General features: G+C 42.8%; 211 protein-coding genes, 1 tRNA gene and 2 pseudogenes (1 of these 214 cut by a window edge). 111 read left to right on the top strand and 103 right to left on the bottom strand.

What is annotated here, in order from left to right:
* Positions 1-1,863: the 3' end of a retention module-containing protein gene (locus tag GVO60_RS01055; RefSeq protein WP_159650696.1), read on the top strand. 13,818 nt of this gene lie to the left of the window's left edge; only the last 1,863 of its 15,681 coding nucleotides appear in the window; its start codon lies off the left edge, out of view; its stop codon occupies positions 1,861-1,863.
* A gap of 190 nt (positions 1,864-2,053) precedes the next feature.
* On the top strand, positions 2,054-2,275 hold the full coding sequence (locus GVO60_RS01050) for a Flp family type IVb pilin (protein ID WP_159650694.1): 222 nt from the start codon (positions 2,054-2,056) through the stop codon (positions 2,273-2,275).
* 35 nt (positions 2,276-2,310) lie between these two features.
* Here the strand turns inward: GVO60_RS01050 and GVO60_RS01045 are convergent, their stop codons facing one another.
* Positions 2,311-2,925 carry a TetR/AcrR family transcriptional regulator gene (locus GVO60_RS01045; protein ID WP_159650692.1) on the bottom strand — a complete coding sequence of 205 codons (615 nt, stop codon included), beginning with the start codon at positions 2,923-2,925 and terminating at the stop codon, positions 2,311-2,313.
* A gap of 420 nt (positions 2,926-3,345) precedes the next feature.
* On the opposite strand from GVO60_RS01045, the gene GVO60_RS01040 reads away from it, so the two are divergent.
* Positions 3,346-4,590, top strand: a complete 1,245-nt coding sequence (locus GVO60_RS01040; protein ID WP_159650690.1) for an MDR family MFS transporter — start codon at positions 3,346-3,348, stop codon at positions 4,588-4,590.
* A 47-nt stretch (positions 4,591-4,637) separates the two neighbouring features.
* On the opposite strand, the gene GVO60_RS01035 is transcribed toward GVO60_RS01040, so the two are convergent.
* The gene (locus GVO60_RS01035) at positions 4,638-5,258 is read right to left on the bottom strand and encodes a S1 family peptidase (protein WP_159650689.1); all 621 of its coding nucleotides are present in this window, start codon (positions 5,256-5,258) and stop codon (positions 4,638-4,640) included.
* Between the two features lie 158 nt (positions 5,259-5,416).
* Positions 5,417-6,514: a mechanosensitive ion channel family protein gene (locus GVO60_RS01030; protein WP_159650687.1), complete on the bottom strand. Its 1,098-nt coding sequence runs from the start codon at positions 6,512-6,514 to the stop codon at positions 5,417-5,419.
* A gap of 198 nt (positions 6,515-6,712) precedes the next feature.
* Between GVO60_RS01030 and GVO60_RS01025 the strand changes: the two genes are divergently transcribed.
* Complete coding sequence (locus GVO60_RS01025) at positions 6,713-7,375, top strand: potassium channel family protein (RefSeq protein ID WP_159650685.1); 663 nt, start codon at positions 6,713-6,715, stop codon at positions 7,373-7,375.
* Positions 7,372-8,739, top strand: a complete 1,368-nt coding sequence (locus GVO60_RS01020; protein WP_159650683.1) for a TrkH family potassium uptake protein — start codon at positions 7,372-7,374, stop codon at positions 8,737-8,739. The genes GVO60_RS01025 and GVO60_RS01020 overlap by 4 nt, the downstream gene beginning before the upstream one ends.
* A gap of 19 nt (positions 8,740-8,758) precedes the next feature.
* Here the strand turns inward: GVO60_RS01020 and GVO60_RS01015 are convergent, their stop codons facing one another.
* Positions 8,759-9,199 carry a DUF2850 domain-containing protein gene (locus GVO60_RS01015; RefSeq protein ID WP_159650681.1) on the bottom strand — a complete coding sequence of 147 codons (441 nt, stop codon included), beginning with the start codon at positions 9,197-9,199 and terminating at the stop codon, positions 8,759-8,761.
* 375 nt (positions 9,200-9,574) lie between these two features.
* On the opposite strand from GVO60_RS01015, the gene ppnP reads away from it, so the two are divergent.
* Both ppnP and GVO60_RS01005 read left to right on the top strand, forming a co-directional pair.
* Positions 9,575-9,856, top strand: coding sequence for a pyrimidine/purine nucleoside phosphorylase (ppnP, locus tag GVO60_RS01010; RefSeq protein WP_159650679.1), 282 nt, complete (start codon positions 9,575-9,577; stop codon positions 9,854-9,856).
* Between the two features lie 295 nt (positions 9,857-10,151).
* Complete coding sequence (locus GVO60_RS01005) at positions 10,152-10,433, top strand: hypothetical protein (RefSeq protein WP_159650677.1); 282 nt, start codon at positions 10,152-10,154, stop codon at positions 10,431-10,433.
* Here the strand turns inward: GVO60_RS01005 and GVO60_RS01000 are convergent.
* Together GVO60_RS01000 and GVO60_RS00995 are read right to left on the bottom strand one after the other, a co-directional pair.
* Complete coding sequence (locus tag GVO60_RS01000) at positions 10,430-11,590, bottom strand: GGDEF domain-containing protein (RefSeq protein ID WP_159650675.1); 1,161 nt, start codon at positions 11,588-11,590, stop codon at positions 10,430-10,432. The genes GVO60_RS01005 and GVO60_RS01000 overlap by 4 nt on opposite strands.
* Positions 11,591-11,943: 353 nt before the next feature.
* Entirely contained in the window at positions 11,944-13,005 is a 1,062-nt protein-coding gene (locus GVO60_RS00995; RefSeq protein WP_159650673.1) for a DUF3541 domain-containing protein, read from the bottom strand.
* Between the two features lie 400 nt (positions 13,006-13,405).
* On the opposite strand from GVO60_RS00995, the gene GVO60_RS00990 reads away from it, so the two are divergent.
* The 8 genes from GVO60_RS00990 to gntR all read left to right on the top strand — a co-directional run bounded on the left by GVO60_RS00990 (position 13,406) and on the right by gntR (position 21,680).
* Positions 13,406-14,782, top strand: a complete 1,377-nt coding sequence (locus tag GVO60_RS00990) for a diguanylate cyclase (RefSeq protein WP_159651404.1) — start codon at positions 13,406-13,408, stop codon at positions 14,780-14,782.
* Between the two features lie 68 nt (positions 14,783-14,850).
* Positions 14,851-15,285, top strand: a complete 435-nt coding sequence (locus tag GVO60_RS00985; protein ID WP_159650671.1) for an Mpo1 family 2-hydroxy fatty acid dioxygenase — start codon at positions 14,851-14,853, stop codon at positions 15,283-15,285.
* 237 nt (positions 15,286-15,522) lie between these two features.
* The gene (locus GVO60_RS00980; RefSeq protein WP_159650669.1) at positions 15,523-16,539 is read left to right on the top strand and encodes a TRAP transporter substrate-binding protein; all 1,017 of its coding nucleotides are present in this window, start codon (positions 15,523-15,525) and stop codon (positions 16,537-16,539) included.
* 65 nt (positions 16,540-16,604) lie between these two features.
* A complete protein-coding gene (locus GVO60_RS00975; protein ID WP_159650667.1) occupies positions 16,605-17,162 on the top strand; it encodes a TRAP transporter small permease subunit in 558 nt (185 codons plus the stop codon).
* Positions 17,155-18,471, top strand: coding sequence for a TRAP transporter large permease (locus GVO60_RS00970; RefSeq protein ID WP_159650665.1), 1,317 nt, complete (start codon positions 17,155-17,157; stop codon positions 18,469-18,471). The genes GVO60_RS00975 and GVO60_RS00970 overlap by 8 nt, the downstream gene beginning before the upstream one ends.
* A gap of 82 nt (positions 18,472-18,553) precedes the next feature.
* The gene (locus GVO60_RS00965) at positions 18,554-19,057 is read left to right on the top strand and encodes a gluconokinase (RefSeq protein ID WP_159650663.1); all 504 of its coding nucleotides are present in this window, start codon (positions 18,554-18,556) and stop codon (positions 19,055-19,057) included.
* Positions 19,050-20,543 (top strand): NADP-dependent phosphogluconate dehydrogenase, encoded by a 1,494-nt coding sequence (gnd, locus tag GVO60_RS00960; RefSeq protein ID WP_159650661.1) that lies wholly within the window; start codon positions 19,050-19,052, stop codon positions 20,541-20,543. The genes GVO60_RS00965 and gnd (GVO60_RS00960) overlap by 8 nt, the downstream gene beginning before the upstream one ends.
* A 135-nt stretch (positions 20,544-20,678) precedes the next feature.
* On the top strand, positions 20,679-21,680 hold the full coding sequence (gene gntR, locus GVO60_RS00955) for a gluconate operon transcriptional repressor GntR (RefSeq protein WP_159650659.1): 1,002 nt from the start codon (positions 20,679-20,681) through the stop codon (positions 21,678-21,680).
* Between the two features lie 281 nt (positions 21,681-21,961).
* On the opposite strand, the gene GVO60_RS00950 is transcribed toward gntR, so the two are convergent.
* Positions 21,962-23,482, bottom strand: a complete 1,521-nt coding sequence (locus GVO60_RS00950) for a DUF3612 domain-containing protein (protein ID WP_159651403.1) — start codon at positions 23,480-23,482, stop codon at positions 21,962-21,964.
* A gap of 162 nt (positions 23,483-23,644) precedes the next feature.
* On the opposite strand from GVO60_RS00950, the gene GVO60_RS00945 reads away from it, so the two are divergent.
* Positions 23,645-24,220: an aldolase/citrate lyase/malate synthase family protein gene (locus tag GVO60_RS00945; protein ID WP_159650658.1), complete on the top strand. Its 576-nt coding sequence runs from the start codon at positions 23,645-23,647 to the stop codon at positions 24,218-24,220.
* A 65-nt stretch (positions 24,221-24,285) separates the two neighbouring features.
* Here the strand turns inward: GVO60_RS00945 and GVO60_RS00940 are convergent, their stop codons facing one another.
* Positions 24,286-24,987: a MaoC family dehydratase gene (locus tag GVO60_RS00940; protein WP_159650656.1), complete on the bottom strand. Its 702-nt coding sequence runs from the start codon at positions 24,985-24,987 to the stop codon at positions 24,286-24,288.
* A gap of 316 nt (positions 24,988-25,303) precedes the next feature.
* On the opposite strand from GVO60_RS00940, the gene GVO60_RS00935 reads away from it, so the two are divergent.
* Positions 25,304-25,394: transfer RNA gene (locus GVO60_RS00935), tRNA-Ser, on the top strand.
* A 506-nt stretch (positions 25,395-25,900) separates the two neighbouring features.
* Positions 25,901-26,290 carry a DoxX family protein gene (locus GVO60_RS00930; RefSeq protein ID WP_159650654.1) on the top strand — a complete coding sequence of 130 codons (390 nt, stop codon included), beginning with the start codon at positions 25,901-25,903 and terminating at the stop codon, positions 26,288-26,290.
* A 60-nt stretch (positions 26,291-26,350) separates the two neighbouring features.
* On the opposite strand, the gene GVO60_RS00925 is transcribed toward GVO60_RS00930, so the two are convergent.
* Positions 26,351-27,166 (bottom strand): TauD/TfdA dioxygenase family protein, encoded by an 816-nt coding sequence (locus GVO60_RS00925; RefSeq protein WP_159650652.1) that lies wholly within the window; start codon positions 27,164-27,166, stop codon positions 26,351-26,353.
* Positions 27,167-27,427: 261 nt separating this feature from the next.
* Here GVO60_RS00925 and GVO60_RS00920 point away from each other — a divergent pair, with 261 nt between their 5' ends.
* The 3 genes from GVO60_RS00920 (at position 27,428) to GVO60_RS00910 (ending at position 31,253) form a co-directional block, all read left to right on the top strand.
* Positions 27,428-28,237, top strand: coding sequence for a helix-turn-helix transcriptional regulator (locus GVO60_RS00920; protein ID WP_159650650.1), 810 nt, complete (start codon positions 27,428-27,430; stop codon positions 28,235-28,237).
* An 87-nt stretch (positions 28,238-28,324) separates the two neighbouring features.
* Positions 28,325-29,770 carry a TrkH family potassium uptake protein gene (locus GVO60_RS00915; RefSeq protein WP_159651402.1) on the top strand — a complete coding sequence of 482 codons (1,446 nt, stop codon included), beginning with the start codon at positions 28,325-28,327 and terminating at the stop codon, positions 29,768-29,770.
* 217 nt (positions 29,771-29,987) lie between these two features.
* Entirely contained in the window at positions 29,988-31,253 is a 1,266-nt protein-coding gene (locus GVO60_RS00910; protein ID WP_159650649.1) for a RidA family protein, read from the top strand.
* A 97-nt stretch (positions 31,254-31,350) separates the two neighbouring features.
* On the opposite strand, the gene GVO60_RS00905 is transcribed toward GVO60_RS00910, so the two are convergent.
* From GVO60_RS00905 to GVO60_RS00880, 6 genes are all read right to left on the bottom strand, one after another.
* Complete coding sequence (locus tag GVO60_RS00905; RefSeq protein ID WP_159650648.1) at positions 31,351-32,184, bottom strand: helix-turn-helix transcriptional regulator; 834 nt, start codon at positions 32,182-32,184, stop codon at positions 31,351-31,353.
* A 235-nt stretch (positions 32,185-32,419) separates the two neighbouring features.
* Positions 32,420-33,061: an ATP-binding cassette domain-containing protein gene (locus GVO60_RS00900; RefSeq protein ID WP_225874880.1), complete on the bottom strand. Its 642-nt coding sequence runs from the start codon at positions 33,059-33,061 to the stop codon at positions 32,420-32,422.
* Positions 33,062-33,075: 14 nt separating this feature from the next.
* Positions 33,076-33,774, bottom strand: coding sequence for an ATP-binding cassette domain-containing protein (locus GVO60_RS00895; protein ID WP_159650647.1), 699 nt, complete (start codon positions 33,772-33,774; stop codon positions 33,076-33,078).
* Positions 33,775-33,822: 48 nt separating this feature from the next.
* The gene (locus GVO60_RS00890) at positions 33,823-34,590 is read right to left on the bottom strand and encodes an ABC transporter permease (RefSeq protein WP_159650646.1); all 768 of its coding nucleotides are present in this window, start codon (positions 34,588-34,590) and stop codon (positions 33,823-33,825) included.
* Between the two features lie 18 nt (positions 34,591-34,608).
* Positions 34,609-35,583: an ABC transporter permease gene (locus tag GVO60_RS00885; RefSeq protein ID WP_159650645.1), complete on the bottom strand. Its 975-nt coding sequence runs from the start codon at positions 35,581-35,583 to the stop codon at positions 34,609-34,611.
* Positions 35,568-37,097: an ABC transporter substrate-binding protein gene (locus GVO60_RS00880; RefSeq protein ID WP_159650644.1), complete on the bottom strand. Its 1,530-nt coding sequence runs from the start codon at positions 37,095-37,097 to the stop codon at positions 35,568-35,570. Before GVO60_RS00880 ends, GVO60_RS00885 begins: the two co-directional genes overlap by 16 nt.
* 459 nt (positions 37,098-37,556) lie before the next feature.
* Here GVO60_RS00880 and GVO60_RS00875 point away from each other — a divergent pair, with 459 nt between their 5' ends.
* The 7 genes from GVO60_RS00875 to ureG are packed head-to-tail and all read left to right on the top strand — an operon-like array spanning position 37,557 to position 42,592.
* Complete coding sequence (locus GVO60_RS00875) at positions 37,557-38,399, top strand: urease accessory protein UreD (protein WP_159650643.1); 843 nt, start codon at positions 37,557-37,559, stop codon at positions 38,397-38,399.
* 13 nt (positions 38,400-38,412) lie between these two features.
* Entirely contained in the window at positions 38,413-38,715 is a 303-nt protein-coding gene (gene ureA / locus GVO60_RS00870; protein WP_159650642.1) for an urease subunit gamma, read from the top strand.
* A gap of 11 nt (positions 38,716-38,726) precedes the next feature.
* Positions 38,727-39,050, top strand: a complete 324-nt coding sequence (locus GVO60_RS00865; protein WP_159650641.1) for an urease subunit beta — start codon at positions 38,727-38,729, stop codon at positions 39,048-39,050.
* Positions 39,047-40,750 carry an urease subunit alpha gene (gene ureC, locus GVO60_RS00860; protein ID WP_159650640.1) on the top strand — a complete coding sequence of 568 codons (1,704 nt, stop codon included), beginning with the start codon at positions 39,047-39,049 and terminating at the stop codon, positions 40,748-40,750. Before GVO60_RS00865 ends, ureC begins: the two co-directional genes overlap by 4 nt.
* A 59-nt stretch (positions 40,751-40,809) precedes the next feature.
* A complete protein-coding gene (ureE, locus tag GVO60_RS00855; RefSeq protein ID WP_159650639.1) occupies positions 40,810-41,280 on the top strand; it encodes an urease accessory protein UreE in 471 nt (156 codons plus the stop codon).
* A 16-nt stretch (positions 41,281-41,296) separates the two neighbouring features.
* On the top strand, positions 41,297-41,962 hold the full coding sequence (locus tag GVO60_RS00850) for an urease accessory protein UreF (RefSeq protein ID WP_159650638.1): 666 nt from the start codon (positions 41,297-41,299) through the stop codon (positions 41,960-41,962).
* A 9-nt stretch (positions 41,963-41,971) separates the two neighbouring features.
* Entirely contained in the window at positions 41,972-42,592 is a 621-nt protein-coding gene (gene ureG / locus GVO60_RS00845) for an urease accessory protein UreG (RefSeq protein ID WP_159650637.1), read from the top strand.
* Between the two features lie 77 nt (positions 42,593-42,669).
* Here ureG and GVO60_RS00840 read toward each other — a convergent pair whose 3' ends face one another.
* Positions 42,670-43,647 (bottom strand): AraC family transcriptional regulator, encoded by a 978-nt coding sequence (locus GVO60_RS00840; protein WP_159650636.1) that lies wholly within the window; start codon positions 43,645-43,647, stop codon positions 42,670-42,672.
* A gap of 99 nt (positions 43,648-43,746) precedes the next feature.
* Between GVO60_RS00840 and GVO60_RS00835 the strand changes: the two genes are divergently transcribed.
* On the top strand, positions 43,747-44,211 hold the full coding sequence (locus GVO60_RS00835) for an anthrone oxygenase family protein (protein WP_159650635.1): 465 nt from the start codon (positions 43,747-43,749) through the stop codon (positions 44,209-44,211).
* A 42-nt stretch (positions 44,212-44,253) separates the two neighbouring features.
* On the opposite strand, the gene GVO60_RS00830 is transcribed toward GVO60_RS00835, so the two are convergent.
* From GVO60_RS00830 to GVO60_RS00815, 4 genes are all read right to left on the bottom strand, one after another.
* Positions 44,254-45,084 (bottom strand): hypothetical protein, encoded by an 831-nt coding sequence (locus tag GVO60_RS00830; protein ID WP_159650634.1) that lies wholly within the window; start codon positions 45,082-45,084, stop codon positions 44,254-44,256.
* The gene (locus GVO60_RS00825; RefSeq protein WP_159650633.1) at positions 45,084-45,941 is read right to left on the bottom strand and encodes an ABC transporter ATP-binding protein; all 858 of its coding nucleotides are present in this window, start codon (positions 45,939-45,941) and stop codon (positions 45,084-45,086) included. Before GVO60_RS00825 ends, GVO60_RS00830 begins: the two co-directional genes overlap by 1 nt.
* Positions 45,938-46,309: a GntR family transcriptional regulator gene (locus tag GVO60_RS00820; protein WP_159650632.1), complete on the bottom strand. Its 372-nt coding sequence runs from the start codon at positions 46,307-46,309 to the stop codon at positions 45,938-45,940. Before GVO60_RS00820 ends, GVO60_RS00825 begins: the two co-directional genes overlap by 4 nt.
* 149 nt (positions 46,310-46,458) lie before the next feature.
* Positions 46,459-46,977 carry an RNA methyltransferase gene (locus tag GVO60_RS00815; protein ID WP_159650630.1) on the bottom strand — a complete coding sequence of 173 codons (519 nt, stop codon included), beginning with the start codon at positions 46,975-46,977 and terminating at the stop codon, positions 46,459-46,461.
* Between the two features lie 170 nt (positions 46,978-47,147).
* Here GVO60_RS00815 and GVO60_RS00810 point away from each other — a divergent pair, with 170 nt between their 5' ends.
* The 4 genes from GVO60_RS00810 (at position 47,148) to GVO60_RS00795 (ending at position 49,646) form a co-directional block, all read left to right on the top strand.
* A complete protein-coding gene (locus tag GVO60_RS00810) occupies positions 47,148-47,717 on the top strand; it encodes a flavodoxin family protein (RefSeq protein WP_159650628.1) in 570 nt (189 codons plus the stop codon).
* Between the two features lie 193 nt (positions 47,718-47,910).
* On the top strand, positions 47,911-48,417 hold the full coding sequence (locus tag GVO60_RS00805) for a DUF3087 domain-containing protein (RefSeq protein WP_159650626.1): 507 nt from the start codon (positions 47,911-47,913) through the stop codon (positions 48,415-48,417).
* A 194-nt stretch (positions 48,418-48,611) separates the two neighbouring features.
* A complete protein-coding gene (locus GVO60_RS00800) occupies positions 48,612-49,028 on the top strand; it encodes a GFA family protein (protein WP_159650624.1) in 417 nt (138 codons plus the stop codon).
* 198 nt (positions 49,029-49,226) lie between these two features.
* Positions 49,227-49,646: a VOC family protein gene (locus GVO60_RS00795; protein WP_159650622.1), complete on the top strand. Its 420-nt coding sequence runs from the start codon at positions 49,227-49,229 to the stop codon at positions 49,644-49,646.
* A 1-nt stretch (position 49,647) separates the two neighbouring features.
* On the opposite strand, the gene GVO60_RS00790 is transcribed toward GVO60_RS00795, so the two are convergent.
* The 6 genes from GVO60_RS00790 to GVO60_RS00765 form a co-directional block, all read right to left on the bottom strand.
* Positions 49,648-50,610, bottom strand: a complete 963-nt coding sequence (locus GVO60_RS00790; RefSeq protein ID WP_159650620.1) for an endonuclease/exonuclease/phosphatase family protein — start codon at positions 50,608-50,610, stop codon at positions 49,648-49,650.
* 149 nt (positions 50,611-50,759) lie between these two features.
* Entirely contained in the window at positions 50,760-51,098 is a 339-nt protein-coding gene (locus GVO60_RS00785; RefSeq protein ID WP_159651400.1) for a thiamine-phosphate diphosphorylase, read from the bottom strand.
* Positions 51,099-51,476: 378 nt separating this feature from the next.
* On the bottom strand, positions 51,477-52,877 hold the full coding sequence (locus GVO60_RS00780; RefSeq protein WP_159650618.1) for a class II fumarate hydratase: 1,401 nt from the start codon (positions 52,875-52,877) through the stop codon (positions 51,477-51,479).
* Positions 52,878-52,893: 16 nt separating this feature from the next.
* On the bottom strand, positions 52,894-53,274 hold the full coding sequence (locus GVO60_RS00775; protein WP_159650616.1) for a hypothetical protein: 381 nt from the start codon (positions 53,272-53,274) through the stop codon (positions 52,894-52,896).
* 112 nt (positions 53,275-53,386) lie between these two features.
* Entirely contained in the window at positions 53,387-55,228 is a 1,842-nt protein-coding gene (locus GVO60_RS00770) for a putative bifunctional diguanylate cyclase/phosphodiesterase (RefSeq protein WP_159650614.1), read from the bottom strand.
* A gap of 114 nt (positions 55,229-55,342) precedes the next feature.
* Positions 55,343-56,230 (bottom strand): LysR family transcriptional regulator, encoded by an 888-nt coding sequence (locus GVO60_RS00765; protein ID WP_159650612.1) that lies wholly within the window; start codon positions 56,228-56,230, stop codon positions 55,343-55,345.
* A 115-nt stretch (positions 56,231-56,345) separates the two neighbouring features.
* On the opposite strand from GVO60_RS00765, the gene GVO60_RS00760 reads away from it, so the two are divergent.
* The 4 genes from GVO60_RS00760 to GVO60_RS00750 all read left to right on the top strand — a co-directional run bounded on the left by GVO60_RS00760 (position 56,346) and on the right by GVO60_RS00750 (position 61,855).
* Positions 56,346-57,521 (top strand): multidrug effflux MFS transporter, encoded by a 1,176-nt coding sequence (locus GVO60_RS00760; protein WP_159650610.1) that lies wholly within the window; start codon positions 56,346-56,348, stop codon positions 57,519-57,521.
* Positions 57,522-57,583: 62 nt separating this feature from the next.
* Positions 57,584-57,937 (top strand): hypothetical protein, encoded by a 354-nt coding sequence (locus GVO60_RS00755; RefSeq protein ID WP_159650608.1) that lies wholly within the window; start codon positions 57,584-57,586, stop codon positions 57,935-57,937.
* A gap of 69 nt (positions 57,938-58,006) precedes the next feature.
* Entirely contained in the window at positions 58,007-58,141 is a 135-nt protein-coding gene (locus GVO60_RS22620) for a hypothetical protein (RefSeq protein ID WP_263971432.1), read from the top strand.
* 498 nt (positions 58,142-58,639) lie between these two features.
* Positions 58,640-61,855, top strand: a complete 3,216-nt coding sequence (locus GVO60_RS00750; protein ID WP_162596530.1) for a glycosyl hydrolase family 18 protein — start codon at positions 58,640-58,642, stop codon at positions 61,853-61,855.
* 71 nt (positions 61,856-61,926) lie between these two features.
* Here the strand turns inward: GVO60_RS00750 and GVO60_RS00745 are convergent, their stop codons facing one another.
* The 9 genes from GVO60_RS00745 to norR form a co-directional block, all read right to left on the bottom strand.
* The gene (locus tag GVO60_RS00745) at positions 61,927-62,550 is read right to left on the bottom strand and encodes a glutaredoxin domain-containing protein (protein WP_159650605.1); all 624 of its coding nucleotides are present in this window, start codon (positions 62,548-62,550) and stop codon (positions 61,927-61,929) included.
* Between the two features lie 109 nt (positions 62,551-62,659).
* Entirely contained in the window at positions 62,660-63,550 is an 891-nt protein-coding gene (locus GVO60_RS00740; RefSeq protein WP_159650603.1) for a DMT family transporter, read from the bottom strand.
* A 112-nt stretch (positions 63,551-63,662) separates the two neighbouring features.
* Positions 63,663-64,583, bottom strand: a complete 921-nt coding sequence (locus tag GVO60_RS00735) for a DMT family transporter (protein WP_159650601.1) — start codon at positions 64,581-64,583, stop codon at positions 63,663-63,665.
* Between the two features lie 172 nt (positions 64,584-64,755).
* Positions 64,756-66,108, bottom strand: a complete 1,353-nt coding sequence (locus GVO60_RS00730) for an MATE family efflux transporter (RefSeq protein ID WP_159650599.1) — start codon at positions 66,106-66,108, stop codon at positions 64,756-64,758.
* A 62-nt stretch (positions 66,109-66,170) separates the two neighbouring features.
* Entirely contained in the window at positions 66,171-68,093 is a 1,923-nt protein-coding gene (locus GVO60_RS00725; protein ID WP_159650597.1) for a monovalent cation:proton antiporter-2 (CPA2) family protein, read from the bottom strand.
* Positions 68,090-68,710: an NAD(P)H-dependent oxidoreductase gene (locus GVO60_RS00720; RefSeq protein ID WP_159650596.1), complete on the bottom strand. Its 621-nt coding sequence runs from the start codon at positions 68,708-68,710 to the stop codon at positions 68,090-68,092. The genes GVO60_RS00725 and GVO60_RS00720 overlap by 4 nt, the downstream gene beginning before the upstream one ends.
* 137 nt (positions 68,711-68,847) lie before the next feature.
* Positions 68,848-69,444: an HAD family hydrolase gene (locus GVO60_RS00715; protein ID WP_159650595.1), complete on the bottom strand. Its 597-nt coding sequence runs from the start codon at positions 69,442-69,444 to the stop codon at positions 68,848-68,850.
* A gap of 28 nt (positions 69,445-69,472) precedes the next feature.
* Positions 69,473-69,832: a glutaredoxin family protein gene (locus tag GVO60_RS00710; protein WP_159650594.1), complete on the bottom strand. Its 360-nt coding sequence runs from the start codon at positions 69,830-69,832 to the stop codon at positions 69,473-69,475.
* A gap of 114 nt (positions 69,833-69,946) precedes the next feature.
* A complete protein-coding gene (norR, locus tag GVO60_RS00705; RefSeq protein WP_159650593.1) occupies positions 69,947-71,536 on the bottom strand; it encodes a nitric oxide reductase transcriptional regulator NorR in 1,590 nt (529 codons plus the stop codon).
* A 240-nt stretch (positions 71,537-71,776) separates the two neighbouring features.
* Here norR and hmpA point away from each other — a divergent pair, with 240 nt between their 5' ends.
* Positions 71,777-72,949, top strand: a complete 1,173-nt coding sequence (gene hmpA / locus GVO60_RS00700) for an NO-inducible flavohemoprotein (protein ID WP_159650592.1) — start codon at positions 71,777-71,779, stop codon at positions 72,947-72,949.
* 94 nt (positions 72,950-73,043) lie between these two features.
* Here hmpA and GVO60_RS00695 read toward each other — a convergent pair whose 3' ends face one another.
* From GVO60_RS00695 to GVO60_RS00685, 3 genes are read right to left on the bottom strand one after another with little or no spacing between them, the layout of a single operon-like run.
* Positions 73,044-73,592, bottom strand: a complete 549-nt coding sequence (locus tag GVO60_RS00695) for a hypothetical protein (RefSeq protein WP_159650591.1) — start codon at positions 73,590-73,592, stop codon at positions 73,044-73,046.
* The gene (locus GVO60_RS00690) at positions 73,585-74,124 is read right to left on the bottom strand and encodes a YaeQ family protein (RefSeq protein ID WP_159650590.1); all 540 of its coding nucleotides are present in this window, start codon (positions 74,122-74,124) and stop codon (positions 73,585-73,587) included. Before GVO60_RS00690 ends, GVO60_RS00695 begins: the two co-directional genes overlap by 8 nt.
* A gap of 56 nt (positions 74,125-74,180) precedes the next feature.
* Positions 74,181-74,390 carry a cold-shock protein gene (locus GVO60_RS00685; protein ID WP_159650589.1) on the bottom strand — a complete coding sequence of 70 codons (210 nt, stop codon included), beginning with the start codon at positions 74,388-74,390 and terminating at the stop codon, positions 74,181-74,183.
* Positions 74,391-74,765: 375 nt separating this feature from the next.
* On the opposite strand from GVO60_RS00685, the gene arfA reads away from it, so the two are divergent.
* Positions 74,766-74,978: a ribosome alternative rescue factor ArfA gene (gene arfA, locus GVO60_RS00680; protein WP_159650588.1), complete on the top strand. Its 213-nt coding sequence runs from the start codon at positions 74,766-74,768 to the stop codon at positions 74,976-74,978.
* A gap of 50 nt (positions 74,979-75,028) precedes the next feature.
* Here the strand turns inward: arfA and GVO60_RS00675 are convergent, their stop codons facing one another.
* Positions 75,029-76,192, bottom strand: coding sequence for a threonine/serine exporter family protein (locus GVO60_RS00675; protein ID WP_159650587.1), 1,164 nt, complete (start codon positions 76,190-76,192; stop codon positions 75,029-75,031).
* Positions 76,193-76,661: 469 nt separating this feature from the next.
* Here GVO60_RS00675 and GVO60_RS00670 point away from each other — a divergent pair, with 469 nt between their 5' ends.
* Positions 76,662-77,024, top strand: a complete 363-nt coding sequence (locus tag GVO60_RS00670) for an NADH:ubiquinone oxidoreductase (protein WP_159650586.1) — start codon at positions 76,662-76,664, stop codon at positions 77,022-77,024.
* 197 nt (positions 77,025-77,221) lie between these two features.
* Positions 77,222-78,379 (top strand): D-alanyl-D-alanine carboxypeptidase family protein, encoded by a 1,158-nt coding sequence (locus tag GVO60_RS00665; protein WP_159650585.1) that lies wholly within the window; start codon positions 77,222-77,224, stop codon positions 78,377-78,379.
* A 52-nt stretch (positions 78,380-78,431) separates the two neighbouring features.
* Here the strand turns inward: GVO60_RS00665 and GVO60_RS00660 are convergent, their stop codons facing one another.
* Positions 78,432-79,037 (bottom strand): porin family protein, encoded by a 606-nt coding sequence (locus GVO60_RS00660; protein WP_159650584.1) that lies wholly within the window; start codon positions 79,035-79,037, stop codon positions 78,432-78,434.
* A 340-nt stretch (positions 79,038-79,377) separates the two neighbouring features.
* Here GVO60_RS00660 and GVO60_RS00655 point away from each other — a divergent pair, with 340 nt between their 5' ends.
* The 6 genes from GVO60_RS00655 (at position 79,378) to GVO60_RS00630 (ending at position 82,486) form a co-directional block, all read left to right on the top strand.
* The gene (locus GVO60_RS00655) at positions 79,378-80,214 is read left to right on the top strand and encodes a winged helix-turn-helix domain-containing protein (RefSeq protein WP_159650583.1); all 837 of its coding nucleotides are present in this window, start codon (positions 79,378-79,380) and stop codon (positions 80,212-80,214) included.
* Positions 80,205-80,684: a hypothetical protein gene (locus GVO60_RS00650; protein ID WP_159650582.1), complete on the top strand. Its 480-nt coding sequence runs from the start codon at positions 80,205-80,207 to the stop codon at positions 80,682-80,684. The genes GVO60_RS00655 and GVO60_RS00650 overlap by 10 nt, the downstream gene beginning before the upstream one ends.
* Positions 80,685-80,847: 163 nt before the next feature.
* Positions 80,848-81,201, top strand: a complete 354-nt coding sequence (locus tag GVO60_RS00645; protein WP_159650581.1) for an XRE family transcriptional regulator — start codon at positions 80,848-80,850, stop codon at positions 81,199-81,201.
* A gap of 97 nt (positions 81,202-81,298) precedes the next feature.
* Positions 81,299-81,970, top strand: a complete 672-nt coding sequence (locus GVO60_RS00640) for a DUF3313 domain-containing protein (protein ID WP_159650580.1) — start codon at positions 81,299-81,301, stop codon at positions 81,968-81,970.
* Between the two features lie 17 nt (positions 81,971-81,987).
* The gene (locus tag GVO60_RS00635) at positions 81,988-82,203 is read left to right on the top strand and encodes a DUF3820 family protein (RefSeq protein WP_159650579.1); all 216 of its coding nucleotides are present in this window, start codon (positions 81,988-81,990) and stop codon (positions 82,201-82,203) included.
* Between the two features lie 40 nt (positions 82,204-82,243).
* Entirely contained in the window at positions 82,244-82,486 is a 243-nt protein-coding gene (locus tag GVO60_RS00630) for a hypothetical protein (protein WP_159650578.1), read from the top strand.
* Positions 82,487-82,730: 244 nt separating this feature from the next.
* Here the strand turns inward: GVO60_RS00630 and GVO60_RS00625 are convergent, their stop codons facing one another.
* Both GVO60_RS00625 and GVO60_RS00620 read right to left on the bottom strand, forming a co-directional pair.
* A complete protein-coding gene (locus GVO60_RS00625) occupies positions 82,731-83,960 on the bottom strand; it encodes an RNA polymerase sigma factor (protein WP_159650577.1) in 1,230 nt (409 codons plus the stop codon).
* 3 nt (positions 83,961-83,963) lie between these two features.
* Positions 83,964-84,323 (bottom strand): YciI family protein, encoded by a 360-nt coding sequence (locus GVO60_RS00620; protein ID WP_159650576.1) that lies wholly within the window; start codon positions 84,321-84,323, stop codon positions 83,964-83,966.
* Between the two features lie 665 nt (positions 84,324-84,988).
* On the opposite strand from GVO60_RS00620, the gene GVO60_RS00615 reads away from it, so the two are divergent.
* The 3 genes from GVO60_RS00615 to GVO60_RS00605 all read left to right on the top strand — a co-directional run bounded on the left by GVO60_RS00615 (position 84,989) and on the right by GVO60_RS00605 (position 88,043).
* On the top strand, positions 84,989-86,254 hold the full coding sequence (locus tag GVO60_RS00615) for a RidA family protein (protein WP_159650575.1): 1,266 nt from the start codon (positions 84,989-84,991) through the stop codon (positions 86,252-86,254).
* A 155-nt stretch (positions 86,255-86,409) separates the two neighbouring features.
* Positions 86,410-87,015 (top strand): class I SAM-dependent methyltransferase, encoded by a 606-nt coding sequence (locus tag GVO60_RS00610; protein ID WP_159650574.1) that lies wholly within the window; start codon positions 86,410-86,412, stop codon positions 87,013-87,015.
* 26 nt (positions 87,016-87,041) lie between these two features.
* Positions 87,042-88,043 (top strand): S66 family peptidase, encoded by a 1,002-nt coding sequence (locus tag GVO60_RS00605; protein WP_162596519.1) that lies wholly within the window; start codon positions 87,042-87,044, stop codon positions 88,041-88,043.
* 57 nt (positions 88,044-88,100) lie between these two features.
* Here the strand turns inward: GVO60_RS00605 and GVO60_RS00600 are convergent, their stop codons facing one another.
* Positions 88,101-88,349 carry a hypothetical protein gene (locus GVO60_RS00600; RefSeq protein ID WP_159651398.1) on the bottom strand — a complete coding sequence of 83 codons (249 nt, stop codon included), beginning with the start codon at positions 88,347-88,349 and terminating at the stop codon, positions 88,101-88,103.
* A 231-nt stretch (positions 88,350-88,580) separates the two neighbouring features.
* Here GVO60_RS00600 and GVO60_RS00595 point away from each other — a divergent pair, with 231 nt between their 5' ends.
* Genes GVO60_RS00595 through GVO60_RS00565 form a run of 7 tightly spaced genes read left to right on the top strand, consistent with a single transcriptional unit; the run spans position 88,581 to position 95,048 of the window.
* Positions 88,581-89,219, top strand: coding sequence for a hypothetical protein (locus GVO60_RS00595; protein ID WP_162596518.1), 639 nt, complete (start codon positions 88,581-88,583; stop codon positions 89,217-89,219).
* A gap of 9 nt (positions 89,220-89,228) precedes the next feature.
* Positions 89,229-89,912, top strand: coding sequence for an ABC transporter ATP-binding protein (locus tag GVO60_RS00590; protein WP_159650573.1), 684 nt, complete (start codon positions 89,229-89,231; stop codon positions 89,910-89,912).
* Complete coding sequence (locus GVO60_RS00585) at positions 89,900-91,159, top strand: ABC transporter permease (protein WP_159650572.1); 1,260 nt, start codon at positions 89,900-89,902, stop codon at positions 91,157-91,159. Before GVO60_RS00590 ends, GVO60_RS00585 begins: the two co-directional genes overlap by 13 nt.
* Positions 91,152-91,925, top strand: coding sequence for an outer membrane lipoprotein-sorting protein (locus GVO60_RS00580; protein WP_159650571.1), 774 nt, complete (start codon positions 91,152-91,154; stop codon positions 91,923-91,925). Before GVO60_RS00585 ends, GVO60_RS00580 begins: the two co-directional genes overlap by 8 nt.
* A gap of 1 nt (position 91,926) precedes the next feature.
* On the top strand, positions 91,927-93,192 hold the full coding sequence (locus tag GVO60_RS00575) for a hypothetical protein (protein ID WP_159650570.1): 1,266 nt from the start codon (positions 91,927-91,929) through the stop codon (positions 93,190-93,192).
* Complete coding sequence (locus GVO60_RS00570) at positions 93,192-94,229, top strand: sensor histidine kinase (protein ID WP_225874879.1); 1,038 nt, start codon at positions 93,192-93,194, stop codon at positions 94,227-94,229. The genes GVO60_RS00575 and GVO60_RS00570 overlap by 1 nt, the downstream gene beginning before the upstream one ends.
* Before the next feature lie 27 nt (positions 94,230-94,256).
* Entirely contained in the window at positions 94,257-95,048 is a 792-nt protein-coding gene (locus tag GVO60_RS00565) for a LytR/AlgR family response regulator transcription factor (protein ID WP_159650569.1), read from the top strand.
* A gap of 56 nt (positions 95,049-95,104) precedes the next feature.
* Here GVO60_RS00565 and GVO60_RS00560 read toward each other — a convergent pair whose 3' ends face one another.
* Both GVO60_RS00560 and GVO60_RS00555 read right to left on the bottom strand, forming a co-directional pair.
* Positions 95,105-97,294, bottom strand: a complete 2,190-nt coding sequence (locus GVO60_RS00560; protein ID WP_225874878.1) for a sensor domain-containing phosphodiesterase — start codon at positions 97,292-97,294, stop codon at positions 95,105-95,107.
* 191 nt (positions 97,295-97,485) lie between these two features.
* The gene (locus GVO60_RS00555) at positions 97,486-99,117 is read right to left on the bottom strand and encodes a glycoside hydrolase family 13 protein (protein ID WP_159650568.1); all 1,632 of its coding nucleotides are present in this window, start codon (positions 99,115-99,117) and stop codon (positions 97,486-97,488) included.
* Between the two features lie 146 nt (positions 99,118-99,263).
* Between GVO60_RS00555 and GVO60_RS00550 the strand changes: the two genes are divergently transcribed.
* Positions 99,264-100,160 carry a LysR family transcriptional regulator gene (locus tag GVO60_RS00550; protein ID WP_159650567.1) on the top strand — a complete coding sequence of 299 codons (897 nt, stop codon included), beginning with the start codon at positions 99,264-99,266 and terminating at the stop codon, positions 100,158-100,160.
* Between the two features lie 71 nt (positions 100,161-100,231).
* On the opposite strand, the gene malE is transcribed toward GVO60_RS00550, so the two are convergent.
* The 3 genes from malE to GVO60_RS00535 all read right to left on the bottom strand — a co-directional run bounded on the left by malE (position 100,232) and on the right by GVO60_RS00535 (position 105,244).
* Positions 100,232-101,410, bottom strand: coding sequence for a maltose/maltodextrin ABC transporter substrate-binding protein MalE (gene malE / locus GVO60_RS00545; RefSeq protein ID WP_159650566.1), 1,179 nt, complete (start codon positions 101,408-101,410; stop codon positions 100,232-100,234).
* A gap of 184 nt (positions 101,411-101,594) precedes the next feature.
* Complete coding sequence (malZ, locus tag GVO60_RS00540) at positions 101,595-103,451, bottom strand: maltodextrin glucosidase (protein ID WP_159650565.1); 1,857 nt, start codon at positions 103,449-103,451, stop codon at positions 101,595-101,597.
* Entirely contained in the window at positions 103,448-105,244 is a 1,797-nt protein-coding gene (locus tag GVO60_RS00535) for an alpha-amylase family protein (RefSeq protein WP_159650564.1), read from the bottom strand. The genes malZ and GVO60_RS00535 overlap by 4 nt, the downstream gene beginning before the upstream one ends.
* A 398-nt stretch (positions 105,245-105,642) precedes the next feature.
* Here GVO60_RS00535 and GVO60_RS00530 point away from each other — a divergent pair, with 398 nt between their 5' ends.
* Positions 105,643-105,837, top strand: coding sequence for a hypothetical protein (locus tag GVO60_RS00530; protein ID WP_159650563.1), 195 nt, complete (start codon positions 105,643-105,645; stop codon positions 105,835-105,837).
* 39 nt (positions 105,838-105,876) lie between these two features.
* Here the strand turns inward: GVO60_RS00530 and GVO60_RS00525 are convergent, their stop codons facing one another.
* The 4 genes from GVO60_RS00525 to GVO60_RS00510 form a co-directional block, all read right to left on the bottom strand.
* Complete coding sequence (locus tag GVO60_RS00525) at positions 105,877-107,649, bottom strand: GGDEF domain-containing protein (protein ID WP_159650562.1); 1,773 nt, start codon at positions 107,647-107,649, stop codon at positions 105,877-105,879.
* 274 nt (positions 107,650-107,923) lie between these two features.
* Positions 107,924-108,232, bottom strand: a complete 309-nt coding sequence (locus GVO60_RS00520; RefSeq protein WP_159650561.1) for a helix-turn-helix domain-containing protein — start codon at positions 108,230-108,232, stop codon at positions 107,924-107,926.
* A 379-nt stretch (positions 108,233-108,611) separates the two neighbouring features.
* Positions 108,612-110,867, bottom strand: a complete 2,256-nt coding sequence (locus GVO60_RS00515; RefSeq protein ID WP_159650560.1) for a phosphotransferase — start codon at positions 110,865-110,867, stop codon at positions 108,612-108,614.
* A gap of 513 nt (positions 110,868-111,380) precedes the next feature.
* Positions 111,381-112,538 carry a DUF5666 domain-containing protein gene (locus GVO60_RS00510; protein ID WP_159650559.1) on the bottom strand — a complete coding sequence of 386 codons (1,158 nt, stop codon included), beginning with the start codon at positions 112,536-112,538 and terminating at the stop codon, positions 111,381-111,383.
* 88 nt (positions 112,539-112,626) lie between these two features.
* Here GVO60_RS00510 and GVO60_RS00505 point away from each other — a divergent pair, with 88 nt between their 5' ends.
* Together GVO60_RS00505 and GVO60_RS00500 are read left to right on the top strand one after the other, a co-directional pair.
* Positions 112,627-113,295: a response regulator transcription factor gene (locus GVO60_RS00505; RefSeq protein ID WP_159650558.1), complete on the top strand. Its 669-nt coding sequence runs from the start codon at positions 112,627-112,629 to the stop codon at positions 113,293-113,295.
* A complete protein-coding gene (locus GVO60_RS00500) occupies positions 113,267-114,505 on the top strand; it encodes a sensor histidine kinase (RefSeq protein ID WP_159650557.1) in 1,239 nt (412 codons plus the stop codon). The genes GVO60_RS00505 and GVO60_RS00500 overlap by 29 nt, the downstream gene beginning before the upstream one ends.
* 49 nt (positions 114,506-114,554) lie before the next feature.
* On the opposite strand, the gene GVO60_RS00495 is transcribed toward GVO60_RS00500, so the two are convergent.
* Positions 114,555-116,147, bottom strand: a complete 1,593-nt coding sequence (locus GVO60_RS00495) for a bacteriohemerythrin (RefSeq protein ID WP_159650556.1) — start codon at positions 116,145-116,147, stop codon at positions 114,555-114,557.
* Positions 116,148-116,186: 39 nt separating this feature from the next.
* Positions 116,187-117,461, bottom strand: a complete 1,275-nt coding sequence (locus tag GVO60_RS00490) for an HD-GYP domain-containing protein (RefSeq protein ID WP_159650555.1) — start codon at positions 117,459-117,461, stop codon at positions 116,187-116,189.
* A gap of 198 nt (positions 117,462-117,659) precedes the next feature.
* On the opposite strand from GVO60_RS00490, the gene soxR reads away from it, so the two are divergent.
* Entirely contained in the window at positions 117,660-118,106 is a 447-nt protein-coding gene (soxR, locus tag GVO60_RS00485; protein ID WP_159650554.1) for a redox-sensitive transcriptional activator SoxR, read from the top strand.
* On the opposite strand, the gene GVO60_RS00480 is transcribed toward soxR, so the two are convergent.
* Positions 118,098-118,973: an AEC family transporter gene (locus GVO60_RS00480; RefSeq protein WP_159650553.1), complete on the bottom strand. Its 876-nt coding sequence runs from the start codon at positions 118,971-118,973 to the stop codon at positions 118,098-118,100. The two genes, soxR and GVO60_RS00480, sit on opposite strands and share 9 nt — an antisense overlap.
* Before the next feature lie 106 nt (positions 118,974-119,079).
* Complete coding sequence (locus GVO60_RS00475; RefSeq protein ID WP_159650552.1) at positions 119,080-119,556, bottom strand: peptide-methionine (S)-S-oxide reductase; 477 nt, start codon at positions 119,554-119,556, stop codon at positions 119,080-119,082.
* 323 nt (positions 119,557-119,879) lie between these two features.
* Between GVO60_RS00475 and GVO60_RS00470 the strand changes: the two genes are divergently transcribed.
* The 5 genes from GVO60_RS00470 to GVO60_RS22380 all read left to right on the top strand — a co-directional run bounded on the left by GVO60_RS00470 (position 119,880) and on the right by GVO60_RS22380 (position 124,242).
* Positions 119,880-120,530, top strand: coding sequence for a Qnr family pentapeptide repeat protein (locus tag GVO60_RS00470; protein ID WP_159650551.1), 651 nt, complete (start codon positions 119,880-119,882; stop codon positions 120,528-120,530).
* Between the two features lie 226 nt (positions 120,531-120,756).
* On the top strand, positions 120,757-121,743 hold the full coding sequence (locus GVO60_RS00465) for an ABC transporter substrate-binding protein (RefSeq protein ID WP_225874877.1): 987 nt from the start codon (positions 120,757-120,759) through the stop codon (positions 121,741-121,743).
* A 5-nt stretch (positions 121,744-121,748) separates the two neighbouring features.
* Positions 121,749-123,107, top strand: coding sequence for a diguanylate cyclase domain-containing protein (locus tag GVO60_RS00460; RefSeq protein WP_159650550.1), 1,359 nt, complete (start codon positions 121,749-121,751; stop codon positions 123,105-123,107).
* A gap of 168 nt (positions 123,108-123,275) precedes the next feature.
* Complete coding sequence (locus tag GVO60_RS00455) at positions 123,276-123,884, top strand: YitT family protein (RefSeq protein WP_159650549.1); 609 nt, start codon at positions 123,276-123,278, stop codon at positions 123,882-123,884.
* Positions 123,885-124,089: 205 nt separating this feature from the next.
* Complete coding sequence (locus GVO60_RS22380) at positions 124,090-124,242, top strand: hypothetical protein (RefSeq protein ID WP_167522320.1); 153 nt, start codon at positions 124,090-124,092, stop codon at positions 124,240-124,242.
* 85 nt (positions 124,243-124,327) lie between these two features.
* On the opposite strand, the gene GVO60_RS00450 is transcribed toward GVO60_RS22380, so the two are convergent.
* The 4 genes from GVO60_RS00450 to GVO60_RS00435 form a co-directional block, all read right to left on the bottom strand.
* Positions 124,328-125,725 carry a sensor histidine kinase gene (locus tag GVO60_RS00450; protein WP_159651393.1) on the bottom strand — a complete coding sequence of 466 codons (1,398 nt, stop codon included), beginning with the start codon at positions 125,723-125,725 and terminating at the stop codon, positions 124,328-124,330.
* A gap of 27 nt (positions 125,726-125,752) precedes the next feature.
* Positions 125,753-126,529 carry a response regulator transcription factor gene (locus tag GVO60_RS00445; RefSeq protein WP_159650547.1) on the bottom strand — a complete coding sequence of 259 codons (777 nt, stop codon included), beginning with the start codon at positions 126,527-126,529 and terminating at the stop codon, positions 125,753-125,755.
* Positions 126,530-126,618: 89 nt separating this feature from the next.
* On the bottom strand, positions 126,619-127,314 hold the full coding sequence (locus GVO60_RS00440; protein WP_159650545.1) for a spondin domain-containing protein: 696 nt from the start codon (positions 127,312-127,314) through the stop codon (positions 126,619-126,621).
* 10 nt (positions 127,315-127,324) lie between these two features.
* A complete protein-coding gene (locus GVO60_RS00435) occupies positions 127,325-127,978 on the bottom strand; it encodes a spondin domain-containing protein (protein WP_371862427.1) in 654 nt (217 codons plus the stop codon).
* Positions 127,979-128,483: 505 nt separating this feature from the next.
* Between GVO60_RS00435 and GVO60_RS00430 the strand changes: the two genes are divergently transcribed.
* Both GVO60_RS00430 and GVO60_RS00425 read left to right on the top strand, forming a co-directional pair.
* The gene (locus GVO60_RS00430) at positions 128,484-129,629 is read left to right on the top strand and encodes an efflux RND transporter periplasmic adaptor subunit (RefSeq protein WP_159650541.1); all 1,146 of its coding nucleotides are present in this window, start codon (positions 128,484-128,486) and stop codon (positions 129,627-129,629) included.
* Positions 129,630-129,638: 9 nt separating this feature from the next.
* Positions 129,639-132,758 carry an efflux RND transporter permease subunit gene (locus GVO60_RS00425; protein ID WP_159650539.1) on the top strand — a complete coding sequence of 1,040 codons (3,120 nt, stop codon included), beginning with the start codon at positions 129,639-129,641 and terminating at the stop codon, positions 132,756-132,758.
* Between the two features lie 56 nt (positions 132,759-132,814).
* Here the strand turns inward: GVO60_RS00425 and GVO60_RS00420 are convergent, their stop codons facing one another.
* Positions 132,815-133,033: a DUF6500 family protein gene (locus GVO60_RS00420; protein WP_159650537.1), complete on the bottom strand. Its 219-nt coding sequence runs from the start codon at positions 133,031-133,033 to the stop codon at positions 132,815-132,817.
* A gap of 195 nt (positions 133,034-133,228) precedes the next feature.
* On the opposite strand from GVO60_RS00420, the gene GVO60_RS00415 reads away from it, so the two are divergent.
* The gene (locus tag GVO60_RS00415; RefSeq protein ID WP_159650535.1) at positions 133,229-134,236 is read left to right on the top strand and encodes a YadA C-terminal domain-containing protein; all 1,008 of its coding nucleotides are present in this window, start codon (positions 133,229-133,231) and stop codon (positions 134,234-134,236) included.
* A 60-nt stretch (positions 134,237-134,296) separates the two neighbouring features.
* Here GVO60_RS00415 and GVO60_RS00410 read toward each other — a convergent pair whose 3' ends face one another.
* Genes GVO60_RS00410 through GVO60_RS00400 form a run of 3 tightly spaced genes read right to left on the bottom strand, consistent with a single transcriptional unit; the run spans position 134,297 to position 139,351 of the window.
* A complete protein-coding gene (locus GVO60_RS00410; protein WP_159650533.1) occupies positions 134,297-137,398 on the bottom strand; it encodes an efflux RND transporter permease subunit in 3,102 nt (1,033 codons plus the stop codon).
* Positions 137,395-138,705, bottom strand: a complete 1,311-nt coding sequence (locus tag GVO60_RS00405; protein ID WP_159650531.1) for an efflux RND transporter periplasmic adaptor subunit — start codon at positions 138,703-138,705, stop codon at positions 137,395-137,397. Before GVO60_RS00405 ends, GVO60_RS00410 begins: the two co-directional genes overlap by 4 nt.
* The gene (locus GVO60_RS00400) at positions 138,695-139,351 is read right to left on the bottom strand and encodes a TetR/AcrR family transcriptional regulator (RefSeq protein WP_159650529.1); all 657 of its coding nucleotides are present in this window, start codon (positions 139,349-139,351) and stop codon (positions 138,695-138,697) included. The genes GVO60_RS00405 and GVO60_RS00400 overlap by 11 nt, the downstream gene beginning before the upstream one ends.
* Before the next feature lie 458 nt (positions 139,352-139,809).
* Here GVO60_RS00400 and GVO60_RS00395 point away from each other — a divergent pair, with 458 nt between their 5' ends.
* Positions 139,810-140,199, top strand: coding sequence for a DUF6559 family protein (locus tag GVO60_RS00395; protein WP_159650527.1), 390 nt, complete (start codon positions 139,810-139,812; stop codon positions 140,197-140,199).
* A 47-nt stretch (positions 140,200-140,246) separates the two neighbouring features.
* On the opposite strand, the gene GVO60_RS00390 is transcribed toward GVO60_RS00395, so the two are convergent.
* Both GVO60_RS00390 and GVO60_RS00385 read right to left on the bottom strand, forming a co-directional pair.
* Positions 140,247-141,842, bottom strand: a complete 1,596-nt coding sequence (locus GVO60_RS00390; protein WP_159650525.1) for a BCCT family transporter — start codon at positions 141,840-141,842, stop codon at positions 140,247-140,249.
* A 164-nt stretch (positions 141,843-142,006) separates the two neighbouring features.
* Entirely contained in the window at positions 142,007-144,481 is a 2,475-nt protein-coding gene (locus tag GVO60_RS00385; protein WP_159650523.1) for a bifunctional diguanylate cyclase/phosphodiesterase, read from the bottom strand.
* Between the two features lie 185 nt (positions 144,482-144,666).
* Between GVO60_RS00385 and GVO60_RS00380 the strand changes: the two genes are divergently transcribed.
* Entirely contained in the window at positions 144,667-145,599 is a 933-nt protein-coding gene (locus GVO60_RS00380; protein WP_159650521.1) for an endonuclease/exonuclease/phosphatase family protein, read from the top strand.
* Positions 145,600-145,656: 57 nt separating this feature from the next.
* On the opposite strand, the gene GVO60_RS00375 is transcribed toward GVO60_RS00380, so the two are convergent.
* Both GVO60_RS00375 and GVO60_RS00370 read right to left on the bottom strand, forming a co-directional pair.
* Positions 145,657-146,028 carry a cystatin domain-containing protein gene (locus GVO60_RS00375; RefSeq protein ID WP_159650519.1) on the bottom strand — a complete coding sequence of 124 codons (372 nt, stop codon included), beginning with the start codon at positions 146,026-146,028 and terminating at the stop codon, positions 145,657-145,659.
* Positions 146,029-146,209: 181 nt separating this feature from the next.
* Positions 146,210-146,542 carry a DUF3316 domain-containing protein gene (locus GVO60_RS00370; protein ID WP_159650517.1) on the bottom strand — a complete coding sequence of 111 codons (333 nt, stop codon included), beginning with the start codon at positions 146,540-146,542 and terminating at the stop codon, positions 146,210-146,212.
* 391 nt (positions 146,543-146,933) lie between these two features.
* Here GVO60_RS00370 and GVO60_RS00365 point away from each other — a divergent pair, with 391 nt between their 5' ends.
* The 3 genes from GVO60_RS00365 (at position 146,934) to GVO60_RS00355 (ending at position 148,964) form a co-directional block, all read left to right on the top strand.
* Positions 146,934-147,764, top strand: a complete 831-nt coding sequence (locus GVO60_RS00365; RefSeq protein WP_159650515.1) for a DUF6279 family lipoprotein — start codon at positions 146,934-146,936, stop codon at positions 147,762-147,764.
* A 91-nt stretch (positions 147,765-147,855) separates the two neighbouring features.
* Positions 147,856-148,617 (top strand): sulfite exporter TauE/SafE family protein, encoded by a 762-nt coding sequence (locus GVO60_RS00360; RefSeq protein ID WP_159650513.1) that lies wholly within the window; start codon positions 147,856-147,858, stop codon positions 148,615-148,617.
* A 155-nt stretch (positions 148,618-148,772) separates the two neighbouring features.
* Entirely contained in the window at positions 148,773-148,964 is a 192-nt protein-coding gene (locus tag GVO60_RS00355) for a hypothetical protein (RefSeq protein ID WP_159650512.1), read from the top strand.
* 64 nt (positions 148,965-149,028) lie between these two features.
* Here the strand turns inward: GVO60_RS00355 and exaC are convergent, their stop codons facing one another.
* Positions 149,029-150,549: an acetaldehyde dehydrogenase ExaC gene (gene exaC / locus GVO60_RS00350; RefSeq protein ID WP_159650510.1), complete on the bottom strand. Its 1,521-nt coding sequence runs from the start codon at positions 150,547-150,549 to the stop codon at positions 149,029-149,031.
* Positions 150,550-150,794: 245 nt separating this feature from the next.
* Between exaC and GVO60_RS00345 the strand changes: the two genes are divergently transcribed.
* A complete protein-coding gene (locus GVO60_RS00345) occupies positions 150,795-152,558 on the top strand; it encodes a sigma-54-dependent Fis family transcriptional regulator (RefSeq protein WP_159650508.1) in 1,764 nt (587 codons plus the stop codon).
* 51 nt (positions 152,559-152,609) lie between these two features.
* Here GVO60_RS00345 and GVO60_RS22375 read toward each other — a convergent pair whose 3' ends face one another.
* The 5 genes from GVO60_RS22375 to GVO60_RS00325 form a co-directional block, all read right to left on the bottom strand.
* Positions 152,610-152,753, bottom strand: coding sequence for a hypothetical protein (locus tag GVO60_RS22375; RefSeq protein WP_167522319.1), 144 nt, complete (start codon positions 152,751-152,753; stop codon positions 152,610-152,612).
* A 198-nt stretch (positions 152,754-152,951) separates the two neighbouring features.
* Entirely contained in the window at positions 152,952-154,400 is a 1,449-nt protein-coding gene (gene gnd / locus GVO60_RS00340) for a decarboxylating NADP(+)-dependent phosphogluconate dehydrogenase (protein ID WP_159650506.1), read from the bottom strand.
* A 34-nt stretch (positions 154,401-154,434) separates the two neighbouring features.
* Positions 154,435-155,151 carry a 6-phosphogluconolactonase gene (gene pgl, locus GVO60_RS00335; RefSeq protein ID WP_159650504.1) on the bottom strand — a complete coding sequence of 239 codons (717 nt, stop codon included), beginning with the start codon at positions 155,149-155,151 and terminating at the stop codon, positions 154,435-154,437.
* A complete protein-coding gene (gene zwf, locus GVO60_RS00330) occupies positions 155,148-156,650 on the bottom strand; it encodes a glucose-6-phosphate dehydrogenase (protein WP_162596529.1) in 1,503 nt (500 codons plus the stop codon). Before zwf ends, pgl begins: the two co-directional genes overlap by 4 nt.
* 362 nt (positions 156,651-157,012) lie before the next feature.
* The gene (locus tag GVO60_RS00325) at positions 157,013-159,892 is read right to left on the bottom strand and encodes an HD domain-containing phosphohydrolase (RefSeq protein WP_159650500.1); all 2,880 of its coding nucleotides are present in this window, start codon (positions 159,890-159,892) and stop codon (positions 157,013-157,015) included.
* Between the two features lie 163 nt (positions 159,893-160,055).
* Here GVO60_RS00325 and GVO60_RS00320 point away from each other — a divergent pair, with 163 nt between their 5' ends.
* The 4 genes from GVO60_RS00320 (at position 160,056) to GVO60_RS00305 (ending at position 163,346) form a co-directional block, all read left to right on the top strand.
* A complete protein-coding gene (locus GVO60_RS00320) occupies positions 160,056-160,799 on the top strand; it encodes a phosphatase (RefSeq protein WP_159650499.1) in 744 nt (247 codons plus the stop codon).
* 80 nt (positions 160,800-160,879) lie between these two features.
* Positions 160,880-161,263: a cytochrome b562 gene (locus GVO60_RS00315; RefSeq protein ID WP_159650497.1), complete on the top strand. Its 384-nt coding sequence runs from the start codon at positions 160,880-160,882 to the stop codon at positions 161,261-161,263.
* Positions 161,264-161,394: 131 nt separating this feature from the next.
* The gene (locus tag GVO60_RS00310; RefSeq protein WP_159650495.1) at positions 161,395-161,751 is read left to right on the top strand and encodes a hypothetical protein; all 357 of its coding nucleotides are present in this window, start codon (positions 161,395-161,397) and stop codon (positions 161,749-161,751) included.
* A 164-nt stretch (positions 161,752-161,915) separates the two neighbouring features.
* Positions 161,916-163,346 (top strand): PepSY-associated TM helix domain-containing protein, encoded by a 1,431-nt coding sequence (locus tag GVO60_RS00305; RefSeq protein ID WP_371862426.1) that lies wholly within the window; start codon positions 161,916-161,918, stop codon positions 163,344-163,346.
* Positions 163,347-163,377: 31 nt separating this feature from the next.
* Here the strand turns inward: GVO60_RS00305 and GVO60_RS00300 are convergent, their stop codons facing one another.
* Entirely contained in the window at positions 163,378-164,301 is a 924-nt protein-coding gene (locus GVO60_RS00300) for a LysR family transcriptional regulator (RefSeq protein WP_159650492.1), read from the bottom strand.
* 387 nt (positions 164,302-164,688) lie between these two features.
* Between GVO60_RS00300 and GVO60_RS00295 the strand changes: the two genes are divergently transcribed.
* Both GVO60_RS00295 and tdh read left to right on the top strand, forming a co-directional pair.
* Complete coding sequence (locus tag GVO60_RS00295; RefSeq protein WP_159650490.1) at positions 164,689-165,885, top strand: glycine C-acetyltransferase; 1,197 nt, start codon at positions 164,689-164,691, stop codon at positions 165,883-165,885.
* Positions 165,885-166,916 carry an L-threonine 3-dehydrogenase gene (tdh, locus tag GVO60_RS00290; RefSeq protein WP_159650488.1) on the top strand — a complete coding sequence of 344 codons (1,032 nt, stop codon included), beginning with the start codon at positions 165,885-165,887 and terminating at the stop codon, positions 166,914-166,916. The genes GVO60_RS00295 and tdh overlap by 1 nt, the downstream gene beginning before the upstream one ends.
* 94 nt (positions 166,917-167,010) lie before the next feature.
* On the opposite strand, the gene GVO60_RS00285 is transcribed toward tdh, so the two are convergent.
* A complete protein-coding gene (locus GVO60_RS00285; protein WP_159650486.1) occupies positions 167,011-167,460 on the bottom strand; it encodes an RES family NAD+ phosphorylase in 450 nt (149 codons plus the stop codon).
* Positions 167,460-167,885, bottom strand: coding sequence for an Xre family toxin-antitoxin system antitoxin (locus tag GVO60_RS00280; protein ID WP_159650484.1), 426 nt, complete (start codon positions 167,883-167,885; stop codon positions 167,460-167,462). Before GVO60_RS00280 ends, GVO60_RS00285 begins: the two co-directional genes overlap by 1 nt.
* A 265-nt stretch (positions 167,886-168,150) precedes the next feature.
* Between GVO60_RS00280 and GVO60_RS00275 the strand changes: the two genes are divergently transcribed.
* The 4 genes from GVO60_RS00275 (at position 168,151) to GVO60_RS00260 (ending at position 170,768) form a co-directional block, all read left to right on the top strand.
* Positions 168,151-168,870: a carbonic anhydrase gene (locus tag GVO60_RS00275; protein WP_159650483.1), complete on the top strand. Its 720-nt coding sequence runs from the start codon at positions 168,151-168,153 to the stop codon at positions 168,868-168,870.
* 265 nt (positions 168,871-169,135) lie between these two features.
* On the top strand, positions 169,136-169,876 hold the full coding sequence (locus tag GVO60_RS00270) for a class I SAM-dependent methyltransferase (RefSeq protein ID WP_159650481.1): 741 nt from the start codon (positions 169,136-169,138) through the stop codon (positions 169,874-169,876).
* A gap of 3 nt (positions 169,877-169,879) precedes the next feature.
* Positions 169,880-170,305, top strand: a complete 426-nt coding sequence (locus GVO60_RS00265; RefSeq protein ID WP_159650480.1) for a hypothetical protein — start codon at positions 169,880-169,882, stop codon at positions 170,303-170,305.
* 7 nt (positions 170,306-170,312) lie between these two features.
* Positions 170,313-170,768, top strand: coding sequence for a GNAT family N-acetyltransferase (locus GVO60_RS00260; protein ID WP_159650479.1), 456 nt, complete (start codon positions 170,313-170,315; stop codon positions 170,766-170,768).
* Positions 170,769-170,816: 48 nt separating this feature from the next.
* Here the strand turns inward: GVO60_RS00260 and yghU are convergent, their stop codons facing one another.
* Together yghU and GVO60_RS00250 are read right to left on the bottom strand one after the other, a co-directional pair.
* Positions 170,817-171,677: a glutathione-dependent disulfide-bond oxidoreductase gene (yghU, locus tag GVO60_RS00255; protein ID WP_159650478.1), complete on the bottom strand. Its 861-nt coding sequence runs from the start codon at positions 171,675-171,677 to the stop codon at positions 170,817-170,819.
* A 162-nt stretch (positions 171,678-171,839) separates the two neighbouring features.
* On the bottom strand, positions 171,840-172,487 hold the full coding sequence (locus GVO60_RS00250; RefSeq protein ID WP_159650477.1) for an HAD family hydrolase: 648 nt from the start codon (positions 172,485-172,487) through the stop codon (positions 171,840-171,842).
* 330 nt (positions 172,488-172,817) lie between these two features.
* On the opposite strand from GVO60_RS00250, the gene GVO60_RS00245 reads away from it, so the two are divergent.
* Together GVO60_RS00245 and GVO60_RS00240 are read left to right on the top strand one after the other, a co-directional pair.
* Positions 172,818-173,438, top strand: coding sequence for a heme-binding beta-barrel domain-containing protein (locus tag GVO60_RS00245; protein WP_159650476.1), 621 nt, complete (start codon positions 172,818-172,820; stop codon positions 173,436-173,438).
* Positions 173,439-173,623: 185 nt separating this feature from the next.
* The gene (locus tag GVO60_RS00240) at positions 173,624-174,499 is read left to right on the top strand and encodes an NAD(P)-dependent oxidoreductase (protein WP_159650475.1); all 876 of its coding nucleotides are present in this window, start codon (positions 173,624-173,626) and stop codon (positions 174,497-174,499) included.
* Positions 174,500-174,741: 242 nt separating this feature from the next.
* On the opposite strand, the gene katG is transcribed toward GVO60_RS00240, so the two are convergent.
* From katG to GVO60_RS00185, 11 genes are all read right to left on the bottom strand, one after another.
* Positions 174,742-176,916 carry a catalase/peroxidase HPI gene (gene katG, locus GVO60_RS00235; RefSeq protein WP_159650474.1) on the bottom strand — a complete coding sequence of 725 codons (2,175 nt, stop codon included), beginning with the start codon at positions 176,914-176,916 and terminating at the stop codon, positions 174,742-174,744.
* 295 nt (positions 176,917-177,211) lie between these two features.
* A complete protein-coding gene (gene curA / locus GVO60_RS00230; RefSeq protein WP_159650473.1) occupies positions 177,212-178,243 on the bottom strand; it encodes an NADPH-dependent curcumin/dihydrocurcumin reductase in 1,032 nt (343 codons plus the stop codon).
* Positions 178,244-178,331: 88 nt separating this feature from the next.
* Positions 178,332-178,916, bottom strand: coding sequence for a TetR/AcrR family transcriptional regulator (locus GVO60_RS00225; RefSeq protein WP_159650471.1), 585 nt, complete (start codon positions 178,914-178,916; stop codon positions 178,332-178,334).
* A 67-nt stretch (positions 178,917-178,983) separates the two neighbouring features.
* Positions 178,984-180,693 (bottom strand): sensor domain-containing diguanylate cyclase, encoded by a 1,710-nt coding sequence (locus tag GVO60_RS00220; RefSeq protein ID WP_159650469.1) that lies wholly within the window; start codon positions 180,691-180,693, stop codon positions 178,984-178,986.
* 154 nt (positions 180,694-180,847) lie between these two features.
* Positions 180,848-181,162: a N(4)-acetylcytidine aminohydrolase gene (yqfB, locus tag GVO60_RS00215; protein WP_159650467.1), complete on the bottom strand. Its 315-nt coding sequence runs from the start codon at positions 181,160-181,162 to the stop codon at positions 180,848-180,850.
* Entirely contained in the window at positions 181,162-182,379 is a 1,218-nt protein-coding gene (locus GVO60_RS00210) for a DEAD/DEAH box helicase (RefSeq protein WP_159650466.1), read from the bottom strand. The genes yqfB and GVO60_RS00210 overlap by 1 nt, the downstream gene beginning before the upstream one ends.
* Before the next feature lie 80 nt (positions 182,380-182,459).
* A complete protein-coding gene (locus tag GVO60_RS00205) occupies positions 182,460-182,897 on the bottom strand; it encodes a hypothetical protein (RefSeq protein WP_159650464.1) in 438 nt (145 codons plus the stop codon).
* Between the two features lie 8 nt (positions 182,898-182,905).
* Positions 182,906-183,373, bottom strand: a complete 468-nt coding sequence (locus GVO60_RS00200) for an OsmC family protein (RefSeq protein ID WP_159651392.1) — start codon at positions 183,371-183,373, stop codon at positions 182,906-182,908.
* 144 nt (positions 183,374-183,517) lie between these two features.
* Entirely contained in the window at positions 183,518-185,662 is a 2,145-nt protein-coding gene (locus tag GVO60_RS00195; protein WP_159650462.1) for a sensor domain-containing diguanylate cyclase, read from the bottom strand.
* Between the two features lie 148 nt (positions 185,663-185,810).
* On the bottom strand, positions 185,811-187,490 hold the full coding sequence (locus tag GVO60_RS00190; protein ID WP_159650460.1) for an RluA family pseudouridine synthase: 1,680 nt from the start codon (positions 187,488-187,490) through the stop codon (positions 185,811-185,813).
* A 60-nt stretch (positions 187,491-187,550) separates the two neighbouring features.
* Positions 187,551-187,952, bottom strand: coding sequence for a hypothetical protein (locus GVO60_RS00185; protein WP_159650459.1), 402 nt, complete (start codon positions 187,950-187,952; stop codon positions 187,551-187,553).
* 149 nt (positions 187,953-188,101) lie between these two features.
* Here GVO60_RS00185 and GVO60_RS00180 point away from each other — a divergent pair, with 149 nt between their 5' ends.
* The gene (locus tag GVO60_RS00180; RefSeq protein ID WP_159650457.1) at positions 188,102-188,971 is read left to right on the top strand and encodes a LysR family transcriptional regulator; all 870 of its coding nucleotides are present in this window, start codon (positions 188,102-188,104) and stop codon (positions 188,969-188,971) included.
* Here the strand turns inward: GVO60_RS00180 and GVO60_RS00175 are convergent.
* Together GVO60_RS00175 and GVO60_RS00170 are read right to left on the bottom strand one after the other, a co-directional pair.
* Positions 188,968-189,738 carry a siderophore-interacting protein gene (locus tag GVO60_RS00175; protein ID WP_159650455.1) on the bottom strand — a complete coding sequence of 257 codons (771 nt, stop codon included), beginning with the start codon at positions 189,736-189,738 and terminating at the stop codon, positions 188,968-188,970. The genes GVO60_RS00180 and GVO60_RS00175 overlap by 4 nt on opposite strands.
* Before the next feature lie 83 nt (positions 189,739-189,821).
* On the bottom strand, positions 189,822-190,406 hold the full coding sequence (locus tag GVO60_RS00170) for a LysE family translocator (RefSeq protein WP_159650453.1): 585 nt from the start codon (positions 190,404-190,406) through the stop codon (positions 189,822-189,824).
* Between the two features lie 132 nt (positions 190,407-190,538).
* Here GVO60_RS00170 and GVO60_RS00165 point away from each other — a divergent pair, with 132 nt between their 5' ends.
* The 3 genes from GVO60_RS00165 to GVO60_RS00155 all read left to right on the top strand — a co-directional run bounded on the left by GVO60_RS00165 (position 190,539) and on the right by GVO60_RS00155 (position 194,424).
* On the top strand, positions 190,539-190,979 hold the full coding sequence (locus GVO60_RS00165) for an Lrp/AsnC family transcriptional regulator (protein ID WP_159650451.1): 441 nt from the start codon (positions 190,539-190,541) through the stop codon (positions 190,977-190,979).
* A 261-nt stretch (positions 190,980-191,240) separates the two neighbouring features.
* Positions 191,241-192,869, top strand: a complete 1,629-nt coding sequence (locus tag GVO60_RS00160) for a methyl-accepting chemotaxis protein (RefSeq protein WP_159650449.1) — start codon at positions 191,241-191,243, stop codon at positions 192,867-192,869.
* A 511-nt stretch (positions 192,870-193,380) separates the two neighbouring features.
* Positions 193,381-194,424, top strand: a complete 1,044-nt coding sequence (locus GVO60_RS00155; RefSeq protein WP_159650447.1) for a GMP reductase — start codon at positions 193,381-193,383, stop codon at positions 194,422-194,424.
* Positions 194,425-194,548: 124 nt separating this feature from the next.
* On the opposite strand, the gene GVO60_RS00150 is transcribed toward GVO60_RS00155, so the two are convergent.
* The 6 genes from GVO60_RS00150 to GVO60_RS00125 all read right to left on the bottom strand — a co-directional run bounded on the left by GVO60_RS00150 (position 194,549) and on the right by GVO60_RS00125 (position 202,396).
* Positions 194,549-195,580, bottom strand: coding sequence for a phage integrase (locus GVO60_RS00150; protein WP_159650445.1), 1,032 nt, complete (start codon positions 195,578-195,580; stop codon positions 194,549-194,551).
* Between the two features lie 216 nt (positions 195,581-195,796).
* Complete coding sequence (locus tag GVO60_RS00145) at positions 195,797-197,533, bottom strand: hypothetical protein (RefSeq protein WP_159650443.1); 1,737 nt, start codon at positions 197,531-197,533, stop codon at positions 195,797-195,799.
* Entirely contained in the window at positions 197,533-200,025 is a 2,493-nt protein-coding gene (locus GVO60_RS00140) for an ATP-binding protein (RefSeq protein WP_159650441.1), read from the bottom strand. The genes GVO60_RS00145 and GVO60_RS00140 overlap by 1 nt, the downstream gene beginning before the upstream one ends.
* A gap of 1 nt (position 200,026) precedes the next feature.
* The gene (locus GVO60_RS00135; protein WP_159650439.1) at positions 200,027-201,352 is read right to left on the bottom strand and encodes a TRM11 family methyltransferase; all 1,326 of its coding nucleotides are present in this window, start codon (positions 201,350-201,352) and stop codon (positions 200,027-200,029) included.
* Positions 201,353-201,500: 148 nt separating this feature from the next.
* Complete coding sequence (locus tag GVO60_RS00130) at positions 201,501-201,770, bottom strand: hypothetical protein (RefSeq protein ID WP_159650437.1); 270 nt, start codon at positions 201,768-201,770, stop codon at positions 201,501-201,503.
* On the bottom strand, positions 201,770-202,396 hold the full coding sequence (locus GVO60_RS00125; RefSeq protein WP_159650435.1) for a phage repressor protein CI: 627 nt from the start codon (positions 202,394-202,396) through the stop codon (positions 201,770-201,772). Before GVO60_RS00125 ends, GVO60_RS00130 begins: the two co-directional genes overlap by 1 nt.
* Positions 202,397-202,486: 90 nt before the next feature.
* Here GVO60_RS00125 and GVO60_RS00120 point away from each other — a divergent pair, with 90 nt between their 5' ends.
* The 5 genes from GVO60_RS00120 to GVO60_RS00100 all read left to right on the top strand — a co-directional run bounded on the left by GVO60_RS00120 (position 202,487) and on the right by GVO60_RS00100 (position 205,973).
* The gene (locus tag GVO60_RS00120; protein ID WP_031428165.1) at positions 202,487-202,699 is read left to right on the top strand and encodes a hypothetical protein; all 213 of its coding nucleotides are present in this window, start codon (positions 202,487-202,489) and stop codon (positions 202,697-202,699) included.
* 114 nt (positions 202,700-202,813) lie between these two features.
* Complete coding sequence (locus tag GVO60_RS00115; RefSeq protein WP_159650433.1) at positions 202,814-203,329, top strand: phage regulatory CII family protein; 516 nt, start codon at positions 202,814-202,816, stop codon at positions 203,327-203,329.
* Between the two features lie 329 nt (positions 203,330-203,658).
* Positions 203,659-204,837 carry a replication initiation protein gene (locus tag GVO60_RS00110; protein WP_225874876.1) on the top strand — a complete coding sequence of 393 codons (1,179 nt, stop codon included), beginning with the start codon at positions 203,659-203,661 and terminating at the stop codon, positions 204,835-204,837.
* 346 nt (positions 204,838-205,183) lie between these two features.
* The gene (locus GVO60_RS00105; RefSeq protein WP_159650431.1) at positions 205,184-205,387 is read left to right on the top strand and encodes a hypothetical protein; all 204 of its coding nucleotides are present in this window, start codon (positions 205,184-205,186) and stop codon (positions 205,385-205,387) included.
* A gap of 262 nt (positions 205,388-205,649) precedes the next feature.
* Complete coding sequence (locus GVO60_RS00100) at positions 205,650-205,973, top strand: hypothetical protein (RefSeq protein WP_159650430.1); 324 nt, start codon at positions 205,650-205,652, stop codon at positions 205,971-205,973.
* 30 nt (positions 205,974-206,003) lie between these two features.
* On the opposite strand, the gene GVO60_RS00095 is transcribed toward GVO60_RS00100, so the two are convergent.
* Entirely contained in the window at positions 206,004-207,020 is a 1,017-nt protein-coding gene (locus GVO60_RS00095; protein WP_159650428.1) for a helix-turn-helix domain-containing protein, read from the bottom strand.
* Between the two features lie 659 nt (positions 207,021-207,679).
* Between GVO60_RS00095 and GVO60_RS00090 the strand changes: the two genes are divergently transcribed.
* From GVO60_RS00090 to GVO60_RS00050, 9 genes and pseudogenes are all read left to right on the top strand, one after another.
* The gene (locus tag GVO60_RS00090) at positions 207,680-209,542 is read left to right on the top strand and encodes a methyl-accepting chemotaxis protein (RefSeq protein ID WP_159650426.1); all 1,863 of its coding nucleotides are present in this window, start codon (positions 207,680-207,682) and stop codon (positions 209,540-209,542) included.
* A gap of 413 nt (positions 209,543-209,955) precedes the next feature.
* Complete coding sequence (locus tag GVO60_RS00085; RefSeq protein WP_159650424.1) at positions 209,956-210,225, top strand: ribbon-helix-helix domain-containing protein; 270 nt, start codon at positions 209,956-209,958, stop codon at positions 210,223-210,225.
* An 81-nt stretch (positions 210,226-210,306) separates the two neighbouring features.
* Entirely contained in the window at positions 210,307-212,187 is a 1,881-nt protein-coding gene (locus GVO60_RS00080) for a methyl-accepting chemotaxis protein (protein ID WP_159650422.1), read from the top strand.
* A gap of 426 nt (positions 212,188-212,613) precedes the next feature.
* Positions 212,614-213,162, top strand: coding sequence for a fimbrial protein (locus GVO60_RS00075; RefSeq protein WP_159650420.1), 549 nt, complete (start codon positions 212,614-212,616; stop codon positions 213,160-213,162).
* 88 nt (positions 213,163-213,250) lie between these two features.
* Complete coding sequence (locus GVO60_RS00070; RefSeq protein ID WP_159650418.1) at positions 213,251-215,734, top strand: fimbria/pilus outer membrane usher protein; 2,484 nt, start codon at positions 213,251-213,253, stop codon at positions 215,732-215,734.
* Positions 215,713-216,378, top strand: coding sequence for a fimbrial biogenesis chaperone (locus GVO60_RS00065; protein WP_159650417.1), 666 nt, complete (start codon positions 215,713-215,715; stop codon positions 216,376-216,378). Before GVO60_RS00070 ends, GVO60_RS00065 begins: the two co-directional genes overlap by 22 nt.
* Before the next feature lie 10 nt (positions 216,379-216,388).
* Positions 216,389-217,447 carry a hypothetical protein gene (locus tag GVO60_RS00060; protein ID WP_159650415.1) on the top strand — a complete coding sequence of 353 codons (1,059 nt, stop codon included), beginning with the start codon at positions 216,389-216,391 and terminating at the stop codon, positions 217,445-217,447.
* A 10-nt stretch (positions 217,448-217,457) separates the two neighbouring features.
* Positions 217,458-218,147, top strand: a complete 690-nt coding sequence (locus GVO60_RS00055) for an EAL domain-containing protein (protein ID WP_159650413.1) — start codon at positions 217,458-217,460, stop codon at positions 218,145-218,147.
* 260 nt (positions 218,148-218,407) lie between these two features.
* A pseudogene (locus GVO60_RS00050) lies at positions 218,408-219,171 on the top strand (transposase).
* Between the two features lie 77 nt (positions 219,172-219,248).
* On the opposite strand, the gene GVO60_RS00045 reads toward GVO60_RS00050, so the two are convergent.
* Positions 219,249-221,519 (bottom strand): leukocidin family pore-forming toxin, encoded by a 2,271-nt coding sequence (locus tag GVO60_RS00045; protein WP_159650411.1) that lies wholly within the window; start codon positions 221,517-221,519, stop codon positions 219,249-219,251.
* A gap of 350 nt (positions 221,520-221,869) precedes the next feature.
* On the opposite strand from GVO60_RS00045, the pseudogene GVO60_RS22360 reads away from it, so the two are divergent.
* From GVO60_RS22360 to GVO60_RS00030, 4 genes and pseudogenes are all read left to right on the top strand, one after another.
* A pseudogene (locus GVO60_RS22360) lies at positions 221,870-222,039 on the top strand (transposase); the annotation flags it as partial.
* A gap of 409 nt (positions 222,040-222,448) precedes the next feature.
* Positions 222,449-223,639 (top strand): FIST signal transduction protein, encoded by a 1,191-nt coding sequence (locus tag GVO60_RS00040; RefSeq protein ID WP_159404363.1) that lies wholly within the window; start codon positions 222,449-222,451, stop codon positions 223,637-223,639.
* 17 nt (positions 223,640-223,656) lie between these two features.
* Positions 223,657-225,057 (top strand): aldehyde dehydrogenase family protein, encoded by a 1,401-nt coding sequence (locus tag GVO60_RS00035; RefSeq protein ID WP_159650409.1) that lies wholly within the window; start codon positions 223,657-223,659, stop codon positions 225,055-225,057.
* Between the two features lie 58 nt (positions 225,058-225,115).
* Positions 225,116-226,192 carry a glycerol dehydrogenase gene (locus tag GVO60_RS00030; RefSeq protein ID WP_031428128.1) on the top strand — a complete coding sequence of 359 codons (1,077 nt, stop codon included), beginning with the start codon at positions 225,116-225,118 and terminating at the stop codon, positions 226,190-226,192.
* A 206-nt stretch (positions 226,193-226,398) separates the two neighbouring features.
* On the opposite strand, the gene GVO60_RS00025 is transcribed toward GVO60_RS00030, so the two are convergent.
* From GVO60_RS00025 to GVO60_RS00015, 3 genes are read right to left on the bottom strand one after another with little or no spacing between them, the layout of a single operon-like run.
* Positions 226,399-226,728, bottom strand: coding sequence for a hypothetical protein (locus GVO60_RS00025; RefSeq protein WP_031428126.1), 330 nt, complete (start codon positions 226,726-226,728; stop codon positions 226,399-226,401).
* A gap of 4 nt (positions 226,729-226,732) precedes the next feature.
* Positions 226,733-227,668: a hypothetical protein gene (locus GVO60_RS00020; RefSeq protein ID WP_159650407.1), complete on the bottom strand. Its 936-nt coding sequence runs from the start codon at positions 227,666-227,668 to the stop codon at positions 226,733-226,735.
* Positions 227,669-227,695: 27 nt separating this feature from the next.
* A complete protein-coding gene (locus GVO60_RS00015; protein ID WP_159650405.1) occupies positions 227,696-228,769 on the bottom strand; it encodes a DUF6765 family protein in 1,074 nt (357 codons plus the stop codon).
* Positions 228,770-229,487: 718 nt separating this feature from the next.
* Here GVO60_RS00015 and GVO60_RS00010 point away from each other — a divergent pair.
* A complete protein-coding gene (locus GVO60_RS00010) occupies positions 229,488-230,021 on the top strand; it encodes a YbjQ family protein (RefSeq protein WP_025555217.1) in 534 nt (177 codons plus the stop codon).
* The last annotated feature ends 665 nt before the right edge of the window (positions 230,022-230,686 follow it).

Genomic DNA, 230,686 nt, shown 5'->3' with positions numbered 1-230,686 from the left:
GAGAACGATACGATTCGTGTTGTTGATGTTCAGGTCGCAGAAGGAGAGGGGCAACTTGTTCCTAGTGCCGATGGTTTATCTTGGACCTTTATAGCGGCGGATGACTTTAATGGTTCGGTGAAACTCAGTTATACCGTTGAAGATGATGGTACGAGCAATGGCGTAGACGACTTTAAACAAGCCAGTGCAGAGATATCCTTTGAGGTCCAAGGTGTTAACGACGCACCTGTGGCCGCAAACATCGATCTTAACGCTATTGATGAAGAAGGTCAGATCGTAATCACTGCTCAGCAACTTATTGGTGCGACATCAGATGTTGAAGGTGATTCTATTCGCGTTGTGGATGTTTCATTAGCGGAAGGACAAGGAACGCTGACCCCAAGTGCTGATGGTCTTTCTTGGACGTTTATTGCGGCAGACAACTTTAATGGTCAGGTTAAGCTCAATTATACCGTTGAAGATGATGGCCAAACGAATGGTGTGGATGACTTTAAACAAGCTTCCGCGCAAGTGAGTTTTGAAGTCGAAGGCGTCAACGATAAGCCAGAGCTCGATACCGATGATATTACTGCACTGATTGATGAAACATCGGGTCAGTTGATCAGTGGAATCAACGTTAGTGATGTAGATTATGTTGATGCTTATGCCAACGATTCAATGTCTGTTGAATTGAGTGTGAGCTATGGCGAACTGAGCGCAGTTCTACCGGCCGGCTCTTCGATTACTGTATCGCCAGCAACAGGTAGCAGTATTACATTGACGGGCACAATTCTCGAATTGAACGCCCTACTTGATACGCCAGTACCAGGTTCAGGTGTGATGCTTGATGCGAGCTTTGCCCCATCAAACACTATTGATTTAACGGTAACAGCGACTGACTCAGGCAATCCATCAGGCATGGTGATGCAAGAGACAACTCAGCATTCAATTACCGTCACGCCGGTTGCTAACGCACCTACATTAGCTATTGACCCTGCATTTAACTATGTGAAAAACATCAGTGCGACTCAGACAGCAAGTTTCAACGGCGTTGCTTTGGTTGGGATCATGGCTGCTCTGACAGATAGCAGTGAAACGCTTATGGTTGAAGTTAGTGGTGTACCTTCTGAAGCGACACTCACCAGTGATGTCGGCAGCATTAACTTTGCTGCTGGTGTTTGGAGCGTATCCCCAGACGCGGTTGCAACGCTTAAAATCGAAGGTGCAGATATAGGTAATCATACACTAACAGTCACGGCTGTCTCTGAAGAGTCGAATGGTGACAAAGCGCAGTCGACGCCAGTAGAAATCCAACTGGATGTTGTGGCGAATGCCTCTGTTATTAACCATTCATCTGAAACTCAAGATCAACAGTTATTGGGTGATGGTGGTCATTCGGAACTCCTTGCAGGTAGTGGAAACGATTTACTTGAAGGCGGTTCTGGTAATGACGTACTTAAAGGTGGTGCCGGCGACGATACCCTAATTGGTGGCGATGGTGATGATATTCTTGATGGCGGATTAGGCTCCGATATCTTAACGGGTGGAGCTGGGATGGATACCTTCGTGTGGCTAGAAATTGATGATGGTACAACAGATACCATTACCGATTTTAGTGTCGCTGAAGGCGATAGAATAGATTTGAGAGAAGTACTTCCTGAGTTGAAGCAATCATCGTTAGATATGGATATGCTTCTGGAACATATTGATGCCAAAGTGGTTGATGGTTCAGATATTGAGTTGACTCTTCATCCTGGAAGCGGTCAGGGAGAACAAACCATTTTAGTTCAAGACCTTGCTCCGCAAGTCACTTTAGATGGTTTAAGTTCTTTAGAGATTGTTTCATCGCTGCTTGACCACGATGTGATTATTCATCACCAATAACGACTGATTGGGACCATGTATTCATAAGTATATGGTCCCAAATTGGCGTTTTATTCATGAAATAGTGGTTCTATGCATACTGGCGTCAAGAGTTTTGACTTCCTACCTTGCGTATTGCAGCTAGGGTGCACTAGACTTGCGCAGCATATCCCACTTTTCAGTTTATGAAGTTAGATTTACGAGAATACTGATGTTTTCAAAGTTATACGCAACAATCTTTTCCACATTGGATGATTTTAAACACGATCAGCGTGGAGTGACGGCTATTGAATACGCCATTATTGGCGTGGTTATCTCAGCCATGGTGCTTGCGGTGTTTGTAACTGACAACCAACTGGCAACAGCTTTATCAAACGCGATGCAAACAATTGGTAGTAATATTGCGGCTGCGGAAAATGCAGCATCTAGCTAATCAATCATCGTGAAGTTAGCTAGATACTAGAGAAGCTATTTGGATTTTAGGCTGTAAGTCGCGATGAACATACGGACAGCTTGAGCAACCACGTTTTTAAGCTGCTCGCAACTTGGTGGGGGCTGGTGAGTTAACAGTTGAGGCCAAAAAACTACGGCCTTAATACTACCAATATATTGCTCGACGGCTAGCGGAATATCGTTCACTTCAATCATGCCAGCATCAATGGCTTGTGTTACCCATTTATGCAATCCGCACGAGTCGCCAATTGCTTCAAAACGGTTCATTAATAGCTTCGATGTATTTGGACAACGTATGCTTTCGGCCATCACTAATCTAGCCGTAGCCTGAAAATCTTCCGTATTGATATAGCACATCTGTTTCAAGGTGAGTTCGGTCAACTGCTTCTCTAATGAAATCGCAGGTTGAAATTGCAACTCGTATTGATCATCAAAGCGGCACATGAGTCTGTCGACAATGACTTCAAACAAAGCCTCTTTGTTAGGGTAGTATTTGTATAGAGTACGTTTTGAAACCCCAGCTTGCTTCGAAATTCCTTCCATACTGGCTTGTTCTAGGCCTTTTTCGGAAAAAACCTTAATAGCAGATCTAACAATATCTTCTTGTTTTATATCACTTCTTTTCAGCATGAGTGGAACCTATTGGAAAGCTAGCAATAATGCTAAAGCTTAAACTCATCATAGCCAAAGTATACATCATCGTTTACTTTATTGGATAGCGATAATCAGTCCTTAGCGGGATTAGTTCAAAAGCTTTTCACTGTACTAGTATGGTGGGTCTACAACGATTTAAACACTGTTGAACGACTAGAGCCCAAAAACAAGATTAACATGAGTTTTAATTAATGAATCCAAGAGATTATGCTGAAAAAATCAATGAATGGTTGTCTAGAGTAGAACGCGTAACTTATTTAATTTATTAGCCTTTTCTTATTAATATTGGGATTACGCAGACTTTTTCCATTTCATTAAATTTACGCTTTAGTTTTTATAAATTCTCCTTATACTCAATTACATCTATGCAACAAGGTAGTGGAAAAGGAGGTGCTTATGGAGAAGGAACAAAGTCTATTTCAGTGGGAGAGGGTAAAGCGATTTAATTTTTCTGTTTGGACGGTCTTGATCGGCGTTCTTATCGCGCGGACTAGCTTCTTTATGGCTTGGCCATTTTTAATAGTCTTTCTTTATCAAGATTATGCAGCCTCCGCGATTGAAGTGGGTAGCATGCTCGCACTCTCCGCATTAACAGGCTCTGCGACAGGGCTCTACTCGGGTTACCTTTCCGATAAGTTTGGTCGAAAGTGGATTATGGTCGCCGGCTGCTTGATTGCTTTTGTGGCTTACGTGGGCATTGCGAATGCCAACCAGGTGTGGCACTTCTATGTACTTATTCTTATGGCGGGTTTTATGCGTCCTCTCATTGATGGACCAGCTAAAGCCGTAATAGGAGATTCACTATCCGATTTAAAAGATCGGGAACTGGCGTTGAATATACGTTACTTTCTACTCAATATCGGTGCCGCAGTTGGTCCACTCTTAGGCGTTACACTTGCCCTCGCCAATCCGCAAATGTTATTCCTGATTACTGGTATTACTCACCTCGTTTACGGCGGCTGGATTCTGTTTGGTATTGAGCGCAAAGGACGCTATACAAAGCCAGATCGTTCAATGTTGCCTAACTTCCGTCAAACCGTGAAAGAGATCAGCGGTGATCGAATTTTTGTGCTGTTGCTGTTTGCCAACTTGTTGCTGATGTTTGTTTACGCGCAACTTGAATCATCGGTTCCTCAAGTCATTGTGCGAAGCGGTATCGAAGATGCGGCGAAGCTAATAGCTCTATTGATGATGGTCAACGCAGTCACCATCGTATTGTTTCAATTCCCGATGCTAAAGTTGATGGAGAAAGTTCCTCTGTTTGCTCGAACGCGGATAGGTATGATTTTGATAGCGGCAGGCCAGTTGGCATTCATTGTTACACCGAGCCAGTCTGCGATAGGTTGGGGAGTTGCTTGCTTTATTGTGAGTTTAGGTGAGGTTATTACCTTCCCAACACTCAACGTTCAAATTGATCGACTTGCGCCAGCGCATTTAAGAGGATCATATTTTGGTGCAACAGCACTCTATTCTCTTGGTTTTGCGATAGGTCCAGCACTTGGAGGTGTCGTGGTTGAATGGTTTGGAGCCGAGTGGCTGTTTGGTCTTTGTTTCATTGTCAGCATGGCGATGATTTGGCTCTATTGGATTGCACAGCATACAGAAGATGTTGTCGAGCGAGAGACCGTCAATCAAACGTAGTTGGTAATAAAACTAGGGCTAACGATTCAAGTTAGCCCTTTTTTATATTAACCAAAATAGTGATTGCCGGTGACAGATGATAGCCAATCTCTTACTGCAAAAAGTGACACAAAGACCGCAGGGCTATGGATTGATTTGTCTGGCCATTTTACATCACCGCTCACGAATCCGTGATTCACGCCAATGAGTTGCCCCTCTTTGTTGTACACACCACCTCCCGACATTCCCTGCATGATGACACCGGTTGTACCGGACATTTGGCATTTCTCCCAGCCATACACATTTACGTCTCCAACGTATTTTCCTTCACTTGATGAAAGAGGTAAGCCAAGTGGATAACCGACATGTGTGACAGATTGACCTGGGTAGACCAAGCCTACTGAGCGTTCTGAATGTCCATGTTTTTTGACTAATGCGATATCACAGGTAGGGTGGTAGAACACCTCTTTACCCGTCAATGCGAGAATAGGTTTGTTGTGAGCTGCTGTGACTAACCACTCGTCATCTAAGCGAGCGACTGAGCCTTCTAAACCCATAAAAAAGGGAATGCCAACAAATATTTTTTCGTTGTTTTCTTCGATGTCGTCCTGAATATTTCCGTTTACATCTGGTAGTCCATTCGCACATCCTGTGAGTAGCAGAGCTACTAGCACTATAATGCGATACATTGAAATTAACCAAGTTATTGTGCTCATTTGAGCCGAGTGAAAAGACCTGGTTATTATTGTTTTTTTGACGGTGTCAGTATGTAGGCGCTTTCTGAACGGTGTTTTTTAAGAAATGTCTGACGAGTGAAGTAAGCCCTCAATTAAGAGGGCGAGATGAACTACTGAATGATGTTCTGAGCTTCGGCGTGAACGCTTTGAGGCTCAATTTTTAGTGTTTGAGTTGGGTAGGCTATGTCCGCATCATTTTGGTGAATGATATCCATGATCTGTAATAGAACATCCTGTTTTACTTCGTGGAAGCGGATCCAGTTGACTGTCTTGGTAAAGGTATACACCAGTAAATCTAGGGTTGAAGGGCCAAATCCATTGAAATTGACGATGAGGGTTTGCTTAGCATCAATATCGGGATGATTTTCAAGCATGGATTTGATTTGATCGACAATGGTCGCGACTTTTTCAGCATCGTCATAACGAATTCCAATTGTTTCATTGATGCGGCGGTTGAGCATTCGTGACGGGTTTTCTACCACAATACTGCTAAATACAGCATTCGGCACGTAGATCGGTCGCTTGTCGAAGGTTCGGATGATGGTCATGCGCCAGCCAATGCGTTCGACTGTGCCTTCAATTTGACGATCGGGAGAACGAACCCAATCGCCGACTTTAAATGGGCGATCAAAATAAATCATCATGCCGCCAAAAAAGTTTGAGAGTAAGTCTTTTGCCGCCAAACCGACAATCAAGCCACCCACACCACCAAAGGTCAGAAGACCAGACAAGCTTAATCCAAATGCTTGCATGACCGTCATGCCGCCGATGACGATAAAGAACAGCCTTGAAACTTTCGCCACTGCTTGTACGGTCGTTTCATCCCGATTCTGTTGGCTCAGCACATACTCTTCAATATTGTTGATAAGGCGCATGGTGATCCAGACGAAAATCGCTATGACCAACAGCAGTTTTACTGTACTTAACCAATTGAGCTTATCACCCATATGGTCTTGCAGGATAAAGCCGAGAGAGACGGTTGCAGGCCAGCACCAAATCAGCGTACTTACAGGAGTCTTAAGCGCGGCGAGGGTAAGGTCATCCCAATGAAAGCGTGTTTTTTCGACAAGCACTTCTAGTCGGCCGTAAACTAGGCGCCAAATAAGCCATGCGATGAAACTCGCGACTGTGATGAGCAGTACGTTGGTATCCCAATGCTGCAAAAATTTAGCCGCAGTAGGGGGAAGGTAAGTGAGTAATTGATCCATGTTCAGATTCTTATTCAAATCGTTTCGACAATTATATGTGTTTGCGAATAGCTACACTAGTCGCATTTCCTATACTGGAGGTCGTAAGAAATTTCGTCTCTTCAGTTAATTAACTGTAAAAAGGTTGAGTTTGGTTTGATATGTCGTTAATCGAGGCGCACACTTTGTTTTTTCTCATATTAATGTGTAGGTACAGCGATGAAACCAACTGACAAACAGTTTGCCGTCATAGGCTTAGGTCGATTTGGTCTTTCGGTTTGTAAAGAACTTCAAGAGTCAGGTGCAGAGGTTCTAGCGATTGATATCAATGAAGAACGAGTGAGAGAGGCGGCAAGCTTTGTGAGCCAAGCCTTAGTCGCTAACTGTACCAGCGAAGAGACAGTAGCAGAGCTCCGTTTGAGTGATTATGACATGGTAATGGTTGCGATCGGATCGGATGTTAACGCAAGCATTTTAACTACGTTGGTCGTAAAAGAAGCGGGTGCAAAAACCGTTTGGGTAAAAGCAAACGACAAATTCCATTCAAAAATATTAAGTAAAATCGGGGCAGATCATATTATCCTCCCTGAACGCGATATGGGTATACGAGTCGCTCGAAAGATGATGGATAAACGGGTTCTAGAATTCCAAGAGCTGGGTTCTGGTATCGCCATGACAGAAATTGTCGTTGGTGCTCGCTTACTTGGTAAAACCCTTGGCGACCTCGCCTTATGTAAAGAGCAAGATGTGCAAGTGTTAGGCTTTAAGCGTGGTCCTGAAGTAACAAAAGCACCTTCACTCGATAAGAGTTTAGAGATTGGTGACTTGATTATTATTGTTGGCCCTAGAGATACTTTAACGAGAAAGCTGAGCTCGCTATGAATCCTTTCGCGCAAAAAGGGCTTTTCTATGCCCTAAGTCGTGAGAAAACTCAAAAGAAAGGCTCCGAGCCAAGAATCATTCTTTTGAGTTTTCTCGGAGTGCTGTTGCCCTCTGCGGTATTACTGACATTACCTGTTTTTTCAGTTACAGGCTTAAGCATTACGGATGCATTGTTTACGGCGACGTCAGCCATCAGTGTGACCGGGTTAGGTGTCGTCGATACCGGCCAGCACTTCACTTTAGCAGGCAAGATTTTACTGATGCTCCTGATGCAAATTGGTGGGTTAGGGCAGATGACGCTTTCTGCTGTCCTACTCTATATGTTTGGCGTGCGTTTAAGCTTGAAGCAGCAGGCGTTAGCAAAGGATGCATTAGGGCAAGATAGACGAGTCAACTTACGCAAACTAGTGAAGAAAATCATCATTTTTGCATGTGTCGCTGAACTGATTGGCTTCGTGTTTCTCGCATTTCGCTGGGTACCAGAGCTTGGTTGGATCCAAGGGTTGTTCTACGCAATGTTTCACGCAATATCGGCGTTCAACAATGCAGGATTTGCTCTTTTCTCCGACAGCATGATGAGTTTTGTTGATGATCCAGTCGTGATACTGACCTTATCTGCACTCTTTATTTTTGGTGGTTTGGGCTTTACCGTTATTGGTGATTTGAGCGCTAATTGGAACCGAGGATTTCGCAATTTGCAGCTCCATACCAAAATCATGTTGGTAGCAACACCGGCTTTGCTGTTGATAGGAACAGTGATGTTCTGGCTATTGGAACGTGGTAATGCGAATACAATGGAGCCTTTGTCTACATCGGGGCAATGGCTGGCAGCGTTTTTTCAATCTGCAAGCGCTCGTACGGCAGGTTTTAACAGTGTCGATTTAGCTCAATTCACTCAACCAGCGCTGCTAATTATGATCATATTGATGTTGATTGGCGCGGGCTCGACTTCGACGGGAGGTGGCATTAAGGTTTCTACTTTTGCCGTGGCGTTTGTCGCAACATGGACATTCTTAAGACAGAAAAAGCACGTCGTAATGTTTAAGCGCACTATAGATTGGACTGTTGTAACAAAATCTCTGGCGATCATTGTTGTGAGTGGGGCGATTTTGACTACGGCGATGTTCCTTTTGATGCTGACGGAAAAGGCAAGTTTTGACAAAGTCATGTTTGAGACAATATCGGCTTTCGCAACAGTTGGCTTAACCGCAGGATTAACCGCTCAGCTATCAGAGCCGGGTAAATACATCATGGTAGTAGTGATGATAATTGGCCGTATCGGTCCGCTTACCTTGGCTTATATGCTTGCAAGACCAGAGTCTTCACTTGTGAAATATCCGCAGGGAAATGTGCTAACAGGCTAATACAAGTTTGGTTGACGGTTCACTTATTCCCAAAGTGTTCCGTCAATGCTGCTCGACGCTGTTTAGCGCCACCACCGCCTTCCATATCAACCGTACTTTCGTATCCTTCCTTAATGAAACGTTGTATCGGGCTATTAGGCTCCAAGCGCCTCAGTTGAGGAGAGTTAAACGTTCCTGCAATTTGATAGATGGTTGTGCCTTGACCTGTCGTAACGAAAATTTTCTTACCGTCAAACTCGAAACTTGTCGCAATGAGTCGATGGTTTCTGAACACACCTTGTGCATTGAGAGTGAGGACTTCAGTACTGTAGGGAGGTGCTCCGACTTCAACCCAAGTTCCGTAGACATGTTTTGGGTGCACGTAATCCTGATAACTAAATAGGAGCAGTGACGAAAAGCCTGCTGCTAATGACAGAAATATCGCGACAAACAGAAGTTTAATGGCTTTTGCTTTATTCATGATTGCCGATTATTCCTTTTGGGGATTTGTCCTATATCTTACGAGATACTTAATAGACTGTAAGATAATGAGCGAGGACGCAATTAATGAGGTTGGAAGTTTGATCCTCAGCCCAACAAAAGACCATCTAGCGAACTCATGATACTAGCTAATTTGTAATAACGAAGTTTTAAGCGTTTCCACCCTAAGACTAGCACTTATTGTCTAGCTATAGAGACAAGATTAGAAGATTATTCGCAGGTTACTCTTTTATCACAGCGAACTCTTCTTATGAGGTGGGAGAGGTCGATAACGAATGTGTTGCTCAAAATTACTAAATCATATAAAACATGGATTCAATATATTAAAAACGCTTATAAGGTTCATGAAGGAATTATGATTAAGGTAAACAGCTATTTTGACGAGCAGGTTAAATCACTGGGCTTTGCGCAAGGTGATGAAGAATCGAGTGTAGGTGTCATGCAAGCGGGTGAGTACACTTTTGGTACTGCTGCGCCGGAGCGTATGACTGTTGTAAAAGGGGAAATGACCATTAAGCGATTAGGCGATCAAGACTGGACAACGTTTAAATCTGGTGACTCTTTTGAAGTCGCAGGTGATTCGTCATTTGACCTGAAATTGCCAGTAACGACCGCTTACTTGTGTGAATACCTATAATTCTGCCTGTTTAGTTAGGGCACAGCATTTGAGTCCTAACTAACCTTCCTGAGTTTCATTTTGATACTCAAATCGCCAATCCAAAACTCTCTGCTAAGAAGTTATCCACTATAACAACACCTTGGAGCCTTTAGCTTACTGGGCGTTCACAATGTAATTCATATCTGGCATTGCGGTTGCATAGACCTAATGTATGAATTCGAGAAATCCGATGTTATTTTAAGCTATTATCAAAGTTATCAAAATAACCATTGGCTATACTTGAAGTACAGGTAACTTACATTAGGAGGTGGATATGGCTGTTGTACCTAAACATTCAGACCAACATTCTCGATATGATCCGAGTAAGGAATTGACTCAAGACCAGTTGCACCGTTTTGGTCAAGTCGCTTCGACAGCTCAAAAGCGCCGAGAAAAAATAATGGCGAGAGAGCAGTCTGTATTGAGCCAAGCAAAAGATGCTGCTTTTAGACCTGTGGTTAGACCAAAAAAAGATAAGCCAAATACAACACGTTATGCCGCTTGGATGATCGTCGTGATGGCGCTTTGTTTGTGGCTAATGTATATGACGGGCTAAGGAGTTCTGTGTTTTAGAGGGGTAACATTATCTACGTTTGTTAGTGTTGTTTTTTTTTCGATAGTACTTTCTTTACGGTGATAGTAGTGGAACTGGTTTTTACCGTTGTGTTTTGCAGAATACATAGCTTTGTCCGCGCAGCGGGTCAGTTCAGCGAGGTTAGTTGCATCTTCTGGGTAAAGTGCGACTCCCAAGCTAACCGCAAGTTTTCCGATTTTCTCTGGTCCTTGGTAACAATCCTCAAATAGATGCAGTATTCGATTTAAGATGTTTTCTAAATCTTGTTTATTATTTACGCCGTAAAGCAGCAAAACAAACTCGTCGCCGGCAAAACGAGCGATAGAATAGTCATGCTTTTCTGTTTTTCTATCTTTGTTTCTGACGTTGTTTTTTAACCGGCTTGATAGATACTGCAGTACTTTGTCACCGACTTCATGTCCGTATGTATCATTAATGGATTTAAAATTATCGATGTCTAAAAAGATCATCGCCGTGATGGTTTTGCTATCACGTTCTTCTTCTAGCTTCTCGCTTGCCCAACTTTCAAAACTCCACCGATTCGCGAGGCCTGTTAATTGGTCCATGTAAGCCAGATCTTCAATCCCCTCTCTATACAGTGATTGAATGTAGTTAACGGCTTGATCGTAGTAGTACGATGAGGTGTTACATAACAAACAGAGGGCGAGTAGGCTAACTAGAAACCGGCTTACTGTAAGATCACCAACAACCGAAGGGTCAATAAATAGAACGGTCACAGTGGCAATAACACAAAACAGGATACTTAATACTAACCCTGTTCGAAATTCACTGGCAAAAATGACCGCAGCGATTATTGGATAAATCCATATGAGAGAGCCGGCACCATGTCCGCCGTAGAAGAGAAGCATCCCCCCTTGAAGCAGCAGAATACCGCAGAGCACTAATGTCGCATGATTGCTGTGCTGTTTTTTGTTTAGCAGAAAGAGGTTTAGGGAGAGAATGATACCACTTGAGATATCGATTAAAGCAAATAATAGGTTATTTTGAATCAGATGCAGGCCACCATAAAGAAATAGCATTGTGAGAGCTACGATAGAGCATATCTGTACCATTTTGTGCTTGCGGGAAGCACGTAAGGCTGCCATTTCTTGCAGACGTCGACCGACTAAATTACTCATCCCTTATAACCTGCCAGATTAAATCCTTGCTTAAAGTCTAGGAGTTATCTGTGACTTCGCTTCAAGAATTCAGTTGGACAAATTGAGTAATTGCGTATCTAAATAATGCAACTGGGTTCTTATTTGCGTGACTTTATGGTGACAGCAGAATTTTGACGCATAGTTAAGTAGTTGTATATGAAGCTAATTTATAAACAGTGTTAGATTGTTGACGTTTGTAAGTGGCTGAATTTTAACAATAATGTGCTTAATAGTGCTTGTCTATATAATAAAATGATATAAATGTTTATAGTAATTTGTGATTAAAGCATTGCTATAAAGACCTCAGAATGAGAATTCTGAGGTCTTTAGTATCATTTGGCGACTAATCCATAAGGTAGATTGGAAAACACTCTAGGCTGAGATGAAATGGTTGGGGCGCGATTTACCTTCTGCCAATCCAACAGCATTATGGCCAGTACGTTTCGATGTTCACCGTAGGAAAGATCAAAATCGCCACTGACCGAAGGGATCATTCCTTTGTCGTTATCGATTGATTGTTGAATTGCCTTACGTGTTTTCTCAACGACAGGATCATCTTCTAGCCCTGCAAGTAAGAAGCTAATCCCGACTTCAGCAATAATGTCTTCTTTTGCTCTTAGCAAGATCGTATCAATGTTGGTTCTGAAGTAATCAAAAATCCATTGATATTGCTCTTCTTTAACTAAGCGTTGGTAGTAATGTGAGTCGGCGAAAATGATATGAGTCATACCATACAACTTGTTGCCATACTGCTGTTTAGATAGCTTTTTATCTTCGTAGTCTGGGTAGGTTGTTTGAAATGCTTTAATAAAAGGTTCAACCACGTCTTGTTCGCCTAACTGACGCAACCAAAAAACCTGATTAGCAAGCTGTGCAGCCCATGCGCGGATCATTTCAGGATCAGCAGCATACTTTTCAAAGTCGTAACGGCGAATAACTTTTCGTAGCGTTTCATCTTGCTTGTGTTTCAATCCATACTCATTGGCGCGAGCCATCGAGCCAAGTAGATCAATACCTAAGTATAGATACTCTGGCATATGTTTGGTGACCGTATATCGACGTACACTGCGCTCATCTGTTTCATCGCTGTAACCCGCAATGCGTTTCTCTGAATAGAGCAAGATCTGTTCAGGAGTATGGACTTCTGCTGCAAATCGATTCAAGCGACTTGCTACGCGCGCCATATCACTCCAAACGGCAGCAGAGTACTTCTTGTCTAACGTTTGACGATACATTCTTAGGCCGTAATGCCCTTCTTTAAATGCAGGTAAAGTATAGAGCTGAGTTTCATAGGTCTTTTTGATCGTTTCAGCGGAGTCTTGATAGCTGGTGGCTGCAAAGGCTACCGGAAAGATAGTAAGACTAAGGCATAGGGCTAGAACAGTTTGACGCATAAGTGCACCGATAAGGTTGAACGGTCATCGACCTGACAATCCGTTGCAGATAATTAATATCTTAGTAAGTTAGCAAATATTAGTTTGTTCGATGTAAGCGCGCTGTCAGATAGGTGCAAAATATCAAGCATTTACAAAGCGTTCACATCTTATTTTGGCTCGTTTTACTGAAGTTAGAGCATATCTATCAGTCGAAAAGCAGAAGGGAATGCTGTGTTTGATGCCAGACTCTTTGCATTATTCCGTAAGAAAAGCGCATTTTTCGGTGAAAAAAAGCTCAAATTATTGTAGGTTTTATAGTATTGATAGAATTATTAAAAATCTAGGCGGGATACTTCTCGAAGAAGGAGACTCTGTGCTTAGTTACGGTATGGCTTAATCCGTAAGTGTTGGGGAAATGATGCAAGATCTAGTCGACAGGCATTGGTCTGTGAAGATAGCGATTTGTCTATTAATTTTTTTTGCTGTTGGATGTATTGAGTCTTTAGATCGCAGCCAAAAAACGTTTGTGCGTGACAGCCTGTTAGGAAGAGCCAAAGAAGAGCTATCAATTGTTCGCTCTGAACTTGAAGCCGCTATTGTTTCTGATATTTATGTTGCCAACAGTTTAGCGACATTGGTTGCGGCAAACCCTGAGTTTGAGTTTTCCGGCTGGGATCTTATCGCTTCGAGTGTTCTACGTAAAAGTAACCATATCCGTGTGATTGGTCTTGCCCCTGACGATGTTATTGCACATATCTATCCGCTAGAAGGTAATGAGAAAGCATTGGGGTTGGATTATCGAACCATCCCTAGCCAATGGCGCACTATTCGTAAAGCTCAGGAGGTTCAAGAAATCTTCATCGCTGGTCCCGTTAACCTTGTTCAAGGTGGTAGGGGATTGATTGCGCGCGTGCCCATTTACGAAGATCCTCCATACAACCGCCGTTACTGGGGTGTGTGTAGTGTGGTTATTGACTTGGACTCGCTATTTCATAATGCCGGAATAGAGAAGTTTGAGCATAAGTACAACCTAGCAATGCGTGGCATTGACAGTAAAGGCAGTGATGGTGAGCACTTTTACGGAGACCCTAAGGTTTACGAAAATGCTTTTGCGACCGAGCAAGTTTACTTTCCTTACGGCAGTTGGATGATTGCCGCCAGTGAGAAGCAAGATTTACTATCGCATAGCCCTTGGTATCAAGTGCACGCTGTTAGGTTAATTGCATACCCAATGCTGTTTATTCTCGTCCTTTCGTTTAGTTTGGTTTTTCGCTTATATTCCACTGCGAATCGCCGATCACTCCAAGATTCGTTAACCCAACTGCCAAATCGTCGCTACTTTATGTATACCATTGAGCGTCAATTTGAAGCGGCGGAAAAAAGTGGAGCCAAAGAGAACTTCGCCATCTTGAGTATTGATCTCGATAAGTTTAAGCAGATAAATGACACTTATGGTCACGCTGCTGGGGATAAGGTACTCATTGCGACTGCAGAACGAATTAAAAGAACGTTGAGAGGATCGGATGTGGTCGCTCGCATGGGTGGAGATGAGTTTTTAGTACTATTGCCAAGAGTGACATCTTCGAACGATATTGACGTTATAAATATTGCGCTGCAGAAAGCAATTTGCCAAAGCCCGGTGATATATGAGCAATACTTGATTAATATCCACGTTAGCGTGGGCTACGCTTTATACAGTGATGATTTTGTTGACTTAGAAGCAATGATTAAGTTGGCAGATTCTCGGATGTATCAAGAAAAGCGTCGTCAATCACAAAGGGTGAATGCTTACTAAATTTTGAATACGCAGAGCCTGAAAATTCATGCTATAGAACTAGTATGGTAATGAGTTTTGAGGTGATTATGCGCGATTTAACTCAGTGGTTGTCAGACTATGGGGACAGCCATCAAAACCCTATAAACCAAAAAATTCATAAGGTCGCAGTTCCTGGCATCTTTATCTCAGTTGTTGGGCTGATTTGGTCAATTCCTTCGGTTTCCTTCTATGGTTATACGTTGAACTGGGTTTGGGTTGCAGCTATTCCGGTTTGGGCCTTCTACTTTAAGCTATCGCTCAGCGTATTCTTAATGATGCTGGGCTTTACTCTTGCAAGTATCTCCTTAGTTTGGTCTCTCGACATAATGCAGTTGCCCGTTCTGCTCATCTCCTTATCTATGTTTGCTTCACTTTGGTTACTCCAGTTTATTGGGCATAAAATTGAGGGAAAGAAACCTTCCTTTTTTGATGATCTTGCCTTTCTGTTGATCGGACCTATATGGGTTTTCAGGCAACGTTAGATAACACTTGTCACAACATCGCATATTTGTTGCATAGCTGAGCGTCACACTTCTTTCTTAATTTTCTCTAGTTTTATTAACAAATCTAAAACTTGTGATTTTCGTCATGGAAAACGTTTTGTTGTTACCGGTAACATAACTCTAACGTTACCGGTAACATATAACAATAATCCGGTATTTTACAGCTAGCCAATGAGGGCTGCGCTGAAACTGAAACAATCAAAGGATACCCCTACTATGAACGCGATGACGAAAACTTTGCTTGCTGCCACCATCACGGGCGCATTTGCGACATCGGCAATAGCCGCGGATTTTAAGCTTAAAATTCAGTCTTCTGACCCTTCTGGTGATTTGAACTATAAGGTTCAACAGAATTGGGCTGAACGTGTTGAAAGCATGTCAAATGGTCGTATCGATATCGATTTATTACCTGTTGGTGCCGTGGTTAAACACACAGAAACTTTGGGTTCGATAAAAATGGGTATTCTAGATGGCCAGATCACGGCAACGGGTTACTTTTCAGGGAAAGATCCTGCGTTTGGTTTAATTGGAAACATGGTAGGTGCGTGGTCAGATACAACTCAGCTGCTGCAATACATGAACTATGGCGGTGGTAATGAGTTGATGACGGAATTGTACGCGCCTTATGGCGTGAAGTTTGTCGGAGCTTCTACAACCGGTGTTGAATCTTTCATCTCTAAGAAACCGATTGATGGCGTTGATGATCTTAAAGGTTTGAAACTGCGTGCGCCGGAAGGGTTGGTACAGCAAGTCTTTGCTGCGGCAGGTGCAACCCCAGTGAATCTTCCTGGTTCAGAAGTGTTTACTGGTTTGAGCAAAGGTGTCATTGATGCTGCTGATTACACGGTATTCTCTACGAACCAGAAAGCTGGTATGAACGATATCGCAACGCATCCAGTTCAGCCGGGCTTCCACTCTCTGCCATTGATTGATATTTCGATTTCTCAGAAAAAGTGGGACAAAATGCCAGCTGACCTACAAGAGATCTTGAAAACATCGGTTCGTGATTTTTCTTATGATATGACAACGCAGCTAAAAATTGCAGACCAAGCGGCGGTTAAGGAAGCACAGGCAAACCCAGAAATTACCATCCATAACTGGTCAGAAGAGGAGCGTAAGAAATTCCGTGAGATCGCTAAGACTCAATGGAAAGTATTCGCGGAGCGTTCGCCAAATGCACAAAAAGTGTATGACTCAGTCACTTCCTTCTTAGAAACCAACGGCCTTCTTTAAGCTGCGAGTCTATGCAGTTTCTCTTAGGAGGGTGAAAGCCCTCCTTATTTTTGGAATAGATCGTTATGACAGAGAAAAATCCACACGCTCCTCAAGATCAGGAAGAACAATCAAGAAACTTCTTAGATCGAGCCATCATAAAAATCAGTAATTGGCTCAGTTGGTTTTTTATTTTCACCGTTTTGATTTCATTTTACGAAGTGCTAATGCGTTATGTGTTCGATGCTCCGACAACTTGGGTACACGAAACGGCTTCCTTTATTGGTGGCTCGCTATTTATCGTAGGTGGGATTTACGCATTTGCAGCAAATAAGCACGTACGTGTCGTGTTGATTTACGATTCAGTATCCGCTCAGACACGCAAGTACCTTAATTTGGTTCACCATGTGGTGGGTTTGGCATTTGCTGGCATGTTGGCCTACGCCTCTTATTACATGGCGGAAGAAGCCTGGTTCACACCTTGGGGCGACTTTCGTCTTGAAACGTCAGGTTCAGTATTGAATGCACCTTACCCCGCTCTTTTAAAAGGCCTGATATTTGTCGCTCTGTGCGTACTTGTTATTCAATTCGTTTTGCACCTTATCCAAGAAGTGATAGGTCTAAGGAATAAAGACGATGTTTGATTTATCTTCGATTGGCATTGCATGGGGTAGTGTCCTCATGTTGGTGATGATGATTGGATTACTTCTCACCGGTATGCAGCTTGCCTTCGTGACTGGATTTGTTGCTATTTTCTTTACCCTGTGTTGGTTTGGTCCAGATGCGCTACCACTTATTGCAAGCCGGACTTACAGCTTTGCATCAGGTTACGTATTTCTAGCGGTTCCTATGTTTGTTCTGATGGCTGCTTTATTGGATCGCTCTGGTATCGCACGTGACTTGTTTGATGCGATGAAGTCAGTCGGCCGCAAAGTGCGAGGAGGCGTTGCCGTTCAAACACTATTGGTTGCAGTATTGCTGGCTTCAATGTCGGGTGTTATTGGTGGTGAAACGGTCTTGCTCGGTATATTAGCGTTGCCACAAATGCTGCGTTTGGGGTATGACCGCAAGCTTGCAATTGGTACTACTTGTGCTGGTGGTGCATTAGGGACCATGTTGCCTCCGAGTATTGTGCTCATTATTTATGGTATGACGGCAAGCGTTTCAATTGGCGACCTGTTCAAAGCTTCATTCCTACCTGCGTTTATCTTGGCTGCGTGCTACATCGGTTATGTATTGATTCGTTGTAAATTGAACCCTTCGTTAGCGCCAATTCCAAGTGATATCGACGAAGATGATGAGCCCAACGTCAATTACTTCAAAGCACTGTTCTTTCCTCTTCTCTCGGTTGCAACGGTACTAGGCAGTATTTACACAGGTGTCGCTTCCGTGACGGAAGCGTCGGCGCTTGGGGTTGTCGGTATTATGATTTCGGCAGTAATCCGTGGAGAGATGAACTTCACCATGCTGAAAGAAAGTGCGATTGCGACCATGCGTACTTGCGGGATGATCATGTGGATTGGTATTGGTGCCAGTGCACTGGTCGGTATCTATAACTTGATGGGCGGAATCGACTTTGTTGAAGAGGTGATTCTTGGCCTAAGTGGTGGTAGTGCGTTAGGTACCTTGCTCATTATGATGGTGATTTTATTGGTACTGGGTATGTTCCTAGATTGGGTTGGCGTCGCGTTACTAACCATGCCGATCTTTGTGCCAATCATAACAAGCTTAGGTTATGACCCAGTATGGTTTGGTGTGGTTTTCTGTCTCAATATGCAGGTTTCTTTCTTGTCACCACCATTTGGCCCAGCCGCTTTCTATCTTAAATCGGTTGCGCCAAAAGAGATCACTCTCGGTGAAATCTTTGAGTCGCTTCTGCCATTTATCGGCCTGCAAGTCTTGGTTTTGAGCTTAGTGATTATGTTCCCAGAGCTAGCGATGTGGTGGCAATAGCCCCACCGGATTATGAATGAGTTTCCTAAATTGGTGTTCACAGTCTTCAGTGTATGTTGAAGGCTAAGGATAGTATTACCCAATGAAAACAAAAAAAATTTTAGTTATGGGCGTATCGGGTTGCGGTAAAAGCCTTATTGGAAGTGAAATCGCCAAAGCGTTGAATATTCCTTTTTTTGATGGTGATGATTACCACCCAGAAGCCAACGTTAAAAAGATGGCTCAGGGTATTCCACTCGGTGATAAGGACCGCTGCGGTTGGCTCACAACCTTAAATGAACTTTATCATGAGAATGATTCCGCGGTAATTGCATGTTCAGCGTTAAAGCCGGCTTATCGAGATGTCTTGCGCCACAATAACTCTGACTTGCTGATCGTTTATCTTCAAGGTGATTTTGAGACTATCTGGTCTCGTCACAAGCAACGAGCCAATCACTACTTTAATGGTGAAGCCATGCTTAAAAGCCAGTTTGACGCCTTGGTTGAACCTCATGCGGACGAGGCGCTGTTTATAGATATTTCTCAGGATGTAGATTCTGTCATTAGTGACTCTTTGAGTGCTATTAAGGAGGCTTGGGATGAGTAACTCTGATATAGCCATGATAGGGTTAGGCGTTATGGGGAAAAGCTTGGCGCTGAACTTGATTGATCAAGGGTTTAACGTGGTTGGCTTTGATATTAATGAGGCTCATAGAGTTAGGGCTGAAAACGAAGCCAAAAACATCACTAAATCTGAAAGTAAAGGTGCGTTTAGTTCAGTTGATAGTCTCGCTAATCTATTGGTATCACTTAAGTCTCCTAGAGTGATTGCCTTGTCACTACCAGCTGGACACATTATTGAATCTGTTGTTGATGATCTGCTTAACGCTGGATTAAACAGCGATGATATTGTCATCGATACAGGCAACAGTTTGTGGACGGATAGTGAAAGCCGCGAGGCCAAATATCGCGATAAGTTACGCTTTTTCAGTACTGCGGTGTCAGGAGGGGAAGTCGGTGCTCGTATCGGACCTGCTTTGATGGCAAGCGGCTGTAAGCAAGCGTGGCAGTATGTTCAGCCGATGTGGGAAGCTATCGCCGCAAAAGTAGATGATAAAGGCTTGCCAGTAGGGCAGTTCGAGCAGGGCGAGCCTTGCGCCGCATACTTAGGGCCGGCAGGAGCGGGCCATTATGTAAAAATGGTCCACAATGGAATTGAATATGCTGACATGCAGCTTATCTGCGAAGCGTACCATTTTATGACCCTTACTTTAGATCTACCTGCTGATGCGGTTGGTAAGGTGTTTGAAAGCTGGAATCAAGGCGTACTGAATAGTTACTTAATGGGAATTAGCGCCGATATTCTCCAAACATCAGATCCTGTAACTGGCCAGCCATTTGTTGATATTGTGCTTGATAAAGCAGGTCAGAAGGGCACAGGTCTATGGACTGCGATAAACAGTTTGCAGCAAGGTGCACCGGCTCCAACCATTGCCCAATCAGTTTTTGCTCGCGCACAAAGCGCTCAGAAAGCGACGCGTATCCAAGCTTCAGAGAGCTTAAAAGCACAAACGAAATTCAACAAAAAAGAAGAAGTATCGCAAATATTAGCGAATCTGCATGATGCGCTGTACTGCTCGAAATTGGTGGTGTACGCGCAAGGGTTTGATTTGATGGCAGCGACTTCAATCCAAGAGGAGTGGCAGCTAGATTTTTCAAAAATTGCGAAGATATGGCGTTCGGGGTGCATTATTCGAGCGGACTTTTTACAAGACATCAGTTTTGCGTATCAAACCGAGCCGGATTTGCCGAACCTACTTCTTAATCGACATTTCTCTCACCAGTTGGAAGCGAGTACATTGGGTTGGAGAAAAACAGTCTCTTCCTCCGCAATGTCAGGTGTACCTATGCCGGGTATCAGTTCCGCGTTGAGTTATTTTGATTCGCTGCGCTGCGCTGTTTTGCCTGCAAATCTGCTTCAAGCTCAGCGCGACTACTTTGGTTCACATACCTATTCTCGAGTTGATAAACCTGAAGAACAAAAGTTTCACCTTAGTTGGAGTGAAAACATAAGGACAGAGCATAAAGTGTAGGTCGTTTGCCTAATGTGAGTAGCAAAAAGAGTGCTTGAGCTAATTGAGCGCTCTTTTTTGTTATCTAAAGCCAAGCAATTGGTCGAGTTATAGGTACAATGTTACCAGTAACACAACAGATACAATAAGAACAATATGGTAAACAAAAAGAAGCGCCCAACTTTACAAGATATTGCTGACCGAGTGGGTGTGACTAAAATGACGGTCAGCCGTTGTCTGCGTGACGCTTCGCAAGTATCAGAAGCGATTCGCGAAAAAGTCGAACAAGCGGTTGAAGATCTGGGTTATATCCCAAATCGAGCGCCAGATATTCTTTCAAACGCGAAATCAAATGTCATTGGTGTACTGGTTCCTTCATTAACCAATCAAGTATTTGCGGAGGTTATGCGCGGTATTGAATCGGTCACAACGCCAGGTGGCTATCAGACCATGATTGCTCACTATGGTTACAGTGCTGAGCTGGAAGAAAAGTCCATTGCCTCGCTGCTTTCCTATAACGTCGATGCCATCATCCTCTCAGAAAACGTTCATACTGACAAAGCGCGCAAAATGCTTGAAACGGCGTCTATTCCCGTTGTCGAGATTATGGATACCTTTTCGCCTCGAATTGAACAGGCGGTTGGCTTTGACAATAGACAAGCCGCGAAAGAAATGACAAACATCATGCTTAGTAAAGGGTGCAATAGTATCGCCTACTTTGCGGCACGTATGGATGAACGAACGCGTTTGAAAATGGCTGGCTATCGTCAGGCAATGGAAGATGCGGGCAAAGAAGTGATTAGCTTGCAAACTGAAGAGGCTTCTTCGTTTACATTAGGTTCAAAGCTACTTTCTGAGCTTATTGAAAAGTACCCTGATGTCGATGGTATTTTCTGTACTAACGATGATTTGGCGATAGGGGCGGTATTCGAGTGTCAGAGAAGAGGTATTTCCATTCCAGATCAAATGGCGATCGCGGGTTTTCACGGCCATGACATCAGTCAGGCGATGATCCCGGCATTAGCAACGGTAATCACGCCACGTGAGAAAATAGGTCAGGTTGCTGCAGAGCAGTTGATTGCACGGCTTAAAGGTGAACAAAATTGGCAAGCAAGTATCGATTTAGGCTACCAAATTGAAGTTGGAAATAGCTTGTAGTTGCATTTTGCAATCATAATGATTTTTGCATAATGCAAATATTCCTGTTTTGAGTTTTGCTTATGCGTGTGGTTTTTCAGAAACAGTTTATAAAGTGAACAAAAACAACGATTTTTATTGATAGAAAAAGTTGGCACGCTTAATGCTTTAGTTAAAGTGACCCTTATTAAGCCGAGGGTCACCTAGCCAACTGACGTTGTTAGTGAACCTAATTTGTTCACAGATATATATAGCCAATCACGATTATTGTGATTGGCTTTTTTTCGCCTAAAATTCATCGATTACTCTTCTTGACAACCGTTGTAGCAACTTGGTTTACGTGGACAAACTGCGCCACGAGAACAGATCACCCGAGCATCAGATTCAATCCCTCGCTCAATCCAATTGATGTTGAGGATTTTAGCGATTGTGGTGAATTCCTTTCGAATGTGCCTTGGAATAGACGCCGAGCCACCATTACCCACACATAGTGCTTTAAGCTCCTCAGCAATCATTCTGGAATCGCCTCCTTGCGCATCTATCGCAGGGTTTAGGTCGATACCAGCACATAACACTCGATTGTTCCCGGCTGGGTCAGTCATGTTGACGGATTCACAGCAGTAGATGCGCGGCTCATCGCCCACATTCAAGATAGAGATTTGCGCCGAGCTACCGTTTCTTGGCTCTGATAGGCGTCTGAATACCGCCCAGTGCTGACAAGGGTCGTTGACTTGGCGCATGTTGCCCCAAGGTAAAGGGATCCCGTTTCCACGATAAACAGCTTTGAGTTTATTCTGTCCATAAGCATCGAAATAGTGCCAATGGGGATAAGGTGAAACCACTGTCATTCTTCGCATCGCGACAGATGGTGAAACTCCGGCTTTCGCGTGCACATCGATTTCGTAGCCATTTCTGTCCAGTAGCTGACGAAAAGGGACTTTAGGGCAGAGTAGAGCTCCTGCAAAGAAACTCGATTCGAAGTCTCGCCAAGCTTGAAGAATATCTTGAGAGTTAAGATCGGATGTTGGGTTACTTTGAGAATTGTCTTCCCAACTGTTCGCGTGGCCTACAGAAAGTACGCTCTTTAAACCTTCTTTGTTGTGTAACACGCAGTGACCAAGATAAACCGCCAAATCGTATTTGAGGCGGGTAGGGTACTCTTTAAGTATCTCATTGAGGTAGATGAAGCCAGGTGGCTCAAAAAACGACGTGACGACTTGCTTCGCGCTTACACCAAGTTCATCCACAATGTCTTGCGGGGGGCGAGAGATCCAGCGAATGGTCAATCCCATACTGCGGGCAATGTCCATGAGATCTTCAGCAGATAGATTTAACCGCTTCATACCTATCTCTTCCGCTGCACGTTCTAAATCAGGAAAGTGGTTTTGATTACTTTCTTGATGAGCTCGAATCAGTAGATGAGCGAACTGCCGCCCGGTAATGCCTGTCTGAGAGAGCATCTCCGGAATCGCGATTTGTAGGATATCGTTTGAAAAAAGGAAGCTTGGTTCAAGAGCCATACCACTGATACCACCTCGATTCCCCTTATCGGGAGTGATATCTGTTTGCTCTGGTTCATCATCTAAAAACCAAGCGGGATCTTTTTGAAAAACCTCGGCGATCACCTCAAGCATATCAATGCTGGGTACTCGTTTTCCTCGTTCAATCATAGAAAGATAAGAAACTGATGGCGCATACTCGGGATTCACTCGGATACAGCGTGCAGAGAGATCTTCCATCGTTAAGTGGTTGCGTTTTCTCAGGTTTCTGATTTTTGTGCCCAAAAAATGGGACTGACGTATAAGACTTTTTGACAGCATAATTTTGTAAAATTCACATTGTAAAATTTTTGTTGTGAAATTGTAGTCAAAAAATCACTAGTATAGAAAGTAAGCAAAGTCACAAAACGCAAAACAACTAAACGCAAGTTTGAAATCTTTGCTCTAGGACATAAAAAGTTGTGAAATATCCGCGAGGGAAACATTATGAATATGCTTACAATCGATAAAACTGAAATCCAAAATCAAGACAAGCCATTTATCGCTGAAGCAGTCTTCGCGGTTGAAAAAACGAACTCGAAGCAATCTTCAGAAAAACAGAGCAAAGCGAAACAGCTACTTGACCGTATGTTCCCGCTAGAAAACGGCTCACATCAAGACGTAACAGCTTACATGATTGATTATCGTCATCTTGTAGCTTATTTCAAAGATGGCACGCACAGCGGCTTAAAGAGCAATAAACACTTTGTTGCTTACAGCGGTGAAAAAGAAAATCCAACCTCTATTTTGTTCCGTGATGGAAATGGTAGTCACGTAGAGCTCACATTTGGTCGAAACAAAGGAACAGGTTGTGTAGAGCTGATTTGCATTGATGACATTCAATTAGAAACTTGCACTATGTTCCCTCAAGAAAGCTCTGAAATCTCGGCAATGCGCCATTGGATTAGCTTGGTAAGAGGTGACGAGAAAGGCAAACCTAAAGCATGTACTGAAACAAAAGCATACACAGCGAAGAGTGGTGAAGATTATGACCTTGAGTGCTGCTACACAATGAATAAATAAACCAAGCCTAAGAAAGCAAAAAGGATACGCAATGCGTATCCTTTTTTAATTCGTTGAATTTGAGATTAGAAGTGTAGTTGGATTACCGAAGTAACAACCGCACCAGGTCGACGAACACCATCAATTTCTACTTTGATCTCACGTTCAATTTCCAAGCCTTTACGAATAGGTGTTACTTTTGAAAGCGTACTTACCGCGCGAATGCGATTGTCTGATTTGACAGGGTAAGGGAATCGAACTTGGTTAAGACCAATGTTGACGACCATTTTCGCTGTTGGAAATTGGTTTTTGTCCGGATCAACGCTATCAGTTAACTTAGGCAGTAGCGCTAGAGTTAGGAAACCGTGCGCAATTGTTGTCTTGAATGGCGATTCTGCTTCCGCACGCTCTGGATCAGTGTGGATCCATTGCATATCTTCAGTAACTTGACCGAATTGGTTAATACGCTCTTGTGATACGTCTAACCATTCACCAATGTGAATCACTTGGCCAATTTTACGTTGCAGCTCTTCATACAGTGTTTGCGCTTCTGGCTTTAACACAATTGGCTTAGGTTCTACTGCTTTTGGTGTTTCAGGTGCTTGAACTTCATCGTTCACTGCTGGTTGCTGAAGATCACGTAGACGCGTAAACAGGTGGCGATTGTTTGCCTTCGTCAAAAACTCACCCCAATACTCACGCACAGTTGGAGACATCCACTGCATGAACTCTGAATGATTTTTTGAGTGTGCTTCACCACGATGTTTAAACAAGTCAGCGACTTTCATAAAAACCTCTGAAATTGACTAATAGGAACAGTTAACTTAGTAAGTTTGAATTACTTCACAATATTGTGCAATGACTTTCGAGCGTACATGTGTAACTTGAAAGTCATTATTTAATTGTAGTTCAATAACTTAAAAATAAAACACTATTTTATTGCAAAGCTGTTAGTAGAGCTTTTAATCAACATAAATTGATACAACTCGCAAGAATCTACTCTAACAAACGTAAGCCAGTGTTTGTTTTATCGCCACTTGAACAAATCAATGCAAATTAATGCTTTACAAGAGTCATGCCAAAACCTAATATACGTCCCGCAACGGAGAGATGGCTGAGTGGTTGAAAGCACCGGTCTTGAAAACCGGCATACGTTAATAGCGTATCTAGGGTTCAAATCCCTATCTCTCCGCCACATTCAAAACCCCAGTCGAAAGACTGGGGTTTTCTCGTTTTATAGCGTTTAAAAATTGTGGAGTTCGAACCCCCATTAGTGAATGCTTGTCTCTTATCATCCCGAAAACTAAGTAAAAGGTAGGCATTGTGAATGTTTGAGCCGGTTTTGGACCCTGAATGCACAGAGCTAGAAATAGATAATATTATTCTTCAATGTACAGAACATGTTTCTACTAACTGTTTGGGATGCGCAGCTTGCTATAAATGCTCTAGGCACCTTGAAATATTCAATGACGATTCAGCCTTGGTCTAGTCGATTCTGGCTCATTTTTGCCCTTTATTAGTTTCAGTCTAAAAGAGGACTGTGTTTGATTGGAGAGTTATTCTTCAGTCACATCCCTTTGCCTAGTTGAGCCATACAATTCACTTGTGCTTACTGCCACGATCGATTTATACTGCTTAATATTAATTGTGCACAATATAGTGGTGCACCATTTTATTTAAATCTGAATAAGGATTGGTTAAGTGAACACTCTACTTTTAACCGCTGGTCGCGTACTGCTGGCATTGTACTTTTTGCTTCCTGGTATTATGAAATTTGTCTCTTGGGATATGCATGTTCAACTTATGGAAAAGCATGACATGCCGTTTGTTCCAGTACTGTTGGGGCTTGCTGGTGCGTTTCAAATCGGCGCGGCAATTTTGTTAATTGCTAACCGTTTTACTTGGTTGGTTGCGCTTTTGTTGGCGGGTTTAGTGCTAGTGATTAACGTGTCACTGCATGATTTTTGGAACTACTCCGGTGTTGAAGGGGCGCACGAGATGCAAAACTTCATTAAAAACCTAGGTATTTTTGCCGGATTACTTGTCTTGTCTGGTCACTCAATCCTAGAAGATCTGAAGGCAAAGTCATAACCTTTACCTTGAAAAAATGAATGTGAAAAGCCGCAAAATCTCTGCGGCTTTTTGTTTTTATTACGTTACGGTTACTCTGTGCATCTTTCTAGGTGTATCTCCGTAGTCGATCACCGCATAATGTTGGGTGACTCGGTTATCCCATATCGCTAATGAGTTCTCCTTCCATCTAAACCGTACTTGAAATTCAGGTCGACGCGCGATTTCAAACAGTTTATCCAGTAACTCATCACTCTCTTTACGTTCGAGTTCGTTAATGTAGCGCGTAAACTGCTCATTAATGAAAAGGGTCTCTTTTCCTGTTTCAGGGTGGACCTGCACAACAGGGTGAACAACGGGTGGATTCGCTTCTGCCGTTTTGAGCAGCTGCTTGTGCCAATCTAACTCTACTTGCTCAGTCGGAATATCCTCAAAGGCAACGAGTGAGTGGGTGGCGGATAGCCTTCTTAATTTGGCTTTCATCTCTTCATCTAAAGAGTCAAATACCGCTGTCATTGAACACCAAATCGTATCACCACCAACACTCGGGATATGCTGAGCGTGTAATAAAGAACTTTTAGAGGGTTTGCTGCGCCAAGTTAAGTCTGTATGCCAGTAACTTTCCATTGGTGCGTTGCCCGGTGTTGTCTCGATAACACTGACTTGCGGAGCACTAGCCACATTTGGAAAGAAAGGGTGAACGGGTTCTAACTGGCCAAAGCGCTGCGCTAGTTTTAAATGTTGCTCTGGTGAGAGGCTTTGATTGTCTAAAAATATGACTTGATGAGTGAGAAACGCTTGGTAGATCTCGTCCAGTTCTTGTGGGTTACACTGACTTAAATCTACTCCGTGAATATGAGCACCAATGTGAGGGGTAATGGGTTCAACTTTCAACATACGTTCGCTTATTGGTTTTTATTGATAGGCAGAAGAGTAAACCGGATGACAGCGGCTTTTCTTTCCGTGGTATGAAATTTAGTCTTGTTAACCATAACACAAATGGATCCAGCAGTGCTGGATGTTTCATATTCAGGTTTTGATAGCCTGTTAGATATATAACCATTTTGTTTCTGTAAAGGTGCTATTTATCAAATGTGCGATTTGGGGAGGATTATTTCTGTTAGTATTTTCTGACACATTACTCGCATGTTTATCTCCATGTATTTCCACAAAATCAAATCTAACAAACTATTTCTTAAGCCATTTACAATCAAAAGAAATCTAATTGTAAGAATCTCAAACATCACAGGTTACATTAAGGTTGGAAATGAAGTTATTTGTACTTTAAAAGACAAAGTACTAATTCTTCCAGAAGGTTCTGTCATTGAATGCAACCTAGATAGGGTTTGTGACAACAGTATTTTAGAGTTTGTTTCTATTAATAAGAATGATTGTGAGGAAATAAAAGAAAAACTATATCTGCTTAACAGTACAATGCTTAGTAGAAAAAGTAATTCGATGTATTTGATTTCTGATCATACTGAAATAATCAAAGCCTTCTCTTTGAATCGCGTTTTGGGTAATAGCGATCAAATAATAAAATACCGAAAACAATTAATTAGCCAAAATATTTTCAATATCATACTACAGTTTCATTTCTTGTCGTTAGATATTGGAATTTTGTTTCGTCACAATCACCATATGTCCGTATCGGAACGATTGTCAAAGATCATCATGAATGCCCCTCGAGATCACTGGACACTTGATAGTGCAGCGCGAGCCTTATGTGTTAGCACTTCAACACTACGTCGTAATCTGTCGAATGAAAACTCGTCATTTTCCCGAGTTTTGATTGGTATTAGATTGGGCTTGGCAATTAATTATCTAACATTTACTAATCTTAGTATAAATAAAATCAGTGAGTTGAGTGGTTTTAATAGTGCGACCTACTTTTGCATAGCCTTTAAAAAAGAATATAAAATGAGTCCTAAAAGGTTTCGTATTGAATCGGTCGAAATGAATGTTTAAATCTATACCATTATGACTGCTTAAATCAGTTAATTTACTGACGCGTCACTAATAAAGTGATTTCTATATAAAAGAGAGTTATTGGTAGTGATAAACTTTAGACCCGTATTTTTTGTATTAGGGTTACTCTTATCTAAACTCGCTCTATTTATGTATATACCCGCAATTGTGGCTGTTTATACAAAAACGCATGGTGCTTTTGATTTTGGTGTGTCTGCCTTGATAACCAACGTGGCAGGGTTTACGTGCTTAGCTATTGGCCGTAGAAAATCTCGGGTTATCAAGATAAAAGACGCCTTTTTGATCACAACTTTGGTTTGGGTGTTTGGTAGTGCCTTTGCGTCCCTTCCTTTCATATTTATTAATGAAATTAGTTTCACCAATGCCTACTTTGAAACGATGTCGGGGATTACCACCACTGGCTCAACGGTGCTCGTTGGTCTAGATAGCATGGCAGCTAGTATTCTGCTTTGGCGTTCACTCTTGCAATGGTTTGGCGGGATTGGTTTTATTGTTATGGCAGTGGCGGTTTTTCCTTTGATCAATGTAGGAGGGATGCGGCTTTTCCAAACAGAATCTTCTGATTGGTCGGATAAAAGTGCACCCAGAATGAAGAGTGTCGCGAAGAGTATTCTTATTGTTTATTTCTCGCTAACCTTAGCATGCCTTGTTTGTTATTGGCTTTCTGGGATGGGATGGTTTGACGCGGTCAACCATGCTTTAACGACAGTATCAACGGGAGGCTACTCAACAACAGATTCGTCAATGAATGGTTTTTCTAACCTTGCTCAATGGGTAGCAATTATATTCATGCTCTTAGGTGGAATGCCATTCTTAGTATTTGTAAGTGCTATGAAAGCTAAAAGCCCATTGATTCTATTTAAAGATGTACAAATTCAAGCGTATTTTAAGTTGGTACTTTTTCTTAGTCTCAGTGTTGCATTGTGGTTGTACTTGAAACTTGACTATTCGCTGTCTGATTCAATAAGAATAGGGATGTTCAATATAATTACCGTAATGACTACAACGGGGTTTGCACTTGATGATTTTTCCCAGTGGGGAGCGTTTACCACTATTATATTTTCATTTGTACTAGTGATGGGGGCATGCTCCGGGTCTACATCAGGTGGTTTGAAAATATTTAGAATTCAGATCGCGGCATCACTAATTAATAAGCAGATCCAACAACTACTTCACCCGTCTGGTGTTTTCGTTCAACGCTATAATGGCTCAAGAATTACAGATGATATTGTTCGTTCGGTAATGGCGTTTGCTTTTATATACGTTGTAACCATACTCGTTATTGCATCGATGCTAAGCCTAGTAGGATTAGACCCGATCACAAGTCTTACTGGTTCAGCAACGGCAGTGGCGAACGTAGGGCCAGGGCTTGGACCTATTATCGGGCCAACTGGAAATTTCAGAGGACTGCCCGATGCAGCAAAATGGGTATTGAGTTTTGGCATGTTAATGGGGCGGTTAGAAATACTAACAGTCGTTGCTGTGTGTTCTCGTCACTTTTGGCGTATATAGATTGTTCAAGAGAAAATTTGAATTAATTGAGCACATTTTAATTTAAATTGAACATATATTCTGATGATTTAAGTTTTACACTAATTTAGTATCTGTTCTGAAATGAACCCTCCATATTTAGTGTGGATATTGATGTAATAAGTAAAGACTATTGCATCTGTTGTTCTCTCATATTTAATCGTAAATGTGAGTATAAACATTAACAAGGTAATATTACATGAGTAATAAAATCATTAAACTCTCTCGAAATACTGAAAGTGCTCCTATTTGTGATAACTCAACACAAAGTGTTGCATTCTCGCATTATAATAATATCTCTGCTCAGCTCCCTATTAACCCTGACACGAATGAGATTGTTTCTAAAAATATTAGAGAGCAGGCGAAACAATGTCTTCTCAACATCCAGACGATTGTAGAAAGTATCGATCATGATATGAGCGATGTCGTGAAAGTGAATGTATTTCTATCGGATATTGCACACTCGAAAGCGGTGAACGAAGTTTATTCTACCTTTTTCAACGATCACTTACCGGCGCGCACCGCTGTTTCGGTTGCTCAATTGCCAATCGAAGGTGCGTTAGTGCAAATGGATGCGCTGATTTCAAATGGTGTAGGCACAACGCCTCAAAAACCATGTGATTTGGTGAAGCTATCTCGCAACACACCTAAAGCACCAAAGAGTGCGATATCTAATCAGACGGTGGCTTTCTCTCACTACAACAATATTTCGGCTCAGTTACCCATCGAACCTTCAACAGGTAAGATGATCATTGGTGATGTGAAAAAGCAGACGACTCAATGTTTGACCAACATTAAAATGATTCTTGAGAGTATTAATGTCCCACTCGATGATATCGTTAAAGTGACAGTGTACCTGAAAGATCTATCAGACATGGAAGCCGTCAATGAGGTGTACAGCACCTTCTTCCCTGATTCGGCAATTGCAAGAACGTTAGGCTATGTTCCGGCGAGAACTTTTGTCTCTGCTTCTGAGTTACCTTTGAATGCTTTGGTACAAATTGATGCTGTGATTTCGCATGGTGATGGTACGCCACCTCAAGCGGTCGAAGACCGTCATGGTATTGTTATTAAGCCTAACAACACGCCAGATGCTCCAATGGACTCATTATCGACACAAACCGTAGCGTTTTCACATTACAACCATATTTCCGCTCAGTTGCCATTAGATGTGAAGACAAACGAGATTATCGATGGTGATGTGAAAGAACAAGCTAAACAGTGTTTGACGCATATTAAGACTATTGTCGAAAGCATCGGTCATGTCATGGATGATCTTGTTAAGGTGAATATTCAAGTAACCGATGTGGCAGATATGAATGCGATTAATGAAGTCTATAAAACCTTCTTTAGCCGTGAACTGCCAGCAAGAACGGTCGTAGGCGTCTCTGAGATTGCCAAAGGAGCACAAGTACAAATCGATGCGGTTGTTTCGAACGCAGAAGGTACTCCACCACAACGTTAATTTGTTACTTGGTAAAACAAAGCCACCACTTAAATATTGAAGTGGTGGCTTTTTTATTTGTGGGAAAGCTTTGTCGTCATATTGGATGACGTGTCGATCAGCTTGCAATGTTGATCAGCGATGAGTCATTCGTTGTTTTAGACTGCTGCCTAAACTGTGATGGTGTTAAGTGATACTTTCGCTTAAAAGCGTCGCAGAAGTATGCAGAGCTTCCAAAACCACATCGGTGGCTGATGTGCGCAACGTTATACGATGTGAACGTGAGCATATTTAGCGCCAGTCCCATCCTAACGTCGATAAGAAGCTGGCTAAACGAGATGTTTTCTTTGTGAAGGTGTCTACGCAATGTCGATGGAGATATGAAAAGAAGCTTAGCAACCTCATCAATCTGCCACTTTCTTTGCGGATCTTTCGTTATCATTCGGGCGATCATTTCACGTTTTGTCTCTTCATAATTGAAATGAAATAGGTTCATAACGTCAATGCCTGATTCACACAGTGACAATAAAATAAAATACAAACTTTGCTCTAAAAACAGCATTTTAAGTGCATCTTGGCTTAATGAAGAATACACCTCTTGCAACAATCTAAAGTTCTGCTCAACTTCGATCGGTGTTGACGTGTGATGAGCGACAAGGTTCTTTTGGTAGCTACGGTTTTGTGGCAGCTTTAGAAGTGAACCCTCCAACATTTCATCCATGATCACCAATAGTTGGAGTTTAAGTGGAGATTTAGAGCCGCTTTGAGTTAATGAGCATGATACACAGCTATATTGAGGAACAAGAAGAATCGTTGGGCCGTCAATTATGATTTGTTGATCATTGATGAACACCGTCCCTTTGGCAAAGGACACGCTCGCGATGTAATGGTGTTCAACATAAAACTCTTCAAGCGCTATAGGTTTGGATGATTCGATGTATTTGTATTCCACTCTTACTTATCTCATAGTTAGGCTTACTACAAAGTAAGCGGTTTATTTGGCTAGTAGAAAGCGTCCATGCAATAGCGAGTATTAATTATAACGCTACTTTGCTAAGAGTTTCGTAAAAGTGTCATTTTGAGGTTCAATCTAAGTATATTGACCGTATTTCTAAACTTTGGTTGAGTGTCGCGTCGTTTTAGTGATCTTTCTCGGTGTGTGTCACACAGGCTAATATGTAGACTTATTATGAGCTGACGGTCCCATGATCAACTAAATAATATGCATTGTTGGGGTTTTGCATGTTCACTGTTCGATGGCAAATAGCTTGAAGCAATTCTGTTTGATGAGTGATCACCAATAGCCCCAGAGAACGTTGCTCGACCTCCGAGAGCAGAGCATTCCAAATCACTTTTTGAGTAATCGAATCGAGTTGATCGGTGGCCTCGTCACAAATCAAAAACTCGGTTGTCGGTGCTAACGCTCTTACTAGGTTAAAACGTTGTAATTGGCCTCCGGATAACTCTTTTGGCAATCTAAACTGCCAATGAAATTCGAGCTCATACGATTCTAAAAGTGACCGATAATCGTATCCTCTATAGGCCTCTTTTAGTGTCTTCTCTATTGTCCATCGAGGATCAAATGCAAACTCACAACGTTGCCCGACCCACTGAACTGGATTGATGCGATTTCGTGTGAGCGCTGGAAGCCTTAATTTGTGTTTATCGTAATTAAGTTGGCGTGTGAGGATCTTGCCAATGGTAGATTTTCCGCTGCCACTTACGCCATTCAAGCCAACAATATCCCCTCGCTTTATGAAAATATCAGGGATTGGGATCGAATGATCGCGGTAACGATATTCACCTTGCTGAATTTTAATCATATTCATTAAACGAGTCATAGTTACAAATACCAGTGTCTAGGTTGAGATTGCCACAGAGCTTGAGTATAGGAGTGGCATTGCCCGGAAATAATCTGAGCCGGCGTTGTTTCTTCAATAATGGTGCCTTCGTTCATGATTAGAATTCGGTCAACAAACTGGCACATCAAAGAAAGATCATGGCTGATGATGAGAAAGCTCGAAGTCAATTTGCTCCATGATTTGTAGAGCGTCATCAATCGGATGGCGTTAGAGCTATCGAGTCCACAACTTGGTTCATCAGCAAGCAAAAGAGGGGTGCCTTGTACGAGAGCAAGACAGCTCAATACTCGTTTTGCGATCCCACCAGATAGTTGATGGGGATAGGCTGATAAGGCTTGGTTTGACAAACCTAATGTATTGAGCAAGCAGGGAATATTGATGTTTCGTTGTGCAAACATCCTCAATTGCACGCCTATGGTTATGTTCGGGTTTAAAGCCGAGGTATGCTGAGTAATTAGTGCTGCTGGTTTGACTAACGGGTTAACCCAATGGAGCTCCCCAGTAGAATGAAAGCAACAAGGCAGAGCTTGCATAATGATCTGAGTGAGCACTGTTTTACCACTGCCACTCCCGCCCACAATGGCCACCATTTCGTGTGGATTTACGTGAAATGTAATGGAATCGAGGATCGTTGAATCCGTTTTTGCATCGTAAACTGAGACCTGATTGAGACTAAGCATATTGAAAGGAATCCTATAAGGTAGCGTCGAGATTCGTCTGCGATATGGCTAAAATGAAAGCGCGCGAATAGTGTGGGAAACGAGAAGAGTTACGGAGACTAAGAGCAAACCAGGGCAGAGCACCAGCCACCAATCTCCGGTAAGTAGATAGGCGTTGGCTTCGTGCAAGATACGCCCCATCGAAGGGTGATTTGAATGGAGCCCAAAGCCTAGGAAAGATAGCCCGGCAATATGCAGCAGGATATGTGGAAGATGCAATAGGGCCCCCGTTATCCACTGTGGCAGAATATGAGGGACAATATGCCGAACAATGACATACCAACGGCTATAGCCAAAACTCGTTGCGTATCGTATATAGTCTTGATTCATCAGGGCATGAATCTCTGCTTTGCATAATCTGGTTAACTTTGGCCAGTGGCTTAGGGCTACGGCGAAAAGGACACCTTTAGCACCTCCCCCTAGAGTGATGGTCAAGATAATCAGTAGCAATAAGTTTGGAAGCGACAGAATGCAGTCGATTAAGAAATCGATACCAGAGCATAAGGTTTTATTCACGTTACCGAGCACTGCAAAAATCAAGGCGATGGTTGAACACAATAATGCCGCGCAACCAGACAGAGCTAAGCTATAGACCATTGCTTTCAAAGTCCGTGCAAACATATCGCGGCCTAACCAATCGGTACCAAACCAATAAGTCCAAGAAGGCGCTTGTAGGCGATTCATTAAGTCGACACTTTGCCCATCAGAGGGCCAAAAGGTGGCGATAGCCAAAAATAGAAATAGGCACATCGCTGACCATGAGCGAGCTGTTTTCATATGTATCACTCATTGAAGTTATGATTGAAAAGTACTTGGTTGGGTAAATCGCTGAATTGAGTTGGCGAGCATGTTGGCGATGGCAATAGAGAGCGCCGAAAAAATCGTCAGGCATATCAGTAGTGCTCCATCTTGATGGCGAGCGGAATTCACTAGTGCGTTGCCTAGGCCTGGGTAGTTAAACACGGTTTCTACTAAAGCTGAGCAGCTCATTATTTCGGCAATAGCAGCAAAATGGATCATGACTGCGGGCATAACTGTCCCGACAACAATGTATTTCCTGACCAGTGTAGATAATGGCAATTGGTGAATTCGAGCGTAGAGCACATGCTCACTGGACATCAGTTCAATCACTTTTTCTCGAGTGTGTAAAATAAGAGGACCAATTCCACTTAGCACTAATGTTGTGACAGGTAATACAAGGTGGCTGATAGAGCTATACCACGTGAATGAAGTCTCATGCAGTGACGTTGCGCCGCTGATAGGCAGCCATCTGAGCTGCAGTGAAAACAGCGCCATCAATAAAATACCGAGCCAAAATCCTGGTAAACATGAGAGTAACCAGGCTAAGTTTTGCAAGCTTTTATCCCATAGAGTGTTTTGTTTTACTCCTGCCAGCAAGCCTAAGCTATACCCGATCAATAAAGTTAATAGCCAACTAGAGAGCAACAGCTTGGCAGAGTCGCCAGCTCTCTCTTTAATCACATCAATTACAGGTTGCTGGTAGTAATTTGACTGACCCAAGTTGCCTTTGAAGAACTGTTGAGTGATTTGCATCCACTGTTCTATAGGCGTTTGAGAGATGCCAAGATGCTGCGCAATGAGCGCTTTTTGTTCTGCTGAGACAGAGAGGAGATTCCCTCCAAGAAACTCATTAACTGGATTGATGGGAGAGACACTTATCAGCAGGATCGCTACGCAACTGGTAATAGCAACCAACATCAAGTTACGCCCAATGGTGATGAAAGCAGCACGAATTAGTGGCATGTCCATCGCCATTCATTGATGTTGCTGAGGATAGGCCAGCCATGCGCATGGGGCTCAGTAAATGGCTTTCCTAAGTCAAGACATGAATCGGTTGCATACAAGTGATCAAGATTGACCAGCCAGCTCCAAGGTTCATCAAGAGAGGCTAACTCTTGGGCTTTTTGCCAAAGCGGTATCGATTGTTGCCATGAGCTCGCACTTTTTGCTTCGTTAAGCAGTGTATCAACCTTGTGCTGGCTGTATAAACCAGAGTTGTAGAAATCTACACCGGCAAAGTTAGAGTGATATAAAAATGCCACTTCACTCGCTGAGTGACTGCCAAACCCCATTAATACAGGATCTGCATGCATGTGTTTTGCGATAGTATCCCAATCGGCACCAATAGGAGTGATATGAATACCTATCGCTTTAACCATTTGGCTTATGGTAATGGATAGCTCTTCTCGAACACTATCTCCTGACTTGTAGTAGAGATTGAATGCCGCTTTTTTCCCGTTCTTTTCTCGAATACCATCACCGTTAGCATCAATCCAACCTGCCTCATCTAGAAGCTTTTTGGCTTGCTCAATGTTGAAAGTTGGTTGAGCAAGGTGTTTAGGTTCCCATGGGAGGCCGTCCGAAACAGATGCTGCAGGGTAGGCATAGCCTTGGAGTAGTTTGCTGACGATCAGTTCTCGATTTATCGCTAGGCTCACCGCTTTACGAATCACTAAATCTGAAGTGATATCATTGCCAACAAACGGGCTGGTACGAGCGACTACAGGCCAGACTATGCCTCGATTATCGACACTTTTTACATTCCAAAGCGTTGCTGATGACGGCAATGCGTGTATGTATTTTTGCGGTAAAGTGGTTAACTGGATCTGCCCTGTTTTGAAGAGTGCTAAATTGACATGCTCTTCGCCAAAGACGATTACCAATGAATCAAATTGAGGCGTTGAACCGTAATAGTAGGGGTTACGCTTTAGTGTCAGGGATTCACCTTTATTCCAGCGAACAAATTGATAAGGCCCAGAACCAATAGGCTGCTGAGCATAATGAACGTCATAGCGGTGCTTTGGAACAATCCCCACAGCGACTAAATTGTCGATAAAGGTAATGTCAGGTGCGTTTAGATAGAACGTAACACTTGTTGGTGACGATACACTCACACGATCTAAGTTAGAAAGATCATGCGTACTTAATGTTTTCTTTGCTTGTATAAACGTAAAGGCGACATCATCCGCTGTCAGTAATGTCCCATCGGAGAACTTCACGTCATCCCTTAAGGTTATGTTCCACGATAGCTTGTCTTTGGATAGCGCCCATGCAACGGCTATATCTCCTTCTAATTCGAAGTCGTTATTACGTTTCAGAAGCGTAGATTGAATAAGGGCGTGACCGTATTTTCCCCAACCTTGAGTGGAGTCAAAGCCTTTGCTTGGTTCATCTCCTAAAGCAATATAAAGAGTTTCAGGGGCTGCAGTGACGTTACCAATACACGCTATGGTGATAAGGAACACGACCAGTCGTTGCTTCATTTTATCTGATACCTTAGGGGTTATTAAAGATCGATAAAATATTAGGCAATCTTAATTGTAGCAATAGCAATGAATATAGATATTCTCTCTTATTGTTTAGGTTATCAGGTGTGCATAATTAATCTAAATATAATGAGCTGATTCTGAAATGTAATGACATTAAATGTTGGTGTATAGTTTCTTCGAGAGAGGCTAGGGCATATGAATATGTCGAATTATGCAACTTCTTGATAATTTTAATACACCCATAATTATTAAGAGGCTGTATTTAGTATGTCTTTAAACTTTGCCAATGAGTTTAACCTAGCCGCTCTCCCTTTCTTCTAGAGATACCGAACTTCAATTAATTACTCTAGATGCCTTCTTTTATATTCCTAAACATGAGCAGCGGATTTGCCCACGCCTGTGATCCTGTTTCGGTTTGTTTCGATTTACATTGTTCATTATTTTGGGGGGCGAATGTCAGTTTTATCCAATCTGAATGAGGGGTGGGCTGCGGAAATTCATCTGCACTATCAAGTGAAGCGAGGAGTAACTCGTCTTACGCATCGGCAGCAAACGGGTCCTTTGATGGTGCAGCGGCCCTTTTATCCAGAAAAGGGCATCCCACATACTTACCTGCTGCATCCCCCTGGAGGTGTTGTCGGTGGTGATAGCCTTGATATTCATATCAATGTTGCTGATTCTGCTCACGCTCTTGTTACTACTCCGGGGGCAACAAAGTTTTATCGAAGTTCTGGTCATCTAGCACAGCAGAGGCAGAATTTAGAAGCAAGTCAGGGTGCTGTACTAGAGTGGTTACCACTCGAAAATATATTCTTTCCCGCAGCCAACGTTGCTTTGAACACAGAGATTAAGTTGCATTCGTCATCGCGCTTTATTGGTTGGGAGATGCAGTGTTTTGGTCGTCCAATGCTTAATGAATTATTTAGTCACGGGGCTATCAAAGGGCGAACACGAATATATATTGATGGGCTCCTGACTTTAGCTGAATCAATGAACGTACAGGGCGGTCAAAATCAGGCTGCGGGGATGCGCGAATTTCCCATGCTAGGCAGTCTATATATATACCCGGCGACAGACGAACTCAAATCAAAATGTCTGGAAGAATTAAACATTTCACCAATTGTGAAAGGTGAAGATATTGAGTTTGGTATTACAGATGTCGATGGGATATTGGTTATTCGGGCACTTGGGTTTCAAACGGAGCCTATAGCAACAGTATTTATTCAATTGTGGAAAATATGCCGAGAATATTGGTTTGGATATATTCCTGAAATACCGAGAATTTGGGCGACTTAAATAGAGAGTTAATATGGAATTAACACCAAGAGAAAAAGATAAATTACTCCTGTTTACAGCAGGTTTGGTTGCAGAGCGTCGCCGAGCAAGAGGCATTAAGCTGAACTACCCAGAAGCCATTGCATTAATTTGTTGTGAAATTATGGAAGGGGCTAGAGAAGGTCGCACCGTTGCTGATTTGATGAATTATGGCCGCACGGTACTCACTGCTGAAGATGTTATGGAAGGAGTGCCTGAAATGATCAAAGACGTACAGGTTGAGTGCACTTTCCCTGACGGAACCAAGCTCGTATCAATCCATGAGCCGATTGTTTAGGGAGCGACGCAATGATTCCAGGTGAAATCAAAGTTAATCACGAGTTAGGTGACATTACTTTAAATGAGGGGCGTCAAACAAAGACTTTGAGGGTCTCCAATTTGGGCGATCGTCCCATTCAAGTTGGATCTCATTATCACTTTTATGAAGTAAACACATCTTTAGAGTTCGAACGTGAAGAAACACTCGGGTATCGATTGAATATCCCTGCGGGTATGGCAGTTCGCTTCGAGCCAGGTCAACGAAGAACAATTGAATTAGTCGAGTTTAGCGGCAAGCGTGAAATTTATGGTTTCCAAGGTGCCGTGATGGGAAAACTACAGGAAAAACAATGAGTAAAATTTCGCGTCAGGCGTATTCAGATATGTTTGGGCCGACGACTGGCGACAGTGTACGCCTTGCTGATACCGAGCTATTTCTCCAAGTAGAACAAGACTTCACAACCTATGGTGAGGAAGTGAAGTTTGGCGGCGGTAAAGTCATTCGGGATGGAATGGGTCAAAGTCAGGTGACGAATGAACACTGCGTTGATGTTTTGATCACCAATGCGCTGATTCTTGATCATTGGGGCATTGTTAAAGCGGATATCGGTATTAAAGATGGCCGCATTATGGGCATCGGTAAAGCCGGTAATCCGGATGTTCAGCCCAATGTGGATATCGTTATTGGGCCTGGGACAGAAGTGGTCGCGGGTGAAGGAAAAATTATCACAGCAGGTGGTATTGATACTCACATTCACTTTATTTGTCCGCAACAAGCGGAAGAAGGGTTGTCTGCCGGTTTAACAACATTCATTGGTGGCGGCACTGGCCCTGTCGCTGGCTCAAACGCCACGACAGTGACACCTGGTGTATGGAATATGCACCGAATGCTAGAAGCGGTGGATGAGTTGCCGATTAACGTTGGTTTATTTGGTAAAGGCTGTGTGAGTAAGCCAGAAGCAATCCGTGAGCAAATCGCAGCGGGCGCGATGGGGCTTAAACTTCATGAAGATTGGGGCGCTACACCTGCAGCAATTGAGAACTGCTTGTCTGTCGCTGATGAGATGGACGTTCAAGTCGCGATTCACTCTGACACCTTGAATGAAGGTGGCTTTTACGAAGAGACAATGCGCGCTATTGGCGATCGAGTGATTCATGTTTTCCATACTGAAGGCGCAGGCGGTGGACACGCGCCTGATGTTATTAAGTCTGTCGGTGAAGCGAATATCATCCCAGCATCAACCAATCCAACGATGCCTTACACGATAAATACAGTCGACGAACATCTGGATATGTTGATGGTTTGCCATCATTTGGATCCTTCTATCCCTGAAGATGTCGCGTTTGCTGAGTCTAGAATTCGTCAAGAGACGATCGCTGCTGAAGATATTCTCCATGATCTAGGGGCGATCTCTGTGATGTCCTCAGATTCCCAAGCTATGGGACGCGTTGGTGAAGTGATCACCCGTACTTGGCAATGTGCAAATAAAATGAAGTTGCAACGAGGCACCATGGAAGGTGATAGCGCCCACAACGATAATCATCGTTTAAAGCGGTATGTGGCTAAGTACACGATTAATCCTGCCATTGCTCATGGTATCGCGCACGAGGTGGGTTCGATAGAGGTTGGAAAGTTGGCTGATATCGTCGTGTGGGATCCCGCTTTCTTTGGTGTAAAACCATCTTTGGTTCTGAAGAGTGGTTTGGTGGCCTATGCGCCAATGGGGGACATCAACGCAGCTATTCCAACGCCTCAACCAGTGCATTATCGACCAATGTACGCTTGTTTTGGTAAAGCGAAATACAAGTCATCAATGATCTTCATGTCCCAAGCGAGTATCGATGCCGGAGTACCTGAGGCACTGTCATTGAAGAGCCAAGTGGGTCGTGTTCAAGGCTGTAGAAATATCACCAAACAAGACATGGTACACAACAACTATGCGCCAAATATCGAGCTGGATTCTCAAACCTATGAAGTGAAAGCGGATGGCGTGCCATTGGTGTGTGAACCCGCGACGGAATTACCAATGGCTCAGCGGTATTTCTTGTTCTAAACGTAATAATTCCAAAGACTCCTTTGGCGAATAAGGCCAAAGGAGAGAGGTAACATGACATGATTCAATTTACTCAAATAGTGAATGTCGATGAGGGTGCTCAAACATCTAACGAACAGCCTGAGCTCTCTTTGTGTTTAACCATGAATGAAAGAACCAAAAGCCGTTTGAAAGTAACGTTAAGTGACGGGCAAACAGCTGGGCTTTTTCTGCCGAGAGGTTCGGTATTAAAAGAGGGTGATTGGGTAAAAGCTGATAGCGGTGAAGTTGCTGTGATCAAAGCGGCAGAAGAGATGGTCTCTACAGTATTTTCTGATGATCTCTTGTTGTTGGCAAAAGCGTGTTACCACCTTGGCAATCGACACGTCCCTTTGCAAGTTGAGCAGGGCTGGTGTCGATACCTACACGATCATGTATTAGACGATATGGTCAAAGGACTTGGTTTAGGTGTTCGTGTCGAACGAGCGACTTATCAGCCAGAACCCGGCGCTTATGGTGGATCGAGTGCAGGTCACGGGCATCATCACTAAGCCGATAGGGGAGAATATGTTAACCGATCTTCGTCTGTATCAACTGGTGAGCCCGTCGCTGCCTGTTGGATCGTTTACCTACTCACAAGGATTGGAGTGGGCGATAGAAAAAGGCTGGGTTCATAATGTTGAAACGCTTTCTGACTGGTTGACGACGCAACTGATGGAGAGTTTAGCGACTTTAGAGTTACCTGTGCTAATGGAGCTTCGATGGCTTTTGGCTCAAGGAAACCGAAGTAAAGCGCTTGGGTGGTGCAACTTTATCATTGCGAGCCGAGAAACCAAGGAATTGCGCTTAGAAGAAAAGCAACGCGGTGCGGCGTTTGCAAAACTTCTTCCTCAACTTGGCGTAAATCTGGATGAAGAAACGAGGGAAATGGTTAAGCAGACACAAGTAGCGGCTTTCGCAATCGCCGCTATTAAATGGGATATTCCTCCAGTGAAACTGTGCCTCGCCTACGCTTGGGGCTGGTTAGAGAATGCTGTGATGGCAGGAGTTAAGCTGATTCCATTGGGGCAAACTGATGGTCAAAAGCTTTTGCTCAGACTTGCCGATCTGATTCCGGAAGCAGTCAACAAGTCCAGACACTGGCCCTGCGAAGATATTGGTAGCTTTACAGCGGCCCAAGTGATCGCCAGTTGTCGCCATGAAACTCAATATACACGTCTATTTCGTTCATAAGGATGCTTTATGCAAGACTATAAACAGCCACTACGCATTGGTGTCGGTGGCCCTGTTGGCTCAGGTAAAACAGCCTTACTTGAAATTCTTTGTAAGACCATTCGCGATCAGTTTCAAATAGCGGTGGTGACTAATGATATCTATACGCAAGAAGACGCCAAAATATTAACCCGCGCGAAAGCGTTAGAAGCGGATCGTATTATCGGTGTTGAAACGGGAGGCTGCCCACATACCGCCATTCGTGAAGATGCGTCGATGAATCTTGCGGCGGTAGAAGAACTAGCAATGCGCCATAATAATCTTGATGTGGTATTTGTTGAGAGTGGTGGTGATAACTTAAGCGCGACATTTAGCCCAGAATTGGCAGACCTTACCATCTATGTGATTGATGTCGCTGAAGGTGAGAAGATCCCGCGTAAGGGAGGGCCTGGTATTACTCGCTCTGACTTGCTTGTGATTAATAAAATTGACCTTGCGCCTTATGTTGGGGCTTCGTTAGAAGTTATGGAAGCAGATACAGCGCGTATGCGACCAGAAAAACCTTATGTGTTTACCAATCTAAAAGAGGGCGTAGGCCTTCAAAAAATTATCGATTTCATCATTGATAAAGGCATGCTCACACAAGCATAGTGACACGTCATCTTCCTTCCTTTAGTAAAACGGTCTCTGGTATGAGGCCGTTTTATTTAAACCCAGCCAGCCTTCGTTTAGTGCTCTTCCTGTGTAAAGCGTCTCTTTGTTTTAGACGGTGGCTCTCCAAATCTTGATTTATACGCTCGGCTAAGTGCCGCTTCTGATTTATATCCGACATCGAGCGCTACGTTGATTATGGGCTCATTGCCGCTTTGTAAACGTTCACGCGCGAGATTCAAACGCCACTCAATCACATACTGTTTCGGCGTTTGACCTAATACCTGCTTGAAGTACTCGATAAAACGGGTCCTCGACATGGCCGATAAACGAGCAAGCGTATCAATATCTATATCGTCAGAAGGGGAGGTATGGATTTTATCTAATGCGCTAGCCAAGCGTTTATCACTGTATGCAAGCAACCAGTTGGTGGTGGATGTTTGCATTCGAGCTATCCACGCTCTGATGCATTGTAAGATCAGAATATCCGCCAACTTTGGGACGATAAACTCTGTTGCGAATTGTTCGTCTAAGGTCTCTTGTTGAATGGCTTCTATCATATTGACGAGCAAAGGATAGTTGGAAGATTGCGTGGAGATAACAATGTACTCCGGCATGGATTTTATGATGGAAGCTGTCACCTCATTTTCGAATAGAACAGTTCCGCATATTGTGGTGGTTAATGCTCCTTGGCCATTTGAGGTCAGCTTTTCGTAATGATCAGTTATTTGCTCAAGGTTGTGCTCAAACAAATCAGTGGCAGTAGAGTGCTGAGTATCGACGATTTCATGCCCTGTACCATGAGGGATTAAGACAAAGTCGCCGGGCATAAGCTGAACGTGTTGACCAGAGACAGACACAAAGGCCTCCCCATCCAGAACTAGATGAAACATGGTGCTCGATGGAATCGCGGGCATTTTAAGCCCCCAAGGTTCTCGAAGTAACGCGTGGGTATAAAAGACACGCTGCATTTTGAGCTGTCCAAGCGGCGCACTGCTCGATTGACGCTGTTGGCTGAACTTGCCACTGTTTATCGCTTGTTCTAGGTCTGCCATTTGGTACGTTCTGCAAATAAAAAGAGACTTAATGACAACTATATATCAGCCTCTTTTGATTAAATAGTCGCCAGCGAGTGATTATCTAAGGAGAGCCGAATGTTAGAACCACTAGTCATGACCTTAAGCCTAGTTTCAGCAGTAACAACAGCGATGCTGGCGGGGCTGTATTTCATTTTTCACAATACGGTTATGCCAGTATTTAAAGATAAAGAGGGGGCACTGATGATGCAGCGAATTAACGATGTGATCATCAATAAGCAGTTTCTGCTGATCTTTGTCCTATCACCGTTAACCAGTCTTGGCGCAATGTTGCTAGGTTTGATTGATGGTCAACTGTCTACAACAGATGTGGCTTTGTATGGCTACATATTGGCGATATTGGCTTTTATGATTACCGCAACGCGCAACGTCCCTCTTAACAACGAACTGAAATATGCATCAGGAGATGTGAGCCAAATATGGAAAAAGTATGTGCAGCAATGGGGAAGTTGGAATGCTAAGCGCTGCTACCTGTCGTTGATGTCTAGTCTCTTAGTGGTCGGGCAGTTTGTTTATCATTAAAGAATCAGACAAGTGAGATGAGCTCACTTGTCTGATTTTAGGTTAGTTGACTGTGCGACTGAACTTCAGGCTAGCTGTCCAAGCAAGTACACCGATAAATGCATAGATAGCCACATTTATCCAGCCTGCCGCAGGTATCGCGCTAAATGGATTTGGCGCTAGAATTGCGTGTAGTGGCAGGTAGAAAATCTCTGAAAAGAACTGATCGATATGGTAATCACCGAACAAAGCGATTGGCATCCAGCGCAGTGCGTAAATGGCAACTAACAGAACTAGTAGCGGAGAGTTAACTTTCTGAGAAATCGCCATTGCGGTTAACGCCAAAGGCAGAAGCAACAGGCCCGCGACGATCATTCGCAATAAGAACTCACCCCAATGCAAAACCACGTAAGCTAACGAGGCTTGGCGAAACAGAAGCGCCAATTGTTGCTCGGTCGATACGTTCAGTAGCCAAAGCATGAAGTCGGCAAAAAATACCAAACTCGAGCAGACTAACGGAATCACGAGCAAACCAAAGGCGAGTTTGACTAAGTGAGTCTTTACATCACTGACTGGCATGCTACGCCAAAACATAATGCTGCCTTCGGAGCGTTCTTTTCGTAGTGTTCTCGGGAAGTATTGAGTTCCAAGCAGGATCGAAAGTAAGCCAATCCCACCAGTGATGAGCATGTTGATATCGTCACCCATTTCGAGGTGGATATCACTGACGCTGCCATTTACGCTCATTTGGAAAAACATGTTGTGTTGCAAGTTGGAACTGCTGAGTAAGCTAATGAATAGCAATACACCACACGCGAAGATAAATAACGGAATGCGAGTGACAAGTGGGTTTTCAATCCACTCTTTATGCAACATAGCGATGATAGAACCCATTACGCTGCCTCCTTCTGTAAAGCTAAAAATAGATCCGCGAGTTTGACACCGTAAATGTCGCCAAAACCTTCTACTTGCGCAGCATATTGGGATGAAAGTAACCACTTAGTGGTCCCTAGACCTTTTTGAGAGGAGAGTGGATTCATCGTTTCAATTTGAGCTCGATATTCGTCATTGGCATCAAGAATGAAGTAATCATCGCTGATACTTTCCATCGATGTCTGGAGAACGGTTTGGCCCTGTTTGAGGATCAATACGTCCGTCAATAAGTGCTCTATCTCTGACACTTCATGGCTAGTAATGATTAATGCTCGTTCACCGTCATGGAACCACTCCAACAAGTGACGATAAAAAGTGTCGCGATAGACCAAATCCAAGCCAAGTGTCGGTTCATCCAAGATTAGGATTTGAGTATTGGTCGCAATGACGATGGCAAGGTGCAATTGTACCTTCATGCCTTTAGATAACGTCTTGATACGCGCTTTGGGTTTAATGTCGGTTTGCTGCAAAAGCGCTTCGGCTTTACTGCGATCAAAGTTTGGATGGACACCTTGGGTATAGCTGAGTAATTGGCTCACTTTCATCCAATCGGGCAGCACGTTTACATCGGATATGTAGGAAAGGCTTTGCATGATCTTGTCACGTTGCATCATTGGTTCAAAACCGTTGACGCGAATCGTGCCTTGATACTCGTGCGCGCCAAGTAGAGCATTAATTAAGGTCGATTTGCCTGCACCGTTGTGGCCGAGTAAGCCGAGAACTTGACCAGCCTGAAGTTCAAAGCTGATATCTTGTAGAGCTTCTCCCTTTTGACGATACTGCTTGGAGACGTGTTTTACACTGACTAATGCGCTCATTGGTCACCTTCAAAGTGTGGTTTTAGTTGCTGGATGAACTCGTCAAGAGACATATCGAGACGTTGTAACGTTATGGCGATTTGAGGAATTTGTTGTTCTAGGAAGCGGGCTTTTTCATCAGCGAGCAATTGTTGCTTGGCCCCCTCAGAAACAAACATACCTTGGCCTCGTCGCTTTTCTACGAGCCCTTCATCGACCAATAACTGATAGCCTTTCATCACAGTTAAATGATTGATTTTCATATCCGCTGAAACACTGCGTACTGAGGGCAGCGCTTCGCCTTCTTGCCAGACTCCCTGCAGAATTTGCTGCGTGATCTGGTCAGCTAACTGACGGAAAATCGGTTGGCGATCGTGCCAATGCGTCATAGCGGGTTTCCTTAGCTGAGTTGGTGTTATATCTATGTATAACACTATAGTTCTAAAATAGGAAGAGGGTTAATGGCAAGAAGAGGAATGTAAGAGCTTATAGAGTGATATAAGCTCTTGAAAAAAGTGATAATTCGACGGGGGAGAGATTAAGCGATGCTTTTAACCGTTAAGCGGTTTTTGTTGTCGCGGTTTGCTGTAATTTGCTTGTGGTCGTCGATAGTACCTAATGATTTTGCAAGGCGATCGTACAGTACTACGTTCACGGTCGCAGCAAGATTCATACAGCCATTGGTTGGGATGTAAACCACGTGATGGGCTTTATCGACCACCTCTTGTGGCAGTGAGCCATCTTCTGGCCCAAATACATAAACTGCTTTTTCTGGGTGCTCGAAGTGAGGCAACGCAGTAGCTCCGACGGCCAGTTCCACACAAACGATTTCAACATCGTTTGCTACCTCTGCGGTGAGGTCATCCATCTCAATTAAATTGATACGCTCACGGCTATTCTTAGTATCAGTCTGGAACTTAACCGCACGATTGTAGCGGGTACCATTGTAGCGAACTTGTGTCGCATCATAGCAGCCGGCAGCGCGCATCACGGCACCGACATTGGTTGGATTCTTCGGATTATACAGGCCAATAATGACCGTTGACTCTGTTGTCATTTCTATTGTTCTACTTAATGGTATTGCTAGCTAAGAGTAAAGACTCGTTGAATGGCGAGCATGATACTGAGTTTTAGAAAACTTTGCCTAACTTATTGTTGACCTCGACCTACCTTGAGGTTTTAGCCTACAGCAACTCTCTTAACATAACTTAATGAAAGGACGTTATTGTGGCTAAAATTGCGATTATCTATTTTACAAAAACAGATATTACAGGGCAGATTGCTAAGGCGATTGCATCAGGTATCGAACAGCATAAAGGGATTGATATTCTCTCTCATCGAATTGAAGGAAAGGAAATTGTCGAGGGCCGTTTTGTGAATGATCCGTTGATGGATTCACTGGCAGATTGCGATGCGATCATTTTTGGTTCACCAACTTATATGGGTGGAGTCGCAGCCCAGTTTAAGGCATTTGCAGATGCGAGCAGCGAATCTTGGGTTCATCAGAAGTGGGCGAATAAAGTCGCCGCAGGGTTTACCAGTGGTGGAGCGTTAAATGGCGATCAATCAAGCACTTTACAATACATCCAAACTTTAGCTGGGCAGCATGGCATGGTTTGGGTGGGCTTAGATAAAATTACCGATTCTGGTGAGCAAAAAATCAATCGCTTAGGCTCCCAAGCGGGTGTGGTATCTCAAGGGATTGATGGTGAAGTACACGCTTCAGATTTAGCGACTGCGCAATATCTAGGCCAAAGAGTCGCCGGTTTGGTCAGCAAGCTAAGTCGTACGATTTGATTCAGGCGTTTAACTTAATCTTTCTATAGGGCTGCCCAGCGTTGTAAATACGTTGGGCGCTTTACTTTAGAGGAGGTAGCTCTAAACGCTTTGCAACAAAATAACCGATTTTAACTGGTAAGAATCTGTATAATTAGCGGCCTGAAGATGAGGGTTCGTAAGATAGAACCTGTCGCTAACTAATGGATTTATAATGCAATTACAAAATATTGATAAGCAGCTATATCGTTCCCGTCTTAATGTCGTCATTGTCGCTTGTATTGCCGTGTTAGCGATACTGAGTTTAGCAATATCGCAAACTTTGATCTTAATCTTTCCTGCTGAGTCCGGCTCCCACTTTCATTGGAATTTATTCGGTGTCATTGTGAGTGCGATACTGGTTGTCACGACGCTTCTAAAACTGAAGTCTCACCCAAAAATGAAAGAAGTCGCTTACGTTTGGGACCTCAAACAAGCGTTGAACTTGATCTACAGAAAGAACAGAAAGCTTCTTGCCGCTGCAGAAAAGGGTAACGTCGATGCAATGCTCGCGCTGCAATTTAGTTATCAAGGCTCTCGTCAATTGTGGCAGCTGGATGACAACACCATCACGATTAACAGCCTTAACACTGCGCAAGCTCAACTGGATAAGTGGGTAGAAGAGTTTGGTATTACCTTAGACATAAGTCGTTATGATTCTGAGGTGCTTAAGGCGTTTTAAGTCACTGCAATCCACAATAATTAGTTTTACCGTCCCAATACTGACGAGATATCACAAAGCTTGACTGTGTTTATATACAGTATTTTGATGCTGAGTTACTATTTGTTGGTCAGTAAGTAGGTTAGCGACTGCCCGTTAGCCTGCTAATAACCAAACAAACAATAAGTGGTTGGCTAACCATTAAGGTGACTCTCATGGCCCATTCTGAAACAAGCTGTCTTTGCGGTGCGGTAAAAATTACAGCCGAAGAAATCAATCCAAAATTTACTGTCTGTCACTGTCAATCTTGCCGAACTTGGGGCGGTGCGCCTTATTTTGCTGTGCAATGCGGCACTAAGGTGATAATTGATGGTGAAGAAAAAGTAAAGTTATTCCAATCCTCCTCTTGGGCATCACGCGGTTTTTGTACTGAATGTGGTACTCATCTCTTTTATAAGCTTAAAGCGACAGGCGAGTACAACATGCCTGTGGGTCTGTTTCCTCAGTTGGAAGGTTTGGAAATGGATATGCAATACTTTAGTGATGCACGTCCAAGCTATTATTGTTTCGCCAATGAAACCAAAGAAATGACAACCGCTGAGATCATGGCTTACTTCGCTGACAAGATTTAGCCGGCTTTATCATTGCTAGCTCCTAATCTTGGGGCTAGTCGGTTTCCAATCTCTCCCTGTAAACCCTGCTGCAATTCATCTCTTTGTCGTTCGTCTCAATATTTTTTAAATAAATTGAATTTTGCTCTTTACCTCAACTTAGCTTGAGGTATTAGCATGTTCTACGTTGTCTAGGAAAAGTCTTTTAAGGAGAAAGCAATGATTCAACTGGAGCATGTAAACCTTGTAGTTAAAAATATCCCTGAAATGTTGAAGTTCTACCAAGCCGCGTTCCCCCATTGGTATGTTCGTGATGAAGGAAAAGGCGAGTGGAGTGGTAAGCCTCGTAACTGGCTTCATTTTGGCGATGAGTATCAATACATTGCGTTGAGCGATCATGGTGAAGGAGAGAACCGAGATCTCGATGGACACCAAGTCGGATTTGCGCATTTTGCTTATGTAACCGATAACATCGATGCAGTGATTAGCCGGTTGGTTGAAGCCGGATTCCCAATCGCTAAACCAGGTGCCGATGAGCCGTATCGTAAGAACATTTACTTTTTAGATCCGGCAGGCTTTGAAGTGGAATTTGTCGAATATATGAGTGATGATCCTAAACTGCGTAACCTTTCAAGCTAAGTTAGTCGAGCTCACTTAAGACGAAGTGGACCGTCATTGAAACAAAGGCATGGTCACTTGCGTATCTGTCTTTTTCAAAGCTTGGGTTGATTAAGTGAGCATTGAGTGTTTGATAATCGACAATATCAGCCAGAGAGTAAGGTGAATCTGGCTGAAATTCTTGTGAAACCAGTAAGTAGTCCAGCACATTCCCTTTCGCAAAGTGGTAGTGGGTGGGCTGGCGGCATGCGTCTTTGTTATTGCGATTCAAAATGGACCAGCTGTCTTGTAGCGTGAGCTTTTCTGAACTTTGATTGATCTCTCTAGTAAGTAGCCCAGTAATGCTGCTGTCTAATGGCTCGTTCATATCTCCCATCAATACGCATGGAATAGGATGGCGCTGGTATTGGTGTTCCATAAATAATCGTAGCATGATGGCTTCCCATCCACGCTGCTGCGCCGATACCCACTGCCCAACGAGGGCATGTTCCTGTTCAGGGTTGCTGCTTTCGCTGGCACGTTGTGACTTTAGGTGGCAAACATAGCAAGCGATCTCGCCGATTTCTGGCACATTAACCACTGCATAAATTGGTTTACGACTGAATTGCGGGGTTGGGATTTGGTAGCTATCAGATATCCATTCTAATGGTCTTACCGCTTCGACATGTTTAATCGGGTATTTTGATGCCAATGCGACGACAGGGTGCGAGTAGATATACTCGTCTGCTACCTGCGGTTGGTCTACCACAGCAAAGTACTTATAACCCATTTGCTTAAACAAGATCTGAGTGGCTTCAATGCTAAATACTTCTTGCAGCCCAATAATGTCAGCGTCTAAGGCTTCTACGTGCTTTTTCGTCCACGCACATTTCCCTTGCCATGCCTCTTGCTCATAGATGTTTTCAAAATCATAAAAAGCGTTGGGCGGTTCGACAAAATTAAATAGATTGGCGGTCGCAAAGGTAAGGGTGTTGTTGTTTTGCAATGAGTAACCTCGATCAAAGCACAATGTACTTATTGTTCAGTGTAAACAAAACGGCGCGAAGTTTCTGCAATAGAATGTAGGTGAGATATTAACAGGGAATAGAAGTAAGGCGGTGATATTGGTCACCGCCTTTTTAAAATCAATAATAATCAAATGCAGATAGCAACGGTGCCAGCAACCATTAGTGCGATGGCGACATACCAGAAGTATTGAGTGGTTGAGTCTGCCACATTGCCTCTGATGTAGTTCACTTCTTCAGTTGCTGTTGTCACGAACTCATTGTAATCAATAGAGAGTTCGCTACGTGCTTCTTTTAACTCCGCTTGTAACTTGTTGAATGCGTTATCGATAAAGTCTTTTACTTCATCCATTGCGTCGTTAGCAAATGATAGGTTGTTCCATACTGCCATACGTGAAGCATACTCGCTTTCACCGACTAAGTTTAATACGCGTAAATCGTATTCACGTTTAGTGCGTTCTTTACCCATTTTTTGTGGGTTAATGCTTTTTAATTTGTTCACAACAAATTCTCCAAAAAATTCGATTAGATAGATTAGAGCGTCTAATGGCTCAAAAAGGTGAAGAACCGAAGTTCAAAGGGGGCATCTAAAAGAGAGTTGGATTGCGATAACCTTTTGATATTGAGTTGGTAACCGCGACACATTTAAAGAGCGAGTTGAGTCATTTCTGAATCAGCGCGGGCATAGTAGAGAGTTAGCAAATCTCTCGCAACTAACTGATTTTACCTAAACGATAAATATTATTTATGGGCAAAATCGGTGCGCAATATAGTAAATGGAAAGAGCAAATATGAAGATAAAAGCGATACCAAAGACCTTGATATCGCTTGTCATTGCGCGGGTCAGTTAGTCGGCAATACCACCTTTAGTGAGCTGTGTTGGTTCTAGCAATCGAGTGAGCGTTGCGCGGTCGAGATCGGTCTCTTCTTCAGCAACATCTATGATCGCTCGGCCTTGACTGTATGCTTTCTTTGCTATGTCTGCGGCTTTTAAATAACCAATGACCGGGTTTAATGCCGTGACCAAAATAGGGTTGCGTGCCAATGCGATTTGCAGGTTATCTTCGCGAACTGTAAATGATGCAATTGCCTTATCGGCCAGAGCTAATGCAGACTGGGTTAATAACTCAATGCTTTCAATAATATTGTGCGCGATTACTGGTAGCATCACATTGAGTTGGAAGTTACCAGACTGACCTGCGATGGTGATCGTTGTGTCATTGCCGATCACTTGCGCTGATGCCATTGCGGCGGCTTCAGGGATCACGGGGTTAACCTTACCTGGCATGATTGAAGAACCAGGTTGCAATCCTTTGAGTTCAATCTCTCCTAGGCCAGCGAGTGGACCTGAGTTCATCCAACGCAGATCATTGGCGATCTTCATTGTTGCTACCGCAGCTGTTTTTAGTTGTCCTGAAAGTGCCACAATTGCATCTTGAGAGCTCAAGTTGTAGAAGAAGTTGTCGCTCGCAGTGAACTGAACATGGCTTGCTTGAGATAAATTATCTGCAAACGCTTTGGCAAATCTTGGATCAGCGTTAATTCCTGTACCGACTGCGGTTCCTCCTTGAGCAAGCGCTTTAAGGGCGTTGAGGCTATTTACGATACCTTGTCGAGCTTGTTCAATTTGAAACTGCCATCCACCCAATTCTTGGTCAAAGGTAACAGGCATCGCATCCATTAAGTGAGTACGGCCTGTTTTTACGATATGACCAATTTCTTTGCGTTTAGCTTCTATAGTGTGGATCAGGTGGTCGAGCGCGGGCAGCAGTTGTTTTTCGATGGTGATAGCGGAGCTTAGTTGAATGGCTGTTGGTACAACATCATTACTACTTTGCCCCATATTAACGTGATCATTTGGGCTGACGTTGGCCCCAGATATCTCACTGGCGATTGTCGCGATCACCTCGTTGGCGTTCATATTTGAACTGGTTCCAGAGCCAGTCTGAAATACATCGATAGGAAATTGGTTAGTGTGCTCACCATCAATAATCGATTGGGCGGCATTGGCGATGGCATTGGCGATGTCGCCTTCTAGCAAACCTAACTGTGCGTTGGTAAGTGCTGCGGTCTGCTTAATATAAGCGAGCGCTTGAACAAATGCTTTGGGCATCTGATGATTGCTGAATTTGAAATTGTCGACAGCGCGCTGCGTTTGAGCTTGGTAAAGTGCATCGCTAGGGACTTGGACTTCCCCCATGCTGTCTCGTTCAGTACGAAAATGTTGAGGGCTGCTAGGTTGAGTCATTTTTAATCCTTCTGTTTTAGTCGAGTGGCGCTTGGATACGCTGTAATTGTTGTTGTAGTAAAAAGAACTTGATATCGCCATCTTCCCAATGGAAGTAAAACCGTTTCAAGCAAAGTAGTGGCGCGTGAATCGAGTCTAGACAGTAGCGGCGAAATGTAGGGCTTCGACGAGAGTCTTGAATCGCATCCAAAAGATTGAAATAAAGCTGTCTAAGATAAAGCTCACACAGCAGGTTGTTTTCATGAGGTGAACCATGCTCGTAGTATGAACTTAAATTCATCGTCCATTGAATATACTCTTGTATGACATCAGGTTCGAACCCACTGGCAGTAGAGGAATCTAAGAAGCGGTCTTGTGATTTAAAATAGCCATTATAGAGAAGATTAAGACATAGCATGATAGAGTCTCAAATTAACATTTAATGATAATTATTATCATTTAAAGGGCGTAAATCAACTCTGATTTAGTTGTGGAAAGAAAAAGAAGCGGCTAGCAACAGGGGAAGAAAGCTAGCCGTTGGAAGCGATAGGCGGGATTTGGCTGAAAGGCTCTTGCATTAGAATGATGTCCTCAGGTAGTTCTGGTCGGGAAAAGTAATAGCCTTGAATTTGCTCGCATCCCATGGCGTAGAGCTTTTCAAGAGCCTCTTGATCTTCGACACCTTCAGCAACCAAACTAACTTGAAGCTGTTTGGCGAGTTGAATAATTAACCAGACGACACTTTCAGCCGTTTCGTTGCTAAGCATGTTGCGAATAAAGGTGGCATCAATCTTAATACAATCAATAGGGTAGCTATGGATGTAGTTAAGACTAGAGTAGCCTGTACCAAAGTCATCAAGCGCGACGGTAAAGCCCAACAGTCTTAGTTTATCTAGAATGATTTTCACCTCTTTTGTTCTAGATAGTAGAACGGTTTCTGTCAGCTCAATGGTGAATTCATCTGGGCTGAACCCATATTGGCTAATAGTTGCTAACAGGTGTTGAAGATAACGGTTGGCGTTGTTGAGCTCATGAGCTGAGCAATTAAGCCCCAGTTTTACCTTGTGATTTAAGCCTTGTTCTAAAGTTTTTTTAGCTTCACAAGCAAGCTCAACGATTCGCTCACCCAGTTCGATGATCAGGCCAGATTGCTCAGCGGCTTCGATGAATTCGATAGGGGAGATAGCCCCAAGTGCTTCACTATTCCAACGAGCGAGAATTTCAAAATAAGTCCATTTATCAGAATTTCGACTAACGATAGGCTGCGCCACGACATAGATTTCATTGTGTTGCGTTGATTTGTCTAATTCACTACGAAGTGCATCGATCACCATTGCTCGTCGGTAGTATTGGGCACTTAGGTGAGTGTCGTAGCATTGAATGTTGAGCTGTCGAGATTGTTTACATTCTTTTAATGCCAAGCTTGCGTTCAACATGATTTGATCTGCACTCAAGCTATGAGAGTTATGTCTTGCAAGTCCAATGCTGACTTTGACTTTTATATTGTGGGCTGGGTCTCGATAGCCCTTTTCTAACTTACGGATGATTTGGTTACATAGTTCAAAGGGGTCGCCAGACATAGAAATAAAGGCAAACTCATCCCCGGCGATTCGAAATGAAAGCTGTTTGTCTTTGGTTGTTTCTTCGATGGTATTGGCAACGAATTTGATGATTTGGTCACCAATGTAATTCCCATAGAGGTCGTTAATGGATTTGAAGTTGTCGATATCAACATAAGCAAGCGTGAATGGGTTATTGCCTACTTCTGTGAGTCTTTCTAGTTTGTCTGCAAGGAAACTACGATTGAGCAGCCCCGTCAGATTGTCGTGCGAGACTTCATAACTAAGCTGATTGACCAAACTATCAGAGCGAGCTGATAACCATTTTGCTCTAAGATTATGGACGACAAGTCGGGCGAATAACTTGTGATAATAGATCATTTCTTGAGGGTCGATGAGAGCCCGGTTGAAAGTTGATAGTAGTACGCCAAGAACTTCGCCTTGTTCCGAACGCAGTGGGATACCAAGGTAAGCTTGTAACCCTTGCTCCTGTAAATAGTGATCGTCAGGGAACTGCTCGCATACATTGTTTTCATATAGCACAAAGTCGAGCTCAGATTTACTTACAACGGCACAAGGTGTCCCTGTCAGTGAATACTGGATGGAGGATTGTAGTTGATCTCCACACGCAAAAGATAATGTTGTCGCTCGAGTATTAAGTCGATCGATTTCTATTAGACATGTGCAGTTGCTTTTGTAGTGTTTATGTAGCAATAGAGTCGCTTCATCTAGCAACTCTGAACCATCTAAACTCAATGTACGGTTGATAACATCTAAGCTTATCGATGGGATAAGTGTCGTATTCCTAGCCATATCAAGAACCCATATAGAGTGATTTAAATCACATGTTGTTAGTATTGGTTCAAATTAAATATGGTACAGGTGGCATAGGATGGCAAATGGAAATGAATAATATTCAGCGTGAAATTAGTCGCTATTCTCTTTTGCTAATCGCTGTTTTAAATAGTCGAGGAATAATTTGGTGCGAGTATGTTGATAATCCAGTTTAGGATAGTAGGCATATACAGTGGCTTCATCGGCGGTAATGTCCGGAAGAATCCGTTTAAGCGTACCGTTTTTTAAGTCTTCTTTGATCATGACATCATTGGTGACAAGCACGCCCATATTGTTTTTGGCAGCATGGAATAGTGCTTCTGGGTTAGTTGTCGCGAAGTTTCCTGACAAAGCCAGACGTTGCCCGTTCGTTAATTTGATTTCTCTATGGGTCTTCTCTCCCCACACCAGCGCATTGTGCTGCGCCAATTCTTCAGCATTGGCAGGCTCCCCATACGTTTCTAGGTAAGCTGGAGACGCATAAAAACCTGCTTTGTGTTCAAACAGAGGTGTTGCTTTGAAGCTTAATGAATTTAATTGCTCCAATTCGCGACTGATGAATAAATCTAGGCTGAGCTCCGGCAGCTGACCTGGCGTGGTTGTGATCAACTGGATACGTATATCGGGATACATTTGCAAAAAGTCGTTGAGGTACTGAACCAAGAACTTGGAACCTACCGCAAGGGTTGCGCCAATCTTTAATAGTCCGGCAGGACTTTGGCTGACGGAGCGAGTTTCATCAACAATTGACTGCCAGCCTTCTAACTGTACTTTGGCTCGTTGGTGAAAGAGTGCGCCCGCTTCTGTCTGGGTAACGGTTCTTGTTGTGCGCTTAAGTAATTGCACACCGATTCTTTCTTCGAGCCAGTGAATGCGCTTTGAAATGGCTGAGCTGGTGGTGTTCATTTTACGAGCTGCACCATTGAAGCTGCCTTCATCAACGACTCGAATATAACTTTGAACGCTCTGTAGCCAATCCATAACCCACCTTTATTGATTCTTACTGGGAACTAATCAGTTTCCAATCCAACATATTATCTTTTGCTAGTGCCTAATTTACACTGGTTAACATCAAGTTTAAATAAGGGGGAGATAAATGAAGAAAACACCAATTCTGCTTGCGATGATGATCATTGCAACAGGTCAAGTCGGTGTCAGTATTTACTTGCCATCGTTGCCTCTTATTAGTGAAGCTTTAAATGCAAGTCATGCTGAGATCCAACTTCTTGTGACCCTATTTTTAGTCGGTTTTGGCGCTTCTCAACTCTTTTACGGCCCTCTGTCTGATTCAATTGGTCGTCGCCCCGTGTTTTTATTAGGCCAAGGGATCTATTTAGTCGGTACTATCCTTTGTGTGGTGTTTGCGGATCAGTTATCAACACTCATCTTGGGTCGTTTGCTCCAAGGTTTAGGAGCTGGTAGTGCATCGGTATTGGGTCGCAGTGTTTTGCGTGACAGTTATGATGGCCCACAACTCACTAAAGCGCTTTCCTATATATCCGTTACTGCTTCGATCATGCCTATCATCGCCCCTGTTTTTGGTGGTTGGATGGCATTTTATCTGGGGTGGGAAGCGGTGTTTGTTTTTGTCCTCTTATACTTAGCGGCGATCTTCACCCTTGGCTATTTTGTACTACCAGAAACAAACAGTGGTATTCGTTCATTCAATATCATTGAAGTGGTGAAAAACTACGGGCAGTTGCTTACCAACAAGCAGGTGGTAAGCAGTGCGAGTTACAACTGGATCAGCTATTTAGCGAGTTTAGTTTCGCTCTCTGTGATGCCGTTTATTTTGCAAAATCAACTTGGCCTAACGACGGCGGAGTACGGTTCGATTATGATCATCCCGTCGGCGGGTTTAATGATTGGGAGTGTGTCGTTAAACATATTGAATCGATATTTTTCGACAGTCCAATTGTTAGGTTTGTCGATTATGCTGATGATGTCTGCTGGCTTATGGTTACTGCTTACCGACACGACGCTATTCAACTTAATTTGGGCGTTTACATGGCTTACTATCGCTCAAGGTCTTTCGTTTCCACTTTCCATCAGTATGCTGCTTGAACCGCACAAGCGACAAGCGGGGGCAGTATCGGCTTTATCAGGTTCTATCCAAATGTGTTTAGCTGGATTATTTGGAGGGTTCTTGGTCGAACACTGGGTACAGAGTCAATGGGCAATGGGTGTCTTTTATCTACTGTGCGCAAGTTTGATGGGGTTTGTACTGTTCGCCTCCGCACGTCGAACAGCGATGCCGCAAGAGTTTGCTTGAAAGGCAACCGATGATTGATACAATGCGCGCAGAATTTGTATATACCCATTGAGGTTTCCGGTATGGAACAGAAAGAATTTGAGCAGCTAGTTAAAGAACTTTGTCAGAAAGAGAATCTGCCTCAGGCACTTGAGATGCTTAAAGCAGTTGAAGATCAAGAGATTGCTGAAGCGGCACAATCGCTAGCAGGTCAGTTCGCATTGGCGGAAGTGGAAGGCGAAAAGCGCATCTATCACGTTACAATTCAAGAGAACGAGCAAGGTGAAGAGCAAGAGTTCATTGAGCATGTTATGAATGAAGGTGACGATGTGATTGGATTTGTCGCTTGGTTCTTTGATGCAATGTTTGAAGTAAAACGCAAAGAGACGTATCAAGCTGCAGGCAAAACTTATCAACAACCTAAACGCGCAAAATAATGTGATTTAGATCTTGTTTTTGTTCTAATTGTGATTAAAATCACGCTCCTTACTATCGAGGAGATAAAGATGAATCACGAATTAGGCAATGCATATCTAGGTCAAATGATCGCAAAACAAGCAATGCATGAAGCATTGTATGGTAAGCCTAAAGCGAAGAAAGCATCATTCATTAAGCGTATGATGAAGAAGATGGCAAAGTAATCGCAGCCAGTGAAACGGAATTTTGAAGAGCCGGAGATCAGCAATGATCTCCGGCTTTTTTGTGCCTGTTATTCTCGTTGAGTTAGTTTTCACCCAGTCGTTTGGTTTCTCATTCCAACAAGCATTGCTGATGACTTGAGCTAGTTGTAACAGCATGTTTCTAAGGTGTTGAATCATCGTGCTTTCCAGTTGATTTTCGCTGCTTTGTCAACTCAAGCTTCTAATGGCAAAGAGAGAAATAATTTGTCCAACATGGCGCACACTTTTGCGATCCTGAATGAGTTTCACACTTTCATGTCAGGTGAATGTCTGCTTGCGGTTTGTCATCTATTTGGCACTAAAAGACGCTTTATTTTTGGCACTTTTCATACCTTGAATCTAGAAATATTTTGTTACATCCAATGGCTGCATGGTAAAAAAAGTTCGCCCATATAATGCGGCACTTTTTATTGTTGCATGTATAAGTCATTAATTATGAAAAAGAATACTATGGCTCTTTTGCCAAGCGTGCTTGCACTAGCCATCGGGATGGCACTGCCTGCTGCTCACGCCGCGGTTACCGCAGAGGTTTCTATCAATGGTTCTGAAAGCCAGTGGTGGAATACTTACCAAGTCACTCTGACGAATGATGGTTCCAAGCCTATTGAGTTAAAAAATTCAAAGGTTGTGTTTGATTCAAATCTTTCCATGTCTGCGCCTTCTTGGTCTGCACAAGGTATCAGTTACCCGGGAATGAAATTCTCAAGCAATGCTCAAGGTGACGTGTTTAGCAATACTTTAGCGCTGACTTTTGATGATGGTAGTTGGATTAAATCTCAGTTGCACGCTGGTGATAGCATTGCGTTAACACTTGGTGTGAGTGGCGTGCTTGATCTGGCTTTGCTACAAGAGTCGATTCGATTGATCGCTGATGATGAAGGTGAAGTGGGTGACCCTGAATTGACTCTTCAGTTAGCTTCGCCTGTTAGTGGCGCAGAGTTTGAAGAAGGTCAATCAGTAGCGATGCTTGCCAATGTAAAAGCAATCAATACCAGTATTAAGTCAGTGACTTTCTATGTTGATGGTGAGCAAGTCTCAAGCCTGAATCAGACACCTTTCCAAGCGAATTGGGTCGCGGTGGGTGAGGGTTCTCATGTCATCAAAGTGGTTGCGGAAGATGAATCTGGTTTAACTCAAGAGCAGGCTGTAACTATTTTAGTTAAGGCTGAAGAAGTGGAGCCGCCAGTAGAACCTGAGATCCCTGTTGCACCTGTGGTTGAGTTGACCAACCCTCGCAATGGTCAAACAGTGTTCGTTGGTAAAGTGACGACTATTTCGGCGAATGCTTCAGATGAAAACAACGACCTTGAAGCGGTGGAGTTCTTTGTTAACGGCGCATCGATAGGGCGCATTACACAGGCTCCTTATCATGTGACATGGTCACCATCTGAACTTGGTCACTATATGATTGAAGCTGTCGCTTATGACGCTGCCGGTCATCAAACCCGCACTCGAGAAATCACTGTTTCTGCTGAAGAGTTAGGCACTGGTGGCTTAAGCTGCGATATCAAACAAATCTATCGTGAAGACGGTACCGAGTGTATGGGTGATGATCATCAACGCCGCATTATTGGTTACTACACGTCATGGCGTACAGGTAAGAACGGGCTTCCGGCTTATTTAGCAGATGACTTACCTTGGGAAAAGCTGACACACATCAACTACGCGTTTGCGAGCATCAACAAAGATGACTACAGCATGCAAGTTGATGACTCTGCGACCAAGATGACATGGGAAGGTGTTCCTGGGGCTGAAATGGATCCGTCTCTACCATATCAAGGTCACTTTAACTTATTGAGCAAGTTCAAAAAGCAATATCCTGATGTAAAAACACTTATCTCTGTTGGCGGTTGGGCTGAAACGGGCGGTTTCTATCCAATGACTACGGATCTTGCGTCTTGTTCAGTGAACATGGAAGGCATAAAAGCATTCAATAAGTCCGCGGTAGAGTTCATTCGTAAATACGACTTTGATGGTGTGGACATTGATTATGAATACCCATCATCAATGAAAGACTCAGGCAACCCAATTGACTTCGAAGTATCGAACAAGTGTCGTGGCCAGTTGTGGGATAACTACATGGTGCAAATGACGGATCTTCGTAAACAGCTTGATGAAGCCGGTGAGCGAGATGGTCGTCGTTATATGTTAACCATTGCTGCGCCGTCATCGGGTTACTTGCTGCGCGGTATGCAAGATTTCGCCATGCAAGATGTGTTGGATTTCGTCAATATCATGTCTTACGACCTGCACGGAACGTGGAATGAGTTCGTTGGCCCTCAAGCGGCGTTGTTTGACGATGGTAAAGATGCGGAACTGGCAAAGTGGGGTGTTTACTCGACTGAGCAATATCAAGGTATCGGCTATTTGAACCAAGCTTGGACTCACCATTTCTTCCGTGGTGCGTTTAAACCAAGTCAGATCAACATGGGGATCCCTTATTATACTCGTGGTTGGCAAGGGGTATCTGGTGGTGACAAAGGTCTTTGGGGGCGTGCAGTAGAGCCGAACCAGTCGACTTGTCCTGAGGGTACAACCGTATGTGGTTGGGGCGCTGAAGGTACCGATAATATTTGGCATGACGTTGATGCGAATGGCAATGAAATCAAAGCAGGTGTTGCGCCAATGTGGCACGCGATGAACTTAATGCATGCACAAGAGCTCGGTATTGATGGTATGCCAAGTTACGGCCCAGATTGGGGAATGGACCCGAATGAACCTAAAGATCTGATTGAAGGTGAATATGAGCGTGTTTGGAGTGAAGAGCTACAAACCGCGTGGCTTTGGAATGAAACTAAGAAAGTGTTCTTGAGTATCGAAGATAAAGATTCATTAAAGCCGAAGCTCGATTACATTGTCGACAATGGACTTGGCGGCATGCTCATTTGGGAAATGGCGGGTGACTATTCTTACGATGCAGTTAAGCGCGAATACGTCATGGGTACGGATATGACATCTTACGCTCATGAGGTGTTTGCCGCAGCAGATCCAATGGATATTCGTCATAATGACTTACCAGAGCCAGACTCAGTGATTGATGTAGCAGTATCAACAACAGACTGGCCGGAGGGGGATAGCAACTACCCAATCAACCCAACACTTGTGTTTAAGAACAACTCAGAAGTTTCGATTCCTGGTGGATCAACGATTGAGTTCTTAATGCCAACGTCGACCGGTGATTTGGTGAAAGACTGGAGTGGTGCAGGGCTCAAAGTGGTTGAAAGCGGACATACGGGTACAAACTTTGCTGTAAACGGTGAAAAGAAACTGTTCCATAAAGTAGCATTAACGCTGCGTGCAACAGAATCGATTCCTGCTGGTGGTGAATACTCGATTGCTATGGTCTATTACACGCCAGTGTCGGGTGTCGCTAACGGTGTGCGTTTTATCGTCGGAAAAGAAACCGTTGGTTTGAAGAAAGACTTCCCACTACTGCCTGATTTTGAAGGGGCTACAGATGGTGGCAACGGTGGCGAAGGTGGTATTGGTCAATCTTGTACTGATGCTGGCATCAACCCTGAAGGCATGAAGGTGTACCCTGATTTCCCTCGTGGAGACCACGCTGCAGGCGGTGATCAATTAATTCACAGTGGTTCAGTGTGGCAAGCGAACTGGTGGACGAATACCGTGCCATCGTCTTCTGACAGTTCGTGGAAAGCAGTGTGTAAGATCTAATTAGAGATCGCAGATAAAATAAAGCCCAACCAATAAGGTTGGGCTTTGCTGTATTTGAAGTATAGATTTCGTTAACCGACAGAGGTTTGGTTGTCGTCTAAGCTGACGACGTTATCCGGAACCTTGTTTAGCCCTTTTTCTTCAAGCCATGCAGCTAAGTTATCTGCACCACCAATGTATTGACCTTCAAGCCAGATCTGAGGAACGGTCACAGGTGTTTTCTCACCAATAATCGCTTTCACTTCCGGAATCATTCGATACAAGGCTGCGCTCTCTTTGACGACATCGTGGTATTGGTATTCAATGCCAGCGTCGTTAAGCATTTTCTTCGCTTTCACACAGTATGGGCAAGTCGCTTTACCATAAACAATGTTGCCTTTGAGCGTGTCACGTTTAGTCCACTCTTTAATCACAGATTGAACCAGCACACCTCGGTTAAGTGCTTCACCTTGACTGACTACTTTGCCTTCAATCATCAAGATTGGTGCATGCCAAGCGCCAACTTTTAGTGGTTCCCACCAGTGAGAGAGCCAATCTTTCACTTCTAACTCAATGGGTACATCTGCAAGCTCATTCTCAAATGTGTCTTTGAGAATATCTTTGGTTAGCGTACATTCGCCACAAGGGATTTTGACACTGAATGGTCCCCAGCTTCCGCCCCAACGATAGAGTGTAATTTTGATTGGATCTGTCATAGAGGTTTCTCCCTTGATGGCTCTCACTAGTCACTTTCTTATAGTATTGGTTGTCGCAAATCGATTTTCGAGCTGCTTCTTACCCTAATAGAAAGGTGCTAGAGCAATTTTATTTCAGCTTACGTGATTTTTTTGTTTCCCATTGAGTGATGAACGCAACAGAGACAATAATGATCGCCGCACCTAACCAAAGTCGACCAGGTGGCACCCAACCAAACACCATCCATCCAGCTAGGACGTTTAACGGTAGTTTTGCGTGGTCAAAAGGTTGAACGAAAGAGGCATCGGCAGCTGAGTACGCTTTAACAATAGCCCACTGTGCTAAGGCTGTCATTGCACCTGCAGCCAATAGAACGAGCCATATATCGCCCCCAGTTGGAACCTGCCAATCAGGTAGAGCCAACAGAATATTGAACGGGGTAATCAGTACCAGTAAGTAAACCACCATGGTGGACGGAGAGTCATCAGAAGAAAGCTTTTTCACCATCAGCGAGTAACATGCCCAGAAGAAAGCAGCGCCTACAGGGAGCAATGATGCCCAATTAAAATCATCAGCCCAAGGCTCTAAGATGATCATGGCACCGATAAATCCCGTTAAGGTTGCAATCCAGCGCGCTGGCCCGACTTTTTCTTTTAAGAAGAGACCTGAACCAATGGTGGCAAATAGAGGCGAGGTCATAAGCAGTGCGATACCTTGCCAAATTGGTACAGGGTAGGCGAGTGCCCAAAGCCACAATTGAATACCAATTACTGATAGGAATACGCGGAAAATGTGCATGCCTAAGTGATCGGTTTTTAATGAGCGGCGAATCCCAAGTGTTTTTAAATAAGGAAGAATGACAACCAAAGCGATGGCATATTGAATCAATGCCACCGTCGTGGATGCTAAACCAAAGTTAATGCTCGCGACTTGCGCCAAACTGTTAACAATAGCGAAAGCCAGACCTGCTGTTAGCATCCAGCTTGCGCCTTGAATTGGGTGATGGGCTCTAGTACTCATATTTTTTATTAGATAGAAATCGTAGGCTGAATCATACGTGTTTATCAATCAGCCGTCATCCATCTATCTCGTTGTTGATGTTCTAAAAATTTGAGTGCAAACCTTGTGTCTATCAGGGTTTATTTCGATTCATGGTGTAAACCGAAAATACCACTAGCGTCATACCAAGGGCATGCCATAGCGTGAAGACTTCGTCTAAGATGATAACCGCTGATATTGCCGTGATCGCTGGGCCTATATTACTTGTCAGGCTTAGCTGAGTCGGAGAGAGTCTCGCCATTGCCGCTGCGATCAAATACGACGGGACAACGGTACAGAAAATCCCCAGCACAACCCCGATGCCAATGAGCTCATTGCTCCAGCTAGTGAGCTCTGTTTTACTCATCACTAAATGGATAACGATCGCGACCCCAGCGCTTCCCATACCGATGCTAGTAAACAGTGAGCTACCTAAGTGAGAAATTAAAGGTTTACTCCACACTAAGTAGAAAGCGAAAACCAGCGCTGAACCAATAGCAAGCGCACTACCAGTGACAACGGACTCACCTAGCGTTTGAAAGTCGTGAGCGAAGATGAGCGCAATACCTGCGTAACCAATCAGCGCAGAGACAATGATTTGCTTACTCGGAACTTGTCGGTAAAAAGCCCAGCTGATGAGCACAACGAAGGTTGGAAAAAGGAAAATCAACAAGCGTTCCAACTGTGCGGAAATAAACGCCAGTGAAGCAATATCTAGGTAGCTAGCGCAGTAATAGCCCAAAATGCCGATGGCAACGGCTTTGAGTCCGTGTTGCTTTACTTTGCTTCGGTTGTGCTGTTGCAGACATAAGTAGCAGAAAGTCAGAACGTATAGAGGTAAAGAGCTGAACGCTCTCAGTGCCATGATGGAAGTCGCATCGCCACCATATTGGTAGGCAATCTTAATTAATACCGGTTTGATGGAAAAGAGCAAACAACCCGCTAAGGCCAACATTATCCCGACTTGTGTCGCGCGAGAGATGGGAGAGGGGATGGATTGTGTCTCGTCTGTCATAGTTCTCGTATCCTTGATTTTTTTAGAGGCTACGAGAGGGGAGTTGCACTGGCTACGTTTCTCTCGTAGCCAGGCACAAATTTATCTACCGGCTACAGGCATGTAAGAGAAGAAGCCAAAGGTTGATAAATCTAGTACGCATGAGTTCATATCCAGTTGATGAATTTTTAGCCTATCGACTCTTAACCTGAGTTGCAACCAATTTATTTTCTATTTGATTCAAAGCTTTTTGATACATCAGCCAAGCAGATATTCCTGCTAAGATATTACCGACAAATGCCCCCCAGAATAGACCTTGAATACCGCCCATCTGAGCACCAATCCATAAGCAAGGTAGAAAGAAAGCAAACAGCCTAAGTGCTGAGATAGTCAGTGCTGTATAAGACTTTCCAAGTGCATTGGCGATAGAGACCATCAACATACAAATGCCAAGTGGCCCAAGGCTTAAAGGTACAATTAGTAAGTGCCAATTGAGGATTTGGGTGACTTGCACATCACTTGTCATTAAGTGGGCGAGTTGGTTGGCTAATCCCCAAGTGATGAGAGCAATGAGAAGTTGGAAGCCTAAAACGTATTGAGCGGCTATTTTTACTAGCTTCCGAATATCATCCAACTTATTGGCACCCAGTAGTCGACCAACCATAGGTGGCATTGACATCGTTAGGGCTAACACAGAAACAATGGCAAAGAATTCGTAACGAGAACCCAGTGCCCAAGCGGCAACCGCGGCTGTACCAAACCCTGCGAGAAGCTTGGTTGCTAACATTGAGGAAAGCGGTGGCAACAGTTGGCTGATCATGGCTGGTCCCATGATATTGGCGATGGAGCGAACACTTTTAGCAACATCTAAATCATCCCAGTTAAAGCACATCCATTGCTTGCGAGCGACTTTAGGCGCAATCACAAAGATACCAATACCAAATGAAATTATGGTAGCGATAGCAGCGCCGTTAATACTAAGATCAAAGGTAAAGATGAAAAGGGGATCGAGCGCAAGGTTGATCAAGCTGGTCGCCATCATCAAGGTTCCCGGCAGCATGGTGTTGCCATTGGCGCGGCAGACACTATAAAAGAAGTAGAGCACCGCACCTGTCCAAGCACTGATTAGCCAGTAAATCCAGTAGCTGTCGATGATGGGGAAAACCGTTTCGGGTGCACTTAGTAGCGATAAAAGAGGCACACGTCCAAGATAAAGGAAAAGAGAAATCAGGGCGACGCCGATACTGCCCATAGAGACAATCAATCCTCCTAACTGTTGGGCATAACGGGTTTGATTGGCGCCAAGTGCTTTGGAAATCACCGCTGTTGTCGCGATACCTAGACCAACTTGAATACCGATAATTACCATTTGAATTGGCAACGTGAAGCCTTGCGCCGCCAGTGGAAGCACGCCTAGTTGGCCGATGAAAGCACTGTCGACTAGCTGAAAGCTCATGAGAGACAATACGCCAAATAACATTGGCCATGTCATATTGAATAATTGCTTGCCTAATGAAGGCGATGTTGTCGATGTTTTTGTCGTCATAATTTAGTTTTATATTGAGAATAAAACCGAGGCGGCTGCCTCGGTTTATTGAATGAAGATACTCAGCTTTGTTCGTCGAGGTTATCCGCATAGCCTTTTGGTGGCGGTGTCCAACCACGCTCGCCGCCAGCATGCCTATCGGAACGATCGGTTTTCATCTCAACCTTAATTTGTTCTTCTAAGTGCATGAAGAGCTTACGATAATTATTATCAAAACGTTCACCTTCAGAATCATCTTCCCAAGCTTTGTAGAGCTTATCCGATTTGCGGTCTTCGACGCGTTGATAAGCGGCTTTTTGCTGTTCAACAAAAAACGGGTGGTGACCTAAAGAACGCATCGCCTGTGCGCCAAGTTCAAGAGCGGAATGATAAGTTTCCGATTCAACGATATCCGCGCCCGCTTGCGTTAGAAGGTATCCGTGGCCACGGTCGAAAGCGCGAGCAAGGATGGTGACATGCGGGTAGGTATGTTTGACATACTTGGTTAACTCGACGCTGCTTTCTCGATTATCAATGGCAATAACGATCATCTTAGCCTCTTCGATGCCTGCGGTATGAAGTAGCTCTGGACGCGTTGCATCACCAAAGTAGGCTTTAGTGTTGATCTGACGAACCATGTCTACTTGATCTGCTTGGTGATCTAAGACAACGGTTTTAATGCCATTCGAGACCAATAGACGATTAATAATCTGACCAAATCGGCCGATACCAGCAATGATAACGCTGCCTTGTTCTTCAATTTCATCTGCCACTCTATCGTTTGATTGATTTTCATAGCGCGGCAAAATTACCTTATCGAAAAAGATGAAGAGTCCAGGTGTCAAGAACATTGAGAGCGCGACAACCAATGAGAGTGTTTGCGCTGTTTCTACGGGAATAACGTGGTTTTGGACTGTAAAGCTCAGCAAGACAAAACCAAATTCACCCGCTTGAGCCAAACTCAAGGTAAACAACCAGCGATTACTGTTTTTAATTCGGAAAATGAGCGCTAATAAGAATAACACCGCGGCTTTGAGTAACATGACTCCAAGTGTTAGGCCGACAATAATGAAAAACTGGTTAAACAGAATGGCGAAGTTAATGCCCGCGCCAACCGTGATGAAAAACAGCCCTAGCAATAACCCTTTGAATGGGTCGATATTCGATTCAAGTTCGTGACGAAATTCACTGTTAGCAAGAACAACACCGGCTAAGAATGCCCCTAGAGCCGGAGACAAGCCAATGAGACTCATCAACGCTGCGATACCAACAACGAGCATTAGTGCCGTTGCGGTAAAGATTTCGCGCAGGCCGGAGCTTGCCACGAAGCGAAACAGCGGGCGGCTTAAGTAATGGCCACCAACTACCAATCCGGCAATGGAAATCACAATTACCATCGCATAGCCCCAGCCAGGTAAGTCAGCGACTAGGCTTAGTTCTTCATGATGTTCTGCGGCAGTCGTGACGGCACTTTGGGCCTTTTCAACCAATTCAGGCAAAGCCAGCAAAGGAATGAATGCCAACATTGGAATAACGGCAATGTCTTGGAATAGCAGAACAGAAAAGGCGTTCTGCCCGCCTTCCGTTTTACTGAGTCCTTTTTCGTTGAAGGTCTGCAGCACGATGGCTGTCGATGATAGAGCAAAGATAAGGCCAATCGCCAGCGCGATTGTCCAAGGCTGATTGAAGTAGAGTGCGATTGTCATGATGATTGCTGCGGTACCGGCAACCTGTAAACCACCGAGGCCCAACAGTCGATTGCGCATAGACCAGAGCATTTTTGGTTCAAGTTCTAAGCCGACGAGGAACAGCATCATCACAACACCAAATTCGGCAAAGTGTTGGATGGTTGTGGTTTCTTCACCGACTAAGCCAATAATCGGCCCAATTACCACGCCCGCAATCAGGTAGCCTAAAACTGACCCTAAACCGAGCCTTTTCGCAATCGGAACCGCAATCACAGCAGCAACTAAGTAGATGAATGCCTGAAGAAAATATCCTGTCATGATTGCTCTCCCGTTACGATGTCACCGAGAGACTGCTCTAGTTTCTCAACTTGTTGGGCTTTTTTATAATCAATTCTGTCTTCGACGAGCGCGGTAAGAAGTTGCTTCCAAGCTTTGACATGCACATCTTTTCGCCCTTCCTCTTTGGCTGTTCGAGCTCCAAATAAGGTGAAAGGGGCCAAATATTCCATACCTGTCAGTGACGCCATTTGTTCTAGTGGATGAAGCAGTTCACGCACCGTGTAATGGTTATAACCTTCACTTTGATAAGCGTCTTCTTTCCCCCCTGCAGTTAGGGCGCAAAGGAACTTTTTACCGTGTAACTCGGTACCTTCTGAGCCATATGCAAAGCCGTATTCCAACACTAAGTCTTGCCACTCTTTTAAAATAGATGGGGTGGAATACCAATAGAGTGGAAATTGGAATATGACGACGTCATGTTCTCTGAGACGTTGTTGTTCTCTGTCGATATTAATATTGTAAGTCGGGTAGTCATGATAGAGATCGACGGCCGTTACCCCTTCGATATTTCTACACGCATTGAACAGTGGTTGATTCACTTCTGAGCGTCGTGGAGATGGGTGAGCGTAAAGAATGAGAACTTTCTTTTTGGCCATGGTTGACTCGCCTTTTATTTGTTTTATTTATAGAGGGTATTTTTGCATAAGGGTATTTCATTCGCCATTGGTTACTTTTCAGCAAGTTAAGAAACAGTTTCAAAAATATTTTGATAATAATGGCTGAATTAATGTGCTTAAAACACTTCTATGATGTCGTCCAAATAATCGACGACCAAAGAAGCATGCTGGCTATACTGAGGTTTCGTGCCATGTGTCACCAAGCATGAGGGCATCTTGGCATTATAGGCAGCTTGAAGATCATAAAGGTAATCTCCCACATAAAGGATTTGTTCTGCTTTTAAAGACCACTCTGTTGCGAGAGCGAGTAGTGAATCTGGTGCAGGCTTTGGCGGGAAATGCTCTCGACTAATAATTCGAGAAATATCGAGTTGATTCTGCGCGACTTTCTGTTTTGCTGCTTGCTCACAGTTACGAGTGATAATCGCTGTGTGCATCGATTGTTTTTGAATAAAGCTGAGGAGTGCTTGGCAACCCGGCATTGGGTGAGAATGCTGCGCATCATCAAGCTCATGCTGCAAAATCATCTGATGAGCTTTTGCCGTATGGATTGGACAATCGAGTTCTTCGATATAAGAAAGCAAATCCAAATCCAGTGGACAACCGATTTGCTCTCTCAGTCGCTTAAAGTCCATATTGGAACTGACCAAGGTGTTGTCTAGGTCGAATACAATTGCTTTGATTGAAGACGAATCAAGTTGAACTGCGGACATAATACCTACCTTGGTGAGTTAAACAGTGTTAAGCGAATTCCTTCTCCAAGTAAGTGACGATGTCTGAAGACTCGTACATCCACTCTACTTGACCATCTTTTTCTATGCGTAAGCATGGTACTTTAATACGACCGCCACCGGCTTCTAGTTCTGCACGATGTTGTTGGTCGTTTTTTGCGTCACGTAACTCGATATTAACCGATTGACGTTTCATTGCACGACGAACTTTGACACAAAATGGGCACGCTTCAAATTGATATAGCGCCATGCTTTGTGCTTTTTCATCTGCGCTTGTTTGAGCTTCTTGAGAGCGCTTTACTCCTTTTGGAGAAAACACAAAATTGAGCAATAGAATGACGCGGCCTAAGAACCAACGGATAAACTTCATAACATTCCTTTCATAATAGCTGAGTGACTTTATAGTATTGAGCGGGTAAAAGGTTCCCCTTGTCCCGCTCTTATGCCGCTATTGTAACTAACTTGTAACCTACTGTGTACTTACTTAGTTAACTTGTATTTTATGTTGCTTGGTGACAGTAATGCCTAATCGTTTGGCAAGGCGTGTTAGGTTCGCTCGATCTGTTTTTAGCTCTCGTGCCGCTTTAGCCCAGTTAAAGTCTGAATCAGAGAGCACGCTTGTTATGATGAGGCGTTGGTATTCGTCGGTTGACTCTCTCAGCCCTTTTGACCAATCCAAGGACTGGTTACGATTTGAGTGTTTTAGTGGGTTATGAGTCGTTAATTCTTGGTTAGAGCTCAACGCGCCAATGTCATCAATAGAGACTTTAATTAGTGAACCATTATTACCACGAGCCCTTGCTTTTAATGCCGCGCGATTGATGACATGTTCAAGCTCGCGCACATTGCCAGGCCAATTGTATTTGCTGAGTGCTAAGCGGGCTTCTTTGCCCAGTTTGATTTGCACAATACCGAGCTTTCTGCGCGCTTGTTCTAGGAAGTAGCCCGCAAGTAGGATGATGTCACCATTGCGTTCTCTAAGCGCGGGTACTTGAATTGGGTAAACGCTTAGTCGGTGATACAGGTCTGAGCGGAATCGACCTTCTGATACCTCTTGTTGCAAATCTCGGTTGGTAGCTGCAAGCACTCGTACGTCAATGGTCTCGACTTTGTCTTGGCCTACCGGTTGAATCTCATTGTTTTGAAGGGCTCGCAAAATTTTACTTTGTGCGGCTAAAGGCAGCTCTCCTATTTCATCTAAGAAGAGCGTTCCGCCATCGGCCAAAGCAAATTTACCTAAGCGTGACTTTTCTGCTCCCGTAAATGCGCCTTTTACGTGGCCGAACAGTTCACTCTCAACTAAGTTTTCAGGAATTGCCGCGCAGTTTACGTAGACCAGTGGTTGTTTTCTGCGAGGTGAAAGATGGTGCAAGCTTCGAGCAACCAATTCTTTACCCACGCCTGTCTCACCATGAATCAAGATATTGAAGTTAGAAGGAGCAACAACTTCAATATCACTTTTCAATAATTGCATCGAGTCACTGGAACCGATGATTTCACCGCCGTCTCGTTCCCAAGCCTCTTCATTAAGCTCTTCAAAGCGTTGTTGCGTTTGTTTTGCTTGTTGTTCAAGTTGGCTTACCGTTAGGGCCACTTTAAGGGTAGAGGCAACAATCGCAGAAAGGGCTTCTAAGCTTCGACTTGGGATTTCATCAAATAAGTTTGGGGTAAGGCTATCGAGAGTCAATATACCTAAAAGCTTGTCTGCATAAATGAGCGGTAGCCCCATGCAAGCGTGCATAGGAAGATCGCCTTCGTAATCAAGTAGTAGGTTGTCAAATGGATCGGGTAGGTCACTGTCATTATCAAAGCGAACCGCTGTTTTTGAGTTGCAGATCATTTGAAAGCGAGGGTGTTCATCGACTTTAAATCGTCGACCTAAGGTATCTCTGGTTAACCCTTGCATCGCGAGAGGAACCAGTAGATCGCCTTGAAGTGAAAGCAGAGCAACACAGTCACATTGGATTGCTTTGCGGATCGCATCCAGCAGCTTGTTAAATCTTTCGCTATCATTATCACCAGCAGCAAGGCCAATGGTCATATCAATTAGTGTGGAAACGGAAATGTCTTTCATATTGGGCCAAGTATTTGTTTTTCATGTGTTTATTATCTAAACACATGAAGTGAGTTCTCTTGCTATTGTAGTGTCATTTTGACTGCTTTAAAAGGTGTCAAAATGACATTTTAATGAGAGTTTTTGCCCAGAAAACCAAGCAATTATAGGAAACCAGCATGTTGGCATTGTTTGTGCTGTTACTTGTCTTATAAAAATTACGAAACAACACAATAATAATCAGTCTACTGAGGAGAACTCATGCTTAACAATCAACATATCGAAGTGGTAAAAAGTACTATTCCGCTACTAGAAAGCGCAGGTCCTGCATTAACGCAGCACTTTTACCAACGTATGTTTTCGCACAATCCAGAATTGAAAGACATTTTCAATATGACGCACCAGAAAACCGGTCGTCAGGGTGTTGCGCTTTTTGAAGCCATTGCAGCTTATGCAAAAAACATAGAGAACCTTGCAGCGCTAACTTCTGCGGTTGAGCGTATTGCACACAAACATACAAGCTTTAACATTCAAGCCGAGCACTACCAAATTGTAGGCCACCATTTGATTGAGACGCTTCGTGAACTGGCACCGGATGCGTTTACATCAGAAGTGGAAGAAGCTTGGACAGCGGCTTACCTATTCTTGGCGCAGATCTTTATTGATCGAGAAGCGGCATTATACGAAGAGCGTGGTCAAGCAAACGGTGGTTGGAAAGGCGCTCGCGAATTTAAAGTCGTTGAGAAGAAGGCAGAATCAGAGTTTGTGACAAGCTTTGTTCTCGCTCCAGTTGATGGTGACGCTGTCATTGACTACCAACCGGGGCAGTACATTGGTATTGAAGTCCAACCAAAAGGTAGCGAAAACATTGAGATTCGCCAGTATTCTCTTTCTCACAAACCAAACGGTGAAAGCTACAGAATCTCGGTTAAGCGTGAAGTGGGCGAGCACCTAGGTTTAGTTTCAAATCATATGCATGATGAAGTTGAATGTGGCGATGTGGTTCGCCTTTATCCGCCTGCGGGAGATTTCTTTTATCAAGAGAAACAAAAACCGGTCGTACTGATTTCAGCAGGCGTTGGTGCGACGCCAATGCAGTCGATGCTGCATACATTGGCTAGTACTAACAAGCCGGAAGTGAGTTATTTGTACGCATGCAACGATGCGAATCAGCATACATTTAAGCAAGAAACAGCGGCACTGGTGAGCAATCAAGAGTGGAAACAATACGCTTGGTATCTGGATGAAGTGGCTGACTTTAGTGGCCAGATGGATCTCTCTTTGGTTTCAGAAGAGTTGCCAATGTCAGAAGCTGATTTCTATATGTGTGGCCCAGTGGCGTTCATGGAAGGCATGGTTAAACAGCTTGAGCAACAAGGTGTGCAGCGAGAGCGTATTCACTACGAAGTATTTGGTCCTCATACGTATCTCTAATCAATGAGTCGAATCCGGTAATAATAAAGGCTTCCTAATTGTGGAAGCCTTTTGTTTTCTTGTTAGTAAGTCACAGGGCACAAAAACTAATGAATTAAGAGCTTTGAAAAAGTGATTTAATCCAAGCCAAAACAGGGTTAGTTGTTCGGACTATAATGGAGTGCTCATCGCCTTTGTAAAAACTCTCGACCAAGGAGACTCTCAATACTTGGATATCTTGCCCTGTTAGCGTTGAAATCACTTTTGCTGTTTGTTCAGCGTGATCATTGGCTAAGCTAAAATCCATTTTCATGTAGCCTTGCAAATAAAGCCATAGGTGAGTGATAAACAGTAATTTAGACAGCGTGTTATTCTCGAAGCGCTGCGCATTTTGCTGACCTAAATTGTCACTTAGCGCTTTTTGCATGGCTTCAAGTGATTCTTTTTGTTGCTCAAGAGCCGTTTGAGCATTGATATGAGCTTTGGTCAGTAGGCCTAACAAATGGTAGGTTGCCGCTGTCTCTGGTTTGTTCTGAGAAACTCGTTCAAAGAGTGCATTGTGTTCTTCACAAAATGCACCCCATTGCGCTTGACCATCAAAAACAAACGCGGATAACAGCGAATCCGCTTTTATCTCTTTTAACGCGGAATCTAAGTTATTCATTCGAATAAAGAGATTCTAATTGGATTTCAAATGAGCCTTGTGAACAGTCAACAAACAAGCTGTCACCTGTAATCATCACGGAAAGGTCCATACCTCGCTCAACTACTTCGGACAAAGCTTCAAGTTCAGACCAATTGAAACGGTAGATATTGGCATTGTATTGATATGCTTTGTTTTTGGTTTGCTCCCACCACACATCTGCTTTGCTGTTGAAGCAAAAGACGTCAACCAAGGGAGATAGGCGAGTCGCTTTTTTGATACGATCTAAAGAAGGTTCTCCGACTTCCACCCAATACTGGATTTGATCATCGAGAGATTTGATCCAAAGATCGGGCTCTTCAATGGTTGATAGGCCTTTGGTGAAGGTCAATTCGGGTTGATATTTTACGCAATAGGCAAGAATCCGAGCCATCATACGAGGGATCGTTTCTGAAGGGTGCTGCGCAATTGTTAGTTGTGCAGAGTCGTAAATATCACGGTTTGTATCAGAAAGAGAGATTCTGAATTTGTAGATAGTAGGTTTTAGTGCCATAAAAATAAAAATAGCCAGCAAGTTTGCTGGCTATTGTAATCCTTAAAGGGTTGTTATTAAACCGCTTTGATGTGTTCAGCTTGTGGGCCTTTTTGACCTTGAGTAATTACGAACTCAACTTGCTGACCTTCAGCAAGAGTACGGAAACCGTCACCTTCGATTGCTGAGAAGTGTGCGAAAACGTCTGGACCGTTTTCTTGTTTGATAAAGCCAAAACCTTTAGTTTCGTTGAACCATTTAACTGTACCAGTAACAGTGTTAGACATGTTGTATATCCTTGATAAATCTTGCAAAAGCCATGACGGCACCGATAGCGTGGAAAAGGAGATTGCTATTGCGCACGACGTTACGGCGGACATACATAAATCCAACGAAACGGTGGAGTAAACAAGAACCGTTTTCTAGCTGAATTTTAGTGTAAAGCGTAGTGCAACTAAGTCAATACAAAACCAGAGGAATAGTCCCTAAGCACACGGTTTTTCATTGAAAGTTTGCGCTGTGTAAAAGTTATTCAACGATACGCTTTTGATTATTATTAGTGTAATATTCGTTCGATCTGCTTGTTGAGTGAACTGTCGATACATAAGAAGTTGTTCAGTCAGCATGAAGTAGAATCTTGGAAAATTTAAAAGAGGTAGATTATGGCTAAGAAACACCCTAATCAGGGAAGCCAAATAGGGTCACTCCAATCAAATTTGGATGTAGGTAGAGGTGAGGTCAAAGAGAATGCTTTGAAAGCCATCGTCACCAGTGAGTTGTTTAAGTTAAGAGTTGAAAAAGCGAAAAAAGGTAAAGGGAGCTTCTCTCGTAAAATGAAGCACAAGGGTAAAGAGCCCTATTCAAACGCTGCTTAAATAGCGATGTTTGAATAGGGCTCTTTGCTTATTAAAACTAATAGACTTGATTAACGTTCGATCTTTGGTGAATAAATCGAATACGCGGTCACTTGTCCCGCCACAATAGCAGAGAACATGAACAGTGCAGATAAGCCAATGCTTGGGATTGGTAATATGGATTGTTCAAATACAGACTGGCTTGCACTAACTAATACCCGGCTACCTGGTACCAAGATAATAATGCCTTGGACAATATAGATAGAGCCCGTTAAATCCATTTTCTTTGCCACCCATGTACCGTACAGAGTAATCAACACGGTCGTTACCCAAGTGCCGACAACCCAACCACTTTCAAAGCCTAAATAGAATGGACCCCACATTCCTAGAATCGCGACAGGTAGACCAAGCAAAATATCGGTCGGCCTCGCGTTAAAAATCACCCCAAGAGATGTAGAAATTAGGAACAAGCCGCATATGTGTAACCAAGTAGGGATTTCATTGGTATAGCTTAGCGGCTCTGCTTGCCCCCATATGGACTCACCGATGTTGAGCCCCATTACAATGCCGACAAAGAGCTTTATCAAAGAGAGCGCACTCTGACCAAGTAAGCTTGTGCCTGAAACGAGATCGTTAAACGCCAAACATTCTAGTGAGTTGGCGATAGAAAGTCCTGGAACAAATAGAACGATTGATGCGATACAAAGCGCCCACACTGGGATTTCAGCGCCGGTGCTAGCAAAAAAAGCGACGAAGATACCGGTGAGTAGGGCGGCAATAAACTCAGCGGCGATTGAGCGTCGTGCGCGGCAGACTTGTTGGGTCATCCAAACGATAAACCCCAAGAAGATTGAGATATAAACCGCATCTAAAGTTGAGCCGACCAGCATCAAATAAGCGGGCGGGATGCCCATGTTAGCCATTGCAATGACCCATTTAGGGTACCCAGTAGGTTCCGGAACAGGATCTTCACTCGGTTGATTGATGCGAATAATGGTATTGGCTAGCAGACTGAGGTTAATAGATGCTGGCTGGTGGCGTTTCATAACTACAGCGTTGTTATCGTCTGGAAACTGATAATTGACCGTTGTAGGTGTCGCTTGAATCATGACGTCAACGCCATGTTTTCGCGCATAGAACTGAGTGTATTTCTCTAACTTGTAAGGGGCACAGCCACATCGGTGCAGGGTATCACCGATCTCTACAATTTTTTTGATTCTGTACTCGGAAGGCATGGTATGTAGTACGTAATAATTTGTGACGCAAAGGTAACAGAGGGTAAGTTGTGGTTCGAGTTAATAAGCAGTGAACAGTGGGTAAGCTCACACATTATTTTTGCCTATGTGGGTTACCTTGTTCGATATTTGGAAACTTAGTTTACATATTGCTCAATAGGGTCGATGTATGGTTACGACCTTAGTCACTGCTCGCAAAAATAGAACATTTCTAATTATTTCAAATGTTATCTAGCTGTAACATCAATAAGGTTTACTTTTGTGAAAAACGTGCGGTTCACTGATAGATGGGGATCCTTTGAAATTAAACCCTTAACAACTTCCTTACATATCATAACTCCCTTCATTTTGTATAAAAAAGATACAATTTTAGGGCTTGATCTTTTGGTTAGAATGACGAAAATATGTGCAAAATGAGTTTGCAAAAATGAAAGGAAGCTTTTTACACTTTTGAAAAGCGAGGCGTATTATGAAGTTGTTTATACTGTTCATCATTTCTATCACCGCGGGTGTGGCATCTGCAGAGCACCTTCATTCATTTTTACTAGGCCTTTACATTGCATCAGCTGCTGTTGGAGCATGTTACTGGTTTGCATTTAGAAGTACGCGTTTTCCTCAACTGGCTTTAGTTTTGTTACTTTGTGGTTTTTTCGCCAAAATTGCAGTGACAGTAGTCGGTGTGAGTTGGGGCATTAGTAATGAATTGATTACTTCGCCACTGATTTTCTCACTTTCTTATTTGTTCTTCTTGTTTGTGGCTACTTATGTTTGGTTTGTGATTAAAGATCGATTAATCAGTAAGCAGACTAAACAGAAACAGCAATTGGCTTAAACTAAGCCAAGCTCATAGAATGACGAAGCCAACGCAACATGCGTTGGCTTTTTTAATGTCTAAATTGGTTCAATTTCTCAATATTTGCGATAAATCTCGTTTAAAAGTAACGATTGATTACAAAGCCGCTGAAAGGTGTGCTCGGTTGTTTATACTCAGATACGTTCCCAATTCAATTAAGGCTATTGAGCGTTCTTATGAGAAAACTGTTTTTCGCTTCCACTTTATTGTCAGCCCTTTCTTTTAGCGTTGTTGCTGCCCCGACTATTGTTCCTGACCCACCAGTGATTGGAGCCAATGGTTATATTCTTCTGGACTTTCACACAGGGGCCGTTCTGGTAGAGAAAAACGCGGACCAAACGCTTAACCCTGCAAGTTTAACTAAGTTAATGACTGCTTATGTAGCAGGACAAGAAGTGTCGAGTGGTAATATCTCTCTTGATGATCAAGTGACGATTAGCGAACGCGCCTGGGCGAAAAACTTCCCTGATTCATCAAAAATGTTTATCGAAGTGGGGACGCAAGTGTCATTGCAGGATCTCTACCGAGGTTTGGTGATTCAATCTGGAAATGACGCGAGCGTGGCGATTGCTGAGCATGTCGCAGGTAGTGAAGCGGCATTTGTTAGCTTAATGAATAGCTGGGCTTCAAAGCTAGAGCTAAAAAATACGTCATTTTCTAACCCACATGGTTTAGATAGCGATGAGCTTTACTCTACGCCTCGTGATATCGCGAAGCTAAGCCAAGCGATTATTCGTGATTTACCGCAAATCTACCCACTTTATAGTGAGCGCGCGTTTACCTATAACGGCATCACACAATACAATCGTAACGGGCTTCTTCGTGACCGAAGTTTAGATGTGGACGGAATGAAAACCGGCTACACCAGTGGTGCTGGGTATAGCTTAGCTACATCGGCGACTAATGGTGATATGCGTTTGATCAGTGTTGTCATGGGCTCCAGTAGTGCAAAAAGCCGAGAGTCAGAAAGCAAGCAGCTGCTGAGCTACGGTTTTCGCTTCTTTGATACCATTTCACCGACTCAAGCAGGTGAAACACTCAGTGAAGTTAAGGTGTGGATGGGACAGAAAGATGCTTTAAATGTTGGCGTTAACGTTGATAGCTTTTTGACTCTTAGCAAAGGCGATAGCGCTAAATTGGTTGCTGAGATTGAAACCAATGGTGAACTGACTGCGCCGATATCAAAAGGCGAGAAAGTGGGTAACGTTATTTATACTGTTGAAGGTAAAGAAGTAGCCCGTGCCGATTTAGTCGCTCTCGAAAGTGTCGAACAAGGAAGCATGTTCAAGCGATTCATGGATTGGATCAAACGAACTATCTCAAGTTGGTTTTAGCTAAATTGATTGTTGAAAAAGCGAGTAGGGAATGCTACTCGCTTTTTTGTTTTTAGAACTTGTAAGTTGAGCCGATGTAGAAAGAACCTACAAATTGGCTGTAATCTTCAAAGCCGCTGTCCATTACATAGAAGTCTGCTTCATACCCTGCGCGGATAGCAAAACCATTGAATGCCGCCGGAGCGTACTCTACGCCCAGACCAGAGCGTACTGTGCCGCCATTGTCATCGAATTTCCAACCTTGAGCCGCGCCTGACCCCGTTTCTTTGTAGTTGATTGAACCAAGGCCGACAGTCGCGAATGGACGCAAGCCGTTATCAAATGTGTAACCTAGATTCGCGGCAACGGTAAAACTGCTATGTTCTAGCTTTCCTAGTGTTGTGCCAGACACCTTAACGTCAGTATCACCGTAATTAGTGTACTGTGCTTCGATACCAACGATACGGTTGATCTGGTAACCAGCGATAAGTTTTACTGAAGTCCCTTTCGAATCGGTTGATAGGTGACCCTGGCCACCAAGGTCGTAGTTTGCATCGCTAACTAGGCCTCCATCTTCAAAATTGGTGCTACCCAGACCTGCACCAAGGTAGAAGCCGTCAAAGTCTTGAGCTGATGCAAAGCTAGAAAAAAGTGCAGTTAAAAGAAGTAGCTTTTTCATTGGTAATAATCTCATTTGTTTAGTGAGCGATAGATTTTAGATGGCGGATTCTATGGGGTTCTGGTGTCAGCGGATAAATCAAAATCAAACAAAATACACATTTATATCTGTCTTAATAGTGAGAACTCATTTTATGTTTTTTTAAACTCTCAATTAAAGTTATTGTTTTAAAAGAATATATTTTTCTAAATCCTTAGTTTATTCGACATTGATTTATAAAAACTTGTAGGTAGACTGTCCCTCTTTATAATTTTGCTCAATTGGCTTGATTTCCAGCGCCTGCAAGTGCTGGTCAAACCTTAGCCAAAGATGTTGCCCTCTAAACAAATTGATTGATGAAATGAAAGCGGTTCAATTTTCGAATTTAATTTTAGAATGTGCGACAAGGACGTTACGCAATCAAAACGGAAACAAAGTTGTCTTAAGGCCTTTGCCTTATGAGGTACTTTTGGTGCTTCTGCAAAGTGAGGAGCCAGTGACTCGAGATGAGCTGTTTCAACGATGTTGGGAAGGGACGGTTGTTACTGACCAAGCGTTAACCAACGTGATTTCTAGTTTGCGCAGAAACTTGTTGTCTCTCAAGGCGAAATGCGTCGAAATCAAAACGATCAGTAAAGTGGGTTACTTTATTGAAGTCGATGGTATTGAAATAGAGCGTTTACCAGATGTAAAAGCCCCTGAAGATGTACCTCGAATGTTTGTTGATAGTGAGCTTTCTGCGTTACCTCCGACTCATTTCGATGTGCCTAGTTCTCGTCCGGTGAATCTTGCGAAATTGATACCTGCACTACTGTCTACGATACTCATTATTACTTTGTTGCTAATCAGCTACTTTAAGCCGTTTTCAGAAAAGCCTGCGTTTATAAAGAAAGGTCGGTATGAACAATTTGCTCTCGGCGACACTCATTATTTTTTTAAAGATATGACGTCAGGTTTCGTTAGTTCTGATGAGATGCAGGAGCAACTTTCACGCACGATCCCTCCTACCTGCGGGGTCGATATTTATATTCGTCTTTTTCCTTCAAGTTATGAGCCGGATAAAGTCGCTTTATCTGTTTGGTTGCAGCAAGAAGGTGGCAAGAGAAACCACAATTTTCGTCAATTTGCTGTCGAGAAAGAACAGATTGCAACCTATATTTCAGAGGCTTTGATTAATAGGGAGGTCACATGCGATTAGTGCTCTCTTTTACCACATTATTGTTGGTTGCGGTCATCATTTATCAATGGAAATACGAAGAATATGACTTCAGTGGTACCCGCTGGCATTGCTCTGAAACTCAAATGGGGTTCACGTCCAAGGCGTATGGCAATTACGATAAAATCGAAGAGCTAACTACGATCTATTTTCCTACAAATGGAAGTGCTCTTTACTATCAATCGGGTACTTTGACACATAAAAATGGTGATATTGAACCGTTTGAGCTAGTCGTCACCTCTAAAAACAAGATCGTAGCGAATCGTATCGAGCAAACATTTACTTCTGTCGATTGGAGTGAGAAACCCCTCAACTCTCCTTTATTCATTAGAGATAAAAACAGCGCTGTTGGTTATGAATCTGAGCTCAACTATTATATCGACGGTAAAAAACTCTACTTTTTCAGTAAATCGGGTAGTGAAGAAGATAACTACGCGTGCCATAAGGTATAGGTTGCCGCTTGCTAAATGATGACGATTTAGTCTTTAGAGTGGCTTGATGCTTTTATTGGCAATGATCTGAACCAAACCTTAAATTTGCGCTAACTCTTACCTGACATGTGGATGTATGAAAACACTGACAATCCATTGTATAAACCAATACAAAGGAACTCCCATGGAATTTACAGAACAAGACAGAGAAGCGCTTTACCAAACTTGGATGTCTAAGAAGTCAAAGATGCGCTTAACTCAAATGGAATTCGCCAAAAAACTGGGGATGAACCAACTGACTTTCTCGCAAACGTTACGTGGCGAAATTCCAATGACAATGTCGTTCGTTAGTCATTTTTGCCGACATCTGCGCCTTGAGCCTAAGCATACATTCCCGTCATTAAAAGAAGTGAACCATACTGGTCCAAAAGTCGTTTACTTAAAGAGCCGAATGAGCGTTGATGGTGAGATTCAAAACGCTTACATTGAAGGTAATCAGGTCATTGTTGAGTACGCTCATACTATTCACGAAGCATAAATTTAGACATTACTCTGGTTTAGTTGAAAGTTCATTCGACATCCATCTAGTTTATGGTATGGCATTCACTTGAATGTGATGAAGTTGAGTGCGTTCTATGAAATACCTAAAGTTGTTGATGATACTAGCCGTGAGTTTAAGTTTAGTTGGTTGTGCAAATGGCCCAATACAAAGGGCAACAAAATTTACGTCTTATCAAGACTTTAAGCCAGGTCCTAAAGATGGTGTAGACTTGGTTTGGGCTCGGATAGGTCTTCAAGACCCAGATCGATTAAAAGCAAAGTTAGATAAGTATGATTCCGTGGTGATTGACCAAGTGTTTGTTATCGCAGATGAAGGGACACTGGACAAAGAAGACATTCAAGAACTTACAGATTACACGGTTGAAGCCTTGAAACAGAAGGTTTCTCTCTATAAAAAGGTTGTAGAGAAGCCAACGGGTAATACATTAAGAATCAGCATAGCATTGAGTAATGTGGAAACCCCCAATCCTATTTTAGCGGTTACAAGCAGTGTACTGCCGGTTGGTCTAGCAATATCTACGATTTCTAAAGTGGCGACCGGTGAGCATACGAATGTTGGAAGCGCGAGCATCGAAATTTTGGTTAGCGATGCCCAAGAAGGGACACCACTTTTTGCCGCCATTGATAGAGAAGCAGGCAACAAAGATTTCTCCACTATGGTAGATTCTCTAGATGACGCAAAAGATGCGATTAACTATTGGGTTGGCCGATTAGGTGCTACTCTAGAGGGCTGGAAGCAGCCATAGAAAATAAAGCGAAGAGAATGCTCGAAAAAGAAAATTTATTGAAGCTAGCAAGAATTCAAATGCCTTTTGGTAAATATGCAGGAAGAGTACTGATTGACTTACCTGAAGAGTACTTGTTGTGGTTCGATAAGAAAGGATTCCCAGAAGGGGAGCTAGGTGAACTGCTAAAACTTTGTCTCGCACTGAAGATTGAAGGTTTAGATACGGTTGTTAAGCCCTTAAAGCGAATGTAACTGCCACAGAAACTCCTCTATTTTAATTAAAAGACGTACTATGAATTTTGATATCAATGCACTGAAACATCACCAACTGGTTGAAGATGGTCAACTCGAGGGATGTTACATTCATCAGCCTGCTCAAGGCAGCCAACAAGACGATAAAGCCGTTTTAGCAGAGCGCCAAGTGCTAGAAAAGATGGGATACAAGGTTATCCAGGTTAAAGCTAAAGGCGGGACAACAACCTTTGCCGAAGCAATGCAAAAGCTTGCGAAGCAGACGGGGCACCAGCTTCAGTAATCAGCGGCGTGCTCAATCAAAATCCCGCTAAAACTTTTCCCAATATCACCAGCGTTAATAAAAGAGTTAAACGTTCAGTTTGACTCTTTTTTCTATAAATTCAATGATTTGATAATCATTCACACTTCATGCATTTTTTAAGTTCATCATTTACAAACAAAGCTATCGACTCTTAGGTAAAGGTGATTTGTCTGCGTGTGGCACTGTTTATTGTGGAAGGGAGACGAAACCGGCAAAGAGTAAATCAACTTGTCACGTCATGTAATTTCAACTCCAAAAACTTACGTGTCGCCACACTTGGTGCTTTCTCAATAGCTAGGCTGTAAAAATGGTTAGCTTCTGCCTTTTGTCCTAATTTACTAAGAATGTACGCCCGAGCGGCATACCAAGGTTGGTAATCTTTAAGGTCTTCTTTTAACTCGTTCAATTTATTGAGTGCCAATTTGGGGTGCTTAGTTTCTGCAATCACGACAGCCCAGTTCAAAGCGACAACCGGAGTCGGTTCGAATTGCCATAGAGATTGATATAGAAGAGCCATCTGATGCCAATCTGGGTTAGGCTTTTCCATATGACAATCGGCAATAGCCGCCTTGATCTGAAACGGTCCAACTTGTCTTTTTTCAAGTGCATTGGAAAGGAGGAGTTGCGCTTCATCAATACTACTTTTCTTCCATAGTGCGCTGTTTTGCTCTTCAACAGGCACCATGATGCCATCTTCACTTATTCGAGCAGTGCTTCTGGCATCCGTAAGCAACATTAATGCAAGTGCACCTTCTATCTCTGGATCATTGGGCCGCAGTTTTGTAAGAAGCCTAGCCAAAAAAATGCCTTCTTGGCATAGCGAACGAGAGCACTCAGTCTCCATGACGTAACCAGTAGTGAATATCAAATAGATGGTTGTTAACACCGTATCTAATCTGTCATGCCATCTATCTGGCTCCGGGATAGAGAAGAGAATACCTTTAGCTTTAATCTTTGCCTTTGCACGATATAAACGCTGTCCCATGGTTTGTTCATTATCAAGAAAAGCGGCGGCAATTTCCTTTGTGGTTAAATTGCAGACTGTACGCAGTGTCAAAGCGACACGAGACTTTTCTTCTAAGGCTGGGTGGCAGCAGGTAAAGATAAGGCGAAGACGTTCATCAGGAATCGTTTCAGGAACGTCATACACCTTATTATCGTCGGAAATGTCAGCAAGATCTTCAGCTTTACGTTGATCTCGCTGCATCTCTCGAAAATGGTCTATCCCCTTATTCAAGCCCACTCTCAGTAGCCAAGCCGTTGGGTTATGAGGCGGACCAGAGCGAGTCCAGTGCTTTAACGCCGCAATTGAGGCTTCCTGTAGGGCATCCTCGGCCACTTGAAAGTCACCAAGGCGTGAAATCAGCCCAGCCAAAAGCCGCCCTCTGTCTTTACTCAGGACATCATGAATAATATGACTGACAGCGATCGCTTTTGAAGGGGCATTATTCATACGTTAGTCAGCTTCGTTGTAATCTAACACTGGTCTTATTTCGATAGTGCCAAACTTAGCGACGGGAATGATTTCTGCACATCGTAGTGCGGCATCCAAGTCGGGGACATCAACGATATAGTAGCCCCCCAAGTGCTCGCGCGTTTCTGCAAAGGGACCGTCCATAGTTTCTACCTTGCCGGACTTAATCCGCAGTGAAGTTGCCGTTTCTGTCTCCTGTAACCCTTCGCCTGCGACAAGTACTCCCTCTTTTTCGAAAGTCTCTGAGGTAGTGGCAAAGTCTTCCATCATCTTGTCAAATTCAGGTGTGCCAAATGTAGGTTCTTGATCAGGTGCAGCGTAAAGCAAAAGCATGTATTTCATCTTAAGTTTCCTTTTGGTTTGTTGTTTCCTTCTCAAGGACGTTTGCGCATGGCTATTTTCGACACGCAGTCAAAAATTTTTTTGCCTTTTGAATGTACAATAGAACAGAGACCAAATAATGATCAATTAGGAGATTTGTGTTCAGTGTCGTTTAAGTATCAGCGTATAAAAGGGCACTATTGCCGCAGTAGGTTGTTAAGTCTCTTGCGTGAATGTAAAAGATTGTAGTGGAAATGGATGCGTTGTATCGGTTTTTTTATTAGCCAAATTAAAACCTAGAGAATTTATTCACTAATACCGACACAAAAGGCGGTTTGTTGGTGGAGTTTTGGCTTAAGGAAACGACTTATTGTGAACCAGTTATCAGAAACCAACGAAAAGTCCCCCTTATTAAAAATTGTCGCGTGAGATTGTATTCATAAATTTCGAATCAATAGAATAAAACAGGCGGCCGATAGTCAAGTTTTCAGGATTTTTGGGATAAATAGTCGCGTAGTGACTAAATATCCTGTCTGTTACTTTATTCTAGTGCAATCGTATTTTGATTATTGTCACACTTAGATTAAGTGAATTGACTTAACATCTCGTCATTCCAATTATTAATTATAAATAACCCTACCGAAGATAAATATATATCTAAGACAAAATAAAGGATAAACATTAATATGAGTGGCGGTATCATTAAAGTTTCAAGAAATACAGATAATGCACCTAAAAGCGAACTATCTACACAATCAGTTGCTTTTTCTCATTACAATAATATCTCTGCTCAATTGCCAGTGGATCCTAAGACTGGTGAAATTATCGTTGGCGGAGTAAAAGAACAAGCGACGCAATGTTTAACTAACATTAAAGCGATTGTAGAAAGCATCGATCATGTGATGGATGATGTGGTTAAAATTAACGTGTTTGTTAAAAATATCGCGGACCTTGACGCTGTGAACGAAGCGTATGCAGCATTTTTCCAAGAGTACTTCCCGACACGTACTTGTGTTGCTGTATCAGCATTACCAATGAGTGATGCGTTAGTACAAATGGACGCTCTTATCTCAAACGGAGAAGGTACTTACCCACAAGACCCATGTGAGCTAATTAAACTTGCTCGCAATACAGAAAGAGCGCCAAAAGGTGAGCTATCTACTCACACCGTTGCGTTTTCTCACTACAACAACCTTTCTGCTCAGTTACCGATTGACCCTCAAACTGGCGCATTGGTTACAGGTGGCGTAAAAGAGCAAGCTGCACAATGTTTGACGAACATTAAAGCAGTGCTAGAAAGTATTGACGTGCCATTCGATGATATTGTTAAAACAACGATTTACGTGAAAGATCTAGCAAGCATTGACGAGGTAAACGAAGTTTATACAACCTTCTTCCCTGATTCTGCTATCGCTAGAACTGTGGCTTACGTACCTGCGCGTAGTACAGTTGTCGCTGCAGATCTGCCAATGGATGCACTTGTGCAAATCGATGTAGTGGTTTCTCATGGTGATGGTACTCCTCCACAAGAAGTGGAAGACAGACACGGTATTGTGATTCGCGCGAACAATACGGATAGTGCACCTTTGAATGCACTTTACACACAAACAGTGGCTTTCTCACACTACAACCATATTGCAGCTCAACTTCCGATTGACCTAGCGTCTCAAGGACTTGTGGCGGGTGGAGCGAAAGAGCAAGCTGAGCAATGTCTGACTCACATTCGTTCTATTGTTGAAAGCATTGGTCATGTGATGGATGACGTAGTGAAAATAAACGTTCAATTGCGTGATATGGCAGATTTCGATGCATTGAATGAAGTATATCCGTCATTCTTTGAGAAAGAGCTTCCTGCAAGAACGGTCATCGGTGTTGCGGATATTCCAATGGGTGCCGCAGTTCAAATTGATGCTGTTATTTCAAATGGTGAAGGCACACCACCACAAGTTTAATTAACATCACTAATATATAACGGGATGTATTGTTTGTTAGCGCAAATAATACATCCCGTTTTTTATAAATATTGCATGAAAAATTTGTCTGCTTTGTTTAAATGAAAAACATATGTTAAGTTTACGTGGTTATTTATATTATTTATGGACGTAATATGAAACCTACGGATATTGGCAAAGCATACGATCAAATTACACACCTTTGGTTGAGTGAGCAGTTCAATCTTAATAATGGTATGGATGCTCATAACAGGGCGCTATCGTTTGTTGATAGCCGTGGTCTAGCGCTTGATGTTGGCTGCGGTTGCACAGGACGTTTTATTGATTTTTTGAGTGCAGAAGGCTTTGCGATCGAAGGGATGGATATCTCGGAAAGCATGATTGCTTTGGCAAAAGAAAAGCACCCCAATAATGTTTTTTACCATGCCGATATCTGTGAATATGTCTTTGATAAAAAATACGATTTTATCACCGCTTGGGACAGTATTTGGCACATTCCTCTTGCTGAGCAGCGATCTGTCATTACTAAAATCATCGATGGCCTGAATGAGGGCGGGGTGTTTATTTTCTCTTTTGGTGGGACGCCAGAGCCGGGTGATCATGAAGATGATTTCATGGGGCCTAAGGTTTATTACTCCTCTCTTGGTACCGATGGTTTCCTGCGTTTGTTTATGGAGTTAGGTTGCGTGATTCGGCATTTAGAATTCGAACAGTACCCCGAGCTTCACACCTATCTTATCGTACAAAAACCGCTCAAATAATCTCTAGCTTCAAAAAAGGAATTGATATGTTATTGGCTCGCCCTCTAAAGCAAGGGGATACAATTGGCTTTTTCTCACCGTCTTCTCCTGCAACTGTCTTCGCTCCCAAACGATTTGAACGAGCGAAAGCCTTCTTGGCCAGCAAAGGGTTTAAAGTAAAAGCAGGTAGTCTGACCGGAGAAAGTGACGGTTATCGCTCTGGTTCTGTTCAACAGCGAGCGGAAGAGCTTAATGAATTGATCAGAGATCCGGATGTTCGTTGCATTATGTCTACGATAGGTGGCTACAATAGTAATGCGTTGTTGCCATACATCGATTATGAAGCATTGAAACGAGACCCTAAAATTATTATCGGTTACTCGGATGTCACCGCTTTGCTGATGGGTATCTATGCTCAAACGGGGTTAATTACGTTTTACGGCCCCGCACTTGTTGCGTCGTTTGGCGAACTCGCTCCGTTAGTTGAGGAGACGTTTGATGCTTTCTCCGATTTACTTGTTGAACCGTATTCGGTCCCTTATTGCTATACAATGCCGAAAGGGTGGACAGACGTGATGATCGACTGGGAAACACAACAAGAGACTAAACCCGTTCAAGAAAACCAGTGGCAGTTTTTGGGTTCAGGAACGGTTGGTGGGCGTATCATAGGTGGAAACCTCAATACCATGAGTGGAATCTGGGGCAGCCCTTATATGCCTGAAGTTCAAGAAGGCGATATTCTGCTTATTGAAGATTCACTTAAGTCAATTGCGGACGTTGAACGTTCCTTCAATCACCTGAAGCTGTGTGGCGTGTTTGATAAGGTATCCGCTATCGTCCTAGGAAAGCATGAACTGTTTGATGATAAAGGAACAGGTCGACAACCACTCGATGTATTGCAAGAGGTACTGAATGGGCAGGAAGTGGCGATTTTGTCAGGGTTTGACAGTTGCCATACACATCCAATGCTTGTCACTCCTCTGGGTGTGAAAGCCAGTATCGATTTTGATAGGTCGTCGTTCACATTGGAAAGCGCTTGGCTTAATTAGATTCCAATAAAAATGGCTCTCTAAGTTATGATACTTAAAGAGCCATCTTTGCTGGGCTTAATGTGCTTTTTTAGGGCCTAATCGAACCAAGTCTTGTCCGGTTTTAAACACTTCCTCTGTTACCCAACGACCTAAAATAAGCTGGTGCTTGTCGTCTAGAACGGCAACAAAATGGCGGCCAGATGCGTTGTGCGTTGCTAATGCTACACCTTCTACGTTTTGTAAACCTAATAAGCCGTTTTCCACGCCAAGAAGAAACGATTCAAGCTCAGCTAAGTTATCAATTACATTGTTGTCATCAATCATCACAGTTTGCTCTTTAAATAGGGCTAAAAGTTGCACTTCAATTATGGCTGCTACTTTAACCATCCTACACTGTTAATTCTACTCTCTTGATGAGCATCCGCTCAGACATTCACCGTTTACTCCACATATTTGCAGTTTAATCTGTGAATCGACAGTTTGTCGCAAAGTGAGGAACGTGAGTTTTATTGGATTTAATCTAACATGGTCAAACAACGTAATAGGGATAAGTTGATGAAAAAGTTCAGAATGATGATGTTGGTGGGTGCACTGTTTAGTGCGAGTGTAATGGCAGCGCCAAGTGATAGTTTGATTGCACAATATAACCAAGCTGCGGAAGGTGATGAAGAAGCTGTGGAGTTGGTTTACCAGCAACTAGATAAATTGATTGCAGCTCAAGGTGCTGATGCGTTGAGCCTTGTTTACCTTGGTAGTACGGAAGCATTGATGGGGCGTGACGCGTTTATGCCATGGAACAAAATGAAATATACCGAACAAGGATTAGCAACCATTGCCAAAGGTCTTGATCTTCTTCAGGTCTCAGAAACTCCACTCGCTCAGCAACAGATTCGTCAAGGTTTGCCAGAAGCCTATTTAGCGAGAGCGATTGCAGCAGCAACTTACACTTCACTCCCAGATATGTTTAACCATTTTGAACGTGGCTATGATCTGTTCCTTGACCTGTTAGCCGATGAGCAATTTCAGCAACAACATTATGATGCGACATCGTGGATCTATATCTACGCCATTGAAGCGGCGTTACGTGCAGAAGATAGCGATCAAGCGAGTAAATGGTTGTCTTTCATGCAGCAAAAGAACGCAAATCATCCATTAACGATTCAAGCTCAGGCCATACTGGACAAAGCTGCTTAAGGAGGCGTTATGCTCACTTTCAAGAACGTGACCAAACATTACCGATTGGGGCAACAAACGGTAGAGGCGCTAAAAGGTGTCTCTGGGCAGATCAATAAAGGTGAAATGGTGGCGCTTTGCGGCCCGTCTGGTTCCGGTAAAAGTACATTACTGAATACGTTAGGTTTACTAGAGATGGATTACCAAGGGCAGATTGAACTCGCAGGCAAAGCATACCCTAAAGATCCAAAGCAAGCAGCGATGTATCGCCGTACAAAACTAGGGTTTGTATTTCAAAGATTTAATTTGATCCCGGTAATGAGTGCGTGGGAAAACGTCGCTTACCCTCTGATGTTGAACGGTTTTAGCTTAGCTGACCAAGAAAAAAAAGCTCGTGAGATCCTCGACAAAGTCGGTTTGGCTGAGTATGCCAACCACAGACCAGACAATCTTTCTGGTGGCCAGCAGCAGCGTGTGGCGATTGCAAGAGCCTTAGTACATCAGCCAGAGATGGTTATTGCAGATGAACCCACCGCAAGCCTCGATAGTCATACCGCTTCAGTCGTGATTGACCTTATGAAAACGCTGGGGCATGAGATGGGAACAACTTTCATTGTCGCAACTCATGATCCTCGAATGGCAGTGCAATGCGATAGGACGATTGATTTAGTCGATGGACAGATTACTGCGGAGGCAATGAAATGGGCCAGTTAATTCCTTTGTCACTGCGGGTCGCTTTTCTAAACTTACAGCGCAATCGACGTCGTAGCCTTCTCTCTGTGCTAATTATTGCGATTGCCGTGTTCGCACTGACTTCGGCTGGGGGCTTTGGTTTATATACTTATGAATCATTAAAAGAATCGACAGCAAGAGACACCGGACACATCACGATCAGTCAACCTGGCTACTTTGAGCAAGATGAAGAGATGCCTCTTGAAAATGGATTGGCTGACGCTGACGTGATTTCAAAAGCTCTGCTTTCCAATAAGAATATTCGTGGCATTCAGCCTCGTATCGAATTTAACGGACTGGTTTCAAATGGCAGTAAATCGACCATTTTTATTGGCTCAGGTGTCAATGATCGTGAATTTGATATGAAAGGGCCTTTTCTAGATGTTCGCGAAGGCAAGACCTTGTCCAGTGTGAGTTCTTCTCGCTATGACCCATCAGAGCCAGAAGTGATGTTGGGAGTCGATTTAGCGAAGAACTTAAAAGTTGCTGTAGGTGACTGGGTGACTCTGTTAGCAACCACGAGTGATGGTGCGCTAAATGCCTTTGATTTTAAAGTTCGTGGTATCTATTCGACGGGTGTTCCTGAGTTAGATAAACGCCAGCTTTACCTGCACATTCAATCTGCGCAAGAACTGTTGTCGAGCGAAAAAGTGAGTACCTTATCGGTGTTTCTATTTGAGACAAAGCTGACTAAAAATGTTCAGTCCTGGGTTGATCAAACACTATCAGGGTTAGATTTGCAGCAAGCGGTTGAACTGACGCCTTGGCAAGAACGCGCGTTCTTTTACGCGAAAGTGAAAGACCTTTATGACCGCATTTTCGGCATCATGGGAGCGGTAATGGCATTGGTGGTGTTCGTTGCTCTGTTTAATACCATGACAATGTCTGTGACTGAACGAACTCGTGAAATTGGCACCTTGTCAGCGCTTGGAACGTATCCTGCGGAAATTGTGACTGGCTTCGTTAAAGAGTCAGGGTTGCTTGCCTTTATTGGCGCTATGGTTGGTGGGCTGCTAAGTGCGCTTTTAACGGTACTATTGATGGTTGTCGATGTCCAAATGCCGCCACCTCCAGGAAGAACGGATGGCTATCCACTGAGTATTTATTTTTCTTTTGAACTCTTAATGTACTGTTCGGCTGGCGTGGTAGTCATTTGCATTCTAGCGGCATGGCTATCAGCTCGAAAAGGTGTAAAAAAACCAATTACAGAGGCTCTCACTTATGTTTAATACGATGAAAGGAACGTTGTTGATTACCCTGAGCTTATTCGGCTTTTCGGGCAGTGTCTTTGGCTCAGAAGAGAGCCGTGATGTCGCTACTATGGTTGTTAATGCAGACAATTATCGCCAAGGGTATGACGCTGCAAAAGTGGTGTCGAAAGTACAGTTGTTTGAACATGCTAAGCTGGATAAAACGCGCGAATATCATGTTTATACGCGCTCGAATCGTGAATCTTTAGTGGTGTTTAAATCTCAAGTGGAAGAAGGGCAAAAGATGCTCATGCTTGGTGATAATTATTGGTTATTAATGCCAAAGAGCCGACGCCCTATTCGAATTACCCCTATGCAAAAACTCCTAGGAGAAGCCTCTGTTGGCGATATTTCCACGCTAACTTGGAGCGAAGACTATCACGCTTCTTTGGTTGATACAGAAGAGCTCGAGGTTGAGAGTAACGCTGTACTCGCCCATAAACTGCGTTTGCGTTCCACGACAAAGGGGGCGAGCTATGATCGTATCGATCTTTGGTTAGACACCGAAACCGACTTTCCGTTGAAAGCTGATTTATACCTTCGTTCGGGTAAATTAGCGAAGCGAGCACTGTTTCAAGCTGGTGAACTTAATGGAGAGAAGCGCGTTGTCTCAATGGTGTTGCTAGATAAAATTCAGCCAGCAAAGAAAACAGTGATTTCGTATCAAGAAATTACGCCATTTGAACTTGAAGATAAATACTACAATCCTGCGTACTTGACTCGAAACGTTGCGGCGGAGCTCTGATATGAAAAACATATTAGGGCTAGCAGGAGTAGCGCTAGCTTTGCCTCTATATGCGCAGCCACTTAGCTTCGAGTGGGATTGGACACTCAGTGCCAATTCAACCACGCATCAAGACTCTTCGCTGTTAGGTAAAGCAATTGAGAATAACAGCCAAGCGCTGGATGCCTTACTGGATGTTGAGGTTAGTGCATTCAATTGGACAGGGCTAATTGCAGCGAAAGGAAGTCAGGTTTGGGCAAGTAGCGAGCAAGCTGAGTACCGAGGCGAACTGATCGCACAGGAGCTGTTTTGGCAAGGTAGCGCATCGTTCTTTGATCTGCCGATTGATTTTACACTAGGTAAGATGAGGCTTGATTGGGGGGTAGGGTATGGCTACAGACCTTTAGATGTGTTTAAGCCATATCGACGCAATCCAGTCGGTATTCAGGTTGAAGAAGGGACGTTGATCGCAATGAGCTCCTATTTTGATGACCAAGGGGAGTGGAGTTTGGTTTATAGCGATTCTTCTTATACCCAACAAGATGGCAGCCAGTTGGAAGAAGAATCTGAGCATCAAGGGATCGGACTGCGCCGCTATGCTCTAGTTGGGGATAGTGAATGGCAAGCCTTAGCTTACTATGACAATGTTCGTCATGGGTTAATTGGTGGCTCAATTGTGACTCTTTTGGACTCTGCTTGGGCTGTTCATTTGTCCGCGCTTTATCAACGCCGTTACCTTTCATATCAACAAGCGGGTATTGATGCGCCCGTATCTTTAACAAAGGAAGATGATGGTTATCAGGTATTAGCCGGTCTGAATTGGGCAAATGCTGTGGGAAACAACATCATTCTTGAATACTGGTATGACAGTAGAAGTTGGAGTCAATCGCAGTGGGACAGTGCTCAGAAACGCGCTGAAACCTTGTCGAAACAGCCTGCCTTTCAAGGATTGGCGAGCTCTTATGCTCAAGGCCTAAATCACGCTAACTTAGTCCAGCACAATGTGATGTTTCACTGGCAATTGGACTCGAGCGCTTGGAGTCATTGGGGGTGGTCTCAGCAGCAACTTTGGATGAATAAATTAACGCCAACGTTGGATGTGCTTTTTGCTCCGCAAGATGGCGGGGTTATTGCGACCCAGTGGTTAGATTATCAAGCGTATGATTCTGGAGATACGTCGATAAATTTGGAAATGGCATTGCGTTTTATGACCGGGAGCAAAGATGCGCTGTATGCAAATTTGTCGGATAAGCGTATGATTTTCTTAAATCTTAAAGGACGATTTTAATGCAGACAATGAACGAGCGAAAGGGAACCAAGGTAATTCGTAGTTTTGTCGTGACTACTCTATTTTGCGTTGTTATTGCATTTGTGACTCAATCGATTTGGCCCAGCGAATTTGCGGAACATTTGTTGATTAGTGTCGGTTACGGATACAGTGCGGTGATCACTTCTCATTTGATTGCATGGCTAGCTCCGCAAGTTTCATCGTACTTGTTGACTGGCGCATCACTGGCCGGTGCTATGCTATTCGGCACGATGAACGCACATTTTTTACTGAATAAGTATGATGACTTTGCCTCATTGGAGCAGCTAAAGCCGGTTATTATTCTTGGCTTTATATTTAGTTGTACCTGTTTTGTCTTCTTTTATGCTCACGAACAAAAGCTCATCGCTCAAAAAGAAGCAGAAATCGCAAAGCGCAAACAATCAGAGCATGAGAAAGCGATGATTCAAAGCCAACTACGTCAGTTGCAAAGTCAGATTGAACCTCATTTTTTATTTAACACATTGGCCAATGTAAGCGTGCTAATTGAACAGGATCCGGCTCAAGCAAGATTAATGCTAGAGAAGTTAACCGATTTGCTGCGTGGTACATTGAAAAGTAGTCGTCAGGAGCAATCGACGTTGCAATCTGAACTCGATTTGGTGGATGCATACCTAGCAATACAGAAAGTGCGCCTCGGTCAGCGTTTGGATTACAAGATCGACAACTCACTCCTGAGTGATATCAACTTGCCACCTCTCGTGCTGCAACCTTTGGTTGAAAATGCTATTCAACACGGAATCGAGCCCAAAGCGGAAGGGGGATGCGTTGAAATCGTCACTCAAGAAGCTGGGGATTCGTTAGTTATTGAGGTGACAGATTCTGGGGTTGGAATACATGGTAGTTCTAATCACGCAGGGCACGGTGTCGGTTTAGAAAATACCCAACAACGCCTTAAAGCTTTGTTTGGTGATGAGGCAAGTTTAGCATTGCTTGAAGTCGCTACAGGGGGCGTTAAAGCGAAAGTTTCAATTCCGCTTGTGCAGCTACGCGGGTAGTTAAGTGATCATTATAAGGGAGAAAGAATGACTAGAAAGGCAGTGACAGCCATTATCGCTGATGATGAACCATTATTGCGTTTTCACCTTAATAAGACGTTGGGTGAAGTATGGCCGGAGCTTGATATAAAAGGAATCGCTGAAAATGGAGAGCAAGCGCTGGCATTAGTGGAACAGCATCAGCCAGACATTGCTTTCTTGGATATTCGCATGCCTAAATGCGATGGCATGCAAGCGGCTAAGCAATTGATGAAAAAAGGCCACTCAACGTTGGTGGTGTTTGTCACCGCTTATGACGAGTATGCCATTCAAGCGTTTGAAGCGAATGCGGTCGATTACCTTTTAAAACCGTTAACGGAGGAGAGGCTTGACCAATGCGTTGCAAAACTCAAGCAACGACTCGACAGGCAATCTGAAACTATCGCGCCGGACATGGCTGCGCTTTTACAACAGATGCAGCAATTCTCAACGAAACCTGAGCCGAGTTATTTGAGTTGGATTCGAGCCAATAAAGGTGATGATATTCATTTGATCTCTGTGTCTGATGTTCTTTACTTCAAGGCTGAAGATAAATACGTCTGTTTGTATAAACGCGAGCAAGGCAAAAAGATGGAGTATTTGCTGAGAACGTCTCTTAAAGAGCTCATCACTCAATTGGACCCAGAGCTATTTTGGCAAATCCACCGATCTACGATTGTGAATGTCTCAGTGATTGAGAAAGTGAAAAAAGAGTTCACAGGGAAAATGGTGGCGGTGGTTGATGGAGAAAAGTTACCAATCAGCCGTGCGATGCAAGCACGTTTCAACAGTGCTTGGTAACTGTTCAATCGGATGAGAGCAAGTAAGGCCTAAGTGTTGTTAGGCCTTAAGTCTCGTTAATATACGAGTGCCTCTTTCTCGTTTATTTCATGCAAATAGTGAATGAGAGGACGAGGTTTAGCGACGCCATAACCTTGTGCGTAGGTGATGCCGAGGGAGTTTAAAATTTCAATATGCTCATGGCTTTCAACAAATTCAGCGACTGTTTCTAAGCCAATCTCTTTGGCAACTTTACTAATAGAGCTGACTATCAAGCGGTCTGATTCGTTGGTCGGCAGTTCTTTTACAAATTCGCCATCGACCTTCAATATATCGAGTGGTAGTCGACGCAAGTAAGCAAAACTCGCATAACCTGTGCCGAAATCATCTAACGCAATTTTGCAGCCAGCATTACGTAGAATCGTAATAGTTTCAATCGCTTGCTGTTCGTTTTGCAACGCTGAAGATTCTGTAATTTCAAAACAGATACGTTTTAGGGGAATCTCAAACATTTTCGCACTGGCAAGAATATCGTGTGCGAGATGCGAAACCCCTAAAGATTTAGCCGTTAGATTGATGGCACATTTTTCAATTTTATCCCATTCGTGAACTTGTTCGTGCAGCATTTTAAAGGTGTTGTGCACGACCCATTTGTCTAACTGTGTTTCAAGACCAAATTGGTTAACAAGTGGGAAAAATTCCGCGGGTGTAAGTCGAACACCATTTTCAGGGTTAATTCTAAGTAGCACTTCAAAGCTGTGTAATCGCTCTAGATCCCCAGCAGTAAGCTTTAAGTATGGTTGGCAATTGAGTTCAAACCAGTTGTTTTTAAATGCCTTTTGAATGTAGCTGAGCTTATCTACTTTGCCCTCTAGCGCGGGTTCGTCAACCCAGTTTAGTTTCGTGTCACTGATCGGTGGCTGATCGCACAAGTGAGATACCAAATCTTGAATATTGGAGCGTTTACCCGCTTGAATGCAGTGAAGTGTCGGATCCACTAACGAAATTGAAGTTCCTTTCCAGTAAAACTGAAACTCGTCGAGCATTTGCGTGAGGTTTTTAAGTTCATTTTTAATGCCTTTGGTCTTATGCGTATAACCTAAGATACCCAAGGTGAAAGGAGGTCTGTAGCAGCGACCGACTTGTGAATCACTATCCAATAATTCTTGTTGAATTTGGGCAATAAGCTGAGATTTACCTTCATGGCCGATATCACCTAACTTAGAGAGTGTCGGTGCCAAGTCTAGATAGATAAGAATGATCTTATTGTGGTGAATGATATCTTCTTTGAGTTGACCAATGTTGAATAGACCCGTGTAAGGGTCAATGCGCTCTGCATGTATTTGCGATTTCAGCATATCGTGATGTTTTAGCACATAGCCGGCAATCAAGTAACTTAGCGAAGTAATGACGATGAGTACCATCATGAGTCCGTAGAAGTTATCGTCCAACGTGGCGATTTGATTGACGCGCTGTACGCCAGCATAAACCATAGTCAGCATGACCAATGCCCCGACGGATAGTGGTCGAACAACGCCAAACTTACCTAAACCTATAGTAACGAGTAAAAATACCGCCAAACATGTTGAGAACAATGTTGTTGTGTTTTGAAAGCTAAAGGCGATGGTCATCAATAGACTGCAAGAGAGCAGCCACAGCGGAAACCACCACTTATTCTGATTAGAGTTTCTGAGTTCTGAGTCTAAGAGCATGTAACGATGCCCATTTTTTCTTGTGAAGAGACTCGTCAGAAACAGTAATAAAGGGGTGACGATTAAGTGAGTCAGAGCCGTCCCCAGCATTGCATAAAATAGAAATTGTGCTGAAAGATGCTGCTTTTCTGTTGCTGCACTAATAGCGAACATCTGCAATGTATTTCCGATGGGGATTAACACGCCAAAGAATAGGAAAAACAAACCAAGTTGCTCTGAACCGGATTCAATCAGTTTTGATCTACTCGCTCTTAAAAAGAATGTAGAGACTAGCAAAGGCAGAATAGGCATAGTTACGGCAAATGCGGCCGCCATTAGCGGATCTCTCCCTGATTGGAAATAGTAGGTAAACAGTGCGGCCGCGATGACGGGGAATGCTCGCCACTGAAGTGTTAAAAAGCTAACCGCCATCACAGCGCCAACAAATGAGATGATCTGGTATTTGATCTGGTCGACAATGAAATGAGACGAGATTTCGAACCCCAGTAAAATCATAAAGAAAATGACAAGGTAGGAAAGCCATTTAGAACTACGTTCAGTAAGGGGGGTATTCATTTTTTGTGTGCTCTTAACCAACTGCATTCACTGCATTTAACTACGCATAGATTACCACGATTAAATTATTTGGATAAATGAAACTGATTTAAATGGATGTATTGGTTTAAAGACGAGAAAGTGGAACGAAGAGTTGCTTAAAACTAAAGCAAAAAGCGCCCGTTTAATGAGCGCTTTTACGATGGTTAGGTTTAGATGGCTACCGCGAAGGACTGGTAGGGAGCGAGTTTCATATTGCTTTCTAAATAATCAATCGTTTGATAGTTAGTAATCAGTGATTTGCATTTATGGCCGCAAAGGTGCTCAGGTAGAACGATTTCAACGGCGTGATCCGTGAAGTTATTGATAACAACAATATGCTCGTTCTCATCTTTACGCTCGTAAGCAAAGACTTGAGAGTGGTCCTCTAATAGTGGGATGAAATCACCGTAAACAATCACTGGGTGCGCTTTGCGTAAAGCAATCAACTGTTGGTAGTGATAGAAGATCGAGTTTTTGTCTTCTAGCGCGTCAGACACGTTGATTGTTGGGTAGTTTGGGTTGAGCTCAATCCAAGGTTGACCAGATGTAAAACCAGCATTTGATGAGTTGTTCCAATGCATTGGTGTACGAGCGTTGTCTCGACCGTTTTCATGAATCGCTTTAAGCATATGATCATGACTTACACCGGACTCGGTTTTTACTTTGTAGAAGTTCAACGTTTCGATATCTTTGTACTGGTCGATCGTGTCAAAAGCAACATTGGTCATTCCTATCTCTTCCCCTTGAAAGATATAAGGTGTGCCTTTCATGAAGTGCAGTGTAGTGGCGAGCATTTTCGCTGACTCAACGCGAAACTCTTTGTCACAACCGTATTTAGAGACAACGCGAGGTAAGTCATGGTTGTTCCAAAATAGTGAGTTCCAACCATCATTCTTTAACTCCACTTGCCACTTAGTTAGGACTTGTTTGAACTCGACCAAATCAAGCGGCTTAGGTTGCCATTTATCACCATCTTGCCAAGTGAGTGTGATGTGCTCAAATTGGAACACCATCGACAACTCATCTCGATCTGGGTTGCTGTAGAGCTTAGCGATATCCGGTGTCGCGCCCCAAGTTTCGCCTACCGTCAGAAGGTCTTTGTCCCCAAATGTTGCTTGGTTCATTTTTTGTAGCAATGGATGCAATCGCTCGCCATTGCCTGTGATGCCTTTGTCGATCTCTTTACCGATCAGATCAATAACGTCTAAGCGGAAACCGCCAATCCCTTGATCGATCCACCAATTCATCATGTCGAACACTTTTTGATGTAGGGTAGGGTTCTCCCAGTTTAGGTCAGGCTGTCTTTTAGAAAATAGGTGGAAGAAGTATTGTTGGTTCTCTTCGTCCCACTGCCAAGCACTGCCACCGAAGATGGAGTCAATATCGTTGGGTTTCGAACCGTCTTCTTTCGCATCTCGCCAGATATAGAAATCGCGGTATTCACTGTCTGGGTTAGATTTTGCTTCGACAAACCAAGGGTGCTCGTCAGAGGTATGGTTGACGACTAAATCCATTACGATTCGGATGTCACGCTGCTTGGCTTTATCAAGCAGTTCGCGCATATCTTCCATGGTCCCAAACTCTGGAGCAATGGCTTGATAGTCAGAGATGTCGTAGCCATTGTCATCCATTGGGGATTGGTAAACAGGCGAAAGCCAAATGACGTCAGCGCCCAGTGATTGGATGTAGTCGAGTTTGCTAATGATACCTTGGATGTCACCGATACCATCGCCATTAGAGTCACAAAAACTGCGTGGGTAAATTTGGTATACCACACTATCATGCCACCAACGTTTTTCCATTTTTATACCTGTAATTGAATCGGAATCTGAGATTGACTATAGCGAACAACGTAAATGAAAAATAATTGATTCTTTGAATTAGGCTATAGAAAAAATCAATATCAAAAGCTACTCTTCTCCCATTATTTTAATCGGTGATATAGATAATGGATAAGCAGTATCGTTATTTCTATGAAGTGGCGCGTCAAGGCAGCATCAAAGCGGCGGCGGACAAGCTCTTCATTAGCCAACCGTCACTCACAACGGCGATAAAAAAGCTTGAAGATCAATTGGGAGCGAGTCTATTTATTCGTCGCTCGAAAGGTGTTGAGCTTACTGAGTATGGCTGGGTTTACTTTCGTTATGTGCAAGAGATTCAAGAAAAGCACAATGTCATGATTCATCAGCTGTCGGAAATGAAGCTACGCAGTGGTGGTAAAGTAAAGCTGGGTGTCGGTGAGGCTTGGTGGGAATGCTTTGCGGCGAAGGCAATTAATGGATTTAGCCAATTGTATCCAGCGAGTTCGATGCACATTGAATTCGGCAACGGGTTATCTATGTTGCACCACTTGGTTAACGACGAAATCGATCTTTTTGTGGGCCATGAGATCAGCGGTATCAATAATCGATATCGAGTGCGTTTTATTCCGTTATTTCAAGAGCAAGAAGCTTGGTACGTTAGGCCCGATCATCCACTTTTAAATCAAGATGATATCGAGAAAAAGGCTTCTGATTATCCTTTGCTAAAAGTAACACCAGATCACGCAAGACATGGTGATGTGTTAACGGAGGAGGGCGCTGAGTTGTTTACGGTTGCCGCACAAGAGACGCGAGTAATCTATGAGCTGGATTCGCTTTCCGCAAGCATCGATATGGTGAAAATGAGTGATGCCATCATGCCCTACACCTGCAAAATGGAATCGGTGCTAAAGGAGAAAGGGTTGATCAGGTTATGGCTGAACAAATCTCAGCGCGGTCAAGTCGGCATTTACACCAAAGTAGGGACATTGACTGAACCGACTGCGGCTTTGGTTGACCTTATTTGTAAAAAAGCCGGAGAGTGATCTCCGGCAAAAGGATAGGAACTTAAAATTTTCCCACTTAAGCTGGTGGAGGCTTAAGTGGGAGGACAAAATTAATTAGTAATTTGTTTTGCTGCTGTATCTAGCGCATCTTTCACTGATTGTTTACCTTGCATTGCGTTATCGATCGCTGCACCCTCTGCAAACCAATATGCAGTCATTTGAGGGATGTTTGGCATGATCTCGCCGTTTTCTGCGTTGGTCATGGTTGCTTTGATACGATCATCTTGCTCTAAGATGTTTTGGAACGATTTTAGTGTTACGGCACCTAAAGGCTTGTCGTCGTTCATCACTTTAAGAGCATCATCGACAAACAAGTAGTTTTCTAAGAACTCGACAGCCAAATCGCCGTTTGGACTCGCCGCATTGATCCCCGCGCTCAGTACGCCTACAAATGGGTTACCTTTACCGCCGTTCAGTGTCGGTAGTACTGCAACACCGTAGTTTACTCCCATTTTGTCTAGGTTGCCCCAAGACCATGGGCCATTGATGGTCATGGCTGTTTCACCTTTGGTAAACGCCGCTTCTGATACTGAGTAATCCATGTCTGGATTCACAACGCCTTGGTTGACCATATCGACCAAGAACTGCAAACCTTTGATGCCCGCTTCGTTGTTTACGCCGGTTTTAGCGCCGTTATAACCGCCAGCCACTTTTTCAAATGCGTAAGCACCACCAGATGAGATCATTGGCCAAGTAAAGTAGGCATTTTTCACATCCCACATGATGGCTGTTTTGTTTTCTGCCTGCATTTTTTTATGGATGTTAGCGAGCTCTTCCCACGTTTTTGGTGGCTCAGGAAGTAGGTCTTTATTGTAAATCAGAGAAGGCGCTTCAATTGCCATTGGGTAACCCATTAGCTTGCCGTTGACCGTTACGGCATCCCAACTAAAGTCGACCAGTTTATCTTTGAATTCTTGGCTCGGGTTCACTTCTTTCAATAGACCTGCTTCTGCGTAGCCACCAAATCGGTCATGAGCCCAGAAGATGATGTCCGGTCCCATTCCTTTTGCTGCGACTTTTTCAAAGCGAGCTTCTAGCGATTCTGGGTGCTGAACAATCACTTTTACGCCTGTGTCTTCTTCAAACTGCTGGCCGATTTTCGCTAAGCCTTCATAGCTTTTATCGCCATTGATCCAGATGGTGATTTCACCTTCGGTCATCGCCGCCACTGGGCTAGCCGCAAGTACAGCAAGGGTAAAGATTGAAAGAGGTTTCACGAGCTTTTTCATTGTTATAAATCCTTGTCTTTAGGTTGACTGAGAATTTAACGCCAATGCATATAAAACAAAAATAGTTTATAGAGAGTGAGTTATAGAAAAAATCTATACCAAGCTAGAAAAATGTGCTCGTGCTCAAATAAAAAAGGCGCAATCGTGTGATTGCGCCATTTAGGTAGATAAGAATTGTGTGATGTTATGCCTTTAAGTGACAGGCTTGATACAAATCTCCAGATTGTCCAGATAAGGTAATGGTTACGTAACCCTCATTAAATGCTGCCCTGTCAGAGCTTAGCAATCCGGTAAATTGACCATGTTGAATGCCTAATTTCCAGACGGGTAATGGGAGCGTTTTAGCGTTTTCCGATAAGTTGAATCCACATAAAACAACGTCACCTTGATACTGACGAGCGAAGACAAATGAGTCATCATCTTGATAGAGCGGTATGTAATCCCCTTTTTGTAGGGCTAGAGAGTGAGTCCTTAGGGTTATCAGCTTTTGAAACATCGGCAAATATAGGCTGCTTTCTACACGCTCCCAAGGCATACAGCGACGGTTATCAGGATCATGGCTGCCTTGCATTCCTAATTCAGTACCATAGTAGATACACGGTGTGCCAACGTAGCTGAATAGCAAAGTTGCCGCTAAGTTGAAGAGTTTAGGTTCTGCTTTGACTAGCTCCATAAAACGAGCGGTATCGTGACTATCAAGTTGGTTGAGCTGTGAGAGTTGGTTGGCCCAAGGAATTTTTGCTCGGGCTTCGGATTGCCAATCTAAGAACTCCGCGACAGAGAGTTGAATCGGATCAAAGCTAATATCAAGTTTTGCTAGCAATGCGCGAACCGGGTGCGCAAACCCATAGTAGTTCATTGCGCCATCTTCTTGGTCGCCTTGCAGCCACTGAGTTGCTTCAAAGAAGTGTTCACCTAGCACATAGCAATCTGGGTTAACTTGTTTGGCAGATTGTCGAAATGCATTGACATAATGTGCGTTGTTTCTAGCCCCTTCTCCTTCTCCGAGCATATGAATGACATCAAAGCGCCAGCCATCAATCGAGTAAGGTGGACGAAGCCACTGTTTAATGATGGCATCATCGCCGTCATAGATGGTTTCGCGAACCTGCGGGTTTTCAAAATTTAATACAGGCAATGATTTAATGCCTTTCCAGCCGATGTAATCCTGACTATCTCCCTGAAAGAAATAGTAGTCGCGATAAGGCGAGTCAGGGGATTGGAACGCACCCACTTCGTTGTGTTTACCTTGCAGGTTGAACCACGGGTGTTCAGTGGATGTATGGTTAAATACCGCGTCTAACATGATCTTCATGTCACGTTGATGAAGAGTTTGACACAACTTGGCAAAGTGCTCGTTTGTTCCTAGGTGAGGATCAATTTGGGAGTAATCCGCGGTATCGTATTTATGGTTGCTTGGCGCGTCGAAAATCGGATTGAGGTAGAGCGCGGTAACGCCTAACTGTTGTAGGTAATCTAGCTTCTGCTCTACACCGTACAAATCGCCACCGTAGAACTCACAGCCTCCGGTGCCATTGCTGGTATCAACGGGTTCACCCCACTGCTTTGCAATGACAGGTTTCGTGCCGCCTGACACTGCGTATTCATTACTTTGAACGCTGATCTCTGGCTTGCCGTTACAAAAGCGGTCAGGAAATATTTGATAAAAGACTTGCTCGCTAACCCATTCTGGTGGTTGGTGCTGAGTATTATATTTAAAGTGTGTCTCCTTCCCAGGGACGCGATGGCTGAGCCCCTTACCATCGAGCCAATATTGCCCAGTCCCACAAAGCAGTTTAAACACGTAATGGGTAATGTCTCGGTCGCTGTTGAGAGCGATCGTTGCCTGCCAATATTGTAGTTGAGATGTCTCTCCACAAGGCGTCATCTCTGCTAATACTTCTTCATTGTCGGGCTCATGACGAACCATGACTTTCTCAAACGTATAACACTTCTCTGTTGCGAGAATAAGTGTTAATGAGCCTTCATTTTTAGTCACCCAATCGCGACTTTGACCGTGATAAATGAAAGGTGATGTCATCGTGATTGCTCCTTGTTGATTAGTTCACCGAGCGACAAGTAAAAGCTGGCGAGTGGCGTAAAATGAATTGGGAGTATGCCAGCTCCATTGTTTATCGTTAGGGTAAATACGGTCTGAGAAAGCTGATCGACGACCTCGTATTCTCCATCAACTAGGTTCCATTCAGTAGTCAGAGATGCAGGTATAACGAGGTTGACCGATTTACTATCATCGTCACTAAAGTTACTGGCGATGATGAGCTTTTCGCTGACTGAAGAGCGAGCGAATGCGTAGAGCTGGTCTTTAAGTTCGCCAAAGTTTTGATAGTTTGTAGCGTATAAATCATGGTAATCACCGCAAAGTGCAGAACTATTTAACGCTAGGTTAAGCAGCTTCTGATAGAAGTCTCGCAGTTCTTTTTCATCTTCGGATAACTGACCACCATCAAATGCGCCTTGGTTCATCCAACGTTGGTGGTGGGGTACGCCAATGTAATCGAAGATAGAGGTGCGAGAAGGTTGGCCAAATCCGGCCATTTCTGCGCCAGGTTCACCGACCTCCTGACCAAAGTAGATCATGGTTGGCGATGAAGATAAGCAAGCGGAAATAAGCATGGCGGGTTTGCCTTTCTCTGCATTTCCTGCAAACTCAGGAGAAGCAACGCGCTGCTCGTCATGATTGTCTAAAAAATGCAGCATGTGATGCTCAATATCGTTGAGTTCATGCTGAATCCGACCAATCTCGCTTGTGGACCCTTTACCTTGTATGACCGCTTTGAGCGAATCGTAAAGGTCGACTTTATCGTAGAGGTAATCCATTTTGCCAAGCTGAATATAGTCTCGGTAGAGCTCTGGTTGGTAGACTTCTGCCATAAGAAAGGCATTAGGGTTATGGTGCTTGATCCAAGCATTCATGTAACTCCAAAACTCCACGGGCACCATTTCGGCCATATCGTACCGAAAGCCATCTACGCCTTGTTTGGTCCAGAATAGGGCGATATCGCGGAATTTTGTCCATGAGTTTGGCACGTCGCGATTTAACCAAAATTCAAAATGTGCCTGATGGTCTTTGTGTCGATATTCATCAGGTAAGCGGTCGAAATCGTAGCTGCCATCGGGTTTGACACCATAGTTGACCTTAACGGTTTCATACCAATCATCGAAATTAGGTTTGGCTAGCCGCGATCCATTGCCTGTCCATTTCGCTGGGTATTCGTTGTAAGCCTCTTGAAGCAATGGATGAGATTCACCTCCAAGTGGCGGGTTCTCGGCTAACACATCGGGCAATTGAAAGGCTTGATTGGGAATGTAATAGAAGTTGTTGTCTCTATGGTACTCCAGTGATGCATTGTCACTACAGCCGAAATCGGTCACTCCCTCTGGGTTATTCAACCCCTTATACACACGCGCAATGTGGTTGGGCACGATGTCAATAATCACTTTCATGCCTGCATCGTGAGTGCGATTAATCAGCGCATAAAATTCTTGGTTGCGCCGGCTTGGGTCGTCAGCCAGATCTGGGTTTACAGAGTAGTAATCTTTAACCGCATAGGGAGAGCCCGCCCGACCTTTAACAATGCTTGGATGATCATTGTCGATACCGAACTTGCTGTAGTCATTGACGACGGCATGGTGGGGAATTCCGGTGTACCAAATATGACTAATGCCTAAAGCTCGGATTTCATTTAAGGCTTTGTGGGTGAAATCACTGAATTTCCCCACTCCGTTTTGCTCAGCCGTTCCCCAAGGCGCATTGCAATTCTGCGTGTTACCAAATAATCGGGTAAAGACTTGATAGATATTTTGTTTTTTCATCGGGAGGTAGTGCTCCTGTTTCATCGTTATTGGCAGGCTAAAACAAGGGCTTGTTATCCCAATCATCCTTTTGCGTCTATTTGGGGGGCGTAGAATTAAAAATTGTGATTTAGCTTAGAAAAAGAATTCGGTCTTTCATTAAGGTCATCAACAGTCCACATGCTTCACTCCATATTTCGGCTGCAACTTTACATCTAAGTATGGGGTGTTCTGGATTAAGGTTCACAAATTAACTTTTTATAAGTGAGGTGTAAAAGGGGAGCTGTTTGTTTTTTCTTTGATTAATCAGTAAGTAATGTTTACTAATTGGCTGGAATGGTTCTTTGGTTTACTTTGACAATAATCGGTTATTTTCTAACCTTTAAAGTGAACAACGTCAGATGAAAAGGAGAACATAAATGGCGACATTTAAGCAAGACATCCCTCAACGTGTAACTGTATATCATGACGATATTGAACAAGAAAAAGCACTAAAGAATGCGATGCTGCCGGAAAAACCTCGATACTTTAACGGTTCGCCTACGTATCAAGCAGAGAGTATTGATGATTTTAAGTCGAAGTTAAGCCAAATCGGTCTTTCGCTAGACGTATAGATTTAATAAAGGCTCGAAACACTAACGAGCCTTTTTTCATTATAGCTCTACACGATTGCGACCATTTTGCTTGGCTTTGTACAAGAGCTTGTCGGCTTTCGCGAGGGCTTGATTGATATCATTGTCTTGCCATTCAATCACACCAATACTGACCGTCGCTTGAAGATAGTGGCTTGAACACAAGCTCTCACTTAATTTTTGTTCGACCTTTTCTCGAATTTTTTCAGCGATGGCGTAGGCTTCATCCAATTGGGTACCAGGAAGTACCAAGCCAAACTCTTCACCACCTAATCGACCGAAAATATCTGACTCGCGAGTGTGCTCTGAAACGATATTGCAAAACGCGATAAGAACATTGTCGCCTATAGCATGACCGCATTCATCATTGATTTGTTTAAAATGGTCTAAATCCATCATACAGACAGAGGAAAGCGCGCTTTTGTTTTGGGCGGCTATTGCACTATTGACCAGCGCTCTACGGTTAAGAATGCCCGTGAGAGGATCTTCAAGGGCTAGGCGAGTCAATTGAGTCTCTTTGCGTTTGATGTTGGAGGCCATATCTGAAAATGCATCAAAAAGTTCGCCAATTTCGTCTTTCCTTTCGGTGAAATTGGTATCCACTTTACCGGCGCGTGCCAGCGATGATATTTTCAAGCGAAGTTCGAGTATTGGGGCGGCAATATGGCGAGCCAAGTAACCCGTTAAGCTTACGAACAATATAAGCCCGACCCCCAAATAGAGCAGTACTTCACGCAGCAATTCTGCATTGCTGTACTCCAACTCTTTATCAGAAATGAATACGACTAAGGTGACACCTCGTTTGTCTGATTGCAGATCAAGGTCATCGAAAAAAACCAGGTGCTTGTAGATTTCCATACCAATCGGTTGATTGATCATGATCCCGCCCAAATCACTCCGAAATAGAGGGTTATTCGTTGGGTTGAAGCCGTTCAATTGGAGCTGCTCTAAATTGATGTAGTTTGACTCTGATAACGGGGTCAAATCATCATTGCGTACGACAAAAACATCCACGTATTTGTGACCGTTTTTTATTAGAGATTGCTTAATGCTAGTAAGTTGCTGCTCTATCAACGTGCGATCTAGCACCGCTGTGTAATAACCGAGTAGCCGTTGGTTACAATCAATGAGGGGGCGAGAGTAAAAATAAGTCTCTTTGTCGAAGCTTAAACCAAGTTGATTTGAGACTTCCTTAGGGGCGAGATAAATAATTTGCTGAGGGAGTGCTTCGGTATTTCCACGTTTTAGGGGCGTATCCGAACCGTTCCTTCGAGAGCTTTTCCATACAGTGCTAGATTGCTTTGTTACGGTATTATTTGTGGTGTTAGTTAGCTGAGCTTGCTTGTACAACCAATCGTTAAAGGACTCGTTCAAACGCTGAATCTTGTCATGAGCTAAGACTTGAATGTGACGACTCTTTTCTTCATCAAATGATAGTGGGTGCTTTCTATTCTTAGCGAGCTGGAAGTCGATTAGCTTTCCATTGGTATCTGAGATGATTAAGGCTGAAAAACCGCTCGTAAAACTGAGCGCATCAGAGGCAAGTTCAGAGATAGACTGTCGATGGTTGTAACAATAAGATATCGCACCGCTGAGCTGATTAAATTCTGTTGCTCGGCCTTCAATATAGTGGCTTATCTCGTTTGCCCCTAACAGTGCTGAGAGTTGACTAGAGCGAAAGATGTGGTCGATAGTGAGTTTTTCTTTTGCTTTGTAGTAGGCATACCCGAACCCTATCAAACAAGCTGCAAGAGGAAGTAGGATAAATATGATTTTTGTACTTAGTTTATTCATATGCCATTTACTTTTTAGATCGTTGAGCGTGATCTTCTTAACTTTACCGATTGATGGGCATAGAACGGAAAATGGCTTGGTTTTTTCTTAATGCAAACATGTATAAGTCCTTAATAAAAGCAAATGGGTCTGTAATAAATTTGAGGCACAACCACCCCTTCGCAAGGTATTTAAACCAAGCAATAGAGAAGAGTGTGAAAGGAACGGATGTTAGATTTGTTTGTATTGGTAGGTTGGTAATACAAACAAATCTACATGGTGCAACAACAAGCGACTATGGCGACATGTAAGCTTCAATCAAGTCGAGAATGTTCTGTTTAGTAACTGAGTTATAACCTGATATTTCGATTACAATTTCAGCGAGAATGTCGTCTTCACAATAAAAGTAAGCGACCGGTGTATCTAATACCTCTGAGATACGCTTGACCGTCGCGTAATCTGGTGCGTGTTTACCGGTTTCATATTGACTAATTCTTGCACTTGCGCCTGCTGGCTCCATCCCTAGCTTATACCCCAGCTCTTCCTGGGTAATCCCTTGTTTTTTTCTTATGTATCTTAGCCTTCTAGGTAATGGGCTAGTCATTCAGTCGGTACCTCCACATATAAAGCATGGATATATTAACCTTATAGCATTAGATAAATTACTAAGGAATTTTTAGATTAATATTCTTTGGTTGATAATTTTGTTAATGCTTAGATATTTTTATTAAATTCTAGTTAAATTGCATTTTACGATATTTTTTATTGTTTATTTTTGCTGTGAGAAAAGTTCGCAAATTAAAATGTTGTTTGAAATTAATGCTTTAGTACTAGTTTTTTGTCGGATATTTCTGAAATTACTAGACACCAATTGATGAAAGGTTATTACAACAATGTAAAAACAATCAATGTAAATCGACTTTAGTTATAAATTTTGGCGATTTAGATGCTTTCTTATTTATGTCAAAAGCTGGGGGATGTGATTAAAGAAGTGTTTTTCGCAATTCTTGTTCTACCAAAGAAATAATATCTAAGGTGTATTTCTTTCTGCTTGGGATGCGTTGGCTAATGGCAATATGACGAGCCAAACTAAGTACGCGATATACATCGATGTCGTGAGCCTTGTTCGAATTTCCAGATAGCAATAAATATCGAGAGGTGAAACATTTAATTGTACGCTCAGCATAGTCGGCATCGTTGTAAATTCTTAAACATTGCTCTTGTATATGTGCAATGAAATTCCCTAAATCTAAATAAGGGTTTCCCATACAACATAAGTCGAAATCAAGTATGTACAAAGTATGTTTGTGTACGAGTACCTGGTCATGATAGAAATCCCTATGGATTGGCTTTTGGATAGAGTCAGACAGCGTTTTGCTTACGGTTCTGCACCACGCCAGAATTCGTTTGATTCTTGCTTGCCATTGAGCGTTACGTTCTGCAACCTGCAGTAAGTTGCTTTCTAATATCGAAAGCTCTTTCTCGAGAGTATGCGTTTTTTCTAGATTGAGTGTCGAATTGTGCAACTTGTACAGGGCGAACGCTAATTGATGGCTCAGTGCTTTATTGGCGCTGTTACAAAATGGTTCGAATATAGTGGTTCCAGGGACTTTTTCCTGAATCCACATACTCTGTTCTGGCAGTTTGAAAAGAGGCTTTGGAACTTGAACGTTATCGGACGCTTTTGGATTGAACTCGGATGAATAGAGTGCGTTTTGAGTTTTCCAACTTTTTCTGTCAAACCCTTTCGCTCTAACCTTGCCAATCATATCTGGTTGGTTCTCGGCGTTTACTTGATACTCTATCAAGGCGCGCTTTCCTAGCTTTGAACGAATGAGTATGGCTTGCTCTATCTGCAAATTGGCAAGTGTAGATCCTTGTGTTGGGCATTGATGTTCGATGAGCTTTTGCACAAAGCTAGGATCAATTAATTTCGTCAGTTGGGGTAAGGATTGGTCGATGGTTATCTGAGCTTCAGATGTTTGAACTTGGTCGAGATGATAGCAACAGCGGCTGAGTAGGGCACAAATCCCCTTTTTCCAGTCGATGACGCCAAAGCGCAATGGGTGATAGATAAGCTGGAAGATACCCAGTGCAGTAAACAAGTGTATTTTATTGTCATCAATACTGGCTGACTCTCGATATCCAGCAAGGAACTGCGCTTCCAACTGTTCGTATTCATTTCGAGTAATCAAACCTAAAGTCATTCTATAGCTAAGATGGGAGAGAAAATTACCCACATCAAAACCGCTGAACCAAGTACATAGATTGTCGAAATCTAAAAACTCTATGCTCTCACCATTAACGAGTACTTGGTCGGCGTAAAAGTCGCCATGAATAAAACTTCGCTCCTTGGGTAAGGTTTTGATTAACGCCGAAAGTGTATCTGCAATGTGAGTCGTTAGCGCCGTCTGCTCTGGTAGTATTTGAGCAATGGATTGAGAGTGTAAGTGGAGCAAATGGAGAAACTGCTTTGTACGGATAGGTTTTACTTTTTTGGATGGGGGTTGTTGATGAAATCTTGCCAATTCTTCTCCACATCGCTGATAGCAAAGCAAGTCGTCTTGGAGAATCGGTGTTTGCATTGCAAGAGGCTTTCCTTCTATCCATTGGTAGATGAGTAAACAATGTTTATCGCTTTTACCAAGCAAGCGTCCAAATGGGCTCTGTTCTTTTTTCAGATATAGGTAGCTTAGCGTGTTATAGCGTTCCTGAGTGTAGGTTTTTACTACGGCAATTGAACCGTCGCTAAAACTGAGTTTGGCGACAAAGCGCCGCTCCGGTTTATATTGAAGTACGGTTAACTGACTCTCTAAGTCATGGTTTTTGTCAAACATCGCTCGGTTAATGACAGAAGCACGCTGCTTGGGATTAGATAACTTCTCCAGAGAGGGAAGCTTATCATCATAAGGGTAGCGGTTTAAAATCAGCTGATGCTCAGAGACTACATGGCTATGCGTGGCGGCAAGCGACAATCTACTCTGTTTATTACTTGTTTTAATTGTTTTGGCGAGATCTGAAAAAGCTTTTACGTATACCAAGTGAGTTTGGTCTTGGGTTTGAACTCTATATAACAACAAACAACTGCTTTCGGGTTTATACCGTAGATATTCTCGATAGATTGAAATGATGCCTTCAATGGGTAAATGAGTATCAAATAGATTCGTTAATTGCTCTTCTGAGAAAAGTAGCTCTAGGGCAGGAATCTGATCATCGCTTGGCTGCGTTTGTCGTTCCATCTATCCTCCTTCACTACGAAAGAGGGACGATGGAAAGGCAACCGTCGTTGCCTCCGCCTGCTTCCACTACCATTTGTTTCTTGCAGAGTGAGGAGTGAGTCTCTAGGGTTCGCTTAATGTATCTACAGAAAGAGGTTCTAAATGCATGAAACATAGGGGAACCCGTAATTAACAGGATATATAAATCATGGTGTCGGCTGACCAAGTAGGTCGTGATTGCCACCATACGACGAATATTTCCAAGGCCGTAACTATCGTGAGAGTAAAACAAAAGCTTTTTCATTCCCGAGCCCACATGCTATCTAGTCAAAAAAATCCAATAACTAGTACTTTTGTATGAATGCATAAAGTATAGACAGGGATAATTATGTTAGTGAGTGCTAATGGAATCCATGACAGGTAAGTTGTTGTAGAAAAAGAATTTATTGGGTATAAATAATTTACATTACTATCATTAGTTGCTAAATAAAAGCAAACCACAGCGTTGTGGTTTGCTTTTATTGGGGGAGAGGTTTAGTCGTCTTGCGTATCTAATTCAATTTCGGTCGCGATGTATTCGTTATTGACCATGATTGCTTCCACTTCTACTCGTACGCTAGCAAGGGAGCCGAGTGTTAAACCGTCTTCGAATTGAGTACTGCTGTTTACAAATACGGTAAATTGCCCATTCTTTGTATTGATGACAAAGTTGTTTGATGCTTCATCAATCGTGCTTACGGTACCTTCGAAGTCGATATCATTGTCATTCCAGTCGCCGTCATGATCATTTTCAAACTCTACTTCGAGTGCGATTTGCTGGTCGCCTTGTTTTTGACTTGTCACTTCAACACGTTCACCGGCTTTTAAGTTGATTTTTGTACCATCTTCAAAGCGAGTTTTAGCTGTTACAGCAAATTGACCACGGTAGTTCAATTGAAACGAAGATGAATCGCTTTCAACCCAAGTGATGATGCCTTCTACTTCCGTGCCATCATTAAGGTCTTGGTAATCTTCAACTTCTAGCTCGTCAGCGATAAGTTTACTGCCGTCAAAGGAGCCTTCTACTTCAACCCATAAACCATTCTGTGGTTCTACGTTGTCTTCGAGAGTAGCAACGGAATATTCAACAGCGATCGATGAGCCTAAAGTAAAGCTTTTGTTATTGATATCTAGTTGGCTTACGACACCTTCAAATTCTACTTTATTAGGTTCTTCTTCAGCATCAAACTTAACCACGGATAAGACTTTATACCCTGCGTTTGCTGTTGGCAGGCTTGAAACCATCACCCAGTCGCCAGCTTGAATGTCTGCATGAAGGCCGCTGAAGTTCAATTCTACGCCATTGACTTTAAACGTTGTGCCGTCGATATCGCTGATCTGGCCTACCATCGTTGGTTCAACATTCACGATTACGCCGCCTGATGTAGAGCGAGCCACACTGTTTGCAGGAGATATTTCAACCGTCATATTCGGCTGAAGTTTAGTTTCAATCAGTGTTTCATTATTGTAAGTAACGCTTGTCACTTGGTATGAGTAACCATTAACAACAATGGAATCACCGCTAACTGAATCGATTGTACCTTGAAGAGACGTAGGCTTAACGCTAACACCAGAATCACTGTCGCTACCGCTACCGCCGCCACAACCAACAAGCACTAGACCCATTAAGGAAACCAACGCTAACTTTTTCATCTAAGACCCTTTTTTTGACAATTGTATGGATGTTTTGGGTGTATCCTAGCGGCACAAACGTGAAGCACTCGTGAAGAAACGTGAAAATATGAAAATTTTAATTGTTGATGATAATCACAATGTCTCTGAGACGATTGCGGATTATCTAGAGCTTGAAGGTATGACGATTGATTGCGCTTACCATGGTGAAGCAGCGATTAAGTTAGTCAGCGACAATCATTATGATGTGATCATTATGGATATCATGATGCCGAAACTTGACGGTATTAACGCAGTAAAAAAACTTCGAGAAGAATTGTTCTGCAGTACGCCGATTCTCTTCCTAACTGCTAAAGATGGTCTTGATGATAAAATCGCCGCGTTCCAAGCCGGTGGTGATGACTATTTAATGAAACCTTTTGCAATGCAGGAGCTAAGTCTTCGTTTACACGCATTGGCAAGCCGAGGCCCTCGTCAAGATATCGGTAATCTTATGTATGCTGATATTCAAATGAACATTAAAACAAACGAAGTGCAACGTGATGGTCAGATGATAAAGCTCAGTGGCATACAATTAAAAATACTTAAGACCCTATTGCGAAAAGCGCCAGCCATTGTAAGTCGAGCAGAGGTGATTGAGTCGGTTTGGGGCGATGAGTCTCCAAGCAGTGATGCGTTAAGAAGTCATATATATGGCTTACGTACTGCGTTGGATAAAGGTTTTTCTGAGACTAGGTTGGAGACGATCCATGGAAAAGGATATCGAATTAGAGCATAACGCGTATCCGAGTATTTACCGGAAGATAAAACTTAGCTTCGGACTGATGACATTGGTTATGTTTAGCGCGTTCTGGACGGTGATTTACTTGGCTGAAAACCAGATGGAAGTGATCAGTTTACATCACTGGCTAGATACGGAAGCAACTCGCTATGTGAGTGATTATGAGCATTATGGTGACAAAACCATTTTGCCCAACCGCCAAGAGTTTTCGACTTATTTTAGCTTTGAGTCCGTACCTAGTTGGCTGGCCGTTTATACAAAGCCCGGTTTTTATGAGTACTTACTTGTGGAAGAAGATAAGCACTTTATTGTTTTAGAGCACCCATCCGGGAAAGGGCTCATGTATATCGTATTTCAAGATGATGCCGATGATTACTTAGATGAGTATGAGTGGACGCTTCACAACTATACAATGCTGGTTGGTGGGCTCATCTCGTTATTCGTGATTGTTTATGCTGTGTATGTGGTCCGTTCGTTGTCAAAACCCTTATCTCTGATCGAAGACAAAATAGCGCAAATGTCTCCTGGTGCTCCATTGTTTTCTGTGGAAACACAGTATGCAGAAACTCGCCATATTGAGCAGACGTTACTTGATGCTAAAAGAGGTATCGCAGGCTATTTTCAGCGTGAAAAAGACTTTAGCCGTTTTGCTTCTCATGAACTGAGAACACCCATTATGGTGATTAACGGTTCTTCAGATCTTTTAGCAAAAGTGCCAAATCAGCCACCCGTCGCGCTCAAAGCAATTCATCGTTTACAGCAATCGAGTGAGCAGATGCGTGTATTAACAGAAGCTTTTCTTTTATTAGGTAAAGCGACCATTGATGAGCATCATTATGGCGATATTGAGTTGGCTGTTTCGGTTGTACAACAATTGGGTGAAATGGAGTTATTGTTTGCAAAGCAAGGTCTTGGGTATCATTTGAATGAATCGGCAGCGGCCACTGTCCGTGCTCCCGAGAGTTTTGTCACTATCGTGATTAATAACCTAATTAAGAATGCTTTTAGTTACAGCGTGGCGGATATTGAAGTTTCCATTCAAGGTAAGCAGCTATTGATCACCAATCGCCACGATGGCAATGAAACGTATAATGCAGGTTACGGTTGTGGGCTAGTTATCGTTGAGCGGATTTGCGAGCGTATGGGATGGGTTTTTGAGCAGCAAGACGATGGCAGTAAATTTATAGCTTCTGTCTTGTTTGATTAACGATGATTTAGGAAGAGGCGCACTATTAGCGAATGTGCCTCTTCTAACGTTAATTGAGCCCGCCACTTTTGAATTCTTCGGAGTAAGCTTTGTCTTCTCGCATAATGTGTTGAGTTAGCCAATTTTTTAAAAAGCTCATCAGTTCATCACCTATCTCTTCACCACGTTCAACACGCTTTTGAAACTCTAGGACTTCTTGAACTAAATGTTGATGTTTTTCTCTGTGGTGTTGAGCTTGGCTATAGTCAATTTGATCGAAGAGGGTCTCCTCGTAAGTAAAGTGGTTTGCAGTGTAATCGATTAAACCTTGTACGACGCGCTTAATGGAGTTGAGCCCATAATTATGGTTAAGCAAGTGGTAGAGCTCATTGACTAAATGGAGCAAGGTTTGGTGCTGTCGGTTGATCTCGTCAATACCGATATCCAGTGAATCGCTCCATTCCATTAACTTGTCTCGGCGTGCGCTTTCTTGTTCGATTTGGCGTGTATCGGTAGCAAAGCGGTGGAGTAGGGAGTCTATTTCACCGGACAGGTTTCTTACTGTGATACTTGCAATGAGGGTCTCTTGTGTCGATTTCACATTATTGTCTGACTCGCTAGCGATGAGCTGTAAACAGTCGTCCAAGGTATTGGTTTGAGTGATTTGTTGCTCTGATGACTCTGCGATATGACGGCCAAAGGCTTGAATCTCTTCAATTTGGCCATTCAGCGTTTTAAATGTCTCTTCCGCTGTGGAAGCTATGGTGAGTGAGCGCGCCATGCTGTTTTTGTTTTCTGCCATCGTTGCCATGACATCATCTGTTTTCGACTGCAGATTGGTAATCTTGGTTCGAATCTCTTCTGTTGCTTCTTGTGTTCGCATTGCTAGTGATCGAACTTCATCTGCGACGACTGCAAACCCGCGGCCTTGTTCGCCAGCCCTAGCACTTTCTATTGCGGCGTTTAGTGCTAAGAGGTTCGTTTGATCAGCAATACTACTGATTGTTTCCATAACTTGGTTGATTTGAGCGGTTTCTTCAACAAGCGACTCAAAGTGGGTGTTTGAGTTGTCGATATGCTGGCTGGCATTATCTAAAGCATTCTCTAGGTCGACCATGTCTCTCCCGCCTTGGTCTGCTTGTCGCTTTGCTTGATCGGCAAGAGTCGCGGTTGATTCGCAGTATTCTGATACTTGGGAGGTGACGGATGAAAGCTCTGATATAACGACTTTCGCTTTGTCGACATCTTGCTTTTGTCCGATAGCTCCTTGTTTAGATTGCTCAGAGTCTTGTTGGACAGTATCAGCGACATCGAGTAATCGACTGGTGGATTTCCCTAGAGCATTAATCGTGCGAGAAATATCTTCACCGATTCGATTCATGATTCGATAGATAGGCTGCGTAGCGGCATCCTCTGTATGAATTCGTTCGGTTAATTCGCCTTCAGAAAGGTGCGTCGCTGCTATTTTTATCTTCTGTAGCATGGCGGTCATTGAACCGATGAGCACTGTAAAAGCGATAAGGTAAGCAATAAATATCGCCAATGCTATCCACGCATCAATTGCAACTAAATAGAGACTTAATGGCAGCGTTATGATGATGAGTACTGGGAGCCACTGCGTTGAATTGAGCGTGATGATTCTTCCAATTATGTTTGTAAACATGACCACCTCGTCAGTAGTGATAATGAACCAGTGTATTAATTAATAGCTCGCCGACAAATCCGTTGAAAGTTGGTAGCACTCCTCGAGATTAACTTCTAAGCAGTGGTAAATATCTTTATCAAGTTCATTGCGTTTTACCATGGGATACATGATTTCAACGATTTCGTCTTTCGATAGACGACTTCGGTATGGCCGGTCTTGTGAAAGGGCTTGGAATACATCAACAATTGCAATGATTCGTGACGGAGTGTCTAGATCTAAAGCTTGCTTGTTATTCGGGTACCCACTGCCATCCAAACGCTCATGATGATTGGTCGCCCACTCACCAATTTTAGAACCAGGGAAAACCATTTTTAGCGCAATTTCGGTATCAATCGTATGGCGTCGAATTCTGGTGTACTCTTCTTTCGTTAAGCTGCCTTGCTTATGTAAAATCTCATCCGGAGTACGTAGCTTCCCAATGTCATGCACTAATCCTGCAACATAGAGTTGTTGGGTTGTTTGTGTTGGCAACTTTAACTTAGTTGCAAGAAAGCGGCACAATTGGGCGACTTTAATGGAGTGCTGAAAGGTAAACGGGCTTTTTGCATCGACTATGCGTGCTATGAAGAGCCCCAGTTCTGTAAGGTTCTGAATGGTTAAGTCTTCTTGAAGCCACTCGAGATGAGTAAATGACAGCGGAATGGATTCAATATTCTCTGGCTCCATTGAAAACCAAAAGCCATCACGACTGGTTAGCTTACACATTGCATCGACATACTCTGGCCGAAAAAGGGTACCTTTGTATTCATTGAGTTGCTCAGTGATGCTCCGCTTTTTCAATGTGATGAGATCACTGTGTTCGTTGTCCATGTTTCGAGCTCGCAATACGTCGAGCCTATCTGCGATGAAGATAAGGGCTGCGATATCTTTTTCGAAGATTGAAAGCTGCAACCCCTGAAGAATATCCCAAGCCGTATGATGGTGACGGATGATGTTGGAAAAACGAGACAACACTTTGCATTTGTTGAGTTCTTCATAGCCATGAATGCAGTGAATACTCGGATCGTCGGGTTTAAAGTGGCTGACGAGATTAGTGTGTTCTTGAGTTTGAGATACGCCGCAGTCATGGATCAATCCGGCAAAGAAACAGAACTCTTGTTTTTTGATATCCCATTTGAGTATTTTAGCGCATTCATAACTGATGTAAGCCACACGATGGTTATGATGGATATCATCAACACCCACGTAATCTAAGGCGCGAGCAACCCATATGAGTGCATGTTTGAGGTCTACAGAGAACTCAATATCTTGATAGGGGCGAACGGCTTCCATAATCACATTCCTTGGTGCTATATGTGGGCTTACAAATATAGTTTAGGACTTATATTATCTTTCGGTAATACAAAGGTGTGAGTTACCCCTAACTTATGGCTGATACTCCTTAGGGGTAGTGCTCAGGCACAATAATCGCGCTATGCTAAACCCTAAGTTAGCTTGAGGTTTTAAATAAAAGAATATAAGGATGTATTTATGGAGATGAGTGTTGGTGAAGTCGCAAAACGAGCTGGAGTCAAAGTATCCGCATTGCATTTCTATGAACAAAGAGGGTTGATCTCTAGCTGGCGGAATCAAGGTAACCAGAGGCGCTATGATAGGAGTGTTCTAAGAAGAATTGCCGTGATAAAAGCAGCGCAAGAAGTGGGCTTAACTTTGGAAGAAATCGCGCAATCATTGGCTCACTTGCCTAAGCACCAAGCTCCTGATAAAGATGAATGGGAACAGATGGCTTCGGGTTGGAAGGCCATGTTGGAACATCGAATATTACAGCTTAAAGCACTCCAAGAAGACCTCGGAAGTTGCATTGGTTGTGGATGTCTATCGATGAAATCCTGTGCTATCTACAACCCTCAAGATATTCGCGCTGAAAAATTTGAGGGTAAAACTATGCTGACGGATCCAGAAGAGTGGTCAGAGTGATAAAGCGAAAGCGAGCAGCATGGGTAAAGTGAGTAGGCTAAAAAAGTTGCCAAACAACACCATAGAGGCCACTTTAACTGGTTCAACATTGAAGCGTTCAGCAAACAAGTAGTTCATGACAGCTGGGGGAAGCATAGTAAACAATACCATCATTTGCAGTTGCATTGTGGGAAGTGGAATCAACCAGTAAATCAGAGCAAATGAAATCGCACCTGTAACTAAAGATTGTAGAGTGCACCAAACCCCGACTCTTAATCCACTTAAACGCATATTACACATTTGCGCACCCAGTGAGAGTAACATTACGGGCACTGCTGCTTGCCCAAGAAGAGCCGTCGCATCGTACAGCGGTTTCCAAACCCCAATACTAGACAAGTTAAGAGCCAGTGCACCTACAGCGGCAAGAAAAATGGGCATTCTAATAATCTGTTTGAATGGGTTTCCATCACTTAGTAGCGCGAGCCCCAAACTGATATGAATGCATGCAGAAACAACGAATAATAATACTGCGGGCGCGAGAGCCGTGTCTCCAAAGGTGTAGGTGAAGAGTGGAATCGCTAAGTTTCCGCTATTGCGAAACATGTGCGGTGGAGCCCAAGCCTTAAAGTTAAGCCCAGATATGCGACACCAAACTAACATTATTGCACCAGGTAACAACACGGCGATTAAAGACGCAGACAGCAATGGTAACTGTTTAGTATCTAGCGGCATGGATACCAAAGAGGAAAAGACCAAAGCTGGGGTAAAGGTATCCATGTTAATTCGATTGATTGGTCGAAAGTCTGGTTTCAACCATCGTCCAACAGAAAAGCCGACAATGACTAAGGCGAAGACTGGAAAGAGTATCCCTACTACTTGTTCAAACATTAGCTACCTTTGCATCTCATCCACTGATTTGGCTTATTCGATGTTATCGAATTCTCTGCTGTCGATCTCCACAATACCGCTTGAGTTAATGGGTGGCAACACGCAACTATACTTGACGATATTTATGAAGTAAATCAATTGGTATATGGCAGTAATCGCCTGGGAATCGGGTTAATCGGTCTTGGTGCTCATCATCACTTTTCACATAGTTAGAGAGTTGTCTGACTTCTACCATGACTTTGTGTTTGTCCGGCCGAGCGTCAATGTAGTTTCTCGCTAGATGTAGGTGCGCTTCGTCTTGGCTATATATACCTGTGCGATATTTTTCGCCAATGTCTTCACCTTGTTGATTAATACTATAAGGATCGATGATCTCAAAAAGGTAGTCGATTAGTTGTTCGACAGAAACAAGCTGCGGGTCAAATGTCACCTTCACGCATTCAGCGTAACCATCATAGTATCCGCTTGTATCTCGGTTTTTGCCATTCGCTCGGCCAGCTTGAGTTGAGCTAACTCCTGGTAAGTGGCGCAGAAATTCTTGAACTCCCCAAAGACAACCTCCGGCTAAATAGATCTCTTGCATTGTGGTACTCGTTAATTGTTCAACATCGCTATTAAACCAAAACCCATTAAATACGCAATGGGGTAGGTTGAAATGACGCTTTTCGTATGTTTTTTCAAAAAAATAAAATGCAGCGAAGAAGGTTGTAAAAACCGCCTTTCCACTGTTTGAAATTATTTTTCAGGTAGACGCGTTCGAATGTTTAAAAATAGAGGTGTTAGAGCGCTTGTTTGGTGGCTTAAATTGGCGATTTGGAGGGGTTTTAAGTTGTTGGTTTTTAAGGGTTTATATTTGTGGAAAAACAATGGCTTAGGGTGTTATTGTCTCGTTCGACAGGAGGGACCATGATTAATTCGAATACAACCTACCATGGCGAAGACTTTTCACATCGAGACTTTCAACAGCAAGTCTTTGAAAACTGCCAATTCTATCATTGCAGTTTTGACCGAGCAGATTTAAGAGATGCAAAATTTATAGATTGTAAGTTTATTGAACCTAGAGCGTTAGAAGGTTGCAGCTTCCAGCACGCTAACTTAAAAGATGCGAGCTTTACTAATTGTAATATAGCGATGGCTCAGTTTGTTGGGGCGGACTGTTTTGGTATTGAGTTTCGTCAGTGTGACTTAAAAGGGGCCAACTTCCAACGTGCTAACTTTGCGAACAGGATAAGCCACAAAGCGTATTTTTGTTCTGCTTATATAACGGGTTGCAATTTATCCTATTCGAATTTCGAACGTGCATTGCTAGAAAAGTGTGAGCTGTTTGAGAATCGCTGGAATGGCGCGCACCTTTATGGGGTGAATTTTAAAGGTGCTGACTTATCGAGTGGGGAATTCAGTGCAGAGCAATGGCAAACGGCGAACTTTGAAGAGTGTAACTTGGCTCATATTGATTTAGAGGGAGTCGATTTAAGAAGAGTTTCTTTGCATGGAGCAAAAATCTGCGACTGGCAACAAGAGCAACTACTCGCAAGTTTTGGTTTGATCGTTATCTAAAAGAACGATGAGATTTAATAATCTCTATATCTTGTCCATTAATTGCTTGGTGATTGATGGACAGGTGTTTTAAACAACTCAATAACACAAGAATCTGTGATCCCCTACACGTTTGGAGCAATTGGCCCCCCTCATCTCTTCATTACAATGTGATTTCATGTGTGCAACCTTAATCATAGTCTAAGGTAATGTAAGCTAGGTATAATATATATAAAGAGTATGGGTAATGCCGGTATTTCAACGCAGAGGCTTTTGGTTAAGTTCACTGTGCCTATTTATGTTAGGCACTATCACTTACTATTTCTTTAACAAAGAAAAGGGAGAGGTGTCCAATGTACGAGTCGGCATATCTTTAACCCCTATTTCTTCTCCTTTTTTGATCGCAGAAAAGTTAAAACTATTTGAAAAGTATGCGCTTGATGTCCGTCTGTTTCCATGTGTGACAGGTAAGGCTTGTACTCAACTAATGCTGGATGGTGATGTTGACTATGCATCTGCATCTGAGTCTGTGGTGATGTTCCAGAGCCATGCCCGCGATGACTTGGCGTTACTGGTCAGTTTTGTGGAATCGGATAATGACCTAAAGCTTCTCACGTTAAGCCCAAATAATATTGATGCAGTCAATGGATTGGGAGGAAAACGAGTTGGTATCGTGAAAGGCAGCGCGAGCGAGTTCTATTTTGATTCAGTTCTGCTTGCTAACGATCTTAAAGAACTACTCGTTAGCAAAATCTATATGGAGCCACATGAATTGGTCCCGGCGCTACTCTCCTATCGAGTTGATGCGATTTCGGCTTGGGAACCAATGGGCTATCAAGCAAATCTTCTCTCTGCCGCGGAAGTGAAAAACCTCGGAACACGTGGCATTTATCAGCTCTCTTTTAACTTACTTTCCACGCGCCCATATTTGGAATTTGCCAACAACGAACCTCAACGTCTTTTAATGGCTCTAAAAGAGGCAATTGATTGGATTAATGACAACCCAGAACAGGCACAAACCATCGTAGCCAAGCGATTAGACATCTCGGTAAGCGAGGTAGATTGGCTATGGGGAGACTACGTTTTTCGGCTATCGCTGGGTAATTCTTTACTGTCTAATTTGCAGTTTCAAGCTAGATGGGCCAGTGAGAATGGGTTGGTATCTGGTACTACGCCAGACTTCAGAGACGTGTTCTTTAGTCAACCATTCGAACAAGCCGCATCTATGAGATAACAGTTATGATCAGTTCATTGTTTAAAAAGCTGTTTTTGCTTTCAACTACAACTATGTTATTAACCCTGCTTATAGTGTTGTCTTTTTCAAAAATCAGCAGTGAGCAAAAACAAACCAAGGTTGAGTTAGACACCATTATTGATTTGCAACTTCGAGTTGATTTACTACGAAGCCAGTTATGGGTGTTTCTTCAGTTTGGTGACCAACCAAGCCTAAAACAAGTCGAGTATGCTCAAGCAGAATTAGCGACACAATTAACAGCGTATCGTGAGCAAGGATCGCAGTTTGATAATATTCAAAGGATGAACCAAAGCCTACAAGCTTTACTCGGGCAAGAAAAGAGACTCTACTTTTCAGATATCAATAGTCAACACGGTATCAGTGCGACTCGTTTGCTTCACTCACGCTACAACATGATTGTACAAAACATGACTGAAGAGTTGGCTCATGTTCATCGAGTAGTACTTGATCGCAACGCAGACAATCTAACAAATGTGATGACTTATGCGGCAGCGTGGCTGATATTTTGTTCACTGCTAGTGAGTTTTGTTGCTTGGTTGATTTTACTGCGATTTAAGTCTGATGCAGAGTCGATTAAGAAAGCGATCGTAGATTTAGCTAAAGGTAAACTTGATGCCAAAGTCGATACAGCGTCGATGGATTCTGAATTTAAAGTGATCGCATTCTTCTTCAATCAGATGACCATATCGTTACGAGAAACGACCGTAACCACCCATGAGCTGGAGGAAGAGGTTAAGCGTCAAACGATGCAACTGAAAAAGAAGCAAGAGCAGCTAATATTTTTGTCAGAGCATGATCCGCTAACCGGTTTATATAATCGAAGAGCTTTCGATAAATCCTTGGAAAGTGCCATCGTAAAAGCAAATCGTAGCGGCTGTAAACTCGCGATTTTGTTTATTGACCTCGATGACTTTAAGTGTGTGAATGATACTTATGGCCATGATGCAGGGGATGTCATTTTAGTTACGATTGCCGATAGGTTAGGAAAAGTGACTCGCCAATCTGACTTTGTCGGAAGACTAGGTGGGGACGAGTTTGTTATCTGCTTAGATTTGTTGCAAAACTTTGATATTTTGCCGCAAAAGACTCAACAGATTATGAAAGCGATTAGTGAGCCTATTACCTACAACGATAGGAAGCTTAAGGTGAGTGCGAGTATCGGTGTCAGTCATTTCCCAGATCAAACTAAAAATAAAGAAGCATTACTGAGCATTGCTGACGAGGCCATGTATCGTTCAAAACAAGTCACGGGTGCAAGTTGTTTTGACGGTGAAAAACTGACCTGTGAGGGCATGAAGAGTGAGGTGGTGGAACTGGCATCAGCACGTAAGTTAACACCATAATTATGCTCGAAAAGTGATAGGGTATTTATAGTGCTGTAAACTTTTTTTAACATCCTGCCAGCGGCGAATTTCTACGATATTCTCGACATTATTGTTAATAATGGCGATCTTATCCGTGTTTTGGTCTGTAACTCTTTTATGACCAACTTTGTATAGGGATAGTTCATTATGGATAAAGAACATAGCTTAAGAGAGAACCTGCTCGCTCTAACATTGGGCAGTGCCTTAGTCTCTTTAGGCGTGGTATTTTTTAGTAAAGTTGGCCTTTTAACAGGTGGTACGGCTGGGTTGGCTATATTTCTTACTAAAGTTAGTGATTTTAGCTTTGGCCAAGTCTTTTTTGCTTTAAATCTTCCTTTCTACATTCTGTCGGTTACTCGTATGGGATGGCGTTTTACTGTTAATACTTTCATCGCTGTCACTATCGTTTCGGTAGCGGTGGATCACTTGCATAACGTTATTGAAATTGCACGTATTGACCCTTTCTATGCGGCTTTAATTGGTGGTGGATTGATCGGAATTGGAATGCTAGTTATCTTCCGTCATAAGATGAGTCTAGGTGGCTTCAACATTCTCGCCCTGTTTTTGCAAGAACGTTTTGGCATTCGGGCAGGTAAGGTGCAAATGGCACTCGATTGTTCAATTGTTGCTATGTCCCTGTTTATCGTTGATGTTTCCTTGATCCTGTTGTCTGTATTAGGTGCTATTGCGACTAATTTGATTTTGGCGATGAATCACAAACCGGGTCGCTATCAACCACAGGCGACAAACGCCTAATATATTGTTTTAATTGCTACACGATAACGGCTTAACTTAAGGTTAAGCCGTTTTTGTTTGTGTAAGTCATCACCTTCTTACTTGTTGCACTACGGTCTAGAGGGTTTATTTGTCATCACGACAAAATATCGGATTAGTACATGAGGCGCAGTTCATATTAAATACGCACCTAGATTTTCATCGTCTTTTATTTAAGGTGTTTAATATGTTTTCAGTTGATGATGTAGTAGTAGCAACTAAAGGTGTCGACCTAGGTCAAATGGTTGTTGTTGGTCTTAGCAGTGGTGGTGCCTACGTACACGTTAAAGTTGATGGCATGAGCCTAACTTACCCAGTTCGAGACGTTAAGAAAGCTTAATTGTTTCCTTAGCTGGAATTTAAAGCATTCATAAGAGGGGCCTGACGTAAAGTCAGGCCCCTTTTTCTTTTTAGGCTCCCCTTTGCTACGTAGTGGGAAGAGAGAAAGATTGTCGGTAGCACAACGAGCTTTTATCTTGGTGATCTATATTCAAGCGCTGGGTGTTTAAATAGCTATGGTGCATCATTAAGATAGATTGGACTATTTTAGTACCTATCCCTAGCGATCCTTGTGGAGCTGTTTCATCGACGACATTTAGAAAACTGAACTCAATGAGCTTCCCTTGGTTGTCGATATTTGCTCGGCACTCAATGATGCTATTTTTTGGACTGTGTCTGAGTGCGTTTTCAAGCAGGTTTAAGATTAAGCGCTCTAGTAACCCTTTATCACCAATGGTCAATAGATCCTCATCTAGTTCCATTTTTAACGTTACTTTTTTACGAGTAAATTGACTCTGCATCGTTTCAGCGCATTCCCCTAACAACGGATTCAACGCCACCGGAGCAAAGTGATAGCTTGGCATTTGAGGTGATTGTTTCGCTGTTAACAATAAAGTGTGTAGCTGAGCCGAGAGTTTCTGACAGTTTCGATAGGCCACATCGATCAGAGGATCAGGCTTAGGGTTCTGTATTTGCCATGTCTCTAGATATCCCAGCACACTCGACAACGGTGTTTTCAGGTCATGACTTAACTGAACCAAACTATCGCGGCGTTGGCTAGCTTGATATTCCAGTTGTAAAAATTGTTGTTGAATGTGCTTAGCCATCAGTTGATAAGAGCGTGCAATCGGCACAAGCTCTGGCACTTGATTGGTAAACCCGGGTTGTAAACGAAAATCTTGCTCGGATTGCTGTTGCAGTTTACGCGTAACTTGTTCAATGGGGCTAAGTAAGCTCTGTTTTACTAGCCAATAAGCACCAATAGCAAATCCTAGGATGGAGATAAGGATCAGCCCAGCTAAAGCGATGTATGGTGTATCGACTTGCGCTTTTTCGATAGCGGAATATCGACTACTACCAATCACGACATAAAGGTACCCCACTGTAGAGCCGAGCTCTTTGATAGCTGCGACGGAGAACACTTTCTGTTTATCTGGAGCTCGTGGATCGTCGCCTAAAATAGGGAATGTCTCGTTAGCAAGGAATCTGTTTATTGGCTCAAGATCGACTTGCGGTTTTATTAATGTATTGTCGGGAGCAGCGTGGGTGGTGATGACGCCTTGGCTATCAAGAAAATAGATCTCAAAATCAGGACCAATCAGCATTAAGGTATGAAAAATAGACTTTAGCGCCTTAGGGTTGTAATCCGTCCCAATCATCAATGGATTGTCATCGCGCATATGCGTGGCTAAGTTTTTATGCAGTTGTTGGGTTGCTCGCTGTTCTATGGTTTCGCGCTGCCAATGGTAAGTAAGAGCAATCAAAACCATAGCTAAGCAAAACCATAGCGCCGTAAAAAGTACCAGTCGTGACTTAAAGCTCATCATAGACGTTTCCTTGTATGACCAAGCTCATTGCGGCGATGTCATTGGCTGAAATTTGTAACCAACCCCCCAAACGGTTTGAATAAAGCGATGATCTTTGCTTTCTTTCACTTTTGTTAATGAACCTTCTGGTGACGCTGTCACTTCTAGTTTGCGTCTTAGTCGATTAATGGTGCTACAGACGGTATGATGATAACCACTATGATTGGTGTTCCAAACATGGTCTAGTAATTCATCTTTGCTATAGACACGCCCTGGGCGAGAAGCAAGGAATCGCAATAAAGTAAATTCAGTTACAGTGAGATCTATCTCTTTTTCGTGCATGGAGATTTTGTGCAGCTCGGGATGGATCGTAAGCGGCCCAAAACTCATTGAAGCGATTTTTTCTGACTCTTCGGTGTTGCTCAACCCTGTTTGAAGGCGGCGCTGAAGAATATTTCTTACCCGCGCTTGGAATTCGAGAACGCCAAAAGGCTTTGTCATATAATCGTCTACTCCAATTTCTAAGCCATCGACTTTATCCATTTCACTGTCTCTTGCCGTTAAGATTAAGACGGGTAACCAGTCGTCTCGCTGGCGTATTTGGGCGCAAATATCAAGCCCGTCGCCATCAGGCAGTCCGCGATCGAGAATGATCAAATCAAAATTTTGTTGATGATAGAGTTCCATTGCCTGCGCGCAGTTTTGGACTCTAGTCACTTGGTGGCCCTGAAACTTCAAATGCATTTTTATTAGCTCAGCCAAATCATTGTCATCTTCTGCTAATAAAATTGAAGCGACCAAATTTATTGGTTGTTTTTCCATGCAATTTTCCCTGCTCTGAGTCGGCATACTGAGTAGATGACCAGAGCAGGGGACGATAACTTTCATCGAATAATCGTAATGAGCGGCGACTATTCAACTCTAGTGATGGTTAACTTCGCCCCAGGATTGAGGAAGCGATGATTCGCTGAAAGTGCGGACTGGGTTAACCCATCGTCTTGGCTAATAATGCCAGCGTGAAACGAAACAGCGTCACTGGTATCGTTGCGCTCAGCATTGAAACCTTCACCACCGCCAGCTGGCCCTGGAATAGCCGCAGCAAGCTCGTCATTGAGCTCAGTGCCAGAATCCCAGACATTCATGCTCATCTCATAGCTTTCGCCGACAGAGAGGTTTTTGAGCGATAAACCTGTTTCACCCACAAAGGCATCATTGGTATTCACCAACATGGATGCGACCGAAAGATAGCCTGACTGTTTAGGATCAATGGTTATGGTCACTTGGTCTGACTGACCTGGTAAAATTAAACCATTTCCAGAAGTAGCATGAGTAATATTGTCGTCACTATCCATTAATGCGATAAGTTCGGCATTACTGCCACCCTCTGCGAGGTGCTCCAACTCAACAGAAGAAGGCTGGCCAACTTGAAAAAGCTGGTAGTTGCGGTTGTGAGCCATGACAGCCAAAGGTGACAGTGGTTGATTGGCCGTTAGGTTGGAAACCTGAACATCATAGCGATACGATTGGGTTTTCGCATCATTGTTGTCACTAGGACAACCAGCCAGCACGCCTACAGATGCGGCGATAAAGAGTAGTCTAAATTTCATAGCTATCTCCTTACTTAACAACAACAGTCATAGTTGCCACAGGGTTTAACCAGCGGTGAGCACTATTACTCAAATCACTGATACCGCCCGTTGCGTCGCTATCACCTAAATTACCTGGGTGAACATGCACTTTGTCATTGCTGACGGCGGTTTCAACACCTGTGCCGCCAGAGCCAAAGGTAATAAATGGCGGGTTAGGCATACTCCCAGCTAGTTCATCATTGGCTTCAGTGCCCGCGTCATAGCTGCGAAGCGTGGTTTTATATGTGCCTGGCTCCTCTGGGATTTTCCAACTGTCCAGTCCGACAAATCCATCATTGGTTGGCAGTAGCATTGCGCTTAGAGACAAATATTCGAAATTGCCACTGTCTATCGTAAACGTTGTAGCAATACCTGGATTTAGAATTCCACTTGCCGGGTTCTCAACCACGGTAGCACCAGCATTACCTAGCAGAGATGACAAGCCGGAAATATCACCACCTTCTGCCATTGCTTCTAACTCTGCAGATGCCGCTTCTCCTGTTTTAAACATGTGGATGTCTGCGTTGTGTGCAGCGACTACGAGCGGCGTAAAGTAGATACCTTTTGTGGCATTTGTGACCGTGATTTCAAGCTCTGCAGCGTGTACTGAACTTGCACCTATTGAGAGAGCAAGTGAAGTCATAACTAAGCCAAGTTTTGTAGAATTTGTCATTGTGATTCCATCCTTTTTGTATTGAGAGTCAGTGGCGTTTGGTTTGGGAGCCGCTGTGCCTTTCTCTAAAGGATGACGAAGGAATCTATCAGTAACTTCATTGAATTCTCATAAGAATCTCACAACTTATTCGCTATTTTTTAGCAATGAGTGTACGAAATCGATTAATACGAGGTGGTTAAATTTACCTACTTGTAATTGTATTCGCCAAGGTGATGAGTTTCTGTGTGATTGGTTATTCTTTAACTATATGAAATTGTTAGATTTATCTCCTGGCATTCTCTTTGCTTTAGGTTCGTTTGTGAAATGAAAATAGATAAAATTACGTATTCATTTGAATTTTTTATAAATCAATCAAGTGTAGGGGATAGTTTCTCGTAAATTGATGTCGAACCCTCAGTTTATACGTACAACAATAATTATTTTCATTTTGGTTACGTCACCAGAACAGCATCATACCCAATAAGGAATGTTCATGATCATTAAGTCGTTACGTTGGTTATTACCTTGTCTTATTTTAGCTGGAGCCTACGGAGGTTATACGGCGATAGCTTCAACTGGACCTGAAACCTCAGAAGAAGAAGTTAAAAACACCTTACCAATAGTGACCGTTGCACCTATTCAATCAAGCGATTACAAGGTTGTGATTACCAGTCACGGCGAGCTTCAACCCGTTGAAGTTACGCAGCTTTCAGCGCAAGTATCCGGAGAAGTGATTAGTTGGCACCCAAATTTTGTTGTTGGTGGAGTCGTGAAGCGCGGAGAAGTCTTATTTAGTATTGAAAGCGATAATTACCAAGCTGCGGTTTTGCAAGCTGAGGCTCAACTTGCTAGCGCGAAAGCCAATTTGATTGAAGAGAAAGCAAAGGCTGAAGTGGCTAAGCGACAAGCTAAACGACTACCAGAGAAGCAAGTCACTGATTTGTATCTTAGAAAGCCCCAAGTTCTGAGTGCATCCGCGCAAGTCAAATCTGCTCAAGCGGAACTAAAGCGAGCAAAACGTGATTTAGAAAACTGCAAAATCGTCGCTCCTTATGATGCATTAGTGGTCTCGCGTGATATTGGTGTCGGCCAATTTATCACTGCAGGTGCTCATGTCGCTACGTTAAACAATGTGGAAGCGGGTGAAGTTCATATTCCAATCGCAGGCTTTGATAGTGCTTTTCTTCCTAAAAACTACGCAGGGTTAGATGCGAGAGTTATTCAGCGTGGTATTTCAAATGTAGAACGTGAAGGAAAAATCGAGCGTGATCTTGGCGTGGTTGATAGCAGTACTCGGATGATTAATGTTGTCGTGAGTGTTGCAGACCCATATGCGATTGATTCGTCCGCAATGCCGCTTAAGTTTGGTTCTTACGTTGAAGTACAGTTTGTTGGTAAGGAGCTAAAACACATCTATCGACTACCGCAAGAGCTTGTAAATAATCAACAAGTTTGGGTTGTAAACGATAAAGGTGAGCTTGAACCGAGAAAGGTCAATGTTCTGCGAGCAGAGAAAGAGTTCATGTTGATTGGTGAAGGGCTATTCGATGATGACCAAATCGTATTGACTGTTCCTGAATACCCACAAAAAGGGTTGTTGGTTGATGTTAACGTCGCAGAAAACGTGATGACTCACTAGGGATTTCACATGGAAGAGACAAAACAAAAAGGGCTCATTGCTTACTTCGCTAATAATTCTGTCGCAGCAAACTTGTTGATGGTCTTTATACTTATCGTCGGTACAGCGAGCTTTTTCCTGATTCAAAAACAGATGTTTCCAAATATTGAGGTGAACTACATCAACGTGAGTGCGCAGTATCCGGGCGCGTCACCTCAAGAAGTGGAAGAAAGCATACTAATTAAAATTGAAGAGTCACTGAAAGATGTCACCGGTATCAAGAAGGCCGTTTCAACCGCTAGTCGAGGAAGTGGCAGTATTGAGCTTGAGATTGAAGTTGACGAAAAAATTGAAGATGTACTCGATAAGGTCAAGCAAAAAGTCGATTCGATTGCGAACTTTCCAGCGGCGATGGAGCCTGTACAGGTTTATCAATTTGAGTTTCGCCAAGATGTGATTGAAATGGCGATTGTCGGCAACCGCTCGTTACTCGAGTTAAAACCGATTGCCAAGCAGATTGAAGACGAACTCTTGCAATTGCAGAACGTGGCTTTGGTTGAGTTAGGCGCACCTCAATATGAAATCGCAATTGAAGTTGAGCCTCGAGTTCTTCAAAAATACAGTCTAACGCTGAATGATGTCAGTCAGGCAATTCAACGATTCTCTGCAAACTACTCAGCGGGTGAAGTTCGAACCAATTCTGGGATGATCTCGGTTCGTATTGAAAATCAATACTACAGCGGCGAAGAATTTCGTCAGATCCCAGTAAAGATCGGTGCGAACGGTGGCAAAGTGTTGCTACAAGATATCGCTACGATTAAAGATGGTTTTACTGAAGATGATCGATACTTCAAATACTCTGGTGAAAATGCGATTTATCTATCGGTAAAAGCGACCAAAGACCAAAATATGGTGACGGTAGCGGAGTCCGTTAAAGCGTACATAGAGCAAAAGAACAAAACCTTACCCGCGGATTTAAAAATCAAAACGCTGGTGGATATGACGTACTACCTCAACGCGCGCTTGGACATGATGTTGAAGAATTTACTGCAGGGTGCTTTCTTAGTGGCATTGATGCTGAGTATCTTCTTGCGCTTCAAGCTCGCGATGTGGGTGATGGTTGGCTTGCCAGTCTGTTTCCTAGGAGCGGTGATGCTCATGCCAGCGATTGGGGTGAGTATTAATATCGTTTCACTGTTCGCCTTTATTATGGTTCTGGGTATCGTTGTTGATGACGCCATTGTTATAGGTGAAAGCGCGTATACAGAAATTGAGAAGAAAGGCGGCGGCGTAGAAAACGTTGTGCGTGGTGTTAAACGTGTCGCGACACCTGCAACATTCGGCGTGTTGACCACTATCGCAGTGTTTGCCCCTTTCTTGATGTCTAAAGGGATTGAGCGAGCTTTCTTCTTTGGTATCGCGTCTATTGTGATTCTATGTTTGATATTTAGCTTAATTGAATCGAAGTTAATACTCCCTTCGCACTTAGCACATTCAAACTTTAAGCCAATTAAGAAAGGCAGTTGGCGTGATCGCTTTAACACTAAATTCTTCAGCTTTGTTAATGGTCCTTACAAACGTTTCGTAACCGCTTGTACTCATTGGCGTTGGAGTGTGTTCACAGGCTTTGTCGCTATTTTGGTGATCAGTATCGCGATGGTGATGGCGAATTATGTTCGCATTATTCCGTCTCCTAAAGTTCCTCATGATTTCCCAAGTATTCAATTGGTGATGAACGACAACATCTCTAGTGAGCAGACTATTGATGCGTTGAAGCAGATTGAAAGCACGGTACTGACAATTGATCAGCAGATTGAAGAAGAATATGGTCAGAAGATGATCAAAGACATTCTGACATTTAACCGAGGGAGAAAGGAGGGGCGCCTAGTCATTCCTCTGGTGGATGAAGAGCTTCGTCCTTTCAACACCTTCGAATTGGCAAGGCGTTGGCGAGAGCAGATGCCAATAATTCCGGGCTTAAAAACACTGACTGTTTCGGACAACGTCAATGACGACGAGAAAGGGGATGAGTTCGGCTTTCTACTTTACGGATCTGATATCGATACTTTGAATGCTGCAGGTCGCGAGTTGATCATGACGTTAAAGCAAGAAGAAGGTCTGTTTGATATTTCATCTTCCATTGATGCAGGTAGCCAAGAGGTACTACTGTCTCTTGCCCCTGTCGCCTATGACTTAGGCCTAGATCTATTTGACATTGCCACTCAAGTCGGCGGAAGTTTCTACGGTGGCGAAGCTCAGCGCGTACTGCGTGACGGCGAAGAGATTAAAGTCATGGTGCGTTATCCTAAATTGACGCGTGAAGCCTTTTCATCGCTTCGATATGCCGTGATCACTACGCCTGAAGGCAAGAAGGTCATGCTGGGCGATGTGGTTGAGATTACCCAAAAACCAGGTGTAAGTTCGATTCGCCGTGAAGGTGGTTTCCGTAGTGTCTATGTTTACGGTTCGATTGATGAGGAACGAGTTGAACCCGGCGCGATTGTGGAGCAGGTGAACAGTACCATTATTCCGACTATTTTGGCCAAATACTCAGGAGTGAAGAGTGAGTTAGGCGGGACAATTGAGGAACAACAAGCTCAGCAAAATGAGCAGAAGATCTTCTTCGTCGCAGGGATGATTATTGTGTACATCCTACTCGCCGTACCGCTTAAGAGTTACACGCAACCATTGATCATTATGTCAGTGATTCCGTTTAGTTTGACCGGAGCAATATGGGGCCACTATTGGTTTGGTTTAGACCTCAGCATGATGTCGACATTTGGTTTGATTGCAGCGGCTGGTGTAGTGATAAATGATTCGCTCGTCATGACAGATTACGTCAATAAAGTACGCAGTGAAGGTGTGGCAATCAAAGAAGCGGTGATAGAAGCAGGCTGTGCAAGGTTCAGGGCTATTACCTTAACTTCAATAACCACCTTTGTTGGTGTCTTGCCAATCATGTTTGAGACGAGCCTGCAGGCGAAGTTTGTAATACCGATGGCGGTTGCCTTAGGCTTTGCGGTATTGTTCGCGACCTTACTAACTTTGGTATTAGTGCCTTGTCTGTATTTAATGCTCAATGATATTAAGGCGCTCTTTTCCAAATTGAAGCACCTGTTCAAGCGTAAGCAACAAGCTGTAACGTCATAAAAAGTAAAGGCGGAGTTAATCTCTGCCTTTATTATTCTTCACCTTTGATATCGTTGCTATTTGCCCTCTTCAATCATGGCGATGATCTTGTGCGCTTTTTCGAAATGGTCAAGTTGATGGGTTTGGATCCACCAAGTTGCCGCTTCCATCAATAGCTCTGGGTTGTCGTTTTTATTGGCAAAAAAGGCGTAAAAAGAGACACCTACATTATCGCCTTTTTGTTGAATTTTCTTGTTGCATACCGCAACGACTTTTTCTCTTAAGGTTTGTCTCACAAGCCTGTCCCTATTTACTCGGAATGGAGAGGATAGGGAATTTTTATAACTGGAGCAAATGAATGTCAAAGTGATAATACAAGATGGTAATAAGTATTGCTTATTAATGATGTTAGCAAAGGTTATTTCTAATAAGTCGGATGATTGCTCAAAATACACAACATAAATTTTGAACATCATTTGGAACTTATCTATATGAAAAAGCAATTACTAATCACTTCAATTATCGCTTCATTTGGTTTAGCCGCTTCACCAGCAATGGCTTGGTACAACTGGTCAGTTGATGATAGTACGGGTGTTGTTACTGACTCAAATGGCAACACATACACTTCGGTAGACAGCGGTCTTGGGAATAAAGTACATGCCTTAGAAGATGAGAATGGCAATATTTTTTATGTAAAAAAGAACCAAGATGGAAACTATGAAATTTACAACACAGATGGCAACTTGGTGAACCGAGTCTCTGGTAGTCACGTTGATTATGATGGTGGGTTTGGTTTGGAACCTCAACCACCGCGTCCAGAAAAGAAACCACCAACGTGGGGTGGAGATAACACAACTGAAGGCAAACTAGACTACGTTGTGAGTGGTAAAAATGGTCGAGATGTTCTAGTTAATGGCGAACAATACCGTGTAGTTGGGAATGAAGATGGTGTATGGGAAGGAGTGAACAGTAATGGTGACCGATTCTTTGCACGTAAAGATGAAAATGGCGACTGGTTGATTACAGATTCTGATGGTAATACTGTTTACGAAGGTGAAGCGAACCAACAATCACCAACTCAACCACCTGTTGATAATTCACCTGATCGCCCATCACCAGATCAACCTGACGTTGCGCCGCCAATCAATGATGATGTCATTGCTGGCTTGCCACGAAGCGATGTGGATGATCTTAGAGCTGATTTTGAAGCGTTTGCCGCGGAAACAAATCAACGCTTCTTGAAAATGGAAGATAAAATGGACCAAGTTGGTGCAAGCTTACACGCAACGGTTAACGCGAGACCAATGGTAACGAATGGACAGACTGCTTTTGGTGCAGGTGTTGGTTTTGCTGGCGAGGTTGAAGCGGTAGCCATTGGTGCGGCTCATTCTTTTGAAGGAACTGGATGGAGTGTTTCTGGTACCATCAATTATGCAAGTGGTACAAAGAATATCTCGTCTGATGTTAGTGGTGGTGCGGGCGTACAGTTCTCTTGGTAGACGGATTCTATCAAATATAAAAAAAGCGGCTTCGTTGCCGCTTTTTTACATTTAAGCTTTCTATATTTCTTCGTGCTTATGGACCAACCCAAAATCTGCGAGAACCGCATAGGCTGCTGGGATCATAAAGAGCACCAAGAGTGTTGAGGCAAAGATACCGAAGACAATTGAAATCACCAAGGGTTGTATAACTTGCGCCTGTAGACTTGTTTCTGTTAAGAGTGGCAATAGACCAGCAGCCGTGGTGATGGATGTTAGGAATACGGCTCTGAATCGCTCTCGGCTCGCTTTGACAACGGAGTCGTGAACGTTGTCTCCTTCATCCACATGGTGCCTAATGTATTGCACCAGCAGTATTGAATCATTGACCACAATACCCGCTAATGAAACAAATCCCATCATGCTTGGCATACTTAGAGAGTGCCCAAGTAAAATATGCCCCCATACGACACCAATAAAGGCCAGTGGTATGGCTAGCATAACCACCACTGGTTCTAAGTAGCTGCGGAACTGATAGCTAAGAATTGCGAAAACGCCGAATAACCCAAGAGCGAATCCTTTGCCCATAGAGGCGCCGGTTTCCGCTGTATCTTTAGCTTCACCTTCAAAATCGAAACGAAGCCCCGGGTATTTGGCCATTAGCTTAGGCGCTTCTTGCTGTTGGAATTGACGAATAATGGCCGTGGAATTTGCCTTTGTGTTATCCGTATCGCCGAACACGCTGATTGTTCTTAAACCGTCAATGCGTTGAATTCGAACATAGTTACGCTGAAAATCGAGCGTTGCTATTGTCGCGAGAGGGATCTGGCTTCCGTCTGGCATGATTATTGGGAAATTCGCCAATGCTTGAAGATCGCCAGCTTGAACCTTATTTAGGCGAACTTCAATCGAGATGTTTTCGACCCCAACTTGAATCTCATCGGCGGTTTGGCCAAAGAATGCAGCCCGCAGTTGACCTGCAATCAATTGGCCGTTGACGCCATAGGTTTCCGCGCCGGGACGAAGCTTCACGAGCACTTCTTCTTTACCCATACGCATGTCATCCAACACGCCGTGTACGCCGTCAAACTCATTGAGGTATTGCTGTATGTCGATAGAGGCCGCTTTAAGCGCATCAAGATCGTCGTGTTTCGCACGTATCTCGATTGCACGCCCTCCTGGGCCCATAGTCGGTTGTTTGAAGACAAGAGAAATTGGGTCTGCAAGTTCGCCAATGTCTTCTCGCCACGCGGCAATAAATTCGTCAATGAGCGTGTTTCTACTTTCAGCTCCTAATAAATCCAATCGTATTGTCGCAATATGAGGGCCTGATTCATTGGCGTCTGCATTGGCATTGAATTGACTGGTGATATGTTCAACTAAAGGCGTGCCATTTTCTTTTTCTTTACTCCACTTTTCACTTAGGCGTTGTGCTGATAAAACAATCTTATCGACGACTGCCTCTGTTTGTGACAACGAAGAACCGGGTGGCAGAATGATTCTCGCTTCAGCAATATCACCATCAAGTTCTGGGAAAGGCTGAAACTTGAGGATGCCTCCAGCAATAGTGGCTACTGAAATTAACAATAGAGCCACAACGCCACCTAAAAACGCATAGCGATACTCGACAACTTTCTCTACTGCGTTGACGAGCTGGTTATTACGAAAATGCTCAAAACTATCGAGAAGTTTTTTCTTAAACTTGGCTGGTGGCTTTTCTTTTTTCTCTTTATGTAAAGAGTGAGAAAGGTGATTAGGCAGAATCAAGAATGCTTCCACTAAGCTGAGCGTTAAGACTAAAATCAACACTTGAGGGACGGCCTTGAGAACGGCACCCATTTCACCTTGCAAGAAGAGTAGACTACCGAAAATACATACCGTGGTTAGGAATGACGAAATGACACCTGGTAGTACCTTTTTCACCCCTTTAATTACAGCGTCGTCAATGTCATCACCTCTATCTAAGTGAGAGGCTATCGATTCGGCGATCACTATCGCATCATCCATCATGATACCGATAGCCATGAGTAGGCCGACCAAAGACATAATGTTGATGGACAATCCTAGCTGCGCCATCAAGAACAACCCGCCCAGGAATGCAACCGGAAGGCCAGCAGCCACCCAAAAAGAATAGCGTAGACTAAAGAACAGCCACATTGTTGCAAAGACCAGTACAATCCCTTGCCAACCGTTGCTGACCATCATTGTGAGACGGTCCCAAAGCACTGAGGAGAGATCGTTGGTCAATTCGAGCTTAACGCCATCTGGTGCGATAGCTTGCTGGTCGGTAACAAACTGGACAACGCGCTCTTTGATTCTTAAAGCATCATCTTCTTTGTTTTTGCTGATTTTTAGTAGGGCAGAAGGGTGACCATCAAAGAGTACTTTTTGTTCATCGAGCTCAAAGCGATCGGTGATGGTTGCGATATCTTTTAATCGAATAAGAGAGCCATTTGGACCAGAGCCCACAACGATGGTCTCTAGCTCTTGTGGCGTAATCTTTCGCTCGTCAAAGCGGATGAGAAAGTGTTTATCAGGCGTCTCAACATTACCGCTAGGCAGCTTTACATTTTGGCGACCGATTTGTTCGGCGATATCACCGACGCTTAGGCCAAGTTGGCGCATGGCCTGTTCATCGAGCTCTACACGAAATTGGTGATCTGAAAAGCCGGCAACATTAACTAAAGAAACACCATAATCAAGCTTTAACGTTCGCTTAAGCTGCTCTGCGTAAGCTTTTAACTCAGGCCATGTCGTATCTGCGGTGATGGCGACATCGACAACGGGTTCATTCCAATCAAGCTCTTGCACGACGGGAGATTCAATCTCTTGCGGAAAGTCATTGATAGAGTTGATCTGGGTTTGAACATCGACCAGCATCCGACCGATGTCTGCTTTCTCATCCAGCTTTAGAATTAAACGTGCAGAGCCTTCTATCGCTTCACATTGCGTTTCTTCGATGTTTGCAAGCCCATCGACAGCATCTTCCATTCGAACACAGATACTCTCTTCAACTTCCAGAGGAGATGCACCAGGATACACCACGCCAGCCATAATATAGGGTGGATCAAACTCAGGAAACGTTTCTCGTTTTATGTTTGGTAATGATGTTATCCCCAGCAACAGCAAGCTCAACATCAAAAGGTTAGCTGCGGTGGGATGTTTGGCAAAGAATCGAATCATAGGTCAGTCCCCTCTGATTGAGCTTCTTTGAGTAACATGCCTTGAATTGCAGGAAGCAAATCGTTCAGGATTAATTTCTCACCTTGTTCGATTTCTCCATCAATGATCACTTGGTTGTCTCGGCGGTAGAGCACCTCGACTTGCTGGATTTTTAAGGTGCTTTCTGGCGTCATGATGTAAATCTTGTCGCCATGCAATGCGCGCTCAGGAATCACCCAGCTTGGATTTTCTTGTCCTTCAATTTGCGCACGTACAAACATGCCATTTACGAGAGGAGGCACTGAAGTAGGGTTAAGTTGTCGATAATCTTGCGCTATTTCCAGTATTACACCGGCTGTTGCTTGTGTAGGATCCACCGTTTCGCTGATGCGAGAAACTTTAGCGGGCCAAGAGGCGCTTACATTACCACTACTTAGCTCAATAGAGGCTTCAATGAATGTGGTATCTGGCTTTGGTATGCCGGATTCGTCGCGCGAGAATTCGCCGATGCTTGAGGCTAGAGTGTGCATATCGTGAATAGAAAGCTGAGCTTCTACTTCCATGACATCAATACCATGCGCAGTGATCATAACTTGTTGAATGTTGACCACTTGATCTTGCTCGATATCTACGCTTGAAATACGAAGATCATAAGGCAGGGTAATAATGGTTCGTTCTAGAGAGCGTTGAGCCTCTTCTACTTTGGAGTTATTCACTTTAACCAAGGCTTCGGCAACGCGCTTTTCATCGGGCATGAGACCGATTTGATTTTCAATATCGAGAACCAGCTTGCGTTGTGATAGCGCGCTTTGCTCTTGTTGATCCACATCTGACTGAGAGGTAAGCCCTTTCTTACGTAGATTTTGTTTTCTTGCTAATTCTTTGTTGGCAATCTCTAAGCGGTTTTTTTCAATCTTGAGCGTTTGTTTCAGGTTTTGTTCTTCTTGACCAAGCTTAGCGAGAGAGGTGAGGGCAGATTTGAGGTCAGCTTGTGCTTGGACGAGTTTTAGTTCGTAATCAAGAGGGTCAATGCGCAATACTTCAGTACCGGCTTTGATCACTTGGCCTTTTTCTAGTTGAGGATTGCGATAGACGACTTTGCCCGAAACTTCGGCTATTGCTTTCCATTCGACCTTAGGCTCGATTTTACCGAACCCTATTGCTAGCGGGGCCATTGAGCGAAGTTCTAAGGGGGCGGTGTTCACTAACCTTGCTCTGTCACCAGCCGGTTTAATAGGTAAGTCTGGCTGGAGTTTGATAGCAGCCACCAACGCAATGACGCCGACAGCGAGAGCAGGGAAAAAGAGCAGTTTCTTATTAACTTTCATGTTGTTCGCCTTGCGTGTTTAAAAAACCATGTTTCATTAGATCTATGTTGTGCTCAATGAGCCTATCGAGAAATTCTTCACTCAGTTCAATACCGTGTAGACCTAGCATGGCGCTTGGTACAATGAATGGGAAAACCATCAAACTGATGTAGGAAACCTTACACAGTAAAGGGTCGACGCCAGGCTTTAATATTCCGCTATCTGTCATACGTTTAAACATGACACTTTGCATTGGTTGAGTGACATCGAGAAATACTTTTTCTAGTAACTTACGTTGTGTCTCTGATGGCGACATTGTCATCACTTGCATAATCAGACGTGGAAATTGAGGAACTTTGATCATCTCGCGATAATAGGTACGCATGATCTCTAAAAAATTTCGCTGAGAACTATCTGATAACAATTGCTGCATTTGGATCTGCATGGGCGCCATTGTCTCGCGCAACATAGTCTCAAATAGTCCCTCTTTGTTACCGAAGTAATAGCGGATCATAGCGACATTGACACCAGCGCGATTTGCTATAAGTCGAGTAGAAACTTTGTCGTATGCCATAACAGTAAAGAGTTCTCGAGCTTGCTCGATTAGCTTCTCGCGAGCATCGATTTTTTCGCTGGGTCGACCCGCTTTACGATTTGTGTCTGCCATTGTGATTACCATAATTAAACATACGATTAATTATAGAGGTTGGTTAAGGGAGTGGTAGGCGATTAATTCATCATTATTTAATCAACTGATTAATTTTTTGATTTATGTGATGGAAAGGGAGAAATCACTGAAATAGAGAGAAAAATACCCGCAAGGCAGTCAAAATCTTGCGGGCTAAAAGGGCAACAATTTTGCAATTGTTTATTTGGAGATTGTTGGCTAAATATCCATATTCAAACTGTTACAAAGCGTCTGCACTTTTTAGCATATCTTTATGTCAGTGTAACCAATGCCCATTAAAGTAACACTTTAGTCACGATTGGTTAAACGGTAAAAACGCAAAGATAACTTTCATAAATGGAAAGTTCGGGCTACATAAAAATGAGTTCTGTTTTAGTGGTTGAAGTACAAAGGTTTAGCATGCTAAAACTGCGACAATCGCTTATTAGGAGTTCAAAATGCCAATTTTTAGGTCTTTCTTTAAACGCCGTATCTTACGTAAAACCATTGAGAAGATGGTCCCCGCGTTGGTTCAAGGTTATGGCTCTCGTGACTTTTATACTAGCGGTCAGGTTTTGCAAACTGCACGTTCAGTTCAAGCTTCTAAGCGTTATTTTCATTACAACCTGGCACTTTTTTGTAATCAGTTAGATGAGGACGCACAAAGACGTTTTAATATGACTCAATCAGAGCTTGAAAAACTGCGTTTGGAGCTCGCCAAGAAGATTTTTTCATGTACGGAATACACAGCGATGGACGTATTATCGTTAGGTCAGTCAAGTTCGTGGAAGGGTGGAGCGAACGATGACAATCTATCCAACCATTACGGCATGAACAGTCGATATTAACCGGATAAAAATAAAAGAGCCTTCTCATCATGAGAAGGCTCTTCGCTTTATACTAGGCCTTGTTGCTTTGCCATTTGGTTGGCGATTTGCGGCGCTTTCCAGATGCTTGGTAATAAAATGAGCGATACTGGCACTGCGGTGATCACAATAAAGGATTGCAGCGCTGTTATGCCACCAGACCCCATAGATATCAGCGCAATCGCAACGACACCCATCATAACGCCCCAGAAACTGCGCATGGCAGCATTTGGCTCCGTTGTACCAGAAATAACGACACTAATGGTGTAGGTCATTGAATCACCTGTAGTGACAATGAACGTGGTGGTCAGCACCAAAAACAGAACCGAAACGATCATAGGGAAAGGCAGTTCTGCGGTAATCGCAAGTAAAACAGCAGGAAGGTTAAAGCCTTCAAAGGCTCCTGAGATCAAGCCTGGGTTTTCCAGTTCAAAAGCTAAGCCGCTACCACCCACTATGCTAAACCAAAAACAGGTAATAAGAGGTGCAGCAATACTGATTGAAAGCACAAGTTGGCGAATGGTACGTCCACGAGAAATTCGAGCAATGAAAATTGCCATCATTGGGCCGTAGCCGATAAACCATCCCCAGAAAAACACGGTCCACCAATCTAACCAACCCGTATCGCCTCGGTAAAGGGCCATTGGGAAGAAGTTGTCTACCATGCGGCCGACACCCTGAACGTAGCCATCGACAATAAAGCTGGTAGGGCCAAAAATAAGAATGTAACCGATCAAAGCAACAGAGAGGATGATGTTATAGCGGCTAACAATTTGAATGCCTTTACTTACCCCACTTAATGCAGAAATGGTGTACATCGCGATAGCAAAAAGAATAACCAGCATTTGAGTTGTGAAACCATCACTTAAACCGAAAAGCTCGTTGAGCGCATAGCTGATTTGAAGGCCTAAGAAACCTATTGGCCCAATGGTTCCTGCTGCAACTGCAATAACACTGCATGCATCGGCGATATGTCCGACCCAGCCGTGAATTCTGTTACCAAAGATTGGATAAAGCAAAGTGCGAGGTTTAAGAGGTAGGCCTTTGTCATAGTGAAGATGCATCAAAACGATAGAAGACAAACAGCCTAAGATAGCCCAAGCAAGAAAACCCCAATGCATAAATGATTGTGATAATGCATTGATCGCCGCCGCGCGTGCTGTCGTTGCTTCTCCATAAAGTGGCGGAGAGGAAACAAAGTGAGCGATTGGCTCGGCGGCAGCCCAAAATACCCCGCCACCAGCAAGTAGCGTACAAAGTACAATTGATAGCCATTTAAAGGTATCGATATCGGGTTTTGGTAGAGCGCCAAGTTTTACGTAGCCAGTTCGGCCAAAGGCTAGGAATAGTCCGATTAGGAAATTAACCAACAGTAGGACTTGCCAAAAGGCGCCAAAGTATTGGGTTGAAAAAGCAAAGCCGCTGTTTACCCATTGGGAAAGCTGTTGAGTGTTGGTAAGAGCAAGGAATACAAAGCCAAGTAAGAAAGTGCCACTTAGCCAAAATACTGGATTGTTGAGTTCAAGTTTACCGAATAGATTCGAAGGTTTAGTAGTCGCTTTTTCTGCAGTATCAACGGACTCGTGATTGTGAATACCGTCAACTGACTGCGCTAGATTAGACATTAAAAAGTTCGCTATTTCGTGGTCTGTTCGTTTCCAAACAAACCTATGCATTTCCCCCACTCCGTTTCATAAGAATTGTGAGGTACGTCAAAAAGCGGCTGATGATAGCATAATTGTTAACAAATGCGCAGGTTTTTACAAATGAGCAAGTTTGTCGTTTCTATTTAGTCTGCCTTAGCGTACTTATCTGCGAGCACTTCTGCTGAGATCGGACGTTCAAGTAAGTAGCCTTGCAATATGTCACAACCATATTGGATCAACACATCTTGCTGTGCTTTTGTCTCTACGCCTTCAGCGACAACGCGCATGTCAGCTGACCGAGCGATCGCAATAATCGCTTTGACGAGGGAGTCGCTTTGTTCTGAATTGAGCATCTTGTCGATGAAAGTACGATCGATTTTTAGCTCGTCTAAATTCAGGTTACTTAGGTAGCTCAATGAGGAATAGCCAGTACCGAAATCATCAAGTGACATGGTAAAGCCCAACTCTTTCAATTCAGAGATAATTGGCGTGACCTTAAGAAGATCTGTGATCAGGACATTCTCGGTGATTTCAAGAGTGATGCGTTGATTGGAAAGCCCATATTGCTTAACGATAGAAAGAAGTGAGGGGACAAACTGATCATTCATTAACTGCATTGGTGAAATGTTGATAGACAGTGCCGTGTTACCACTAGGAAATAGCTGACTAAATTCTTCACACGCACGATCAAGAACGAATTCGCCAAGTTGGTTGATTAAGCCAATTTCTTCAGCGAGAGAAATAAACTCGAGTGGAGACACGTGACCAAGTTGGGGGTTGTGCCATCTCAATAAGCTCTCAACGCCATAAAGTTCTCCGTTTTGAGCATTGATCTGAGGTTGGTAGACAACAGATAGCTCGCCACGTTCAATCGCTCCACGCAGCTCTCGCTCAAGCAGAAAGTCATATTGCACTTGCTGGTTGATGGTACTGTCGAAAAACAGCACATCGCCTTTTTGTCTCGCTTTTGATTTATAGAGAACAATATCTGCTTTGGAGATCAAGTCTTCAGGATCGTCGCCGTCTGTTGGGTACATAGAAACGCCAATCGAGCAGCTGGCAAATAGAACCTTATTATCAATGACAAATTGCTGTTTGAAGACATTCTTAATCAACTCTACCTTGCTTTCTGTTTCTGCAAGATTATTCAAACATGGGAAACAGAAAATAAACTCATCGCCACCGAATCGCGCGACAAATTCGTGAGGCTGGAGGAATGACTCAAATTTCTTACCAATTTCACTGAGTAGGCGATCGCCAGCGCTGTGGCCATATAAGTCATTCACTTTTTTGAAATCATCTAAATCGACAAACATAACGGCTAGTTGCTGACAATTTTGGTTGGAGATTGCGATACTGCTAGCAATATGTTCATGCAGACGCGCGCGGTTTGGCAACCCGGTCAGATCGTCGTGCAATGCCATGTGTTCAAGCTTGTCTTTGGTTTCTTGCAGCTGATTGAAATCGTTGTTGATGCGGCTTTGAAACAACTCAAAGCGCTTGGTGATCAATCGACTTAGCATTAAAGAAAATAACGCGACTATCAGCGTAGTAATGACGCCTATCGTGATCATCTGGCTTACAGTATGTCGCTGTTCTAATTCCAACTGTTGTTGACGTTTAGCTAAGAATTGTTGGCGAGTTTCCTCATAGACACCAGATCCAATGCGCCATCCCCAAGAAGGCTCTTTAATGATATAGCTTTGTTTTTGAGGATTAGTAATGCCTGCGGGTAGATAATAAGAGGTATGTTCGACAAATTGACCATCACTATTCATTATCTCAATGACACCGTCGATGTTTGGCTGAGTTCCCAGTCGCAGTGCGTTTTGACTAATCAAGGTTGGATCTATATGGGATAAGACTTTACCTTGAGCATCAAGGACGAAGACGTAACCAAATTGACCAAACCTTAAATTTCTAATCCAAGCCAATACGGTTTTTTTAATGTCGTCTTCGACATCGACAACATAGTCGCCAGTACCGATAAACCAATCATAAGGTTCAAAGTATTTACCAAAGCCAATTTTTTCAAATTCTTTGTTTTTGTTGTCGGGTTTTACGAACCACCATCGATAAAACGCTTCACCCTTTTCTTTGACTTGCTCACCCATCTCGCGAACGATGTAGCTACCTCGAACATCTTTAAAGTCCCACAATGATGTCCCTTCCACTCGCGGAAGAAGCGGGTGCATGACGTTTAAGCCTTCTGTCTTGTAGATAAAAAAGTAGCCTCGACCATTATTAAATCGGATGTCGCGTAGAGCATCAGTAATAAGGCGAGTGACTTCCGGCTCCGGAAGATGTTTGTTGCTTTCATATAACCTGGTGGCAATGGAGTGCGCTTCGTAGATTCGCTCTTGGATGGTTTGTTCTAATTGCTCTTCTGTTCGTTCACGGGCGTATTTTACCTGATCAGCGACGTATTCAACTTGCTTCGTCAACACCGTATTTTGTCGTTGTTGATAGTCTAACTTAAGCGCTTCTAGCTTTTCTTCCGAACTGAGCAAGATGTCTGTTATGGCTAAGGTGAGCCACAATAAAGTAAAAAAGCCAACGATAGTGGCAGGCGCATAGGTTATTAGCTTGATGAGCTTTTTGTCGGTGATCTCAGCCATAAGGCGTTTTGTGTTCCCTTTTATTAACAGCAGCTTAATGATAGCAAAAGTATTACAAATTGTTTCAATGATTGTTGGTGATGTGAGCTCAGTATTGATTGAGTCATCAAATAGCAGAGGGATAATAGCGCACAATAGTGAGATTATCGTTCATACTTTAGTCAGTTAATTGGGTGGAAAATGCTGTGCAACGATTATTGCTCTGGTTCATTGTTTGCTTGCCTACGATTATTTGGATAGGTCTCACATTCTATGAAGTAACTTGGTGGGTAGAAAACATTGTTGCATACCCGAGCCTGTTTTTACTGACGTATTGTTTGATTGCTCTGACGTTTAGCGTATGGAAAAAATGGACTCTAGTAATAACGAGTGTTCTATTTTCAGTAGCCTACTGGTTGTTAACGCCTGTGACATCAAAACTTGTTTCATCAGAATGTGCAAATTCAGTGATGGTGGCCCAGTTCAATATGTTCTATGAAAATGAAGACATTAACCAAACGCTGAGTTACCTGCACAACAGCACTTTTGACTTGGTTGTGTTGCAAGAAGTCTCGCCACCTGTGGGGGAGAAACTTAAAGTGTTAAGCGATATATATCCTTATCAATATGGAGGGCAAGAGGGAGTTGGCTTTCCATCAGGGCAGATGATTCTAAGTCGATCTGAGCTTAGGAATATGTCCGTGTTTTATTCGCCAGATCAGCAAGCGATCATTCGCGGGGTTTGGCACCCGACTAAACAGCAAGCGTTCGTGTTGATTACTGCCCATCCACCGTCTCCGCGAAGCAAAGCGCTTTGGCATCGTCGCAATACACTTATTCACACGATAGAAACGTTAATAGAGCAATATCCATCCGATGAGACCATCATTATCGGTGATTTCAATCTGTCTTCAGTCAGTTTGCGCTTTGCCAATTTGTTTCCCAGTTTTCAAACTACTCCAGTCGCGAGTTGGCCTAATTGGGCCGAACGCATAACCACACCGCCTCAATCTATGATTGCGATCGATCATTTGTGGTTGAAGTCTGCCGAGCAGGGGAGAAGGATCTGTAGAAGGTGGAGCAGTGATGAACCTAGGGGCTCAGACCATAAATTGGTTGCGACAGTGTTGGGTTATTGATGCTTGATAGCACAGAGTAAGAGAAAGCCCATAGTTGGGGCTTTCTCATGGAACTCACTAAGGGCAAAGCGGACCTTGCTGCGCCACTTGCTCAATCATGTAATCGTCACGCAGGTTTCGGTACACAACGGTATGCCAAACTTCACCATTTTCTAGCGTGAATTCAATCGCGTAATTCGTGCCATTGACTATTTGAGTTCTAACTTCGTTGATTTGCTTTAATTTAGAAGCGGTATTCATCTGAGCAAGAACATTATCTAGCGCTTTTTCGACGCCAGGAGTTACGTCGGATACACTCCAACCACCTGGCATTGTTTTGGTGCTGCACATCGGATTCGACGGGCTGATCTGTTTTTGAGGCTCTGTTTGTTTTGCGCATCCAGTCAGTACCATCACTGAAAGAACTGACGCTGCTAAGATTGTTTTCATTTGTCTACCTAATCAATGTGATGCATAAATGGTTTCAATAAAGGTAGCATCAACTGTGGTGCACAGAAAGCTGAATTACAATAGAGTCCTAATACAAAGAATGTGTTAGCAAAGAGTCAGAAGTGAGCAATTAAAAAAGCCGCCTGGGTGAAAGGCGGCAAAAGGCAGGGGTGAAGGATTCTTAGTCGCGATATTTGTACTGATAATCCACATCAACGATGGCTTTGTACTGTAGCTGGCCTTGACTATTGCCATACTCGCCGACAACGACATTCATATCTGTAACTTCAATACTTGGATTAATGACATTTTGGTTTCCTGTCACTAATTTATATTTAAGTTCCTCTTGAGGCATGGTTTTAAATTCTTCCATAAGGGTCATTCCTGCTTCGTACGCTTGCTGCTTCGTCGCGTAGCTTTCAGTTTCGAAGGTACGATTTGACATTGTGGTTTGTATTGCCGCAAAAACTGATGTGCTCATGACTAATGATGCTAATAGGATAATTTTCTTCATAGTGGTCTCTCCTTTTGGCTAACCGTTGAGAACCATACTATCTACACTTACGTAAAGGGTCAGTCAGGCTGTGTAAGGTTATTCCTAGTTTTGGTAAGGGATTCGTTGACATTTGTTACAACTCTTTAGCAGGGTGTTGACATTGGTTGTTTAAGTCATGTGCTTGTTAGCGGAAATTGATTGCCGCGACAGTGAGCTGTTTAAGGCATACTTCGCCAACTTGATTTGTTACGAGTTTGTCAGAAAAACCACAGCTTTAGAGTGAGTTAAAGAAATAAGACAATGAAGCTCGACGAGTGGTATTGAATTTGCTTGAGTGAGGTAGGAAGTGCCTACGCTTCTATTCAATAAGTCTAATCTGTGCGCCGCGGTGGGTTTACAGGAATGAATGATGAAAAAATGGATTATTTTTGCTGCGATAGGGGTTCTGCTGTCTGGATGTAGCACCAAGTTTGTTTATAACAATATGGATTGGCTGTTCATCGAATACCTCGAAGATTATGTCGAACTCAACGATGAACAAGAGGAGCTAGTCAGTGACAAAATTATGTTGCTGAGTGAGTGGCACCGTAAAGAAGAGATTCCAAACTATATAGAGCATCTAGATGAACTTATCGATCTAGATCTGAGGGCATTTACAATCGAGGACTTAGAGCGTCAGGAGTCTAAGTTTCAAAGCCACAGTGATAGGTTGATACAGCGAGTTGCTCCTGAGTTATTTGAACTGGCACAACAGCTGACCGATTCGCAAGTCGAAGAGCTGATGAACAATATTCGAGTTAGGCACACCAAATACAAGAAGAAACATCAAAAGCTATCAGAGCGAGAATCAAGACGTAATTATGCAGAGAAAATTGCAGAGAATGTTGATGATTGGTTAGGTAGTGTGACAAAGGAGCAAAAGCAACTGATTAAGCTTTGGAGCCAAGAGTTATCGGTGACTTCCTTGGATTGGATTCAACACCAAACTAAAATGAGAGTTGAGATGAACTCTCTATTCATGAAGCGTTTTGATATTGCTCGCTTTGAACCACACTTCGAGCAACTGATGTTTGACCCTACAAGCTATTACGCCCCCCAGTTAGAACAAAAGATAGATCACAACAGAAAGGTAGCGAATCAATACTTAGTGCAGATGATCAATTCGGCGACCGACAAGCAGACAGAGCACTATCGTGAAGAGCTGCAAGATTGGAAGAGTATTGCGCTTGATATTCAATAAGGTTCGGCTTTAACGACTACTTTTGGTGAAAGTTTACTCAAGGAATCCAGTCAGTTACATTGTCAGTAACATTTATTGACGACGTTAGATTATGGAATGGATTCTACTATTTGTAGCAGGAGTGCTAGGCGGGGTATTAAATAGCGTCGCTGGTGGGGGTAGCTTTATTACTTTCCCGGCGTTGCTTTTTGTTGGAGTTCCTCCGATAGCGGCCAACGCAACTAACACGTTTGCTGCATGTGCCGGCTACATTAGCGGAGCGTATGGCTTTAGAAAAGATATTGTACAAAGCACGGCTTCTTTGATTTCTCTTGTGTGCTTGAGTCTTCTTGGCGGCGCTCTCGGTGCATTGTTGCTGCTCAGTGTGGATGAATCTCTTTTCTTAGAAGCGATTCCTTGGCTACTATTGTTCGCTACTCTGCTGTTTGTATTTGGTCAACATATCAACCGATTGTTTGCGCAGTTGGCATCTCGTTCGACAATTCATCCTTTTTGGGGCGTTGCTTCATTAGCACTGTGTTTAGTTTGTGTCTCTGCTTATGGCGGCTTTTTCAATGCTGGCTTGGGCGTCATTGTTCTGAGTTACTTAGTATTAGCGGGCTACAGTGACATTAATCAGATGAACGGCCTTAAACTTTTGGTCTCATCTTGCGTCTCTATTATAGCGATTGCAATATTTATAGTGGACGGGTCGATTGATTGGAGTAGAGGTATTGTGGTGATGCTCGGTACCCTTGCAGGGGGGTATGTGGCCGCTCGAATTTCGAGAAATATTCCTCAAATTTATATACGGGGCTTTGTCTCTACATCCAGCGCCTTTATGACGATATACTTTTTCTTTGACGTGTACTGACAACCCTAATATTTCGGTTATTCGCGCTTATGATAGAAGTCACATGACTAGATATTTTGAGGTAATTTTAGGTTAATTTTTGTCCGTTATTGCAATAATCATCTTGTGAAAACAAGTGTTTAACGCCACCCAATTTTCTTTGGTTAGGGGGAAATATGGACAGAAAACTCGGACGGGTTATGTCAAGCAGCAGAATGGTAACATTCATTGCTTTTTTGACCGCGACATTTGCTTGGATTTTGAGTATGCCTGCACTGTTTAGTATCTCTGTGCTTGCTCTGATTTTTGGTGCTGTGCTGTATTTCTATGATAAGCGCAAGAGCGAGGCTCAGCCCAAACGCGTTTGATTGATATTAAAAAACAGAGAGTACAAATGTACTCTCTGTGACATGATGAAATCTATAAACGCAATTAGAAGAAGCCTAATGGGTTCACATCGTAGCTGATCAGCAGGTTTTTGGTGTTTTGGTAGTGATCGAGCATCATCTTATGTGTTTCACGACCAATACCTGATTTTTTATAGCCGCCAAATGCCGCATGAGCTGGGTAAGCATGGTAGCAGTTAATCCAGATACGGCCTGCTTCAATTTTACGCCCCATACGATACGCAAGGTTAGCGTCACGCGTCCAAACACCTGCACCTAAGCCATACTCAGTGTCATTGGCGATCTCCAGTGCTTCTGCCTCGTCTTTAAACTTGGTAATCGCAATAACAGGTCCAAAAATCTCTTCTTGGAATATGCGCATCTTATTGTGACCCTCAAGCAAGGTCGGTTGCACATAGTAACCCGATGATAATCCATCATTTTGCTGTGCGATATTGCCACCAAAGACAACGTTCGCACCCTCTTGTCGACCGATTTCTAAGTAGCTTAAGATTTTATCAAACTGCTCTTGCGATGCTTGAGCGCCAACTTGGGTGTCAGTATCGAGCGGGTTGCCCTGCGCAATGGTTTTTGCTCGCTCGGCAACTTTAGCAACAAACTTATCATAGATAGATTCGTGCACTAATACGCGTGAAGGGCAGGTACACACTTCGCCTTGGTTGAAAAAGGCGAGTAGGGTGCCTTCAATACATTTCTCTAGATACTCGTCCTCATGCTCGAAGATGTCTGGGAAATAGATGTTAGGTGACTTACCACCAAGCTCAACGGTAGAAGGGATCAGGCTATCGGCAGCACACTTCAGAATATGATTCCCGACTTCTGTCGAGCCCGTAAATGCTAGCTTGGCAATTCTGTCACTCGTTGCGAGGGCTTGTCCTGCTTCACTGCCGAAGCCGTTGACGATATTGATCACGCCTGCTGGGATAAGGTCGCCAATTTTCTCCATCAACAGTAGGATAGATGTCGGAGTTTGTTCTGCGGGTTTAAGCACGACACAACAACCAGCCGCTAAAGCAGGAGCGAGCTTCCAAGCCGCCATGAGCATTGGGAAGTTCCAAGGGATGATTTGACCGACGACACCAATCGGCTCCGGAAAGTGGTAGCTAGCGGTGTTAGCATCAAGCTCAGCGGCGCTACCTTCTTGCGCACGAATACAGCCCGCAAAGTAACGGAAATGGTCAACGACAAGTGGTAGATCTGCTGCGAGTGTTTCTCGAACGGGCTTACCGTTTTCCCATGTCTCTGCCACAGCAAGTTCTTCGAGATGCTCTTCAATACGGTCGGCAATTTTTAGAAGGATATTCGAGCGTTCGGTCACACTGGTTGCCGCCCATGTCGCTCTGACATTATGTGCAGCGTCAAGAGCCAGTGATATATCGGCTTCGCCTGAACGAGCTACCTGACAATAGGATTGCCCATTAATTGGTGAGATATTAGAAAAATACTCCCCTCCAACAGGTTTTACCCACTCGCCACCAATGTAGTTATCGTAGTGTGATTTAAAAGTGACTACAGAGTCCGGGCTGCCTGGTTGTGCGTAAATCATAAATATATCCTTATACGTTTCTCGTTGATTGCAGAGCATTCTTGGTTGTTCTGCATTTTTGTTTCAAACGGAATAACGCAAATCACAGACCAGATGTTAAAAACTTGTTGTATTTTCTTTGTGGCGCTAGAGTAATCAAAGCTTGTGCCGTGTGCCTTTGTAACTGTCTGGACTGTTTGAATTGTTAATAAATTGTTCATGTGTTCCAAAATGACACACTGGGAATGTTCAAAAGTGGAACAGATATGGAAATACAAAGTTTTCAACAAGGCGATTGGTTAAGCTCTTCGTGGGATAGAAGCAGCAATGCTGGCTTGAGAGAAGTTAAAAAGCCGGAAGATATTGTGCTTAGTGGTGCAATACTGCAGCAGCGTTGCTATGAATCGAAGCCTGTCATTGACGCCGTCAAAGAGTGCGCCTTGCCATTGTTCAATCAGGTATTGGCTCGTAGCGATAGTCGATTAATTCTCACTGATGCAGAAGGTGTGATCCTCGCCAGTTGGGGGCAAGATAGATTTCGTGAGCGTTTGACCTCGATTGCGTTACGATCCGGGTCATGCTGGTTAGAGAGACTTAAAGGAACCAACGCGATTGGTACTGCGCTGCATGAGAAGCGTGCTGTGAGCGTGATAGGTGAGCAACATTATATTAAGCACCATCGATTTATCAGTTGTTCCGCGAGCCCTTTGTTTGGACCAACGGGAGAGCTAGTCGGGATTTTAGATATCACTAGTGAGCAAAGTAAACACGATGTGATGGTTCAGTTGTTAGTACAGAACATGGTGCAGCTAGTAGAGAATCGATTATTAACTCAAATCCCAGAAGGCGCGTTGCAGATCGATCTTGCATTAGATTCTTCCGTTTTGTCTACGGGGTGGCAGGGAATTATTATCGCCAATGAAGGCGGGAAGGTCGTTGCACACAACCAGTTGGCCTCTCAGTTTATCCCTCATTCTGGTTTAGTTGGACTGTCCGTCGATGACGTGATCAAGCACGCCAAGCACGGAGAAGGCTTTATCTTCAAAACTCACGCATTGACTGGCAAGCCGTATAGCAAAAAAGTTGTGAGTAGTTCATGTGATCTGCATTTTGGCGATCACTCTATTGAGCAAGCATGGCAACAAGCTAATCGTGTGGTAGGTAAGGACATAAGTTTACTTATCCTCGGTGAAACAGGGGTCGGTAAGGGCGAGTTTGTTAAGGCGCTTCATCAAAACAGCGATCGTAAAAAGCAACCGCTAGTGACGGTTAATTGTGGTGCTTTGCCGAAAGATTTATTGGAATCAGAGCTCTTTGGTTATGCTCCGGGGGCCTTTACTGGCGCGAATAGTAAAGGGTATTTGGGCAGAATTCGCCAAGCAGATAAAGGTATTCTCTTTTTAGATGAGATTGGCGAAATGCCTCTTGAAGCTCAATGTCGCCTTCTTACTGTGCTGCAAGATAAAACCGTGATGCCTGTGGGTTCAACACAAACCCATCAAGTGGATATCCAGATTATTGCTGCCACTCATCAAGATTTAGCCAGCTTGGTGAAGCAAGGTCAGTTCCGTGAAGATCTCTACTATCGCTTAAATGGTCTGGTGATTAAACTGCCAGCACTGCGAGAGCGCCAAGATAAGCAAGCACTGTTTGCTGCGATTCATCAGAAGCATGGTGAGGAATCTCAGGTTCTTTCTACGGCGCTGCTCAATAGATTCGTTGAACACTCGTGGCCGGGTAATTTAAGAGAGCTCGATAACTTACTTAAAGTCGCTTCACTTATCGCTGGAGATGAGCCTGAGTTAAAGCTGGACCATATCCCAGAACACTTACTTGAGCCGCTGTTACGTCAAAGTATTGCTGACTCCGACTCTGTGGAGCCGACTCGGGATTTAAGAACGGCGGTCAATAGCACCTTAATGGATGTGTACCGAGAGCATGATGGCAATATCAGTAAAGTTTCTCGAGTACTCGGGGTGAGCCGAAATACGATATATAGAAAACTGAAAAAGCTTGGCATTTTGGGATAGGGTAGACTGAAAAAGTAAAGGAGTGCGATGCACTCCTTCATTTATTGAAACCTAGCCGATTAGTGCGCCTTGTTGCTGCGCCTGTTTTACTAAAGCCTGACGTTGAGTTTCCTTTTCTGTTACCACTTTATTGTCCTTTGAAGTGTTGTGTTCCTCAGCTTGTGGAACGAATACAAAGTACTTATTAATAGTCATCTCAAGAACCTCAATTAAGATTATTTAACCATCCAGGTTAGTTGTGTCACCGATTTCCGCCACAGGTGTGTACGGTTCCTTGTTTAGGTTTCAAAAAATAGAGGATGCTTATAAACTAAGCATCCTCCATATGCAACTTAATTATAGGATGAGTTAAGGGTATTACAAAATACCGTACTCATCCGTTTAAGTGTTTTCTTACACGTCGTAAGTCGTAGACGCTGTATCGCCGCCTGTACCAGTCCAGTTCGTGTGGAAGAATTCACCACGTGGACGGTCAGTACGCTCATAAGTGTGAGCACCGAAGTAGTCACGTTGAGCTTGCAGCAGGTTAGCTGGTAGGCGAGCAGTTGTGTAGCCATCTAGGAATGACAGTGCCGAGATAGTACAAGGCATTGGGATACCTGACTCTAGCGATTTAGCCGCCACTTTACGCCACGCTACTAGGCTGTTTTGTAGAATGCCTTTGAAGTAGTCATCTGAACCTAGGAATGCGATGTCTGGGTTCGCTTCGTACGCATCACGGATGTTACCTAGGAATGCGCTGCGGATGATACAGCCACCACGCCACATTAGCGCAACGTTACCGTAGTTTAGGTCCCAGCCGTTTTCGTTTGATGCTTCGCGCATTAGCATGAAGCCTTGAGCGTAAGAGATGATCTTAGAAGCTAGTAGAGCTTGACGAAGTGCATCAACCCACTCTTGCTTGTCGCCTTCAACTGGTGTGATTGTCTTGCCGAATAGAGACTCAGCTTCAACACGCTGGTCTTTAAGCGCTGATAGACAACGAGAGAATACCGACTCAGAGATAAGCGTTAGTGGAATACCTAGGTCTAGTGCGTTAATACCTGTCCATTTACCTGTGCCTTTTTGGCCAGCAGTGTCTAGGATTTTCTCTACTAGTGGCTCGCCATCTTCATCTTTGTAGCCAAGGATGTCAGCAGTGATCTCTACTAGGTAGCTGTCTAGTTCAGTCTTGTTCCAGTCAGCGAATACTGCTTGCATCTCGTCTGCAGACATACCTAGACCATCTTTCATGAACTGGTAAGCTTCTGTGATCAGCTGCATGTCACCGTATTCGATGCCGTTGTGTACCATTTTAACGAAGTGACCAGCACCATCGTTACCAACCCAGTCACAACATGGCTCGCCAGCGTCAGTTTTTGCAGAGATGCCTTGGAAGATAGGCTTAACCGCTTCCCAAGCTTCAGCAGAGCCACCAGGCATGATTGAAGGGCCGAAACGAGCGCCTTCTTCACCACCAGATACGCCAGTACCAATGAAGTGAATGCCTTTCTCACGTAGTGCAGCAACGCGACGGTTAGTGTCAGGGTAGTTAGTGTTACCACCATCGATGATGATGTCACCTTTATCTAGAAGTGGCGTTAGTGCTTCGATGAATTTATCAACAACTTCACCAGCACGAACCATTAGCATCACTTTACGTGGCGCTTCTAGCTTCTCAACCAGTTCTTCTAGAGAGTAAGCACCGACGATGTTTGTACCTTTCGCTGGGCCTTCTAGAAACTCGTCTACTTTCGCAGCAGTACGGTTGTGAGCAACCACTTTAAAACCGTGATCGTTCATGTTTAGGATAAGGTTTTGACCCATTACTGCTAGGCCAATTACACCGATATCACCTTTCATTGTTTCTCTCCAATTTTCTAAATGGACGCTCGCATTACGCGATTTTTGCTGCTGCGTCTGAATCTAAGTACCACTCCGTTTCACCAGTTGTAGACTGGATTTTTGCTGCCGGATAAGGCAGGTCGCTAGCTGGAGTAGTATGAATTTCGTTTACGATTTCTACCTTGCCCGCACCAAGTACGAGGTAGCTGATTCGTTTTGCGGCTTCTAATACTTTTGCTGTTTTAGAAACGCGGATTTGGCCTGATTCAGGATGAGTGGCTAGTACAGATAGGTTCTCATCTTGATAGTCGGTTTGACCTGGGAATAGCGATGCTGTGTGGCCATCTGCGCCAACACCTAGCAGGATCCAGTCGAATACTGGTGTGCCATTTTCACAAGGGATCACTGCTGCCATTTCTTCTGCGAAGCGTTTCGCTTCAACTGCTGGCTCATCTTCACCACGAATACGGTGAATGTTCTCTGCTGGCAGGTTCACTTGGCTGAACAGTAGTGCATTTGCTTCACCGTAGTTGCTCTCTGCATCATCAGGTGCCACACAGCGCTCGTCACCCCACCAGAAGTGTAGGTTGTTCCACTGAATGCCTTCTGCGTATGGTGCCTTCGCAAGTAGCTTAAACAGCATCTTAGGTGTGCTACCGCCAGACAGTGAGATATGCACAGGGCGTTTAAGCTCGCTGAACGCTTTCATATCATTTGCTAGGCTTTCAACAACCTGCTCAGCGGTTTGGAAAATCTTATGATTGATCATAATTCGCAGTAATCCGTATCTGTTAGGTTTTTACAAGGGAATCGCCATGCGCGGTTATCACGCTCAAGAAGGTCATTCGCTTCTTTAGGTCCCCAGGTGCCACAAGCGTAGCCAAATAGCGCTTGAGGATCTTGTTTGAAATCGAGAATAGGTTGAACGTATTTCCAACACGCTTCTACGGCATCACTGCGAGCAAAGAGTGTCGCGTCGCCATTAAGGGCATCAAGAAGCAGACGCTCGTATGCCGTCAGCATTTGAGTCTCTTGCAATGACGCGTAATGGAAGTTCATTTTCACTTCTTTTGCAACAAAACCTGCTCCTGGCTCTTTTAGGCCAAAGCTCATCTGAATGCCTTCGTCTGGCTGAATTCGAATGATTAACTTGTTTTCTGGTGCATTTTGCCCAAAAACAGGGTGAGGCGTTTGTTTGAAGTGAATGACGACTTCTGTCACGCGAGTCGGTAAACGCTTACCAGTACGCACATAGAATGGAACACCATTCCAACGCCAGTTATTGATGTACGCTTTTAAGCCAACGTATGTTTCTGTACGTGAATCTTCGGCAACGCCGTGTTCATCACGGTAGCTAGGAAGAAACTCGCCACGAACGTCAGATTCTGTGTATTGGCCTAGCACAAGGTTATTGCGTAGGTCATCTTCTTCAAGCGGCTTAAGGCACTGAAGTACTTTTACCACTTCGTCACGCATTGAATCAGCGTTGATTTGCGCAGGTGGCTCCATACCAACCATCGCAAGAACTTGCAGTAGGTGGTTTTGGAACATGTCTCGAACCGCGCCAGAACCATCGTAGTAACCACCGCGCTCTTCAACACCAAGGAATTCAGCCCCAGTGATTTCAACGTAATCGATGAAGTTGCGGTTCCAAAGTGGTTCGAACATCGCGTTTGAGAAGCGGAAAACCAATAAGTTTTGAACCGTCTCTTTACCCAAATAGTGGTCGATGCGGTAGATTTGGTGTTCTTGGAAGTGCTCGTGGATTTCTTTATCCAATGTGCGTGCGGACGCCAAATCGTAACCAAACGGCTTTTCAATGATCAGTCGTTTCCAGCCATCGTCTTCATTATTCAGGCCGTGTGCTGCAAGGCTTGCAGGAATCACGCTGTAAAGGCTTGGTGGTGTTGCAAGGTAGAATAGGGTATTGCGTTGTTCGAATTGATACTGGTCAGCAAGTTGATCGAGACGAGCGGTAAGCTTGCTGTAATCTGCGGTATCAGAGGTGTTGATGGCTTGGTAATGCAGATGATTAATAAAAGCATCTAATGTTGCTGGCTCAGTCTTCTCCATTTCTTGAAGAGAGCGCTTAAGCTTTTCACGGTAAGACTCATCGCTGTATTCTGTGCGACTTACACCAAGAATGGCAAAGTTTTGCGGAAGCTGCTTGTTTGAGTAAAGGTGATATAAAGCTGGGATCAACTTACGGTACGTTAAGTCGCCCGAAGCACCAAAAATAACGATGCTGCTGTTTTCTGGTATTACCATCATCTTCCCTTAAAAACGAGGTAGTTATTCTGTGCCCGCTAAGAGGCCGCTTATGTGCTGCCAAACCTATCAGTGACACCACCATATTTATAATCGATACTACCTATAGCTTTGATAGGTAAAACCAAAAATAGATAAATGGGTGCAAACCGAGTGCAACCATACACATACAGGTTCAGAGATAAATCTCTATTCGGCAGCGTATTGTCTATGAGTCTTTGACATACATCAACCTTTGCTGAAGCAATCGATTAAATAATGACTTGTTTTTGGCTAAGTTTTTGATTTTCAACGTAAGGTGAAATGTTGGTTTAATGTTACCAAATGGAGCTTTTGCACTAATGATGGTTTGACGCCGAGTCTTAGAATCTTGCTTTAATATACTCTTTCATTTTATAGATGTGGGCTTCACGGTCATAGTGGGTTATCTGTTCCTCGCTTAAAAACTGTTCCGCGTAGCTTTGATCTAATTCTTGTTCTAAAAATAGCAGGTAGAGTTTAGGGTCGATATGCCCAGTGACGGCCATGTCGGTCATTATTTCGATGGATTCAGACAGTGTCTTCGCTTTCTTATAGGGGCGATCGCTAGAGGTTAATGCTTCAAATACATCAGCGATGGCCATCACTCGCGCGGGAATGGACAATTCATGTTCTGCTAGACCTTTAGGATAACCTTGTCCATCCATTCGCTCGTGGTGGCCGCAGGCTATTTCTGGCACTTCTTTCAAATGTTCGGGGTAGGGAAGTCTGTTGAGCATGGTTATGGTTTGGATAATGTGGTCGTTGATGATGAAACGCTCTTCATCATTCAAGGTTCCACGTTGAATGGATAGGTTATACAGCTCACCGCGATTGTACTTTAGCTCTCCAGGTGATAAGACAAAATCCTCTTGCCAAACATCTTTAGGGTTGACGCCTTGAGGCCAATGAATTTTATGCACGGCTTTGTCACACAGTAAGTTTTCCATAACAGGTAGGCTCGGGGACGGTTCTGCACGCGTTTTTTCTACCCAAGAGACTCCTAGCTGATCGTCTAGCGTTCGCTTCCATTGCTGTTGGCTTATGGTGTGTAATCTGTCGATGGCTGCTTGATTCATGAGTTCGCTACCAATGTTACACTCAGCGACAAAGGCAAAGTCATCGTCTAATTGGTGTTGTTTGCTCGCGAGCTCTTGCTTGAGTGTTTCTCGGTCTTTTTCCCCACTCGCTAACTGTTGCCAGTAATTAATCTCAGCTTGGGCTTTTAATAACTCGAAGCGCATTCGAACTTCATGAATACGGTCGTAAATTGTTTCTAATTTGGTCGCTTTATCGATTACATACTCAGGGGTAGTCACTTTGCCGCAGTCATGCAACCAAGATGCGAGGTGGAGCGCCTCTCGCTCTGCATCATTCATAGTAAAGGTGGCAAAGTGGATCTTGTCTTTGTCAGCAGCTTCAGTGAGCATTTTGGAGAGTGCAGGTACGCGCTGGCAATGGCTACCGGTGTAAGGGGATTTGGTATCAATGGCGGATGCAATCAGTTCGACAAACGCGTTTAGCATCTCTTTTTGTTGTCGAATCTTGTCGATGTTTTCTTTCGCAAGTTCTGCAAAGCTCAAAAGTTCTTTTAAGAAAGCGTGTTTGTCACTTTGCTCTTGAGTAATGGCTCGCTCATATCCGAGTAATAAAATTCCAACTAATTCACTACTTCGGTTAAGCAGTGGAAACAAGTAAATGTCTGAGTTGTAAAGGGTGTCTTTATAATTGGCGACGCTGTTGTCTTCACGATTGAAATGCAACACTTCACCTTGAGCTAAGTCTTTTTGAATCCATGCTGTTGATTGTAGAAATTCATTGATATCAATTTTAAACGGAATGATGGCGTGGTTGGCGGCGGTTTCATATTCGCCATCCGCAGAGTCCTTGGTATAGAGAACGATGGTTTCTGCTCGAGTGACCAAATAGCTCTGATGAGTCACGGTTTTTGCCAACACATTGAAGTCTTGGTTACTGGCTGTCTCACGTAGCAAACGAAGTAAATCGTGCAACGTATGTTCCATTAATTCAATTGAGGTCGTGAGATTGGCGACTTCTTTTATGACGCTTCGAGAATAACGAGTCTTCTTGAAATCAAAACGAGCAATACTATCGGTTTGCTGCATGAGCGCTTGAAGAGGGTTTGCCAGTCGTTTGGCGACGAACCACACCACTAGGAAACTCACGGCTAATAATGAGAAGGCGACTTGGACTTGCTTATTTCGCATACTGAGCAGGTTTTGCAATAAATCTTCTTGTGGTGTTGCTTCGGCGAGAAGAATGCGCGTGTGTTTGTTTAGGCTCACCGGCGTTAAAGTGATGGACCAATTTGTATTATCTTGGGATGCCTGTTCATACAAGATTTGACTGGATACACGGTCCAAGACAGATGCAAAAATACTCCCCTCGAGTTTATCCCTTACAGCGCTGATATCATCATCAAGTTTGATCTCTGATTGATGCTGCGCTAATACATGGAACTGATTGTCAAACAGTATCAGGCGACTAGAGTCCGAGTAACCAAGTTGACTGATTTGTTCTGAGAGGGAGTTTAGGGTGAAGTCCGCGCCAACCACGGAATTCCCGTTTGGGGTTCTTCGAGCTAGGGTAATGCCGTTGGTTTTTAAAAAGTAAAAGAAGTAAGGGTTGGTTAAGCGTATCTCGCCATCTTTGTCAGCGTTTTTAAACCAAGGCCTCGTCCGGGGGTCAAACTTATTATCTCGTGTTGTTTTTTGCTTGAGCAGCTTGTAACTCCCATCTAGAAAGTAGAAAGCATTGGTGCCACTGACTTTGGTTCGATTGACCATTAAGGTTGCTTTAGGTGGCGCACCAAATTGTTCTCGAACACTATTTGAACGGAGTGCTCTAAAGAGTGTTAAGTCGCCTTTTTCATTCGCATAGTAGAGCGCAACAAGACCAGGATTTCGTTCAAATATCAGATTGAGTGAGGTAAGAAATCGAGTATCTTTATAAGGGTTAATGTTCTTTTCAACTATTCGGCTTAATGCCATAAAATCTAGCGTCGTAAAGATGGGGCCTGTTTTCAATTGAAAGGTTGATTCCAGTTGACGACTGTTTTCCCTGCTTAATTCTTTGGCACTACCAGAAAGCAATTCTTGTGCATGTTGGTAGCTGATCGCAATTAAGACAGCTCCGACTAAAGTAGTCAGAATCAAAAATAAACTCGTGATGTGAATACTGAGCGAATAGCGGCGTTTTCTCATGTTCCACCTTTTATTATTAACTTAATAAGTATTAGCTAAATAATGAGAAATCCCCAAATTCTAACTTGTTCTGTTTTTCATCAACTTGTCATGTGTTTATACAAGCATCGATAAACAAAGGCTGATAACATAATCTGCCAATGCTAATTAGACCGTTGTGACTATGAAACTTGTTATTGATACCCACACTCACACCTACGCGAGTGGACATGCTTACAGCACCTTGATAGAGAATGCTCGCTTAGCAAAAGAAAATGGATTAGAGATGCTGTGCACGACAGACCATGCTGAGTCGATGCCGGGTGCGCCGCACTATTGGTTTTTCTCTAATCAGCGTGTATTGCCACGATTCCTTGAAGGGGTAGCGGTAATACGTGGCGTGGAGTCCAATATTCTAAATATTGAGGGGGAGGTTGATATTCATCCAACAACGGATCGAAATTTAGATTGGGTTATCGCTAGCTTTCATGAACCCGTTTTTAGGCCAGCCAACAAAGAAACGCATACTCAAGCGCTGATTAATGTGATTGAAGGTGGACGAGTCGATGCACTAGGTCACCTCGGCAACCCGAATTTCGACTTTGATTTTGAAGTGGTATTAGCGGAAGCGAAAAAGCAAAACGTTGCGATTGAGATCAATAACACCACGCTGAGAGGCAATAGCCGAGTCGGTAGTGTTGAGCGTTGCTATGAGATAGCAAAAGTCGGTAAAGCGCTTGGCGTCTATTTTACGACGGGGAGTGATGCACACTTCTGTCACGATGTGGGCAATTTAGACCTAGTATCTAAGCTCTTGGATGAGGTTGGTATTGCCTCAGAAAAGGTAATTACTCATTCATCTCGTCAGTTTCTCGACTTTTTAGCCCTGCGAGGAAGAGCTCCAATCGCCGAGTACGACCATTTATAAATCGAAACAAATTTGGGATTCAGTGTATCAACAAATTAAGTACACTCTGCCCTTGTTATTAAATCAATAAGTAAAACAAAATGAAAAAGTTACTCCCTATTTTCGCAATTGTAATGTCAGCTCAAACTTTTGCCTCTGATTTTGATTTGAAAGCGGCAATGAAGCAGATGAAGGTGGAATTCAAGCAAGCAGCTGAGGCAACGGAAGTTGACACAATGAAAACCGCTGTTGGCAATTTATCTGAACTGGTTGAACAGGCAAAGCGTGGCGATTACCCACCAGAAAAATTTGATACGTATTTTGAAGGCTTTAGTAAACTTTCGGTGGCACTTGACTCTGTTGAGAGCAAGCTAGAAAGTGGTCAACTAGAAGCGGCAAAAGCAGAACTAAAAGTGGTTGATGATCTGCGTGTTGAGTATCACGACAAACGTAATCCAAGCATCTGGAGCAAGTTGTTCGGCTAGGGAGAGTTTTAGCCCTTCTATCTATTAATTGGTTTTATAAAAAGTTTGATGATAGTTGAGTTTTAAGACTTAAATTGCGGTATTTGTTACTGTTTCGTTATATATTTGCGCTCAACTAATAGAGAGTGACAATGTTACGTACAGTCAGCTTTAACCGAACCATGCTATTCGCAAGTGCCCTTAGTTGGGTGCTTGTCACTTTGATGCCTGTAATTAATGCTCATGGTTCGAATGCTGGTGTTTGGGCAACCCTATGTACAGTAAACGGCTTTGAACTTGTTCAAGTCGAAGAGGGGAAAGCTGAGACTCAACACAGTAAACCTTGTCCATTCAGTCACTTTTCTAGTTTTCACCAAGATTCACTTCCAACCCCACTCTATGTCGCAAGACAATCGATCGCGCCGTTTGAAGCGTACACTTTTTTGGCTCTAAGTGCTCGTTATCAACTGGCGATTCCTCGCGCTCCTCCAATCACATCGTTTTCCTAAATAATTTTAAAAAAAGTAAATCTATTCTAATAAGTAAAGTTCAGGCTGCTCAGCGACTTCCCGCGTTTGATTGATTCGGGGGAGGCTCTGTTGCGCCTAAAAAGGAAAATATTATGTTGGGTAGTCAAATTAAGACTTCGCCTAAAGGACAAGCACGTCCGTCTATTGAACAAACCTCTCAAAAGCAACAAACAGCGAAAGTGCGTTATTTTCTGACTTGGCGTTGGCACTTTTACGCGGGTCTATTCGTCGTTCCTTTTATGATTATGCTTAGCCTCACGGGAATCGTGATGCTATTTGATGATGAAATTGAGATAGCACGATACGAGCAAATATTATCTATTGCAGCGCAAGATTCAGCGAAGCCTGTCTCACAGCAAATTACCGCGGTAAAAGAAGCCTATCCATTTGCATCTGTCACCCAGTTTGTGGCTTCTAATCAGGCTGATGTCGCCAACCGTGTCAGTATTCGATATGAAGATGGACGCTCGCTATTCATTACGGTTAATCCATACACCGCAACTGTTCTTGGGGAAATAGATCGCAGCGATAGTTGGTATCAACTGGCAAACGATATTCATGGAACGCTTCTTATTGGTCAGTGGGGAGATTATTTGATTGAAGTTGCTATCAGCCTTAGTGTTCTGTTGTTGGTTTCCGGTATCTACATGTGGCTTCCTACTGATAATGCGAGTAAAGCGGGCTTTATGAAGATTCGTGTTTCTTCTGGTACTCGTATTCTAGTGCGTGATATCCACACCAATTTAGGCGGAGTACTCTCTGTGGTTTTGCTTTTGTTCATTCTATCTGGTTTAGCGTGGGCTGGTGTATGGGGTGCGAAAATGGTTCAGGGTTGGAATACTTTTCCGACTTACTACACATGGGGTGAAAAGCCCAAATCTGATTTGACCCATGCAAGCTTGAATCATGGTAGCGAGGAAGAGTTACCTTGGAACTTAGAATTAGCGGCCTTGCCAGAGTCAAAAGTACTCGCTGAAGCAGAGGATCATTCAGGACATCATGGTGAAGAATCCTTCGAGCAGCACAACCTTAAAACATATCCGCTTGATGATGTAATCGAGAAAGCGAAGCTGATGGGATTCACTCAGTTTAAAGTCTTTATGCCTCGCTCTGACACTGGTGTGTATACCGTAGCGGCTAACTCAATGGCAGGTGATGTGATTGACCCACGAGATGACAGAACGACGCATTTTGATCAGTACTCGGGAGAAGTGTTGGTGGATGTCACGTGGCAAGATTACAGTGTCGTGGCCAAATTGATGGCCGCTGGCGTTTCGCTGCATCAAGGCGATGTCAGTATCGTGAATAAGCTACTCAATGTCTTTTTCTGTTTGGCGTTCATTATTATTTCAATAACAGGTGTGGTGATGTGGTGGGTACGACGTCCAAAAGGGCGAGCGACACTAGGCGTACCTGCGAGATTTGAGCAAGAGAAAATCTGGCGATCTGGCCTTGTAACTGTATTGGTGGTTGGACTCTGCTTCCCTCTAGCAGGTGCCACTATTGCAGGGGTTGCATTACTTGATTGGCTTATTGTGCGCAGATCTGAACGTTTACAAGCGTATTTAGCTTAGTGATTAATTGGCCCTCACAACGAGGGCCTCTTTATTTGGCCAGTTTATAGGTGAGTTTTTCACTGACGTAATCAATAAAGGCTCTGAGCCTTGCTGGCATATATTTGGTTTGTGGGTATTGCATAGCAACGGCGCCATGGTAGTTACTTTTAATAGTCCAATCGGATAATACCTGGACCACTTCACCCTTGGCTAAGGCTTCAGCTATCACAAAGTCATGGAAAATCCCGATACCGAGCGCATTCTTGACCCCAGTTAGACGCATTTGAGATTGGTTGACTGCGTATCGACCTGTGACTGGAATCGAGTGGTATTCATCATCTTTAAAGAAATCCCAGATATGGTCACGATCATTTTCGGCTAAGTAGAGACAGTCGTGAGATTCAAGATCGCTTGGGTGCTCAGGTGTACCGCGATGTTTTAGATACTCTGGGCTCGCACATAAGACTAAGTTTGTGCTGCCGATCTCTTTCAATACGAGGTTTTCATCTGGCTTGTCGGTGAGCTTAAACGCCACATCAATGTTGTCACGAATTAAATCAATCTCTCCATCTGCTGCGCGAAGCTTGAGCTGAATATCCGGGTATTTTTTTAAAAACGGTACAACAAAGGGTTGCAGCACTGAGTTTAGAAATGCTTCTGGTGCCGCCACCGTCAGCGCACCTCGCATTTCAGTATGATCGGATGTTGATAGCTCTACCGCTTGCTTAGCGGCGTTGACCATGATGATCGCTTGGTCGTACACCTGTTGGCCAGATTGAGTAATGATGAGCTTGCGAGTAGTACGCTCAAACAATTTCACAGATAGCGATGATTCTAAGCGCGTGACCATTTTACTTAACGCAGAGGGGGTGACATCTAACTTTTTCGCAGCCGCTGTAAAACTGCCTTCTTCGACGATCAGAATGAAGCTCGCAAGGTCTGGCAGTAGGGCAATGAGCTTAGTGTTATTCATAAATTTTCACATGTTAAAATGTTTATAAATAAGGTTTTTTTGAGACCAGGATCGAGTTATATCACGGTTTCGTACTGTATGTTTACGGCCAATACACTAATAGGAGAAAGCGCTATGCAGCAGGCTGTTTACCTACTCGACCTTTGGGCAATGCTCGAAAATATCTTGCTTGTTGCCTTGGGTATCTTTCTACTTTCTGGTCTAACAATCGTGTTTGACGGACGATAGTAGAACTTATTTGTGCCTCAGGTTCAATAATGTTTTTCCACCTGATGGGATAATGGAAGTCCCTTGCTTCGATTACACTTAAGCAATCAGATGAGAGCGGAAACTACTCTCAACACAATAACGAGCAATTGCTTAAGATAATAATTAGGAAGGAATGAAATGACTTCTGCATTCTACGAACAGATTCAAAATCAAATTGAAGAAGTAAAGTCTGAAGGTCTTTACAAATCAGAGCGCGTCATCACTTCACAGCAACAAGCTGCTGTGAAAATCTCAACTGGTGAAGAAGTACTTAACTTCTGTGCAAATAACTATCTTGGTCTTGCAAACCACCCAGAACTTATCGAAGCGGGTAAGTCGGGCATGGATCAGCACGGCTTTGGTATGGCATCTGTTCGTTTTATTTGTGGTACTCAAGACATCCATAAAGAGCTTGAGCAAAAACTTTCTACATTCTTAGGTAAAGAAGATACGATTCTTTACACCTCTTGTTTTGATGCTAACGCTGGTCTATTTGAAACAATCTTAGGCAAAGAAGATGCAATCATCTCTGACGCACTAAACCACGCTTCAATCATCGACGGTGTTCGTCTATGTAAAGCAATGCGCTTCCGTTACTCGAACAACAACATGAAAGAGCTTGAGCAGCAACTTATTGCAGCAAAAGAAGCAGGTGCTCGCCATATTCTTATCGTGACTGACGGTGTGTTCTCAATGGACGGCGTAGTTGCAAACCTTCCTGCTATCTGTGATCTTGCAGATAAGTACGGCGCGTTGACTATGGTTGATGATTCTCACGCAGTTGGCTTCATGGGTGAAAACGGGGCAGGTACTCACGAGTTCCATAACGTTGTAGACCGTATAGATATCATCACGGGCACACTTGGTAAAGCAATGGGCGGCGCATCAGGCGGTTACACCTCTGGTAAAGCAGAAGTGATTGACTGGTTACGTCAGCGTTCTCGCCCATACCTGTTCTCTAACTCTGTTGCTCCTGCAATTGTGAACGCATCTATCCGTGTTCTTGATCTCCTTAAAGAAAGCGGTGAACTACGTACTCGTCTATGGGAAAACGCAGCGCACTTCCGCACTCGTATGGAAGCTGCTGGTTTTACAATGGGCGGCGCTGATCACGCGATCATTCCAATCATGCTGGGTGATGCAAAAGTAGCGGCAGAATTTGCTGAACGCGCTCTTGAAAAAGGCATCTACGTGGTTGGTTTCTCATTCCCAGTAGTACCAAAAGGCCAAGCTCGTATTCGTACACAAATGTCAGCAGCGCACTCTCGTGAGCAGCTAGATCGCGCTATCGATGCTTTCATCGAAGTGGGTCGTGACATGGAGATCATTAAGTAATGAAAATCAAAGCACTATCAAAATTAAAGCCTGAAGAAGGCATCTGGATGACTCAAGTGGACAAGCCTGAAGTTGGCCACAATGATATCCTAATCAAGATTAAGAAAACCGCTATCTGTGGTACAGACGTTCACATCTACAACTGGGATGAATGGTCACAAAAGACAATTCCAGTCCCTATGGTTGTTGGCCATGAATATGTAGGTGAAGTGGTTGCTATTGGCCAAGAAGTTCGCGGCTTTGAAATTGGTGATCGCGTATCTGGCGAAGGCCACATCACTTGTGGTCACTGCCGTAACTGTCGTGGTGGCCGTACTCACCTATGTCGTAACACGATTGGTGTGGGCGTAAACCGTGAAGGTGCGTTTGCAGAATACCTAGTGATCCCTGCGTTCAACGCGTTTAAGATTCCTGAAGGCATTTCTGATGACCTTGCATCCATCTTTGACCCGTTTGGTAACGCAGTACACACGGCGCTTTCTTTCGACCTAGTCGGTGAAGACGTGCTGATCACAGGCGCAGGTCCAATTGGTATCATGGCTGCTGCGGTTGCAAAACACGTTGGTGCACGTCACGTTGTTATTACTGACGTGAACGAATACCGTCTAGAGCTTGCTCGTAAGATGGGTGTAACGCGCGCAGTTAACGTTGCTGAGCAAAAGCTTGAAGACGTAATGTCTGAGCTAGGCATGACAGAAGGCTTCGATGTAGGTCTAGAAATGTCTGGTAACCCATCAGCATTCAACTCAATGCTAACGACAATGAACCACGGTGGTCGCATTGCTCTGCTAGGTATTCCACCATCAGATATGGGTATTGATTGGAACCAAGTTATCTTCAAAGGCTTGGTTATCAAAGGCATCTATGGCCGCGAAATGTTTGAAACTTGGTACAAGATGGCTTCACTGATCCAATCAGGCCTAGATCTAACGCCAATCATCACTCATCACTTTAAGGTTGATGACTTCCAAGCAGGCTTCGACGCTATGCGTAGCGGGCTTTCTGGCAAAGTTATCCTTGATTGGGAATAACAGAATTTAGTTTTTAATTAGCAAAAGGCGACAGGTTTAACTGTCGCCTTTCTTGTGTTTGGAATGATGTAAATACTCTTCCTTTAACGAGAAACTAAGTCACCAATCTCTCATCAAACGGAAAGTGAATCACTTCCACAATATTTGCTTTCGTAGCGGCGGGATGGCTTGAATTAAATAGGTAGTTGGTAGATTCAGGGAGAATTGCACTCGGGACTTTGGCAAGTAAGGTGTGGCCATCTTTCAGCCATTCGTTTCCAATAGCTTGCGTGGTTCTTTCGTTCTTTGTCCAATTACTTTTTAACTTGGGTAAGTAGCTTTGAGCCAGTTCATTATCGTCGATTTCAACTTTGAGCAGTTTGAATCGGTCAGGCAAATCTTCTAGATCGATATCTAAGCCAGCTAAAACCTCAAGTAGTGCGAGTGCAGGGTGTTCTGCAAGATAGACGATAAGGTGGCCTTGAGAATGCCACCTTCCACTTGCTTTAAGTCCGCCAATACCTTTTAAATCTTCAAAATCTGATATTCGCCAAAGTATCGCCATTAGAAATATCCAGATTCGATTCTCAAGAGCAATTGTTCGACAATGTTGCCACCAAACTCATCTTGCATGGCTTCTTTTGGAGTTCGCCCATCAAGTTTTTTCTTAGGTTTACTTAGCCAGTTATTCGCTTTTTGCTCGTTGCCAAACACAGCAACTGCTTGAGCGGTTAATCGAGCTGCGCGAATGACTTTTGCGCTTTCATCTCGAGTCAGTTTTTCGGATTTGCTGACACGATGCGATAAGGTTCGGCTAGGGATCACCCAGTTCAGTTCTTGTTTCTTAAATCCGTGTTCAATCAACGTATTTATTACTGACGGGTCGACACCATCACGCACTAGATTTGAAAGGTCTAGTTCATTGTCTATAGACCAGCCAAACCAAGTATTTAAGTTTGCATTCGCTGCAGTTTCGATTGTGGTAGACATAGTGAGTCACCTCTTAGGCAATATGCCATTATTTTAGCGCATTTTGCTAATTGGTCAAATTTACGCCCAGACACTCGTCAAAAGAAGGGGATTTTTGCTCAATATTGCTTTGTAGCACGCATTTACTTATTGAGAATCAGCGCGATTGCAATTCCTTTGAACATGGTTCGAAAGTTAGTATGAAAACAAAGATTACTCTCTACTTTAAGACAGTTATGTCGACTTATGATGTCTAGGACACCGTTGGCGATATAAGGAAAGAGAAATGAAAAAATCAATTTTAGCATTAGGTCTTTGTACTGTGTTTGCAGCGTCAGCGCAGGCGGCGAACTGGGGATATGAAGGCGAACATGGACCTGAACACTGGGGAGAGTTTGCTTCTGAATGTGCAAATGGTAAAAACCAAAGTCCAGTGAATATTGAGTCGGCTACCGACGCTGATTTGAAAGATCTGCAATTTGATTACCAAGGCAAAGTGATTTCGTTACTAAACAATGGTCACACTTTGCAAACCAGTTTAGAGGGAAGCAATACATTAAAAGTGGATGGTAAAGCGTTTCAACTGAAACAGTTCCACTTCCATACGCCTTCTGAAAACCATGTTGATGGCAAAGAGTACCCGTTAGAAGCGCATTTCGTTCATGCGGATGAGCAGGGCAATTTGGCCGTTGTTGCGGTATTTTTTAAACTTGGTGAGTCGAATTCAACGTTAGCTAAACTACTACAAAACATACCGAGCAAAGATCAAAATATTGCGATTAAAGTGCCGTTTGATGCGAACGCTCTAATTCCAAGGGACAAAGAGTATTACCGCTTTAGTGGATCGTTGACTACTCCACCATGCTCTGAAGGGGTTCGTTGGTTAGTGTTTAAAGATGTACAGAGCATCTCGCCGGAACAAGTAAAACAATTCGCCAACGTGATGGGAGAGAACAACCGTCCAATTCAAGCCTTAAATGCACGCGTTATTCTCGAAAATCAGTAGCTCGCTATCCTAGAGTATTAGATTGTCTAGTACGACTTAGCTAAAGCAATGGGTTCAGTGCGAATCCATTGTTTTTATCGTTAAAACAGCCGTTAAGCAATAATTGAATACCGAAAATCGGCTCATACAATGAGTGTGACATACATCTAGTTATCTCAGGATAAATTCCTTTTCTTTGCTCCTTCAATGCTATTAGTGATGTTGATTTGAGAGACAGCCCACTGAAGGGGAGTCTAAGTTCGAGCGATTTGCTATAGGAGGAAGGATGTCAGTTCATACTTTGTTTAGTCATAAATCAGAGCTCTATGAGTCAGCTCGGCCACTATACCCTGAAGCCTTGTTTGAGTACTTGTCTACTGTTGCACCGGCTACAGAAGCTGTGTGGGATTGCGCATGTGGAAACGGGCAGGCAGCAGACAGCTTGCTGCGTTACTTTCAAAATGTGGCTGCAACGGACGTGAGTACGGCGCAAATCGAAAATGCGAAGCAACATCCGAAGATTAAGTATTCAGTCTGCTCATCAGAAAACAGTGGTTTTGATGGCGGTGCTTTCGACTTAGTTTGTGTGGCTCAGGCATTGCATTGGTTTGATTTTGATAAGTTTTGGCCGGAGGTTAGGCGAGTACTTAAACCGGGAGGCGTCTTTGCTGCTTGGGGCTACACTTGGCCTTGTGTGAGTAGTGAGATAGACCAAGAATTGAAATGTTCGATTTTAGATAAGATTGAACCTTATTGGGCTCCTCAGAACCGATTGCTTTGGGATCACTATCGAGACGTAGAGTTTCCTTTCACTCAACTGTCGCCACCCTCATTTGAAATGAAAGTGGACTGGACGTTAGATGAGTACCTAGATTTCATTTGTACTTTTTCAGCGACTAGGCTTTGCATAGATGAGCATGGGGATGAGTTCATCAAACAGGCTCGCAAGATGCTGCTAGAGCTATGGGGTGATGGTAAAAAGGAAGTGAATCTAGATTTTGTTCTCTACGTGGGTAAGGTGCAGTAAACGATGAGTTTGAAGACGTTAAAGCAGCTCTATTGGCGAGAGAGCAAGGAACAACTGGTAGATCTGCACGAGGTGGATGATCTTGATATTGATTCTGCCGATATAGAGCAGTGGCAGCGGTGTAAAAGAGCGATAAGTGAAAGCGATGTCTCAAACAGTCATTGGATAAAAACCTGTACGGGCGGTTACATCACGGAGGTTTGTTTTCACTCTGATGGTACTCTTGAAGAGTTTCGCCTGTTTGACCGTTTCGCGACGAAAGGGTGTTGGAAGGTCGAAGATGGACTGCTTAATGTTGATATCTACAAAGGCGAAAATCACTATCACTTTTCTGTTGTTGGAAACGGTGAAATCAACATACACTCAGCGGTTGAGTATAAAAATGGAGAACTGCACTCTTATCTAAAGTTGGCACAGGTAAAGGCATAAACAGAATATGGAAATTAAAATTGATGACCTAAATGGCGGCGAAGTGATTCAGCTGCTCGAAGAACACTTGGCAGATATGTATGCCACATCGCCACCAGAGAGTGTTCATGCACTTGATGTTTCGGCGTTAAAATCACCAGAAATCACTTTTTACAGCAGTTGGCGTGACGATGAGTTATTGGGCTGTGTTGCGATTAAAGCGCTTGATAATACTCATGTCGAACTCAAATCAATGCGTACATCGAACAATGCCAGAAACCAAGGGGTGGCGTCTAAACTGCTGAGTCATGTCATTGAGCAAGCGCGCGAGAAAGGCTTTGCAACAATCAGCTTAGAAACGGGCTCTCAAGAGTTCTTCAAGCCAGCGCGTTCGCTATATGAGAAGTATGATTTTAGTTACTGTGAACCGTTCGGAGATTACCAAGAAGACCCTCACAGTCGATTTATGACTCGTCAACTGTAAGCTAATAGAGAAACGGCTTAGTGAAGAACTAAGCCGTTTTTTACTTTGTTATTCAGGTTTTAGTGCTAACACCTTATCAATGTCAGCGGCACTGTTGCGCTGAGGGACTTGTTCCCACTCTTCACCCCATGAGCGGTTAACCATACGCCCGCGTTGTACCGCTTCACGTTGTTCAATCTCTTTCGCCCAACGAAGCACATTGGTATAACCCTCAGTTTGCAAGAACTCAACGGCATCGTAGGCATTACCTAACGCGACATTGCCATACCACGGCCAAGTCGCAATGTCAGCGATGGTGTATTCGTCTCCAGCTAAGAAGCGCGTTTTAGCCAGTTGCTTATCGAGTACATCGAACTGACGTTTAGCTTCCATGGTGAAGCGATTGATAGGGTATTCAAACTTCTCTGGCGCATAAACATAGAAGTGACCGAAACCACCGCCAAGATACGGTGCAGACCCCTGAAGCCAAAATAGCCAGTTCATCGTACGTGTTCTTGCTTCAACCTCTTTTGGCAAGAAGTGACCAAACTTCTCGGCAAGGTAAAATAGAATGTTACCCGATTCAAAGACATTGATTGGCTCTGCACCAGAGCGATCAACCAGAGCTGGAATTTTTGAGTTAGGGTTGATCTCAACAAAGTCTGAACCAAATTGATCGCCATCACCGATTTTGATCAAGTAAGCATCATACTCAGCTTCTGAAACCCCTAGCGCAAGCAGTTCTTCAAGCATGATGGTGACTTTCTGACCGTTAGGTGTTCCCATCGAATATAGCTGGATAGGGTTTTGGCCGATAGGCAGCGTTTGTTCATGACGAGCGCCTGAATCAGGACGATTAATGCTCGCCCATTGGCCGCCGCTTTCGTCGTCCATTGTCCAAACTCTTGGTGGTTGATATTGATTTGTCATTGTTATTCCTTATCCAAAGTAATGTCCGGCATTAACTATCATTGGGTTAGGATAAGGAAATAAAAAGAGTTGAATGTCAAAAGTGTTAGAACAGAAAGTTATTGGCAAGTGCAGCGAAGAATAATAGCAAGCCTGATGCGGTGATTCAGGCTTGCTCGAACATCAGCTCTGTTTTAGATAAGCCAATACATCAGTTAGAGAGGGCATGATTGCGTGACCTAGCGCCTTTATTTCACCACAAGGCTCTACAAGGTCAGGGATTTGGTAAGTGGTCATGTGTGCAGCTACAGCACTACGAACGCCATTATTAGAGTCTTCAAAGGCAATACATTGAGTGGGCTCAACATTCAGTCGGCTTGCTGCAAGCAGGTAAATTTCAGGGTCGGGTTTACCGTGCGACACTTCACAGCCACAAGTAAGATTGTCAAAATAGTGGTAAAGCCCTGCCAATTGGAGTTTGATTGTAGCAACTTCACGATGAGTAGACGTGGCGACCGCTGTCGGGATCCCGTTCTCTTTTAGCCAATTAAGTAGCTCGATAACGCCTTGCTTAACGGGAATGGCTTGGTGCTTAACAATCGCATCATAGCTTACGCGCCACTCTGCGTGCAGTGCTTCGTAATGTTCGCCGTAAGCTTGACGAAAAATCGTTTCAATTCCAGCGGAGTTACGACCAATAATCGAGAGATAAACATCTTCGTAGAATGGTTGGCCGACCGTTTCGCACGCTTGTTTAAACACGCGCATACAGACACGCTCTGTGTCGAGTAAAAGGCCATCCATATCAAAGATGGCTGCTTGAAATTTCATGTGACTGCTTAATTAACATGGTGATAGTTATCTTGATTTTGGCACAGTTGCTCAGATGAGTAAAAGGGTTAGATTCGTTTGCAGAGAATGTAGAGCCCTGAGAGTTTAGGAATCGAGAATGCAATTATATGTTGAAATATCGTTATGTAACGTTTGGTTATTTATAAATACAGATGCAAAGAATCGGTAAATAATGTCTCAGATGAATTATAGAAATATTCCTTTACATTGGAGGATTCATTTTAGAGCAAAAAATGATCTGGATTAATAATTAGAATACACAGTTCTCTATATTTCCAACCAGAAAAGTCAAATATAAAGGAAATAATAATGAAAAAGCTCATCGCACTTGGTATTTCAATGGCAATATCTGCACCAGTATTAGCCGATCACAATGAAATTGATGGTATGGATTTTGGTCCACTAGCGCAGTTGGTTGGAACGTGGAAATCTGTAGAAACGGGTGGTGTAGACATGTCTCCTGCTCAAGAAGGTTCAGAGCAAGGTAAAGGTGCACCAGCGGTTACCCCTTTCTATGAGGTGATGACATTTGAAGTCGCAGCAGATGCGACAAATGCCAGCGATCAATATTTAGTAGCGCTATATTACAAACAAGAAGTATTTAGAAAAACAGACGACTCTAAATTTCATGATCAGCGCGGATATTTTATTTACGACCAAAAGAATCAAATTGTTTACAACTCATTTTGTGTACCTAGAACAACATGTGTAACTGCTGAAGGTCCTGCAGGAAATACAATGACGTTAAAGGCGTCTAAGCGTGGTATCGCTGAGTCAGAATATATGACTGACAACGCGAAGACGACAGACTTTTCGATGAATATTGCTATCGAAGCAGATAAATTAACATACTCGCAAACCAGTTCTTTAGAAATATACGGCCAAGCATTTGCTCATACTGATTCGAGCACATTGGTGAAAGTGAAGTAACTTAGCTTTACTGATTTAATCTAATGTAAAAGCCCCTTAATTGGGGCTTTTTGCTCTTTATGCCTGTTACATGGTTTGTAGGATTGATGCGGTTAGCTTCTAACAACACTTTAATCTTGTTAATTTGTAATTAAATGTTTAGTACACTGCGGTGACTATAAGTAAATAACACGAGAGAGAAAGTCATGACAAAGCGAGTTGCGTTTGTTGGGTTAGGGGTCATGGGATATCCGATGGCTGGATACCTAAGTAAGGCTGGTCACGAAACTAAGGTGTTTAACCGCACATTCGAAAAAGCGGCAAAATGGGCTGGAGAATTTCAAGGTACCGCGTGCGAAACACCGAAACAAGCGGCTCAAGAGTGCGATGTTGTGTTCGTTTGTGTTGGCAATGATGATGATGTTCGCAGCGTTGTTTATGGTGAAGAAGGGATATTAGTAGGCCTTAAGCCTGGTGCTGTACTGGTGGATCACACAACGACATCGGCAGAACTGGCAATCGAACTTGCAGAGGCTGCGCAGCAGAACGGCAATACCTTTATTGATGCGCCTGTATCTGGTGGTCAAGCTGGCGCTGAAAACGGCGTTCTCACTATTATGTGCGGCGGCGAGCAATCAGTATTTGATGTGGTTGCACCGATTATGGATGTTTACGCTAAGCAGATGACGTTACTGGGTGAAAATGGCCAAGGTCAACGCTGCAAAATGGTTAACCAGATCTGTATTGGTGGTATTTTACAGGGCTTAAGTGAAGCGCTGCTTTTAGCTCAGAAATCAGGGTTAGACATCGAACAAGTCGTCGATACATTGAAGCATGGCGCAGCAGGGTCGTGGCAAATGGAAAATCGTGCCGTGACAATGTCACAAGATAAGTTTGATTTTGGTTTTGCTATTGATTGGATGCGTAAAGACTTGGGCTTTTGTTTGAAAGAAGCCGAGCGCGTAGGCCTTGAGCTTCCCCTCACCAAAAAGGTGGATGAGCAATACGCCGACCTACAGCAAGACGGTTTTGGTCGAATGGACACTTCAGTACTGTTCAAAGCGGTTGCAAAGAATCAGTAGGTTGTTTGTTAGTAAAAGATAAACAGCTCTTTGGTGTCGAATAGTTTAAAGAAATTAAAATCATTCATAGCCAACTCTCCTAATATTGAGGTGCCGTTATGCACCTCTTTTCTCATGAACGTGCTACTTATTTAAACCTAGTGCAATTTCACTGGTTTTGCCAAATCTGTATAGCAGTATCTTCGTCAGCGAAAATAGAGAAATAGCCCCACTTGATTACAATAATCAAGCGGGGCTATGTTTTATTTCAGATCAAAGCGATCGGCATTCATCACTTTCGTCCAAACCGAGATGAAGTCTTTCGCGAACTTCTCTTGGTTGTCATCTTGAGCATAAACCTCAGCGTATGCACGCAAGATTGAGTTAGAGCCAAACACGAGATCTACGCGTGTTGCTGTCCATTTTTCATTTCCAGAATTACGCTCGACAATAGAGTAAGAGTTTCGTCCTGTTGGTTTCCATGAGTAGCGCATGTCGGTTAGGTTAACAAAAAAGTCGTTAGTTAATGCCCCAACGCGGTCTGTAAACACACCATGCTGACTGTCTGAATGGTTAGTACCGAGTACGCGCATACCACCGATTAATACTGTCATTTCTGGTGCCGTTAAACCGAGTAATTGCGCGCGGTCTAGCATCAGTTCTTCAGGGCTCACGGCATAATGTTGCTTCTGCCAGTTACGGAAACCGTCGGCAACGGGTTCTAATACACTGAATGACTCGATGTCAGTCTGCTCAAGTGTTGCGTCACCACGGCCTGGAGAGAAAGGCACTGCAAGCTCAAAACCAGCGGCTTTCACGGCTTGTTCAATACCCCAGTTACCAGCTAAAACAATGGTATCTGCAACACTGATGCCTGACTCTTGTGCAATGCTTTCGAGAACTGTAAGTACTTTCGCTAGTTTCTCTGGCTCGTTGCCTTGCCATTGGTTTTGTGGCGCTAGAAGAATACGAGCACCATTTGCGCCACCACGTTTGTCAGAGTTACGGTAAGTACGTGCACTATCCCAGGCTGTAGAAACCACCTCGCTGATGCTTAATCCGCTTGCTGCAATCTTCGCTTTCACTGCCTCGACATCGTAATCAACTCGGCCCGCAGGAATTGGGTCTTGCCACGTCAACTCTTCCGCGGGTACATCTGGACCAAAGTAACGAGATTTCGGGCCCATATCACGGTGAGTTAACTTAAACCAAGCGCGAGCAAAGGTTTCAGAGAAGTATGCTGGATCATTGTAGAATCGCTCTGAAATCTTACGGTATTCTGGGTCTAGTTTTAGCGCCATATCTGCATCAGTCATGATAGGGTTATGACGAATGCTTGGGTCTTCTACATCAACGGGTTTGTCTTCCTCTTTAATATTCACCGGTTCCCATTGCCAAGCACCTGCAGGGCTCTTTTGTAGCCACCAGTCATAGCTAAAGAGTAGGTGGAAGAAACCATTGTCCCATTGCGTTGGGTTTGTTGTCCAAGCGCCTTCCAGACCACTGGTGACAGTATCGCGGCCAATGCCTCGCGATTCATTATTAACCCAACCTAAGCCTTGCTCGTTAATATCTGCACGCTCTGGTTCAGCGCCAAGTTTAGATGCGTCGCCATTACCGTGAGCTTTACCCACAGTGTGACCACCGGCTGTCAAAGCAACGGTTTCTTCATCGTTCATTCCCATGCGAGCGAATGTTTCGCGCATGTCTTTCGCTGTTTTAAGTGGATCAGGGTTACCATCAACGCCTTCTGGATTAACGTAAATAAGTCCCATCATCACAGCTGCCAGTGGATTTTCTAAATCTCGCTCGCCTGAATAACGGCTGTTTTCTGCGCCACTTTCTGCAAGCCATTCTTGCTCTGCACCCCAATAGATGTCTTTTTCTGGGTGCCAGATGTCTTCGCGGCCAAAAGCGAAGCCAAACGTGCTTAGTCCCATTGATTCGTAGGCCATATTACCCGCGAGGATCATAAGATCGGCCCAGCTGATTTTATTGCCGTATTTTTGTTTGATTGGCCACAATAAACGACGTGCTTTGTCTAAGTTGCCGTTGTCTGGCCAAGAGTTGAGAGGAGCAAAGCGTTGATTACCGGTATCAGCACCACCACGGCCGTCACCAATGCGATAAGTGCCTGCTGAGTGCCAAGCCATACGAATCATTAGACCGCCATAGTGTCCCCAGTCTGCTGGCCACCACTCTTGACTGTTGGTCATTAGCGTTTTTAGATCTGACTTAAGGGCTTCAACATCTAGCTTTTCAAGCTCTTCTCGATAGTTGAAATCAATACCCATAGGATTAGATTTGTGATCATGTTGATGAAGAATGTCTAGATTGAGTGCATTTGGCCACCAAGCTACGTTTGATGTTTCAGAAGAGGTAGCTCCGCCATGCATGACAGGACATTTTCCGCCAGTATTTGTATTTTTATGTTCCATGATTTGCTCCTAGTGTGTCACATTGTTCGCGGTCGCCAACTACGGTTTATATGGCAATCGGACTAAATTTGGGTGGGAGCCCAATAAGCCCCTACTTGATGTAGTGAGAATAGTGGCTAGAGCGACATTTATAAATCTGGTTGTGGCTATGTTATTGATAGGTTTTTTCTATCTTTACAATATCAAAGGGATAGGGGAGTCGTGAGGGTGAGAAAGTTAAGCAAAAGGGCGACTCGTTGCGAGAGTCGCCCTTGTTAAACGGGGTTATTTGATGGGAAGCGGGTAGGCAATCGACTTATATTGGCTGGTTAGTTTGAATGACTAGTTTGCCGAAGTTCTTTCCTTCAAGTAGACCAATGAAAGCTTCTGGTGCATTTTCTAAGCCTTCTATTAAATGCTCGCGATAATGAATTTTCCCTTCTGATAACCATTGCGTCATTTGAGTGGCAAACTCACCGTAGCGATGTGCGTAGTCATCAAAAATGATGAAACCCTGCATTTTGATTCGTTTGATCAGCAATTGTGCCATTAACATAGACATGCGATCTGGGCCTTCAGGCAGTGCCGTTGCATTGTACTGTGAAATTAAGCCACAAAGAGGAACGCGTGCACCTGTGTTAAGCAGTGGCATGACAGCATCAAACACTTTGCCGCCTACGTTTTCAAAATAGACATCGATACCTTGGTCGCAAGCTGCAGTTAACTGTTCTGCGAAATCAGGGGCTTTGTGATCAATACATTCATCAAAGCCAAGTTGTTCTTTAGCGTAGCGACATTTCTCTTCACCGCCAGCCACACCTATGACGCGACAACCTTTGAGCTTACCAATTTGGCCAACCATAGAGCCCACAGCGCCTGTTGCAGCGGCGACCACTAGGGTATCCCCTTCTTTTGGCTGACCAATGTCAAGTAAGCCCATATAAGCGGTAAAGCCAGGCATTCCCATTACGCCAAGTGCGTAAGAAGGGTGTTGTGGGTTCATCCCCATTTTAATTAAGCCTTCACCATCAGAAATGCCGTAATCTTGCCAGCCAGTAAAGGCTAACACCCATTCGCCTTGGTCAAAATTAGGGTGATTAGACTCGATAACTTGGCATACGCTACCGCCAACCATGGTTTCACCAATAGCAACGGGATCCGCGTAAGATTTAGCATCGCTCATGCGGCCTCGCATGTACGGGTCCAGAGATAAGTAGACACTTCTTAGTAATAGCTCTCCCTCTTTCGGTTTAGGGATTTCATTTTGCTCAAGACGGAAATTTTCAAGTGTTGGTGCGCCGACAGGGCGAGAAGCAAGTACGATTTGGCGGTTGGTAGAGTCAGACATTATAGTAGTTCCTTTATTAGACCGGTCGTCTAGTTGGTGTTTCAAAAAATCCCACTCAAGTATAACGGTTGAGCAGGATATTAATTTATTACGCTTGCAGCTGTTTCTTCGTTGTTGAAAAACATAACTGAAGGTGAGATTGATCTTGCATGAGTTTATTTAGCAAGCTAGCACCAAGCCATTGTTGGTACAGTTGAGCCGCAACCTCTTGGCTATTCATCTCAGCAATTGAACCATCAGAGATACCTCGATGAATTGCTTTTGCTAGTTGCTCTATTATCAGCTCTGCGCCACTCGCTAGTGACAAGCGCATTTTATCCGAAAGATCGGAAACCTCAGCACTAAGTTTGACTATCAAACACTTATTCGCGTTGCACACACCGTTATCAATCTCCAGCCAGCGAGAAAAATAATCTAGCAAACAGTCGCGACCTTTGAGATCAGGCTGTGTTAGCACTGGCTGAATTCGCGCAACATAAGTGCGGATATACTCTTCGATCAAAGCCTCTCCAAATTGTTCTTTGGATTTGAAGTAATGATAGAAAGAGCCTTTTGGCACTTCGGCAGTTTTAAGTAGCTCAGATAGTCCAACGGCAGTAAAGCCCTTGTTGACAATAAGCTGGTAGCCAACGTCTAAAATGTGTTGGCGTGTATCGTGTGTTTTAGCGTTCATGGCTGGCATCATAATACCAACTAGACCAGTCGTCTAGTAAATTATAATCCGCCTGCTTTTGAGAAGATCATTTTTTCTTTAACGGTAAAACATCGGATTGTGAGTTATGAGTTATCTCGCTTTTTGGATTGGCTTTCATTTGGCTATGAATGGCTTGGCTGCGGCCATTGTCTTTTGCTTGATAAAGAGCGGTGTCAGCAACTTTAACCAGTTCATCAGGTGAGGCGTTGAGATCTGGGAATGTGACCACACCGATTGAAACGCCAAGCTGGCCAAGAGAGAGTCCTTTCATATCCAGATGGAGTTCTCGTACTTGCTCTACGATTTCATTCGCGATATCGAGAGAATGTTGAATACTCGTTTCAGGGCAAATAATGGCGAGCTCTTCACCGCCCAATCTACAGGCGACATGGTTGTCTGATATGGTTCGAGTCAGTAAGTTGGCGACCTCTTTGAGCACATAATCACCCGCATCATGGCCAAAATTATCATTAAAGCGTTTAAAGTGGTCGAGATCGAGCATCAATAGAGAAAGTGAAGATTGCTCTTGGCTCGCTTTAGACCACTCTTTATCCATCACTTCTTCAAAGTAACGACGGTTGAACAAGCTAGTTAATGGATCACGCATTGCCTGAGATCGTAGTTTCTCTTGCAATGATAGGTTAGCAAGTGCAAGCCCAAGGTGTTCAGCTAAAGTGAAGGCCAGTTGTTTAGTTGATTCTTGCACGTTTTGCTCAGGGAAATGAAGGTGGAACATACCGACGGTATTACCATGAGCTGTCAGCGGTACGCACATTGTTGTTCCATCATCTAAAACAGAGTTCATGTGGTTGCAGACTAAGTTGTGATGTTTTTCTTGTGATAGGTGGTATTTACCTTTACGCAGAGCCCAGCAATCATTAGGGGTATACACCTTACTTGCTGGCCATTCGCCGCCCCAATCCAGTTTAACTTCTAGTTGGTTACGAGATTCACGCATGATCGAAACGCAGCCGTTAATATCTCCTAAGATCCGTGGAATGATATCGGCCACCACGACTTGCGCCTCTTTAATCGTGTTACACGCAGCGAGCATGTTGGCCAATTGGTGTAGAAGCTCGATTTCTCTGGTACTTTTTTCTATCCGCGACTCTTGCAATTGTCGTTCGTGATTGACGACTTGAAGGATTTTTCTTTGGCTTATCCAGGAAGAAGTGATGAGTACAACCATAGAACAGGCCATTACTGCATATAGGATAAACTTTAAGTCAGTCGCCATTCCATAGAGAGCAGTCATAGGCATGGCAAGCCTTAGAACATAGATTGGACTGTGCCCATGTTCGTCATCGGCGAGCTCAAGTCGTTTAGCAACGTAAAGCAGTTCTTGATTCAAAGACTGACTAAATCGCTTGGAAATCCCGCTGTCAGTAGATAATGCGTCAACCACTTCAGGCCTTTGGCTGTGATCATCTAGCTGTTTTATTTCGCGCTGGCTTAGCTGCGAATCACCGAGCACTTGGCCAGTGCTATGAATGATAGTGAATCTTTGATTGTTGGCGGATTGCGACAGCTGATCAAGAAAGGCATCGATCTCGCTTGGTTCCATGTCGTAGAGATCCAAATGTTTCTCTTCGATTTGATAGGAGACGTCATCAATTAAATTGAGCATATAACCACTGACGATTCGGGTTATCCAATCATCCAGTGTTTTATTGTAGAAATAGCCTCCTAATATCATTGAAATAGCGAGCGCAATGATAGGAAGGTACTGAAACCTGCTTAGTGACGTTGTTCTCATACATCCTCACTTGAGTAATGTAGTTGATTTAGATAATTATATTTTTCTTAACTTTAGTTTAGACGCTAATTGAGATTGTGTGCTGTTACGGAGGAATTTGGAATGGAGATCATGGAATCGGCGCTGATAAATGGCATTCATCAGCGCCGATTAATTAAACAAGTTCGTAAGTGATAACAAACAATGTGTCGGTATTCGGGTAGATTTCGCGAATCAGTTGTTTGAGCTTTGGAAGTTCGATGTATTCCTGCTCGGCATGAAATTCGTTGATATCGTCAAAGTGAAGCGGTTCAACGGATAAGATTTTGACATCGCAAACTTTTTTGTCTGTTTCTAACGTATAAACTTCCACTTGTGTTCCTGGAACGTAGTGAGCTTCAGACTCATCGCGAATGGTGATGGTCTTCTTGCCAGATGCGACTAAAGGCGTCAAAAATTCAAAGAAGGTAATTTTAGTCGGTGTGCTCATTACTGCTCTTCCTTCTTTTCTCTTTTGTGTTTTGGTACGTAGTTAAGAATCGAGATTGGCACGGGTTTACGTGGTTCAAAGCCTTCGATTTCTCTACGCTCGATTAGGTGGCCTAAACGGCTTTCAATCATGCAAAGGTTTTTAAAGTTGTCTTTTGAAACAAACGAGATCGCTTCACCTGAAGCGTCAGCACGACCAGTACGACCAATGCGGTGAACATATTCATCAGCAGGGAATGGCAAGTCGTAGTTAATTACGCGTGATAAGCCTTCAATATCGATACCACGAGCACCCACACCCGTTGCGATCATGTATTGAATTTTGCCAGCTTTGAAGTCTTCTAATAGTGTTTTACGAATGGCTTGGCTGCGACCACTATGGAAAGCTTCCGCCATGATGCCACGCTTTTCTAACTGAGAAGCCAATTTAGCTGCGCCATGTTTGGTTTCGATGAAGATCAAAGCCTGATCCCAATCATTTTCTTTAATTAGGTGGCTAAGCAGTGCTGACTTTTTATCTTTATCAACGGTAATTAACCATTGCTCGATGTTTTTCTTTGATGCTTGATTAGCCGCGATAGAAATTTCATACGGGTCATGTACGGCTGTTTTAGCGAGATCACGAACTTTATTCGACAGTGTTGCAGAGAACAGCAAGTGCTGGATATCAACAGGTAGTCGATCAAGAATTTTATTGATGTCTTCAATGAATCCCATGTCGAGCATGCGATCCGCTTCATCCATTACCAGTATTTCGATCTCTTCAAAGTAAACAGCGCGCTTACCATACAGATCAAGTAGTCGACCTGGTGTTGCAATCAAAATATCTACGCCATCGATTAAGGCTTGCTTCTGTGGCTTTTCATCAACGCCGCCGTAAATAGCTAGAGAGGTCAGCGACAGGTGCTTACCGTAGTCACGAACCTTATCGTCGATCTGCTGAGCCAGTTCACGAGTAGGCGCAAGAATCAAAGCGCGAACGCGTTTCTTACGTTGAGTCTCACCTTGGGCAAGCTTTTCTAGAATCGGTAATACAAAGCTAGCAGTTTTACCAGTACCGGTTTGCGCTGCGGCAATGAGGTCTTCGCCTCTGAGAATTTCTGGGATCGCTTTGCTTTGAATTGTCGTTGGCTTAGCGTAGCCGAGCTCATTTATAGCATCTGTAATAGGTTGGCTAAGGCCGAGTTTGGAGAATGGCCCCAAATTGGTAGAAGACATCGTGACACTCTGTATTGGTTTTCGTAGAGGAAATAGTTCCCCGGATTGGCGCTGAGTGTATCATGAAGCAGCATAACTGATTAGCTTTGTTTTTCTAGGTACCAAGTCCCTTTGCATGGGCCGTTAGTGAGATGCCATTTGCCTTGAATTCGATTGTTCCCAGCGGTTGCGCTAAAACGATAATCCCATTGACGATTGGATGCGTAAAGAATCAGTTCATTTGATTCAGCGTTGATCCAACCTTTGAGGATGGTGCCATTGTAGGTCAGTGATAATGTGGCGAGACCATCGACAATTTTGCCGGTTATCGTGGTTCTTTCACACATGTTATTGCCGGTAACATCGACTCTGCGCCCGATCCATTCGCCGTCATGCGTTTTTGAAATTTCAAAATCAGGTGATGCGGGGAGTTTAGGAAAAGAGTCAGGGTTACCACTTCCGAACCATTGGTACTGTTGGCCGAACAAGATGAAAAGACCAAAGGCTACAAAAGTGAGCAGAGACCATTTGTGTTTCATGCTTGCTCCTAAAGAGTAATTTCTGTGGTGATTTCGGTTTTCACTGAATTGGCAATAAAGCAGTGCTGATGAGCTAGATGGTGCATTTTTTCAAGCTGCTCATAGCTGGGTTGCTTGTCGCCCACAAAGCAGATTTTTGGTCTAAGAGTGACTTGAGTTACCGATGTGTAACCTTTGTCATCTTCTTCCATGACGCCAATAGCATGATCGTCATATGAATCGATCACATAACGGCGTTTGGCGGCAATGCCCAGAAAAGTCAGCATATGGCAGCTTGAAATCGCAGCGATAAAGGCTTCTTCAGGGTCTACGTTTTCGGCGACCGAATAGGGGAGTGGAACAACATGTGGTGAGGATGAAGCAGGAACCGTTACGCCTCCATCAAACTCCCATGTGTGACCTCGGCTGTATTGGTTGTCGTAAAACGGTTCGTTTGTTTCTCTTTGCCAATGAACTTTCGCGCTGTAGTCGGCCATCATAACCCCCTCTTAAATCCCTTCAAGGCAGAGTAATGTGGATCAAGGCAAACTTCGACAGATAATAAAAATCGGTTGTTGAAACACCGACTTAGTTCACACCGTGATACGTCAGAACGAAGCCGGAAAAAATAAGGGAGATTGCTATGACGTGATAGGTTCGATAGTTGTCGTCCTACTTACCATGCTGAACTGGTTACGACCTTTTTCTTTCACTTTATATAGCTCTTTATCGGCAAGATTAAAGAGCGCATCGAAGTTGAGATTTTGACCTTCCATCAGGGTAAAACAAGAAGCACCCACAGACAGCGTCAGGTATTGATTGCACTGTGAGAGTGGATTCATCAGCTTTAGGCGCTTGATGCCTTTTTGCATTAGTTTAATTTTCTGGGTGACCAACTCGGCCGATTGACCATAACAAAGCACTAAGAATTCATCGCCACCGTAGCGAAACAGGTGATCGTTCTCATCGTTGAATGCTGCGCGCATTGTATTCGCAACTTGTTTTAATGCCATGTCACCATCGTGATGGCCATAAAAGTCGTTGAAGCCTTTGTAATAGTCAACATCGATCATAACGACAGCCATGTTGGTTTGCTCATTGGCGGCATTAGTGATCAGCCTTGGTGCGATGTTATCCAGTTGGTATCGATTGTTCAGCTCTGTAAGTGGGTCTGTTTTTGATAACACTTCGAGTTTTTGATTAACCTGCTGCAATCTCTGGCGTTGAACATGGTTCTCTAATGCAATAGCGATGAAGCTGGCTAATTGCTCAAATAAACTACGATGGTGTTGTTGGTATTGGTTCTGCTTATGGTGCTGAATAGATAGAAAACCAAGTACACGATGGCCAATGGTAATTGGCGTTAGTATCAATGATTGAATTGAAATACTGTTTTGGAGATTACTTCGGTCCATCTGTTCCGCGGTATCTTGTGGTACGAATGCTTTTAATGATTCAGTACCCACTTGATTGAGGTGCACGGTCGTACGATGCTTAACCACGTAGCTACCAACGGAGTATTCTGTCTTACAGTTAACATCAGACAAGTTGAGTTGGCCTGTATGGTTGTAGAAGTACTTATAGTTCAATATGTGGCTTTGCTCATCATACAAAGCGATACCAAACTCATCGGTTGGAAAAACTTGGCTTATCTTGTCGTAAATAGTCGGTAAATGTTCAGCAAGATTCTCAGTTGTTGCAACGTATTGACCAATCTCGGTAATCAAGCCGATATGTTCTTCCATCTTTGCTAAAAGCGTACGTTCTTGTTCTGCTTTCGCCTCTTCAACATTAGACAAGATCGACTGATGCTCTTTAAATTGAGTCATCGCATGGGCGTTTTCCGTCGCTGAGATAAACTGGTCTTGTAATTCGATAACTTTTTGGTGCAACCCTTGACGGCGATACAGCTTGATTAGCGTTTTGCACATAGTTGCAAAGAAGCCATAGTTATTCTCTGCTGTGATTTCGGTTTCAGCTTGCTGGCAAATTGACAGCGCGCGAGCGTAATGACCATGCGCTTCTAAAAACGCTGAAAAATGAACCAAGTTCTCGTGGCGGTTATGAGTATCGATGACTTGACCGTATATCTCGTCTGCCTGCTCAAAATTATGAATTACGCTCTCAGCGGACGCCGTTTCGTCTAGAGCCATGACTTGAGCAATATAACCAAACGCGATCGCTTGAATACGGCGATTATTGATTTTCACCGCTAAAGTTTTGGCGTGCTCAATGTGTTTGATCGCTTCATCGAACTTGCCCAGATGACCAAGCGCATAGCCCATGTTAAGCAAACAAATTGATTGATTGACTAGGTTGCTAATACGACGGCCACATTCTTCGCCCATTTCAGCAATAGCGAGTGCAGAATCGTATTGTTTCAGGCACAGGTGGAAATCGCTGATGTTAGTAAACGCGAGCGAGCGATAGTTATCATCAAGCAAATGACTGTTGTCTAAAACTGTTCGATAGAGCTGATATGCGCGTTGATATGCTTCGCGATCAGCGTAGATAGATCCCATCATTATGTGGGTATGCAAACGTAGAACAACATCGTTTGCTGTGCAGTAAGATAAACACTGTTCGTAATGCTCTAGTGCGAGGTCGAGATTGTCTTGTCGATCGTTTTTAATTCCGAGCAGAAAGTGGTGTTGAGCGAGTGGCAGCGTGAAGTTGTACTCAGAGCAGATTTTATTAACGCTCTGTTCTAAGAATTTGACTCCTTCCAATCCGTGGTAGATCTGTGCTTGGGAAAATACGGCTTGGATTTTTTGTAGTGCTGGCATCGGCTCTCCTATAGTGGACTGCCGATTATACGGTATGTAAGACGGAGTTGTTAGTCTATTTGAATAAAACTATTTTATCGAAATGATAAAATAGTTTTATAAAACAGTAGCTTCCAACAAGTTTTTGAACGATAAGCTCTTGTATTAGCTAGAATTCTGAATCGACTTGGAAACGCATTCTTTCCTTTGAATGGGGGTGATCAAGTTCAAGAAATTCTGCGTGTAGATGAAGACGATCCGCTTTTTGGCCGTAAAGCGCGTCACCAACCATGGCTGTATTTAGCCCTAAATGGTGAGCACAGTGAACACGTAGTTGGTGAGTTCGGCCTGTTTTAGGATAAAGCAGTAGCTTAGAGCGACCCTTTATGGTTTCAATTAGAGTCCAAGTGGTTAGCGCGGGTTTGCCATGTTCATAGCAGACTAATTGACGAGGGCGATCGTCTGGGTCGCCTCGCATCGGCAATTCAATTTGGCCTTTAGGCTCTTTGATTTCACCTTCCAGTAAGGCCACATAACGTTTTTCCACCGAGCGCGAGATAAATTGTTTTTGTAGGCTTTTGTTTGCACGTTTTGTTAAGGCAAATACAAGTAAACCAGAAGTCGCCATATCTAAACGGTGGATAACAAAAGGGCCTTCAACATCAGGGTGACGTTCTTGAAGTCGAGTATAAGCGGAATCTTTGATCGTTTTGCCCGGAACAGATAATAGGCCAGATGGCTTATTAACGACGACCATAGCCTCGTCTTCGAAAAGGATTTCCAGTTCTTTATCTTCAGCCCAGTTCTCTTCAAGTGGGTTGTCATCCACGGCCAATCCGTCAAGCATATGGCCAAGTATAGGTTGGCACTTGCTATTACATGATGGGTAAAAGCTCTTGTGTTGGCGAATTTCAGACTTTGGAGAGACTCCCCACCAGAACTCTGCCAACGCGAGAGGTTGAAACCCATGTAAATAAGCGAAATGGAGCAGTTTAGGTGCGGCACATTCTCCCGCGCCTGCTGGTGGTGTCGGGGTTGCAGTTGGTTTGAAGATGGCTTGCAGCGATTGCTCTTGGCCATTGGCATTTAAGAATCGGTATTGCTTGAACAACTTGTTTTGTAGCGTATTAGACATCTGTTTGCGCTGTTCTTTAAGCGCAATTAGTGATGTTTCAAGTTGAGTCAACTCTTGGTTGATCAGGGTAATTTTCTCATCCCACTCAAGCTTAAGATATTTTAGAACGTTCTTTTCAGCGACACTCTGCTTACTTAGTTCAACAAGACGCTCTTTTAGTGCTTCTGGCTCTAATGAGGCTTCTGCTTTTGCTCGCTCCGCTTTACGAGCTGCACGGCCTTCGATAATTTGTTGGCGCTGCTCTGATTCTTCTTGCTGATATTGAGCCTGATTAACCTTTAACGCCTCTCTAAGCTGTAAAAGTTTTGGGTTAGTTTGCTTGGTCTTTAGCTCATCATTAACAGCGGTTATATCGGCCAGTTCAGTGCGGAAAAAACTTTGTTCCGTGAGCATATCAAATACCGGTGGAACGAAGCCGGGCAATAAGTTTTGGTCCGCGATTTTACCTGAAAAAGCGGAGAGAAAACCGATCTCTCCCTGAGGCGATTTAACCAATAACACACCAAACATTTTGCCTGTCCCATTCTTGGTAGAGTCTAGGCCAAAATCATGCTGCCAATCTTGCTGGGTAAGCAAATGTTGCTGTAATTGTTCAGCTGCAAGAATACAGAGTGGATGAGGTTGATAATAAAAAGGAAACGTGAATTTTTCCGGCAGTGAATAGCCTTCGATAGAGGAGTGGAATCGGGTGAAGAGTTGATCGGGTTGGTGCATGGTTGGTTTCACTACAGGCAAAATACAAGGGCGTGATTTTACCTGTTTGCGATGGGAATGCTAGCGAATGTAATCAATCTGCGCGCTGATTAGCCAGTGCTCGACTTTGCCGTCATTTTTTTCAACCCATAGGTCATTATCGAAATGTTTAACGCGGCCTTTGATCGTTAAGGAGAGCTTGTTATCGACTACTTTTCCGACTCGGATAAAGGGATCTGAGCTGATAAGAAATGGTTCTACGTCTTCAATTGTTTCATCCGCTGGGATCAAAAAGTAGTGGTTTAACTTTCCATCTTGAGGTTTGGTTGAAATTGCTTTGTAGCCAACCAGTTTGTAGCTATCGCCGACAGGTTGATTGGTGATTTCAGGCCCAAGTCGTACATGAGTGGGAATAAATACGTACGCCATGAGGGCGCCAAATACAGCAATAAAGCCGAGGATAGAGAGTTTCGCTTTAGACATGATGGTTCAGCAAGTTTAGCCAGTAAAGAAGCGATTCTAGCACAAACTTACGCAAGATTAGTGAGTTGATGAGTGGAATAAGTTGATTAAACTATTACATATAGGTAAAAGTAATGGTCAATTAACTTTGTATTATTAGAGATTTAATAATGGCGAATTGGGAAGGTGTGAGTGAATTTGTTGGCGTGGCAGAAACGCAATCATTCACTGCTGCGGCGAAAAAGCTCGATACATCGGTCGCGCAGATCAGTCGACGTGTATCGGCTTTGGAAGAGCGCTTAGCCGTTAAGCTTTTTAACCGTACGACACGAAAGGTATCACTGACTGAAGCAGGCCAGCTTTACTATCAACAATGTAAGCATTTGGTAGAAGGGCTTGAGTTAGCCGAACTTGCGGTCACTCAGATGCAATCGACGCCAAAAGGGTTGTTGAAAGTGACTGCGCCGGTGACATACGGAGAGCAGCATTTAGCCCCTTTGCTGCATCAGTTTTTGGAGCTTCATCCCCAAGTTGATCTTGATTTAATGCTCACAAATCAAAAACTTGATCTGATTGAAATGGGTGTGGATGTTGCGATTCGATTAGGTCGATTGCAAGACTCGAGCTTGATTGCTAAACGTCTTTCAACTCGCCAGCTATACGTTTGTGCTAGCCCTAAATACTTAGAGCGATATGGTGAGCCACATACTTTATCAGAGCTATCCAAACATGAGTGCTTAGTCGGCTCGATCGATTATTGGCGATTTAGAGATGCAAAAGGCGAAAAATCTTTGCGCGTTTCTGGTCGTATCCACTGTAACTCTGGTTTTGCATTACTTGATGCCGCTAAGCGAGGTTTAGGCCTTGTTCAATTGCCTGACGACTACGTACAAACGGCTTTAGATTCAGGGGAGCTGGTAGAAGTTCTCAGTGACTATAGAGATGAACGAGAAGGAATTTGGGCGCTTTATCCGCAAAACAGAAATCTGTCACCCAAAGTCCGTTTACTGATTGATTTTCTTGCTGAGCGGCTTGGTTAAGCCCCTTGCTCTTCGGCGTCTTGCTGTTTAATGGTTTTGTGACCATCTTCCGAGACGCCAAGTTTCCAATAACTGCTTATATAGATGTTTTCGCGTTTTACTTGTTTTTCATTTCTAAAGTACTGGCGAAGTGCACGCATCGAATCAAACTCACAAGCACACCAAACTGACGCATCACCCTCTAACCACTCAAGTTGAGTCGCGGTGTCATGCAGTGTTCCCTCAGTAATCCATTTCACTTCAATGCCATTTGGTGCATCTAATGGTTGAATGTCTTGTTCGCTCTCTACTTTAATTACTGCATAGCCTTTCGCACCTTGAGGCAGCTTTCGTACTTTCGCAGATAAAGCGGGTAGCGATGTCATATCGGCTGTCATAAAGAACCAATCTGCTTCGGTATTCATATTTTGAATCAGACCTGGGCCGCGGATAGAAATGCTATCTCCAGCTTGAGTCGACATCGCCCAACGAGCGGCAAATCCACATTGTAGGCTTTCAGTAATATGCCTAACAAAGTCGACTTCAATTTGTTGTTTATCAATATCGAAGCGTCGAATGGTGTAGGTGCGAAGTATAGGGCGTTCGCCTTCAGGTAAAGCTTCAATATCTGTTCCACCAGATGGGGTAAACATCAGCTTGATATAGCCGCCTTCGCAATCGGCAGGAAATTCTGCAAGCGCATCACCTTGTAAGGTTATGCGCTGCATATTCGGTGTCACAGTTTGGCTGGATATAACGGTAACGCGTTTGGCGGATAGTTTGTTCATACTCTACTCAATAATTGTTCTTATTCGCATTTAGAGTAGCAAGTGTCTACGCGTTAGAAAAGCCTCTTTATCTTTATTTACATTCAGATCATTGGCAGCGTCGAGCCAACCAGTAGTAGCGCCATCGAAACATTAAATACTCTTACTCGTGTGGCCGAAGTCAGCCAGCGTTGTAGCTCTCTTCCTGCAATGACCCAAAAGCTGCATGATGGAAGGTTCGCAAGCATGAAAACGCAGGAAATGATCAGAAGTTCTTGCCAGCTTCCTGTGTTGCTGTAAATGGCGACAGAGCTTAATGCCATCGACCAACCTTTTGGATTCACCCATTGAAATGAGGCCGCGCCCAGAAACGTCATCGGTTTAAATTCGCCATTAGACTCAGCTCGGCCCGACAAAGCAATTTTGAGTGCTAAGTAACACAAATAACCAAGGCTCGCCCATTTTAGAATGGTGTGACTGATAGGGTAGGTGTTGAAAATCCCAATCAAACCAAGCCCAACCAAAATGACCATTAAAGCGAATCCAAGCGTGATACCGAGCATGTGTGGCAAGGTCCGGTTGTAGCCCACATTAGCGCCCGATGTCATTAGCATCAGATTGTTGGGCCCCGGAGTAAAGGTCGAGACAAATGCGAATAACGCGAGTGCACCTAGTTGTTGTAGTTCCATTTAATTCTCCTCGTTATTTGATGCAATAAAATTGTTATGTCTGACCGGTCACTAATCATAGTAGGTAGAAAAGAGCGCAATTGTGTGCTTTTATTCGAATTGTAAGGGTTATTTTTGCAATAAAGGTGCGTGATGGATAAGTTTGAAGAAAGAATATTGCATGAGTTAAAGAGGGACGGAAAAATCTCCAATGTTGAGTTGGCTGAAAGGATAGGGTTGTCGGCCTCTGCGACACTTCGTCGGGTACAAGATTTAGAGAAAAGGGGAGTGATAAAAGGCTATCGAGCAATTTTAGATAGTTCTCAGCTTGGGGTGGGGTTTGTGGCTTATGTTTCAATTGGTTTGTCGAGTCACAGTAAACAGTCGCAGTTGGAATTTGAAGAGCACGTCCGTTATGTCGATGAAGTGGTTGAATGCCACAACATTACTGGGGCAAACGAGTATTTACTTCGAGTCGAAACTCAGGATCTAGCCAGTTATAAGAAAATTCATTCCGATGTACTAGGAGAGTGTGCTCAGGTTCAATCGATTAGCACTATGGTTGTGATGGATTCACCAAAGGATGAGCGATAAAAGTATTTAGTGATAAATTCATGGTTTATAAACTTATCTTTAATTTCTTTGTTTTTCATCAAGATGAATAGAATGTGAGTGATTTATAAAAGCAGTTGATGTGCTAGGTTTGCATATTCAGCTAAAAGTGCACTAACTAACAATTGCTTAATCAACCAAGTTCTGTGGCTTTGATCACATAATATGATAGAATTCGCGACCTTTACTCATCTGGGGTACTCCCAAGTCAAGGAAGATCTAACGGCTTAATTGAGAAAAATAATGCAATTATCTTTAAAAAATCTGTCTATTCGAACCCAAGTTTTATTACCTGTCTTATTCACCACAATCGCCTTGTTCATTGCGCTTTGGATTACTAAAAGCAATTTGCAGGCGGAGCAAGAGATCATCGATTCTAATACCGATTCATTAGTCTTCTACAAAGACACATTAGCGAAGATTGATGATCAAGTTTATCCATTGCGCATCAGTGCTGTTTACGCGATTTATGACTCATCTCGCCGCGACGCATTTTTAGCGGAATTGACCACTGGAATGAAAGAGATCGACCAAGATCTTGATCAAATGGGTGCTCGTAAGACGTTCCGTCAAGATGTCTCAGTAGTACGTGAAGCCATTGAGAGCTACGTTCAGTTCTCTAATCGTGCTGTCGATTTGTTTACCCGTAAAGATAATGGCCAAGTATCAGAGCAAGAGTACTCAAACTTTATAGCTCAGTACCGCGATTCAGGTAATGAGATGGTTCAAGCAATTAATAGTTTGTCTCGTAAAGTGAATAGCTTTGCTACAGAAGCGATGGACCAAAGCTCAATTCAAAACGCTAAGCTACAAAACATGGCAATGATTCTTGTTATGGTCGTTTTTGCTATCTCTCTTTTAGTTGCATGGATTCTGTCAGGGATGATTGTTAGCCCAGTGCAGAAGCTACAGGGCGTGATGCAAGAGTTGGCGAAAGGTAACCTTTCTGTACGTGCTGATGTAGATGGCGAAAATGAAATCGCTAAATTGGGCCAAGATGTTAACTCAACAGTAACGCAACTGCACTCAACGGTTGAAGCATTAACACGCATCAGTGAAGAAGTGGCATCCGCTTCAACAGAACTTGCTGCAGTGATGACTCAGTCGCAAGCGAATGCTCAACAAGAATTGGCAGAAATTGAACAAGTTGCTTCAGCAGTGAACCAGCTTTCAAGCACCGCGAATAACGTAAGTGATAATGCGCAAATCGCCGATTCAACAGCGCGTGAAGCAAACCAATTGGCAACTTCGGGTTTAGAGATCTTTGAAGAGAGCAACCAAGCAAGTGCACAAATGGGCGCAGCGCTAAACGAAGCGGCTCAAGTTGTTCAACTGCTAAAAGAGCAATCTGAGCAAATTAATGACGTGATTGAAGTAATTCGAGGCGTTTCTGAGCAGACTAACTTGCTTGCACTAAATGCAGCGATTGAAGCTGCACGTGCTGGTGAATCTGGTCGTGGCTTTGCGGTCGTAGCAGATGAAGTCCGTATGCTTGCTGCTCGCACTCAAGATTCGACTGGCGAAATCCAAACTATCATTGAAGAGTTACAAAAGCAGTCAGGCAATGCTAACGAAAGTATGCAGCTTAGCCTTGATATGCTGGCGAAGAACAGTGAGCTATCGCAACAGGCGAATAGTGCACTGATGGGTATTACCGACTCTGTTGTTAGTATTAATGATGCGAATGCTCAAGTAGCAACCGCAGCAGAAGAGCAGTCTCAAGTGACTCAAGACATCAACCGTAACGTTGTAAACATGTCTGAGCTTGTGAACCAGAATGTGTCTGGCATCTGCCAAAGTGCAAGTGCGAGTGAAGAATTGTCTACGCTTGCAGAGAAGCAAAAAGCGCAGTTGTCGTTCTTTAAGCTCTAATACTTAGCTAAAAAAATTAATGAAGGCGGAAAGCACTGAGTGTTTTCCGCCTTTTTTGATCCTAGCGATCTGCTTGTCTAATACAAAAACTAGAAATAATTGGCAAATAACTCAAAAAAAAGTGAGAAAAACCCCCACCTCGTGACGTTCAAATTAGCGTTAAAATGATGAGAAATGAGCGATGGGTAGACTGTTTGGTGGAATGTTGTACGGCGGATTGACGAAAAGGATTGCGCAAACGATTTTCTCAAAGTGGTTTAAGTCGTTGTTTTTGAGAAGAAAAGAGAGAGATTGATTGAAAAGTGAGTCACTTAGGTATGCAACTTAACCAAACTGTATCACAAAAAAAGTGAAAATATCAGACTTGCAGGAAATAAATCGCGACCTATAATGCTGAAAACCGGAGCGTCTGCCAACGCTCCGGTTTTTTTGTGTCCGAAACTCAGTAAAGCGTCTGCCAACGTCGACTGAAAACGCACGACACGTAAATTTGTTTACAGGAAAATTTATCATGCGTATCGAACAAGAACTTAAGTTAGGCTTTAAAGATGTACTATTCCGCCCGAAGCGTTCTACTCTTAAAAGTCGTTCTCAAGTTGAGTTAACCCGCGAGTTTACATTCAAGCATAGCGGTCGTCAATGGTCAGGTACTCCTGTTATTGCCGCGAACATGGATTCAGTGGGTAGCTTTGAAATGGCGACGGAACTGGCAAAGCACGGTGTAATGACTGCAATGCATAAGCATTACACAGTCGAGCAGTGGGCAGAGTTCGTTAAGGGCGCAAGCAAAGAAACGTTGAATAAGGTATTTGTCTCTACGGGTACTTCAGAAAACGACTTCATCAAAACTAAAGAGATCTTGGCTCTAAGCGAAGATCTAGAGTTCATTTGTATTGATATCGCTAACGGTTACTCAGAGCACCTAGTTGAGTACGTTGAAAAAGTTCGCGCAGAGTTCCCGACTAAGACAATTTCTGCGGGTAACGTAGTGACAGGCGATATGTGTGAAGAGCTAATTCTAGCTGGCGCAGATATCGTTAAAGTGGGTATTGGCCCAGGTTCTGTATGTACAACGCGCGTAAAAACGGGCGTTGGCTATCCGCAACTTTCTGCAATCATCGAGTGTGCTGACGCAGCACACGGCCTTGGCGGCATGATCATCGGTGATGGCGGCTGTGCATGTGCGGGTGACGTAGCAAAAGCATTCGGCGGTGGCGCAGATTTCGTAATGCTAGGCGGTATGCTTGCAGGTCACGAGCAATCTGGCGGTGAAATCATCGAAAAAGACGGCCAGAAGTTCATGAAGTTTTACGGCATGTCTTCTCAGTCTGCTATGGACAAGCACTCTGGCGGTGTGGCGAAGTACCGCGCAGCTGAAGGAAAAACCGTGCTATTGCCATACCGTGGCTCTGTTCATGGCACTATCTCAGACATCCTTGGTGGTGTACGTTCAACTTGTACATACGTAGGCGCAGCAAAGCTTAAAGAGCTAACGAAGCGTACGACTTTCATCCGTGTACAAGAGCAAGAGAACAACGTTTTCGGTAAAGAGTAATTTGATAACTCTTCGGAAAATACGAAATATTAAAAGCCGCTTTTAGCGGCTCTTTTTTTGTGTAAAAATCGTAAAGTGGCGACAAAGTGGCGACAGCCAGCAAAAAATTTTTTTGTGGCGACAACTACAAGTTAGCGAGGGGGTTGTGAGTGATAGCTTCTGAGAGGTGATCTGGAGCGAAGTGGGCATAACGCATTGTCATACTAATATCTGCATGACCAAGGATGTCTCGAAGCACCAGAATATTCCCGCCATTCATCATAAAGTGGCTGGCGAATGAATGGCGAAGAACGTGCGAAGCCTGGCCAGAGGGTAGGGTAATACCGAGTTTATTTTTAAGGATGTAGCAAAAGGGTGTGTAGCACTCTTCGAACAACTTACCTGAGATTGGTTTATAGATCTCATGATAAAGCGCTTCAGAGATGGGTACAGAGCGATTCTTCTTAGTTTTAGTGTTGGTATAGGTGACTTTGTATTGAGTGAGCTGAGAGCCATTAAGTTGCGCTGCCTCGTTCCAACGTGCACCGGTGGCAAGGCAAAGCTTAACTATCTTGAGCATATCCTCTCTAGTGTGCAGAGCGACTAATTCCAATAGCAGGGCAATTTGCTCTTTATGTAAGAAAGCCATACTGCGCTCATGATCTTTAAAGGGCTTAACGTCCTCAATAGGGTTGGGGAGTTTCCATTCTCCCAGTTCCTTCAACTTACTGAAAACAGCTTTAAATCTAGCTAACTCAGAATTCAGCGTAGCGATACTCGGTGCGCCTTTTTGCCAACGGTCATCAACAAAGCTGATTTGCCCATGCATGCGCTGACTGCGAAAATCTGAATACAGCTTGGCACTAAGAAGGGTAGCTAGTGGGTTACCCATAGCATCACACATCTTTTGCAGCTTGCTATAAATTGCAGATCCGTTAGCGAGCGTTGCACCATAGCGCGTAAACCATATATCTATAATCTCAGTTAATTTTCGATGATCAGGCTTATCGCCTTGCCAAGGCTGGTTCTCAACTTCGCGCATAACAAAGCGCTCGTAGGCAGCAGCCTCACCTTTGGTGGCGAATCGCTTTCTTACTCGCTTACCTGAACGACCATTTGGGTAGCATTCACATAGCCAAGGCTTTTTAGAGCCATCTTTTAAGTTTCGGATAGACATAAACAAAACACATCAATACTGTATTTTTATACAAGTTAAATGATGGCTAGATTTGAGGCAATGTTTGAATATTGAAAAATGAACAATTGGGACAGGTGTCGTACAAAGAAGGAGCTTGCCAATAAGGGTTATGAAAGTTTGTTTGGATAAAAGGATGGCAGAATTCACGCCACCCTTTCACTGATTCTAAGGACTTGAGGTTATTTAAACCCAGTACTATTCAGTAAAGTCCTTTTCGAATGCAAAGCGATTCAGATACTGCACAAAGTACTTTTTCATAACTTCATCAACAAATGGAGATCTCAACCTTTCTATCCTAGAACCACTTATTTCAATTTTTTTGTCGGTGAACGTAGCTCTCATATAGGCGTTTGGAATGAGTGTGAAGGTACTATAATCATTAGGTAAATCAGTCTTAACATACCCGGACTCTGAATTGAATAGAGCTTCTTTGAATGAATTGTATCTTTTTATCCAACCGGGTAAGTAAATGAGGTCAGACATTTCTTCCTCTGAGCTAAAGGATAGCTCTCCCTGTTTAGAAAACACACACATATCGAGCAAGTTGCTGTTTACAATAAAGGACTTCCTAAAATCAAATTGTAAATACTTACTGCCGCCTTCCTCATTCGGGTAGCGTGTAAAGTAGTGGAACGGTTTTCCTTGATCTTTTTGCAAAGAATTCTTTGATTTAGTTACTCGTTCAAATTCAACTAGTGTTACGTATGGCTTGTTTCTATCACCTCCACCTCTAACAATTAGGTCACATGGTTGTGATATCAACATGTACTCCTTGTTAACAGACTGGCCTTTATCATCTGTCGTTGGAAAGCTAAAGATGTCTCCTACAGACAGAGGTGAGTGGAAAGTATTGATGGTGGAATCAAAGATCTCTTTGAGTCTTAATGAATGAAATTCGGAGCTAGAAGAATACAAACTGTCTATATATTTTTCGTGTTCACTACCAAGCTTAACTGATTGAACACCTCTAAAGTTAACCAGATTTTTAATGATTTTTTCATCTCGGGATAAACTATCATACATGGTTTGATGGTGCTGGATCGAAATGAATCTATTAAACAACTCTATCTCAGATGAACCCTCGTCTAGTGATTTATCGAAAACAGTATTATTCAACTCATAGATTGAGTACTTGCCTAAATCACTTCGCATATCTTGTAGGTTGTCAATAAGCTGCTTCGTGAGAGAATCAAGTATATCGACGCTTAACTTTCTCAAGAAAATACGTCTTATAAAGTCAACAGTTTTAAATGCAACACATATTCCTTGTGGTGTTTCGTTATTCGCAATCATTTTAGAAAGGACTGAAAAATTATGAGTATGAAGACCATCTAGACTTTCTACTATACTTTTTCTTTCAGCTTCCTCCTGAGAGCCCACTTGAGTTTCGCTAGTAAAAAGAACGCAGTAAGAGTTTTTATAGCACTCTTTTTGCAGAATTTCCCTTATTAGAGTCTTGCCATGATCTTTTGGTAGTTGTTCTTTTTCAAAGTTAATATCGACAAGAATAAGATAGCACTTGTCAGTCGTTTCAAATTCTGCTTTTCTCGCATTCCATTCAGCGCCGGAAAATTTTCTTGTGACATTTGAGTTGGAGAGTTCAGTTAAAACTGCTTCGATTTCTTGGAATTCATCTTCAGTGTAATCAGACTCCTCAATTTCCATGTACCGTAGAAACTCATGGATTAAGTCTGCTTCTTTGGGAAAAGCATCGCTTTCAATGAGCTGTTCAATTGGTACTTCCCATTCTATTTCAGAAAATGCCTCAAAACTCTCTAGCTTTTCCGGTTCTGCTTCACGCGCCGCTTTAATGGTGTCTATATATGTATCATCGATACTTGCACTACCGGAATCGAATCTATCATCGATCCAGATTACCTCATCAATAGATATTGCATTAAAAACGGATTCTTTTAATTTATTTAAAGCCATTACACTGCCGCCTCAACAAAATTCAATTCAAATTTATATCTTCTGTCAAATTTATTTCGTTCATCTAATAATTTTATCGAACATTTTCTTTCAGTAAGCAGTGATGTCGTAATGTAGAGCCCTAATCCTTGACCATGCTCTTTGTCACTTGCAAACATATCAAATAGTGTATTCTCAATTTCAGGTCTCACCCCTCTTGCTGTATCCCATATCGTCACTTTTAGGCCATCAACGAGAAAATGAAGTTCATATGGGTCATGTGGGTAGAAATTTTGATGGTTTTCCAACCAATGTTCGGAGTTTCGGACAATATTGTCGATTATCTGAAAAAGTTTTCCTCGATTGAACTTAACGTCATACTCTTTACCTGTGATTTTAGTCATAATATGAATATTCTTTCCAGTAAAGTAGTCATTTCTAAGTTTTACGTAATCTAACACGTAGTTTGATAAGTTAATTTTTTCAAATGTTTCTCGCTGAGTTCTAATTAATGGATGCAGTGAGGAAATTGCTCCAGAAAGAGACTCGCTATCACTTTTTATACTATTTAAATATTTAATAAGTAGAGTATCTTTCACACTCAGGGAAGATATTCTTTCTTTTGCCTTATTAAGGTGTAAATTGATATTTCTATTCTGTGCATTTATTTCATGAGCTAAAGACTGTGCGGATAAACCAATTGCAACATGATCGTAGAAATTCTTTATCTGGCGTTCATAGCTAGATATCTCAGATATGATATTATCAGCAGATAAAGAAAGTGACTCTAGTTCCTGCGTGAAATGCAGATATTTAGTCATATGTTCCTTAGATTCCTTCTGAACTTCGACTATCTTTTTTTCTAAGTCATCTAGTTTGTCTTTTAAACCAGGCTCTTCGAATAAAGATGTTTGATACCCTTCTTTAATCTTGGCGATATCTATTTCTGTACTTGTAATTTCTGTATTAAGTTTGTCTATAGATTTTTTTAGTTTAGGTTTCGCAGCTGCTGCTTTCCGAGTAACCTCTCGAATTTCAGACGAAGCTTCTTTAGCAGAGTAACTCTTGGGTTTGCCGGCACCTTCGAGCTTTTTCATTTTTAGGAATTCGAGACTGGCTCTTCTTAGCTCGTTGAGCGTTGTGTTAATTAAAGAAATAATTTCTGTAGCTAGTTTATAGAAAGTCCTGTATTCGGAGTTATCAACAAAACTTTCTCGATCCGATTTTTCTTTTAACGCACTATTCTGTTCCCAAGTCAGGTTGAGGTAACCAGTAACGTTGGAGGGTCTGAGGGAGTAAGAACCTGATCCGGAAGTTTTCTCTTTAAGCAAGCCTAACCAATCATCTTTATCAGAGCCAATCTTAAAGCCATCTCTGTAGACTGAAATACCTCCAGTGATATTTTTGATGCTCTCTCGCACTTCTTGCAAGTTGAGTTCTGTTAAATCAAGGTTTTCTTTGTTCAATATAAAATTGAAAATTGTACCGCTAAATGGACCTGGGTTGTTGAATAAAAATCCGCGGTCATACTTTATATCTTTGACGTTAAGCGTCATCGAAGTTGAGACACTATATCTTTGAGACTTGTCTAAGTTTAGTCTTATACCTTTGTTGGATAGTTTTCTGTTATCAACTAAAAAAGCTCTTAGTTCTTCACCCCTATCTCGCGCGATGTAACTATTGTATGGCCCTAATAGATCACTATTAGGCTTAAAAAACTTATAGTCGAAGCTACCTAAAACAGTTATATCATCCTCATCAAAATCAAATTTAAAAATTGATGAATGTTGCTTCAATAAATCATCTGAAATGGCTTGCATACTATATGGAGTGCCATTATGTGTGAAATATGTTTTGAATTTAGATATTTGACCATGGGGTGATATCATTGAAGAGAGCTTTGTCGTCATCTTACTGATGCTTAAATTATGCTCCCAAGTATCAATGTCTTTTAGCCCTATGATTTCAAGCATTGTTCCGGTAGCTTTACGTGGAGGTATGTTGAACTCAGTAACCGATATTGAGTCTAGAGTTAGTCCTTGTTTAAAGTCGCTCCAGTCAAAAGATACGCATATACCCTCTTCACTAGGTAACGCGTGAGTGGTAATTCTACACAGGTCGCCTAATTGCATTGATCCTAAGCGACCTAAACCCTTATCACCAGTAAACGTACGCTTATACTTATTGGTCAGAGTCTTATTAAGCTTAGCCGCCCTTTTCTCAGAATAACTAACTGTGAGCCAAGATTTATTTATTACATCTCTAGTCATTCCATGACCGTTATCCTGTATTGTTATTTTACCCTTGTATGTTCGTTCCCCAATTTTTTCAATATAGTTTGTATTAATTTCTATATGACAAAATGATGCGTCTGCATCATGGGAGTTTTTGACTAATTCTAATAACGCAATATCAGGGCCACTGATTAATTCTGCGCCTAATTGCTGAATAACGTGAGCATCGATTTTAAGCCTTAATGGGTCTGTTTTTTCTTGTTCTGACGTTGTAGTCATATTATCTCCGCATAATTAGGACAGTTTCTTTGCCCATAGTTGTAGCGACTTTGTTTCTTGAAGGCATGCGTTTAGCTGGAATGTCTCTTTCTAGTTGATAAACGAACGTACAGCCAAAACTTTCTAACACTTCACGCATAATCTTATCTAAAGGCACTTCTATATTTGATATTCTTCGATTGCCTAGAGTCCAAACCATATATGCATTATCACGCAACTCATCAACCGCGTTCTTTAGAGCTAAAGTGAGGTCGTAAATAAAGCTAATAAGTTTTTTAGTATTGTCTGGATTAACTTGATGAATCTCCTCTACACATTGATTTAAAGAAGCTGAATGTTCTTTAAGTGTCTCGAGTTTTTCGGTTGATTCTTTTAATGAGCCACCTAAGCTTGAACTATCAATAGCGTTTTGTTGACTAAGTAGATTTGGTCTTCTGCTCTCGTTGATATCGTCCATATCGATCCACTGCAAAGGTAAGTATGAAAACTGTCCATAGGTCACTGTGGTTGCGTTATCTCCATAAGGTGGCGAGCTAATTAATAAATCATACTTTGCTTTAGAGCGCTTACGTGACTTTGCATCTACATTCTTTATTGAAACTTTGCTTACACTCTTCGAACGCACTAGATGCCCATTGTCTTTCAATAGTTCTTTTTGAGCTTGTATGTTTTCAACACTCTTAAGTACGTTTCGTTTGAAAATACTCTCTGGTGAGCCAATTTTTTCAATCTGTTCCTCAGATTTTATGTGTAGTTTGTAGGTTGAGCTTCTTGAGTTACATGTTGAACGCACGGTATTGCTTAACGCTAACCAAAAAATTTTGCGCGCCCATTTTGATGGCTCCGCTTTGATTGCTAAGTAAATAGTACTGAGCTCGATTTGGACTTCCGGAAGAAACCATTTATCGATACCAGCGAAGTTTACTGCTACGGACTCAGCTTTTTGGGTCTCAATCGTTGAAAGAAGAATGGTTACTTTCTTTTTTAATTTATCAATATACAAAGGTCCGCTTTTTACTTCACATGCAAGGATCGCAAGTGGATTTATGTCGTGGCCGACAAAATCTAAGCCCCTAATCATCGCCTCGCCTAGTGTTGTTCCTGAGCCTACAAACGGATCAAATACGGTATGAATGTTTCTGTCTTCACTGCGAATTGCATCGATTAACTCCCCTTGCATTTGAGGAACCATCATTGCTGGATATTGGATCAGAGCATGACAATGCTGACGGTTGGAGCGACCTTTGAATGACCAGTAAGAATCATCAGCTAAAGAGTAAGCTTTGATTTTATTGATAATTGTTTCGTCGTATATCGTTTTGTTCATTTTTCAAGCTCGAAATTGGGACAAGCATGCAAATTTAATCTACATGACTATTTTTACTAGAAATTTTATCATCAATCTCGGCTCAATACCAGGAGAGGTAGCTCTAAGTTTACGTTAATTTTGAGTGTTCAATTCTCGGAGCAAAGTTTTATCTTGTAGTGTTTCTTTGTTCAGTGTTGTTAAGAGTCCAAACACCACTAGGCGATTCATCGACAGACTTGAGTACTTTATCCTTGCGTAACTGAGTTGCTGCCCATCGCATGTAATATTGCCAGGTATAGAAGAGATCTCCTGATTTACGGAGTTCCTTTTCATGGTTGTGCCATATGTACTTTGCTACCTCGATAAGCCTAGCTTCACCACCATGATGCTCAATTGCTTCACATACCCATTTACGCAAATCATGTTTATCGGCCATCACCTCTTCTCCATCATCAAAGCCACACGACCAACAACCCTTACTTCATCTTCTTCAACTGTAAGAGTCGAGCCATTAAAGCTGATCGCCAGTTTTTTACTTGGTAAGCGCTGGATTTCGTTAAGAGAGAGTAGGCCGTCCATATCAACTAAGTATGTGCCGCTTACTGCTTGGCGAGATTCTTTGTTTATCAGGAATGTGCTTGACTCGCTTTTCATTACCATCACGTTAATAATGCCGAGTTCTTCAAGAAGGGACTTATCCAAGGCGAGCGTTCCCTGATTCACTAACTTACCTTCCTCAATGCGAAAGACGTCAGCATCAAAGATCTGTTTGCTTTCATTCTTCTTCGAAACTTGTGTGTACTCAGATGCGCCATCATAAGGCTCACCCTGACCAAGTGTTAGCCATCTAATTGAAATCCCTGTTTCCAAATGCAATCGAATTACAATCTCGTACGGAACTAAGTTTCTATGTCGCCAAGTACCGACGGTTGATTTAGATAGACCGAAAGCGTCAGCCAATGCTTGATTAGAGCGGGTATTTGTGGCCTGCATCAACCTTTCGATAACTTCCTTTCCCCCAACATACTCTGGTGGGCGGATTGGGAATTGACATGATTTCATATGCGATCAATAATTCCAAATGAAATCGGGTGGCGAGTCAAAACTCTATCTCCCGAATAAATACAATCAACAACTCATTAGGGTACCACTATGCTTTCATATCAAGTAGTCTTAAATACCCCTTATATGACTTATGATCAATACTCCCAACTCTCTGGTATGCCAAAACGCACGATCATAGATTGGGTATCCGATGGTCGCTTACCTATCAAAGAGAAAGCCAAGGCTAAAGAAACGCCATTAATCAATATGGTTGAGTTGCTTGAAGTGGCCACTAGAGAAACGTTGCAACGAATGGGATAGGTCATCATACCTTAGTGCTCCTGTATTCCAACGAATTAAGAATGCCTGTTGCGCACAAACATTCTTGGTTGGGGTTTCATTTTCGTACTGTTTTTTTTCAATTGAGTATTCGCTATGAACGATATTGACTCAAAGAGTGACTTTCTAGTTTCCAAACAAAAGGCATTTAACGAAGCGTGTTGTGCTTTTGCGAGAACTGAAAACATGGCCAGGCTAGCAGAGCGTCTTGGAATGGATGCTACGATGCTACGCAATAAACTCAACCCCGAGCAGCCCCATGTACTGAACTGTACAGAACTCATCACGATCTCAAAGGCAAGTGGGAATCATTCCATTGTGAATGCGCTTCTTCTAGGGCTGGGTGTAGTCACAGCTCTTATTCCTCCTGACGAAAGCGAAGTGAATTTTATTCGACGGGTATTAGATAACGCTATTTACTCTGGAGAGCTGTCTCGTATAGCGCTTGAGTGTGTTGGCAAGCAAGAACTAAGTCGAACTCTGAAACATAAAATTGTTCATACTGCGCAGGTCAGTATCAGCAATCATGTTTTGATCATCAATAGCTTAGAAAAACTCAATCAAGATGTATCGCCGCGTATGGAGATTGAGTCGCTCATTAGGGCAGGGTAAGTGTGTATCAATTTGGATGGGCGATGTCAGTAGTTCATTGGCATAAACCATGTTCAGACGGGATTTCTAACTTGCTGACAGGTAATGAAAAATGAATCAACAAGATCTAAAACCGTTGGCTTTAAGCAATTATACATTACCCGATTTGTACGAGAGTAAGCCAATTCTCTTAATGTAGTCTTAGAACAGCGTGAGGGCATGGCTATCAACGCTCAACTGAGATATCTAACGAAACAGACCTTGGTCAGTGTGAAGATGTTGAGCATTATGAAGAAAGTGTCGCGCTTAGCGTTCTCTGGCGTGCTGAAAAGAACTGCGTTGACTTTATTATGACGATGATTCGTTCAGACAGTAATCAGATCATCACTCCATCGTTTTCATTAAAAACTCGCGTGATTGAGGAAGCGCCTTATTTTCCAAGATGTAGCGATAATAAAACCGCTATGCTCATAAGGCCACGTGATTACGCTGTAAAGTGGCCGTACATGCAAGTCAATCGCAAAGAGATGAAAGCTTGGATGGTGTTCGACATTGATCATAAACATCGCACCATGCCAAATCCCTACATCTGGCAAGATGAAGGGTTGCCACCACCAAACTTGATTGTGCGTAATCGCACTAGCAACAAAGCCCATCTTTTTTATGCCATTGTGCCCGTTTGCACCAGCGACAACGCGCACAACAAACCTATCGCCTATTACCAAGCTATTTATCGAGCTCTTGCATTAAGGCTAGAGGCTGACATGAGTTATTGCGGTCCAGTTGCCAAAACACCATTTCATACTGAGTGGCTGACTACAGAACTTCACCGAAGTATTTACGAGCTTGGTGAACTAGCAGATTCCCTTGAACTTGAGCCCGAGCGTTTGGGGCAGGGAAAAATGCATGATACTTCCTATTCCAGAAACTGCACTCTGTTTGAAAATACACGTCAGTACGCTTACAGCATTGTCGCGAAAGCAAGAGAGCTGGGCAGTTATACCGATTTTAAAGCACGAGTAGAGGGTTTTGCGCACCACAAAAATGTAAGTGCTATGCCAGAGAGTCCACCGCTACCATGGAGCGAAGTTGAGGCGTTAGTCAAAAGCGTGTCTCGTTGGACTTGGAGTAAATATTTTACCAGATCAGGCTGTAAGCGGGGTGTGATGAAATTAGATAGGCACTTAAGTTTGTATGATAGGCAGCGAAGAGCCGCCAGGAGGACGCACCGGATACGTCGAACGAATACAGCTCGTCGTATTGTCCACGCCTGCCAACGTCTGCTGCGTCACAACCAACCACTTACGATTGGTAGCGTAGCTCGTATGTCTAGTATGTGTCGTCAGACAATCAGTCGTTATGCTTATTTACTTGAACGGGTGATGTCAGTACTTGCTATGAGTGAGCGAAACGGGCCGACTCGTTATGTTAATGATGCTGTACATCAGATATCTGCTCCTATTGAGCCATTCTTAGTTGGTTGTGTGATGAAGCAAAAAAGCACCTTGTCTAAGTTGTCATTTCCTTAATCACATACTGTCGTGGCTTGCTGAACTTGGCAACCTGATTAGAGTTGTGGGTTATTAAATCACGCACACTAGTTTAGGAGCACTTACTGCGGAAACAACAGTCAAATGTGGGGCTTCAGAGGACACTACGGATGCGAGTGTTGGGCAGCGGAGCAGAAGAGTATATAAGTTGATACATCACAGGTTACTACAGCCTACTCAGCCCCTGACAATATAATGGTGCACTAATTCCAATGAGTCTGAACGATTATATTGGGAAAACTATAATGCTGTGGCCAATTTTGTTGACCACCACACAGCCATAAGCGTTGTTGATTGGTAATTTAAGAGTTAATTGGAGAGGTATATGCCATCTTTGCAAGACAACCACCTAGTTGAAGTGATGAGTTTTATTATTGATTCTGTTGCCGTGGAAACAAAAGCTACAAGTCGAGCTGAAATAGGTATTTATCTAATGAGCTTGGTACTGACCGAGTATCAGAATGATGCGACTCAAGAAATCGTCAATAGCCCCCCACAGATGACCCTGTCCCAAGAGACCTCAGCGTAGAGAAATAGCTTCACTATGTTGTTTTAGAAACTAGGCTCGCACTTGGTGAGCCTAACTTTGCCAGTGGAAACGGTGAAAGAAGGCTCGAGAGTTTTACTTAAAAAGAGAGACAACGTTATCAATACCGAGCCTGTCGGTAGCGGCCACTTTCCAAAATGGAAGGAGTACTTTCCAGACTTTCATTCTGAACTAACGTATGCTCAATGAACATGGAAATTCTGAGCATGGATCTCTCACAGGTTAGACTGAAAGAGAAACAGAAATGACATTAAACAAAGCAAGCACTGAATTACAGGCAGTTTCAAATAACTTGGTGCATCATATGTGTGTGAAACTACTAGTTAATCAGGGGCTTAATGAATCAGAAGCCAACAGCCTTTTAGATATAGAACTCTATCTATCGAATCCGCTAGACACGAATGTTGTTATTACTGAGTGTATGAATCAAAGTCTCTCCCATGAACAAGCATCACTGCGAATCTTGAAGCAAAAGCAGCGTGGCTACTTTGCATTGCTTTTACACAGCTACTGGGAAGCGGAAGCTAGGAAATATTTTGACTGTATGGAACAAGTTAAAAGTATTTGAACTTCATAGCCTTATAAATACGGTAAAACGCTAAGTATTTCTTAACTTCAATGGTGTAGTTCCTGTCCATCCCTTAAATGCTCTTGAGAAGGAACTAACATCGCCAAAACCTAACTGGAAAGCAATTTCTGTGACATTTAGCGAGTTGTCACTGAGGAGTCGAAGAGATTTTTCGATTCTGTAGTTAGTAAGCACGTCTCGGTAGGACGTATTCTGATTGTTGAGCTTTCTATTTAGAGTTCTTACGCTCATAGCAAGGTAGTTAGCTGTTGTTTCAGCAGATACCGTAGTTAAGTCACGCATGCTATCTAAATATTTGAATATGTTAGTAATAATGTCGTTTTTCTTAAGCGCGCTCGCTTTGACGCGAACGAGATCTAATTGGGAGTGATAGACTTCCTCATCATAATATGGATTGCCAATTAGTAGCAATTCATGTGGTACACAGAGTTTATTCTGAGTTTTATTTGTACTGAGCGAGACGTTTGAAATATGCCTGATGGTATCTAATTGTTTATCGGTAAACTCAGGAGAAACTAACTCAATAGCCAGGGGGGGGACCGGATGATCAATCAACCTTTGGAGCATCTCACTTAAAGTTAAGATATATAAAAGGGTACCAAGGTGGGTCACCGTTGGACTGTGATGAGTTGTTTCGTTGTCTATAAACCAGATTTCGATATCGCCGTTGTCCATGGTTTGACTTTGAAGGTGAATGGGGGTGCTCATTAATATTGAATATTCTTCACTGTTTTTTAAGGCTGTTTTAATGCAGGGTGAAGTCCAAAACAAAAGACTAAAGCAACCAAATGTGAAAGGGTTAACGCTCTTGGCACATTTTGATATGAATGGAATAGTTTGTTCTGGATCGGTTAGTGCGTATAAGTCATTTCGCAAATCTTCCAAGTAAAGGCGATTTGATGGGGTAGTTCGCCAGCTATCAAACAAAGATTGTAAACGGAGCTCTTTTTGTGCGTGTTGAAATATCTTTCCCCAGCCTGGGTGAACCGATAGAGAGTCGTTCAGTGTATCTGTTGTTTTTTGCATACTATCTCTTTAAATGTTAGTTGTTGCGAATCTATAGCGTCAAAACAAGAAGGAAAATGGATGATATACAGGTTTATTGTAAATCAAATACTCTACCTTACGTTTCTGACGTTTCTGACGTTTCTGACGTTTCTGACGTTTCTGACGTTTCTGACGTTTCTGACGTTTGAAGTGACTAGACTGAGATTTTATCCCATTGCTATAGTTCAGGGGGATAGAGTATCAATCATATATTGATGTTTTGTGACTTATCTGACATGACTCAACAGATCTTTCTAATGGTTACGTTCAAAAAATAAATCTGCAAATCAACTTGACCAATTTAAATAAAGTCATTTTTGATACGTCGTCTAGACTTAAAGTATTTTATTTAAAATAATAAAATATGTAAGAAATATCCTAATAGAAAAATAAAAAATAGGAAAAACCTGCATAAGAGAATTTCGATATATATTGGAGAAATGTCTCATTTAATATTCCAATCTGGCCATTTAAGCATGTTAGTTGTCCTAATATGACAAGAGTCAACTGCTCTATCAGTATACTATTGTGATTGTTGTCACATTGTATGGAAATTTAATGTATGTAGTGTATCAGTACTACATATCCATGATGCTTGTAAGGGATTATGCGTAAAAATCCAATTGAGCAAGCTTGCCATGTTAAAAAAAATACTAAAATATTCTCTATTGGCATTAGTTGCCATGTTAATTTTTGTCACATTAGCAACATATCACTATCTAAGGGCTCTAGCAGACGCTGACGCAATACAACTTGACGAGCAGTCGAGAAAAATTATTGAAGTTTCCTATAATTCGGAGATGAATTCATTCATCGATGAAGCAAAATCAATCGCTTACGCGTTATCGAGTCTGCCATCATCTTGGTCGTACGACAAAGATAAAAATGATTATTTACAGTCTGTACTAAAGCATACCGCAGGTGAAACTGAAGCATTGACTGAAGTTTTCGTCGCCGATTTAGAAGGAAGAGTATTGACTTCTAATGGTTGGATTTCTGATTTTAATGCCAAAAAGGAATCTAGAACGTGGTTCAACGCTGTTATAAGGGATCCATCCAATTACTATTTGACTCGTCCGTATAAGTCTTGGACTGGCAATTATACAATTACTTTATCGGTACCAATAAAAAATGAAGGTGGACTTATTGGTCTACTTGGATTTGACGTGGCTCTAGATAATCTAGTACCAAACTTAGGACTGGAATACGCGCTTACTAACTTGGATGGCGATGTTATAGCCGCTGACTCTTCCAATTCTGATTGGGTTGGCAGTCAATTAACCCAAATACGGCCAGTATTTGCTGAATTAGGGAGTGAAGTGTTGATGTATCAAACTCCGGATGGAGATTGGTACTCAGCTTCCAAAAAAGAACTCGGTGACATGAATCTATATAACTTTGTCAGTCAGAATGAAGTTATAAATGAAAACTCACAGCAAATACTTATATTTATAGGGATAATTGTCGGAACTAATCTGGTTATAGTTGCATCAATCATTCTAATTGTAAGGAAAGAATTAGTCGGCATAGACTATATTAAAAGCAGGCTGGATCGTTTAGCTCAGGGTGACTTCTCTGAATATGAACAAACCGAATTGCATAATGAATTGTCATCAATTGATCGATCCGTAACCTTATTAAGAAATAGTATTGCCCTTATTGTTGGTGAAATTGTTAGTGCTACTGAAATTATGGATAAAAACTCTAAAGATAACAGAGAAAATATCGATGTAGTGGTAGAGAACAGCATAGAACAGCAGGGGGAATTTGAATCAATAGCGACGGCATGCGTAGAACTTAGCCAATCTTCTAAAGAAGTTGCAAGCAATGCGACGACAGTAAGTAAAACTAATGAAGCAATTGAACAACAGGTATTACAGGGTAGGGATATACTAAAGAAAGTTCAACGTATTGGAGATCAAATAACTCAATCTACGATTGATTCGTCAGAAATTTCTAATGGAATCATCGATAGCTCGACCAGTGTAGGTGAGATTGTTCAGATGATAGATACAATTTCTGAACAAACAAATTTATTAGCACTGAATGCAGCAATCGAAGCTGCTAGAGCAGGCGAGTATGGTCGAGGCTTCGCTGTGGTTGCTGACGAAGTCAGAAAACTAGCTTCTGAGACAAAACAATCTACATCATCGATACAAGACATTGTTGAAATACTCAAGGAGAAGTCAGAAAAGCTTGATACGTTTGTCAAAGAAAATATGACTCTAATCAAAAGTTACAATGATAGTCGACTTGAACTAGAGAATCAGTTTTCTGTCATTCAGGAAAATATAAGGACTCTTTTAGATATGAATGCGTCCGTTAGTGCTTCCTCGGAGCAACAAGCGTCTGTAGTCGAGGAAGTATCTAAACAAATTGATACATTAACGCAATCTGTTGATGAAAACATGAAATATATCCGTAATAGCGGTGAGCTAGTTACAGGATTAGTCAGTGTGTCAAATGGTCTTAAAGAACAGCTACGTTTCTTTAAAGCTTAATATTCATAAATAATCTGAGAAAGATATTATGCTGTGTAAGTGTGATTTTTGTTGTATTCAACATCATGACTGTATCAAGTTTGGAAGTACTACAGTTTGTAGGAGCTGTTCTGAAACCATTAACTATATAAGCTCATTACCTTCTAATAACGATACTGATGATATTTTCAAATCAATGATTTTTCTTATCGAACTCGAGTTAAAGAAATTAAGAATAATTTCAAAGCATTGTAAATATATAGACTCCAAAGCAATATATGTACTATCTGGTCATGTGGCTGATTTGAAATTAAATGCTCTTGATGTTAATAGCGAATTATCAAATTACGCTAATAAATTAGTTTCTGAAATCAAAGTACTATGTAGTGTTTTAGTTTAATTGATAAAATTTTTGTTAAGTTGAGGTGGGTTCCATGTGCGAACTATTTATAGGTCAACCAAAAGAAAACTATATGGTCAGAAGCAGATCTATTCGGATTCTAGGGCATATAACAAGTATCAGATTGGAAAATAAATATTGGGCAGTCTTAGATGAAATGTCTGGGATTGAAGGTAAATCTAGAGCTCAGTTTATATCTGAACTTTATAGTGAAGCATTAGATAGAAATATAGATATTAGAAACTTTACATCTCTCCTTAGGACATCGTGCGTGGTCTTCTTGGAAAATAAGAACAGCACTTAATTATCATGGATGTAGAGTTGTAATCTTATTTGTATATAAGCGGTTATATTTTCCAGAAAGATAAAAATAATAGTAGGGTTTATGAACGAGTTTAAGGTAAGGATTTTAGGAACTATTGGCGCTATTATTGCGTTTATCGTTGTTGCGTTAATAGCGATTAGCTTTGTGTCCTTTAAAAATGAGAGTATCGAGTTAAATAAACAAGTATTACAAGAAAAGAATGCAACAATTGAGGAAAATTTATCTCGAAGGATAGAGGGGTATCGAAGTGTTCTCTCTGGGGTTAAAGCGAGTAAAGCCGACATCACTGATGAAGGCCTCTCGGAAAGAGCGATCATTCAACTTGAGATGCTGTATCGGACTCAAACTCAATTTATTGAAGGCGCTTACCTTATCGATGTCGAAGGAGGGATCTTTAATGCCAAAGGTGAAAAGCTAGACTTCAACGTTCGAGACCTTGGGCGTAATTACTATAAAGCTGTATTCAATGAAGGCAAAACATTCTTCTTTTCTCCACCATTTGTCTCTGCTGTGACCAATAGAGAAATCGTTGTGATGGCCTATAAAATAGACAACTCGATTGCTGTTATTACCTCTGTGTATCTAGATTCCTTTTTAGAGTCTGTTGCAGAGCGAAAGGATGTGTTCCTGTATACAGAGGATGGCACTATCCTAGCCGCGCCATATCCAGGTCTACGTGGCAAAAACATTTACCAAGAGCTTCCACTTTACAAAAGCTTTAGTGCGAGTACACCGGAAATGAACTATAGCAAGGTCGTTGAAGGAGACGATACTGCGTTTACTGCATTTTGGACACAGCTCGATATCGGAGGTTGGAAGTTGGTCAGTTTTATCAAAGATGCAGAAATTAAGAAAGGAGCAGACAGTCAATTAGTCACTTCAGCCATTGTGGGCACCATAAGTTTGATTATCGGATTAAGTATATTATTGGTGACAGTGAACAAACTTGTATTAGTTCCTGTCGGTGGTACTCCGACTGAGATTGCAGGTTTGATGGAGAAGATGGCTGATGGCGATTTTACACAGCGCATTACCCCAACGGGGAATGAAACAGGCATTTATCAGTCACTCATTAAACTATCGAATCAACTGTCGGAGTTAATCCAAAATACACACAGCATTTCCGAGAATGTGGCGTCTGCTTCGGAAGAACTGAATGCAGTGATGAATGACACCAAGTCTAACGCGCAGGAGGAACTGTCTCAGGTAGAGCAAATCTCTACTGCTATTACTGAGCTTTCCTCAACTTCACAGGATGTGAGCCAGCAAGCACTAGTTGCAGAAAGAGAAGCCTGTAAGGCCAAGGAAAATGTACAGTCTGGTAAGCAAACATTGGAGCAAAACATTACTCTGACAGGCTCTATTCACTCATCCGTGAATGAAAGCGCGAACATTGTTGATGAGCTTCGTCAGTTTGCGATTGAAATTGGTTCAGTAACGGAGGTAATCAATTCAATTTCGGAACAAACCAACTTGCTTGCCTTGAATGCTGCAATCGAGGCGGCTAGGGCAGGCGAGCACGGGCGTGGATTTGCTGTAGTTGCTGATGAGGTGAGATCCCTAGCCTCTAAAACACAAGAATCCACGGTTAGTATCCAAGAAATTATTGAGAAGCTGCAAAAGCAATCAGAGCGAGCGCAAACTAATATGGCTCAGAACGTTGAGCTTATCGTGCACTCAGTCCAACTTGCAGACAACATCAAGGCCTCATTTGAGGACATCTCGGCTTCTGTTGAATCTATTTCAGAAATTAACACAGTAGTAGCGACTGCCGCTCAAGAGCAGTTTAGCGTGACTGAAGATATCTCTAAGAACACCACGTTGGCGTTTGACCTTGTGCAACAAAACGTTTCTGGCATGAATGATACGCTTCAAGCATCTTCTGATCTCGCTATGCTTGCAGAGACCCAGAAGAGTGATCTTGGTTTCTTTAAAATATAAGAATGTACGTATCAGATTATCGTTCTGATGCGTACCTGTATCAATTTGGAAAGCAATACTGATTGCAAAATCAATGCCGTAAAACAGTATAAAAGTTCATTACCATCTAGCAACATTAATTCTTACATTTTAATAAACATAAACTTAATGGAGTCACCAGTTAAGAACAATATCAAATGACGGGAAAGATATTGACTTGTAAGGAGTGCTAATATAGAGGCTGTTTAAAACTCGACCAAGCAAAATTTTGGGCAGCAGTGGAACTGTTTTTATTAAAAGATATGACAAATAGTATAAAATTAGAAAAAATAGTATGTAGTATATAAATACCACCCACTATTTAGAGTGCCATGCGATAATAGATCCATGAAACGGAGGTCATATTATTATTAAGTGGAATCTTTTTAAAAGTTTAAAGTGGTGTTTATGAAAAAACATATTATTGCATTATCATTATTGACGTCTTTTAGTTCTAGTAGTGTATTGGCTGTTGGCCAAAATGTTACTGAGGTTCAGTTTGATGGTTTAATTTCAACAGCAACATGTGATTTTGCAATTAAAACAGCTAATGGGGTTGTTAATACTATTGACTTTGGAGTGTTTGACGACTCAGCTGCAACGGCAGCGGGCGCTGTTTTTGGCACTGAAGTACCATTTTCAGTTGTACCTGAAAGCAGCTCATGTACGAGTGTATTTACAAGAGGTGCTGAAATTAAGGTCACAAGCGCAGATAGTGTGATTGATAAAAGCGTTGTTACTGATGGTAGAAATGCAAGCGCTGGAGTACAAGTTAAACTAGCTGATGGTACCAATGTTGTAAATGCAGGTTATACTGATATTTTGTCTACTAATACAGCCGCGTATACTCCAAGTACAGGCGCGATTCTTTTTAAAGCTCAACCTTATGCGCATTCGGCAACTTTAACACCAGGGCAGTTTGGTGGAAAGATTTCGCTACAAGTGGCTTACAAATAAAAGATAACAACTTTTAACTACTCGCTCAACATCACCCTGTGCCATTCAGGTACAGGGTGTTTCCAAACTATAATATGAATCAATATATATGAGTCATTTTGGCCAATTACGTCTTGGTTTCGTTCTCTATTGTCCATTGTTCTTGTTTGCTCAAGAAATGAAATATAAAGAAGATAATATAATTCCAGTTTCGTATTGGGATGTATCACAAGCAACTGAATGTTCGGGAGAAACTAAGGTATCTTTATATACAGACTATAAGAAGCCGAATTTTAATGAATTTCAATCTCTTCTTGAAATAGATTCTACTCCAAAGCTAGAAGTAAGAAAATTACTTTCTGGGAAATGGAGAGTTTACATTTCTGGTTATGATGGATTAGATGAGGCAAAAAGACATATAAGCTTTCTGAAAAAAAATACCAATCTGAAGTCAATCCCCTTCCTTGTGTGCTATGAGGAAAGTGATCTTTCCCTGAAATATTCTTTATTAACGGTGGATAAGACTGTTGATGATAGCACCAAAAATACAAGTCGAGTTAACCAAGTTGTATTAAATGGAAATATAATTGGTGTATATAAAACTGATTATATAAATGACAAACCATTATTAAGCAGTGAAGTTGCAAGTAATATCATCTACAACAATGACATAGATTTAGTTGAATATATCTCTATGCCTTATGAAGATATCCCCGGTATGTTTATTGAACTAGATGATAGAGAGCAATCAATAAACCTAATCTTAGACATTGAATCTGAAGAGTCTAGTTCTGAAACAGAGATAAAGACCTTTGAAATTGGTAATGTTGCAAACTATTCCAATTATTGGATGAATTATAGCTCAAATATCAATAATAACGATAGTTTCACTGGTGGTTTGAACAATTACTTAAGCTTTGAAAGGTCGACAGTGATCTCTAAGCTTTCTTACTATGATTATGATAGTCGCTCAGAACTCAACCTTGATTCTTTATATTTGGAGTCTATCAGTGAGGAAGGCCCTATGATTTATTCAGTAGGGAAAATTCAAGGTAACTCCTCAAAAATCTATGGGGTGGGTGTCGAGTACAACAGAAGGTTATTGAATGATGATAGTTTGATCTATACGCCGCCGATTTCTTTTACCACCGGAGGTCCAGCCTATGTGGAGCTATATCAAGGAAATCAATTAATTAGTTCAATGTCTACGTCAGGCGGTGAATCTAAAATTGAATCCTATCAATATGTCAATACTAATGATCTGACATTGGTTATATCCGAACTTGGTTTGAAAAAAAAGTATATAAATATCCCATATGACTATTCCAATAACATGGCTTCGCTTTACAAAAGTGGTAGTTATGAATGGGGAGCTAAGCTTGGACTGAGTGAGAGCAATGAAGATCTGGTTGTTGAATATGAAGGGGTGAGGGGGTTCGATTATTACAGCGTCAGTTTGAATGGATATTACTCTACATCGGATCGTCAGCTTAATCTCAGTATCAAAAGTCTGATGTTTGGCCTAAATAACGATTTATTGTTTGGATATGATAAAACATGGGGATCATATGCTGGGATCAATATGTCTACAGGGGATGGCTTCAATCTATATGGCAAGTATTATCAAGACAATAACTACCAGTTAAATGCAACGTATAATCGAAAAGGATTAATACTAAACGACGACAGTTTATTGATAGATCTATCGAATAACTCCAGTGAGATTTATCTCAATCAAGTGTCAGTTGACTACTCGATACCTAATAGGCTTGGAAGTATGACATTAAATTATACCAATAGTAGTGACGAAGATGAATATTTTGGTCTTACTATGAGTGTTGATTTTGATAAATTACAGTGGTACGGGGATGTAAGTAATCGCGGCTATTATGCTAGAGCGAGTTACACATCTGATGACAGAGATAAGGGGATGTCTGTATCAGTTAGAAAAGACAACAGTAGAATTGGTACAACAAAATCGGCAGACGCATGGCTTAGTACTGAAGATACTAACTTGAATGTAGGATACAGTAAATCTAATCTTTTTGAGACTAGAAGTCTGAGTTTATCTGGGGGAGCGATATACTCAAAAAATAACCTTTATCTGACATCACTGATGACACCCACCTTAATGATTTTGGATAGTAACTCCGAAACTTTGTCAGCTAGAAATAGGCCTAACGATGATGGGGTGTTGATCATACCTTTAAATTCTCATTTTGCTTCAGAAGAAGTTTCATTAACGGAAGGCTCTGTGGATAAAAGCCTAGGTGATGAAGATGTATTGAATGTTACTCCTAAACCTAATGGTATTTACCACTTTGATGTCCAAGTCAACTTGATAAAGTATTTAGTTGGCTACGTAGAATCCCACTCTAGAAAAACTGTTAAAGGCATGGAAGTGCATCTAGGTGATGAGGTTTTATACATCGGTCCCAATGGACTAATTTCAAATGAATTTATCTTAAAACCAGGGCAAGACGAAGTCTCGCTTAGAATACCCGAGTTAAATTGTGAATATTCTTTACCAATTGATTCGGAAAAACTTGTAATCGATTTTGGAACGTTAAAATGCGCAGATTATATTATTTAGTAATGCTGATGATAATTTCATCTCAGGGTCATGCAGCAGTCACGATAGATCGTACTCGGTTGATCCTTGTTCAAAACCAGCCTGGCGAAGTTGTATTAAGAAATAACTCAGAAGTGGTGAAGAATGTCTCTATTTTAGTGACTGACCAAAATGAAGTTCAGCGCACTGATAAAATTTTATTAACCCCCAATTTTATTAAAATGCAACCAGGAGAGTCACGAATAGTAAGGTTGTTTTCCTTGGAGAAAAATCTCACAGAAGGACGCTTGTATTATTTTGAAATTCAAGAGGAGACAGATAACACGCAATTAGGTCTTAATGTGGTGTTATCATCGAGAATAAAAATATTTGTCCGAAAAAAAGCGGATAGAATTGACTATGATAATGCAATTGAAATCGGGTGTGGAAAATCATCTACTAGTTTGTTTGTAAGTAATAAGACTGATGGTCACATTTCAATCAATAAGGTGTTGTTTAATGAAGATGTGCTTTCAGAAGAGTATTCACTGTCGGAGCTTAAACCTAATTCAACGACATACTTTGATTTGAATACTAAATGCCCTAGCGGTAAAAGTGTATTTGTTGAGTTTATCAACAAGTACGGTGGAATATATACTAAATCTTTTGCTATGACAGCCGAATGAGTTGATTAAGATGAAAAATAACTATGTACTATTTGGTCAGTTGGTGCTGAGTTTGTTATTCGCCATATTTCCAGACGTCTCATACGCTCAGACTTTCAATTGCGTCAATACTTCTGGAAATCAAAGGTCTGTAGTTCAAATAGGTTCAATTACGTTAACGCAAGCTCAAAATGTGGCTAACAACATTATCTATGATAATACTTTTTCTACAGCACTTCTTACAGCTCAGTGTGATTGTGCTGTAAGTTGGTGGGTCGCTGAAACATTTTTTACTGGAGATACAAACCCCTATGCTACCTACGTAGACAATTATGATGGTGTTCCATGGTACTCAATACCGGGAACCAGCAACCTCGCATATTCTCTGGAAACGGAAATTTGGAATGACTGGCAGTCGGCTTTCGTAAAAAAAACAGTTCCTTTTGGAGCATATAGTAATAAAACTGAAGAAAGTTATTGTCGGGGTCCTTCTACTTTATCCAGCTTAACTAGAGGGCGACTAAGAATTCGCTTACTGGCTCCTATTATAGGTTGGCAAGAGATCAATAATTCACCTCTAGGCTATTTTAAAATGCGCAGACGTGATCACCCAGATTCTAGCACAGCCGTTATGCGGTTGCTTGAGGTTAACGGTCGGTTATCGAGTGGTCATTACTGCAACACTACAGGGGCATTTAACAAAAAATATGAGTTTAAAACGTCATTTCTAAGCGATTTTGATGACCAGATGCCAAGCGAAAATACTCAAATTTCACCTCTAATACATGTCACAAATATTTATTGTAATTACTCAAATGTTCCAGTTGAAATCGAGTTTACTGGTGACTTTAGTGAGTATGGTTTGAAGACTGACTTGGATGGTGTTGAAATTAAATCTGTGTTATCTGTCGCTACTTTCGGGACTAACTACGTAATAAACAATGTCTGGAACAAATTTAATACTTCTCTTGATTCCAAAGGATATAAAAGAATTCTGTTTACTTCAGCACCTGTGTTGACTAAACCGAAGTCGCAAGTCACGTTGGGGGAGTATTCCGCCACAATGTATATACGAGTTAACTTTAAGTAGGGATAGCATCGTGAAAAATGGTCAACTCATAAATTATTATCAGCCAATTATTGATAACAAATCCGATGTTGTTGCATTGGAGGCATTGGTACGACTCAAAGTTCCGAATAAAGGTGTCCTTTATCCGTCTGCGTTTTTATCGAAATTTGAACATTGTCGTTTGTTTGATAATGTTCTTTTGAATGCAATCCATGATATTGGATTTTATGAGGTTCCTTATAGGATTTCTTTAAATTTGCCTCCTAGTTTATTAGAAAACTCCAGTTTCTATAAGTATTTTGTTTCTAGATGCGAAGAGTACAATATTTGTCCTTCCCGGTTTAAAGTTGAGATTACAGAGACTGAATACTATGATTGTTCTATGTCTTTGATAAAAAATATACTCAAATTAAAACAATACGGGGTCGGTATTTCAATTGATGATTTTGGTGTTGGATATTCATCGCTCGATAAAATCCTAAAACTCCCAATAGATGAGTTAAAGATAGACCGAATTTTTATATTGGACTCTCAGTATGATTTTAAAAAGAGATGTATATTGGAGAGTATGTCGGATTTAACTAGAAAACTTGATATTATGGTTGTGGCGGAAGGAGTAGAAAATACAGATACTTATGACTTTATCAAGAAGCTGAATATTAATTATTTTCAAGGATATTTGTTCAGCAGGCCTAAACCATTGGGTGATTTATTTAGTTGATGAATACTGGATTTATTCGGCTGCAACTGTGTATGTATTCTATTTAGGCTGTCTCTGACATGGATTGTTGGGGGGTGGCCTTTTATTAATGGAATGCCATTTATTACGTGTGAGTGACTGTTAAAATCTGTTTTGGTCTTAAGATTTTATTAATTTCATTCTTTGTGATAGTTCGTTTTTCTGGTTTTGTTCCATAAATCAAGGAATTAAATCATCAGCCTACGATCTGAACAGCTAAGTTCATTCAAACACTTAGGCCAATAGCCAAATCTCGCTACAAGACAACCGACCGGAAGCAGTACAACAAAGCTACAATCAATCACAGTTCACTGACATTTTGGATTGATGAAGAAGCTATTAAGTTATGAAATCAAATGAAGCAAGGCAAAACGGGTAAGACCCCGTTTGTTTAGTAATTTAGCGATTGCAACAGCTCTCATGGTTAAACGGGTATTTCCAATGCTCTTGCGAGGTCCACAAGGATTCATGAGCTCCAATTTCAGGCTCACTCAACTGCCATTGTAATGCCCTCATTAATTATGTATTAGTCAGCGAGCTAAAATGGTTAACGTCCTTTGACATTATTGCCGTAGAGCTAAGTTTACCGGTTGTGAGCGATGGTGAAGCACTTCAAAATTTCTTTAGACAGACTCGCCGAAGAATTTGGGAGATATCTGGCGATAGCGTTTACGACACAAGGTTGTGCTACGAAACTATTCGTATCAAGTAAGCTGTTCCACTCATTCAACCTAGGGAAGGAGCAACCTTATGGGAGCGAGGTCATTCCCGTAACTTAGCGGTCGGTTGCCAGAAGCTATATGGTTCACAATAGGTATTTGAAACAGAAGTACGGTTATCACAAGAGTTCACTCTCAGAACGGTTATGTTCTGTGTGAAGAAACTACTTGGCGGTACGTTAAGTTTAAGAAATTACAACGATCAAGTTCGCGAGACTTACGCGATGATAAAAGCATTAAACAAGCTCACAGGACCAGGTATGCCTGAAACGATAACTGTCACCTAACAATTACTCATAATAGGCGTCTTTATTCCTGAACTCGAATTAGGAAACAAAGCCGCCTATTAGAGAATAGACTTACGTTACTGGTTCAGAACAAACTGAACACCATCAACTAGCCATCCGCTAGACCAGACTTTGATTTTTTGAATTGACGTACCTGGTATCAATTCAAATACTTCATCATGCGTAATTGTCTCTATCTCCCTGGACCCAACTATCTGTTTTGAACCGTCATTATAACTAAAAGTCATACTTAAGATGTAAGTACTGCCATAGAGTTCTCCTGAAGTAATCTCAATTTGCTTAACTTGGTTGAGATTAATCGCGCTCAAAAGACCACCTTTCCCACCATGTAGATTCTCTGGTTGTGTGCCAATAGCATTGATGGCGGCTCCATGACGAATATACAACACATTACTATCATTAAACTCCTGCTGAGCTAAAAGCCCGGAAGTCGAACCAAATACTGTTGATTCATTAATTGTATTGAACACATTAGTAAAGGAAGTCACAGTACGGAGTCCTATTTCTCTACTTTGCGCTGCATACAACCCTAGGTCTCCGGAAACGTTATCATGCCCTAGTAACTGACCTGAAAAAATACTGCGCAAATGGTCACTACCGTCCTCCCATTCCCAGCGCTGACTCAAATTCGAATTACAGTTTTGCAAACGATCCAATGACATTCCATCAAGACATTTATTTACGTCACTTGCGCTTACATATCGGCCTAATTGATCATAAATAAATGACTGAGAATATTTCGTTTCATCACAATTTGAAGTCTTAATAGTTCCTTCATAGTCAACATCAATACAGCGATTATTAAAACTTCCTAACTGCAAATTAACAGGCCTACCACCTGTAAACACAGGGTGATCCCAATCCACTGTAAAACTAGCGCTTTTACTTACACGGCGACGTGGAGAATTTTCAAATCCATAATATGACTGGTGGCCTCCCAAAATGTAGTAGTAGTTATATGCGGCATGATAGATGGGCCTAATATTAACTGAAGAGTCAATAGTAAAATCCGTCGTTCCTCTAGCATTAGGATCAGCCATGTATATTACATCCATTTTAGGAACAAAGCTTGCGTAGCCAATAGGATTAATTTGATTAATATCAACCGGATACTTATCTACCCAAAAAGCATCTGTAGATCTATCCAATAGAGACTCTGCAGTTGCGTATTGATCACGACTCCACTTAAACTGGATATTTTGCGCGTTAGCTGTATTGCGCTCTACACGATAATCATGAGTATTAAAAGTTAACCAACGACTTTGATTATAGCTAGCATTTGCCTCTAATTTACCCTTAGGGCCATCTTTATTTGCCTCAATACCACCAGTAACCCCAAGTTGAAATCCAGAGACTTCTTTTGCCTCATAGTTTTTGTTTAGGTTTTCTCTTGGAAAAGTTTTTAAAATTTGAGCTTTGTTGTTCGAAGCATTAAAAGTAAATTGGTAGTCCTGAGCTATCGCGTTTGTAGTCCATTCTTTAGAATAAGCATTTAATACACTACCCCCTATTTTAATCTGTTCATAATCGAGATAATCATTCAGATGAATACCTGCACCTGTTGTATCATCATCTAAACTGATACGAACTATTTTTGCATCTGGTGTCGCAGCACCTGTTGTGCCATATTGTAATGATCGTTCTAAGTTAACACGATAAATCAGAGAAATATTTGGATTGTCGCAAAAAACTCTATCACCGTTATCCCATAAATGTGACTTTGGGAAAGAACATTCTTGATCTGTGATAGTACGATTGACATTTAGATAGAATGCGACATGAGGTAATGAGTTGCTACCTGAAGGTGTCGTGCTAGGTAGAAAATCTCTTACTCTAGGACTTAAGGTACGTTGGGGTTTATCAGCTTCTAGTAAACTAATATTAGGGTCTTTATCATTATCAAGAGGTGTGAATAGTAACTCATCTTTATGCGGACTGATTATTAAGAAATCGCTTATAAAACTTAAACCAATTTTTTTTCTTAGTAAAGATTTTGCAGTTTTCTTGGATAATTCATCTTTAATTGTGCTAAAGTCTATAAAATACCGCAGTCGATTATTAATTATATCTTCACGAATAATAGCGAGTGATGGAATATCAATACTACCTTTTAGCCAATTACTTGCATTGATATAGCGTACTTGGCTATCATTATAAATACTACTTAAAATTCCGATTGCTTGGCCTTGTGGTTTACTAATGTCAGCATAAACCGAATTTATTAGTAGGCAGGGGATAATTACCCCAACAGTTTTTATTTTATTAATCAAAATTGTATCCTCTAAAACATCGTGACTCTGTACATTAATTAACAACCAAAAAAACATGTAGTATATCCTTGCTACACAGGTGTAATATTTAACAAATTTAATCAAGATCACACCTGAAAATAAACGCTGTCTGATGCTTTATTGTTTGTATTAGCCAAGTTAAATGTTCACACTTTAGGTTATATGCTGAGCTTCAAGCAAATGTGTCCTTGTTAACTTGTGATTACTTTGAACATGGCGTATGACCCCCATTGTCCAATACAGTTTCGACGTGTTAGTAGGCTCCCAATGGCTGTTTTAAGTTAGACATAGGGGTCTCCGACGATTAACGTCTATGATAATCATGCTGTTGTTTCCAGGATTTGTTCGAACTATAAAGTTTTTGGCAGTCAATCACCAGAAGACTGGGACGAACCGCAATTCACTTATTCAATAAGTTTTGTATTTAAGAAAGAAGAAATTATTGGGTAATAAATTTTAGCAAAGAGGCCACTTCGTTGATTCAGTACCGATGAATGAGGAAATAATACGCAGATATGTCCGACATCAAGATCGTGTTGGAAAGGAAGAAGAGTGACAGATGCGGTTGGGATTAGACAACTAACAGTGAGCCCCTTCTAGGGGGCCTTTAAAAGCCAGCTGCTATGCAGGTGGATTTTTACTGAATACAGATAATTTGATAAAGCTTAAGACTCCCAATAGACGAATCAAAAGACATGTGTTTTGATTATAATAGAGCTTTGCTTTCAAGTCGTTGTGATAATTTGAAGGTGATTGCTCGGTTTTTATTACTCCTGATCTATCTTAATTAGTCAAACGTTTTATGATTATTCGTTTTCTATGGTAATTTTGTTATTGGTCAGTTTTTAATTTTTCTCGTTGATATTTTATTTTGGCTGACGTCACATTTTTTTTAATAGTAGAATATTACTACCTTTTAGTTCATGCCCATTGGTTAAATGGTTACGAAGAAAAAGGAGAACGACATGCTTCAATCACATGTATGCTCAAATATCGAACCAGATAGCTTTAAATCTGGTGAACATATTGGAAAAAGCATTAAATCAAAACTCACCAAAACAAGTATTATTTTTATATACATCAGTGAAACTCATGAACATTCCGAGCTTGTTAAAGGCGTTAAAAGTGTTCTTGGTGAGGTTAATATTATAGGAAACACGTCCTCATGCGGAGTCATTACACCAAATGGGTATTTATTTAATCGTGAGGGTTTCGCATGCGCTTTAGCCATTTACGATGCTCAGCTGGAAGTTAGAACGTCTTTGGTGAGTAACGCTTCTGAGCAATCAGACTCTTTGGAAGCTTATACTCTCGGGCTCAAATTGGGTCATAGCTTAAACCAAGGTCTCGTTGTTTCTGAGCAGCAACCCGCATTCTTGCACATGGTTTCTTCTCCAGGTGAAGAAGAGAGTTACTTAGAAGGTATCAGCCAAAAAACTGGCCGTTTGCCCTTGTTTGGTGGGAGTGCAGCAGACAACTCGGTCCAAGGGAGTTGGGCATTGTTTACACAAAGCGAGTCAACCAGAAACGGCGCAGCAGCAGCGTTATTTTTGTCAAACAAAAAGATTGTTAATCAATACGCCGACGGATATCACGAGTCGATAAACATGGGACTTGTCACCAAAATGAAAGGCAAGCGTGTGGTATGCGAAATTAATAATCAACCTGCATTAAAACAATACGCCGAATGGATTGGAGAAACAGTAGAGAGCCTCCGCGGCGATCAACTTCTTACCAAGTCTATTTTAAAGCCTATTGGCATCAAAGATATAACAGGCTCTTTGACCGCGATACGTCACCCGCTCGTTGGATATGATGATATGTCCATGTCCGTTGGAAACGACATTTGTGAAGGTTCGTCATTCATTCAAATGTCAGCGACGAAAGCGGAACTGATCGGGGCAGTCCGACACACCATTCGGGAACTATTTGCCAAGATGCCAAAGGAAAAAGTGGGCGCTTTACATCTCGTTCACTGTGCTGGCCGTCGAATGGAAATTGGCAACGAGATCCATCAAGTCCACGAAATCCTTCAAGAGGAATGTGGTGATATTCCTTATGTAGTGGAGTTCACCTTTGGCGAATATGGATATAACGAATGTAGTGCGAATACTTGCGGCGGGCTGATGCTTTCATTTACCGCTTTTGAAAAATAAGAATATTGAGAATAATCATGTCAAATAAAAATATGCTAAATGTCCATAACCCATACAATAATGAACTGATCGCTGAGTTGAAAACGACAACTAAAAAGCAAGTGGAAAAACACATCTTAGATGCAGTTCTTGGTCAGAAAACATGGAGTGATTTACCGCTAAGCTCACGAGCGACTGTTTTATATAAATTTCTAACCTTAGTTGAAGATGAAAAAGACAAACTTAGTTCTTTACTGTCTCAAGAGTCGGGCAAGCCGATTAAAGAAGCGCAAGCGGAAATTAATAATATCTCTATTGGATTTTTAGCATTTATCGAAAAGGCGAAGCATTTATACGACACTTCCTTCCCTGGTACCAGTGAAGCTGGCCAAGCGTCTAATCTTCAGATCACCACGCGAGAGCCACTCGGTGTTGTTGCTTGTATTTTACCCTTTAACTTTCCTTGTGATCTATTTTGTCAAAAGGTAGCTCCTGCATTGATGATGGGTAATTCAGTCATTGTGTTACCTTCTACCAACAACCCCCTCACTGTCACAGAGTTGGTTAAGTTGTTGAAGAAAGCGGGGGTACCTAAAGATGCGATTCATTGTTTAATCGGTGAGGGTAGAGATATTGGTCCAGTGCTGACGCAACATCCGGACGTCAATATGGTTACTTTCACGGGCTCGACACCTGTTGGACTCGAAATCGCGGATATTTGTGCGTCACGTCTGGCACATGTCGCATTAGAGCTTGGCGGGAACGATGCTTTCATCGTCTGCGAAGATGCCGATGTCGATCTCGCAGTAAAAGAGATGATTTGGGGACGTATGTACAACTCGGGTCAAGTCTGCTGCGCAAGTAAACGTTTCATCATTCACAAGTCGAAAGTAGACACATTCATCGAGAAAAGCATCGCTCAACTGCAGCAACTACACCTAGGCTCCCCACAAGATGAGTCAACAGATTTTGGTTGTCTTATCAGCGAGCAGGCTGCTGTGTCAGTGGAGAGACAAGTCGCACTGACAATTGAACAGGGGGGGAAACTAGTTTTTGGTGGAACAAGAGAAGGCGCTTGTTACAGCCCAACGATTATTACGGACGTCCCCGTAACAGCCGATGTCGCATCAAATATGGAGATTTTTGGTCCAGTAGTGTCCATTATTCCTTTTGATACTGAAGAGGAAGCTATTCGTATTGCTAACGCCTCTATTTATGCTCTGAGTGCTTGTGTTTTCTCTACTGACTACAAAAAGGCCATCGCATACTCTAAACAAATCGAGTGTGGCGTGTTTGTTGTCAATGGAGCCAGTTTCTATCGTAGTTTCGAAATTCCTTTCTGTGGACACAAAATGAGTGGCTTTGGAAGTGAAGGGGTTTCATCCACGCTGGAAGAAATGTCAAAAGTTAAAAGCTTAATCCTTAAAGACGTTTACTAACTATCAGATGACCGTGTTGTGTGTTCATAACACGGTCCTATTATTTCAAGGATTTATTATGAATCGAGTAATTCTTTCTCCTGCTAAATATGTTCAAGGTCCTCATGTACTTAATGAGCTGGCGTCTTTGGTGATGCATTTGGGTACCAGAGCATTGGTGATCATTGATAAAACAATAAGCGAAAAGGTGAGTATTGATTTTTCTGACAGTGTATTTAAGAAGATAGAACTATTTTCGGGTGAATGCTGCTATGAAGAAATTGAACGGCTAGGACTCTTAGTAAAAGAAAAGTCTATTGATGTCGTTATTGGTGTTGGAGGCGGAAAAGTCATTGATAGTGCTAAGGCTATAAGTCATTTACAGAACATCGCAGTGGTAGTTTGTCCTACAGCAGCTTCGAGCGATGCTCCAACGAGTGCTCTTTCGGTCGTCTATAAACAGTCAGGTGAATTCTTAGAATACCTTCCACTTCGTAAAAATCCAGATCTTGTCGTCGTTGACTCACATATTATCGCGAAAGCTCCTACTCGTTTGCTGGTTGCTGGTATCGGAGATGCACTAGCCACATATTTTGAAGCTAGAGTTAACTATCAATATCAGCGTACCACCATGGCAGGAGGTATACCGAGTTTATCTGCATTCACGTTGGCCAAGCTCGCATATGAAACCTTATTGAAGTTTGGTCTTGATGCTAAGCGTAGTGTTGATAATGGTGAAGTGACACTTGCTCTAGAGAATATTATTGAAGCGAATACCTATTTAAGTGGTATTGGTTTCGAAAGTTCGGGGTTGGCCGCTGCTCATGCTATTCACAATGGTTTTTCGCAACTCAACGAATGTCATCATTTGTTACACGGCGAAAAAGTCGCTTTTGGCACTATTGTTCAACTTGTACTAGAAAGATCTGATACCGATGAGCTAAAAGCAATTATTAAATTTTGTCGTGAACTAGGGCTTCCTACGACGTTGAAAGAAATGGGTATATCTAAAATCGAATTAGCTCACCTTAAAGTCGTGGCTGATGCTGCATGTGAGTCTAGCGAAACCATCCATAATATGCCTTTCACGATAAAGCCAAGCGATCTAGTTCAAGCGATAATCACGGCCAACGAAATTTCGTCAAAATTGGTGTAAATGTAGATTTAGTTGAGTCATCTCATTTGGTATCGCAAGCGATCCTCAAAGTCTCAAAATTACACTTTCTTGTATAGAAGTTGGATTAGGTTCGTTGTTGGGTTTATTGTCGGAAAACTTGTTTGATGTGAAGGTAACTCCACAGGGAGCTTGACTAAACTTCGAATGTGACTGGCGCTATAGGTGAGCGCCAGTACTCTTTGACACTAGATAATTTTGCCTATTTGCTCTACAACTTTATCAACAGCATGGGCTACTTTAGCCAGTTTTTTGATTTTGTTGTCTACTTCCTTTAGCTCCTTTATTCCTTCTTTGGCGCTAGCAATTAGTTCATCAAGTTCTTCCAATGAAGCTTTGAACGTGCTTGAATTCTTCTCAATAAGTTGGGAGTGATACTCTTGCAGCTTATCACCTAGTTCTTCAAAACTTGCAATGAGTGAGTCGTGTTCTGGCCCAACCATTTCGTCGTTAAGAAACGAGTGGATCTCGTCATACGCACTTTGGAGTTCTTCGTAGGTCGCATTCTTGTCGTGCATGTGGTCATTCTCCTAATGTGTCGCGAAAGTCTTTGATTGCATCGATCTGCATTTTAGTCGACTGCAGTGCTTTCTTCGCCGCCCCCTTAGTTAAGTCGTCATCGCTTTTAAGGGATACAACAATAGATTTGTTTAACTGTTGAATCGCTCCCAATGCACGCTCAAGCTTTGCGTAGTTAGCGTCTAGGTCGTTTAGGCGGATTTTTAGCTCATACGTCTTTCTATAGGCATTAACTCTTTCTTCCAATGAATGATGGAATGTCACGCAGCGCCTATCATTGAGTTCTTCACAACGATTTGGGTTGTTGAGTAGATACAGGCGAATTTGCAATTCTTTTTCTAAGCTAATTTTGGTTGCCTGTTTCCATGAGCCCAACTCGCCTTTCAAAGCTTCGTACGAACTTTGAATGATGGATTCTGAGTCTATCAAAATACTCTTTAGTAGGTCATAGCGGCTCTTTTCTGTATAGGCCCTCGCAATAGCGTTTACACTGGTTGAGAGAAGTTCGATATCACTGGAATTAATGTATTCGGCATGATGCGACTCTGATAGTGACACTAATGATTCGTTCAGTTTTTGGGAGTACTTGTTTAACGCTTCACTTCGGTCATTTGTGGCCAAAGCGTAAATACTCTGAGAATACTGCTGTAGGTTGTACAGTAGAAGTTCTTGTCCTGAATTGTCTATGGTCGCTATATTTAATCTATTTCCCGTTATTCCATCCCGTGTCGCTTTAACTAGCTCTGCACTGATTCGAGCATCATCTGCTGACTCATACACGTTCATCAGGGCACCTTGAACTTTCGTAGTTTGTTCAGCGTATTGGGTAAGCATCGTTATTGATTCATTTGATGCACACCCTGCTAACGTAACCACTGTAAGTAAAACAACTTTGAAGCGTATTGTCGGTATCATACTGTATAGGATTTTATGTTTCATATATCACTAAGCCTTATTCTCTTCGTTTTAAGCAACGCAGATACCGTACCGAGGTAAGATATCTCGAATCAGTTCTAACCGATACGTTTTTAGAGCGTCATGAAACTTTTTCCAGTCTGAGTGCAGAAAGTCATCTGTGTAGTGGTAAACAACTTTATCATCATCTTGGATCGAACCATGCCCTCTTGCTATGACTTTCCAACTGTTGCTTCCATCTTTATCGAAGGACAAATTAACGGGCTCAAACCCAAAACTGCCTTGTTGTAGTTTTTTAATCCATTTAGCATGACGAGCATGACCATCGTCGTCATCGAGTTCTAGGAAAGTCTGCTCAATAATGGAGTATTGCTCGGAAGTTAGTCCAGGCTGCTCATCGACATTGATTTGGGTGTCACCACTATTCCAACATTGAAGCACTTTACACATGGCGTTCGCGGCATCGAGATAGATTGCTGTATTATTTCGTTTTACGGGTAATCCTTCACCGTTAATATAACTCCATGATGCGTAGGGGCGATCGGGAAAAGACAGAGCGGCGCCGTGGCCGAGTGGTGATGCCGACGAGATCCCTTGGCTCATTAATCTATCTTTAATGCCTTCTAAAGTGGACGTAGATGAAGAATCTAGTTCATTCACGATATTGTAATCATGAATGACGCCAGCAAAGCCTTGGTGGGCAAATGTATCTGCGTACACATGCATTGCAATACCCATGAGGTGAGCTGCAAATGGTTTATCCCAATGTGTAGCTACCATATGTAGCATGTCCCTTGCTACATAACTGTCGGGTTTACAAACCAATCGATGAATAAATGAACCATCTGGTGTTATGTCCCAGGGGAGTCCTTGGTTGCCAGGAAGGAAGTGGAAGGGTATCCAAACCAGATGATTCGCTAGTTCTTGCGTGTTCCGATAGTCGAGCATTTTATGTGCCGAGACTATGCGGTCAAACATTGCACCGTTGTCAAAATATATAGGCTTATCGTTTGTTGCTTCATCCACATATTGAGCTGAGTAAGCCACTATCTCTGCGTTATGGTGCGATATGCCCGCGAACCGAGCTACCACGTAGGTCAGGGTATGATGTCCATCTATTTGCATTTTGTATCTCCAGATCGTTGAAGAACTGATTGTTACGCATGAATGCCAAAAAACGGCTTGTGTAAAGGGTAGGTGCTTAGTTGTTGGCCTTGGCTTGGCCGCACCTTGTTTTGTTACATAACTACTTTACTGTATCAACTTTGCTTAATTGCAATATATCAGGAGCTAAGGTAGTCGAAAACTAGAGAGATACAACGAAGATAAAGGAGTCACAGAAAAGCGTAAATATTAATCAGATGGAGCTACAAAAGTTGTAGTAAAGCAAAGCGTGTATATGAGTTGATGAACTAACTAAGCCTATTATCTGAATTTTTTTAGCCTGGCTAATTTCTGTTTTACTCGCCTGTTCATTCCTAATAATTCTTAAAAGCTAACCTGCTGCCACACTTAAAGTAGAGCTCCAAACTCATTTTTGTCAAAGGACGTATTGGAGTCGATCTCGATAAACACGTCTTTACCCCTTTTATTGTTAGATGTTTTACTCATTTATGTCTTATGAATCTGAATTTACCCTATTCAGATTTAACCGATTGAATTGAAAAATTAGTGTTCCCGTTGTTAGGCGACACTTTGCAGCTTAGTATCTCTTTGCGTACTTTAACGTATTGATTTTTAATTGAACCGATATGACTAAGAGTGCATTATGTAGGAGTGAAAAACGGCAAGTTGTCGGCTAACAAGCGTTATGCGCTTGAGGTGTAAAAATGAGTTTAGAGAGATGAATAAGTACATTGTTTTTGGAAAATCCGGTGTCGTTGTACCAGTGGATGTAATGTCACAAACAGCATCCGATGAGATTGGCTCGTTTATGGAGCAAGGCTTCAAGATATTGAGCGATAGTTGTGAGGCTTCGAGTGCAGAGGAGGCGATAGCAACTTGGGAGTCTCAACTGAAGAGTAAAGATAACTACGAATTTGTAAAAACCTCATCCACAAATGCTATATCAAGTGATCTAGATATTGTTGAAAACCACGGTGTCATTACATCAACTGTGGTTGCTGGTACGAACTTTTTGCGAGATATCCTCGCCGGAGTTCGAGATATTGTTGGCGGTCAATCTGGGACATATAACAATAAACTCGACCAAATTAAATCTGATGCACTTCTTGGGTTGAGAAAGCAGGCAGCAAGTAAAAAATGTAATGCTATCGTAGGTGTATCTATCGATGTAGATGAAGTTTCTGGCGGTGGAAAATCAATGTTTATGGTTACAGCTGTTGGAACTGCTGTGATCGTTGAAAAACGCGCATAACAAACTGTTTAAGAGTGATTCGCAACGCGTGGCATTTTTACTATGCGTTGCGTTTAGTGTTTAAGGTGGTATGCGGAAGCATCGGAATTGCGTTGCTCACACCTTAACAGGGCGTTAGTACGGGTTTGATATCAAAGGTCATAAGTTTTGGTGTTTATCTGTGTTGGCGTTCGTCTTTACACCTTTCAGTTGGTGCATTTCACGTTCTTTCCGGTGGCACTATATGTGGAGTGTTCGCTTTGATTTCACCGTTTACGGTTTCTAACTCTTAGCCTATTTCTTTGGCGCGTCTTCATTTTCGTGGTGGCTTTTGAGAGAACCTTAATTATTTTTGGTGTGGCTGTTGAAGTACGAGGAAAGAATCCTTTTCTAATTTGAAGCCAGTGAAAGTAGAGCAGTTCAGTGCGTTTTTCTTCTAGCCAACTCTCGTCTCTTAATCGAGTTTAAGTTTTGTAGCTGCCCGTCTCACTTCAGTGTTCAAAGCCTTTCATATCATGCTACTTTTCAATATCTTGGAGCGCACAAATAGAAGTAGCGCATGCTTAGTATCAAGTTTGAAGTGCGACACTTTTTACAGATGCGCATGAATATACTCCTGAGGTGTAAAGAACCCAAGTCTTTTCCTTGGGCGCGAGTTTAGCTTTCCAGCTATTTGGTTACAGAGC

Source organism: Vibrio atypicus, assembly GCF_009811315.1.
Lineage (GTDB): Bacteria > Pseudomonadota > Gammaproteobacteria > Enterobacterales > Vibrionaceae > Vibrio > Vibrio atypicus.
The sequence above is the reverse complement of the archived record's forward strand: the minus strand, read 5'-3'. Positions and strand labels throughout refer to the sequence as shown.

What these genes read in the sequence shown, in the direction of transcription:
- GVO60_RS01050 (WP_159650694.1), top strand. Translation starts at nt 2,054, where the DNA reads ATGTTTTCAAAGTTATACGCAACAATCTTTTCCACATTGGATGATTTT.
- GVO60_RS01045 (WP_159650692.1), bottom strand. Translation starts at nt 2,925, where the DNA reads ATGCTGAAAAGAAGTGATATAAAACAAGAAGATATTGTTAGATCTGCT.
- GVO60_RS01040 (WP_159650690.1), top strand. Translation starts at nt 3,346, where the DNA reads ATGGAGAAGGAACAAAGTCTATTTCAGTGGGAGAGGGTAAAGCGATTT.
- GVO60_RS01035 (WP_159650689.1), bottom strand. Translation starts at nt 5,258, where the DNA reads ATGTATCGCATTATAGTGCTAGTAGCTCTGCTACTCACAGGATGTGCG.
- GVO60_RS01030 (WP_159650687.1), bottom strand. Translation starts at nt 6,514, where the DNA reads ATGGATCAATTACTCACTTACCTTCCCCCTACTGCGGCTAAATTTTTG.
- GVO60_RS01025 (WP_159650685.1), top strand. Translation starts at nt 6,713, where the DNA reads ATGAAACCAACTGACAAACAGTTTGCCGTCATAGGCTTAGGTCGATTT.
- GVO60_RS01020 (WP_159650683.1), top strand. Translation starts at nt 7,372, where the DNA reads ATGAATCCTTTCGCGCAAAAAGGGCTTTTCTATGCCCTAAGTCGTGAG.
- GVO60_RS01015 (WP_159650681.1), bottom strand. Translation starts at nt 9,199, where the DNA reads ATGAATAAAGCAAAAGCCATTAAACTTCTGTTTGTCGCGATATTTCTG.
- ppnP (WP_159650679.1), top strand. Translation starts at nt 9,575, where the DNA reads ATGATTAAGGTAAACAGCTATTTTGACGAGCAGGTTAAATCACTGGGC.
- GVO60_RS01005 (WP_159650677.1), top strand. Translation starts at nt 10,152, where the DNA reads ATGGCTGTTGTACCTAAACATTCAGACCAACATTCTCGATATGATCCG.
- GVO60_RS01000 (WP_159650675.1), bottom strand. Translation starts at nt 11,590, where the DNA reads ATGAGTAATTTAGTCGGTCGACGTCTGCAAGAAATGGCAGCCTTACGT.
- GVO60_RS00995 (WP_159650673.1), bottom strand. Translation starts at nt 13,005, where the DNA reads ATGCGTCAAACTGTTCTAGCCCTATGCCTTAGTCTTACTATCTTTCCG.
- GVO60_RS00990 (WP_159651404.1), top strand. Translation starts at nt 13,406, where the DNA reads ATGCAAGATCTAGTCGACAGGCATTGGTCTGTGAAGATAGCGATTTGT.
- GVO60_RS00985 (WP_159650671.1), top strand. Translation starts at nt 14,851, where the DNA reads ATGCGCGATTTAACTCAGTGGTTGTCAGACTATGGGGACAGCCATCAA.
- GVO60_RS00980 (WP_159650669.1), top strand. Translation starts at nt 15,523, where the DNA reads ATGAACGCGATGACGAAAACTTTGCTTGCTGCCACCATCACGGGCGCA.
- GVO60_RS00975 (WP_159650667.1), top strand. Translation starts at nt 16,605, where the DNA reads ATGACAGAGAAAAATCCACACGCTCCTCAAGATCAGGAAGAACAATCA.
- GVO60_RS00970 (WP_159650665.1), top strand. Translation starts at nt 17,155, where the DNA reads ATGTTTGATTTATCTTCGATTGGCATTGCATGGGGTAGTGTCCTCATG.
- GVO60_RS00965 (WP_159650663.1), top strand. Translation starts at nt 18,554, where the DNA reads ATGAAAACAAAAAAAATTTTAGTTATGGGCGTATCGGGTTGCGGTAAA.
- gnd (WP_159650661.1), top strand. Translation starts at nt 19,050, where the DNA reads ATGAGTAACTCTGATATAGCCATGATAGGGTTAGGCGTTATGGGGAAA.
- gntR (WP_159650659.1), top strand. Translation starts at nt 20,679, where the DNA reads ATGGTAAACAAAAAGAAGCGCCCAACTTTACAAGATATTGCTGACCGA.
- GVO60_RS00945 (WP_159650658.1), top strand. Translation starts at nt 23,645, where the DNA reads ATGAATATGCTTACAATCGATAAAACTGAAATCCAAAATCAAGACAAG.
- GVO60_RS00940 (WP_159650656.1), bottom strand. Translation starts at nt 24,987, where the DNA reads ATGAAAGTCGCTGACTTGTTTAAACATCGTGGTGAAGCACACTCAAAA.
- GVO60_RS00925 (WP_159650652.1), bottom strand. Translation starts at nt 27,166, where the DNA reads ATGTTGAAAGTTGAACCCATTACCCCTCACATTGGTGCTCATATTCAC.
- GVO60_RS00920 (WP_159650650.1), top strand. Translation starts at nt 27,428, where the DNA reads ATGTATTTCCACAAAATCAAATCTAACAAACTATTTCTTAAGCCATTT.
- GVO60_RS00910 (WP_159650649.1), top strand. Translation starts at nt 29,988, where the DNA reads ATGAGTAATAAAATCATTAAACTCTCTCGAAATACTGAAAGTGCTCCT.
- GVO60_RS00900 (WP_225874880.1), bottom strand. Translation starts at nt 33,061, where the DNA reads ATGAATATGATTAAAATTCAGCAAGGTGAATATCGTTACCGCGATCAT.
- GVO60_RS00895 (WP_159650647.1), bottom strand. Translation starts at nt 33,774, where the DNA reads ATGCTTAGTCTCAATCAGGTCTCAGTTTACGATGCAAAAACGGATTCA.
- GVO60_RS00890 (WP_159650646.1), bottom strand. Translation starts at nt 34,590, where the DNA reads ATGAAAACAGCTCGCTCATGGTCAGCGATGTGCCTATTTCTATTTTTG.
- GVO60_RS00885 (WP_159650645.1), bottom strand. Translation starts at nt 35,583, where the DNA reads ATGGACATGCCACTAATTCGTGCTGCTTTCATCACCATTGGGCGTAAC.
- GVO60_RS00880 (WP_159650644.1), bottom strand. Translation starts at nt 37,097, where the DNA reads ATGAAGCAACGACTGGTCGTGTTCCTTATCACCATAGCGTGTATTGGT.
- GVO60_RS00875 (WP_159650643.1), top strand. Translation starts at nt 37,557, where the DNA reads ATGTCAGTTTTATCCAATCTGAATGAGGGGTGGGCTGCGGAAATTCAT.
- ureA (WP_159650642.1), top strand. Translation starts at nt 38,413, where the DNA reads ATGGAATTAACACCAAGAGAAAAAGATAAATTACTCCTGTTTACAGCA.
- GVO60_RS00865 (WP_159650641.1), top strand. Translation starts at nt 38,727, where the DNA reads ATGATTCCAGGTGAAATCAAAGTTAATCACGAGTTAGGTGACATTACT.
- ureC (WP_159650640.1), top strand. Translation starts at nt 39,047, where the DNA reads ATGAGTAAAATTTCGCGTCAGGCGTATTCAGATATGTTTGGGCCGACG.
- ureE (WP_159650639.1), top strand. Translation starts at nt 40,810, where the DNA reads ATGATTCAATTTACTCAAATAGTGAATGTCGATGAGGGTGCTCAAACA.
- GVO60_RS00850 (WP_159650638.1), top strand. Translation starts at nt 41,297, where the DNA reads ATGTTAACCGATCTTCGTCTGTATCAACTGGTGAGCCCGTCGCTGCCT.
- ureG (WP_159650637.1), top strand. Translation starts at nt 41,972, where the DNA reads ATGCAAGACTATAAACAGCCACTACGCATTGGTGTCGGTGGCCCTGTT.
- GVO60_RS00840 (WP_159650636.1), bottom strand. Translation starts at nt 43,647, where the DNA reads ATGGCAGACCTAGAACAAGCGATAAACAGTGGCAAGTTCAGCCAACAG.
- GVO60_RS00835 (WP_159650635.1), top strand. Translation starts at nt 43,747, where the DNA reads ATGTTAGAACCACTAGTCATGACCTTAAGCCTAGTTTCAGCAGTAACA.
- GVO60_RS00830 (WP_159650634.1), bottom strand. Translation starts at nt 45,084, where the DNA reads ATGGGTTCTATCATCGCTATGTTGCATAAAGAGTGGATTGAAAACCCA.
- GVO60_RS00825 (WP_159650633.1), bottom strand. Translation starts at nt 45,941, where the DNA reads ATGAGCGCATTAGTCAGTGTAAAACACGTCTCCAAGCAGTATCGTCAA.
- GVO60_RS00820 (WP_159650632.1), bottom strand. Translation starts at nt 46,309, where the DNA reads ATGACGCATTGGCACGATCGCCAACCGATTTTCCGTCAGTTAGCTGAC.
- GVO60_RS00815 (WP_159650630.1), bottom strand. Translation starts at nt 46,977, where the DNA reads ATGACAACAGAGTCAACGGTCATTATTGGCCTGTATAATCCGAAGAAT.
- GVO60_RS00805 (WP_159650626.1), top strand. Translation starts at nt 47,911, where the DNA reads ATGCAATTACAAAATATTGATAAGCAGCTATATCGTTCCCGTCTTAAT.
- GVO60_RS00800 (WP_159650624.1), top strand. Translation starts at nt 48,612, where the DNA reads ATGGCCCATTCTGAAACAAGCTGTCTTTGCGGTGCGGTAAAAATTACA.
- GVO60_RS00795 (WP_159650622.1), top strand. Translation starts at nt 49,227, where the DNA reads ATGATTCAACTGGAGCATGTAAACCTTGTAGTTAAAAATATCCCTGAA.
- GVO60_RS00785 (WP_159651400.1), bottom strand. Translation starts at nt 51,098, where the DNA reads ATGGGTAAAGAACGCACTAAACGTGAATACGATTTACGCGTATTAAAC.
- GVO60_RS00780 (WP_159650618.1), bottom strand. Translation starts at nt 52,877, where the DNA reads ATGACTCAACCTAGCAGCCCTCAACATTTTCGTACTGAACGAGACAGC.
- GVO60_RS00775 (WP_159650616.1), bottom strand. Translation starts at nt 53,274, where the DNA reads ATGCTATGTCTTAATCTTCTCTATAATGGCTATTTTAAATCACAAGAC.
- GVO60_RS00770 (WP_159650614.1), bottom strand. Translation starts at nt 55,228, where the DNA reads ATGGCTAGGAATACGACACTTATCCCATCGATAAGCTTAGATGTTATC.
- GVO60_RS00765 (WP_159650612.1), bottom strand. Translation starts at nt 56,230, where the DNA reads ATGGATTGGCTACAGAGCGTTCAAAGTTATATTCGAGTCGTTGATGAA.
- GVO60_RS00760 (WP_159650610.1), top strand. Translation starts at nt 56,346, where the DNA reads ATGAAGAAAACACCAATTCTGCTTGCGATGATGATCATTGCAACAGGT.
- GVO60_RS00755 (WP_159650608.1), top strand. Translation starts at nt 57,584, where the DNA reads ATGGAACAGAAAGAATTTGAGCAGCTAGTTAAAGAACTTTGTCAGAAA.
- GVO60_RS22620 (WP_263971432.1), top strand. Translation starts at nt 58,007, where the DNA reads ATGAATCACGAATTAGGCAATGCATATCTAGGTCAAATGATCGCAAAA.
- GVO60_RS00745 (WP_159650605.1), bottom strand. Translation starts at nt 62,550, where the DNA reads ATGACAGATCCAATCAAAATTACACTCTATCGTTGGGGCGGAAGCTGG.
- GVO60_RS00740 (WP_159650603.1), bottom strand. Translation starts at nt 63,550, where the DNA reads ATGAGTACTAGAGCCCATCACCCAATTCAAGGCGCAAGCTGGATGCTA.
- GVO60_RS00735 (WP_159650601.1), bottom strand. Translation starts at nt 64,583, where the DNA reads ATGACAGACGAGACACAATCCATCCCCTCTCCCATCTCTCGCGCGACA.
- GVO60_RS00730 (WP_159650599.1), bottom strand. Translation starts at nt 66,108, where the DNA reads ATGACGACAAAAACATCGACAACATCGCCTTCATTAGGCAAGCAATTA.
- GVO60_RS00725 (WP_159650597.1), bottom strand. Translation starts at nt 68,093, where the DNA reads ATGACAGGATATTTTCTTCAGGCATTCATCTACTTAGTTGCTGCTGTG.
- GVO60_RS00720 (WP_159650596.1), bottom strand. Translation starts at nt 68,710, where the DNA reads ATGGCCAAAAAGAAAGTTCTCATTCTTTACGCTCACCCATCTCCACGA.
- GVO60_RS00715 (WP_159650595.1), bottom strand. Translation starts at nt 69,444, where the DNA reads ATGTCCGCAGTTCAACTTGATTCGTCTTCAATCAAAGCAATTGTATTC.
- GVO60_RS00710 (WP_159650594.1), bottom strand. Translation starts at nt 69,832, where the DNA reads ATGAAGTTTATCCGTTGGTTCTTAGGCCGCGTCATTCTATTGCTCAAT.
- norR (WP_159650593.1), bottom strand. Translation starts at nt 71,536, where the DNA reads ATGAAAGACATTTCCGTTTCCACACTAATTGATATGACCATTGGCCTT.
- hmpA (WP_159650592.1), top strand. Translation starts at nt 71,777, where the DNA reads ATGCTTAACAATCAACATATCGAAGTGGTAAAAAGTACTATTCCGCTA.
- GVO60_RS00695 (WP_159650591.1), bottom strand. Translation starts at nt 73,592, where the DNA reads ATGAATAACTTAGATTCCGCGTTAAAAGAGATAAAAGCGGATTCGCTG.
- GVO60_RS00690 (WP_159650590.1), bottom strand. Translation starts at nt 74,124, where the DNA reads ATGGCACTAAAACCTACTATCTACAAATTCAGAATCTCTCTTTCTGAT.
- GVO60_RS00685 (WP_159650589.1), bottom strand. Translation starts at nt 74,390, where the DNA reads ATGTCTAACACTGTTACTGGTACAGTTAAATGGTTCAACGAAACTAAA.
- arfA (WP_159650588.1), top strand. Translation starts at nt 74,766, where the DNA reads ATGGCTAAGAAACACCCTAATCAGGGAAGCCAAATAGGGTCACTCCAA.
- GVO60_RS00675 (WP_159650587.1), bottom strand. Translation starts at nt 76,192, where the DNA reads ATGCCTTCCGAGTACAGAATCAAAAAAATTGTAGAGATCGGTGATACC.
- GVO60_RS00670 (WP_159650586.1), top strand. Translation starts at nt 76,662, where the DNA reads ATGAAGTTGTTTATACTGTTCATCATTTCTATCACCGCGGGTGTGGCA.
- GVO60_RS00665 (WP_159650585.1), top strand. Translation starts at nt 77,222, where the DNA reads ATGAGAAAACTGTTTTTCGCTTCCACTTTATTGTCAGCCCTTTCTTTT.
- GVO60_RS00660 (WP_159650584.1), bottom strand. Translation starts at nt 79,037, where the DNA reads ATGAAAAAGCTACTTCTTTTAACTGCACTTTTTTCTAGCTTTGCATCA.
- GVO60_RS00655 (WP_159650583.1), top strand. Translation starts at nt 79,378, where the DNA reads ATGAAAGCGGTTCAATTTTCGAATTTAATTTTAGAATGTGCGACAAGG.
- GVO60_RS00650 (WP_159650582.1), top strand. Translation starts at nt 80,205, where the DNA reads ATGCGATTAGTGCTCTCTTTTACCACATTATTGTTGGTTGCGGTCATC.
- GVO60_RS00645 (WP_159650581.1), top strand. Translation starts at nt 80,848, where the DNA reads ATGGAATTTACAGAACAAGACAGAGAAGCGCTTTACCAAACTTGGATG.
- GVO60_RS00640 (WP_159650580.1), top strand. Translation starts at nt 81,299, where the DNA reads ATGAAATACCTAAAGTTGTTGATGATACTAGCCGTGAGTTTAAGTTTA.
- GVO60_RS00635 (WP_159650579.1), top strand. Translation starts at nt 81,988, where the DNA reads ATGCTCGAAAAAGAAAATTTATTGAAGCTAGCAAGAATTCAAATGCCT.
- GVO60_RS00630 (WP_159650578.1), top strand. Translation starts at nt 82,244, where the DNA reads ATGAATTTTGATATCAATGCACTGAAACATCACCAACTGGTTGAAGAT.
- GVO60_RS00625 (WP_159650577.1), bottom strand. Translation starts at nt 83,960, where the DNA reads ATGAATAATGCCCCTTCAAAAGCGATCGCTGTCAGTCATATTATTCAT.
- GVO60_RS00620 (WP_159650576.1), bottom strand. Translation starts at nt 84,323, where the DNA reads ATGAAATACATGCTTTTGCTTTACGCTGCACCTGATCAAGAACCTACA.
- GVO60_RS00615 (WP_159650575.1), top strand. Translation starts at nt 84,989, where the DNA reads ATGAGTGGCGGTATCATTAAAGTTTCAAGAAATACAGATAATGCACCT.
- GVO60_RS00610 (WP_159650574.1), top strand. Translation starts at nt 86,410, where the DNA reads ATGAAACCTACGGATATTGGCAAAGCATACGATCAAATTACACACCTT.
- GVO60_RS00605 (WP_162596519.1), top strand. Translation starts at nt 87,042, where the DNA reads ATGTTATTGGCTCGCCCTCTAAAGCAAGGGGATACAATTGGCTTTTTC.
- GVO60_RS00600 (WP_159651398.1), bottom strand. Translation starts at nt 88,349, where the DNA reads ATGATTGATGACAACAATGTAATTGATAACTTAGCTGAGCTTGAATCG.
- GVO60_RS00595 (WP_162596518.1), top strand. Translation starts at nt 88,581, where the DNA reads ATGAAAAAGTTCAGAATGATGATGTTGGTGGGTGCACTGTTTAGTGCG.
- GVO60_RS00590 (WP_159650573.1), top strand. Translation starts at nt 89,229, where the DNA reads ATGCTCACTTTCAAGAACGTGACCAAACATTACCGATTGGGGCAACAA.
- GVO60_RS00585 (WP_159650572.1), top strand. Translation starts at nt 89,900, where the DNA reads ATGGGCCAGTTAATTCCTTTGTCACTGCGGGTCGCTTTTCTAAACTTA.
- GVO60_RS00580 (WP_159650571.1), top strand. Translation starts at nt 91,152, where the DNA reads ATGTTTAATACGATGAAAGGAACGTTGTTGATTACCCTGAGCTTATTC.
- GVO60_RS00575 (WP_159650570.1), top strand. Translation starts at nt 91,927, where the DNA reads ATGAAAAACATATTAGGGCTAGCAGGAGTAGCGCTAGCTTTGCCTCTA.
- GVO60_RS00570 (WP_225874879.1), top strand. Translation starts at nt 93,192, where the DNA reads ATGCAGACAATGAACGAGCGAAAGGGAACCAAGGTAATTCGTAGTTTT.
- GVO60_RS00565 (WP_159650569.1), top strand. Translation starts at nt 94,257, where the DNA reads ATGACTAGAAAGGCAGTGACAGCCATTATCGCTGATGATGAACCATTA.
- GVO60_RS00560 (WP_225874878.1), bottom strand. Translation starts at nt 97,294, where the DNA reads ATGAATACCCCCCTTACTGAACGTAGTTCTAAATGGCTTTCCTACCTT.
- GVO60_RS00555 (WP_159650568.1), bottom strand. Translation starts at nt 99,117, where the DNA reads ATGGAAAAACGTTGGTGGCATGATAGTGTGGTATACCAAATTTACCCA.
- GVO60_RS00550 (WP_159650567.1), top strand. Translation starts at nt 99,264, where the DNA reads ATGGATAAGCAGTATCGTTATTTCTATGAAGTGGCGCGTCAAGGCAGC.
- malE (WP_159650566.1), bottom strand. Translation starts at nt 101,410, where the DNA reads ATGAAAAAGCTCGTGAAACCTCTTTCAATCTTTACCCTTGCTGTACTT.
- malZ (WP_159650565.1), bottom strand. Translation starts at nt 103,451, where the DNA reads ATGACATCACCTTTCATTTATCACGGTCAAAGTCGCGATTGGGTGACT.
- GVO60_RS00535 (WP_159650564.1), bottom strand. Translation starts at nt 105,244, where the DNA reads ATGAAAAAACAAAATATCTATCAAGTCTTTACCCGATTATTTGGTAAC.
- GVO60_RS00530 (WP_159650563.1), top strand. Translation starts at nt 105,643, where the DNA reads ATGGCGACATTTAAGCAAGACATCCCTCAACGTGTAACTGTATATCAT.
- GVO60_RS00525 (WP_159650562.1), bottom strand. Translation starts at nt 107,649, where the DNA reads ATGAATAAACTAAGTACAAAAATCATATTTATCCTACTTCCTCTTGCA.
- GVO60_RS00520 (WP_159650561.1), bottom strand. Translation starts at nt 108,232, where the DNA reads ATGACTAGCCCATTACCTAGAAGGCTAAGATACATAAGAAAAAAACAA.
- GVO60_RS00515 (WP_159650560.1), bottom strand. Translation starts at nt 110,867, where the DNA reads ATGGAACGACAAACGCAGCCAAGCGATGATCAGATTCCTGCCCTAGAG.
- GVO60_RS00510 (WP_159650559.1), bottom strand. Translation starts at nt 112,538, where the DNA reads ATGAAAAAGTTAGCGTTGGTTTCCTTAATGGGTCTAGTGCTTGTTGGT.
- GVO60_RS00505 (WP_159650558.1), top strand. Translation starts at nt 112,627, where the DNA reads ATGAAAATTTTAATTGTTGATGATAATCACAATGTCTCTGAGACGATT.
- GVO60_RS00500 (WP_159650557.1), top strand. Translation starts at nt 113,267, where the DNA reads ATGGAAAAGGATATCGAATTAGAGCATAACGCGTATCCGAGTATTTAC.
- GVO60_RS00495 (WP_159650556.1), bottom strand. Translation starts at nt 116,147, where the DNA reads ATGTTTACAAACATAATTGGAAGAATCATCACGCTCAATTCAACGCAG.
- GVO60_RS00490 (WP_159650555.1), bottom strand. Translation starts at nt 117,461, where the DNA reads ATGGAAGCCGTTCGCCCCTATCAAGATATTGAGTTCTCTGTAGACCTC.
- soxR (WP_159650554.1), top strand. Translation starts at nt 117,660, where the DNA reads ATGGAGATGAGTGTTGGTGAAGTCGCAAAACGAGCTGGAGTCAAAGTA.
- GVO60_RS00480 (WP_159650553.1), bottom strand. Translation starts at nt 118,973, where the DNA reads ATGTTTGAACAAGTAGTAGGGATACTCTTTCCAGTCTTCGCCTTAGTC.
- GVO60_RS00475 (WP_159650552.1), bottom strand. Translation starts at nt 119,556, where the DNA reads ATGCAAGAGATCTATTTAGCCGGAGGTTGTCTTTGGGGAGTTCAAGAA.
- GVO60_RS00470 (WP_159650551.1), top strand. Translation starts at nt 119,880, where the DNA reads ATGATTAATTCGAATACAACCTACCATGGCGAAGACTTTTCACATCGA.
- GVO60_RS00465 (WP_225874877.1), top strand. Translation starts at nt 120,757, where the DNA reads ATGCCGGTATTTCAACGCAGAGGCTTTTGGTTAAGTTCACTGTGCCTA.
- GVO60_RS00460 (WP_159650550.1), top strand. Translation starts at nt 121,749, where the DNA reads ATGATCAGTTCATTGTTTAAAAAGCTGTTTTTGCTTTCAACTACAACT.
- GVO60_RS00455 (WP_159650549.1), top strand. Translation starts at nt 123,276, where the DNA reads ATGGATAAAGAACATAGCTTAAGAGAGAACCTGCTCGCTCTAACATTG.
- GVO60_RS22380 (WP_167522320.1), top strand. Translation starts at nt 124,090, where the DNA reads ATGTTTTCAGTTGATGATGTAGTAGTAGCAACTAAAGGTGTCGACCTA.
- GVO60_RS00450 (WP_159651393.1), bottom strand. Translation starts at nt 125,725, where the DNA reads ATGAGCTTTAAGTCACGACTGGTACTTTTTACGGCGCTATGGTTTTGC.
- GVO60_RS00445 (WP_159650547.1), bottom strand. Translation starts at nt 126,529, where the DNA reads ATGGAAAAACAACCAATAAATTTGGTCGCTTCAATTTTATTAGCAGAA.
- GVO60_RS00440 (WP_159650545.1), bottom strand. Translation starts at nt 127,314, where the DNA reads ATGAAATTTAGACTACTCTTTATCGCCGCATCTGTAGGCGTGCTGGCT.
- GVO60_RS00435 (WP_371862427.1), bottom strand. Translation starts at nt 127,978, where the DNA reads ATGACTTCACTTGCTCTCTCAATAGGTGCAAGTTCAGTACACGCTGCA.
- GVO60_RS00430 (WP_159650541.1), top strand. Translation starts at nt 128,484, where the DNA reads ATGATCATTAAGTCGTTACGTTGGTTATTACCTTGTCTTATTTTAGCT.
- GVO60_RS00425 (WP_159650539.1), top strand. Translation starts at nt 129,639, where the DNA reads ATGGAAGAGACAAAACAAAAAGGGCTCATTGCTTACTTCGCTAATAAT.
- GVO60_RS00415 (WP_159650535.1), top strand. Translation starts at nt 133,229, where the DNA reads ATGAAAAAGCAATTACTAATCACTTCAATTATCGCTTCATTTGGTTTA.
- GVO60_RS00410 (WP_159650533.1), bottom strand. Translation starts at nt 137,398, where the DNA reads ATGATTCGATTCTTTGCCAAACATCCCACCGCAGCTAACCTTTTGATG.
- GVO60_RS00405 (WP_159650531.1), bottom strand. Translation starts at nt 138,705, where the DNA reads ATGAAAGTTAATAAGAAACTGCTCTTTTTCCCTGCTCTCGCTGTCGGC.
- GVO60_RS00400 (WP_159650529.1), bottom strand. Translation starts at nt 139,351, where the DNA reads ATGGCAGACACAAATCGTAAAGCGGGTCGACCCAGCGAAAAAATCGAT.
- GVO60_RS00395 (WP_159650527.1), top strand. Translation starts at nt 139,810, where the DNA reads ATGCCAATTTTTAGGTCTTTCTTTAAACGCCGTATCTTACGTAAAACC.
- GVO60_RS00390 (WP_159650525.1), bottom strand. Translation starts at nt 141,842, where the DNA reads ATGTCTAATCTAGCGCAGTCAGTTGACGGTATTCACAATCACGAGTCC.
- GVO60_RS00385 (WP_159650523.1), bottom strand. Translation starts at nt 144,481, where the DNA reads ATGGCTGAGATCACCGACAAAAAGCTCATCAAGCTAATAACCTATGCG.
- GVO60_RS00375 (WP_159650519.1), bottom strand. Translation starts at nt 146,028, where the DNA reads ATGAAAACAATCTTAGCAGCGTCAGTTCTTTCAGTGATGGTACTGACT.
- GVO60_RS00370 (WP_159650517.1), bottom strand. Translation starts at nt 146,542, where the DNA reads ATGAAGAAAATTATCCTATTAGCATCATTAGTCATGAGCACATCAGTT.
- GVO60_RS00365 (WP_159650515.1), top strand. Translation starts at nt 146,934, where the DNA reads ATGAAAAAATGGATTATTTTTGCTGCGATAGGGGTTCTGCTGTCTGGA.
- GVO60_RS00360 (WP_159650513.1), top strand. Translation starts at nt 147,856, where the DNA reads ATGGAATGGATTCTACTATTTGTAGCAGGAGTGCTAGGCGGGGTATTA.
- GVO60_RS00355 (WP_159650512.1), top strand. Translation starts at nt 148,773, where the DNA reads ATGGACAGAAAACTCGGACGGGTTATGTCAAGCAGCAGAATGGTAACA.
- exaC (WP_159650510.1), bottom strand. Translation starts at nt 150,549, where the DNA reads ATGATTTACGCACAACCAGGCAGCCCGGACTCTGTAGTCACTTTTAAA.
- GVO60_RS00345 (WP_159650508.1), top strand. Translation starts at nt 150,795, where the DNA reads ATGGAAATACAAAGTTTTCAACAAGGCGATTGGTTAAGCTCTTCGTGG.
- GVO60_RS22375 (WP_167522319.1), bottom strand. Translation starts at nt 152,753, where the DNA reads ATGACTATTAATAAGTACTTTGTATTCGTTCCACAAGCTGAGGAACAC.
- gnd (WP_159650506.1), bottom strand. Translation starts at nt 154,400, where the DNA reads ATGAAAGGTGATATCGGTGTAATTGGCCTAGCAGTAATGGGTCAAAAC.
- pgl (WP_159650504.1), bottom strand. Translation starts at nt 155,151, where the DNA reads ATGATCAATCATAAGATTTTCCAAACCGCTGAGCAGGTTGTTGAAAGC.
- zwf (WP_162596529.1), bottom strand. Translation starts at nt 156,650, where the DNA reads ATGGTAATACCAGAAAACAGCAGCATCGTTATTTTTGGTGCTTCGGGC.
- GVO60_RS00325 (WP_159650500.1), bottom strand. Translation starts at nt 159,892, where the DNA reads ATGAGAAAACGCCGCTATTCGCTCAGTATTCACATCACGAGTTTATTT.
- GVO60_RS00320 (WP_159650499.1), top strand. Translation starts at nt 160,056, where the DNA reads ATGAAACTTGTTATTGATACCCACACTCACACCTACGCGAGTGGACAT.
- GVO60_RS00315 (WP_159650497.1), top strand. Translation starts at nt 160,880, where the DNA reads ATGAAAAAGTTACTCCCTATTTTCGCAATTGTAATGTCAGCTCAAACT.
- GVO60_RS00310 (WP_159650495.1), top strand. Translation starts at nt 161,395, where the DNA reads ATGTTACGTACAGTCAGCTTTAACCGAACCATGCTATTCGCAAGTGCC.
- GVO60_RS00300 (WP_159650492.1), bottom strand. Translation starts at nt 164,301, where the DNA reads ATGAATAACACTAAGCTCATTGCCCTACTGCCAGACCTTGCGAGCTTC.
- GVO60_RS00295 (WP_159650490.1), top strand. Translation starts at nt 164,689, where the DNA reads ATGACTTCTGCATTCTACGAACAGATTCAAAATCAAATTGAAGAAGTA.
- tdh (WP_159650488.1), top strand. Translation starts at nt 165,885, where the DNA reads ATGAAAATCAAAGCACTATCAAAATTAAAGCCTGAAGAAGGCATCTGG.
- GVO60_RS00285 (WP_159650486.1), bottom strand. Translation starts at nt 167,460, where the DNA reads ATGGCGATACTTTGGCGAATATCAGATTTTGAAGATTTAAAAGGTATT.
- GVO60_RS00280 (WP_159650484.1), bottom strand. Translation starts at nt 167,885, where the DNA reads ATGTCTACCACAATCGAAACTGCAGCGAATGCAAACTTAAATACTTGG.
- GVO60_RS00275 (WP_159650483.1), top strand. Translation starts at nt 168,151, where the DNA reads ATGAAAAAATCAATTTTAGCATTAGGTCTTTGTACTGTGTTTGCAGCG.
- GVO60_RS00270 (WP_159650481.1), top strand. Translation starts at nt 169,136, where the DNA reads ATGTCAGTTCATACTTTGTTTAGTCATAAATCAGAGCTCTATGAGTCA.
- GVO60_RS00265 (WP_159650480.1), top strand. Translation starts at nt 169,880, where the DNA reads ATGAGTTTGAAGACGTTAAAGCAGCTCTATTGGCGAGAGAGCAAGGAA.
- GVO60_RS00260 (WP_159650479.1), top strand. Translation starts at nt 170,313, where the DNA reads ATGGAAATTAAAATTGATGACCTAAATGGCGGCGAAGTGATTCAGCTG.
- yghU (WP_159650478.1), bottom strand. Translation starts at nt 171,677, where the DNA reads ATGACAAATCAATATCAACCACCAAGAGTTTGGACAATGGACGACGAA.
- GVO60_RS00250 (WP_159650477.1), bottom strand. Translation starts at nt 172,487, where the DNA reads ATGAAATTTCAAGCAGCCATCTTTGATATGGATGGCCTTTTACTCGAC.
- GVO60_RS00245 (WP_159650476.1), top strand. Translation starts at nt 172,818, where the DNA reads ATGAAAAAGCTCATCGCACTTGGTATTTCAATGGCAATATCTGCACCA.
- GVO60_RS00240 (WP_159650475.1), top strand. Translation starts at nt 173,624, where the DNA reads ATGACAAAGCGAGTTGCGTTTGTTGGGTTAGGGGTCATGGGATATCCG.
- katG (WP_159650474.1), bottom strand. Translation starts at nt 176,916, where the DNA reads ATGGAACATAAAAATACAAATACTGGCGGAAAATGTCCTGTCATGCAT.
- curA (WP_159650473.1), bottom strand. Translation starts at nt 178,243, where the DNA reads ATGTCTGACTCTACCAACCGCCAAATCGTACTTGCTTCTCGCCCTGTC.
- GVO60_RS00225 (WP_159650471.1), bottom strand. Translation starts at nt 178,916, where the DNA reads ATGAACGCTAAAACACACGATACACGCCAACACATTTTAGACGTTGGC.
- GVO60_RS00220 (WP_159650469.1), bottom strand. Translation starts at nt 180,693, where the DNA reads ATGAGAACAACGTCACTAAGCAGGTTTCAGTACCTTCCTATCATTGCG.
- yqfB (WP_159650467.1), bottom strand. Translation starts at nt 181,162, where the DNA reads ATGAGCACACCGACTAAAATTACCTTCTTTGAATTTTTGACGCCTTTA.
- GVO60_RS00210 (WP_159650466.1), bottom strand. Translation starts at nt 182,379, where the DNA reads ATGTCTTCTACCAATTTGGGGCCATTCTCCAAACTCGGCCTTAGCCAA.
- GVO60_RS00205 (WP_159650464.1), bottom strand. Translation starts at nt 182,897, where the DNA reads ATGAAACACAAATGGTCTCTGCTCACTTTTGTAGCCTTTGGTCTTTTC.
- GVO60_RS00200 (WP_159651392.1), bottom strand. Translation starts at nt 183,373, where the DNA reads ATGGCCGACTACAGCGCGAAAGTTCATTGGCAAAGAGAAACAAACGAA.
- GVO60_RS00195 (WP_159650462.1), bottom strand. Translation starts at nt 185,662, where the DNA reads ATGCCAGCACTACAAAAAATCCAAGCCGTATTTTCCCAAGCACAGATC.
- GVO60_RS00190 (WP_159650460.1), bottom strand. Translation starts at nt 187,490, where the DNA reads ATGCACCAACCCGATCAACTCTTCACCCGATTCCACTCCTCTATCGAA.
- GVO60_RS00185 (WP_159650459.1), bottom strand. Translation starts at nt 187,952, where the DNA reads ATGTCTAAAGCGAAACTCTCTATCCTCGGCTTTATTGCTGTATTTGGC.
- GVO60_RS00180 (WP_159650457.1), top strand. Translation starts at nt 188,102, where the DNA reads ATGGCGAATTGGGAAGGTGTGAGTGAATTTGTTGGCGTGGCAGAAACG.
- GVO60_RS00175 (WP_159650455.1), bottom strand. Translation starts at nt 189,738, where the DNA reads ATGAACAAACTATCCGCCAAACGCGTTACCGTTATATCCAGCCAAACT.
- GVO60_RS00170 (WP_159650453.1), bottom strand. Translation starts at nt 190,406, where the DNA reads ATGGAACTACAACAACTAGGTGCACTCGCGTTATTCGCATTTGTCTCG.
- GVO60_RS00165 (WP_159650451.1), top strand. Translation starts at nt 190,539, where the DNA reads ATGGATAAGTTTGAAGAAAGAATATTGCATGAGTTAAAGAGGGACGGA.
- GVO60_RS00160 (WP_159650449.1), top strand. Translation starts at nt 191,241, where the DNA reads ATGCAATTATCTTTAAAAAATCTGTCTATTCGAACCCAAGTTTTATTA.
- GVO60_RS00155 (WP_159650447.1), top strand. Translation starts at nt 193,381, where the DNA reads ATGCGTATCGAACAAGAACTTAAGTTAGGCTTTAAAGATGTACTATTC.
- GVO60_RS00150 (WP_159650445.1), bottom strand. Translation starts at nt 195,580, where the DNA reads ATGTCTATCCGAAACTTAAAAGATGGCTCTAAAAAGCCTTGGCTATGT.
- GVO60_RS00145 (WP_159650443.1), bottom strand. Translation starts at nt 197,533, where the DNA reads ATGGCTTTAAATAAATTAAAAGAATCCGTTTTTAATGCAATATCTATT.
- GVO60_RS00140 (WP_159650441.1), bottom strand. Translation starts at nt 200,025, where the DNA reads ATGACTACAACGTCAGAACAAGAAAAAACAGACCCATTAAGGCTTAAA.
- GVO60_RS00135 (WP_159650439.1), bottom strand. Translation starts at nt 201,352, where the DNA reads ATGAACAAAACGATATACGACGAAACAATTATCAATAAAATCAAAGCT.
- GVO60_RS00130 (WP_159650437.1), bottom strand. Translation starts at nt 201,770, where the DNA reads ATGGCCGATAAACATGATTTGCGTAAATGGGTATGTGAAGCAATTGAG.
- GVO60_RS00125 (WP_159650435.1), bottom strand. Translation starts at nt 202,396, where the DNA reads ATGAAATCATGTCAATTCCCAATCCGCCCACCAGAGTATGTTGGGGGA.
- GVO60_RS00120 (WP_031428165.1), top strand. Translation starts at nt 202,487, where the DNA reads ATGCTTTCATATCAAGTAGTCTTAAATACCCCTTATATGACTTATGAT.
- GVO60_RS00115 (WP_159650433.1), top strand. Translation starts at nt 202,814, where the DNA reads ATGAACGATATTGACTCAAAGAGTGACTTTCTAGTTTCCAAACAAAAG.
- GVO60_RS00110 (WP_225874876.1), top strand. Translation starts at nt 203,659, where the DNA reads ATGACGATGATTCGTTCAGACAGTAATCAGATCATCACTCCATCGTTT.
- GVO60_RS00105 (WP_159650431.1), top strand. Translation starts at nt 205,184, where the DNA reads ATGCCATCTTTGCAAGACAACCACCTAGTTGAAGTGATGAGTTTTATT.
- GVO60_RS00100 (WP_159650430.1), top strand. Translation starts at nt 205,650, where the DNA reads ATGACATTAAACAAAGCAAGCACTGAATTACAGGCAGTTTCAAATAAC.
- GVO60_RS00095 (WP_159650428.1), bottom strand. Translation starts at nt 207,020, where the DNA reads ATGCAAAAAACAACAGATACACTGAACGACTCTCTATCGGTTCACCCA.
- GVO60_RS00090 (WP_159650426.1), top strand. Translation starts at nt 207,680, where the DNA reads ATGTTAAAAAAAATACTAAAATATTCTCTATTGGCATTAGTTGCCATG.
- GVO60_RS00085 (WP_159650424.1), top strand. Translation starts at nt 209,956, where the DNA reads ATGTGCGAACTATTTATAGGTCAACCAAAAGAAAACTATATGGTCAGA.
- GVO60_RS00080 (WP_159650422.1), top strand. Translation starts at nt 210,307, where the DNA reads ATGAACGAGTTTAAGGTAAGGATTTTAGGAACTATTGGCGCTATTATT.
- GVO60_RS00075 (WP_159650420.1), top strand. Translation starts at nt 212,614, where the DNA reads ATGAAAAAACATATTATTGCATTATCATTATTGACGTCTTTTAGTTCT.
- GVO60_RS00070 (WP_159650418.1), top strand. Translation starts at nt 213,251, where the DNA reads ATGAGTCATTTTGGCCAATTACGTCTTGGTTTCGTTCTCTATTGTCCA.
- GVO60_RS00065 (WP_159650417.1), top strand. Translation starts at nt 215,713, where the DNA reads ATGCGCAGATTATATTATTTAGTAATGCTGATGATAATTTCATCTCAG.
- GVO60_RS00060 (WP_159650415.1), top strand. Translation starts at nt 216,389, where the DNA reads ATGAAAAATAACTATGTACTATTTGGTCAGTTGGTGCTGAGTTTGTTA.
- GVO60_RS00045 (WP_159650411.1), bottom strand. Translation starts at nt 221,519, where the DNA reads ATGTTTTTTTGGTTGTTAATTAATGTACAGAGTCACGATGTTTTAGAG.
- GVO60_RS00040 (WP_159404363.1), top strand. Translation starts at nt 222,449, where the DNA reads ATGCTTCAATCACATGTATGCTCAAATATCGAACCAGATAGCTTTAAA.
- GVO60_RS00035 (WP_159650409.1), top strand. Translation starts at nt 223,657, where the DNA reads ATGTCAAATAAAAATATGCTAAATGTCCATAACCCATACAATAATGAA.
- GVO60_RS00030 (WP_031428128.1), top strand. Translation starts at nt 225,116, where the DNA reads ATGAATCGAGTAATTCTTTCTCCTGCTAAATATGTTCAAGGTCCTCAT.
- GVO60_RS00025 (WP_031428126.1), bottom strand. Translation starts at nt 226,728, where the DNA reads ATGCACGACAAGAATGCGACCTACGAAGAACTCCAAAGTGCGTATGAC.
- GVO60_RS00020 (WP_159650407.1), bottom strand. Translation starts at nt 227,668, where the DNA reads ATGAAACATAAAATCCTATACAGTATGATACCGACAATACGCTTCAAA.
- GVO60_RS00015 (WP_159650405.1), bottom strand. Translation starts at nt 228,769, where the DNA reads ATGCAAATAGATGGACATCATACCCTGACCTACGTGGTAGCTCGGTTC.
- GVO60_RS00010 (WP_025555217.1), top strand. Translation starts at nt 229,488, where the DNA reads ATGAATAAGTACATTGTTTTTGGAAAATCCGGTGTCGTTGTACCAGTG.